The organism is Roseospira marina, assembly GCF_014197855.1.
GTDB lineage: Bacteria > Pseudomonadota > Alphaproteobacteria > Rhodospirillales > Rhodospirillaceae > Rhodospira > Rhodospira marina.
This window is the reverse complement of sequence record NZ_JACIGJ010000002.1, coordinates 171,443-402,128: the sequence shown is the minus strand read 5'-3', so window position 1 is coordinate 402,128 and position 230,686 is coordinate 171,443. Positions and strand designations below refer to the sequence as shown.

Here is a 230,686-nt window from a genome sequence, read left to right as displayed (position 1 = left end):
CCGCTGCGTGGCGGCCGCCAACACTCACCTATGAGTTTCAATCCACGCCCCCGCACGGGGGGCGACGATGATCTTGATCCCGTCCGGCTTGCCATTGGGCGTTTCAATCCACGCCCCCGCACGGGGGGCGACGGTCAGTGCCCGCCCCGCGAAATGGTCGCGCAAGCTCATGTTTCAATCCACGCCCCCGCACGGGGGGCGACAGGGGCGTCCTCTGGAATTGATGACACGACAAAAGTTTCAATCCACGCCCCCGCACGGGGGGCGACCGGCGACCTCGATGAGATCGCCCGAGTCCGCCCCGTTTCAATCCACGCCCCCGCACGGGGGGCGACCCCCATTCGCCGCCATTGCCCCGGCTGCACCCGTGTTTCAATCCACGCCCCCGCACGGGGGGCGACCGGGGCGTTGGCGGTAGTCCAGCAGTCCAGCGCCCCGTGTTTCAATCCACGCCCCCGCACGGGGGGCGACGTCAAACGACCCAGCCTGCTGTGCCTCAATTTCAGTTTCAATCCACGCCCCCGCACGGGGGGCGACACCGCTCAAGGTGGGCGTGATCGGCACGGCCTGGTTTCAATCCACGCCCCCGCACGGGGGGCGACCTCTGATTTTGTCCCCGCTGAAGTCCAAGGAAGCGTTTCAATCCACGCCCCCGCACGGGGGGCGACGATGTCGAGGCAGACCGGGCTGACGTGCGCCGGGTTTCAATCCACGCCCCCGCACGGGGGGCGACCGGCGGATTTCCAGGTCGGCGTGTTCGGACCCACGTTTCAATCCACGCCCCCGCACGGGGGGCGACTCCACCAGTGTAGTGTGCTGAACACGAACGGAAAACCGGGACGGTGGCGCGGACCTTGCCCCTCACAGCCCAGTTTGTGACCCGACGGTTGTCGGTGCAGCACGAATTCGCCATGTTTTCAGGGGTATAGGGCCGGTGCGAACCTGCCTGGGATTGCCGGGGTGCTCGCGGTTCGCGCCCCCTCTTTCCGGATGCCCCCCCCCACCGCTTCCCGTGCTGTCACACGATTAGTGGTCCGTTCAGATCCAGGGCGGGTTTGGCCCCCACGTGTTCGACCCTGCGCTGCCAATTGGCGCCCAGGTTGTAGTAACGCAGGCTGTCCTGGGCTGGGTCGATGACATCTTCCAGGCGCGCCTTCAAGGCGGTCCATTGCGCCGGTGTGACCTCGATTTCGAACACCGACAACTGCACGCGCTGGCCAAAGTCCTGGCAGGCGCGCGCCACATGGCGCAGCCTTTTCGCGCCGCCGGGCGACGAAACCGCGACGTCATACGTGACGAGAAGCATCATGACCGGGGGTCCTTTTTCGTCGGCTACTTCCACAGCCAGGGGGGATAGGCGTCCAGGTCGCCCCGCAGATGGCGCGCCAGCATCTGAGCCTGGAGAAAGGGCACCAGCCCAATTGGGGCGGACTCGCCGAGAAAGGGGTGGCGGCGGCTCTCGCGTTTGCGTTCCTGCCAAGCGGTCAGAACGGTCTTGCGGGCGTCGTCTGTGAGCAGAACGGCGCCGCCATCTAGGGCGCGGATATCGGAGCCCTGGATCTGCCGACGGTTGATCAGGGACAGAGCCAGACGGTCGGCGAGGATGGGCCGCAGTTCCTCCATCAGGTCGAGAGCGAGACTGGGACGGCCCGGGCGGTCACGGTGCAGAAACCCGACGGCCGGATCCAGACCGACACTTTCCAGCGCTGCGCGGCAGTCATGCACCAGTAGGGTATACAGAAACGACAGCAGAGCGTTGGTCGCATCCCGTGGCGGGCGTCGGCTGCGCCCGTGGAAGCGCAAGACAGGGTCCGTATCGGTCCGCAGGAGATGATCGAAGACAGCGAAATAGACCTGCCCGGCCTCACCCTCCAGGCCGCGCAAGGCGTCGATATCCTGATCCGGGCGGCGGAGGCGGCGCAGGATGTCCGCCAGTCGCTCCGTGGCCGGTCGCAGTGCGGATCCAGCTTCGGTGTCCGCGTCGGAGCCCGCTTCTGGGCGGTCGCGCAGAGTCCGCATTAGCACGGCGCGCTGGTTGGCGATCTTGCCCGCCACGATGGCCTGGACGATCCCCGTGCCAACGGCGGATTCACTGGCCTTGTATTGGGCCCGGCGCAGCAGAACGTTGCCGCTGACCGGGCCTTCGATCCGCGCCTGGAAGCGTCCCTGGCGGTTCAACAACACGATGGTGATGCCACCGCTGGCGCAGGCCTCAATCAACGGCGGAGATATCCAAACGCCGCCGAACACCACCAGACTGCCCAGCATGTGCATGGGAATGCGGCCTGGCAGGCTGTCTTCCCGTTCGATCAGGACCGTCTCGCCGTCCTTGCGTAGCCCGGTCCCCGGCGTGGTCACATAAAGGGTGTTGAGGAGCTGTTTCATGGCAGGTCGTCCTCGCTGTCTGCGTCATCGCCGGCCATCAGCCGCTCGACCCGACGAGTCCACCACCCGTGCGCCGACCGCCCCGCAAGGTCGGGGCGGCACGGCTCGTTGAGCGAACAGGCCCGGCAACGGCGGGAGTCTTCGGTGGGCGGGGGCAGCGTTGTCTCTGCCAGCAAGACCTTAACGCGCGTGACCGTATCCTCGGTCAGGGCCCGCAGATCGGTGTCGAAGGCGACCCCCTGTCGCCGCCGGGTTTCGCCATAGAACAGAGCGCCCTCGGAAACCGGGCGACCGGTCATCTCTTCCAGGCACAGAGCCTGGGCACACAGTTGCACGGCGTCGGCGCGGTGCGCTTTGGGGCGCCCGCGCTTGTATTCCACGGGATACGGTGTTTCGCCCTCTGGTCCCTGATGGAACTCCACCACATCGGCGATCCCGCTCAATCCTAGGTGAAGGCTATACACGGGCAGCGCGGTGACGACCCGGACACCACGGCGACGGTGCTGCTGGCGCTGATCCACGGTGTCGTGCAGCACCCGTCCCTCCGCTGTCAGGCGGTTTTCCTCCCACACGCGCTCCACATGGATCAGGGCGCACTGGCGCGCGCAATAGAGCATGTGCTGAAGGGCGGCGATGGGGACCGGGTCGGTCGTCATGATGGCCGCCGGGATCAGACCGGCCGTACCACCGTGATGCCGTCGGGCAGGCCGTCGGTGTTCACGGTGATGGTGTAATCGCCGAAGCCGCGCGCAGGCGTGGCGGCGTCGCCGCTGCGCCGGCAGGTGACACGGTCGAACAGGCTGTGGGCCTGGGCATTGCCCAAGGCACTGTCGTGGCGGAAGACGATCAGGCGTCGCGCTGTCATCTCGCCGCGGGCGGCTGACCGGTCGTGCTCGAACATCTGGCCCAGGGCCTGCCATAAGAACGTCAGATCTTCGTCGGAAAAGCCGGTTCGCTCGGCCAGTTTGGCGGAGACGAAGCCGTGCATGCGATAGAGGCCATAGGGTACGATATGCTTGCGGCCCATGGTCCGGTTGTCGGTGCGCTGATCCCCGCTGGTCTCGTCACTGCCTTCCTGACGCTCCTTCTTTTCCTTTTCGGTGGTGGCCGCCATGCGGGTGATGGTGATTTCCTGCGGAACGATGGGATCCATGGACTGGGCAAAGGTGAACTGGACCGGACCTCGCACCTGACCGCAGTTGATGCCCGTGCCCATGACGGCGCCGAATGTGCGGATATCGAAAAACTGCTGGCACATGAAGGCCTGAAGGGCGACCGCCTCGGTATCGTCCTTGGGATTTAGCTTCTTCTCGCTGGTCACTTTGGCGTCGCCGGCGCGCACCTCCGCATAAGCCTCGCGGTGGCGTTCGTTGAGGATGGAGCCGTCCTGAACGTAGATGCGAAAGCCGGGGTCGGTGCCTCGTGCCAGTTCCGTGAAGTTCCGCACCTTGCGCTTCAGGCAGACGTCGGAGACAAGGCCGTGCTGGGTTTCCTGGTCGATGCGCGGCAGGTTGCCGGCGTCCGGGTCGCCGTTCGGGTTGCCGTTGACGACATCGAAGAACAAAACAAAGTCGTGACGGTGGGCCAAAGCGGTCATGGGAGCGATCTCCGTGGGTTAGGCGTCGGTGGCGGCCGTGCGGGTGGTGGAGGCGTTTTCGCCCTCCGCCTCGGCTGATGAGGCTCCGTCGGCGTTTTTCCTGGGCCGGTAGCTCTGGTGGTAGTAGCCGAGCGCGAACAGCGCCTGCTGGGCCGGGGGCAGGGCGCGCGGGAACGGATCCGCGCCCGGGGCCATCCGTGCCATGACGGCGGCGATGTCGCGTTCCAGGGTGATGGCCAGTCCCGGCTTTTCCTTGCGCAGCTTGGCCAGATGGGGGGCCGAGCCCCGGTCGATGAGCGGGAAGACGCTTTGCGGCGTGCTGGAGGCGGCGCCGTAGAACTTGTCCTTCACCGTGGCCTTGACGCCCGGCAGGGCCGCGCGTTGCACGGATTCATACAGGGCGAACAGACGGCCGAGCAGATAGCCGGGGTCCGTGTTGTCGGGGTCCAGGGACACGGGCGGTTCCTCCGTGACGGGATGAGGGTCCAGGCGATGGGTGCGGGCGACGATGGCCTTGAGCAGTGCCACGCGTAGGTCATTGACGCGGCCGTCGCTGCGCAGCCTCATGAGTAGGGTGGAGAGCAAGGTTGCGGGATAGCGTTGCCCGGTGAGGATGGCGCGCGTCAGCTCCCCGGCCAGCTGCTTGGGGATGTTCTCGCGTTTGTGCTGGACGGCGGTTTCCAGCAGCAGCCGCCAGGGCGAGGGATGGGGATGCCGGGGCGGTGGCTCCAGGCGTAGGTCCCGGGTGTGGGCGCCGATGTGCCGGGCGAAGGCGCCGAAGGTGTTCTCCAGCCAGAAGCGAACCGACAGTCGGGCGGCGTTGGGCGATAGGCCGAGGATGTAGAAGCGGGCGGCATCGACGCGTGGGTCCACGTCGGCGAGGGGGCGCCCCTGGGCGATTCCCTCCAGGACCGTTCGCAAGCGCCCTTCCGCAATCTTGGTGTCCGCGTCCGGATCGGCGTCGCCGAACAGCACGGCCATGCAGTCCTCCGCCACCTGGGCTGTTTCTTCGGCGGCGTCCGGGTCGTCGTCCGAGGCCTCGGCCCAGAAGACCGTCGAGGCGTCGCCGATCTGTAGGCGGTTGCGGCTGTCCGTGGCCAGCAGGTGGTTCAGCGCCGTGGTGTAGGCGAACGCTGTCGCCACGCCCACCGGGGCGTTGGCGCCTTTCTTGTGGCCGTAGGATTCGAGGGCATCGAAGTTGAACGACACCAATGGGGCCCCCGAAGTCTGGGCTCCCCAGACGCCCTTGATGGGGGTGTGCAGACGGGTGAGCGATGTGTGCCGGCCGCTGACTAGGCACGCCCCGTTCAAAGCGTCGTCCGCGCCGTGTTCGGTCTCCCAAAGCGCTTGCGCCGCCGGGCGATCGTGCAGAAAACAACGATCGTCGTCGAAGCGGAACACCACATTGGCGTCGCGCATCTCTTCCGGGAACAGCGGCAGGCCGAATTGATCCGGTGTCCATTGATCGAGAAAGGCCCGCAATGCCCGCAGGCCAGGGTCGTCCGTGTCGGCAAGCAACGTTTGATGCCGCGTCTTGAACGCCTCGTGCTCACGCTGGGTGCGGGTGTCCTTGCCGGCGGTGATGCCGAGCACATAGGACGTCTTGTCCCACAAAGTGTTGGGCGCGATGCCCGAGGTGCGCGTTTCCGAGGTGGGCACGGCCAGCATTCGGGGGCGGGGTTTTTTCTTGGCCTCCCGAGTGTGCAGATCGAGAACTTCGCGCGCGCCGCCTGCGGTGTCGAGCACGATGCAAAAACCGATCTTTTCCAGGCTGTAGCCGAAGCGCGGCACGGTCTGTGTCTGCGCTAACCGCTCATACAGCTGGCCCAAGGCAAAGAGCATGGTCATCTGCGGATCTCCGGCGAGTCCGGTGCCGGGACCGTGACGATTCCGCTGTCCATGCGAGCGCGGAAGAACAAGGCGCCGCGGTCGTTGGCGTGATCGATGTCGTAGAGCATGTAGCCCAGGTCCCGGGTTTCCGGGATGGGGGGAGGAGGTGGTGCGTCGGGGTCCAGCACGTCGATGCGGGCGTCAAACTCTCGCGTCCCCAGGCAGGGCTGATGAAAGCACTGCCCTTTGCGGACGCGGCGGTTGAAGATGTCTAGGTGCTTGCCCGGTGTGTCGTCCGGCCCCGCCTTGGGGGTGAGAGTGAAAGCGGCCTCGACGACGTAATCCACATCCACGAGGACAGTGGCGGCCCGCTGCTGGCGGTCTTTCTCGATGGTCAGGCCCAGCTCGGCCAGGGACCCGGTCTTCATGGCCCGCCGTGCGGTCGTCACGGGGATTTTGCTGGCCACTTCGTTGCGGCGGATCGAAGTAAATCGGATCGGTTTCAGCACATGGATGCGGGACACATGCCAGCAGATGGCCGGTTTCCAGTGGACGGCTTCAAGGATTCCCCGAATCGCCGAGGGTGTCGGCACGTCGTAGGAAACCCTTTCGGCTTTGAGTTCCGGACGAGTCCAGCAAGCGAACGGTCCGGACACCCGCAGTTTGACTCCATAGCTCATGGACACACCTTTCCTGTTCGCCCGTCGCTGCTATGGCGGCGGTAAGCGACCTTACGACCCCGCCGCTCCGGCATGTGGCGGGGCAAGCAATATCCCGTAAAGATTTCAATCCGCAGCCACGGATCATGGCCGACACGAGCGCCCTCTCCGCTCAGGACTCACGGGAGGGGCGATTGCTTGCTCGTTAAGAGGGTTCTCGGCGAGTTAAACCTGTAAAAATGCTGTCACTCGGAGGTGTGACTGTCAAGCTGCACATTCCTTTAAGGTATCTTGAACTCACCATACGGACTCTGAGGGGCGCAGGTCGCCCGCCTCCTCCCAGATCAGGCCGGTTTCCGGCGTGTAGAGGGTCGGATCTTCCAGAACCGCGAACTGCTTGGCCGGGTCGCGGAAATTCACCTGTCCGGAGGCCATCAATCGGTCGCGATCCTTCGGAGGGATCTGAACCGTGAAACGCTGCAGGGCGCGGGCCAGTCCGCCGGTGTGGGTGGCGAAGGGCAGGGCGTCCAGGGCCATGCGGCAGCCGTTGTCATTCCGGGGAATGATCACCGGATCCAGCCCGTCGGCGATCAGGTGGAACGTCTCCCCGACGCTGCGGAACGCGAAATCCGTTCCCGTGCGGCCAGCGACGAATCGCTCCAGCACGCTGTCACGATCCAGGGCGTTTGCTCCTTTGCGCCAGTAGACCTCCTCGAAATAGGCTTTGATGGCGTCCAGCGTTGCCGGATCCGGGTGTTTGGCGAGCGCATGCCGTGTCGCTGCCGCGAAGTCTCGCACCGCGCGGGGGGCGGGCCAGTCCGGGGCTTCGAAGATCATCACCGGGCTGTCGCTGGCCGCCCGGCGACCTTCGCGGTTGCAGCGCCCGGCGGCTTGCAGGATGGAATCCAACCCGGCTTCGGCTCGGAAAACCACTGGAAAATCAACATCGACACCGGCTTCCACCAAGGATGTCGCGATGACCCGGCAGGGCGTTTCCACCGCCAACGTCTCTCGTACTCGGACCAGGATAGCTTGCCGGTCCGCCGCCACCTGACGAGTGCTGAGGTGAATCACACCGTCCAGCCCGGCGGCCTGAGCTGCCCGATAGAGCGCTAGGGCATGGGCGCGGCTGTTGACGATCACCAGCGCCTGTTGGTGCGCGCCGAGGGCCTCAATCAAGGCCGTGTCACTCATCAATCCCGCGTGACGGATGGTGGTGCGTGTCAGGGTTTTCTGAAGCTTCCCCGGGTCAGGCGCCAGTTCCCGTACGTTCTCCAGTCCTCCATCGAAGCGATCCGCTCCCAGGGCCGGTTGGGTGGCCGTGCATAGCACGATGGAGCAGCCGTGATTGCGCGCCAGTTCGTCCAGGGCCGCCACGCAGGGGCGCAGCACGGGCAGTGGCAGGGTTTGCGCCTCGTCCAATATAATGACGCTATGGGCGACGTTGTGCAGTTTGCGGCAGCGCGCCGGGCGATGGGAGAACAGGCTTTCGAAAAACTGGACCGTGGTGGTGACCACCAGTGGCGCGTCCCAGTCCTCCATGGCCAGCTTCAGCTTGTCGGCGCCGTCGCGCTCAGACAATTCGCCTCTATCCAGAGCGGTGTGATGCTCCAGCACCACACCGTCCCCCAAAATGTCCCGGAACACCTGGGCCGTCTGGTCGATGATCGAGGTGAAGGGAATGGCATATATGATCCGGTCCAGGCCGTGGGTCTTGGCGTGTTCCATGGCGAAGGCCAACGAGGTCAACGTCTTGCCGCCGCCCGTCGGAACGGTCAGCGAGAACACTCCAGGGGCCAGAGCGGCGCGCTCCCGCGCATGCTCCAGAACCCGGCGGCGCAGATGGTTGAGGGGTTTGTCTTCGGCCGTCGCTCGCAGGTGGTTCAGGTAGTCGGTCAAGCGGGGGGCCAGATCGGACGGCGTCTGATCCATGCCCCGGCTTATGGTCTCGCCGTTGGCGGTCGCGTAGAAGGCCTCGGTGTCGCGGTAATCGGCATCCACGAGACAGGAGAACAAGAACCGGGTCAGCATGGCGACCTGAAAGCCCAGGCGTTCCTTGTTCGGTTTGAAGGTGCTGCTGAACTTGGGATGTGGCACCGGTCCAATCTCTTGCAACCAAACTGGATCCGGCGCTGGAACGGCTTTCTTTAAACGCGCCTGAAGTGACCGGTCTTCAGCACCTTCCCGATCGGGGAGACCGCTGTGATGTCCGGCGATGACATAGGCCAGCATGTCGGCTGTTATCGGGTCGTAGGGACTCTTCGGGCGATGGGCCCATTGGGCCCCGGCGGTGGCGTGATCGACCGGCTCGGCACCGTCCAGGCGGGCTTGGAACTCAGCCGTGTATTTCCCGAGATCATGAAGGAGCCCGGCCAGACCCGAGGTGTTGCAAATATTGAGCTTTTTACCGCGCTCTTGCGCAAGCGACGAGACGGCTCTCAGATGATTGGATAATGGTTGCCAATATTTTTTGTCTTTTTTGTCCGACGAAGAGTGTGCATAATAGTGTTTCATGGGGACGACTTTTATGTTGCGCTGTTTGTTTCGAGTGCTTTGCTTAATAAGCGTTCATATTTGTCCGCGTCCTTCAGAAGAAGTAGCGCGCCGCGCACCAGTGCGCTTTTCCAGCAAGGCGTCGGAACTGGAACAGTGGCATGGTGTGCGCCAACGATGAAACACTTACCGCGCGCTTAATCAAAACCGAGGTGCCGTCGCGCAAAACGTAGTGGGGCAGGGTAGGATGTCGAGCATGGTTTTCGGTGCGTGCTTAACGCTTTACATCCGGCCCCTAACCCATTGACGCCCAGGCATGAATTTACGTCGATTCTACTGCTAAGCAACTGAAATCACAGGCAAAGAATCCGACTGAAAATCCCCGTGTCGGCAGTTCGAATCTGTCCCTGGGCACCATTTTTTGAAGCGTAACCTACTGAAATCGTTCGATTTCATCCGACCCAATCACGTCACAGAAACTAAGACAGATACACTCTGTGACGTGGTTGGGTCAGCCCCGAAGCCAAGATCGGGGAGAATGGCCGGCTAAACTCTCCTGCTCGGTTGTTCACGACTCACCAAAAGCCCTCATAAAGGCTCATCACGGCTCCGGCGATGATGATGCCAAGGGCGACTAGAGCGGATTGAGCGGCATATGAATCTGGGGATTCCCAGGACGGGGGTTCTGTGATTCAAGATGAGGGCTGGAGCAGGAGGCCAGTCTTCATGTCCAAGGCCCTCTCTGTTGATCTTCGCCGACGTGTTGTTGAAGCCGTAGAGGCGGGTGCATCACGCCGTGCGGCGGCCGAACGGTTTGGTGTCGGCGTGTCGTCGGCGATCCGCTGGGTTGCGCGAGCACGAACGCGCGGCGACCTTGAGCCGGACAAACGCGGTGGCAACGTCCGGTCCCATCGGATCGATGGGTATCGCGATCTCATCCTTGGCTGGATCGAGGCAGAACCCGACCTGACACTGGCGGAGGTGGCCGAGCGTCTCGAAGCCGAGACCGGCGGCTATCGCCCGTTGCAGAGCGTGGTGTGTCGGTTTTTCCAGCGCCACGGCGTGACGCGGAAAAAAAGATGGCGCACGCTGCCGAACAGGAGCGAGCCGACGTAGCCGCCGCCCGCCGGGCCTGGTTCGACGCCCAGCCGGACCTCGACCCCGAGCGTCTGGTGTTCATCGATGAGACGGGCACATCGACGAAGATGGCGCGGCTGTTCGGTCGGGCGCCGAGGGGCGAGCGCTGCCGCGCCCCTGTGCCGCATGGCCATTGGAATACGACGACGTTCGTGGGCGCGCTGCGGCTGTCGGGGATGACGGCCCCCATGACCCTCGGCGGCGCCATGACCGGGGCGGCGTTCCTGGCCTATGTGGAGCAGGTCCTGGTCCCCACGCTGAGCCCCGGCGACATCGTGGTGATGGACAATCTGCCGCCCCACAAACCGACCGCGATCCGACAGGCCATCGAGCGCGCCGGCGCCGAACTCCGGTTTCTGCCGGCCTACAGCCCTGACGTCAACCCGATCGAACTGGCGTTCTCGAAGATCAAGGCGTTCCTGAAAAGCGCCGCCGCCCGCACCGTCACCGACCTCTGGGACGCCATCCGCGACGCCCTTGATGCGGTCACCGTTCAAGACTGCCGCAGCTTCTTCGCCGCCACTGGCTATGAACCAGAATGATCGGAATCCGCTTGTCTTATGGTTTGGGGCGGCTCGATCGGCAAGATTGGGCCACTGGCCGGGGGGGGCACCCCCGGCCAGTGGCGGGGTCGGACCGTGAATTCGCTGGCGATTGCAGCGCCGCGTTAGAGTGAGGTCGCCCCGTCTTTTCCTTATGGCCTGAATGGATACCAGGGCCTCAAGGCCCGTATGACAAGCACAGGACCGGGAAAAGATGACTGACACTACCATCGGCGTGGACATCTCGAAAGGCACTCTCGATGCGCATCGCCTGCCGGATGGCGACCGCCATTGTGTTCCCAACAGTCCGGCGGGGCACCGCGCCCTGATCGCCTGGATCGGCCCGGAGGTGGCTCGGGTGGTGTTCGAACCGACCGGCCCGTATCACGCGGCGTTCGAGCGCGCCCTGGCCCGACGCGGTCTGCCCCTGGTGAAGGTCAACCCGCGCCAAGCCCGACGCTTTGCCGAAGCCACCGGCACACTGGCCAAGACCGACCCTCTCGACACGGCGCTGTTGGCCAGGATGGGAGCGTTGCTCACCCTGGAACCCAGGTCTCCGCAAACCGAGGGGATCGCCGACCTCAAACAGCTCCATATCGCCCGCGAGGCGCTGGTCAAGGATCGGACGGCAGCGAAAAACAGGGCCAAGAGCCTTCGCATCGCCTTGCTGAAACGCCAGAGCGCCGAACGCCTGAAGCACATCGAACGGCAACTCGCTGCGGTCGAGGCTGAGATCGAAAGCCGAATCCAAGCCGACGAAGACCTGGCCCGGCGCTTCGACATCCTGGTGAGCATTCCGGGGATCGCCCGCCTGATCGCCTTCGTCATGCTGATCGAGATGCCGGAACTCGGCACCATGGAAGCAGGACAAGCCGCCAGCCTCGCCGGCCTGGCCCCAGTCACCCGGCAATCCGGACGATGGACCGGCCGTGCCTTCAGTCGCGGCGGACGCGCCAACGTCCGCCGGGCCCTTTACATGCCCGCCCTCGTCGCGGTGCGCTTCAATCCCGACATGAAGGCCAAATACGACGCCCTCGTCCATGCCGGAAAACCCGCCAAGGTCGCCATCATGCGAAAGCTCGTCGGCCTCGCGAACGCCCTGCTCAAGGCAGGGCGTTCCTGGATGCCAAAAGCCGCTTGATCAACACGGATACTCTAGCCTGCGGTGAGTTGGCCTCACCGCAGGCTAGTATGCAGGCCGATATTAGACCTGGGTCGCGTGCCAGAACCGGATCCAAAAAACGGGCCCGGTTTGGCGAGCGTGGCTCTGGTTCTGATCTGGATTGAGCGCGAGATCCGCGATCTGCGCATCGTCCAATGACCATATTCCCGTGCTTACGGGTTCCAGGAATCAACGTCTTTCTCGGCTTCCTCGCGGGTCTTGCCGTATTTCTCCTGGAGCTTGCCGACCAGCTTGTCGCGATTGCCTTCGATCTGATCGAGTTCGTCGTCGGTCAGCTTGCCCCACTGGATCTTGGCGTCACCCTTGACCTGCTTCCAGCGGCCTTTGACTTCATCCCAGTTCATGATGGGTCTCCTTTCATGTCCGTTTCGATACCGATACACTAACGCATGGATCCTGCGCAGCGTTCCGTCGGGTCGCAGGCTGGATGTTTCGAAGACGGTGCGCGCCAGGGCCCTCAGCTGGCGCCATTGGTCTCACTGGAGCCCGGGTCCGAGGGCGCCTTCCGGCACCGTTCCGGCGCCTCAATGGAGGTGGCATTGGGGAACATATCGAGGAAGGGAATGCGCATGCCGTATCCGTTTACGATCACGGGTTCTTGCGGGCATTCGCGGGTCACTCGATTGGCGACGGATTGCAGGTTCGCGGAATCAAATTTGAAATAAGGCGGAAAGAAACCGGCGTCCTGGTTCTTGAAGATCAGCGTATCGGCTGTACCGGCGTAAACGGTGTCAATCCGATACTGGATCTCGCGCCCGTCTCCGGTTGTGCCGGTGATCTGGACTTCCCAGGAATCTGGACCCCACCGCATCCAGACGAGCGTCAGGCTGATCACCAGGATGACACCCAGCCCAGTCATTATTTTGTGTTTCGTTCTCATGGCAGCGTTTCCTTTTCTGGTTCTTGGGTCATCGGGCCCTGTGCCCAAACGGCTCAGCACGTATCCTGACGGATCGGGACCCATGCACCATGTGGCGTCTGCCCGATGTCGCGTCTAGGAACCGGCGCGGTCGCACCATTCGGCCGGACGGCCTCGGAGGCGCCTGCGGCCGGGACCAGCGTCGGACGGCCTATATGGGTCGGACGGCCTATATGGAAAGCGGTTTGGATACAAAGGACCCGCATCCCCAGATGGGGACGCGGGCGGGGTCATGTGGCGCAGGGGCACCCGGAGGCAACGGCCGAAGGACCGCCACGCCCCGGATCGACCCCGGTGCCGGTCTGGGTGAGTCTCGAAGATGCCTAGCGCTTGGATGCATCAAACACCTTCTGAACCGCGCCCCAGGCGGACTGCACGCCGGTATTCACCTTTTGGGTGGCGGCGTCGGCGCCATCCTGAAACTGGCGGGTCTTTTCGTCGTACTGCTCGCGCGCGTTCGTTTTGGTGGACCCGGTGGGCGTGTCGGTGGTCTGATCGTTCGCCATGGGAACCTCCTTGGCTTGCGGTCTGGCGGCCAGGACGGAACCGGTCGACCCTGGGTACATGGTCGGAATGCGCGGGCACCCATCTCTTGCGCCCGCGCCTGCAGGGGGCCGGTTCGTGGTCGGCGCGCCGTCTCGTAGGAAATGCGCGCGAGCCCGGAGCGTTCCCCACTGTTGCGATTATTTTTACGTTGAGGCTTTCCAAGCCTGCGGTGAGGCCCCCTTAATCGCTACCTCGGTTTATTCGCTAGAGGTGTTTTGGCAGGGGGCGCGGGAGGTTTCCGGCTGTCCCTGGCCTGACATGCAGGAGCGTTACGGAAAGGAGAACTCAGTCTTCCGGTTCCGCCGTTGGGCCGAGCGAGGGGTTTGGGGCGCCTGGAAACGCTGGCCGATCTCGGTCTGACCGACGACTGGCAGCACATGATCGACAGCACTATTGTCCGGGGGTGGCGCGCCCGACGACCAACCGATCACGCGGTGGCCGGGCGCGCCGGCTGCTCAGGGGGCGTCCTTGTTCGACCGCAGTGCCTGCGCGGCGAGTTCGTCCAGATCCTCCATGCTCATGGTCTCGTCGTAGATGCCGGCGCCGACGCGGACATCCGGCTGGAAGGAGACCTCGGTGCTGATGGTGTAGGAGATCTTGCGCGACGCCTTGGCCTCGCCTGGGCGCGGCCACCAGTATTCGACCCAGCCCCCCTCGGGCGCCTCGCCGGCCGCGCATAAATCCTGGAACAGCCGGTTGCCCTGTTCGTCCTCCATCTGGAGGATCGGGCGGCCGACCATGTCGGGGCGCAAGGGGTGGGCGATCATGCGGTCATCCAGGCAGCTGAACACAAAGACGTAGCTGTCCTTCCACACCCAGTCGGCGTTGTTGTTGAAGTCGGAAAACCCGGCCTGGCCCTTGTCGTGCAGAAAGCGGGCCGCTTCCTGCACCTTGGCGATGACCTCGTCCGCCGTGGCGGAGGCCCCCTCGGCGGCGGTCGCGGTCGTGGCGGCCGGGACGGCCAGCGCGAGCGCCGTGGCCGCGACCAGCCCCCTCAATGTGTTCGGCATGGTAATCGTCTCCCAGAGTTTCTTGGGGTTTCGCGTGGATGGCGCTCACTTGATCCACGCGCGGCCGGCGGGCAGCAGGTCGCGTCCATAGATCTCGTTGAGGATGATCCGGGCCATCATGTACCAGGCGGACGCCGCGCAGATCATCAGTTCGTACCCGGCGATCACCGTCAGCTCGGGAAAGCCGAAATGGGCCAAGTCGAGCAGGATGAACCCCAGAAGCAGCGTCGTGAAGGTGAAGGCCATCGCGCCATGAATGCGCAGGGCACCGATCCATAGGATCGCCGTGAACAGGGTCCAGGCCACCAAGAACCAGCCGACGTCCGTGGTGCTGGCCTGGAACACTTCGAAGTGGTTGCCCAGGAACACCATCCCCAGCGCGATCCAGAACGCGCCGAAGCCGCTGAACGCGCAGTAGCCGAAGTTGTTGCCGGTTTTCATTTCCTGCAGACCGGCGATCAGCTGGGCAAGCCCGCCGAAAATCAGCCCGAGCCACACCACGGGACCGACGCTGGGCATCCAGCCCACGTTATGGAACTGCAGGACCAGGGTGGTCAGTCCGAAGCCTCCCAGGCCGACCACCGCCGGGTTGCCGAGTTTCTCCTCAGCCATCGTGTTTGTTCTCCCTTGATTGCATCACGCGCCGTGGTCCGGAGGCCGTTGGCTCCCGTTGGCGCCGCGGCATCATGCCAGTTTTACGCTATGGGGGCTCGCCCATTTCGCAGCTGCGGCCAAGACATGCTCGGAAAAGAGAAAAGCGCAAAGGTGGGTGCCGGCTGCCTCGGGAGCGCCGACTCAGGGCCGGGCTGATTCGGGCAGGAGCGTCCCGGTTTTGCGCGGCGGCCCGTCTTGCCGATTGGCTGAGCCGAGCCGGTCTGTACGCGGCTCCATGTCTCAATCAGAAGACGAGATCGAAATGATGCCGCTCCAGGCAACGGAGATGGAAATCGCGTTTGTATTAAGGGTGCGCAAACAAAGTGGGCTAAATTCATTAAAGTTTGTTCAATAAATAAAACTTAAAGTTTATAAACCAATGGAAGTAATAAAATATGTTATTTTTAATGCTATCATGTTCAGATAATGAATTATTTACTTTTTCGAGTTTCAATTATCGCGAGGTTTTACAGGAGCTGCGTTTCGTCAAATTAAAGTCCTTTTTTAAGGAAAGGAGAGAGGGGGATCCGTACAGAAGCCAAGGGAGGTTGAAGTATGTCTGGAGTCTGGAACTATAATCCAAATAATATGGGAGTGTTTTCCCTCTATCTGAACGGCATCGCCATGTCGACGACGGACTGGACCACCACCGACGTCGTCATTGCCGTGGACGGAACGAACTGGCGCACCAGTGTCGCCATGGGCAGTCACCTTCTCGAATCCAGCACCGGCACGCCGGCCGATACAACCACGGATTACTTGTATATCGACGATACGAGCGCGACGACAGGGACGCTGAATTTAACGGGCGGCGATCTCAACGACACCGCGATTGCTACGGCGAACAACGACACCCTGAGCGGCGGAGCCGGCAACGATTATCTGTATGGCTACACAGGCGACGATTCCCTCGTCGGCGGCAGCGGGAACGACACTCTGTCCGGCGTCAACGGCAACGACACCCTGCAAGGCGACGCGGGCAACGATACCCTGACGGGCGGCAACGGCAACGATACCCTCGACGGCGGCGCCGATAACGACACCCTGGACGGCGGGAGCGGCAACGACACCCTGACCGGTGGCGACGGCACCGATACCCTCAGCGGCGGTGCCGAAAATGACACCCTAGACGGTGGCGCCAGCAATGACTCCCTGGACGGCGGCACCGGCGATGACTCCCTGACGGGCGGCTCCGGCAACGACACCCTCATCGGCGGCAGCGACAACGACAGCCTTGATGGCGGGACGGGCTATGACTCCCTGGACGGCGGCGGCGGCACCGACTCCCTGACGGGCGGAGACGGCAACGACGTTCTGACCGGCGGCGCCGGCAACGACACCCTGACCGGCGGAGACGGCAACGACACGGTCCGCGGGGCTCTCTCCGATTTTACGGGCGATACCATCACGGATTTTTCATTCGACGACACCCTGGTGGTGACCGGCGCCGATCTCTCGGGCCTGGCCGGAAAAACCGCAGGGGCCATCGACCTCAGCGGCTATGGCGGCAGTGGGACCCTGACGCTGACCGGGGTGACGGGCGCGTTCGCGGCGACGTACGGCGGTGGCAATACGACGATCACGCTGACGGCCAGCGTCCCGAGCGGCGGCAGCAGCGGCGGCTCCACCACGGAAACGACGACCGAGGATGGCGCGTCCGTGACCGTCACCACCACCCCTCAGGCCAACGGCACGGTGGTCACGCGGACCATCGCGCCCTTCAGCGGCTTTCAGCCGGGCGAGACGGATCAGGGTGACAATGCCCTGTCGGACCATAGGCTGGCGGGAACATCGAATGCGCCGGTTGTGTCCGCGCAGCTTCCGGTGGGTGTGGGCCTGACAAGTTCGGGTCTCGCGACCCCGCAGACCAGGGCGCTGGCGCTGACTGATCTGGTCGGGCGCATCGAGGCCGAGACCGACGCTGGGTCCGCGACCCAGGCCCACATGACAGGCGTAGGCCAAGCCTTCTTGAACACCCTGCCGCCAACCGCGAATCTGTACGTCACGACGATCACGCCGACCGTTTCCGGCGACACGGCGCCGGGCCAGCCGATCGTCATCACCGGGGGCGGGGCCTCCGTGGTGACGCAGGAGGCGCTGGTCATCGACGCGCGGTCCCTCCCGTCCGGCACGGTCCTTCAGCTTGAGGACGTGGCGTTCGCGGCCATCGTCGGCGACGTCACGGTCACGGGCGGGGCCGGCGACAACATGGTGGTTGGCGATGGCTCGGCGCAGGTCATTCGGTTGGGCGAGGGGGACGACATCCTGGATGGTGGCGCCGGCGACGATCAGGTGGGGTCCGAGGGCGGCGACGACATCCTGATCGGCGGCCTCGGCGATGATGTCATCACCGGCGGGACCGGCTCGGACACGGCGGCGTTCGCTGGGTCCTTTGCGGCGGCCACCATCACACGGGGCGAGACCATCACGGTAAGCGATACCGCCACGGAGGGCGGCGGGACCGATGTGATCGGGGACGACGTCGAACTGCTGGCGTTCACGGCGGACCAGGCGATGACGCTGGTGCGCACCGATGGTCATAGCCTCGTCGCGGGCGTCGGCTTCGACGCGGCATTCTACCTCGCGCAGAACACCGACGTTGCGGCGGCGGTCGAGGCGGGGGTGTTCGTCAGCGCGGCGGAGCACTTCGCGGCCGTCGGGCTGGCGGAGGGCAGGGCCGCCAACCCGGTGTTCAACGAGGCCTGGTACCAGGCGACCTATAGGGATGTCGCCGATGCCGTCGGGGCTGGGATCTTTGCCTCGGCCGCACAGCACTACGCGCTGTTCGGCGCGCAGGAAGGCCGGGATCCAGGGGCGTGGTTCGATGCCTCCGCGTACCGGGACGCCAACGCGGACGTCGCGGCGTCGGAGTTCTCGGCGCTGGAGCATTTCGTGCTGTATGGCGCGGCCGAGGGACGCGCCGGCGCCGTGCTTGACACTGCTCTTCTGGTAGCGTGACCCCTCGGGGGGCGCAACGCCCAGAGCAACCGGAGCTCAAGGCACGGCCCGTCACCTCGGCCGTGCCGGGCGCACCGCGCTCCACGTCAGCCACGTCTGATCCGCACACGCCTGTCTGGATCAGTCCGGTCCCCGCCGCGACACCGGGGTGGGGAACACATACCCCACGCCCCGCACCGACCGGACCGGCAGCTTGAAGGCCGAGACGGAGAACTTCCGCCGCAGCCGGGACACCAGGACGTCCAGGCTGCGGTCCTCGGGGCCGCTCTGGGGTTTGTGCAGCGCCTCGAACAGGCGATCGCGGGACACGGGTTGGCCCGGCGTCTCCGTCAGCCGCCACAGCACGCCGTATTCCGCGCCCGACAGGCGCACGGTCTCACCGTCCGGCGAGATCAGGGTCCAGGCCTCCGCGTCGAACAGCCAGGCCGCCTCCGCTTCTCCTTCCGCCGAGGTGGCCGGGTCCCGTCCGATCCGCCGCCACACGCTCAGCACGACGGCTTCCAGCTCGCGCATGTCGACGGGCTTGGTGAGGTAGCTGTCGGCGCCGCGGTCCAGGCCGTCGATCCGGTCGTCCAGGCCGCCGCGCGCGGTGACCATGATCACCCCGGCTCCGGTCTGGTCCCGCAGACGCTGGATCGCCTCCAGGCCGGTTTCCCCCGGCAGGCCGACGTCGAGCAAAAGGATATCCGGCCGGATCTCGGTCAGCGTGGCCGTCAAATCCTCGATCGACCCGGCCTCATGGACGGTCATGCCCCGCTTGCGCAGGTAGCGAGCCGTCGGCTCGCGGAAATCCGGCTCGTCGTCCACCAGGGCGATGCAGATCGAGGACACGCCGAGCCTCCGTTCACGCGCCAAGCAGGGGCAGGGTGACCCGAAACACGGTCCCGTCCGCCTGATCCAGGGTGACGCACCCATCGTGCCGGTCGATGATGCGCCGGACCAGATACAGCCCCAAACCCGCCCCCGGCTTATTCTGGGTGCGGGCCGCGCGATAGTACTTTTCGAACAGCCGGGGCACTTCGGCAGGATCGACGCCCGGGCCGTCGTCGCGCACGGCCACCTCGACGGCCGTCCCCACCCGGCGACAGGTTAGCGCGACACCGGCGCGCGTCCGCCCGTACTTGCAGGCGTTGTCCAGCAGGGCGGAAAAGGCGATCGGCAGCACGTAGGGATCGCCATCCACCCGGAGCGTCTCCGACGGCCGGTGGAGCGGCACGGCGTACTCCGACGCCAGATCCGACAGCAGCGCGCCCATATCCAACGCCTGCGAGCGCCGGTCTTCCGAGACGGTTTCCAGCCAATCCGAGGCCAAACAGCCCTCCACCAGGTTGCCCAGCCGCCGCGAAGCCCGGCGGATGCGCTCCACTTCCTCGGCGGACTCGGTGTCGTCCGTCGGCAGGTTGCAGGCGATGACGTCCGCCGACGCCGCCATGATGCCCAAGGGGGTGCGGAATTCGTGCGAGACCATGGCCAGGAAGTTGCGCTGGTTCTGCAGGGTCGCCTCCGCCGTGCGCCGGGCGCCGTCCAGATCGAGGATGCGGGCCTCCAACGCATCGCGGAGCCGTTCGGTGACCATGACCGTCAAGCCGGCCATGAGGCCGACACTGAAGAGGATCGACCACAGCAGAAGGGTGCTGAACGACAGCCCCACCTGCATCAGGTTGGTCTCCTCAAGCGGGGCAAGCCAATAGTGCGCCACGCGCAACATGTTGAGCACGCCGTGCACGACGAACAGCCCCGCGACGATCCGGCGCGCGGACAGGCGGGTGGGGGCGTCGCGGAAGAGGGTCCAGGCCGCGCAGAAGGCCAATGCCGCCATGCCGAGACCGATGGCGATGAACCGCAGGCCGAGGGTATCCGGCGCGGCATAGGTGACGGTGATGGGCAGGGTGGCGATGATCGTGATGGTCGCCAGACCGGGCCATCCGGCCGGTCGTCCTAGGAAGCGCCGGCTTCCGGACACCAGGAACGCGTGGCCGAGGAGAACCAGGACGTCGGCAATCGCGATGGACCAGAAAGGCGGCAGGACGTTCCGTCCAAAGATCAGCCCGATCCCGACGCCGAGGGCGACCATCCCGACGGTCCAGTCCGACGGGCCCGGCAGCCCCGGGTGCAGGCGCCGCAGCAGCGCGGGCACCAGGGACGACAGTGCGAGCACCATGCACAGCACCGCCGACAGGGTTCGGATGTCGAAGTCCAGACTCATCGAATCGCCGACCGCCACAAACAGGTCCAGGGAAGGCACGCCAAGGGAAGGCACGCCCACGGAAGACACGCCCACCGGCGGGGCGCGGGGAGGATCGCGCCCCCGCCCGAGTCATGGAAGGGCCGCCCCCTTTGATCGACGGGAGGCTGATCCGGGATCCGGTCGCGGACCACCGTCACCCGGGACTCAGATCGCGTCAGACGAACAAACCGTATAAGAGCGAGCATAGAAAATCACATATATTAGATAGATTCGCCTCAGAACAGATCCGTGTAAAGAAATGTTACAAAATTCCAGATGTAACTCAAGCCCTCAAATCCTAAGCTCCGTCTCCTGTCAAGTCCTGCCGATGTATCGCTTTTTATATACATGGACGGCGGAGTAGGACGCCGTAAGGCGAGTACACCGACCTGAGCGTCACGAAGCGCTGATCCCGCGTTGTCGCGGTGCGGCAACCCGTGGCCTCAGGGTCGAGGGGCTCGTCGCGCGTGCCGATCCATCGCGTCGTCTTCTGGCAGAACAGAACGTTGTGTTGAACGAAGGTGAGATATGGCTTGGACGGTTACTCCAACTTTTAACGTTGAGTCCCCTACGTGGACGCTGGCGAAAGCGGGAGAGGACGGATCGCTTCACATGTTCATGTCAGTGACCGAGGAGGATTACTTTGAGTTCGGAAAATATACCTCACAACTCTGGTCTTTGGTTCAGGACGATGACGGCAGATTCTCAACAAAGGCTTACTTCGATACGACAGACGCCGGTACTGATGCGGTATCGCTGAGCGCCGCAGACGTGAACGGGGACGGCTTCCTCGATGTTCTGGTGACCTATGGTTCCTATGATTCCCAAAATGCGATTTATTTTGGCACCGACGCCGAGGGTGGGCTCGACCAATCGCCCGCGTTCCTAAAGGACATGCCCGGCGCTCCTTCGTCGTTCTACGGCGGGCATGTCGTCTCCGCCGACCTGAACGGTGACGACGCGTTGGACGGGGTTTGGCTTTCCGATAAGGACGATGCCGTTTGGGTGGGTCTTGCCAACGGTTCCAAAGAGTTGACCTTCGTGGAGCCCGTGGCGTCGGGTGCGGACGTCTCGGGCAACAGCGGTCTCTCGGCAGCGGATCTCGACGGCGACGGCGACATCGACCTGATGATAAGCGCCGAAAGCGAGATCCATGTCATGCTCAATGACGGACACGGCACCCTCACACACCATCAGCCGGTCTTGTCAGGGGGACCGGCATCGTTCGAGGCCGTGGCGAGCGCGACCGGTGACTTTGACGGTGACGGCAAAACGGACATCGTCTTCATGGACAACGTCGCAACGACCGGCGGGGTCTGGGTGGGGTTGAGGACATCGTCGGAGGGCGACGCCCCCGCGTACCAAATGTATCACGTCTTCGATCCCGTGCCCTATGTGCGTGACGTTGCGACGGGGGACTACGACGGGGACGGCTTTGATGACCTCCTGATCAGTGCGAACAATGGGCTCTATCTAGGTCTGAACAACGGGAACGGAAACCTCTTTGATTTCAGTAAAATCACCGACGAGTCAACCACGAAGGCTGAGTTCGTCGACCTGAACCAAGACGGCCATTTGGACGTGCTTGCGTCCGCTTACGATGGCATGTCCCGTTATATCCAGACGCCGACCCTTACCTCGATCAAGCGATCCTCCAGCGACAATCCGACCTCTGGCCCGGTCGAGTACGTCGTCACCTTCGATGAGGACGTGACGGGTGTCAGCTCAGACGACTTCAGCCTCACCACCGTGGGAACCGGAACCGCAGCGGGCACCATCGGGTCCGTGCGCGAAGCCGATGCCGTTGACGATGGTCTGGATGACCAGTGGATCGTCACCGTCAACAACGTAACCGGCGCAGGCGACCTCCGCCTGGACTTGTCTCACACGGACGGGTCCATCAAGGACGCGCGGGGCGTGGAACTGGACGGGCCCGGCGACGACACGGCCGACGGGGACGAGACGTTCACGATCGTCAGCGCCGATGGGATCTTCAGCGACGGCGCCGGGTTCAACACGACCAACGGAACCGGGACGGTCGACGGCAAAACGGCCGACGCCGCACGCGACGACACCATCTTCGTTACCGACCACAGCCACATTGCCGGGTCCGTGATCGATGGTCTGGGCGGCACCAATACCCTTATCCTGTCCGGCACCACCGCCGCCGACCTGACCGGCGCGACAACCCTTCAGAACATTGATGCGCTGGAGGTGTCGGGAACCGGAACGTGGGCGCTCACCATGGACGCGGACCATGGCTGGGGCGATATCACCGCGATCACGGGCAATGGCACTACGACGCTGGTGCTGAACGACGTCCAGGACGTGGACATCTCCAGCCTGCCCACCCTGACCGGCGTGGCGGGGATCGAAACCACCTACGATGGGGACGCCACGATCACCATCGGCGCGACCACCTCGGCGACCACGTTTACCGCGGTCGCGGGACACACCAACACCCTGCAGACCACCGGCACCACGCTGGACGCGACGGGACTGACGCTCGCCAACCTGAGCCGGCTCAGCACCACCAACACCACCGGCACCGCGTTCACCGGGCGCGACGGCATCGGGGAGACGATCGTCGGGGGCGCTGGGAACGACACCCTCGACGGGGGGGATAACGACGGAGGCTACCAAAGCTTCCGCAGCGGACTCGGCGCCAGCGCCCAGACCTTCATCGGCGGGACCGGCGCCGATACGCTCACCGGCGGGGCCGGGAACGATGTCTTCGTCGACGTCTCCGGCGATACCATCACCGACTTCGGCGCCGACGACACCATTCGCCTCACGGGGATCACCGGCCTGGATGCCGCCGATCACCTGTCCTTCGAGACTGGGGTGTTGAAGGTCGACACCAACAAGAACGGCGATTTTGACGATGCGGCGGACGTGTCGGTGACCCTGACCGGGGTATCCGGCGGCACCTTCGCCGTGGCGGACGTCGATGGCCACAGCGAGATCACCTACACCGCACCGAACTCCTCGGGCGGGGGCGGGGGCGGCGGCGGCGGTGGCGAAGCCCCCAGCGAAAGCACGTCCACGGTGGACGGCGCGACGGTGACCAAGACCACCACCACCGTCAACGGCCGCACCCAGGAGGTGACCGAGATCGCGCCCACGGACGGAACGCGCGAGGACGATCCGACCTCCGACCACGACAGCCTCGCCGACATCCCGCTGGCCCAGGACGAGGGCGGCGACACCCCGGCGCTGATGGCCGGCCTGCCGATCGGAGTTGGGCTGCGATCCGAGGGACCGTCGGAGCGCCTGTCCACGCCGGACGCGCTGACGGACCTGATCGCGCGCATCGAGGACAGGACGCTCGACAACTCGGACCCGCAGCGGGAGATGTCGAACGTCGGCCGGGCGTTCCTTGATGGCCTGCCCGACGACAGCCAGCTCTTCGTCCGGACGATCACGCCCACGGCCTCCGAGGGCGACTGGACCGGCGCCCCCATCACCATCACCGGGGCGGACGACGGCGGGTCCGGCACCCAGCAGGAAGCGTTGGTCATCGACGTATCCGGCCTGCCGAGCGGGACGGTGCTACAGTTGGACAACGTGGACTTCGCCGCGATCATCGGCGAAGCGCGGGTCATCGGTGGCGCGGGCCGCAACGTGGTCACCGGCGACGACAGCGCCCAGATCATCGTGCTGGGCGCCGAAGACGACATTCTGTACGGCGGCGGCGGTGACGACGTGATCGGGTCGGAAGGCGGCAATGACCGCCTGTACGGCGACGCCGGCAACGACACGGTGTTCGGTGGCGAGGGCGACGACATCCTGAACGGGGGCGCCGGCGACGATGTGCTGCGCGGCGACGCGGGCCGCGACGTCGCGACCTTCTCGGTCTCCTATGCCGAGGCCACCATCGACGGCCGGCGCACCGGCGGTCATGTGGACGGCGACGGGCACGACACCCTGGAGAGCGGTGTCGAGATCCTGCTGTTCGGCGACGGACGGGTGACGCTGACCACCGACGATGGCTTCAGCCCGGACCCCGCGAGCCCGGCCGCGATCGATGAGGCCTGGTACCTGGAGATGAACACCGATGTGGCGGCCGCCGTCGCCAACGGTGTCTTCGCCTCCGGCGCCGCGCACTACGCCGCGTTCGGCTTCGCGGAAGGGCGGGATCCCAACGCCCTGTTCGACAGCGCCTATTACCTGCAGCAGAACCAGGACGTCGCGGCCGCCGTGGACACCGGCATCTTCGCCAGCGCCTACGATCACTTCCGCGCCTTCGGTGCGGACGAAGGCCGCGCGGCCTCGCGGTACTTCGATACCCGAGCCTACCTGGAGGAGAACGCCGACGTGGCCGAGGACGGTATGAACGCGCTCGACCACTTCCATTTCTATGGGCTGAACGAGGGGCGGACCGCCTTTGCGGTCGAGGACATCGCCTGACGTCCGGCGGACGCTCGCCGGACGCTCGCCGGACGCCACCACGCGGGGCCTTGGCTCGATCAGGCTGACGGACGACCAAGCGGCGATGAGTTTGACTCATCGCCGCCGTCGCGTTCGGTGCCGTGGGACGCCCGCGGTGGTCCTCGGCCCTGTCCAGGCGGTCCAGGACCGGTTGCAAGCCCCGGTGCATGCCGCCAAAAACCGCGCCAATGCGTGCCGGCCGGTCAGAGCGGGGGCGCGTGGGCGTGATGGGCTCCCCCCGGCAACAGACGGCGGAATTCGCGCCACGAATCGAGGTCGCACCCGCGCCGAACTGTGCGTGGCGCATCCGATCAAATGGGGTCTTGATGGTGCGTGACCGGAGCCTGATGTAGATCGCCATGGTCACACCCCACCGATCCGATATGGCCGCAACGACGGACGAGCGCCGATAGACACGGGCTGTTTTCGTTGGGGGGATCGGCTGGCCTGTCCTCAGGTCTCGTCGCTGCGGTGAAGCGTCCAACGCTTCGGGGCTTTTTCGGGAGTCGTGCTCCCGACGGCCCCAACGTTCCCGCAAAGTTCGTCCTCTGTTTCCAAGCGAGGCGCTTGCGCTTTTGCGTGGAAATCGTTAGATACCAGAACTCTTTAAGCCGATTCGGGGCGTAGCTCAGCCTGGTAGAGCGCTAGCTTTGGGAGCTAGAAGCCGGAGGTTCGAATCCTCTCGCCCCGACCATACTGTCCGTCGCGTGCCGGAACGGTGCACGACTCGCATTCCCCAGGGACTGACCGAGGCTTGCCATGACCAAGACCGTTCGCATTTTTCAGCCGGCCAAGTCAGCCATGCAGTCCGGACGCGGCAACTCTCGGCGTTGGGTTCTGGTGTTCGAACCCGACCGCGCCCAGCACAACGATGCGCTGATGGGCTGGGTCGGCGATGGCGACACGGTGAACCAGCTCCGCATGACCTTCCCGACCAAGGAGGAGGCGATCGCGCACGCCCGGCGCAATGGCTGGACGCCACGGGTGCAGTCGCCCGTGACCCGCACGCGCCGGCCCAAGAGCTACGCGGACAACTTCGCCTACAATAAGGTGTATTGACGCCCCGGGGGCGGCTAAGCGGGACGTAAGGCTAGCACGCCCGGCATGGGGCCCCAGGGGCTTGGTCCGGGTGTAGGTCTCTGCAGTGGACCGTTGGCGTGCCTAACGCGGGGACCGTGGGGCCGTCAGCGAGGGCGTATCCCATGGTGGCCCGCGCATGTCTAACGTATAACGCTGGGCGGCGCGCGATGCACGGTCAGCTCCAGTTCATGCGGCCGCCCATATATTTGATTTCCTTGTCCTTGCGGATTTTGATCTCCGGCGCCTTCTTTTTCATCGACGGGTCTTGGAGGCGCGTCATCATGACCCACTCATCCACGGGCATGTAGCGTGGCGCCAGGAATCGATAGGTTTCCCCCATCAGATCCTCGGTCGCTCGTCCCGGCTTCATCGTGTGGTCCTGCCACTTCGCCACCAGATCCTGCCACACGACCAGGCGGGTCCGCAGATCGTTGCGGTGTTTGCGCAGGTAGGCTTTGACGGTGTCCAGATTGCGCAGCGCCGCCATGATCTCGCCGGTCTGCGCATCCACGTTCTCGAACTTCTCGGCGAAGTCCGTGACCGCGAGGGACACCAAGCGAATCAGCGAGTTGGCCGTCTCAAGCTGGGAGTGCTCATCCCGGTAGAGGCTGCGGAGCACCTCGGTTTTGCGCTGCATGCGCTCAATCGCATGGAAGTCGTCGCGCAACGCCTCGATATACGCCAGTTCCTTCGACAGATCCTGGATCAGCTCTGTGACCGCTTCCTTATTCGGCAGCTTCAGGGCGCGCGCGGCTTCGGCGAACGCATCGTTGACCCGGCGGCGGAAGTTCGGATCGCCGGCCACCTGCAACAGTTCGTCGGGGTTGGAGATGACGTGCTCGTCCCCGGACAGCCAGCCCAGGAGCTGCATGGCCAGGCGGTGATAGGCGATCTGGCGATGCTTCTCCTTCGGCTCCCACGAGGCATCGCCGGTGGTCACCTCTTTCGGAATCGGGTCCCCGACCCGCAAGCCCTTGACGAACCTGAGGCCCTTCGACAGCAGGGCCAGCATGACACCGTCCGGGCTGGCCGGATCGATCTGGAATTCCCGTTGAATGCCGGACAGGGGCAGGCTCAACTCTTCGTCACCGAGGCGGACGAGGGCGAGGGGCACCTCGGTTCCGTGCTCCAGGCGAAAATAGAGTTCATCGACCTTGCGAAAGAAGACATGCTCCAACGCAACCTTATCGGGCATCGGGCCTTGCCCCGGCCCGCCGGTTCCAGTCTGATTCGCGATGTCGGTCGTCGGTGTCATAATATGGCGCAACTCGCGTGAACGATTCTCGCGCCATCATGCCACAGACAATTCGGGCCGCAACCGCATTCGGCGCCGGGCTGGCGGTTCTGACACCATGCCCGGCTTCGCGCGGCGGGGATTTACCCCGTGAAGGCCTGTAATCCCGTCTGCGCTCGCCCCAGAATCAACGCATGAATGTCGTGCGTGCCCTCATAGGTGTTCACGGTTTCCAGGTTCATGGCGTGCCGGATCACGTGGTACTCGTCCATGATGCCGTTGCCGCCGTGCATGTCGCGGGCAACCCGGGCGATATCGAGGGCTTTGCCGCAATTGTTCCGTTTCATGAGCGAAATCGCTTCCGGCGCGGCCCGTCCGTCATCGATGAGGCGCCCCAGTCGCAGAACGCCCTGCAACCCGAGGGTGATTTCGGTCTGCATGTCGGCCAGCTTTTTCTGAATCAACTGTGTGGCGGCGAGGGGCCGGCCGAACTGTTTGCGCTCCAGGGTATAGCCGCGGGCCGCGTGCCAGCAGAATTCGGCGGCGCCCAGGGTTCCCCATGCAATGCCATACCGCGCCTTGTTCAGGCATCCGAATGGGCCGCCGAGGCCGACAGCGCCGGGCAGCAGGTTCTCCTCTGGGACCTCGACCCCATCCAGCACGATCTCGCCGGTCACCGAGGCGCGGAGGGAGAATTTGCCCTCGATCTTCGGCGTCGAGAAGCCACGCATGCCCCGTTCCACCAGGAATCCCTTGATCCGGCCGTCATGCGCTTCGGACTTCGCCCAGACGACCGCCACATCGGCGATGGGGCTGTTGGTGATCCACATTTTGGCGCCGGTCAGGCGATAGCCGCCGTCGACGCGGACCGCCCGGGTGACCATGCCGCCGGGATCGGAACCATGGTCCGGCTCGGTCAGCCCGAAGCAGCCGACCAGTTCGCCCGTCGCCAGCCGGGGCAGCCACCGCATCTTCTGCTCGTGGGTCCCGTAGGCCTGGATGGGGTGCATCACCAACGAGGACTGCACGCTCATCGCCGAGCGATAGCCGCTGTCCACCCGCTCGATCTCGCGGGCGATCAGGCCGTAGGCGACGTGGTTGACTCCGGCTCCGCCGTAGGCCTCCGGGATCGTGGGCCCAAGCAGGCCGAGTTCACCCATCTCCGTCATGATCTCGCGGTCGAACCGCTCCTCGCGGTTGGCGGACAGCACGCGCGGCATCAAGCGGTCCTGGCAATAGGCGCGGGCGCTGTCGCGCACCATGCGTTCGTCTTCGCTCAACTGGTCGTCCAGGTCGAGGATGTCGTCCCAGTTCGAGAGGGGCTCATTCGACGGGCGGGCTGCGGCGGTCATGGGCGGCGGTCCTTCTCGGCAGAGAGGCAGACGACGGAGAGCGTGGCGGCAGGCGCCAGCAACCGACGCGCAGCATGCCCATCCGGACGCCATCGGTCCAGGCGGACCGTTTGATGGCATGGATTGACGTGGTCGATGGCCCGCACCACGTGGCAACGCAGATGTAACACGCGCGCGGCGCCACCGGACGGCATCGCGTCACAGGAGACGGAGGGAGTCCGATGAGCGGCGGAGATCTTGCACCGGAGGCCGAGACGGAGGCCGAGACGGGTGCCGATGCCGAGACGGTTACGAACGCCCTCGTCGCTGCCCTGGCGGGCGCGCGCGAACACACCGATCCGTTCCGCCACTGGCGAGTGACCGGCCTCTGGCCCGACGGCGTGGCCGACGCGCTGGAGACGCTGCCGTTCGCCGTGTCTCCCCTGACCTACCAACTGGGCCGCCGGGAGGAAAACAACGCGGCGCGGGCCTATTTCGACCCGGCACGCCAAGCTGACCACTCAGCATGCCGCGCGGTCGCCGAAAGCCTTCAGGACCGGCGCACCGCTGAGGCCATTGAACGCCTGTGCGGCGTGGACCTGTCGGGCAGCTTTTTGCGCATCGAATACGCGGTCGATAGGGATGGATTCTGGCTGGAGCCGCACACCGACATCGGCGTGAAGCGCTTCACCATGCTGGTGCCGATATCGACGGGGACGGACGCGGCCGACTGGGGTACGGATTTCTATGCGGATCCGGCCGGACCGCCGCTGCGCCAGCCCTTCGCGGCCAACACGGCCCTGATCTTTGTGCCTGGGTCCGACACATGGCACGGCTTTTCCCGACGCCCCATCGCGGGCGCCCGCCGGTCGCTGATCGTCAACTACGTCGGGCCGGAATGGCGTGCCCGCCATGAGTTGTGCTTTCCTGATCGCCCCGTATTTTGATCCCTGCTTTGCGTTAACGCGCAACACCAATGCAGCCGAAGGGGTCGGGGGACCTTTAATCCAGCGCACCGTAAAAATACTCTGCGATTTGCATGAACGTATGGTTGCCGGAATGTCTGGCGCGTCCCTCTGAGTCCGTCGTCTTTTATTATTGAATGGACCTTAGAACACATTGTTGCTGTCATGTTCTTAAGTGGAAATACGACCGCCCCGCCCGAGCGCCAGATCTTGAATTGTAGACAGAAACATTAATATCAACAAAAAGATTAAAAAACGCAGCCCACCAAGTGAATTAAGGCGTAATTTTGCGTCAATATAAGGCACAAATAGACTCGGTGTATGCGGTGATTCGTGCAATACTGTTGGATGCGGCGCGTTGTCGGCCGAGGTTTGTGCTGATAAGAGGTGGTAGATTCGATGTCTCTGAATAACATTAAAATTACGAAGAAGATATGGTTCCCGGTTGCATTGGCTTGGCTTGGTCTTGTTTTCGCCATTGCCTTCGCAGTGCAGTCGAATCACCAACACCTCATGGAAGAACGTACGCAGCAAGTTCGCAGCGTCGCGGAAACGGCGCTCTCCATCGTCGAAAACTACTATGAGCGTTCACAACAGGGCGAGCTCACAGAAGCGGAAGCCAAAACCGCAGCCTTGGACGCCGTTCGTAGTATCCGGTACCAAAACGGGGAAGAATACGTTTTCGTCTACGATTGGTCCGGCGTGTGCCTTGCCCTCGCCCCAAAACCGGAATGGGAGGGCAAAAACAAGCTCGATCTTACCGATTCGGACGGGAAGAGCCTCGTGGCGGAGGCTGCCGCCACGGCCCGTGCCGGAGGGGGCACGATGACCTATAGCTTCCCGCGTGCCGGATCCACAACGCCGGAAGAAAAAGTGTCCTGGACGGCGGGGTTCGCGCCTTGGCAATGGGCGATCGGCACGGGCGTCTACGTCAGCAGCGTTTCCGAGAAAGCGTTCGAAAATACCCTGCAGCTGGCCGGGATTGCGCTGGCGGCCCTGCTGGTGTCGGCGATCGCGGCCTATCTCGTCCTGCACGGCATCACCGCCCCGTTGAAGAACCTCACGTCCACGATGACGACGCTCGCAGGCGGCAACCTCGACATCCAGGTGCCGGATACCGGTCGCCGTGACGAGATCGGCGCCATGGCCGGCGCCGTCCAGGTCTTCAAGGAAAACGCCAGGGACATGGAGCGCCTGAGGGCCGAACAGGCGCAGGCGGAGCGCGAGGCCGAAGCCGAGCATCGCCGCCTGATGCTGAATGTGGCCGACGATTTCGAGGGCGCTGTCGGCGGTGTCGTCGCCACCGTATCCAGTGCGGCGACACAGTTGCAGGCCACCGCCGAGCGCATGGCCGCGATCGCCGATCGGACGGGCGCGCAGGCGGCCAGCGTCGCGGCGGCGGCGGAACAGGCCAGCGCGGGCATTCAGACCGTCAGTGCGGCGTCGGAGGAGCTGTCGAGCTCCATCCAGGAAATCAGTCGCCAAGCCACGCAAAGCAGTGCGATCGCGGCGGACGCCACGACGAAGGTCGACGAGGCCAACCGGCAGATCGATGGCCTCAGCACCTCGGCCAAGGAAATCGACGAAGTCGTCAAGCTCATCACCGATATCGCGGAGCAGACCAACTTGCTGGCGCTTAATGCGACCATCGAGGCCGCGCGCGCCGGCGACGCGGGCAAGGGCTTCGCCGTGGTCGCCAACGAGGTCAAGACCCTGGCGACCCAGACCGGCCGCGCCACCGATGACATCGCCGGCCGGATCCGTGGCGTCCAGAGTGAAACACAGAGCGCCGTGACCGCCGTGCAGGGCATCGGCGCGGTGGTGCGTCAGATCGCCGAGATCAGCCAGTCCATCGCCGCCGCCGTGGAGCAGCAGTCCGCCGCCACCCGCGAGATCGCCCACAACGTCGAGCAAACCGCCCACGCCGCCCAGGATGTGACGCAGACGATCCAGCGCGTCAGCGCCGGCGCCGAGGACGCCGGTCGGGCCTCCTCCGACGTCCAGGGCGCCGCCGGCGATCTGGCCGGCAACGCCGACACGCTGACCCAAGAGGTAAACCGCTTCCTGGCCCGTGTGCGCCAGGATTGAGGGCCCGAACCGAACGGCCCCCCACGACAGGGTTGACGGCCCCGGCTCCGGCCCGGGGCCTCTTGGCGTGACGCGGTAGTGGGATCGGCGGCGCCAGCCTCTTGGGTTCGCGCCCGATAGCCCCGACATGGGGCTGGCTCCCCTCGACGCCGGGACCGGGATCGGTCAGAATGGGCGTGTGGTGTTGGGGTGGTTCCAGGGCGTGTCCTTGGGTCTGTCTTGGGGACACCGATGACCAGGACTTCCAATAATCGTGGTGAGTGAATGGACTGGTCCCGCTTTGATCGCGAGCGGTTTCGCAAGATCATGGCTCTGGCCCTGCGTGCCGATGGCGCCGAGGCGCTGAGCGCGCTCGATCGCGCGCGTGCTCACCTGGAGGATGCCGGCGGCTCCATCGACGATGTTCTGGGCGGCAGCCTGACCGTCACCGTCAATCGCGCACCGGCGGCGCGCGACGGGGCGCCGCACGCCGATGTGCCGGCCCGGCGCACCCTCGGCACGGAGGCTGCGGAGGTGTCCGATCCGCTGCAGCATGCCCTGTACGCCAGCCGGATCGTCGCCCAGCTCCGCCATGAGAACCGTCGGCTCAACGATCTGCTCGATCAGGCGTCCCGCTATATTGCCGAGTTGGAGAGCGAGGTGACGCGCGCCCGGAGAAGCAACCATGGCGACGCAGGCTGACCCGGCGCCCGGCCCCGGGGGGGCGTCGGGGAGGGACCCATCGGCATCCGCCGGCATGCCGGTGGAGAGTCTCGCGGCGGCGCTGGATGGCATGCTGGAGACGGAGGAGGGGGCGGCGCGTCCCCTCGGGGACCCGCGCGAGCCCGATGTGATCCGCACCTGGGTTCATTTGACCGCCGCCGTGGCGGACGATGCTCTGGATACCGCGATTGAACAGGCGATCGCGGCGCTGGCGGTGGATCGGCCGGGGCGCGCGCGTCTTTCGGCGGCCGGGTTAATCGTGGGGCTGCCGGTGCAGGCCGCCCTGATCGGGGGGTATGTCCGCACCTTCCGGCGCATCAAGGCCATTGCGGCCGCTGGCGGCCTGGACGACGCGGCCATGATGGCGGAGACGCGGCGCGATCTGCGTGCGCTCAACCAACGCATGGCCGAGGCGCTTGGTGCGTTGCGCGATCAGCGCGCGGCGATGGGACGCATGAACCGTATCCTGGTCGATCGGGAGCGGCGGCAGGCGGGCATGAACGCGGACCTGGCCCGCGCCCGCGAGGATCTGGAAGCAGCGCGCGTGGTGCTGGCCAGGGTGGAAGCGGAACGCGACGAAGCCCGCCGCATCGCGGACGCGGCCCGGGCCGAGCGCGACACCCTGCGTGGCGACGTCAAGCGGGCCCGCGCCGGCGTGGAGGACCTGAAGGCCAAGTACCTGGAGAAGTTCGCGCTCTCCCTGCACGACCTGAATCAGGCGCGCGCCATGCTGTACAACGACCCGACCTCCACCTTGCCGGCCATGAAGGCCAGCGTGGCCCAGGGCTATTTCATGATCCTGGAGGACATGGGCGCCGGCGAGGTCGCTCGCAAGCTGATGGCCGGGATCGCCAAGGACGGGCTGTAATACCAGCCTGCGGTGAGGCCAACGCACCGCAGGCTGGTAAGGCCGACCGGCCCTCGCTCCAGCGGGGCGGGGCCCCTGCACGGGGCTGACACGCCGATCATCCTCTCTCCCCCTCAACGTAGACCGGCATAGAAAAAGGGCTCCGGACGGATGTCCGAAGCCCTGTCTTCGTGTGCCCCGCGCCACACTCCGGACGCGGGGCCGACCCGATGGCCGTTCCTATTCGCGGTTGCCGAGGAAGTACAGCAGGAACTGAAGCAGGTTGATGAAGTTGATGTACAACGACAGGGCGCCCCAGGTCGCGGACTTGGACATGGTCTCGCGGTCCATGGTCGCGCTGTACTCTTCCTTGATGCGCTGGGTGTCGTAGGCGGTGAGGCCTGCGAACACCAGCACGCCCGCGGCGCTGATGATGAACTGCAGCATGCTGCTGGCGATGAAGAGGTTCACGACGGCCGCGATCAGGATCCCGATAAGGCCCATGACCAGGAAGCTGGCCATACCCGACAGGTTGCGCTTGGTCGTGTAGCCATACAGGCTCAGCCCGGCGAAGGCAGCGGCGGTGATGAAGAACACCCGCACCACACTGGCGTCGGTGTAGATCTGCAGCAGCACCGACAGGCCGACGCCCTGGAGCGCCACGAACAGCCAGTACATGCTCTGAACCATGGCGGCGCTGGCCGAGCGCATCATGAACATGGCACCGAACAAGACAATCAGCGGTGACCACATCGCCAGGGTGCCCAGCAGGGTCAGGCCGACCATCTGGCCACCCTGGGTGACGTAGAACAGATCCCGGAACACGGGCACGACATCGATCATTACGGCCACGATGCCCGACAGCAGCAGGCCGGACGCCATCAGGTTGTAGACCCGAAGCATGTACGAGCGCAGACCGACGTCGATCTGCGCGGCTTCCGCCTGCCCGCGGGTCATAGTACGGCGGTCAACGTTGTATGCCATGGTTGCACCTCTGGTGGAGATGGAGGACGATTTCGGTACGAAATATGGATGAAACCGGGCGGAAATCAACGATAAGCGCCGAAGCGTTACGGCGATTTAATCTTTCGGACGTGGCGAGGACATCGCGCACTCCGTGTTCCGCGCTTGGTGCCATCGTTTCCGGTCCGGCGTGCCGTCAGCGCACCTCGGCGAACGCCCGCACCGGGAACGCGGCGGCGGCCCGGACCTTGAGCGGGATGGCGAAAAAGCGGAACGGGCGGTCCCCCAGGGCCTCCAGGCCGCGCAGGTTCTCGACGATGTGAATGCCGGAGTCCAGAAACCATGTGTGCGCCGGGCGTTCGAGGTCCGCGCTATCGTCGGCGTTGATGGTATCGACGCCGAACAGGCCGATGTCGGCGTCGCGCAAATGGGCCAGTCCGGCCCGGTCCACGATCGGATAGCGAAAATACGCGTCCGTGCCCCAGTGCCGGTCCCAGCCGAAGCGGATCAGCACGGCCTTGCCCCGCAGCGATTCCGCCGGCGGCAGCTCGGCGACGCCCAGCGGCCGCTCCGGCGTTGCCGCGCGCCCATCCACCACGACGCCGTCGAGGATCAGGGATGCCAGCGGCAGGTCCGCAATGTCCGCCCGCCCCGGGTAGCGGTGGCGGGGCGAGTCGAGATAGGTGCCGATCGAGGTCTGGAACTGCACCTCGGTGATCTCGAACGAGACCCCATCGGCGTAGTTCGGGGCTGACGCCTCATGGGTCAGGAACGGCTGGACCGAGGCCGTGAACGCGCGCGGCACGCCGTCCGGTCCCTTCATCCGGAACCCCGGCATGCCGTCCTCGAAGGTCTGGGTGAGATCGATAATGTCCGTCATGGCCGCGCCTTCCGAGTGGTCCGGTCAAAATGGATCGTCGGCCGCCGCCTCGATCCCTTCCATATCGTCATCCGAGAAGCCGAAGTGATGGCCGATCTCGTGGATCAGCACATGCCGGACGATATGCGTCAGGTCCTCGCCCGTCTCGCACCAATAGTCCAGGATCGGCGCCCGGTACAAAAAGACCCGATCCACATCGTCCGGGGCATCGTTGACACTTTTGAACGGCAGTGCAACGCCCTGATATAGGCCGAGAAGATCGTACGGGCTCTCCAGTTCCATCTCCACGCAGACATCCTCGTCCGGGAACTCTTCGATGCGGATCGCAAGCCCTTCGGTCATACGCCGCAGCGGGACCGGGATCGTTTCCAACGCACCCTGCGCCAAGGCGTCCAGGTCGGCCAGAGAGGGGGGCGTGGTGAAGCGGGCGGGCGTGGTCATGGCGCGTGTCGTCCGGCGGATCGGGCTGCGGGGGTTGATCTGGCCGGGCGTCCGGCCAATCTGCCGGGGGTGTAACACGAGGAGGCGCTTATGTCCGCACCGCTTACCGACCCCGCCCGCGCCGAGGCCCTGGCGACGCTGTCCGGCTGGACCGAGGTCGAAGGTCGCGACGCCATCACGAAGACTTTCACCTTCGGCGACTTCAGCGAGGCCTTCGGGTTCATGGCCCGGGTTGCCTTGGCCGCCGAAAAGGCCGATCACCATCCCGAATGGTTCAACGTGTTCAAGACGGTCGAGGTGACCCTGTCCACCCACGACGCCGGGGGCGTGACCGAGAAGGACATTGCACTGGCCCGCCATATGAACGCGCTCGCAGGCGTCTAGGCCGGGCGGCTTATGGGGCGTGCCGCCGTGAAAAGAGCGGCGGTACGCCGACCGTGCTCTTTCCGACTTGACGCGGGCCGCCGGCTTCGACAAGTTTGCCCGCCTTGAGCCCGCCGCCTCGTGTGGCGTGGACCGGTGGGGCGTAGCCAAGCGGTAAGGCATCGGGTTTTGGTCCCGTGATCCCAGGTTCGAATCCTGGCGCCCCAGCCATCCCTGATTTTTTTAATAAAATCAATATCTTATCCTTTGGGCGCTCTGACCGCCGATACACGTTGATGGTACACGGCGCCGGGTCACGGTGGGGCCGTGCGTGGGCTGCCCCGCCACCGTGTTCAAGACGGTTTCGGGCGCCACGCAGGCCGCCCATAAATGACTCTCACAGGCCCGCCTTCCTTCCCCGCTCCCAACAACCCCCCGCCAGGGAACCGCAGAAGGCCACTCACGAGTCTTCCTACGGGCTCCTGGGGCTGCGTTTGGCAGGCAAGACGCTGGCGCACGTGTCCAATCTGACACCGGGTCGAGGGACAGGACCAGATTTGCCGTCTGCGATGTCCACGCAAGGGGCCACGACAACGTCGGATCGGCGAAGGCGGCGGCCAGATGGGCTTCGGTCTTGTTGGCGGTCCAGGCGGCGATGCGTGTGAGGACTCCACCGTGATCCGCCAAACACAGATCGTTGATGGAGTGCCGCCACATCGCACCCAGCGCTGACGCATCCGTCGAACGCGGGCGTCGGCGTTCGACGGACCGATGCAACACGGGACCCCGAGTCCCTTACCCCAAAATTTTCTTCTTGAGCAGCTCGTTGACCATGCCGGGGTTGGCTTTGCCCTGGGTGGCTTTCATGACCTGGCCGGTGAACCAGCCGAGCAGCTTTTCCTTGCCGCCCTGAACCTCGGCAACCTTGTCCGGATTGGCGGCCATCACGGCGTCAATCGCGGCCTCAATGGCGCCGGTATCCTTCACCTGCTTCAGGCCGCGCTCTTCCACGATTGTATCCGGGGCCTCGCCGGTCTCGACCATGATTTCGTAGACGTCCTTGGCGATACGGCCGGAGATGGTGTCGTCCGCGATCAGGTCGATCAATTTGCCCAGGTTTTCGGCGGACACGGGGCTGTCTTCCACACCCACGCCCATCTTGTTCAGCGTGCCGAAGAGGGTGGAGATGACCCAGTTGGCGGCGGTCTTGCCGTCGCGACCCTTGGCGACGCGCTCGAAGAAATCGGCTTCGCGCCAATCCACCACCAGCACCGACGCATCGTAGGGCGTCAGCCCGAAATCGGCGATGAAGCGCGCCTTCTTGTCGTCCGGCAGCTCGGGCAGGGTGGCGCGGATGGCGTCGACGAAGGCGTCGTCGAACTCCAGCGGCAACAGGTCCGGGTCGGGGAAGTAGCGGTAGTCGTGCGCCTCTTCCTTGCTGCGCATGGAGCGCGTCTCGCCCTTGGCCGGGTCGAACAGGCGGGTCTCCTGCGAGACTTCGCCGCCGGACTCCCAGATCTCGATGTGGCGCTGGGCCTCGGTCTCGATCGCCTGCATCACGAATCGCACGGAGTTGACGTTCTTGACCTCGCAGCGGGTGCGCAGGCCGGTCTCGCCCACGGGGCGCACCGACACGTTCACGTCGGCGCGCATGGAGCCTTCCTCCATGTTGCCGTCGCAGGTGCCCAGGTAGCGCAGGATGGAGCGCAGCTTGCGCAGGTAGGCGCCGGCCTCTTCCGGGCTACGCATGTCGGGCTTGGAGACGATCTCCATCAGCGCCACGCCGGAGCGGTTTAGGTCGATGAACGACTTCGTCGGGTGCTGGTCGTGCAGCGACTTGCCGGCGTCCTGCTCCAGGTGCAGGCGCTCGATCCCGACGGAGCGGGAGGAGCCGTCCGGCATGTCGAGGATCAGCGTACCCTCGCCGACGACCGGCAATTCGTACTGGCTGATCTGGTAGCCCTGCGGCAGGTCGGCGTAGAAGTAGTTTTTGCGCGCGAACACGGAGCGGTTGTTGATCTGCGCGCGCAGGCCAAGGCCGGTCCGCACCGCCTGCTCGACACAGGCGCGGTTGATGACCGGCAGCATGCCGGGCATGGCGGCGTCGACCAGCGAGACCTGGCTGTTCGGCGCGGCGCCGAACGTGGTCGAGGCACCGGAGAACAGCTTGGCGTGGGAGATGACCTGACAGTGGACCTCCAGGCCGATCACGACCTCCCAGTCGCCGGTGTCGCCGGTCAGAAGGTAGGTGGGGGCGTCATCCATTGGGGCATCCATCGGTCTCAGCCCTCCAGCAGGCTCGGCGTGGCGGTAAAGGCCGCCGCTTTCTCCAGCGCGCGTCCGGCGCGCAGCACAGTCTCTTCGTCGAACGGGCGCCCGATCAGTTGCAGGCCCTGCGGCAGGCCCGCCTCGGTCAGCGCCACCGGCACGGACAGGCCGGGCAGGCCGGCCAGCGACGTCGGCACCGTGAACACATCGTTCAGATACATGGTCACCGGATCGCTCGGCGCGTCGTCCAGCGGGAAGGCGGCGGACGGCGTCGCCGGGGTCAGGATGACGTCCACGCCCTGGTCGAACGCGGCCTTGAAGTCGCGGGCGATCAGGCTGCGCACCTTCTGCGCCTTCAGGTAATACGCATCATAGTACCCGGCCGACAGGGCATAGGTGCCGATCAGGATGCGCCGCTTGACCTCGGCGCCGAAGCCCGCACCCCGGGTCTTCATGTACATGTCGTTCAGACCGTCGCCCTCGTCCAGGACGCGCAGGCCGTAGCGAACGCCGTCGTAGCGGGCGAGGTTCGAGGACGCCTCCGCCGGGGCGATAATATAATAGGTCGCCAGGGCGTACTTGGTGTGCGGCAGGCTGATGTCCACGGGCTCGGCGCCCGCGTCCTTCAGCATCTCCATGCCGCGCGTCCAGATGGCATCGATTTCGGGCGACAGGCCTTCCTCCGGCCGGTACTCCCGGGGGATGCCGACCTTGAGGCCCTTCACGCCCTGCTCCAGAGCGGCCGTGAAGTCCGGCACCGCGATGGGGGCGGAGGTGGAGTCTTTCGGGTCATGCCCCGCCATCGCGCCCAGCATGATGGCCACGTCCTCGACCGTGCGGGCCATCGGGCCGGCCTGATCGAGCGAGGAGGCGAACGCCACGATGCCCCAGCGCGAGCAGCGGCCGTAGGTCGGCTTCAGGCCGACGATGCCGCAGAAGCTGGCGGGCTGACGGATGGAGCCGCCGGTGTCCGTGCCGGTGGCGCCTAGGGCGATGCGGCCGGCAACAGCGGCCGCGGAGCCGCCGGAGGAGCCGCCGGGCACCAGCTTGCGCGTGGGCTCGTCGGTGCGGGTCCACGGGTTGACCACATCGCCGAAGGCGCTGGTCTGGTTGGTCGAGCCCATGGCGAACTCGTCGAGGTTCGCCTTGCCCAGCAGCACGGCGCCCGCGCTCCACAGGTTCGCGGAGACGGTGCTTTCATAGGGCGGCACGAAATTGCCCAGGATCTTCGAGCCGGCGGTGGTGCGCGTGCCGTCGGTGCAGAACAGGTCCTTCATCGCGATGGGGATGCCCTCCATCGCGCCGGCCTTGCCCTTGGCGATGCGGGCATCGCTGGCGGCGGCCATCTCCCGGGCCCGGTCGGGCGTCGGCAGCACATAGGCGTTGAGGTCCGCGCGGGCCTCCATCGCGGCGATGTGCGCGTCGGTCAGTTCGGCGGCGGTGAAGGTCTTCGCGTCCAGGCCCTTGCGGGCCTCGGCGATGGTCAGGTCGGTCAGCGTGATCATGATGGCCGCTCCTTATTCCACCACCTTGGGCACCAGATAAAAGCCGTCCTGGCTGTCTGGGGCGTTGGCCGTGACGCGCTCGGGATAGCCGCCGTCGGTCACGACGTCGTCGCGCCACGGCAGGGTCATGTCCGCCACGCTGGCCATGGGCTCCACGTCGGACGTGTCCACTTCGCCGAGTTGCTCGATCCAATTCAGGATGCCGGACAGTTCGCCGGCGAGCGGGTCGAGCTGGTCATCCGGCACGGCGACGCGTGCCAGGACGGCGATCTTGCGGACGGTTTCCTTGTCCAGGGACATGAAGTAGACAACTCCGGTTCGAGTCAGGAGATAGGGTGGCCCATGTTTACTCGGAGAGTTCCCGCGTTGGCAACCGGAGGCACGCACCGATCATGATCCTGCGCACGGCGGCGGAGATGGCGGCGGTCCTGCCGACCCCGGGGGCACTCTTCGGTCTCGATCTTGGCACCAAGACGATCGGTTTGGCGACGTCGGATCCGGGTCGGTGTCTGGCCTCGCCGGTGGAAACCCTGCGGCGTGCGAAGTTCAGCCAGGATGCGGCCCAGGTTATGGCGCGTATGGACGAAAGACAGATCCAGGGGTTGGTGCTGGGATGGCCGCTGGAAATGGATGGCAACGAAGGGAAGCGGTGCCAATCCACCATGAGCTTTGCACGAAACTTTTTGGAGATGCGCGCGGTTCCCATTCTGTTGTGGGACGAACGCTTGTCGACCAGTGCGGTCGAGCGCATGATGGTCCGCGAGTTCGACATGACACGGGACCGGCGGGCGGCGAAGGTCGATGCCGCGGCGGCGGCGTACATTCTGCAAGGGGCGTTGGACGCGCTGGGGCGCTGTCCGCGCCCCGACGTATGACCAGGGCGGCGGTCTAAGGGAGGAGAGGCCGCGCGACCGGGGGCGTGTTTTCCAGCCCTGAATCCGGCGCTGTGGCCAGCGGCCGGGTCCGATCGATGCGAGAGCGGTTGATCAAGCGAGGTTGACACTGATATAGTCAACCTTGGCTGACAGTTCCGAGGCAGTTCGATATGACTTCTGCTCCCACACCGCTTCAGCGGGCCGAGGGCCCGGGAGGCGGCGTTCCGGGCGCCAAGGCGCCCCATGCCGTTGTGATCGGGGCCGGGTTCGGTGGCCTCGCGGCGGCGATCCGACTCGGCGCGCGAGGGTTCCGTGTCACGGTTGTGGACCGCATGGATGCGCCCGGTGGGCGCGCCTACGTGTTCCGTCAGGACGGGTTCGTCTTCGATGCCGGTCCCACCATCGTCACCGCGCCGTTCCTGTTCGAGGAACTGTGGGAGATGTGCGGCAAGCGGCTCAGCGACGACGTGGAGCTGCGGTCCCTGTCCCCGTTTTACAAGATCCGCTTCCCCGACGGCGAATGGCTGACGTGCAGCGAGGACGCGGAGGCCATGAAGGCCCAGATCGCGCGTCTGTCGCCGGGGGACGTCAAGGGCTATGAGCGCTTCCTGAAAGAGAGCAAGGACATCTTCCACACCGGCTTCATGAAGCTGGGGCACGTGCCGTTCAACACGCTGTGGGACATGGCCAAGCTGCTGCCGAACCTGATCCGTCTGCGGGCGGATCGGTCGGTGCACGCGCACGTCTCGCGGCATTTCAAGGACGAGCGGCTGCGGATCGGCATGGGCTTTCACCCGCTGTTCCTGGGCGGCAATCCGCTGCGGGCGACGTCGATCTACAGCCTCGTGGCCTATCTGGAACGCGAATGGGGCGTCCATTTCGCCATGGGCGGTACCGGCCAACTCGCCAAGGGCATGGCCGGTCTGATCGAGGGGCAGGGCAACACCCTCCGCTATAAGGCGGAGGTGGAGCAGATCGTTGTGAAAGACGGCGCCGCCAAGGGCGTGCGGCTGGCCTCGGGGGAGACCATCGACGCCGATATCGTGGTGTCGAACGCCGACTCGGCCTGGACGTACAAAAAGCTGCTCCCGGCCGAGAGCCGGAAACGCTGGACCGACGCCAAGCTGGACAAGGCGCGCTACTCGATGAGCCTGTTCGTCTGGTACTTCGGGACCAACAAGCGCTACGAGGACGTGCCGCACCACACCATCCTGCTGGGACCGCGCTATCAGGGCCTGCTGACGGACATTTTCGATCGGCATCACCTGGCCGATGATTTCAGCATCTATCTGCACCGGCCCACGGCGACCGATCCGAGCATGGCGCCGGAGGGCTGCGATACCTTCTACGCACTGTCGCCGGTGCCGCATCTGGACAGCGGCGACGACTGGGACGTGATGGCCGAAGACTATCGTCGCAAGGTCGAGGCGTTCCTTGAAAAGACCGTACTGCCTGGGCTGGGGCAGTCGGTGGTGAGTTCGCGCATGGTGACGCCCATGCACTTCCGCCATCACCTCTTGTCGGTCAAGGGGGCAGCCTTCGGGCTGGAGCCGACGCTCTTCCAGAGCGCTTGGTTCCGACCGCACAACAAGAGCGAGGACGTGAAAGGGCTCTATCTCGTGGGCGCCGGGACTCATCCCGGGGCTGGTCTTCCCGGTGTGCTGTCCTCGGCCCGGGTCATGGATACGGTGGTACCCGATGCCGCAGCCCTGGTCTAAGACGCAGGAGATCGCGTCGCCCGACGACCGCGCCCAGTGCCGGGCCATGATCCGCACGGGGTCGCGCAGCTTTTATACGGCCTCTTTGCTGTTGCCGCAGGCCTACCGGGATCCGGCCTACGCGCTGTATGCGTTTTGCCGGTTTTCCGACGATGTGGTGGACGAATGCGAGAACGCGGCCGCGCCTGACGCCTGTATTGAAGCGGTCGCGCACCTGCGCTATCGGCTGGATCGGGTCTATGCCGGGCAGCCGATGAACAGCCCCGTGGACCGGTCCTTCCGGGATATGGTCGTGCAAACCGGGATGCCGCGCGAGCTGCCTGAGGCCCTGCTGGAGGGCTTCGAGTGGGACGCGGAGGCGCGGCGCTACGAGACCATCTCGGAGGTCCGCGCTTACAGCGCGCGGGTGGCCGCGGCCGTCGGCGCCATGATGACCGTGCTGATGGGGGTGCGTCATCCGCACGTCCTGGCGCGGGCCTGCGATCTCGGCGTGGCCATGCAGCTGTCCAACATCGCGCGCGATGTCGGCGAGGATGCGCGCAACGGCCGTCTTTATCTGCCGCGCCAGTGGATGGTCGACGCGGGACTTGATCCGGATGCGTGGTTGGCGAATCCCGTTTGGTCTCCGGCGCTGGCATCCGTCGTCGCGCGCCTGCTGGATGAAGCGCGCCGCCTGTACGACCGCGCGGCCGGCGGCATCGCGGGCCTTCCGCTCGGCTGCCGCGCCGCCATTCACGCCGCCCGGCTGATCTACGCCGGCATCGGGGACGAGGTGGCCAAGGCGAACTTCGACTCCGTGTCCCAGCGGGCCTATGTGCCGGGCAAGCGCAAGCTGGCGTTGCTTGGGCAGGCGACACGCGATGCGGTGCTCTATCGCCGGATTGATCCGGCCCCGGCGCTGCCGGAAACGCACTTCCTGGTCGAGGCCGCCGCCGTCGAACGCAACATCTGGGTCGACTCCCGCCGGCCGGTCGCTGTCGGCGCGGAGGCGGACGAAGCGGACGAACGCGGCTCGTTCGGCGGCCGCCTCGTCTGGGCCATGCAGCTCTGTTCCCAGCTTGAGGAACGCCGACGCGCCTGATCGAGCGCGCTGACGGCGAGCCCCCCACAAGACCGTTAACCCCCGTGCGTCCCACGAGCGCACGGGGGGTTTTTGTGTGTGTTGTGGGGGCCCCTGGGTGCCCCATCCGGTCGTGCGGTGCCGTCAGGTGGTGGTGCCGTCACGTGGTGATGAAGGCGCGCTCGGTTCCGTCGAGCACGAGGCAGGTGAGGCATCCGGTTGCGAAGGCCCCGGTGTCGATGCCGATGCGGTTCGCGCGCACCACCGGGTGCTCGGTCACGTGGTGGCCGTGCACGATCATGTGCGACAGCGGCTTGCGGTGGGACAGGAACGGCTCGCGGATGTACATCAGATCGGCCGGTTTCTGCTGGCTCATCGGCACGCCGGGCCGGACGCCCGCGTGCACGAACAGGTAATCGCCGCACTCTGTGTGCAGGGGCAGACTTCGCAGAAACGCGGCATGCCGGTCGGGCAGGGCTGCTCTCATGCCTGTCGCCATGTCTTCCAGGATGGCCTCGCTGGTGGCGCCGGGCACCGGCACGCCGTAGGCGCTCAGCGTCTGCCGGCCGCCGAACTCCAGCCACGCATGGGCCGCCACGGGATCGTTCATGAACGCAAGCATGACGTCCTCGTGATTGCCACGCAGGAACCGCGTCTCCACCCCCGGCACGGGGTCCCCACTGAGGGTTTCGAGCACCGCACGGCTGTCTTGCCCCCGGTCCACGTAGTCCCCCAGGTACACCACCAACGGCGTGCGATCGGCGTGCGCCGTGATGTCCTCGCGGATGCGTGCGTTCAGCCGGTCCAACAGGTCGGCCCGTCCATGAATGTCGCCGACGGCGTACACGCGCACGCCTTCGGCGGTCCGCGCGCCATCGCCCCCCATCCCCCCTGGCGTGGAGGCCCCCGGGGTTGAGGTGACGGCGCCGGTCAGGCGGCGGAACCAGTGCCCCACCGCCGTCATGATGCGGGCCGGGCGGTTAGCGTAGGCGTGTTTGTGCCATGTAGGCCCATGTCGTCTTGCCCTCCTTGTTGCTGAGGTAGTTCAGCAGGCTCAGCACGGGGCGCCGGTCGAACCGGGTGCCGACTTCCGACATAAGAATGTCGCCGGCCTCTTCAAAGGACTTGCCGTCCCGGAACGCGCGCGGGCTGATGAGGGCGACAAAGGTGTTGGCGACCGCGACCGCTTGGGCGGAGGCGAGAATATCCCCGCCCATCAAGCCCTGGGGGCGACCGGTGCCGTCCACGCGCTCGTTGATTTGGCGCAGGGTTTCCAGCACCGGGGCCTCGAACGCGATGTCCTTCAGCATGTCGGGGCCGCTGTCCATCGCGGTCCGGATGCGCTCGCGCTCCTCATCGGTCAGATCGCCCTGCTTGACCAGCAGGTCGCGTGGCACACGGATCTTTCCAATATTGACGAGGCGGGCGGCTTGATCGCTGGCTTCGATCTGGGCGTGGTCCAGCCCCATTTCTTCGGCGATGGTGCGGGCGACAGTGGCGACGTAGCGCGACTGGTGCGCCGAGTCCGGATCGCGCTCATCGACCAGCCCCACCAGCGTTTCGATGAGCTGAACGGTGTTCTGTTCCCGCCGGGTGCGTTCCTGAAACAGCTCGGACAGGTCGTCGATGGAGGTCAGCACGCCCCGCGTGCCGTCGTCGTCGAGCGTCAGGGGGCAATGGTAGGAGCGCCAGACGATATCCCGGTCGTCCTCGTCGCGGAACACGTTGGTCTCGGTGCGGACTTCGCCATCCTCCAGCACCTCGCGGTTGATCTCGGCGTAGACGTCGCCGATGTCGCGCCCCAGCATGGCGATGAGCGACCGGCCCTTCAGCTCCGCCTTGGGCACGCCCATGATCTCGGCCGCGCGTCGGTTGCCGAACGTCAGGACATTCTGCCCCGTGGCCACGAACAGCGGCGACGGCTGGCTGTCGGAGACGACGTCCAGAAAGGCCGAGAGGGCTTCGAACTTCTGCGATGAGGCCCTGAACCGCGCGGCGGCGTCGCTGGCGCGGACCGAGGTGCCGTAGCGCCAGACCGCGACCAGGGCTGCGCCCATCAGGGTTACCGTCAGGATCAGCACCACGACCAGCGTGGTGCGGCGGGCGTCGGCGGCGGCCAGGGCTTCGGCGCGGGCGATGCGGTGCACCAGCACCCAGTCGGTGCCGGATATGGGGCGGCTGACGGCGAAACTCTCGGTCGCGGCGTAGTCGCGCCCGACATGGAACCGGCCCGGATCCGCCAGGGCCTCCGCGTCGATCAGGTCCGCCGTGTTGATCGCCAGCGATTTTTCGAGCGGCCGGCTGCCGTCCAGCAGAGGCGTCAGGTATTCAATGGCATTGCCTCGGCGTCGGATCAGGTAGGTTTCGGCGGTGGTCGCCGTGGCCCCAGGTTGTTCCAGGGTGGCGAAGAAGGGCGCGCCGACGGGGCGCAGGCCGACCACGCGGGCCACCACGTCCGTCTGCGTTCCCGTGCCCTCCTGCGAGAACACCGGCACCGTGAAGCCGAGCCGGAGCAAGCCGTGGGGGCTGCGTTCCAGGTCGATCAGGCCGGCCTCGGTCGCCGGCAACGCGCCCAGCGCGGCCATGACCGACCCGCGCACCGGGGGCATGTCCGGCGTGGCCGCGATCAATGCGGTGCCGTCCGGCGAGACCAGGGCCAACCCCGCCTCCCCGGTGCGCCGCACGTTGGCTGGCAGCGCGGCGGCTCCCCCGTCGGTTGGGGCAAATCCGCTCCGCTCGGCGGTTGCCGTCAAAAGGGTGCGCAGGTAGGTTTCCTGCGCGAACACCTCGTCCGGCGTCTCCGCCGCCCCGTCGTTGAGCTGGATGACCGTGATATAGAGCTGGACCGACTGGTTCTCGGCCAGACCGCGCAGCACCGAATACTGCTGATCCAGCCAGGTCATGACCGCTTGCGTCCGGCTGTCCGCGACGACGTTGAGACGACTTTGCGCCATGTGGCGGTCGCGTTGCCGTTCGGATTGCGCGAACAGCAGCACAAGCGCAAGGCCGCCCGCCATGAGCACCATCAGGCCGGCCAAGGCGAGGCGAACCCGCAGCCGGACCGCCCGTTCATGTTTGGCCAGAGAAGACTCGGATGGCGAACCAGAGGCAGTCATGCGATGGGTCTCCCCCTGTGCGTTGGCCCCCGTTTCAATGTGGTCCCATCGTCCGGATCCAGGGCGCGGCGCGTGGTACCGTTCCGACCTGGCCACTCGTCAGGGGTCCATTCGCGTGTGGTTGAACGCGTTGCTCAGACGTACCATACCCAAGGAGCCCGATCCACGGTTCGATCCGTATGCCGTCCGCCGCTCCGTCGGGAGACATTAATGGGTTCCATGACTTTGGTCCGGTTCGTTCTTGTGTGTGCCGTGATGCTGGCGGTCGGTGCCGCCGGGAGTGTGCCTGCCCAGGCGGGGGGTGATCGTGTTTTCGGGCAGGACGGGCGCATGATGCGCAGTTTCCGGCCGATCCCGCAATGGCGGACCCTTATGCTGCGGTATCAGGAAGAGGAGCGGCGGAACGCCCGCTGCGCGGCCGCGGGCGGCGGATCGTGTCCCTACACGGAGTGGCAAGGGGTCATCGCGCGGTTGCGTGGCAAGGATCCCATGACCCAGCTTCGGGAAATCAACCGCTTTGCCAATCACTGGCAGTACATCACGGATCCCGTGAATTGGGGGCAGCCGGACTATTGGGCGACCCCAGGCGAGTTTTTCGCGAAAGCCGGCGACTGCGAGGATTATGCAATCGTCAAGTTTATGAGCCTGCGCGCGCTCGGGTTTGCCAACGCGGACCTAAAACTCGTCGCCGTTCAGGACTTGAACCTGCGTATCGGACATGCCGTCACGATTGTGTCGCTTGGCGGCCGGGACTACCTTCTGGACAACCAGATTACGCAGGTAATTGACAGCTCTTCTGTGCGTCATTACAAGCCCGTTTTCGCCGCCAACGAAGAGGTCTGGTGGCTTTACCGCTGAAGGATGTCGGCATGGCGGATCGCTCGCCCGCGGGAGGGGTTGACCGCGCGCTTGTGGCCGCGCTGGGCCTGATCGCCGTGATCTCTCCTCTGGTGGCGCTGTCGTGGCGGTTCTGGCTTGCCGAGATCCCGCTCACGCTGTTGCCGATCCTGGTGGCGCTGGCCGTGCTTCTGGCGGCCTGGCTGGCGGCGCTGCGGCATGGGTTCGCAGCGCTGTTGTTCCTGGCGTTCGGCGTCGTGGATCTGGGCGTGATGCTGGGGGCGGTGGGGCCGCCGACATTGTCCGCCGCGTCCGAGGTGCCGTGTGCCCGTCCGCTGCGCGTGGCGAGCCTGAACGTGCTGTTCTCAACCGGGAACTGGGCCTCGCAGGAGGCGTATCTCCGCAACGGTGGGTTCGATGTGGTCCTGTTGCAGGAGATTTTTGCCGACGGCTATTGGCTGGGACGGCTGCGGGCCCTGAGTGAGACCTATCCGTACTTGATGACGCATCGTGGCTCGGATTCGGCCATTCTCAGCACCCGGCCCTTGCGCGCGCTTCCACCGCGCCTGCAGAACGCCACGGCGTTGACCACGCCCATCCTTGGGAACGTTCCGGTCGCGGCGATGGTCGCTGTTGGCGACCGCGAGGTCCTGGTGGTCTCCGCCCACATGCCCAGCCCGAAAACACCGGACGCATATGCCGGCCGATCCCTGGCTCTGCACCATCTGGCGGCGCTGATCACGACGGCCGAGGGTCCGGCGATCGTTGCCGGTGATTTCAACGGTGTGGCATGGTCGCCCCGGATCGCGGCGTTTCGCGAGGCGGCCGGGCTATCCATGCTCGACTGGGGGCCGCTGCCCATTGCGACACGTCCGGCGTGGCTGCCGGTGCTGGGCGCGCAGATCGACTACGTCCTGCCGACGGCGAGCGATTTTACAGGGGTACAACGGGCCGGGCCGGACGTCGGCTCCGACCATAGGCCGTTGGAAGCCGATCTTTGCCCGCGTTTCTGACGGCGCCGGTCCCGCTACCGCACCAGACCGAGCGCCACCGCGCTGCCCACGCGCAGCCGGCAGAACGGTTCGACGAACACGAAATCCGACATCCACAGATCGCTGAACACATAGTTTCCGTCCAGCAGCGCTTCGATCGGCGGCGCCTCCCCGGCGTCCGTGTTGCCCTGGGCATCCTGATGGACCATGTCCATCATGAAGGGGCGCGGCCGGGCGGGATCGGCCTCGTCGGGAAACCGGGCCGTGCCGCAGACATGCACATAGGACCACTCCAGGCCGTAGTCCTGGAAGCGGAAGGAGAATGCCTCCACGTCCCGCAGACTGGACCAGTCGGGCTCCAGGCCGCGCACCTTGAAGCCCTGGCGCAGGGCGGCCCGCAGGCTGCGGCCGACGCCGACCGCGCGCGGGCGCTGGAGAATACGCAGAATGGATAGGGTGCGGTCGTCCGCCTGTCCCGTCTGCGGCAGGCCATTGCGCGCCTGAAAGGCCTGCAACGCGGCCTCGGTCTGGGCGCCCCGGTCGCCGTCCAGCCCGCCGTCGTAGTCGCCGGCCTCCCGGAGAAGGTACTGGACCGCCAGGGTCGTCATGTCGGCCCGGGCGTCGCCTACGAACCCGGCCCATAGTCCCCCGGCCCACAGTCCGACGCCAAGCAGGAGGGCCAGGACCACTCGTCGTGCCGCGCTGTGCATGAGTCGCCTCGTCCGCTCCCGGCCGGGTCCGCCGCTACCGGTGGACGATCTTGCCGGGGTTCATGATGTCGTCCGGGTCCAGCGCCTGTTTGACGGCGCGCATGATGGCGAGCCCCTCGGGACCATGCTCGGCCTCCAGGAAGGCCATCTTGCCGTAGCCGATACCGTGCTCGCCGGTGCAGGTGCCTTCCATCGAAAGGGCCCGTTCGACGATGCGGTCGTTGAGCGCGCGCGCCTCGGCGATCTCGTCCGCGTTGTCGGGATCGACCATGAACAGGACGTGGAAGTTGCCATCGCCGACATGGCCGACGATGGCCGTCAGCACCGAGGAGGCCGCGCAGTCGGCGGCCGTCGCCTCGACGCAGTCCGCGAGGCGTGAGATCGGCACGCACACGTCGGATGAGAACCCCTTGGATCCCGGCTTGAGGGCGAGGCTGGCGTAATAGGCATTGTGCCGCGCCTGCCAGAGGCGGTTCCGCTCCTCCAGCGTGTCGGCCCATGCGAATTCGTGGCCGCCGTTTTCGGCGGCGATGGCCTGCACCATCTCCACTTGCTCGCGGGCAAACGCCTCGGTGCCGTGGAACTCCAGGAACAGGGTCGGGGCGAGGGCGTAGTTCGTGCCCGAATAGGCGTTGACTGCCCGCATCTGGTTGGCGTCCAGGAACTCGATTCGGGCCATCGGCACGGCGCTCTGGATGGTCTGGATCACCGTATCCACCGCCGCCGTCAGGGTCGGGAACGGGCACACGGCCGACAGAATGCACTCCGGAATGCCGTGCAGGCGTAGAGTGACCTCGGTGATGACGCCCAGGGTGCCCTCGCTGCCCACGAACAGCCGGGTCAGGTCGTAGCCGGCCGCCGACTTGCGCGCCCGCCGGGCCGTGCGCACCACGCGGCCGTCCGCCGTGACGACCGTCAGGGCCAGCACCGCCTCGCGCATGGTGCCGTAGCGCACGGCGTTGGTGCCCGACGCCCGGGTGGCGGCCATGCCGCCGATCGATGCGTCGGCCCCGGGGTCGATGGGGAAGAACAGGCCGGTGTCGCGGAGGTATTCGTTGAGCTGCTTGCGGGTCACGCCGGCCTGGACGGTACAGTCCATGTCCTCCGGCCGCACCTCTACGATGGCGTTCATCCGCGAGAGGTCGATGCAGATGCCGCCACGTACGGCCGCGATGTGCCCCTCCAGCGAGGTCCCGGTGCCGAAGGGGATAATCGGCACCCGGTGCGCCGCGCACGTGCGGACGATGGCCGCGACCTCGTCCGTGCTGGTCGCGAAGGCCACGGCGTCCGGCGGCATGGGGTCGTGATAGCTCTCGTCGCGGCCATGCTGCTCGCGCACCGCCGCGCTGGTGCTCAAGCGGTCCCCCAGCCAGGGGCGCAGCGCCTCCAGGACGGCCTCCAGCGCGTCGGGAGAGGTCGGAACGGCGTGCGGCACTGCGGTCATGAGCGGCGAGTCCTGCGCTGTGTTTCGTGTGGGGCGGTTACCGCCCGTTGAGGGGATCTGAGCCCGCCGCGTCCCGGCGGCAAGAGGGGAGCGGGATCAGGCGTGCTCCGGTCGGCCCATGACCAGTGTGACCCACTCCTCGATCGGATAGCGGCGGATCAGCGCCAGCCCCTGCGTGCGGTAGGCGTTGGCGACCCGCGGTTCCTGGGCCCGCAGCAGGCCGGACAGGACGATGCGGCCCCCCGGCGCCAGAACCCGAGCCGCGTCCGGGGCCATGCGGGCCAGCGGGCGGGCCAGGATGTTGGCCAGGATCAGATCGTACGGGCCGCCGGCGTGCACGCGCCGGTCACGGTAGCCGTCGGAGCGCAGACAGCGCACAAAGCGCGACAGGCCGTTGATGCGCACATTTTCCCGCGCCACACGCACGGCCTCGGCGTCCAGATCCGCCGCCAGCACCGGGCGGCGCCACTGGGCGGCGGCGGCCAGGGCGAGCACGGCGGTGCCGCAGCCCATGTCCAGGATGCGTTCGGGCCGCCGGCTCCGGTCCTTCGCCAGGGTGTCGAGGGCCATCAGGCAGCCGTGGGTGGTCGGATGCTCGCCAGAGCCGAACGCGGTCGCCGCGTCCACGGTCAGGCAGTGGCGGCCGACCGGGGGCGGCTCCGTGACGTGCGAGCCGCGAATGTGGAAGCGCCCGATGTCGAGCGGCGGGAAGGTCAGCAGGTTCTCCGCCACCCAGTCGCGCGGTCCCAGCCGCTCCACCGACACCGACGGCTCGCCGATGCCGGCCGCGCGGGCCGCGAGGGCGATGGTCAAGGACAGGGCGTCCGCATCGGGGGCCGATTGGCTCAGACCTTCCAGGCGCCAGGACCCTTTCAGGGGGCCGACCTCCTCGATCTCGAAGCACATGAGCGCATCGCACGTGCTGTCCAAGCCAGCTTCGAACGTCGGTACGGCCGCCGCCGGCACCACCATCTCGATCCGCCATACATCCGCCAACGGGGTGTCTCCTGTCCTGATCCTGTCGTGTGGGGACCCGTCCTATACGATCCGCGCGCCGTGCGCGACGAGGATTCGCCGCGCCGGCCGGTCAGAACGAGCCGGTGATGTCGGGTCCCCCCGGCGGGCTCTGATCGGCCTCGTCGTCCTCGGCCGTCCGGCGGCGGTGCATCTCCAGCCCGATGTCGTCGAGCACGGCCTGTTCCTTGCGCGCCCGTTCCGCCGCCGCCTTGCGGTCCCGGGCCTCCTGGGCCAGTTCGTAGGTCTTGCGCTGCCGGAACAGATCGGCCAGCGCGTCGCGCACCTCCGTGATCTCGTCGCGCACCTCGGTCAGGGCGGCTGCGACCTGCTGCTTGCGGGTGCTGTGCGCCGACAGGAACGAGGCAAAGGTGAACGCCGCTTCGGGATGGTCGTCCGCGGTCTTCGATTCCCGCGCAAGCTGGGCGTCGAGGTCGCGGTCCCGGGCCATCAGTTCGTCCTCGCGCCGCTGAAGCGCGCCGATCTGACGGCGCAACTCGTCGATCTCCATCGTGGCAAGGCGGATGACCGCGTGCAGATCGCCCTTGGCCATGGCGGGTCCGTTACGACGTGCCGGGCGGGACGAGATGGTCCCGCGGATCGACCGGCCGTGTGCCCTGGCGGATCTCGAAGTGAATTTGCGGGCGATCCACGTTGCCGGTGCGGCCGGAGCGGGCAATGACCTGTCCGCGCTCAACGACCTGTCCGCGCCGGACGTCCAGGCGGGAGGCTTGTCCGTAGGCGGTGGTCCAGTTCTCGGCATGCCGAATCAGGATGAGGTTGCCGAAGCCCTGAAGCTCGTTGCCGGCGTACACCACCACGCCGTTGTCGGCGGCGCGGATCGGTGTGCCCTCGGGCACCGCGATGTTGAGGCCATCGTTATGTTGGCCGGTGTCGTTCGGTCCGAATTCCGTGATGACGGTGCCCTCGACCGGCCAGTGGAACAGCGAGCCGGCGCGGGGCGGCGGCGCGTTCCCCGGGACGGCATCGCGCGCAACGGCGGCGGACGGCATGGGGGGCGGCGGCGGCGGTTCGGCGGCCGGGGAGGCTGTGGGCGGCGGGGTCGGGGTTGGACTCGGCGCGGGTGTCGGTGACGCCGACCGACCCGGCGTCGGGTCCAGAAGCGGGACCGGGTCAGCGGGGACGGTCGTCGTCGGCGAGGCCGGCGCCGTGCTTTGAGGTGGCGGTGCGCCAAGCGGCGTTCGTGCGATCACCGTCGGGGCTGCGGCGGCTGGCGTCTCGGGGTGGTCCAGCGGGACCACCAGGGATTCGCCAACCCGGATCACATAGGGCGGCGCCAGTCCGTTGGCGTTGGCGATGGCCGACACCGGCGGGCCGTAGAGGCGCGACAGGGCGTACAGGGTTTCCCCGGGGGCGACCACGTGCACCCGCTGCGGCGGCAGGCTCAGAACCTGCCCAGGCTGCAGGATGAACGGCGGCGCCAGGTCGTTGGCGACGATGATGGCTCGGGTGGGAACCCCGAGGCGGCGGGAGATGGCGTAGACCGTGTCCCCCGGGACCACGGTGACCTGCCGGGCCTGGGTGGGATCGCCCTGGAAGCGCGTTGGCGCGCTGGCCGTGGGGTAGGGGGTGCCGTAGGGCGTGTCGCGCCAGCCCCGGGTACATCCGGACGTGGCAAGCCCCGCCGAAGCCAGGGCGGCGGCGGCAAGAACGACGGGCAGAAGACGGGGTGCGCGGGCCATGAGACGACTATACAGGCGACGCCCGGCCACAACCAGACCACCGTGGCGTTATACGGGCTTGCGGTCGCAGGGTCTAAAAGCTGGCGCCATTGGCGCCGCGTTCCGACTCGCCCAGCCCACCCAACAACGGTACGAACCGCACCGCCAGCAAACGCTCCGTGGCGAGACGGTGGCTCTTGCGGCGCACCCGCATGACCCACTGCTTGTTCTCGTCGCCGACGGGCAGCACCATCACCCCGCCGTCGTCGAGCTGGTCGGTCAGGCTTTCCGGAATCTGGCGCGCCGCCGCCGTGACCAGGATGCGGGTGAACGGCGCCTGGGCCGGCCACCCCTTCATGCCGTCGCCGTGGCGGGTCACGACGTTACTGAGGCCGATCTGGCGGAACCGCGCCTCCGCCCGGTCCAGCAGGGGCCGATGCCGCTCCACCGTGTACACCCGGCGGGCCACCCGCGACAGAATCGCGGCTTGATAGCCCGACCCGGTGCCGATCTCCAGCACCTTGTCGCGCAGGCCCAGCTCCAGGTACTGCGTCATCAGGCCGACCACGAGCGGCTGGCTGATGGTCTGCCCGCATTCGATCGGTAGCGCGCGGTTGTCGTAGGCGTGCTCCTGGAAAGGGTCGGAGACGAACACCTCGCGCGGCACGGTTTCCAGGGCGGACAGCACCCGGGTATCGGTGACCCCCGCCAGCCGCAGATCCATCAGCAACCGGATCTTGTGACTGTGTGGGGAGCCGTCGTCGTCGCCGGCACTCAAAAGGCGGTCTCCATCTCGGCCAGGGTGCCCTCGTCCGTTAGGTCGATGCACAGCGGCGTGACCGCGACATGGTTGGCGGCCACCGCGTGCAGGTCGGTGTCGGCGCCCTCCAGGTCTGTGATCTGCTCGACTCCGATCCAGACATAGGGGCGGCCGCGCGGGTCCACCCGCTCCACAAGGTTTTCGGAAAACCGGCTGGAGCCGACCCGCTTGCCCTGGCGCGCCACCCGCACGCCCTGGAGCTGCTCCGGGGCACAGTCCGGAAAATTGACGTTGATCAGCACGTTGCGGTTCCAGCGCACCGCGCAGGCGCGTCGGATGACGTCGGGCGCGATCGCCTCGGCCGTGTCCCAGGGGATGGCGTCGGGATCCGCGAACGGCAACGACAGGGCAAGGGACCGGATGCCCAAAAGCGTGCCCTCCATCGCCACGGCCACGGTGCCGGAGTAAGTGATGTCCTCCCCCATGTTGCCACCGCGATTGATGCCCGACAGGACGAGATCCGGCCGCCGGTCGCCCGTGAACAGCTTCACGCCCAGCAGCACGCAGTCCGTCGGCGTACCCCGGACCGCGACATGGCGCGGCCCCCGCTGATGATAGCGGATCGGGTCGTGCAGCGTCAGCGAATGGCCGGCGCCGCTCTGTTCGGTTTCCGGCGCTACCACCCAGACGTCGTCCGACAGGGTCCGTGCGATGCGCTCCAGCACCTTGATGCCTGGGGCGTCCAGGCCGTCGTCGTTGGAGACCAGAATGCGGGCGCGCGACAGATCGGGGAGCGGCTCAAACATCGGCACGCAGACGGTCAAGGCCGCCCATGTAGGGCCGCAGGGCTTCGGGCACGGTCACCGAGCCGTCTGCGTTCTGGTAGTTCTCCAGCACGGCGACCAGGGTGCGGCCGACGGCGAGGCCGGAGCCGTTCAGGGTGTGCACGGGCGCGGTTCCTTTAGCCTTGCCGCCGTCGGGTGGCACGGGCCGGAAGCGGGCGTCCATCCGGCGGGCCTGGAAGGCGCCGACGTTGGAGCACGACGAAATCTCGCGGTAGCGGCCCTGGGCCGGCAGCCAGACCTCGAGGTCGTGCGTGCGGTGGGAGGCGAATCCCAAGTCCCCCGTGCACAGGGCCACGGTGCGGAAGGGCAGGCCGAGGCGTTTCAGCACCGCCTCGGCGCAGGCGGTCTTGCGGTCCAACTCCTCGCGGGACCGGTCCGGGTGCACGATGCTGACCAGCTCCACCTTCTCGAACTGGTGCATGCGGATCATGCCGCGCGTGTCCTTGCCGGCCGAGCCGGCCTCGGAGCGGAAGCACTGCGTGAACGCGGTGAAGCGCAGGGGCAGGGCCGCCTCCTCCAGAATCTGCCCGCTCACCATGTTGGTCAGCGTCACCTCGGCGGTGGGGATCAGCCAGAAGCCGCCCTCCACCTTGAACAGGTCCTCGGCGAACTTGGGCAGTTGGGCGGTGCCGAACAGAGCCTCGTCGCGCACCAGGGCCGGCGTGTTGACCTCGCGGTAGCCATGCTCCGTGGTGTGCAGCTCCAGCATGAACTGCACCAGCGCGCGCTCCAGCCGGGCGATCTGGTCCTTCAGGATGACGAAGCGCGCGCCGGACAGGCGCCCGGCGGTCTCGAAATCCATGCCCAGCGGGGCGCCCAGATCGACGTGATCCTTGGGCTCGAAGTCGAAGGCGCGCGGCTCGCCCCAGCGTCGGATCTCGACGTTGTGATCCTCGTCCGGGCCGTCCGGCACGTCGGCGTCCGGTAGGTTGGGGATCGCCGCCAACCGGTCCTGAAGCTCCACATCGACAGCAGCGTTGTCGGCATCCAGCTCGGCGATGCGCGCCTTGATGGTGGCGACCTCCTCCATCTGGGCGGAGGCATCCCGGCCCTCGCGCTTGAGCTTGCCGATCGCCTTGGACGCCTCGTTGCGGCGGGACTGAAGGGCGTTCAGCTCGCTTTGCGACGCGCGGCGCCGCTCGTCCAGGGCCATCAGGAGCGGCGACACGGGCTCCAGCCCCCGGCGTGCCAGCCCCGCGTCGAAGGCCTCCGGGTTGTCGCGGATCCACTTGATGTCATGCATCGACCAATACCATCCGTTCGCTTGCTGTTCGGGTGCCCCCGGGGTGTGTGGGGGGCCGGTCCGGCGCGCCTTTAGCGGCCCGTGTTGAAGTCGGTGTCCGGGGGGCCGTCGTCCTCGTCCCCCTCATCGCCCTGGTCCGCCTCCGCCTCGGGGCCGGGGCCGCTCCGGGTGTCGGAGCGCGCCGGGGAGGCGGAGGTGGGAGCCGAGGCGGGGGCCGCCGATCCGGCCGCGCCCGTCGCTTCGGGGGCCGGGTTCCGGCGGGACGATCCACCGTCCGCTCCGCCTTTGGGACCACCCTTGGGACCCCCCGTGGGACCATCGTCGTCGGGGCCGTCATCGTCGTCGTCGAGGTCGTCGAGATCGTCGTCCTCACCATTGCGCTCGGCGCGGCGCTTTTCGACCAGACGGCAGGACCAGATCGACCCCTCGTACAGCAGAATGAGCGGCACCGCGAGCCCGACCTGACTGATGATGTCGGGTGGCGTGACCACGGCCGCCAGAACGAAGACGCCGACGATGGCGTACTTGCGGGCCGCCGACAGGGTCTTGGATGTCAGCATGCCCACCCGGGCCATCAGGGTCAGCGCCACCGGCATCTGGAAGCACAGGCCGAACGCCAGGATCAGCTTCATGACGAGGCCGAGGTATTCGCCAACCTTGGCCTCCAGTTCGATCGGCAGCACGGTCTCCGCGCCGGTGGTCTGGAACCCCAGCAGGAAGCGCCACGCCAGCGGCATGACCATGTAGTAGACGAGCGACGCCCCCATCAGGAACAGCACCGGAGAGGCGAGCAGGAACGGCAGCAGCGCCTTCTTCTCGTGCTTGTACAGACCCGGCGCGATGAACAGCCAGATCTGCGTCGCGATGATGGGGAAGGTGATGATGGCGGCGCCGAACGCCGCGACCTTCACGTAGGTGAAAAAGGCTTCCGTCAGCGCGGTGTAGATCATGCGCTGGCTGCCGCCGACCTCGTGCATGATGTCGGCGAGCGGTTGCACCAGGAAGTCGTAGATGTGCTGGGCGAGGCCGTAGCACGCGAAGAACGCGATCAGGAACGCCAGGACGGACCAGAGCAGGCGCGTGCGCAGCTCGGTCAGATGCTCCACCAGCGACATTTTGTTGTCGTCGGGGTCGTCGCTGTAGGTGGCCACCGGTCAGTCCTCGTCGGTCCGTGTTTTTGCGGTCGTTGTTTTTGGTGTCGTTTCTGGGCCGACCGTGGATCCGGCCTGGGCGGGGCTGGATGCTGGATCAGCCGCCGTCGCGGCCGGACCCGTGGGGTCGACGCCCTCGCCGTGGTCCAACGTCTCGCGCGCTGGCGTCGCGGTCCGACGACGGCCGCCGTCCCGGCCAATGTCGTTCAGCTCGCGCGTGACGGTGCCGTCCGGATCGACCATTTTGTTGATCGACTGGCCGATGTTGGTGCGCCGGGCCTTCTTGATGCCGTCGCGGACATCGTCCAGTTCCGCCTCGCGTATCACATCGTCGATATGGCCCTGGAATTCGCGCGCCAGCCCGCGCAAACGCCGCGTCCATTGTCCCATGGTGCGCAGCACCTTGGGGAGGTCCTTGGGGCCAATGACCACGAGAGCGATCACGGCAATGACCGCGAGTTCGGTCCAACCGAAATCAAGCATCGGAGAGCACGCCTAATTCATGGGAAGCGCACACGCACACTGGCGCACGCGCGACGAACCACGAGCGGAGCCGGGGGAGGGGCGTGTCCGGTTCCCGCAAGCCGGCCATCGCGTGGCCGGCGGCGCGGGTCCGGTTCTGCGGCCTAGCTGCGGACGGTCTCGTCGGTCTTTTTCTCGTTGGCGTTGCCGCCTTCGATCGTCTTGCCGGAAGTGGACTCGGTCTCGTCGTCGTCGTCCGCCATGCCCTTCTTGAACGCCTTGACGCCCTTCGCGACGTCGCCCATCAGGCGCGGAATTTTGCCCGCCCCGAACAGGAGCAGGACGACGACCAGAACGATGATCCAGTGCCAAATGCTAAAAGTACCCATCCGTCAACAACTCCTCGGGTGATCGAGCCCCGCGCGCCGGTGCCGGGGCCGCGCCCGGCCGGGGGGCGGCGCGCCGGTACCATGCACCAAGAGGCGCGCTCGGGAAAGTCCCGCGTGTCGCTACCCGTCAGGGCGGTACGACCCGACCCCGGATAAGGGCACGCGCGGTGAAGCGCGCCGGATGAACGGCAGCGGCCAGGGTCGGGGGCAGCGGTCCTGGCGTGCCGGTGATCTGTGCGGCGATCCCGTCTGCCATCATAGGCGCCAGCAGCAAGCCGTGCGACCCCAGGCCGCATAGCGTGTAGAGACCGGGCGGTCCGTCCGTGCCGGGTGGGTCCTGGACCCGCCGCCCGGGGCGCCGGCCGTGGCGCAGGGCCTCGCCATGCTGGCGTGCCAGGGTTTCGGCATCGAACAGGGGGCCGGCCAGGGGTAAATGGTCCGGGGTGGTGGCGCGCAGTCCGGCCAGCGCGCCTTCGGTTGGTTCCTCGGCGAGGGCGTCGGCCAGCGCCGGCCAGTCGGTCGCCAGGGTCGCGCGCAACCTCTCGTCGTCCTGCGGGCGCGGGGCGTAGGGATCGCCCGCGTCCGCGCGCCAGGGCACCTGCGTGGCGCCCAGGATACGTCGCCACCCGCCGGCGCCATCCGACACCGGTGGCGTGGCATAGATCGGCCCGGAGACCGCGACGCGGGGGGGCGCGTCGGGACCGGCCGCGCGCAGCAGGCTGATCTGGCCCCGGGTCGGGCGCAGCGGCAGGCGCGCGGCGGGCCACAGGCGGGCGGTATCGGTGGCGGCGGTGATCACAACCGCGTCGGCTTCCAGAATCGGGCGGCCGTCCGGGGCGCGCAGGATCCAATCGCTGCTGTCGCGCGGCTCCAGCCGGTCGACCACCGCCGTCCGCACGGGGGTGTCGGCCAGCAGCGCGGTCAGCACGGCCGTCGGCGCCAGACAGCCGCCCCGGGGGTGCCAAAGCGCCGATTCGGTGGGGGGCGCCACCCCACCCAGGCGGGTTGCGGCGTCCCGTGCGTCCAGGGCCTCCAGCCAGTCCGGCGGCCAGCCCATGCGGGCCACCACCGCCGCCCGCCAGGCGTCGTCGCGGCGCGCCCGGTCCACGGCCATCACACCCCGTGGGCCGCGCCAGGGGTCCTCGCCCTCCCGGGCCAGCCGGTCATACAGGGCGATGGCGGTAGGGGCCGCGACCGCGTGCAGATCGGCCACGGGGGAGGCCTCTTTCTCCAGGCGCGGCTCCAGCAGGCCAAGCAGACCGGCGGGCCGGCTGTCGCGCGGATGGCCGCGCGCGTCGACAACGGTCACCGGACCGGCGCCGCGCCGCCGCAAGGCCTCCGCCACCGCGCACCCGGCCAGCCCGGCCCCGATGATCGCCACGCGCGCGCCCACCGGGGCGGGGCTGGGAGGCGCGGCCCAGGGGACGGTGGGCGGCGGTGTCCCGGCCGGTCCCTGGAACGTCGCCCGCAGGCACTCCCGCTTGTCGGCGAAGCCGGGTGCGCGACGCACCGCGAATCCCGCCGCTTCCAGTCCGCGCCGGACCGAGCCGGCGGCGGTGTAGGTGGCGAGGCGGGCGCCGGGGCGGCTGAGCCGGGCGACCTCCGCGTACACCGCCGGGCTCCACAGATCCGGATTGCGCGCGGGCGCGAACCCGTCCAGCGCCCAGGCGTCCACGGGGCCAGTCAGGGCGGGCAGGGCTTCGTCCGCCCGGCCGAGGGCGAGAGTCAGCGTTACCCGGTGATCGAGCGCGCGGACATGCAGGCCGGGCTCCGGTGGTGGCCACGCGGCCAGCAGGGTCGCGGCGAGATCCGCCAGGTCCGGAAACCGGGCCAAGGCACGTGCGGCCTCGTCGGGGCGCAGCGGCCAGCCCTCCACCGAGACCCAGTGCGGGCGCGCGTCCGGCGGTGCGGTGCGGCGCCAGAGGTCCCAAGTGGCCAGGAGGTTCAGGCCGGTTCCGAACCCCGTCTCGGCGATCGTGAACGGCCCCGGCCGGTCCCAGACGGCGGGCGCGCCGATGCCGTCGAGCAGGACATGCCGGGCCTCGCCCAGGGCGTCGGCGGCGGACGCGAACCCGTCGTCGACATCCAGGCTGCGCGGTGTGCCGTCGGGGTCCCAGGCCAGACGGGGCCGGCCGATGGTCCAGGCGCGTGAGACGGCGGCCGTCATCGGCGGGTCCGGGTCCGCCTGCGGTGGCCGCTTTGGGGGCGGGGCGCGGGGTCCTCGGTGCGGGCGACGAATTCGGGCGGCTGTTTGCGGACCCAGGCCAGGAACCGGGCCATGGCGGGATCGGTGCGGAGGGCGTCGGGGGTGTTCATCGTGCGGGCGAGCGTGGCGGAGTCGAACCGGCGGTGGATCATGCGGTGACAGACGCGGTGCACGGGCGCGCTGTCGCGCCCGCCTCGCGACCGGGGGATCCAATGGTGCCACTCCACGCTCGGCCCGTCGACCATCGGTCGCCCGCACAGGGGGCAGGGGCCGAGCGCGCGGCCGGGTGGGGCTGTCACGCCGGCCCGTCCGCCGCGCTGGCATGCAGAGAGGGGAGCGTGCGGGCGGTCACGACACGGCCTCCCGCTCCGCCCCCTCCATCGCCTCGATGGCCGTGGACATGTCGGTCAGCAGGCGAATCACGTCATGGCTCGCGGTCTGTAGACAATCCATGGCTTCCAGCGCTCCGTCCCCGTCGCCGACGCTCGCCTTATGCACGGCCTCCTTGCCGCAGTTGTGAACCTGCCGATGCGGCGCTTCCAGGGCTGCGAAGGCGGGATGGGCCTTCAGGCGCGCGTCGGTGATTTGCGCGTACCACCGCCCCAGGCGACACGTCAGGTGGTCCGGCAGATCCCGTTCCGCCAACGGCACGCGACCCGTCACGGCGTCCAGGACCCGCTTCTTGAACATGATGTGGTCGTTCTTGGCGATCTCGACCAGCACGATCGGTCCGCCATGCCCTGCGAACGCGGCCACATGCGCGTTGAGCGCCGTGGTTGCCCGTTCCATGGCGATCAGGGCTTCCTTGACCTCGTCGCTGTTGCGCTGGGACAGCGATGCGATGGACGTGGTGCCCTCGGCGATTTCGTTGGTCGCCTTCGTCTGCTGGCCGAGAATGGAGGCGATATCGTGCATCCGGGTGGTGACGGTGCTGATGCTGCTGGCGATGGTCTGCAACTGGGTGCCCATGTCGGTGACGACGCCCCGGCCATCCTGGACGGCGGACGCGCCGTTTTCCATGGCGTGGATGATGGAGGCCATCTCGTCGCGAAGGGTGTCGATCCGCCCCCGGATATCCTCTGTCGCGCGCGCGGTCTGATTGGCGAGCGACTTGACCTGGTTGGCGACCACGGCAAAGCCCTTGCCGGCGTCGCCAGCGCGCGCGGCCTCGATGGTGGCGTTCAGCGCCAGCAGGTTGGTCTGGTCGGCGATCTCTTCGATCTGGCGGACGATGTCGCCGATTTGGGAGGACGCATCGGCCAGGATATCGACCCGCTGGCTGGCCGCGCTGACGGCGCTGTGAATGCCTTCCATGGTGTCGACGGCGCGGGTCGCGCCCGACACGCCATCACCGGCGGCGCCGCGCGCGCCTTCGGCCTCGCTGGCGGCGTTGTCGGACGATTCGGAGATCTCGCGGGTTGCGGCCACCATCTCCTCGACCGCCGAGGCCATGGCCTGGGACTGCTCGGTCGCCACGTCGACGTCGCGCATCATGTGGATCAGGGCCACAATCGCCTCGTTCGCTTCCACCGTCGCCGCGACGACGCCCCGCAGGACCTTCCGTGACTGACGCTCCAGGTCATCGCGCTGGGCGTTGACGCGCTCCAGATACGCCGCCTGCTCGTTTTCGGTTTCGTGCAGCTTCAGCGTCTGGGCCCGGAAGTCATGGAGGGCCTGGATCACGCGCGCGGTCTCGCCGTGGCCCCGGGCTTTCGGCAGGTCGACCGAGAAGTCCTTTTGTGCGAAGCGGCTCAGGGCGTCCGAGGCCAACCGCAGGGTTCCCCCGATCCCGCGCGCGATCACGAAGCCGGCCATCAGCGCCACGGCCAGGGTCACCAGCGAGGCGATCACGGCCCGCGCGCGGGCGTCCGCGATCTGGGCGAGGTAGGGGGACGAATCCAGCGCAATCACGGCCACCCCGATGGTCTTGCCCTCGTAGTCCGGGATCGGCGCGGCAATGACCGCCTCTTCGTGATCGGCGCCCTGCGCTTGATAGACCTGGATGCCATCCTGCAGGGCGGCGCGAAGCCGGCCTTCATCGGCGGGGGCTTCGGATGTGGCGGCAAAGGTGTCCCAGCGCCCGCCCGGTTTGCGCAGGTACAGGGCAACATCGACGCCATGGTCGCGCGCGAAGGTATCGAAAAACGCCGGGCCGAAGGACAGTCCGACCTCCACGGAGCCGACGGGTTGGCCGTTGTACTCGACCGGGGTCACGCCCCGCATGCCAAGCCCGGCGACGCCGAGTTCCAGGCCGTGAATCGGGGTTCGGTCGGTGTTGGCCTGAACCACGGTCCGCCGGAAGCTCGACAGGTCGTCGCCGAACGTTTCCGGTTTGTGGACGCGCAGGAACGAGGTCGCCGGGGGCCGATGGAACTGGAACTGCCGGACGCCGAAGGTGTCGCGAAGGTGGGCGAACGCCCCCTGGTACTGCGCCAGCAGGGCGTCGCGATCCCCCTCCGCCAGGGCGGCCTGGGTTGCTGGCGTTTGTGCCACGAGAGTGGCCAGGGCCAGGGCTTTCTCACCTTCGGCATTCAATTCCTGGCGCAGCGTATCCAGCAGCCCGTGAAGGTGGCGGTGTTGAGCTTCGGTCGTCAGGTCTTCCATGAACACTGTAAAGACCAGCGCTATCGCGACGGCTGAAACCAGAGAAAACGCGCCAAGGGCCACCATCAACCGCGCAACGATGCTCATCCGAAATCTCCCCCCCCTTCCCGTGGCGGCGTTTGCGATGCTGTCGCCACGATCCATCCCTGAGACAACGGTATTCGCGGAAGGATTGAACGACCAGACGGAAAACATGAATTTCCGTTATCAACGGGGGCGGTAGCGGCACGGCGGGAGACCCGGCGCGCTGCGTCTTCGTCGCAACGGCGGTCCTGCGGGCGCGGCGGGCGGCTATAGCGTTGAAAAAAGCAATTTTTCGATAGGGGCGGGCGGGTCGGGCCGACCGGAGTGCCGGCCGGCGTCAACGTGGATCGGCCGGTCCGTCGGGCGGCGGACCCTTTCGTCCGCCGACGACCAAAGAGCCCGATGTGGGCGGCGTTGGCGCCCTAACGTTGTGTCGGTCCGGACCGCATTGTCCCCCTCGGTCCGGGTGCGCTCCGCGTGTCGCCAAGACTCGGGCGACGGGCGCGGTGCCGTCAGGAAAAGGCGCGCCGCAACGTCTCGCGCGCGATCGTGATGCCGGCGTCGTCGATGCCGTGCTCCAGCCCGGGGCGGGCATGGGTGTCGACGGTCAGGCCAGCCTCGGCCAGGGCGCTTTGCGCGTGCGCCATGGCCGCGAACGGCACGACGGGGTCCTGCTTGCCGTGGATCAGCGTGATCGGCGGGCGGGCGGTGACCGCGCCCGGCAGGGCCGACGCGCCGGGCAGCGCGCCGGAGAAGCCGACGACCGCTGCCATGGGCGTGGCGCGGCGCAGGGCGACATGCAGGGCCATCATGGTGCCCTGGGAAAACCCGACCAGAGCCAGGGCGTCCGCACCAAGACCGTACTGCGCCAAGAGGGCGTCGAGGGTCGCGTTCAGGGCCGGGGCGACGCTGTCGGCGCCAGCCCCCATCATGTCGAGGGCCGGGACGAGATTGGCCGCGTCGCGCCGCCACATCTCGGGATCGTACTGGGTGAAGCTGAACCACTGCCGGCCGAAGGGCATGACCTCGCAGGCGTCGGGCGCATGCGGGGCGTGAAACACCGCGTCCGGCAGGTCGGCGGCCAGATGTGGCGCCAGGGCGATCAGGTCGTTTCCGTCGGCACCATAGCCGTGCAGCAGAACCACGAGCTGACGCGGCACGCCGCCCGAGGCGGGCCGGGCGGAGGGACCGTCAAGCGTGGGCGGCGGGGCGTCGGTCATGCGGCGGGCTCCTTCGTCGTCGGGCCGATCGCGCAGGGATCGCGGCCGGCCGGTGTCGTTACGCTGCGGTCAGTCTACAGACACGGGGGGATCCATATCCTCGTCCCAGTCGGCGGGGGGCGCGGGGTAGCGGGTCAGCATCGTCTCCAGCATCGCCACGTGCTCCGCTTCTTCCTCCGCGAATTCCAGGGCCAGTTCCCGGATGCGCGGATCGGTGTGCGTCAGGGCCAGCCCTTCATAGAACGCATGCCCGCGCTTCTCGCTGTCCAGCGCCATGACCAGGGCATGGTGCGGGGTCATCAGGTAATGGGTGGCATCCATGGCCGGCGTTTCCGGGGGTTCCCGGTCCGGCCACTTGTATTCCCAGGGCTTGAAGCGCGGCAATTCCTTGTTTTCGGCCAGCTTCTGGGCTTCGGCCAAATGCAGACGGGAGTAATGCGCCATCTTGCGAAACAGGTCTGTGACCTCGTGGTTCTGATGCACGTCCAGCGCATCGGCCATGTCGTCGAACCGGACGGCCGAATCCTCCTCCAGGGCGACGGCGTGGGCGATGAACTCTTCGAGGCTGTCCATAGGCGGGGGCACTCCTGCGGCGGCGCCCCCGGACAGGGGCGCCGGGTCGGATCAGATGGCGAACTGACGGCCGAGCGCCGAGATCGGCTCGCTGGCCGCCGTGGTGGGACGGAACGGCGCGGACGGGCTCTTTAGCAGGATGCCCGTGCTGAACCCGTCGTCGTCCAGCAGGCGCAGGAACGCAGCCTTCCGGTCCGTTTCCGGCTCGGTGAACTCGGCGTGGACGAGCGTGCGCCATTCCTTCTGTTCGGGGCGGTACGTGACACAGGGGCTGAGCACGTGGATGAACGAAAAGCCCGGATGTGCGATGGCGGCGCAGATCTGGCGGGTCATTTCCAGCGGATCCCCGGCGAACGCCCGCGCGATGAAGGTGGCGCCGGCCGACAGGGCCATTTCGAGTGGCCGGAACGGCGCCAGGCCCGGGCCCTCGGGCGTCAGCTTGGATCCGGTCCAGGTCGACTCCGTCGTCGGCGAGGCCTGTCCCTTGGTCATGCCGTACACGCTGTTGTCCATGACGATATAGGTCATGTCGACGTTGCGCCGACACGCGTGGACGAAATGATTGCCGCCGATGGAGAACCCGTCCCCATCGCCACCCGCGACCAGCACCGTCAGGTCCGGGCGGGCCAGCTTCAGGCCCGTGGCCACCGGCAGGGCGCGCCCGTGTACCGCGTGGAAGCCGTACAGGGTCGAGTACGCCGGCAGCCGGGACGAACAGCCGATGCCCGAGATCAGGGCGACGGTGTGCGGATCGAGGTCCAGTTCGGCGAGGGACCGGGTCACGCTGGCCAGAACCGAGTAATCCCCGCACCCCGGGCACCAGACCGGCTTCAGGTCCGACTTGTAGTCCTGGGGCTTCTTGACGACCGCATCCATGTCACGTTCCTTTCTGATCTTACCGGGCAAGAATACGGTTCAGGATCTCACCAGGACGCAGCCCCAGGGGGCCGGGTCGGTGCAGGGCCTCGACGCGGCCGGGCAGGTCCATGCGCGCCCGCAGGTGGCGCAGGAACTGACCTTCATGGTTCTGCTCGACGACCAGCACGCGGGACACGCCGGCCAGGGCATAGGACAGCTGATCCACCGGCAAAGGGTCGATGAGGCGCACGGCGATCAGGCGCACGGACACGCCCTGTTCACGGGCGCGGGCCATGGCCTCGCGCGCGACCTCGGCCGTTGAGCCCCAGGTGATGATGGCTACATCCGCGTCCCCGTCGCCGTCCACCAGCGCCCAGTGATCGCCGTAGTCGAACGACTCGATCTTGCGGCGCCGTTTCTCGAGCTGGTCGGTGTGGTGTGTGGTCTGGGTGGACGGGTGGCCGAACTCGTCGTGCTCCAGGCCATCGGCCGTGTAGGCGCCGCCTTCCGTGCCCGGCAGGGCCATCGGCGACACGCCGTCCGCGGTCAGAGCATAGCGCCGGTAGGGCACGGCCTCTGCGGCGTTCGTGGCCTCGGCGACCTTCCGGCGCCCGACGAAGGCCAACTCCGCCGGCTTGTCGATGATCGTGCGCGACTGGCCGAGCATCTGGTCCGACAGCACGATGACGCAGGTCTGCATCGCCTCGGCCAAGTGGACGCTCCACTGGGTCGTAAACAGGCAGTCGGCGATCGACAACGGGGCCGTCACGATATGGGGCGCGTCGCCGTGCAGGCCGTTGACCGCGATGTTGAGGTCGACCTGCTCGGACTTGGTCGGAATGCCGGTGGACGGGCCGCCGCGCTGGACGTCGACGACGACGACCGGGGTTTCCGAGGCCACGGCCAGGCCGAGGCTCTCCATCATCAGAGCCAGACCGGGCCCGGACGTCGCGGTGAGGGAAGGAACCCCGCCGAAACTGGAGCCGATGATCATATTGATCGAGGCCAATTCGTCCTCGCACTGGACCAGACTGCCGCCGACCTTGGGCAGGTTCGGCGCCAGCCACTCCAGAATGTCGGTGGCCGGCGTGATCGGATAGGCCGCGCAGAACCGCACACCGCCCTGGATGGCGCCCACGCCGGCGGCGTCGTTGCCCGTGATGGACCAGCGCTCCGTGGTGGGCGGCGTGGCCGCATGCAGCCGGGGCACATGCTCCAGGCCCTCGGCGGCGGCCGCGCCGGCGTCCAGGGCCGCCCGGCTGGCCTCCAGCGCGGCTTCCCCCTTGCCGTGAAGCTGGATCGCCAACCGTTCCATCAGGTACTCGTGATCCAGCCCGATCAGGGTCGCGACCAGACCCAGCGCCACCATGTTGACGCGGCCGCCCGGCACCTTCTTCGCCAGATCGAAGAACGGCACGGCCGCGACATGCGGCTGGCTGGTCAGCATGATGTCCGGCACCGGGCCGGCGTGGGGGTCGGCGACGATCAGGCCGCCGGGATTGATCGGCAGTTCGTCGCGGAACCGCTCAATATTGCCCCAGTCGAACGCGACCAGGATATCGTATCCGTCATCGGGGCTTTGAACCGAACGTGTCGCCAGCCGCAACAGCGCGGCAGACTCGCCCCCGCGAATCTGTGGGCCGAGGGTTCGACCCATGAGGCCGTGGTATCCCGCCTTGGCGGCAGCGTCCAACAGGATCTGGCCAGCCGTCATCACACCTGCACCGCCACTTCCCGTCAGTGCGATGGAGACCGAGGTGAGCGCCATTGGACTTGCTCCAGCATGTTTCCGTCGTCATGGGGCCGTGTATCGGGTCCGTATGGCACGCGCGCCAGAGAGTCGATGACAGACCAACATGAAAGCCTGCGGTATAGCCCCGTTTCGCGGCGGATATCAATGGACACGTCCGTGCCGTGTGGCCAGGACCGGCGGATTGGTACCCGCAATGGGGAGGATCGCCATGGGCATTGATCCGTGTCAATGCGGTCCGGGGCGTTTCCCGATAGCGGAACAGATCCGTTCACGCTCAGAACGGAACGTTGTGTCGTGTCGCCGGGGCCGTTGCACTGGCGGTACGATTTGACATAGCGTTGCGAGTAGCCGGCTGTCTTGTCGCCGGCTCCGCGAAAGGTCTCGGCGCCTTAGGCGCAGTGAGGCACACGAACACATAACCGGGACACGGAACACCATGGCGCTGAAGATTACCGACCAGTGCATCAACTGCGATGCCTGCCCCGCCGAATGCCCCAATGAAGCCATTGCGGCCGGCTCTATCATCTACGAAATCAATCATGAGCGGTGCACGGAGTGCGTCGGCCATTTCGACGAGCCCCAGTGCATGGCGGTCTGCCCGGTCGAATGCATCGTGAAGGACCCGGCGCACGCGGAAACCCCGGCGCAGCTTCAGGCGAAGTACGAGCGTCTCCAGGCGGCCTAAGGGCCGCCAGAACGCCGCGAGGCCGGAGCGGCGGCCGGACCGGGGGAAGGGCCCGGTCCGGCGCGGATCCGGCTTCGTCGCTGGGGGGGACATCGGCGGCCCGGTCCGCCGGCCGTTGCCTCGCTGACGGTCGGCGGGTATAGGGTGCTTCCATGACACCTTGGACCGCCGTTCCCCTTCCGCCGCCGCCACCACCCTTGGTCCTGGCCGCCTGCGCCAGCGACCCCGTCCGCACGCGCGGTCGTCTGGTGCCCGAAGCCGAGTCCGCGACCCGGACCGCATTCCAGCGCGACCGGGACCGCATTATTCACTGCGGCGCCTTCCGGCGGCTGCAATACAAGACCCAGGTGTTCGTCTACCACGAAGGCGAAAACTACCGCACCCGGCTGACCCACAGCTTGGAGGTGGCGCAGATCGCGCGCTCGATCGCCCGCGTGCTCGGATTGAACGAGGACTTGGCCGAGGCGTTGGCGCTCGCCCATGATCTGGGCCACACCTGCTTCGGCCATGCGGGGGAGATGGCGCTGAAGGCCTGTATGGCGCCCCACCGGGGGTTCGACCACAACGCCCAGAGCCTGCGCATCCTGACCAAGCTGGAGCACCGCTACGCCGCGTTCGACGGGCTCAACCTGACCTGGGAGAGCCTGGAAGGGCTGGTCAAGCACAATGGGCCGCTGACCGGACCGGGAAACACGGAGCCTCTGCCGCTGGCGATCCAGGAGTACGCCGGGACGCACGACCTGGAACTGAACACCTACGCCGGACCGGAAGCCCAGGTGGCGGCGCTGTCGGACGACATCGCGTACAACGCCCACGACATCGACGATGGCTTGCGGGCGGGTCTGTTCACCGAGGATGACCTGCGCGACGTCCCCCTGGCCGGACCGGTGTTCGCGGCGGTCGCGGCGAAGCATCCCGGCTTGGACCGCGGCCGGCTGATTCATGAGTCCGTGCGTCGGATCATCAACGCCATGGTCGCCGACCTGTGCGCCGAGGCGGCGCGCCGGTTCGAGGAGGACCGCCCGGGGTCGGTGGACGATGTGCGCGCCATGGGCCGGCCGCTGGTAGCGTTCTCCGACGCCATGCGCACCCACGATCAGGGGTTCAAGGCGTTCCTGTTTCCCAATATGTACCGGCATCATCGGGTCAACCGCATGACCAGCAAGGCGCGGCGGGTCGTCCGCGATCTGTTCGACCTTCTGCTGGCCGAACCGATCCTTCTGCCGAGCGGCTGGGCCGAGCGGGCGCGCGCCGCCGAGGACGACACCACAAAGCGTGCGCGCGTGGTGGCGGACTACATCGCCGGCATGACCGACCGCTTCGCGTTGGACGAACACGCCCGCCTCTTCGATCCGACCGTTAAGCCCTGAGCCGGATTGTCTGCCGCCTGCCTTCCTGGTCCCTCTCGTACGCCCGAACGGAATGATGAACCCATGAATATTTTCACCGCCTATAAGGATATCGTGCTGGCGCAGGTCGCCGCCCTGGTGGAAGAGGGCGTTCTGCCCGGGGCGCCGGATGTGTCCCGCGTGACGGTCGAGCCGCCGCGCGACCCCGCACACGGCGACATGGCGACCAACGCGGCGATGGTGCTGGCGAAGCCGGCGGGGTTGAAGCCGCGCGACCTTGCCGAGCGGCTGGCCGCGAAACTGGGCAAGGCGGCGGGCGTCGTCGAAGCGACGGTGGCCGGTCCCGGATTCATCAACCTGCGTCTGGCCCGCGCGATCTGGCTTGACTGTTTGCGCGACTGCCTGAGCGCCGGTCGGGCCTACGGCGACAGCCGGATGGGCGACCGCCGCCGGGTGAACGTGGAGTTCGTCTCGGCCAATCCGACCGGCCCGATGCACGTGGGCCACGCGCGCGGCGCCGTGGTCGGCGACGCCCTGGCCGCCCTGCTGGAAAAGGCCGGGTATCGGGTGACCCGGGAGTACTACATCAACGATGCCGGGTCTCAAGTGGATGCGCTGGCCCGGGCCGTGCACGCCCGCTACCGGCAGGCCCTTGGTCGCCTGTCCGACGAGGACATTGCCGGTATGCTGGCGCGCAAGGAGCTGGAGTACGGCGGGGACTACCTCGTGCCGGCCGGTCAGGCGCTGGCGGATCGCTTCGGGGACACCTACGCCGACGCGCCGGAGGCTGAGTGGCTGGCGCCGGTCCGGGATGCGGCCGTGGACATGATGCTCGACATGATTCGCGATGATCTTCAGGCGCTCGGGGTTGTGTTCGACGTGTTCAGCAGCGAGCGGGCGCTGGTCCAGGCCGGGCGGGTCGACTCGACGCTGGCTTGGCTGGACGAGCAGGGCCTGATCTACACCGGCGTGCTGGAGCCGCCCAAGGGCAAGGCGCCCGAGGACTGGGAGGCGCGCCCCCAGACGCTGTTCCGGGCGACTGATTTCGGCGACGACGTGGACCGCCCGGTGCGGAAGTCGGACGGCGCCTGGACCTACTTCGCCGGCGACATGGCATACCACCGCGACAAGGTGGAGCGCGGGTTCAACGACCTCATCAATGTGCTTGGCGCCGATCACGGCGGCTACGTCAAGCGCCTTCAGGCCGTGGTGAAGGCGGTGTCCGGCGGCCAGGCGACCCTCGACGTCAAGCTGTGCCAGCTCGTCAAGCTGCTCGATAACGGCGAGCCGGTGAAGATGTCCAAGCGCGCCGGAACCTTCGTGACCCTGCGGGATGTGGTGGACCGCGTCGGCAAGGACGTCGTGCGCTTCATCATGCTGACGCGCAAGAACGACGCCGCGCTCGACTTCGATTTCGCCAAGGTGACGGAGCAGAGCCGCGACAACCCGGTGTGGTACGTCCAGTACGCCCATGCCCGGGCCTGCTCCGTGTTGCGTCACGCCGGTGAGATGTTCCCCGGCCGGGACCTGAGCCCGGCCGCACTCGCGGGCGGTGCTCTGGAGCGCCTGGAGGCGCCGGAGGAACTGGAGGTGGTGCGCGTGCTGGCGAGCTGGCCGCGCCTGATCGAAAGCGCGGCGGAGGCCCACGAGCCGCACCGCGTGGCCTACTATCTCGCCGATGTGGCGGCGGCGTTCCACGGACTGTGGACCCGGGGCAAGGACGATACAGAGCTGCGATTCCTCGTTCCGGACGACGAACGGCTGTCCCTGGCCCGTCTGGCGCTTGTCCAGGGTGTGGCGACGGTGCTAGCCTCTGGGTTGCACGTCTTTGGCGTTCAGCCTGTTGAGGAACTACGCTGATGCCTGGAATCAAGAGGGCGCGCGGTGACGGACGAGAGGAACCGGTCGCCCTCGGGGACGAGATCTTTGGCATGATGGGATCCGAGGGCCGACGCGACCCGTTCGAGGAGCCGCCACCGTCGCGCGAGCCGGTGGACCGGGAGCCGGTCGACTTCGACTTTGATCTGGACGACGACGACCTGGTGGCGGAACCCCGCGCCCGGCAGCGCGACGGCCTGCCGTACGTCGGTCTGCTCGGCGGGCTGGCGGCGCTGGTGGTCGTCGCGGGCGGCCTGTGGTTGGTGTTCGCTCCGTCCAGCGACGACACGGTGACGATGCCCTCCGGAGGGTCGTCTGTTGCGGTTCTGGAGCCGATGCCGTCCGACGGCGCCGCTTCGGGGGCTGCGTCTGGGACGGCGGACGGACCGGAACTTCCGGTGGTCCGGGCGGAAGACTCGCCCTATCGCGAGGCGCCGGAGTCCCCGGGCGGCATGCAGGTCGAAAACAAGGATAAGCTGATCTACGGGCGGCTCGACGGCGAGGGTGAAGCGGGCGAGGGCGCCGGTGTGGAGGAACTGCTGCCGGCTCCGGCGCGTCCTCAGCCGCCGCCGCAGCCGGATCCGAAGCCCGAGCTGGCACCGCAGCGGTCCGAGGGCGCGCCGGATGCTGTGCCTGGGGCGCCGCCGATGCCGGGCGGTGCGGGGGACGTGGCGGAAGAAGCTCCCGGGGGGACGTCCGAGAATGGTGGCGTGCCCGCGCCCTTCTTGCCGGAGACACCGGAATCCGAAAGCGCAGAGCCGGAAGCTGCACCCGAACCCCCTCCGGCACCGGCGGCCCCCGCGGTGCCTTCGGTTACGGAGCGTCCGCCGGCGCCGCCACCGGCTCCGGCCGCGCCCGAACCCCAACCCGAACCGGAAAACGTGGCTGCGACGGCCCAGCAGGGGCCGCAGGTGCAGTTGGCCGCGTTCCGCGAACGATCCCTGGCCGAGCGGCAATGGGCGCAGCTCAAAGCTGCGCATCCGGACCTCCTGGGGTCGGTTCCGCACGTGATCGTGTTCGCGGATCTGGGGGATCGGGGGCAGTTTTATCGCCTGCGCGCGGGACCGCTTGGAAGCGCCGATGCGGCCCAGTCCCTGTGCCAGGCTCTCAAGTTGCGGGATGTGGAGTGCCTGATTGTCCGTGAGTGATGCGCCTCTGGCGGCCATCCTGGGCTGTGCCGGACTGCGTCCGACCCGGGAAGAATGTGCCCTGTTTGCGGATGTTCGTCCGCTTGGCTTTATCCTGTTCGGCCGAAACGTCGATTCGCCCTCCCAGGTCGCCGATCTGGTTGGAGAGTTGCGCGCGAGCGCCGGCCGCCCCGATGCCATGGTCCTGATCGATCAGGAAGGCGGGCGGGTCCGCCGCCTCGGCCCCCCGCATTGGCGGGCCGCGCCGCCCCAGGGCGTGTTCGGTGCCCTGTATGACCGCGACCCCGCGCTGGGCCGTGAGGCGGTGCGCCTGAACACGCGCCTGCTCGCACAGGATCTTCTTGCCCTGGGCATCGATGTGGACTGTCTGCCGCTGGCGGACGTACGCCACCCCGATGGGCACGACATCATCGGCGACCGATCCTATGGGTCCGCGCCGGAGGTCGTGGCCGATCTGGGGCGCGTGTGCGTCGACGCCCTGCTGGAAAGCGGGGTCCTGCCGGTGATCAAGCACCTGCCGGGCCACGGCCGGGCGCTGGCCGATTCGCACAAGCATCTGCCCGTCGTGCCGGCCAGCCGGGCGGACCTGGAAGCGGTCGATTTCTCGCCTTTCCGGGCCCTGAAGGACGTCGTGATGGGCATGACGGCGCATGTGGTCTACAGCGCCATTGACCCCGATCGCGCCGCGACGCTCTCGCCGATTGTGGTGAAGGAGATCATCCGGACCCATATTGGCTTCGATGGCTTGCTGGTGACCGATGACCTGTCGATGAAGGCCCTGAACGGCGACTTCACCGCCCGCGCGCGGCAGTCGCTGGAGGCGGGGTGTGACGTCGTGCTGCACTGCAACGGGGATTGGGACGAGATGCGGGCCGTCGTCGCCGGCTGTCGCCCGCTGGACGCGGCCGGTCTGGACCGCGTCGCCCGGGCGCGGGCCGTACAGCAAGGGCCCGCTCCGTTTGACGCGGCGGCGGCCGCCGCCCGTCTGGAGGACCTGCTCGCACCATGAGCCCCGAAATCATTGTTGCTGCGACTACCTGGATTCTGCCGGTTCTTCTCGCCATTACGCTGCACGAGGCCGCGCATGGCTGGGCCGCCTGGAAGCTGGGCGACGACACCGCCTACCGTTTGGGCCGGGTGTCGGCCAATCCGATCCGCCACGTCGATCCGATCGGAACCGTCGTGCTGCCGGGCATGCTGTTCCTCTCCGGGGCGCCGTTCCTGTTCGGCTGGGCCAAGCCGGTGCCCGTGAACTTCGGCCGGTTGCGCCAGCCGCGCCGGGGCATGGTTTTGGTTGCGGCGGCGGGCCCGGCCAGCAATCTGCTCATGGCCTTCGGGGCGGCGCTGCTGCTTCATCTGGTGCCGTACACGCCGGAGGTCATGGGCGAGTGGACGTGGCGCACGCTGAACAACATGATTCTGTTGAATGTGTTGCTTGCGGTCGTGAACATGATTCCATTGCCACCGCTCGACGGTGGGCGCGTCGCCGTTGGTATTCTGCCGCGCCCTCTGGCGTTGCCGCTGGCGCGTATGGAGCGGTTCGGATTTGTGATCCTGATCGGCGGCTTGCTGGTGCTGCCGTTCCTGCTGCGTGAGTTCGGAATCGGGTTCGACCCATTCCGGGCCGTGCTGCTGCCGGTGGTGGCCTGGGTCGATCAGTTGATCGCGACGATCGCGTTTCTGTAGAGCAGATTCCGAGCGATCGGAACCGGATTGCGACGACCATTTGCCCAAATATTAATACTATAGAGCGGTTTGCTTGATCCGGACGTCGTGTAACGCGCGCCAGGCGACGCCAGCACTCCCGCTCGGAACGACGCGGACCTGACTTCCACCGGCGAGGAGCGCGATGACCGGGCCGACCCCGCGACAGGACGCACCGCCCCCCGGGGATCCACCGCCGTTCGCCGACGATGGCGAGCGTGCTCCGTCGGTGCCCGACGCGCTGGTGGTGAACCTGGACGGCTTCGACGGCCCGCTGGATGTTCTGCTCGCCCTGGCGCGGGACCAGAAGGTCGATCTGGCGCGCCTGTCCATTCTGCATCTGGCCGAGCAATACTTGGCGTTCGTCCGCGCGGCGCGGGAGCGTCACCTGGACCTCGCGGCCGACTATCTGGTCATGGCCGCGTGGCTGGCGTTCCTGAAGTCGCGCTTGCTGCTGCCGGTGCCGCAGGCCGATGATGAACCCAGCGGCGCCGAAATGGCCGCCGCGCTGCACTTCCAGCTTCAGCGGCTGGAGGCGATGCGCACCGCCGGCCGCGCGCTCATGGAGCGGCCCCGCCTGGGGCGGGACACGCTGGTGCGGGGGGCGCCGGAGGCCGTGTCCGTCATTCACCACACGGTCTTTGATGTGACCTTGCACGACCTGCTGCGGGCCTATGCCGACCTGCACCGGCGGTCGCAAAACACGGCGCTGTCGGTGGAACCGTTCGACCTGTACTCGGTCGAGCAGGCGCTGGCCCGGCTGAACGGCCTATTGGGTACGACGGTGGAGTGGACCGCGCTGCTTCGGTTCCTGCCAAAGGATCTGGCGTCGGGCCTGGGGGATGGGCTGCTCCGCCGCTCCGCCATCGGTGCGACCTTTGTGGCCACGCTGGAATTGGCGCGGCAGGGCAAGGCGGAGGTGCGCCAGGACGGGGGGCCGTTCTCTCCCCTGTACGTGCGTCGCCGGGATCCGGAGGATGACGATGGCGGCGAATGACGAGACCGGCGGTGTGCTGGACGGAGCCGACGCGGCGCCGGTGGCGCCGGAGGTTGAGGCGTTTCAGGTCCGGCGCATGGCGGAAGCGATCCTGTTCGCGGCCGCCGAACCCCTCACCGAGAAGGCTCTGGCCGCGCGCCTGCCGGCCGGTACGGATGTGCGGGCGGTTCTGGCGGCGCTGGCCGCGCATTACGACGCGCGCGGTGTGCACCTCGTACGCCGAGGGGCGACCTGGGCGTTCCGCACCGCCCCGGATCTCGCCGAGATCCTGACGACGGAGGCGATCGAGCCGAAAAAGCTCTCCCGCGCGGCGGTCGAGACGCTGGCCATCGTGGCCTATCACCAGCCGGTGACACGGGCGGAGATTGAGGAAATTCGGGGCGTCGCGGTCTCCAAGGGCACCCTCGACGTGCTGCTGGAGGCGGGGTGGATTCGGCCCCGGGGCCGGCGGCAGACACCGGGGCGGCCGCTCACCTGGGGCACGGCCGACGCGTTTCTGGACCACTTCGGCCTGGAAAGTCTCAAGGACCTGCCGGGGATCGAGGAGATGCGCGCGGCCGGACTGTTGGACGCCCGGCCGGCCATTGCCGCCTATGGCGCGCGGGCGCGGGATGACGCTCCACTGCCGGACACGGATGCGGACGCGGACGGGGAGGGCGCTGTGCCCGAGCCGCTGGATCCGGACGACGGCGCCTGAACGACGGCCCTTAACCGCCGCCACCGTCACGCCGGCCCGTCAGGCCATTCGCAGCACCGCCTTGCCGGTCACGCGCCGGGCCACCAGGGCATCGATGGCGGAAACGACGTCCTCCAGCGCGAACTCCGCCGAGACACGGGGCCGCAGCATGCCGGTGTCGTGCCACGCCACCAGCGCGGCCATGCAGGCCCGCACCCGCTCCGGCGCGATGCGGAGGTAGGCGCCCCAATAGAACCCGATGACCGTCTGGTTCTTGACCAGAAGTCGATTCGCCGGGATTTGTGGAACCGTACCGCTGGCGAACCCGATGGCCAGCAGCCGCCCGTCCGGCGCGGTGCACCGCAGGGAGGCGTCGAAGACGGGGCCGCCGACCGGGTCGTAGACCACGTCGGCGCCGCGTCCGTCGGTGAGGGCCAGCACGCGCGCCCGGATGTCCTCGGTCCGGGCGTCGATGCCATGATCGGCGCCATGCTCCGCGGCCACCGCGAGCTTTTCAGGCCCGCTGGCCGTGGCGATCACGGTGGCGCCCCCGGCCTTGGCGCACTCCACGGCCGTAAGTCCGACACCCCCGGCAGCGCCATGGATCAGCACGACCTCGCCGGGCTGAAGACGGGCCCGGTCGAACAGGCCGAAGTGCGCGGTGCCGTAGGCGATGGGGAAGGCGGCGCCGACCGCCGGGCTCATGCCGTCGCCCAGCGGCCAGACCGAGGCCTCGGGGACCACGGCCTCCTCGGCGAAGGCGCCGTGGGCCGGCATGGCCATCACCCGGTCGCCGACCGCGACGGCGGTCACGCCGTCGGCGACCTCCGTCACCGTGCCGGCGAGTTCGAAGCCGGGCACGAAGGGCGGCGTGGGTTTTTCCTGATACTGACCGGCGGTGATGAGGCTGTCCGCGAAGTTCAGGCCGGCGTGGCTGACCCGGATTCGAACGCCGCCCGAGATCATCGGCGGTGGCGGGATGTCCTCGACGCGCAGATCTCGGTGGGACGTGTAGGCATGACAGACGGCGGCGCGCATGGGGGGGCTCCATCGGATCGGGGGTGGCGGATCGGGTCGGGTGAGCGGGCGGCCTTGATTGCCACGGCGGGATCGGCATGATGCCCGACTTTGCGACGCCACCAAACCGCAACGCGGTGGCACGACGATGTCGCACCGTGAGGTCGCACGAACATAGGGATACGGTCATGCGCGGGTACTTTGGCATCGGGGTCGACGGGGTGAGCAAGGCCTACAACGTGGGCAGTGTGTTCCGGTCCGCCCATGCGTTCGGGGCCGGCTTCGTGTTTACCGTCGCGGCGCAATACGAACGGCCGCGGGGGCATGCCACGGACACGTCGGACAGCGTGGGGCAGGTGCCGTTCTACACGTTTCCGAACGCGGCCTCGCTGGTCCTGCCGGAAGGCTGCAAGCTGGTCGGGATCGAGCTGTTCGAGGACTCCATCGAACTGCCGTCGTTCCAGCATCCGCTGCGCGCGGCCTATATTTTGGGGGCGGAGCGGTTCGGTCTGTCGCCCGAGGTGGCGGCGCGGTGCGATTATGTGGTCAAGATCCCAACGCGCTTTTCGCTCAATCTGGGGCTTGCGGGGGCACTGGTGATGTATGATCGCGTCATCAGCCGGGGCCGGTTTGCGCCCCGCCCGGTGGCGGAGGGCGGGCCGGCTGCGCCGCTGGCCGAGCATGTGCACGGCGGGCCGACGTTTCGGACCATGCAGGCGTACCGTGCGCCGGCCCCGGTGGCCGAACTGGCGGAAACCGAGCAATTGGACCGCGAGGGCCGGTCGCGACGTCCGAAGGCAGGGTAAGCGCACTCTGCCACGACTCTGCCACATCTTCACGCAAGGTATGGCGTCGAACGCGGTCCGCGACCGGCGGCCTCGGTGGTCGCCGTTCAAGGGTTGATCCCGGCGGTGCCACGGGGCACAGTCGGGGCGCGCGGGTCGAGGGTGCCAGATCAACGGCGGCATGCCGACGGGCGGGTTGCGACCCCGCGCCGGGGGCATCCGTAAGGCCACCTCCGGTCCACACGAATGTTTCCGTTTCCCCATTTGCGTCCGTCCCGGTGGCACCCGGAGCGGGCGGTTTTGGGGCCGTCCATCCAGGAGGATCGACAGCGATGAAGGTTTCCACGCGCGGTCTGCCCGCTCTCGCGCTGCTGGCGGGCGTCGCCCTGGCGATGTTGCATACCCCGGCCGTAGCGCAAGAGGTCAAGACGATCGGCAAGTTCCGGGACTGGACCGCCTATACCCATGACGAGGGCGGCAACACGGTGTGCTACGTCGCGACCCGTCCGGAAAAGGAAGAGGGCAACTACACGCGCCGGGATGAGGTCTTTGCGATCGTCAGTCATCGCCCGGCCGAGGGCGCGCGCAACGTGGTGAGCTTCATCGCCGGCTATCCGTACAAAGACGGCAGCGAAGTCAGCGTGAGCATCGACGGCCGTAACAGCTTCACGCTGTTCACGCACGGCGACGCCGCCTGGGCCTATGACGAGGACGACACCAAGCTGGTCACGGCGATGAAGGCCGGCGGCCGCATGGTGGTCAAGGGCACGTCGTCGCGTGGCACAGTGACCACGGACACCTATTCGCTTATGGGCTTCACCAACGCGCACGAGGCGATCTCGAACGCCTGCCCGTGAGCCTGAGACTCGCCGCTTTCCGCTTGAGCCCGGTCTTGGCCGTCCCGACGCGCGGCTTTGCGCGCGCCTGGACGTGGAACCGCGCGGTGATGTCGGACCGCGCCCGACCGCCCCTTGAGCCAGCTCTTTCAGCCCCTTGAGATCGCCAAACACCATGCCCTCGCAGACCACCGCCGCGCCTGATGGGTCGTTCGCTTCGCCGGTGGTCGTCGTGGGGGCTGGGATCGTTGGGGTGGCCAGCGCCTTGCACTTGTGTCGGTTGGGGTATCCGGTGGTGCTGGTCGATCGGGAAGGGCCGGCGGCCGGAGCCTCCTACGGCAACGGCGGCATCCTGGCGCGCTGCTCCATCCTGCCCGTCGCGACCCCCGGCCTGTGGCGTGACGCGCCGCGCATGCTTCTGTCGCGGGACGGGCCGCTGTTCCTGCGCTGGGCGGCGTTGCCGCGTCTGTTGCCTTGGCTGATCCGCTTTATGGCGACGGCGACCCCCGCCCGGTTGGACGCCGCGGTGCGTGCGTTGGCCCCGTTGCTGCTGGACAGCCTGGACCAGCACCAGGCGCTGGCCGAGGGAACCGACGCCGCTCCATTCATTCGCCCCACGGACTACGTCTTTCTCTATCGTGATCGTGCGGCGTATGAGCGCGATTGTCTGACGTGGACGCATCGGCACGCGGCGGGCCTCACGTGGCGGGAGTTGGAGGGCGAGGCCCTGCGGGCGCTGGAACCTGACCTGTCGCCCATGGCCCGGCGTTTCGGCGTGGCGATGCCGGACCACGCGGTCATCACCGATCCGGGCGCCTATGTGGAGGCTCTGGCGGAGGCCGTCGTGGCGGCCGGCGGGCGTTTCGAGCGGGCTATGGTGCGGGCGTTGGAGCCGGATGAAACCGGGGTGACGGTCCGGACGGAGGGAGCGGACCTGCGGGCCTCCCACGTGGTTTTGGCGACCGGGGCATGGTCGGATCGACTGGCGCGGCCGTTGGGGGCCACAGTCCGCCTGGCGGCTGAACGGGGCTATCACCTTGAACTGGCGGCCGCCGAGGGCGGACCGCGTCACCCGCTGATGGACGCGGCCCGCAAGATGGTGCTGGTGCCGATGGAGGGCCGACTGCGCGCCGCCGGTCTGGTCGAGTTCGCCGATCTGGAGGCCCCGGCCGCATCGGGGCCTACGACCGTGCTGAATCGCGGCGTGGCCGAACTGTTCCCGGGGCTGCGCCACCAGGGAACGTCCACTTGGATGGGGCCGCGCCCACCGCCCACGGACAGTGTCCCTGTGATCGGTGCCTTGCCCGGCGCGCGGCGGGTGATCGCCGCCTACGGCCACCAGCACATCGGGCTGACCGCCGGTGCGGCGACCGGTCGGCTGGTCGCGGACCTCGTGGCCGGGCGGCATCCCAACATCGATCTGTCGGCCTATCGGCCGGATCGGTAATCACATCATCCCAGTGTGACGGGTTGACGGCATGCGACCCATCCCGGCTTAATTTCGCGCGGACGGACGTCGCCGCCGTCCGCTGTCTTGCCGGGAGGAGCTGACGTTTTGGGGGGCTGTGATGTGTCGCGCCGCGATCCCAGCACGCCGGTGCGCCCTTGGGAGGCGCGACGTCGTGGCGCCCGGTGTAAGCCGCTTGGGCTTGCACGGGCCGTCGGCGTGCTGTTTGTCGGCGGAAGCCTGAGTGCTCCGACGGCGGTTTTGGCCGCTCCCGAAACCACCCCGGCCGTCCGGGCCGGCACCCGCGCTGCATTGGCCTGGGCCGTTCCCTACTTCCAGAACCAGCATGTGTGTTCTACGGCGCAGGTCACCGGTGTGGCGGCGCGGGCGTCGTCTCTTGTGGTTCGGTTGGATATCGATCCGCGTTGGGCCCGCGATCTGGCCGGCATGGCCGACGATTTGCGCGGCGCATGGTTCGCTTTGCACTGTCCTTTCGTGCGCGAACCGGTCTGGCGTCTCTTGCCGGAGGAGGGCGACATCGTTATCGAGACAGCGGCGGCCCCCCTCGGCTGGATGCAGTGGAGCTGCCGACACGCGGCGCCGGTCGACGCGGACGGGCGCCAAAGCGCTGGTGAAGGGCGATCGTTGACCCCGGTACGCTGAAACCAGAGCGGACGGTTCCGCTCGAAGTTAAGGCGAATCTATGAGAATATCCGAGTCGCCGAGTAGGCTAGTGGTCCGGTCCGGTGATACTCTGCGCTGGTCAGGTGAGTTTCTGGAACGGCCGTGTGTTCCGGGTTCAGGAGAGGGCATTCCGTCGTCCGGAATCACGCCATACCGTGTTGGTGTCCGGGGCATAGGTCCGTTGCCGGTTCCTCCGGCGACGGGCGGGATGGCCCCAGCGGAGATGAACTAAGATCCGAAAGATCGGACAACAATAAAGGACCACGCGATGTCGGCTGTCGATCTCAACGCCCTTCTGTCCAAGCTCCACCCGCAGGCGCGGCGCGCGCTGGAAGAGGCCGTTGCCATAGCGGTGTCGCGGTCTCACTTTAATGTTGAAATTGAGCATTGGCTGCAGCGCATGCTCGACGACGCCAACGGCGACGTCCAAACCATTTTGCGGCAGTTCGATGTGGACGTCGGGGCGGTCTCGACCGCGCTCAACCGGGTTGTGGATGGCCTGAAGACCGGCAATGCGCGGACCCCGGGCCTGTCCCCGCAGATTATCGAGGCGGCGCGGGAGGCGTGGAACATTGCCTCGCTGCGGTTCGGCGCGCCGCAGGTGCGCACCGGGCATGTGCTGCTCGCGGTGCTGGAGCGCGATACGCTCTCGGCGACGGTGCTCAATTCCGTGCCCCCGCTGAAGGGCGTATCCCTCGAGGCGCTGACGAACACGCTGCCCGAAGTGTGTGCCGGTTCGTCGGAGGATCAGCAGGGCTCGGCGGCCAACCTTGGCGGCGGCGTCGGCGGCGAGGGGGGCGGGTCGAGCGGTCCGGTGCCGAAAGGCGGCGCCCTGGATCAGTTCACCATTGATCTGACCCAGCGCGCGCGGGACGGTGCGATCGACCCCGTGCTGGGCCGGGATCAGGAAATTCGCCAGATCATCGATATCCTGACGCGCCGCCGGCAGAACAACCCGATCCTGACCGGTGAGGCGGGTGTGGGTAAGACGGCGGTCGTGGAGGGCTTCGCCCTGCGCGTGGCCGCCGGGGACGTACCGCCGTCGATCAAGCCCGTCGTCGTGCGCACTCTGGACCTGGGCCTGCTTCAGGCCGGGGCCGGTATGCGCGGGGAGTTCGAAAACCGTCTGAAGTCGGTGATCGAGGAGGTGCGGGCCTCCACGCAGCCGATCATCCTGTTCATCGACGAGGCCCATACGCTGATCGGCGCGGGTGGCTCGGCGGGGCAGGGCGACGCCGCCAACCTGCTGAAGCCGGCGCTGGCGCGCGGCGAACTGCGCACCATCGCGGCCACCACCTGGGCCGAGTACAAGAAGTACTTCGAGCGTGACGCGGCGTTGGCGCGGCGGTTCCAGGTCGTGAAGGTGGAGGAGCCGAACGAGGTCGTGGCCGTGCAGATGATGCGCGGGCTGGTCGACACCCTGGAGCAGCATCACGGTGTTCGCATCCTGGACGAGGCCGTGGTGGAGTCCGTCCGCCTGTCCCACCGTTACATCAGCGGGCGCCAGCTTCCCGACAAATCCGTCAGCCTGCTGGATACGGCCTGCGCGCGCGTGTCCCTGAGCCAGCACGCCACGCCGTCCCAGGTGGAGGACCTCCGCCGCCGGATCGAGAGCCTGGACACCGCGATTCGCATCGCGGAGCGGGAAGCGCAGGTGGAAAAGGCGCGCCAGGTCGACGCGGACGACATGCGCGCGACTCGCGATGCCTGCGCGGCCGATCTGGCCGCTTTGGACGCCCGGTGGCAGCAGGAACTCGACCTCGTTGGAGAGATCCGCGACCTGCGCGGCCGGCTGGAGGCCGCCCACGGAACCGACCGCGCCACGGCGGGATCCGGGTCGCCCCCGGAGGCTGAGGGAGCGGTTTTGCCCTCCGACGCACGGACGCCCGCCGCGCCGACGGAGGAGGATGTGGCCGGCCTGCGCAGCGAGATCGAGGAAAAAAGCGTCGCCCTGGCCGCTCTACAGGGCGAGGATCCGCTGCTTCAGGCCGTGGTGGACGGTCAGGCCGTCGCCGCCGTGGTCGGCGCCTGGACCGGGATACCGGTCGGGCGCATGGTCTCCAACGAAATCAACACCATCCTCAATCTCCAGACGGAGATGGGCAAGCGGATCCTCGGGCAGGACACGGCGCTGGAGGTGGTGTCCGAGGCGGTCATGTCGGGTCGGGCCCGCCTGTCCGACCCGCGCAAGCCGCTGGCGGTGTTCATGCTGGTCGGCACCAGCGGCGTCGGCAAGACCGAGACGGCGCTAACGCTCGCCGAGCTGCTGTATGGCGGCGAGCAGAACATGACCATCATCAACATGTCCGAGTTCAAGGAAGAGCATAAAGTCTCTCTGCTGATGGGCTCGCCGCCCGGGTATGTGGGATACGGCGAGGGTGGGGTCCTGACCGAAGCCGTGCGCCGCAAACCCTATTCGGTCGTGCTGCTCGACGAGATGGAAAAGGCGCATCCCGGCGTGCAGGACATCTTCTATCAGGTGTTCGACAAGGGCATGCTGAAGGACGGCGAAGGCCGCGACATTGATTTCAAGAACACCGTCATCATCATGACTTCCAATGCGGGGACCGACACCATCCACGCCTTGTGCGACGATCCAGAGACCATGCCGGACTCGGATGGACTGTACGATGCGCTGCGCCCGGAGTTGCTGAAGGTCTTCAAGCCCGCGTTCCTGGGCCGTGTGACGGTGGTTCCGTATTTCCCGCTGCCGACCGAGATCATCAAGGGTATCGTCCGGTTGCAGATCGGGCGGGTAAAGGATCGCGTGCGCGACGCCTACAAGGCGGAGTTGGATGTGGACGAGGCCGTCATCGATCTGATCGCGACCCGGGCTACCGAGGTCGAGTCCGGCGCCCGTGTCATCGACCGTATCCTGACGCGCAACGTTTTGCCTGATCTGGCCGCCCGCATCCTGACCCGGATGGCGAACGGCGAGCCCGTCACCCGGGCCAGTCTGCGGGCCGGAGAGGGCGACAGCATCCTGTGCGCGGTGGAGGCGTGACGCCGACCACCGCTCAGGACACGCCGCGAATCCCGAACGGGTACCGCCAGGGTCGGGCGGAACCCGGACGCGGCGGGCGTTCCTCCTTCGGGAAGAGATGTTAAAGAGAGGACGCGTACGCTAGCAACTCCAACTCGTCGAACTTATCAGGGAGCTGGGCCATGGCCATTTATGTGAAGTACGGCAATATCAAAGGCAACGCGACGCAGCAGGACCACAAGGACTGGCTGGATGTCGACAGCGTGCAGTGGGGCGTCGGACGTGCCATCAGCACGCCGACCGGCTCGTCCCAGAACCGCGAGGCGTCCGAGCCGCAGATCTCGGAAGTGACGGTGACCCAGACGATGGACGTCGGCTCCGTGTCGTTGTTCCAAGAAGCCTGCACCGGGCACGACGGCAAGGAGTGCCTGATCCATCTGGTGTCCACCGGCAAACCCGGCCGCACCTACGCCGAGTTCAAGCTCACCAACACGCTCGTCAGCGCGTACAGCATGTCGTCGGGCGGCGACCGCCCGGTGGAGTCGGTTTCGTTCAACTTCACCAAGATGGAATACAAGCACATTTCTTACGATGAAAAGGGCAAGGGGACCCCGGCGACCGCTTGGTACGATCTGGCGACCACGAAGGGCGGCTGATCCCGGTTCCCATCGGGTCCGGGGCGGCGTTGGCGGCGTGTCCGTCGGCGGCGTCGCTCCGCCCGGTTCGTTCGCCACTCCCATGAGTGCGCCACCCCATGGGGGGCTCGATGGGGGAAACGGCGTGATGGGGGAGACGGGACGCGCCGGTGACGATACAGAGGGCAGATCACAGAAGGCGGATCAAAAGGGGCGGATCCGGCTGCGGACGGGGCCATGAGGGGGGCGCATCCAGCGCGATGCGGGACCAGACCAGACCATGAGTGACGATTTTACCATTCAGGAAGGCGACCGTTACCTGCGACTTCGGACGCCGCTGGGCGAGGATGCCATGATCCTGACCCGGCTGGATGGCGAGGAAGCCGTCTCGGATCTGTTCAGCTTTCAGTTCGAAATGCTGTCGGCACACACCGAAATCGCCGCGAAGGATATCGTCGGCAAGCGCGTCACGGGCATCCTGCAGCGGCCCCGTTTGGAAACGCCGCGCTATTTTTCCGGTTTGGTCACCCGGTTCGGCGCCGGTCCCATGTTTTCCCGCACTTACCGCTACTACACCTGCGAGATCCGGCCCTGGCTCTGGTTTTTGACCCTGAGCAGCGACAGCCGTGTCTTTCAGGACAAGACGGCGATCGAGATCATTACATCGGTTTTCTCAGATCATGGGTTTGCGGATTTTGACTTCGGTGGTGTTAAGACGCAGCCGCCGGTGCGAAAATATTGTGTTCAGTACAGGGAGACGGACTACGATTTCGTGACCCGTTTGATGGCGGAAGAGGGGCTTTACTATTATTTTGAGCATGAAGAGCAAAAGAATACGATGCACATCGCCGACAGTACCGGCGGCTATGGGGAGACCTTCGACAACGCCGTTCCGTTCCGCGCCCAGAAAACGTTGGTGGATATCATCAGCCGCTGGGAACCCGTGCAAAGCTTCATCTCGGGTAAGTGGACGCAACGCGACTACGATTTTCAGAAACCCTCGACCGATCTGACAACGACCACCACGACCATCAAGACCGTTCCCGGCATGACCAACTGGGAGGTCTACGACTACCCCAGCCGGTACTACGACAAGGCGCGGGGAGACGACCTGACGCGCAAGCGGATGGAATTGTCGGAGCGCGATTTTTCTCTCGTCGAGGGCGACAGCTTCTGCCCTGGATTCTACGCGGGCGCGAAGTTCACCTTAAGCGAGCACGAGGTCCCGTCGGAACAGGGGGCCTATGCGCTGACGCGCGTCATCCACCGGGCGCGGGATTATACCCAAATCTCCGGCCAGGCCGATCCACCGGAATATGAAAACACGTTCCTGTGTATCCCGTCTGACGTTGTGTACCGGCCGGATCGGCCGACGCACAAGCCCGTCATCGCGGGGCCGCAAACAGCGGTGGTCGTCGGTCCCTCCGGTGAGGAGATTTACACGGATGAGTATGGCCGGGTGAAGATCCAATTCCATTGGGACCGCGAGGGAACGAAGAACGAGAAGAGTTCGTGCTGGGTCCGTGTGTCCCAACCCTGGGCTGGAAACCGCTGGGGCGGCATCTTCATTCCGCGTATCGGTATGGAAGTGATTGTCGACTTCTTCGAAGGCGACGCGGACCGACCCATCATCACGGGGTATGTGTACAACGCCGAGAATGCTGTGCCTTACAGCCTACCGGGCAACAAGACGCAAAGCGGTATCAAGACCCGCAGCTCGATGAATGGCGGGCCGGAGAATTACAACGAACTTCGCTTCGAAGACAAAAAAGGCGACGAGCAGGTCTATGTTCATGCCGAGAAGAACATGGACCGGGTGGTGGAAAACGACGACACCCTGAATGTCGGCAACGACCAGAGCCTTACCATTCACCGCAACCGGACCGAAACCGTCGAGACCGGCGATGAATATGTCGAGATCAGCCAGGGAGATCACCGGACCCATGTGAAGCTCGGCAAGTCTGAACACGAGGCGATGACGTCGATCGAACTTCGAGTGGGGCAGACGTACATTAAACTTGATCAGTCGAGCATCACCTTGAGTTCGATGCGCATTATGGTCGAGGGCACGGCGTCAGTCGATGTCACGGCGCCGATGACCACGGTCAATGGCGACGGCACGCTGACGTTGACCGGCGGTATTGTGATGATCAATTAGAGGGTTGCGCGGGACATCAGGGTCGCGAAACACGCTTTCGTCTTTTGATGGGGACGCAAATCGTCGTGGCGATCTGGTCCAGATCGCTTGGGATCGTTTCGAGAACCACGCGGGGGAAGCCATGTCGGTCGTGGAGACGGGTGACGGGGCCGTTGTTACCGGCCGATGGACAAAGGTCCGGGTCGAGCGGGTCGCCGATCTGGGGCTGCCATGGGATGGGGACCGTCCGAAGCTGCCGGAGGGTGTGTCTCCGGCGGAGGCGCCGCAGGCGGCGATCGAGCGGTTGGCCGGGGCGGATCGGTTCGCGGAGGCGGTCACGCTGCTGGCGTTCGCGCTGCCCAAGCGCGAGGCCGTATGGTGGGCCTGCCTGGCCTCGCGTTTCGATCTGGATGAGGAGACGCCGCCTGCCGTGCTTGCCTGCCTGGAGGCGGCGGAAGCGTGGGTCTATAAGCCAGTCGAGGAACGGCGCCAAGCCTGCTATCGTGCGGTGGATGCGACCCGGCCGCACAGTCCGGCGGCCTTGACCGCACTTGCGGCAGCCTGGAGTGGCGGCAGTCTTGTTCCGCCGGAGGCGGCGGATACGGTGCCCGCCGTTCCGCCCGAGGAAAGCCTGACCGCGCGCACGGTCGCGAACGCGATTGTCCTCGCTGCGGTCACGCGGGACCCGGCCGGCGCGCCGGACCGGTTTCGGCGTTTCCTCGCCCAGGGGCGCAATATCGCCGAGGGGGGAACCGGAGCGATGGAGGGCAGCGCACCCGGCGCTAAGCCGTGATGCCGTAGCCGTCTCCGATGTCCCCACGGAACGATGCACGGATGTGACGGAGCACGTATGGCCGCGACGCTGTCCCTTGTTCTTGTAACCGCACCGACCGGCGGGTCCCCGCGCGGCGATACGCGCGTGCTGGACACGGGCGCCCTGACCATCGGGCGCGGTCCCGACAACGACTGGATTCTGGCTGATCCGGAGCGTCACCTGTCCAAGCAGCATTGCGAGATCGCCTACACCGGCGATGCCTTCGTGGTGACCGATACCAGCACGAACGGGGTGTACATAAACGGCGCGGATCGTCCGGTGGGGCGTGGCGACACCATGGTGCTGCATCAGGGCGATGTGCTGCGCCTGGGCGACTACGAGCTGCGCGTGGCGATCGAAGACGATGTGGCCCGCGACGATGTCGTGGATTACCAGCGCAACGCGGCGCCGTGGCCGGAATTTGAAGACAAGACGTACTATGGCGCGGGCAGCCAGCCGGAGCCGTCGGGTCTGGATGACGATGCGGATGGCGGTCGCTGGGGCGGGGCTGGCGGCAGCGGCGCCGGCGCGCTGGGCGGCCTGTCCCCGTTCGACGACGACCTTTCAGATTGGAACAACGATCCGATCCGGCCGGCGGCGAAACCGCGTCCGCCCGCCACGCCGTCGGACCATATTCCGTCCGAGCGCGACAGTATGCCCATCCAGCGGGTGTCGCATCAGCGGCGGCCACAGACCCTGAGCGAAGACTGGGACGACGAACTGGAGGCGCTGCTCGGCGATGCGCCGTTGCAGGGTAACGGGGGCTCGGGCGGCCAAAGCGGGCGCGAGTCGCAGACCTCGGAGTCCGCGCCGCCGCCCACGCCACCCACACCGGTCGGCACGCCCGACGACCTGGATACGCTGTTGGGCGACGAGCCCTTGGACGCGGAGCTGCGGCGCTCGGCTCGGGAGCCCGGCCGGCGGACGCCCGAACCGGGGCCGGATACGAAGGACGATCCCTTCGGGGACGACGGCGAGGCGACGCCCGCCGGGCCGCCGCGGCGGGCGCAACGGGAGGCCCCGTCCGCCCCAACTCCAGCGCCGTCCCCCTCGTCCGCTCCCCCCTCGTCTGCGTCCGCGCCCCGATCGGGGAGAGCGAGTGCGGGGGATGCCGAGGCGCTGGTTGCGGCCTTCCTGCGCGGGGCTGGTCTGGCCGGTCGGCCGGGCGGGCAGGCGCCCGAAGTCCTGATGGAAACGGCGGGCGCCTTGCTGGCCGTCATGACCGATGGCGTGCGGGACCTGCTGGCGGCGCGCGCGACCTTGAAGAGCGAAATGCGGGCTGAACAGACGATGATCCGGGCGCGGGGAAACAACGCGCTCAAGTTTTCGGTCAGCGCGCAGGAGGCGCTGGAGCGTTTGCTATCACCGCCGGCCGGGGCGTACATGGATGGGCGCGCCGCCGCCGAGGAGGCGTTTCGCGACCTGCGCGGCCACGAGATCGCGACCATGGCGGGGTCGAGCGCCGCGATCCGCGCGGTCCTGTCGGCCTTTGATCCGGCGGCGCTGGAGGGCAAGCTGGAGGGCCGCTCCGGTATCGGCGGGCTTCTGTCGGGCGGTCGCCGGGCGCGGCTGTGGGAGCTGTACGAGGCTCACTATCGCGACCTCGCGGATGAAGCGGCCGAGGATTTCGACAGTCGGTTCAATCGCGAATTCCGGAAGGCCTATGAAAAGCTGGTCAAAGACCTGTAGCGCCCCGGAGCGTTTCGTGTAGAGTTTTGAGAGTGGCCCTGGCCGGTCCGTTCCCTTGGCTTGGAGATACGTCATGCTGTCCACCGCCCGCACGCGCCGTGCTGTGACGGTTGCTTTGGCCTCCGCACTCTTCACCGCGCTGTCGGCCTGCGCGTCGGCCCCGCCACCCCCGCCGCCGACGGAGGTGGTGCTGGCGATTTCGGCGGACGATACCATCAATCCCGACCCGACGGGTCGGCCGTCCCCAGCCCAGGTTCACATCTACTGGCTGCGGGGCGCGACGGACTTCGAGAGCGCGGATTTCTTCGACCTGACCGGCGATCCGTCGGCCACCCTCGGCGCGGAACTGGCGTCGCACGAGGTGATGACGGTGCGCCCCTCGAGTCAGCAGAGCCTGATGCGGCGTGTGGATCCCGGGGTGTCCCACGTCGGCATCGTCACCGCCTATCGGTCTCTTGACGGCGTAGTGTGGCGCGCGGTGACGGCCGTGCCCCCGAACGCCCGCTCCGGGGTCGGGGTCACTCTGGTGCAGGGGGGCGTGTCTCTTGGCGCGGCGGTGCCGACGGCGATGTCTGAACGACAGACGGCGCCGACCTCGGCCCTGGCGGCGCGTTAAGGCAAAACTTCAAGCGCGGCGGCAAGGGGATGTTCGTGGCGGCAGGGCGATGGATCGGGGGCGGGAATGGGATGGCGTAACAGGGTGGTCTGGTCCGAGGGTATGTTTCTCCGGGCCCAGCACTTCCAGCAGGCCGACCGGGCCCTCGAAAGCCTGATCCACGACCGCACCATGGACATGACGCCGCACCCCTGGGGGGTGACGGCGCTGTCCGTCGATGCCGAGCTTCTGGAAACCGGGCGCTTCGCGGTGACCGAATGCCGGGGCGTTCTGCCGGACGGCACACCGTTTTCCATTCCCGAGGAGACGGACGCCCCTCCACCGCTGGAGGTGACGGAGCGCGCGCGCGGCGCCGAAGTCTTCCTGACTCTGCCGTTGCGGCGGCCGGGCCTGTCGGAAGTCGCCATGGACAGCCGGGGCGAGGCCACGGCGCGCTATATGGCGGCGGATTACGAGGCGCTCGACACCATCGCCGGGTCCGATGTGACGGCCGACGTGCAGGTCGCGCGCCAGCGTCTGCGCTACCGCATCGAGGGCGAGGACCGCGCCGGCTATGCCTGCCTGGGGGTGGCTCGCATCGTCGAAGTGGACGCCAACGGCCGTGTGAAGCTTGACCCGGCCTACATTCCGCCCGCGCTGGTGTGCCGGGCCGCGCGGCCCCTGTTCGCCTTCCTGACCGAATTGCAGGGCCTGCTGCATCACCGGGGCGAGGCCCTGGCGGCGCGCTTGGGGCAGTCGGGCACTAAGGGCGTGGCGGAGATCGCCGATTTCCTGCTGTTGCAGGCCACGAACCGGTATGAGCCGGTGTTGGCGCATTGGGGAACCGGCGGCGATGTGCATCCCGAGCGGTTCTATGCCCTGTGCCTGGAAATGGCCGGGGAGCTGGCCACCTTTGCCGCCCAATCGCGGCGGCCGGCACGCTTCCCGCCCTACAAGCACGAGGATCTGGAGGGCTCGTTCGCGCCGGTGATCGCGGATTTGCGCCTGTCGCTCAGCGCGGTGCTGGAGCAGACCGCGATCCAGCTCGAACTGCGGGCGACCAAGTCGGGCGTCATGGTGTCGCCGATCAGCGATCGCAGCCTTCTCAATCAGGCGGTCTTTGTTCTGGCCGCGCGCGCCGACGTGTCGACCGAGGTGCTGCGGCGGCACTTCCCCCATCAGGTCAAGATCGGTCCGGTGGAGGATATCCGCCAGCTTGTGAACTCGGCGCTGCCTGGGGTGGACGCGCGGCCGTTGGCGGTGGCGCCCCGACAGATTCCGTATCACGCCGACTACGTCTATTTTGAACTCGACAAGAGCGGGGAGTTCTGGCGCCGTCTCGCCACGTCAGGCGGCATCGGGATTCATGTCGGTGGCGATTTCCCCGGCATCGACATGGAGTTGTGGGCGATCCGGCAATAAGGGCCGGTCCAGGCTCCGACCGGCGGGCGTGGGACGATCGAGCGAAAGGCTTTTGGGCCAAGGATTGGTGCGGCCGAGGTGGGGACCGGCCCGGCGGGCGAAGGGAAGGAACGGACAGCAATGGCCGACGACGACAACCTGGACCCGTTCAGCGAGCCGGGTGATATCGACCGCACCGTGATCCGTCCCACGCCGGGCCGTCGCGGGGGCGGGAACGGCGGTGCCGCGGGCAATCGGGGGCAGACGGTGCCGCCGGGCGGCCGCTCGTCGACACGACCGCCGCCGCAACGCGCCGCCTCTCCGTTCGACGATGAGGGCGCGGCCTATTCCACGACGCCGCCGCGGGATGAGCGTCCCACGCCGTCGCGCGGGCGGGGCATGCCTCGGGAGGAAAGGGAGGCGCGGCGTTCCTCTCAAGGGGGCGGCAACGGCGGGGGGGGCGGCGCCGATGCCCCGGTCGGTGACATCGCGGCCGCGCTGGCCGAACGGTCGAAGCACAACCCGATCGTGGCGGCGGCCGCGCCGCTGCTCAGCCTGATCGCGCGCCTTCGCCTGGGCGGGACGCACCGCGATCCCGAGGCCCTGCGCGACCGCGTCATGGACGAGTTCGAGGGCTTCAATCGGCGTCTGAAAAAAACCGACGTGCCGGAGGACCAGCACCGCACGGCCCATTACGTCCTGTCCGCCACCATGGACGACGTGGTCCTGAACACGCCGTGGGGCTCGGGCTCGATCTGGGCGCGCGAGGGCATGACCGTGAATTTTCACGGCGAAGCCTATGGTGGTAAACGGTTTTTCAACCTGCTCAAGCGCATGAGCGATAACCCCGGCCGGAATGGTCGGGTGCTGGAGTTGATCTACCTGTGCCTCTCGATCGGGTTCGAGGGCGAGATGCGCGTGCTGGACCGGGGGCGGAGCGAACATCGCCGCACCCGCGACGGCCTGTATCGGCTGCTCGCGGATATCCGCGGCGACCTGCCCGAGGATCTGTCGCCGCACTGGCGGGGGGTCGAGGCCGGGCACCGTCCGATTTCGGCGCTGCTGCCGGTGTGGGTGATCGCCAGCGCCACGGCCGCGCTTCTGGTGCTGCTGTACCTTGGCTTTGCGTGGTGGCTCAATGCGGACAGCGATGACCTGTACGCCGCCTACGCCGGCTTGCCGCCGCAAGGGGCCATCGTCATCGAGTACGAGGCGCCGCCGCCACCGCCCCCTCCGCCGCCGCCGGAGAACGTGGTGACGCAGGCCGAGCGCGTGACCGGCTTCCTGCAGCCCGAAATCGACGAGGGGTTGGTGTCCGTGCTGGAGGGGCCCCAGTCGATCACGGTCCGCTTGCGGGCGGCCGGCATGTTCGAGTCCGGCTCCGACACCGTCAGCGACCGCTTTACCGAGGTCATTCGGCGGGTCGGGCTGGCGTTGAACGACGAACCGGGCACCGTGGTGATCGAGGGTCACACGGACTCCATCCCCATCCGGACCGTCCGCTTCCCGTCCAACTTCGACCTGTCTCTGGGGCGTGCCAAGGCCGTGCAGGCCAAGATCGCGCCGTACCTGGACGATCCGTCCCGCCTGACGGTCGAAGGCAAGGCCGCAACCGAACCCATCGCGGACAACGGCACGGCGGATGGGCGCGAGGCCAACCGGCGCACCGACATCATTCTCGTCAAGCAGGGTCAATGATGACCCCTGTCAGGCAGGGTCTTTGACCTTGGGCGCCGCGCCCCAGACACCGCCCCCCTTGGACCAGGTGCGCTTTTGGGCGACCCCCCTTCAGAACGGACGCTGACCGTGAGCAAGATCGTCTCCATCCTCAAGAGCGGCTGGTTCATTGGACTGATCGGGACCCTGTTCCTGATCCTGCTGGTGTGGTTCCTCGGGCCGCTGATCGGGTTCGGCGACAGCCGCCCGCTGGAGGGTATCGCGGCCCGCCTGCTGGTCGCCCTGGTGTTTCTCGTTATCTGGGCCGGCTTCGTGGTGTGGGGCCTGCTCCGTCGCCGCAAGCGTCAGACCGAACTGGTCGATGGCGTGACCCGCAACGCGGCGGCCGGCGGCGCCGCCGGCCCCGAGGTGGAGGCCCTGCGCAAGGGGCTGGAGCGTGCACTCGGTGAGTTGCAGCGCATGCGGCGCAAGGATGGCAAGAGCGGCCGCCAGTACCTGTACGAACTGCCCTGGTACATGATCATCGGGCCGCCGGGCAGCGGCAAGACGACGGCGCTGCTGAACTCCGGCCTCGGCTTCCCGCTGGGCAACGATCCGCAGCAGGCCAAGGTGTCCGGGGCGGGCGGCACGCGCAATTGCGACTGGTGGTTTACGGACGAGGCGGTCCTGCTCGACACCGCCGGGCGCTACACGACCCAGGACTCCGACGCCACCATGGACGCGGCGGCGTGGGAGGGCTTCCTCGATATCCTGCGCAAGGCGCGGCCGCGTCAGCCGGTTAACGGCCTGATCGTGGCCATCAGCATTTCCGACATCATGACGGCGTCGGAGCCGGAGCGCCGCGCCCATGCGCTGGCCATCCGCAAGCGCATCGCGGAGCTGTATGACCGGCTCGGCCTGCGGCCGCCGGTCTATGTGATGCTGACAAAGGCCGATCTCGTCGCCGGCTTCATGGAGTTCTTCGGCGACATGCGCCGGGACGATAGGGCGCAGGTCTGGGGCATGACCTACCCGTTCCTCGACCTGAAGAAGGGCGACGATACCGACCCGCTGGATCTGTTCCCGGAGGAGTTCGACCTGCTGCTGGAGCGGCTGGAGCAGGGCCGGCTCGACCGCCTGCACCAGGAGGACGATTTCGCCCGCGCCGGCCTCATCACCGGCTTTCCGCTTCAGGTCGCGGCGCTGCGCGATCCGGTCATGCAGGTGCTGGAGGAGGCGTTCCGCGCTGGGCGCTATGAGGAGCCGATCCTGCTGCGCGGCGTCTACTTCACCAGCGGCACGCAGGAAGGCACGCCGATCGACCGCGTCATGGCGGGGCTGGCGGGCCGGTTCGGAGTGCCGCCGGCGCGCTTCGGGGCCTATCGGGGCCAGGGGCGCAGTTTCTTCCTGACGCGGCTGCTGCGGGAGGTGCTGTTCAAGGAAGCGGGCATGGTGGGCCGCAACCGGGCCGTCGAGCGCCGGCAACGGCTGGTTCGGGGCGGGGCCATCGCCCTGGCGTCGGTCCTGCTGCTCACCGGGATCGGTCTGTGGACCTGGAGCACGTTGGTCAATCGCGACCTGATCGCCCGCACCGAGGCAGGTATCGCGACCTACCGAACCCAGGTGGCGGACATCGTGCCGGGCGACGGCGAGACCGTTCTGGTGGATTCGGCCGACGTGCGGCCTGTGCTGCCCCCGCTGGCGACGCTGCGCGACCTACCGCTCGGGTATGCGGAGCGGGATGCGCCGACGCCGACCGGGGCCGGGTTCGGGCTGTACCAGGGCGACAAGCTGGGCCAGCAGGCGCAATCCGCCTACACCGAGGCGCTGAACGGTCTGCTTCTGCCACGCCTGACCTTTCGTTTGCGGGAGTCGTTGACCGAGACCCGGGAGACCGAACGCCTTTATGGCCTGCTCAAGCTGTACCTGATGGTCGGGGGACAGGGGCCCGTCAGCGCGACGCCGTTGCGCAATTGGGTGGATTTCGATCTCGGTGAACGCTATCCCGGGCCGCGGAACGAACCTCTGCGCCAGGAGGTCGCCGCGCATGTGGTGGCGCTGACTGATGGGGTTTTGCGCACCATGCCGATCGACGGCCCGCTTGTGGAGCGCGTGCGGGATATCCTGAGGCAGCAGCCCCTGGCGGAGCGGGCCTATGCGCTGATCAAGAACAGCCAAGCGGCCAAGGCACTGCCGAAATGGCGGGTGATCGACGCCGCTGGTCCGGCGGCCCGCCGCGTGTTCGTGCGGCGCTCTGGCGCGGACCTCGACGATGGTGTCGACGGCTTCTACACCTACACCGGCTTCCATGAGGTGTTCCTGCCGTCGCTGGTGCAGGTGGCCCAGCGGGTGGCGTCCGAAAGCTGGGTGCTGGGGGAGAGCGCCACGCTTGACGATGCGCAGATCCGGCTGCTGGAGCGGGATCTGGCGGCGCTCTACATGGACGACTATGTCGCGCAGTGGGATGGCCTGCTGGCGGACGTGGAGTTGCGGCCCTTCGACACCGCCAACGACGCCACCGACGTCTTGGCCCTGCTGTCTGGGGCCAACTCGCCGCTGCGGAACGTCCTGAACGAGGTGGCCCAGCAAACCCGTCTGGCGCGGCCGGAGGAGGACGGCGGCATCGGCGCCGCGATCGCCGGGCTGGGATCCGGCGGCGACGTCGGCGCCCGGGCGGAGGCGGTCGAGGGCGCCGCCAGCGAGGCCCGCAACGTCGGGCAGACGCTCGGGCTCGGCACGGGCGGAATATCGGTGGTCGAGCGGCTCGCGGGCATTTTCTCGGATTCAAGCTTCGTGGGCGGCAGCGGCAGCCGCCGTTCCAGCGGTGGCGCGGCCAGCGAGCGGGCCTTGCCCGGCCAGTACGTCAACGATCGCTTCCAGCAGCTTCACGCCTATGTTCTGGCCCAGGACGGCAGCACGCCGCCGCTGGAGGACCTGATCCGCCAGCTTGGGCAGGCCTACAACGAACTCCGCCGCGTGGCCGACAGCGGCGGCGGTCTGTCGGCTGTCATCGGCGGCGGGGGCGGGGGCGGCAGCGTGGACGCGGTCCGGCGGCTGGGCACTCAAGCGACGCAGGTGCCCGCGCCGCTCAGCGGCTGGCTGGAGCACATCGCGAGCGGCGGGCAGTCCATCGCGGTCAGCAGCACCCAGCAGGGCCTGGAAACGGTCTGGTCCGCCGACGTCTTGCCGCTCTGTCGGCAGGCGCTGAACAACCGCTATCCGTTCGCTTCGGGCAGCGGCAGCGACGTCGCCATGGCCGATTTCGTGCGGTTGTTCGCGCCCAACGGACTGATCGACTCCTTCTTCCGGCAGAATCTCATGCCCTATGTCGACATGGGGCGCCGGCCCTGGACGAGCCGCCGCCACAACGGGATCGACTTGGGGCTGTCGCGCGCGACGCTGGCGCAGTTCGAACGGGCGGCCGTCATCCGGGACGCCTTCTTCCCGACCGGGGGCAGCCAGCTCAATGTGCCGTTCGAGGTGACGCCCGTTTCCCTGGACGCCGACGCCAACAGCGTGGTGATGGAAATCGACGGCCAGCAGGTGAGCTATGCGCATGGGCCGGTCCTGCCGGCGCGGCTGTCGTGGCCCGGACCCGGAACGCAGACACGGGTGTCGTTCCAGAGCACCGGGCCGGGTCTGCCGTCGATCTCCGGCTTTTCCGGACCCTGGGCGTTCTTCCGGCTGCTGGACCAGGGCCGACGCCTGGACGGCGGCACCGGCGACCGCTTCCGGATCCAGTTCAGCACCGGGGGCCTGTCCGCGATCTTCGAAATCCGCGCGGGCAGTGTCACGAACCCGTTCAACCTGCGGGAGCTGAAGGCGTTCCGCTGCCCCGGAAACCTCTGAATGGCGGGCCTCGGGTTTTACGGCAAGCTTCCGGCGCATGGCGACTTCGTGCGCCGGGGGCTCGACCACACGGTCACTGAGCCGTGGGACGCGTGGTTGGGGCGCCTGATGACGGCTGTGCGCGACGACCTGGGTGAGGACGAGTGGCTGGAGCTGTATCTGACCGGTCCCATCTGGCGCTTCGCGTTTGGGGCTGGGGTGGCCGGACAGCCACAGACCGGTGTGATGGTGCCCAGCGTGGACCGGGTCGGGCGCTATTTTCCCCTGGTGCTGAGTGCCCCCCTCGATGGTCCGGCCTCGTTGCCGGCCGCCATGCGGGACGGACGCCCCCTCCTGGATGCGATGGAGGATCTCGCGCTTGCGGTCTTGGAGGACGGCGAGCCGATGGACGCCGACCACCTTGAGGCGGAACTGAACGCCTTGGAGTGGGTCTGGCCCGCGCCGCCGGACCGGCCCCCGCTGGGCCTTGGGCAACCCGGGATCTGGCTGCCGTTGGGCGGCGAGACGGCGGCCGAGGGGACGGCGGCGGTCTCCTGGCTGCTGGACGGTCCCAAGGACCTCGGCCTGGATGGCGAGGCCGGCCTGTGGTGGACGGACGGCTCCGAGCGGGTCGCGCCGGGCCTTGTGCGGGTCACCGGTTGGCCGCGCCCCTCCGCGGCCGTGGCTTTTTTCGACGGCGCCTGGAACGATCGCGGCTGGACGGCCTGACGGCGCTTCGGACGTCCAGCCGACGCGGGCCGGCGCACCCGGCGTGCAAGCACACAACGCGACCACACAACACGAGGGGCATGGGCTATGGCTTTGGGCCACGACGGCTACGTCAATGATCTCCCGTACACGTCTAACGCCTTCGTCGGGTTGTCCCCGGTGAACCTGCGCCTGCCGGCCTTGGTGGCGGGCGTAGATGTGGCCCCCTTCGAACGTGGGGGCGTGATGTGGGAGCTGGGGTGCGGATATGGCAACGGCCTGATTTCGGCCGCCGCCGCCTATCCAGAGTGCCAGTTCGTCGGTGTCGACTTCAACCCGGCGCATATCGCCGGTGGGCGGCGGCGGATCGCCACCCTCGGGTTGACCAATATCGAGCTGCTGGAGGCGGATTTCGCCGAGCTGGCGGCGCGGCCGGGGTCTCTGCCGCCGTGCGATCTGGCCGTGATCCACGGCGTGTACAGTTGGGTCGGCGCGCCGGTGCGCGCGGCGTTGCAGGATCTGCTGCGCCAGGGCGTGCGGTCCGGTGGACTGGTCTTCCTCAGCTACAACGTGCTGCCCGGCTCCCAGGACATGGCGGTCTTTCAGCGCGCTCTGCTCGAGGCCTCCCGCCTGTCCGTGGGGCGGAGCGATGTGCGTCTTGAGGCGGCCAAGGACCGCATCAAGGCCTTGCGGGCGGCCGGTGCCGGGCAATTGGTCCGCGATGGGCTGATGAAGGAACTGTTCGAGAAGATCGAGTCGGCGCCGACAGCCTATCTGGTGCACGAATACATGAACGAGTCCTGGGACGCGCTGTACCACAGCCAGGTTGCGGCCGACATGGCGGCGGCGCGCCTGGACTACGCTGGCAGCGCCGTGCCGCACGAGAATTTTCCGAACGCGATGCTGACGCCGGCCCAGCTGGAGGCCCTGGAGGATATTGCCCTTCCGGCGGTGCGCGAGACCCTGCGTGACATGTTCCTGCAACGAATTCTGCGGCGGGACCTGTACATGCGCGGCCTGACACGCATGAGTGGCGCGGGCCGGGAGGAGGTCTTGCGGGATCAGCTGTTCTGCGCAGCCTCGCGCCAGGACGGCAATCCGGTGACCCTGAACTGGCCGGCGGGCGAGGTGGAGGTGCCGGCCCCCTACTTGCAGGCCGGACAGGTCCTGTGGCGGGACGGCCCGACCTCTCTGCGGGCGCTTCTGGACGGTCCGCTGGCGGGGTCGGGGAGTTCAGCGGCCGAAGCGGTAGCGATCCTAGTGTCGAGCGGTCTGGCCTGGCCCTGCTTGCCGCCGCCCTCATCCGAGGTGAGCGCCGTGGTGCAGCGCGCGGTCTTCGATCTGGCGGAGCGCGCGTGCCGGCTGGGGCTGGGGGAGAGCGGGGCGGTGCCCGCGCCGCGCGTCGGCTCCGAACTGCCGGTCGGTGGCTTGGAAGCCCGCGTTCTTGATGGGTTGTGGCAGGGCGTGCCCAACGATACGCCGGCCCTCGTGGAGCATGTTTGGGCGCCCTTCGAGGCGGCCGGGGAATGGCTCGTCCACAAGGGCGAACGGATCGAGGATGGGGCACAGTGCCGCGCGGTGCTTACCGAAATGCTCGATCGCCTGCGGCCGGAGCGGATTCCGCTGTGGCGGGGCCTCGGCATGCTGCCGCCCGAGGGAACCGTCCCCGCGGGCAGCGGGGGAACGCCCAGGCCCTGAGGCGTGTCGCCTGGCGGCATCGGGATCGCACACGCGGATCGGCGCGTGTCGCGCTTTTTCACGGACGATTCTTGATTCTACCTGTGTGCGGGAGCACGTATACTCGGGCGATTGGCCATCGACTGTCCGGGGCGGGCCGATTGGGGGGCGCTGCGACGACCGGGAGGATCTCGTTCTCCCGCATCAGAACGCATGGGTTGTGCGCTCGGCCTCCAGAAAAGAAGAAAACATGCGTTTCGTTCAGCTTCACAATGAATCCTTGCCGCACAAGTCCAAAAGTGCAGCAAGTATTCGGTCTGGAACGCGAATTTACCGATCTATAAATTTTATCGTTTTTTATGCTGACGTAACGGTGCTCGTCGTGTTTGGCGTGTTATCGTGTTGGCTGTACGGGCTTTTCGATGATTTTCTGGAACGGTACCTGGAGGCCATTTTTTTTGTAAGCGTATTTTTTTCGACGTTTTCTTTCTCCAGCAAACTGTATGATTGGCGTTTCTTCCGCATGAATGCAGCGAAGATGGCGCCCGCGTTTCGGGCCGCCGTCTTTGCCTTCGGCGCGGCCCTGCTGGTGGCGTTCGCGTTCAAGACTTCGGCGGACTACAGCCGGATCTGGGGGGCCGCTTGGTTTACGAGCTTTCTGGCCTATGTCCTGATAAGCCGGGCTTTTCTGATGGTGTTCTTCGCCCAAGCCGAGAAGCGGGGCTACGCCCTGCGCCGCGCGGTGATCGTGGGCGCGGGTGAAAACGGCCTGGGTGTTCTGGAGCACCTTCGGAGCTTTGGTGCTCAAGGTGTCCATATAATTGGATTCTTGGATGATCGCGCGGACCGCATTCCGGCCGTGGTCGGGGGACTTCCCGTGCTGGGCGGCTCGGCGATGGCGGAAACCCTCGTGCGCGATCAGACCATTGATCTCGTGATCTTGGCCTTGCCGTGGAGCGCGTATACCCGGGTGTCGGAATTGGTGGATAAGCTGGCCGTGTGGCCAACGGACATCTACATGGCGCCCGATATGCTGGGCCTGCGGTTTTCGGACCGCCCCCTCTATCGGCTCGGTGGTATGCATGTCCTGAGCCTGAAGGACCGTCCGATCAGCGATTGGAACGCGGTGGTCAAGCGGATCGAGGATCTCGCGATCGCCATTCCCTCCCTGATCGTTCTGGGGCCGCTGCTGGCCCTGATTGCCCTTGCGATCAAAATGGAGTCCCCGGGGCCGGCCCTGTTCGTGCAAAACCGCTACGGCTTCAGCGGCAACCTCATCCGCGTCTACAAGTTCCGGTCGATGCGGCACGACACGGCGGATGCGGCCGGGGAGCAGTTGACTGAGCGTGGTGATCCCCGGGTGACCCGCGTGGGTGCGTTCATTCGCAGAACGAGCCTGGATGAACTGCCCCAGCTTTTGAATGTCCTTGAGGGGACGATGTCGGTCGTAGGACCGCGCCCGCACGCGGTCAAGGCCAAGGCGGGCGGACGCCTTTACGAGGACGTCGTGGCGGCCTATGCCAGCCGGCATCGGGTTCGGCCTGGGATTACCGGGTGGGCGCAATGCAACGGTTGGCGCGGTAGCACGGACACGGAGGACCAGATCGTCGGGCGCGTCGAGTACGACCTGTATTACGTCGAGAACTGGAGCCTGTTTCTTGATTTGGTCATTATTATTCGCACGCTGGTACAAGTTCTGCGCGGGGATGGCAATGCGTACTGATGGGTGGGAGCGATCATGAGGGGGGCGCGTACACGTGTTCTGGTGACTGGCGGCGCCGGCTTCCTGGGCTCGCATTTGTGCGAACGTCTGCTGGCGCGAGGATACAGTGTCCTGTGCGTGGACAATTTCTTCACCGGGTCGAAAGACAATATTGCGCACATGCTGGCCGACCCGCAGTTCGAGGTCATGCGCCACGACATCACGTTCCCCCTCTATGTCGAGGTGGACCAAATCTACAATCTCGCCTGTCCGGCCTCGCCCGTGCACTATCAGCATGATCCGGTGCAGACGACCAAAACCAGTGTCATCGGCGCCATCAACATGCTGGGGCTGGCCAAGCGCGTCAAAGGGCGCATCCTCCAGGCGTCGACCAGCGAGGTCTACGGCGACCCGCAGGTCACGCCGCAGCCGGAGGACTACGTGGGCGCGGTCAATGTGCTGGGACCGCGCGCTTGCTACGACGAGGGCAAACGCTGCGCCGAAACCCTGTTCTTCAACTACCATCGGCAGAACGGGGTCTCCATCAAGGTCGCGCGCATTTTCAACACCTATGGGCCGCGCATGCATCCGAACGACGGCCGAGTGGTCTCGAACTTCATCAATCAGGCTCTGCGGGGGGAGCCGATCACCATCTTTGGCGACGGCCGGCAGACGCGGTCCTTCTGCTATGTCGATGATCTGATCGATGGCCTGATGCGTTTGATGGACAGCGATGCGTCTGTGATCGGACCCCTCAACATCGGCAATCCGGAGGAGGTGACCATCCGGGCGCTCGCTGAAACCGTCGTGGCGATGACCGGGTCGCGGTCGGACCTGGTGTTCCAGCCCGCCTTGGAGGACGACCCGATGCAACGGTGTCCGGATATCCGCCAGGTCCGCGCGGCGCTCGACTGGGAGCCCACCGTGCCTCTGCGCGAGGGGCTGGCGCGCACCATCGCCTATTTTTCCGGGGATGCCTGACGGTATGCGTGGGTTCGGCGCCATGACCGGAACACAGGACCGGAACAGAGGTGGGCCCGTATGACCGATGTTCTGGTGGCGTCGCAATACTACTGGCCGGAAGTGGCGGGCAGCGCGCCGCCCGTGCAGCAGATGGCCGAGGGGCTTGCCGCGGATCCGGCGATCGGATCCGTGACGGTGCTGTGCGCCCGGCCGTTCTATCCCTACCGCGAGGTGTTCGACGGCTATAGGGACGGTGAACGAGACCGGGAGACCCAGGACGGCGTGTCCATCGTGCGTCTGCCGATGACGCCTCCGCAGGGGGCCGGGGTGCGCGCCCGGCTGGGGCCGGACCTCGCGTTCGCGTGGCGTTTGTGGCGGGCGCTGCGCCGTCGCCGGGACGCGCCGGTGGTGATCGCGGTGTGCCCGTCCATCCTGACGGTGCTTGCGGTGGTCGCCGCCATGCCGCGCCGGACCCGCCGCATCGCGGTGGTGCACGACATCCAGTCGGGCTTGGCCGCGTCCCTGAAGCTGGCGTCCCTGGGGCTGGTGCTGCGGGTGCTGCGCGCCACCGAGCGGTATGTGCTCTCGCGGATGGACGAGATCGTCACGCTGTCCCCGGCCATGACCGACTCGCTGCGGGCGCTGGGGGTTCTGACGCCGATCCGGATCGTCCCGCCGACCATCGACGACGAGGCCGTGCGGCCGTTGCCGGAACGGGACGGCCCGATCACACTGCTGTACAGCGGAAACCTTGGGCGCAAACAGGGACTGGAGCAGCTTCTGGACATGGCCGAGGCCCTGCGCGACCGGGGCACGCCCGTCCGCCTCGTCATCCGGGGCGAAGGCAACAGCCGGGCGGCGCTGGAGAATGAGGCGACGGCGCGGGGCCTCGACGCGGTCGTACGGTTCGAACCGTTCACGCCCACCGATCAGCTCCGCGACGGTCTGGCGGACGGCCATATTCATCTGGTGCCGCAGGATCCGGCCGGCGCGGCGTTCGCGGTGCCGAGCAAGATTTACGCGATCATGGCGGCCGGGCGCCCGTGCGTCTGTACCGCGGTGCCTGGATCGCCCCTGGATGCGATCCGCGCGGAGTCGCAGGCGTTTGTCATCTGCCCGCCGCGCGACCCCAAGGGGTTGGCCGATGCTGTCCAAGCGCTGATCAACGCGCCCGAGGAGCGGGCCCGTCTGGGGCGGAACGGCCGCGCCTATGTGGAGGCGACGGCCGGGCGTAGCGCCTGCCGCGCGGCCTACCGGGCGTTGGTTCTGGGCGCGGCGGACGCCCCACCGCAACCGGCGCCGCGTCCGGCCGGGACGCGCGTCCCCGACACCGAGGAAGGGCGTACGATATGACCGATCCCTACAGCCTTGCGGGCAAGCGCGTGTGGGTGGCCGGGTCTCGGGGCATGGTCGGCGGCGCCCTGGTGCGGCGGCTGGAGCGCGAACCCTGCACGCTGATCCGGGACGGCCGCGATCGCGTGGACCTGACCCGTCAGGCGGACGTCGAAGCCTTCGTGGCGGCGGAAAAGCCGGATGCTGTGTTCGTGGCGGCGGCGAAGGTGGGCGGCATTCACGCCAACAGCCACTACCCGGCCGATTTTCTCTACGACAACCTGATGATCGAGGCGAACATCCTCCACACCTGCGCGCGGGTGGGGGTGGAAAAGCTGCTGTTCCTCGGCTCGTCATGCATCTATCCGCGCGAGGCGCCGCAGCCGATCCGGGAAGACGCGCTGCTGACCGGCCCGCTGGAGCCGACGAACGAATGGTACGCGATCGCCAAGATCGCCGGCATCAAGCTCTGTCAGGCCTACCGGGCGCAGCATGGGTGTGCCTTCATCTCGGCGATGCCGACCAATCTGTACGGCCCCGGCGACAACTTCCATCCCGAGAACAGCCACGTGCCGGCCGCTCTGCTGCGGCGGATTCACGAGGCGAAAATGTCCGGTGCGCCCGAGGTCGTGGTCTGGGGCACCGGAACGCCACGCCGCGAGTTTTTGCATGTCGACGATCTTGCGGATGCCTGCGTGTTTCTCATGCGGCACTATGCGGGAGCCGACCCGATCAACGTGGGCACCGGGGAGGACCTGTCGATTTCCGCGTTCGCGGAGACGATCCGGGACACGGTCGGCTACACCGGGGCGCTGACCTACGACACCCGCCGGCCGGATGGCACGCCGCGCAAGGTGATGGACGTGTCGCGGTTGACCGATCTGGGCTGGACGGCGCGGACGTCCCTGCGCGAGGGGCTGGCCGGGTATTACGCATGGTTCCTGGAGCATATCGACCGCGTGACCGCATGACGGCGTCAGGGCCGGACGGTCGAACAGGGGAGGGGACCCGACGTGACGCAGAAAACGGCCCTGATCACCGGGGTGACCGGGCAGGATGGCGCCTATCTGGCCGAACTGTTGCTCGGCAAGGGGTACGCGGTGCATGGCGTCAAACGCCGGTCGTCGTCGTTCAACACCGAGCGGGTCGATCACCTGTACCAGGACCCGCACGAGACGCATGTTCGCTTTCGCCTGCACTATGGCGATTTGACCGACGCCACCAACCTGATCCGTTTGGTGCAGGAGGTCCAGCCGGACGAAATCTATAACCTCGCGGCGCAGAGCCATGTCCAAGTGAGCTTCGAGACGCCGGAGTACACCGCCAACAGCGATGCGCTGGGCACCCTGCGGCTGCTGGAGGCGATTCGTATCCTCGGCCTCGACACCAAGACCCGATTCTATCAGGCCTCCACGTCGGAGCTGTACGGCAAGGCCCAGGAGACGCCGCAGCGGGAGACGACCCCTTTTTATCCGCGCTCGCCCTATGCCGCCGCGAAGCTGTACGCCTACTGGATCACGGTGAACTACCGCGAGGCCTATGGCCTGCATGCCTCCAACGGCATCCTGTTCAATCACGAAAGCCCGATCCGGGGCGAAACCTTCGTGACCCGCAAGATCACGCGGGCGGTGGCGGCGATGTCCTTGGGCCTTCAGGATCGGCTGTTTCTGGGGAACCTGGACGCCCGCCGCGACTGGGGCCACGCTCGCGATTACGTCGAGGGCATGTGGCGTATCGTCCAACAGGACACGCCCGAGGACTATGTCCTGGCGACCGGCGAGACCCATTCGGTGCGGGAGTTCGTGGAGCGCGCGTTCGCGGAGATTGATCGCACGATCACATGGTCGGGCACGGGCGTGGACGAGATCGGTCGTTGCGCGCGCACCGGCGAGACGCTGGTGTGCATCGATCCACGCTACTTCCGGCCGACCGAGGTGGATCTGCTGCTCGGCGACCCGAGCAAGGCACGCGAGCGCCTAGGCTGGACCCACACGACGGGGTTCGCGGACCTCGTCGGCGAGATGGTGCGCAGTGATCTCGCGGTGCTGGCACGCGAACGGGACCGGCGGGATCGCAACGGGTAGCCCGCCCCGTGTTTAGGGCCGGAGCGCCGTCGTCGTCCCCGCGGCCTCGTCCGGTTCGTCTTCTCGCCAGGGCAGGCAGAGCAGCCACATCAGGAATGGAAAGACGTTCAGGTTTACGGCCCGGGCATTGAAAAGAAAGACGAACAGACAGGCCACGAGCATCACGAAGGAAATGGATCCGCGCCGCAGTGTTCGGATCAGGCCCTGCGCCAGGACTACGAAAAATCCCACACCGACCAAGCCATATTCCGCCAGGAGCGCCAGATAGCCGTTGTGCACCTGGGTTCCGGTTGCGGTGGTCCCGCTGCGGTCCATGCCTTCGCCCATCAACGGGCTCTCCTGGAAGGACTCCAGCGCCACAGACCACGTTTCCGTTCGTCCGGCGAACCCAGTGTTCAGGCCCCGATAGGGATTGTCCAGCAACAGGATCCGGTCGCTGACCCAGTCGGCGGCGCTGACGGGCGTGCGGGGATTGACCAGAATCACGGTGAGCCCAATTACCGCGACGACCAGCAGCCCGAAGCCTACGACCCGACCCTGAACGTGCCACGATTTGCCCCGCACGAGATACAGGGCTTCGGTTCCGGCATAGACCAGGACCGCACCCCCGAAGGCCGCGCGCGACTGCAACAGGGTCAGCAGGACCAGGATGACGGCGCCGACCCCGAGGCGGAGCAACCGGGAGGGGGCGAACGCCACCGTGATGATGCAGCCGAAAAGGACCTCGCCGCCGAGGTTGGGGTGGAGGCCGAAAAACAGGTGCCGTCCGAACATGATGCTCGGGTTGAGCACGAAGTGGGCGGCCGTTGCCGCGACGATCAGGAGCGATACCGGCACCGTCGAGAGGGCGAAGGCCCGGAACCCATAGCCGCGTGCGCGATCCAGCAGGGCTATTAACGTGATGATGACCGTGCCCTTCAGAACAAGGTCGATATCGAAGGTGTCCCGCTCGAAGGCGTCCGCAAGCACGGTGTAGATCAGCGAGATGACCAGCTCCGCGACGAGAACGATGGCGGGCCACGACGGGGGCCAACCGTCCCGCCGGTTCAGGACGCTGGCGAAGATCAAGAGCCCGACGGCGGCGATCTGCGAGGCGCGCAGGAGGGGAAAGTTGCCCCAGCTTACCGCGAAGATCAGGTGCGGCAGCATGAACGCCATGAAGGCCAGCATCATGCTGATCGGCAGGCCGGGCGGTCGCCACAACCCTACGGATCCGTACACATCACGCACGCTTGGCTCACCCTGCTTCCGTTGGTGCCCGAACGCCGTCCCGGAGACCCTCGCGCGCGGTTTCACCACGCAGCCGGGGCGGACTCCGGACCGGTTCGGGCACCACGATACCCTCGTTCAGGCCGGTGCGCATCCTCGCTCGGTCCCCGCGCCGGGAATGGCGCGGGGTCGTGAGGGGCGGGGAGATGCAGGGAAGAGAGAACGGTCGGGCCTATTCGCCGCAGTACGGCAGAGTCTCGTCCGGCGTGGCGTCCGGGTAGAACGTCACGATGGCATTGGCGCGCATGACCAGCACCGCCTCATAGGCGTTCCCGTCGTCCAGCACCCGGTGCCGGCAGGCGCTGGCCTCGACGCCCATGGTCCCGCGCGCTTCGCGGTAGGCCTTGGTGACCTCGAACAGCATATCGGACGCGGTCAGGCCCTTGGCGTACCCGTTGATGCACTTGATGCCCGTGCTGCCATCCGGCGCGAGGAACTGGACGCCCGACGTGTAGATCGGCGGTGCGGTCTCGACGATGGAGCAGCCCCCCTCCAGGCGCCCGGCCCAGCCATTCAACTGCGCCTGGGCATACCGGCCCATGTAGTGCATGCCGCCGAGCACCCAGCGATCGTCGTCCTTGATCTCCGGCTCGCCGCAGAAGATGTGGCGAAAGCCGTTCTCAGCGAACCACGCGGTAACCAGGGTATCCTCGTCAGCGCCAAGCTGGGCCAGGAGTCCGCTGCGCAGGGACGGCCTCTCCTCCAGGAACTCGGAGAACGTATAGGCCGGCACGTCGTCGCCCCAGCCGCCGCACAGCTTCAGCACCGCCTGATCCACTTGGCCGAGCTGGGGAGGGGGCGGAGTCGGGTCATCCGGACCGTCGTCCACCCGGTCGAAAAACCAGGGGAAGGCGCGCGAGGACCGGGATAGGAGGGTCGCCTCGTCGACGGGCGCCAGAGGGTCGATGGTCCCCGCGTCCGGCAGGGGATCCGCCGGGGCCGTCGGAGCCGGGGCGTCGACGGATGCGTCCGCCGTGTCCATCGGCGCTGGCAGCGGCGAGGCGACGATGGCACCGCCGCCTTCTGTCTCCGGCGTCGTGGCGGCGTCGCTCTGGTAGACGGTCAGCCGGCCGCATTCCCGGGCCACCCAGCGTTCCTGGGGATTGGCGCCCGGCACGCGCAGGCGCACCCACGGGCCGTCCGGCCGGTTCAGTTCGAACGCGCCGTAAACGGTGCCTGGTGCGAGGATGACAGCGCCTGGATTGGAGCCGGCGTTAAAGCTGTGATAGGCGGGGCACTCGGCGCGCGCGGTGAAGGTGCCCTCGATGACCACAGAGGCCCGGGCCGGCGACGACAGCGGCGCGGCGAGGCCGGCGGCCAGGGCGAGTGCGGGAACGGCACGGGTCCAGGGCGACATGAGGCAGTCTCCTTTCGACGACAGGCGGACACGGGGGCGGTCGGACACAGGACGAGCGCGGGCGCACGTGGGTGGCGCCGCGCTGCGCATCCCAGCATACCGCGAACCGTGGCCGGATTGCGGCGGGCGTGCGGTGTGCGGCCGACCGCCCTGCCATTCGGTCAGCGCGACCGGTTCACCAGATACTCGGAGAGGTGGGTCTCGATTTGGGTGGTGATGTTCGCGTCGAAATCAGTGATCAGGCGCTCGACCAGCCCAAACCAGATGCTGTCCCGCTCGTTGATCGTCGCGCTTTCGGACACGGTCTGGCTGCGCCAGACCTTGGCGGTGGCCGCCGCCAGGGCGATTCCCGTCATCGTATCGACGATCTCCACCGTGCCTTCAAGCTGGGCGTGATAGCTCTCCGCCTGTTCGCTGCGGAACAGGCCGCTCAGCCCGCGCTCCACGGCGAGCTCCTTTTCCACCACGCTGGCGTCGTGGACGGTGAAGCGCACGACGACGTCGCCCTCGCCGTTGGCCTGCAAGCGGTCCTCGGCCCATTGCCCGGCGGCGCGGTCCGGTGCCAGGGGCATTTCGTGTTCGATGTTGGGCGGCCGGTTGGGGCGGCTGTATTCGGAGCGCACGTCCACCCGCTGTGCCCGGAACAGGAACGGCGGCAGGTGGGCGAACCCCAGAGTCGGGAAACGCGGCTGACGCGGCGGATCCGTGCAGGCGGCAACGCCCGCCACGAGCGCAAGGGCAAGCCCACCCCGAAGGACCCGCCGTCGCGGAACGGCGGACGGAATCGGGGCATTGGGATCGGACGGGGTGCTGTTCTGTTCGCGCTGCGCTCGCATCACTGGTTCGCCCATCGGGGTGTCAGGCCGAGTCTGAGCCGTTCGGGGAGGCCCCATCGCTGGCCAGGGCGTCAAGGTCCGTGTCAGTAAAGGTATAGTGTGCGGTGCAGAATTGGCAAGTCGCCGTCACGACTCCATCCTCCTGCTTCATGGCCTCCAACTCGCTGCGCTGGAATCGGCTCAGGGCTGCTTCTACCTTTTCGCGCGAGCATCGGCACCCGAACCGCAACGAGCGGGTTTCGCCGGGGACCAGGGCTTCGGCATGGAACAGTCGGTGTACGATCCGGTCCGGCGTCAGCGCGGGATCCAGCAGTTCGTCCGCGCCCAGGGTCCGCAGCAGCACACCGGCGGTCTCCCAAGCGTCGTTCGCCGCGGCATCGTTGCGGCCCCCGGCCTCCGGCGGCATCCGCTGGATCAGCAGGCAGCCGCCCGACCAGCCCGTTCCCTCTGGCGCGGCCGGATCACGGCGCACAGCGGTCACGACCACGGTGCTGAGCTGCTCGGACTGCAGAAAGTAGTGCTCGACCGATTGGGCCAAGGAGGTGCCGACCAGTTCCGTGATGCCCTGGTAGCGGTCGGTGCGGGGCCCCTGGTCGACGGTGAAGGCGACGTGACCTCGGCCCAGAAGCCGGAACACGTCGGGCGGAGTCGGTTCGTCCGGATCGGCGGTGTCCATGGCCGCGAGCGTGGCATCCAGCCGCTCCGGGTCCAGCCGGGCGACGGCCCGGATGTCGCCGGTGCTGGTGACATCGGCCATCAGGGTCGAAATCGGCCCGTCGGTGCTGGTTTGGAGGGTGAACACCCCCTCGTACTTCAGCCCGCCCGCGAGGGCCGCGGCCAGCACGGCGGTTTCGGCCAGCAGCGTCTGCACCGCGGGCGGATCGGCGTGTCGACCCAGGATATCGTCCAGCGTGCTGCCCAGCCGGATGAGACGGCCGCGCACCAGGCCGTGTGCGAGATGGAAACCATACAGGGTATCGTCCCAGGGGGTCGGTCCGCCGTCGTTCACACCGTGCTCCCGAAGGGTTCAGGGGTTGAGGATCGCCCGAGGACGCCGGAGCGTCCGGTCACGGGCGGAAGGTACCACCGCGTCCGGTCACGGGCGGGGCGCCGTGGCTGCACTGCGGCCGGATCCAGGGCCTTCCGTGAACGAAAGGCCGGGCCTAGCCCAGGAGGCTCCAGGCCAGGACGCCCTTCTGCGCGTGCAGCCGGTTTTCCGCCTCGTCCCAGACCACCGAATGCGGGCCGTCGATCACGCCGTCAGTCACCTCCTCGCCCCGGTGGGCGGGCAGGCAGTGCATGAACACCGCGTCGGGCTTGGCGTGGGCCATGAGGCTTTCGTTGACCTGATAGGGGCGCAGCAGATTGTGCCGGTTCGTGGCGTCCTGGTCGCCCATGGAAACCCACGTGTCCGTGACCACGCAATCCGCGCCCGTGACCAGGGCTTCCGGGTCCGAGCCCTCAACGATGCGGGCGCCGTTGGCCTGGGCCCACTCGACCGCGCCCCGATCGGCGCGCAACCCGTCCGGCGAGGCGATCCGCATCTCGAAGCCGAAGTGAGCCGCCGCCTTGATCCAGGAGTTGGCGACGTTGTTGCCGTCGCCGCTCCATGTCACGACTCGTCCGGAGAGGTCGGTGCCCTTGTGCTCCCGCAGGGTCATCAGGTCCGCCATGACCTGACAGGGATGCGCGGCGTCGGTCAGGCCGTTGATGACCGGGATCGTGGCGTAGTGCGCCATCTCGGCCAGCTTCTCCGGCGCATTGGTGCGGATCATGATGGCGTCGACGTAGCGCGACAGCACGCGCGCGGTGTCGGCGATGGTCTCGCCCCGGCCGAGTTGGCTCTTGTCGCCCTCCAGCACGATGACGTCGCCGCCGAGCTGGCGCATGGCGACCTCGAACGACACGCGGGTGCGGGTTGAGTTCTTTTCGAAGATCAGCACCAGCGTCTTGCCGGCGAGCGGCTTGTCTAACCCGAGCGCGACGGCGGCGGTTCCGCGTTTGAGGGCGTGGCCACGCTCCAGGATGCCGAGCAGGGTGTCGGTGTCGATCTGGTCTAAGTCCAGAAAATGCCGGGGGGTTCCCGCTGCCTTCGGCATGCCGGAGGCGGGCTTGACGCTCTGCTTGTTCATTCTACTTCGCCAGGGTTGCGCAGGCGGCCCGCAGGCTTTCGATCGCGAGATCCGCCTCGGCGGTGTCGATGATCAGCGGCGGCAGCAGGCGCGCCACGTTGTCGGACGCCGGTACCAGCAACAGACCCTGGTCGCGGCAGGCGGTGATGACGTCGCCATTGGGGACCGTGCACACAAGGCCCCGCATCAGGCCGATCCCGCGCGTTTCGGTGAGAACCTTGGGATAGTCGGCCACGACGCGGGTCAGGGCATCGCCCAGATAAGCACCCACGCGGGCGACCCGGTCGAGGAACCCGGGGGCCAGCACTTCGTCGAGGACCGCCTGGGCCACGGCCATGGCGAGCGGGTTGCCGCCGAACGTCGTACCATGGGCCCCAGCGGTGAAGGCGCGGGCACACCGCTCCGTCGCCAGCACCGCGCCGACCGGGAAGCCGCCGCCCAGGCCCTTCGCGGCGGTCAGGATGTCGGGCGACACGCCGGCGTGTTCGTAGGCGAACAGGGTGCCGGTGCGGCCAATGCCGGTCTGCACCTCGTCCAGGATCAGCAGCAGACCGTACTCGTCGCACATCTCGCGCAGGGCGCGCAGATATCCGACTGGGGCCGGGCGGATGCCGCCTTCCCCCTGCACCGGCTCGACCAGTACGGCGCAGGTGCGCTCTCCGACAGCCTGCCGGGCTTCGTTCATGTTGCCGAAGGCGACCCGGTCGAAGGCGTCCATGGGCGTGCCATAGCCTTCCATGTGCTTCGGATTGCCGCCGGCCGCGATGGAGGCGAACGACCGGCCGTGGAAGGCGCCACCGGCGACCACGAAGCGGTCGCGCTCGGGAGCGCCCGCGTCATGGAACACCTTGCGTGCCATCTTCATGGCGGCCTCGTTGGCCTCCAGCCCCGTGGAGCAGAAGTAGACGGAGTCCGCGAAGGTGTTCGCGACAAGCGTCGCCGCAACCTGCTCCTGGCCCGGCACGCGGTACAGGTTGGACGTATGCCAGACCTTGGCCGCCTGCTCGCGCAGAACCTCGACCAGTCGGGGGTGGGCATGGCCCAGCGCGTTGACCGCGATGCCCGCGCCGAAGTCCAGATAACGTCGCCCGTCCGTGGCGGTCAGCCACGCGCCCTCCCCGTGCTCGAAAGCGACATCGACACGCGCGTAGTTCTGCATGAGGGCCGGCATGGTCATCTGGGCCTGTCCAGACTGGACGGACCCAACCGAAAGGGCAGGGCCCGAAAATTAACGGGCCGCGCGCTTGGTGGCGCACGGCCCAGGAAAGCGAGGATTTTGCCCCGGGCGCCCGGCCCTTGTCAACGCGAACGCGCATGACGGTTTCGGGACGCGCCGAGCGGCGTGCACGCGGCGGGGCTCAGCCCGGAACGCGGAGAATCACATTGCGGTGGTGGGGGCGGAACCGGTTCATGTAGGTGGGCAACACAGCCTCGGCGGCCGTCGGCTCGATGCCGAGCGCCTCGAACCCCGGCAGCGTGCCGGAGACGATGTTGTCCGTCTCCAGCAACTTGACCTGATCGGGGGTGATCAGGGGCTTGGGCATGACCTGGAGCACCGAGGCCTGAACCCGCGCGACCCAGAACGGCACCGGCACCACATGAGTGCTGCGTTCCGTCTGTTCCACCACAAGTTCCATGATCTCGCGCATGGTGTAGGCGCGCGGCCCGCCCAGCTCGAAGGTCTGACCCTGGAAGGCCGGGGTCTGCAGGCAGGTCATGGCGGCGTCGGCGACATCGCCGACGTAGACGGGCTGGAAGCGCGGCCCGCCCGAGCCGCCCAGGTCGATGGCGCGACGGCCCTGTTCGTCGCGTACCAGTCGGAAGCCGTCCTTCACGTAGTAGGGCAGGACGGGCAGCAGGCGGCTCATGCCGCCGAACAGGTTGAAGAAATCGTCATGGGGGCCGAATACGACGGAGGGCCGGAGGATGGACGCCGCTGGCATGTGCCGGCGCACGGCGGCCTCGCCCTCGGCCTTGGTTCGGGCGTACTTGGCGGCGGCGTTGGTGTCCGCGCCGATGGCGGATATCTGCACCATGTGCGCAACCCCGGCGGCGGCCGACAGGCGGGCGATCCGCTCGGCGGCATCGACGTGCAGCGCCTGGAAGGTCCGCCGGCCCTTTTCGTACAGAATGCCGATCAGGTTGACGACGCCGTCGGCGCCGTCGACCACCCGCGCCACGGCGGCCTCGTCCATGACGTTGACCTTCATGGGCGCGATCTGCCCCAGGTCGCCCAGCGGCTTCAGAAACTCCGCGCCGATGGGGTCACGGACCGCCACCCGCACGCGCACGCCCTGGCTGGCCAGTCGCTGCACGATCTGGCGCCCGATGAAGCCGCTGCCGCCGAACACCGTTACCCGTCGAAGTGCCATGCCCGTTTCCCCTGTCGTGCCTGTCCGTGTGCTGCGGCCGGCGTGATGCCGGCGTGCGTTTCAACGTCGCGCTCCCTGGCGCCCGTATACCTGTTGTGCCCCCGGGGCGCGCCCTGGCACGGTAGCGGGCTCGGGCCTGGATCGACACCGCGCCCCGCACCGAACGGAGCCCCCGCGTCCATCATGACCTCGCGTTCCCCCGCCACGTCTTCTTCATTCCCGCCCTCATCCGGGCCGGATCCCGAAGCCGCCAAGGTCGGCATCCTGGACCAGGCCCAGGCGCTGGGCCTGGATGCGGCGGCCGTCACGCGGGCCGTCCTGCCCGAGGCGATCCGACGCGATCTGGACCTGTACCTCGACCAGGGCCGCCACGGCACCATGGCCTGGATGGCCGAGACCCGGGAGCGGCGGCGCGATCCGACCGTGCTGTGGCCCGAGGCCGTCTCTATAGTGACCCTCGGGCTGAACTACGGTCCAGGACGAACGGATCCCCTTTCGATGCTCGCGCATCCCGACCGCGGCGCTGTCAGTGTGTACGCGCGCAACCGGGACTACCATGACGTGCTCAAATCCCGCGCCAAGGCTTTGGCACGATGGATTCATGCGACCTTCGACGCCGACGTCAAGGTCTTCGTCGATACGGCGCCGGTGATGGAAAAGCCGCTGGCCGGGCGGTCGGGCCTGGGGTGGACCGGCAAACACACCAACCTCGTCTCCCGCCACTTCGGATCCTGGCTGTTCCTGGCGGAGGTCTTCACGACTCTGCCGCTGCCGCCAGACGACCCGCACGACGGTCTGTGCGGGTCTTGTCACCGCTGCCTGGACGCCTGCCCGACCGGGGCCATCCGCGCCGACGATCCCTATCGCATCGACGCCCGGCTGTGCGTCAGCTACCTGACGATCGAGCACAAGGGGCCGATCCCCCGGTCCTTGCGGCCGCAACTGGGCAATCGTATCTATGGCTGCGACGACTGTTTGGCCGTCTGCCCGTGGAACCGCTTCGCGACGCGGACGCCCCACGACGGCCTGATGGCCCGGGCGGAACTGATGGCGCCGCGTCTGGCGGATCTGGCGAGGCTGGACGACGCGACGTTTCGGACGGTCTTTTCCGGGTCCCCGGTCAAACGCATCGGTCGGGATCGCCTCGTGCGCAACGTGCTGATCGCGTTGGGCAACAGCGGGCGGGCGGATCTTCTGCCGGTCGCGGCGGCGCGCCTGGACGATCCGGCGCCGCTGGTGCGCGGGGCCGCCGTGTGGGCCGTGCGGCGGCTGGCGCCGGATACGGCGACCGAGGCGGCCGTCTTTGAGGGACGGCGCGCGACGGAATCGGACGCGACCGTGCAGGCTGAGTACGACGGCCCACCCTGACGGGCCATCCCGGTGCCTCGCGACTGTGGCGGCGGCCGGGGATATGGCCTACGCTCCGCCGCTTGCCTCGGGGTCCGGACTCGCGGACGAGAGAACGGACAGGCGAAGGCGCCAGGAAGGTCGAGTACGGTGACCAAATCGAACGAAGAACTGCGGGTGAGCGAAGAGTTGCGGGCCGAGGTCGCGAACTTGCGCGCCCGTCTGAAAACCCGGGACATGGAACTGGCCTCGTTCCGGGATCAGCGATATGCGCTGGAGACGGCGCTTGAGGACCTTGCCACCCACCAGGAGGAACTGCGCGCCCAGAACGAGGAACTGCGCGCGGCCCGCCAGTTCAACGAGGCGCTGGTGTCCCGGTATGCGTCGCTGTTCGACGGCGCGCCCGTGGGCTATTGCATCATCTCCGACCGGCGCGCGATCATCAGCGCCAACCGCCGCGCGGCGGAGATGTTCGAGGCCGCCGTCTCGGACGTCGAACACAAGCCGATCCACCTGTTCATCCATCCCGACTCGCATGCGATCCTGTCGCGGCACCTCGACAAGGTGCTGGCGGGACAGGCGGCGACGGACGAAATCCGGGTCATGGGCCGGGACGGCCGGGAGTTGGACTGTCTGGTGCAGAGCCAGCCCAACACCGACCGCGACAGCGACGAGGCCCTGACGCCGGGTGAACTGTCGGGCCTCGTGCGGTCCTGCCTCACCACCTTCAACGACATTTCGCAGCGCAAGCAGGCCGAGCGCGGGCTGTCCGACAGCGAACTGAAGTTCCGGAACATCTTCACGCTGGCGCCGTTCGGCATGATGACGTTGTCCCAGGACGGCCGCCTGATGGAAACGAACGAGGCGGCCCGTCGCATGCTGGGCCTGTCGGCGCTGGAACTGCGCGGCATGACCTACACCGACCTGCTCGCGCCGGACACGACCCCGACCGAGGCGCACCGGCTGGCGGACGGTCAGCCCCGCCCCGGCTGGGTCGATGTGTTCGAGCGCGAATTGCGCGGGCGCGGCGACCGGCGGCTGATGACCCGCGTCACCTTTTCCATCATGCCCTCGAACGACGGCCAGGGCGTGCAGGGACTGGTTATCATCGAGGACATGACGGAGCGTCGCGAGTTGGAAACCCGCTTCCAGCACGCCGCCAAGCTCACCTTGCTCGGCGAAATGTCCGCCAGTCTGGCGCACGAAATCAGCCAGCCGCTCAACATCATCCGGCTGAAGGCCGAAGGCGCGCTGGAGCGCCTGAAGCGGCAGGGCTTCGACGCCGCGCGGGCGAAGGCCGGCTTCGCCGCGATCGATGAGCAGGTGGTGCGCCTGTTCGAGGTGATCTCGTACATGCAGGGGCTGAGCCGGCGGGACACCGGCACGGTCCAGCCGTTCAGTGTCTCGCGCGCCATCCAGGCGGCGCGGACCTTGGTCGACAAGCAGTTCCGCGACGACAACATCCGTCTTGAGGTGGACGACCAACTCGGCTCCATCGAGGCGCTGGGCCGTCAGCACCAACTTGAGCAGGTGCTCGTCAACATTCTGCGCAACGCCCGCGACGCCCTGCTGTCGTCGGAAGGGCGTCGGATTCTGGCTGGCGAGACCCCGCGCGTGAAGGTCTCGGCCACACCGACCGAGGACGGTGATCGGCTCGCCATCGTGCTGACCAACAACGGCCCGCGCGTGTCCGACGATGTGCGCCAGAAGATGTTCGACCCGTTCTTCACCACCAAGTCCGGCGATCAGGGCACGGGTCTGGGGCTGTCGATCAGCCTGGCCTTCATCAACGAGATGGGCGGCACGCTGAGCGCGGAAAACACGGAGGAGGGGCTGGCCTTCCACCTGTTGCTGCCCCGGGTGCGGCAGGCCCGCCGTCCGGTTCCGGACGAGCCGTCGGGGGACTCCCCGACGGGGGAACCCGAAGCCCCGGATGTGGTGATGCCGGACGACGGCGATGGCGGCCGTCCGCATGTGCTGGTGGTCGACGACGAGGAGGAAGCGGCGCGGGAGATCGCGGGTTATCTCGATGCCATCGGGTACCGGGTGACGGTGGCGCTCAACGGCCAGCAGGCGCTGGAGATTCATGTGACCGATCCGGCGCGGGCGGTCATCACGGACTTGCGCATGCCGGAACGGGACGGGCATTGGCTGATTGATCGCTTGCGCGCCGGGGGGCGGCCGGTCTTCATCGTCATCATTACCGGGCAGGCCGCGCGCTCCACGAAGGAACTGGACCGCCTGCGTCAGAGGGCCGACGCGCTGTTGCGCAAGCCGGCATCGCTGCGCGACATTGTACGACACCTGCGCGCGGGGATTCCGGCGCGCGGCGAGTCACCGTAACCGTCGATGCGCCTGAACTCTTTGATTCAGAGCCGATTCACGTGATCGATTCGAAACACAAGGTGATTCAAATCGATCACGATCGCCTCTAGGGGTGCGGGCCGCGACGGGCGCCGGTGCGACGCTCCCCATAGCCGCAATCGCACTTCTCCGAGCCCTTGATGAGCCGCGCGGACCATTGCACGGCCCGACTTCCAGCCTTGTCGGCGCGTTCCCAGCCGAATTCGGCGCCGCAGCGCTGGCACACCGTGTTGGGCGGGCGCTGCGGCTCCGCGTCTCCAGCGGCGACGGCCGGGCGCGCGGCGCGCGAGCGCAGGCCGGCGCGCTTGGGCGGCGGGATCAGGACACCCTTCTCGGGCGGGGGGGAAGCCACGGGACATCTCCGCGTTGAGAGATCAAGTCAAGGCCGGCGCAACCGCGCCGGCGCCGCGAAGCGGCGGAGGCCATGGATCGGACGAGGAACCGTATGAGTCCGATCCATGGCCGATCATCATAACCTGAATCTAGCGCGCGTCCCCGCCGCCGCACAACAGCGGGCGGATCCGGCGCATTGCAGCCTCGGTGGTGGCCGCGTCGTGCACCATCGCCAGCCGCAGATAGGGTGCCCCGGGATTAACGCCGTGGGCATCCGCGCGTCCGAAGTAGGCGCCGGGCACGACCTTCACTCCGGCCTCCGCCCACAGGCGTTTTGCCAACGGCTCCGCCGCCTCCGTGCCGACCTCCAGCCACAGGAAGAACCCGGCCTCCGGCCAGGCGAACCCCGGATGGTCACCCAGATACTGCTCCGCGATTGCGAAGTTGCGGCGGTAGTAGGCGCGGTTGGCCGCCACATGGTCGTCGTCGGCCCACAGGCGCGCGGCGGCGGCCTGGGAGGGCAGGGGGATGAACACCGCGCCGTAATCGCGCAGCTTCAGGAACGGCTTCAGGATGCGGGGATCCCCGGCGCAGAACCCGGCGCGCAGGCCCGCGAGGCTGGAGCGCTTCGACAGCGAATGGAACACCACAACGTTGTCCAGCGTGCCGTCGAGCGCCAGCGCCGCCTGAAGCGCGGTGGGTGGCGGGGCGCCGTAGTACAGCTCGGCGTAGCACTCATCGACGACCAGACAGAAATCGTGCGTTCGGGCCAGCGTCACCGCACGTTTCAGGTAGTCCACATCGGCCACGGAGCCCGCCGGGTTGGACGGGGAGCACAGGTAGAACAGCGACGTCCGTGCCCACAGCTCCGGATCCACGGCGTCCAGATCGGGCAGATATCCGGTCTCCCGCGTCGTGGGCAGGAACACCGGCTCGGCGCCGGCCGTCAGGGCCGCCCCGGCATAGGTGTGGTAGAACGGGTTCGGGATCAGAACGGCGGGCGGCCGGTTGGTGCCCTCCGCCCGGCGGGGGGTGACGACCTCCGGCAGCAGGTACAGCCCCTCGCGCGTGCCGGCCAGCGGCGCGATGGATTCTCCGGGGCGGATCACGCCGGCCGGCAGCCCGAACCGCCGTTCCAGCCAGCCGATCATCGCGGCATTGAGCGCGTCCGTGCCGCGCGGATTGACGTACTTGCCCCACAGGTGCGCGTTCTCGGCCAGGGTCTCCGCCACCCAGGCCGGATAGGCGTTCTGCGGCTCCCCCACGGACATCAGCAGCGGCGGCGGATCGGCGGGTGGAGTCACGTCGGCGATGAGCGCGTTCATGCGGGTGAACGGGCTGTCCGGCAGGGCATCGAGGGCAGGGTTGAGCATGATGGCGGGCCAATGGGGACGGGAGGGATGCGTGGGCGCCCACTCTCCCCCAAGCCGGGCTACATGTCCACGGTCAGGGTCGCGCCCTGGGCTACGGCGAGGCGCACAGCGACGTCCGCCACCGCCAGATCCTGAAGTCCGACGCCGGTGCCGTCGAACAGCGTGATCTCGTCGATGTCTGTGCGCCCCGGGTGCGCGCCGGTGATCACCCGCCCGAGCGGCGTGATGGCCTCCGCCGCTAGCAGACCGGCGGCAAAGGCGTGCTGACACTCGCCCAGCACGGTGGCCTGGGCGACCTCGTCGGTGAACACGGTCGCGGCGGCGACCAGGGCGGGGTCGACCTCCTGCTTGCCGATCGTGTCCGTGCCCATGCAGGCGATGTGCGTTCCCGGCTTGACTTGGTGCTTCATCAGCAGGGGCTCGAAGCACGAGGTGATGGTGAGGATCACATCCGCCTCGGCCCCCAGCATATCGCGGTCCACCGCCTCGAACGGCAGGCCGATGTCTTCGGCGGCCTTGGCCGGTGTGGACAGAAGGTCGGGGTCGATGTTCCAGCACAGCACCTTCTCGAACCGGCGTTGCGCGGCGGCAGCCTTGAGCTGAAAGCCGGACTGATGCCCCGCGCCGATCAGCCCCAGAACGCGGGCATCGGGCCGTGCCAGATGCCGGATCGAGACCGCGCTGGCGGCGGCCGTGCGCACGGCGGTCAGGTGGTTGCCGCCGACCAGGGCGTAGGGGCGGCCGGTGTCGGGATCGAACAGGACGTTTGTGGACTGGTGGTTGGTCAGGCCCCGGTCGGCGTTGCCCGGCCAGTAGCCGCCGGACTTCAGTCCAAGCACCTTGCCGGCGCGGTCGAAACCGGACTTGAAGCCATAGACCGCGTCGGCGTGGCCCAGGGTTTCCCGCACCACGGGGAAATTGCGGGCCTCCTCCCGCGCCATGGCGGCGAACACCGTTTCGATGGCCTCGGTCGCGGCCTCCTGCGAGACAAGATCGCGGGCCAGGGATTCGGGAACGATGTACATGGCGGCGGGTCCTGACACGGGGGAGGGAACAGGGCGGGGTGCGCCGCGCTGTATGCGGGCCGGGGGCACCCCTGATCCGGGCGAGGGGCGGGCGATTAAAGTGCCAGGCCCCGTGCCGTGACGGGCCACACCGCCTCCACCCGGCCGCCGCGCACGGCGACGTACCAGTCGTAGACGTTGCAGGTGGGATCGCAGTGCCCGGGAATCAGCTTCAGCTTCTCGTTGAGCGCCAGCACACCCTTCGGATCGGCGATCACACCATGTTCGTCGGAGCACTTGATGTACTCGACGTCGTCGCGGCCGAAGATCACCGGCAGGCCGCTGTCCACGCTTTGCGCCTTCAGGCCGGCGTCGCAGATGGCCTTGTCCGCCTTTGCGTGCGACATGATGGACGTCAGGATGAATAGGCTGTTCTCGAACTCCGAGATCACCTGTCCAGACGGGTCGAGCACGCGCTGGTAATCGGCGTCCATGAAGACGTAGGAGCCGCACTGAAGCTCGTTATACAGGCCGGACGCGCCCTCGAAGTAGTAGGTGCCCGTGCCGGCGCCGCCGACGATCGCGCAGTCCAGCCCCTCGGCCTTCAACTGGTCCACGGTGTCCTGGACCATGGCGATGGCGGCCTCGATCTGGGCCTTGCGCTCCGCAAAGTCATGCACGTGCTGGGCGGCGCCCTGGTAGGCCTGAAGGCCAGCGAAGGTCAGCCCTGGGGCCGCGTCGATCTGCTTCGCCAGCGCGACCACGGGGGCTCCGGGGCCGACGCCGCAGCGACCGGCGCCCACGTCCACCTCCACAAGGCATTCCAGCGTCACACCGTGTCGCGTGGCGGCGGCGGACAGGTCGTCGATGTTGCCGGCGTCGTCCACGCAGCACAGCACGCGGGCCTTCTTGGCCATGGCGGCCATGCGGTCGATCTTCTTCGGGTCGACCACCTGGTTGGACACCAGAACGTCGGTGACGCCGCCGTCCACGAGCGCCTCGGCCTCGGCCACCTTCTGGCAGCACACGCCGCAGGCGCCGCCCTGTGCGATCTGATAGAGGGCGATGTCGGCGGACTTGTGGGTCTTGGCGTGGGCGCGCAGCCGCAACCCCTTGGATTCAATGAACTCCTTCATCGTCTTCACGTTCTTCTCGAACGCATCCAGATCGACGATGAGGGCCGGGGTGCCGATCTCGTCGATCGACATGCCGACGGCGGCGGGGACGGTCAGGCCGACGACCGGCGCGGTGGAGCGGGTGATGGCGTTCATGGCGGGTCTCCGTGTGAAGCGGTCTCAGGCGGACGTCCAGGGCAGCCGGTCCAGATCGACGTTGCCGCCGGTGATCAGGACGCCCACGCGCTGGCCGGCGAACAGGTCGTGGTTCTTCAGCACCGCCGCCAGCGGCACGGCGGAGGAGGGCTCCATGACGATCTTCATGCGCTTCCAGATCAGCATCATAGCGGCGACGATCTCCTCCTCGCTGACGAGCAGGATGTCGGCGACGTGGCGGGAGACGAAGTGCCACGTCAGCTCTTTCATGGAGACCTTCAGGCCGTCCGCGATGGTCTGGGGCGCGTCGTCGGTGATGATGTGCCCGGCCTTCAGCGACCGGTGGGCGTCGTCGGCGTTCGCCGGCTCGGCGGCGTAGATGCGCGTGGTCGGCGACAGGGTGGACAGCGTCAGGCAGGAGCCCGAGACGAGCCCGCCGCCGCCGATGGGCGCGATCACGGCGTCGAGGGGGCCGGCGTCCTCGAACAGTTCCTTGGCGCAGGTGGCCTGTCCGGCGATCACCCGCGCATCGTTGAACGGGTGGACGAAATCCGCGCCGGAGCGGGCCACGACCTCGGCGAACACGGCCTCCCGCGACGAGGTGGAGGGCTCGCACTCGATGACCGTGGCGCCGTAGCCCCGCACCGCGTCCTTCTTGGCTTGCGGCGAGGTGCGGGGCATGACGACCTCGCACGGGATGCCGCGCCGCCCGGCGGCGTAGGCGAGTGCCGTGCCGTGGTTGCCCGACGAATGGGTGGCGACGCCCTTGGCGGCGGTCGCGTCGTCGAGGCTGAACACGGCGTTGGTGGCGCCGCGTGCCTTGAAGGCACCCCCCTTTTGGAAGTTTTCGCACTTGAACAGCAGTTCGGCGCCGCTCATCCGGTCCAGCGTGGCGCAGGTCAGGATGGGGGTGCGGTGAATGTACGGCTGGATGCGCGCGTGCGCGGCCAGGACGTCATCGTAGGTCGGGGGAACCTGCGGATCGCTCATATGCATGGGAGTGGCCTTTGTGGGACGGCTTTGGGATTTGGGACACTGGGCGGGTGCGCGACTGGTCAGGCCGCAGCCGCCGCCGGGACGGCGTGCGCAGCAGTTTCGCGATAATACGCCTGCGCGGCCGCGACGCCGGAGCCGAGAGTGATCGGATAGCCCAGATCCACCATCGCCATTTCGGCGGTGGCAAGGCCGGACAGCGCCATCACGTCCGTCATCTGCCCCAGGTGGCCGATGCGGAATACGGTCCCGGCGACGTCGCCCAGGCCGATGCCGAAAGGGACGCCATAGCGGGTGTACGCATGCGCAACCAGCGCACCGGCGTCGTATCCGTCCGGCACCAGAATGGCCGTGACGGTGTCGGAGTACAGCGCCGGGCGTCGGGCGCACAGCGACAGCCCCCAGGCGGCGACGGCGCGGCGCACGCCCTCCGCGATGCGGTGATGGCGGGCGTGGACCGCCTCGCGTCCTTCCTCCGCCAGCATCGCCAGCGACTCCCGCAGGCCGCACAACAGCGGTACGGACGGCGTGTAGGGGAAGCTGCCGGCGGCGTTGGCGGCCATCATGTCCCGCATGTCGAAAAAGGCGCGCGGGCAGGTGGCCGTCTCCATGGCGGCGCGGGCCTTGGGGCTGACCCCGACGATGGCGAGCCCGGCCGGCAGCATGAATCCCTTCTGGGAGCCGGCGACGGCCAGATCCACGCCCCACTCGTCCATGCGGAAGTCGAGGGACCCGATGGAACTGACCCCGTCCACGCACAGCAGGGCCGGGTGGTCGGCGACGGTCAGGGCCTGCCGGACGGCCGCGATGTCGCTGCGCACGCCGGTGGCGGTTTCGTTGTGGGTCGCCAGCACGGCCTTGATGCGGTGGTCCGTATCGGCGGCCAGCGCCTTGGCGAACGCCTCGACGGGCACCCCTTCGCCCCACGGTGCTTCGAACACGCGCATGTCCAGGCCGTGACGCCGGCACAGGTCGATCCAGCGTTGGGAGAACATGCCATGACGCGCGGCCAGAACCGTGTCGCCCGGTGACAGGGTGTTGGTGATGGCGGCTTCCCAGCCGCCTGTGCCTGTGGCCGGGAACAGCACGACCTGACCCGCTGAGGTGCCGAAGACGGGTTTCAGGTTTTCGAACACCGGCCGGATCAGATCGACGAAGTCCGGCGCGCGATGATCCCGCGATGCGACGTCCATGGCGCGCCGCAGCCGCTCCGGGATGTTGGTGGGCCCCGGAATGAAGATGGGGTTGGGGTTCGACATCGGACGCCTCCTCGCGGCACGCCCCGTGTTTGGTCCGGGGCCGTTTCGTATGCCCGGACTATCGGCGCCGTGACCCATTCGCGCTACGGCCGTTTCCATATCATGGAACCGGTTTTCAGAAGTGTGCATCGCGAGAGGTCGCGTGTGTGCGTTGAACCCTTTGACGGTTCACGCAAATTCGAGGCCCGCGGCGCGGTTCCACAATGCGAAAGCCGCGTTCACGGCTCGGTGTCAGGCCGACGGCGGGGGCTCATCGGGCGGATCATCCGTCCGATCCGGGCCGTCCAGGCGATGCGCGTCCAGGTCGCGCTCCGCTTTCGACCGGGTGGTGGAGTCCCGCTCCCGCTCACCCTTGGTGCGGCCGTGGCGCGCGCGGTTGTCGGCGGCGGTTTGGGCCTTGTCGGCGCGGCCGCGCTGCTTGCGGGCCTGACGAAGGTTGATGATTTCGGCCATGGCGGGTGCCTCATGTGACATCGGGGGCGAAATCGTGGGCGAATGCCGTCCCAAAGCATGCCGTAACAGGGCGCGCCCCGGCAACGCGCCTTGATCCGGCCATCGATTCCCAGCACTCTGCCGGCCACGATGCGCGCACCTGCGGGTGTGCGGCCCTCCCGCAGCGAAGGACTCGCCGATGTCCACCGTCACCGACCTTCCGACCGCCGAGATCCAGGCCCTGTTGCCGTTGGCGACCCGTCTGGCAGATGCCGCGCGGGAGGCGACGATGGCGCATTTCCGCTCCCCGGCCCTCGCTGTCGAGACCAAGGGCGACCTATCGCCCGTGACCGTGGCCGACCGCGCGTCGGAGGCGGCGATGCGCGCCCTGTTGGCGGAGCATTGCCCGGATCACGGCATCCTGGGCGAGGAGGAGGGCGCCAGTGGGCTGGATCGGGATTTCGTGTGGGTGCTGGACCCGATCGACGGCACGCGCTCGTATGTGACGGGAAGCCCGCTGTGGGGCACGCTGATCGCGCTGAGCTGGCGTGGTCGCCCGGTTCTGGGCGTGCTGGATACCCCGGCAGCCGGCGAACGCTGGATCGGCTGCGTCGGCCAGCCCACGACCCGCAACGGAACGCCCTGTCGGACCCGCGATCCCGGCGATCTGAGCCGCGCGCTGCTCTACACCTCGACACCCGACCTGTTCACCGATGTGGACCGTCCCGGGTTCGAGGCGCTGTCGGCACGGGTGGCGGACCGGCGGTTCTGCGCCGACTGCTTCGCGTATGGGATGGTCGCGTCCGGTTGGGTGGATATCGCGCTCGACCCCGGCATGAAGCCTTACGACTACATGGCGCTGGTGCCGGTGATCGAGGGTGCGGGCGGTGTCGTCACGGATAGCACCGGCGCGCCGGCCAGCCTGACCTGCAACGGCTGGATCGTGTCCGCCGGTACGCCGGCGATCCACGCGGCGGCGCTCGAGGCTCTCGCCGGAGGCTAGCGCCCCGGGTCGACCGTCCCATATCCCGATATCCGGGCTTCGCCGCTCTCCCGTCTCCTCACCGTGTACCCAGGACCGCGCCCATGCCTGAACAGCTCCACCGCGACGTGCTTCGTAGCGACGACTCGTACGGCCTCCTGCCGGAGTTCGTCTCGCTGATGCACGATGCGCTGGAGAGCGAGAACGACGCACAGGTGCTGGAGCTGGTCGAGCCGCTCCACTACGCCGATGTCGCCGACCTGATCGAGAACCTGGACCGGGACGATCGCGCCCGCTTCGTGCGGGCCATCAAGAGCGTCTTCAACGCCGAGGTGCTGCCCGAACTGGACGACGCGGTCCGTGAGGAGGTGATCGAGGAGCTCGGCTTCGAGGACTTCGCCGCCTGTCTGCGCGAGGTGGAATCGGACGACGCGGTCTATCTGGTCGGTCAGATCGAGGATGACGACGAGCGGGCGGCCGTGCTCGCGAAGCTGCCCGCCGAATTGCGTTCGGTCATCGAGCAGGCTTTGGCCCTGCCCGAGTACAGCGCCGGCCGTCTAATGCAGCGTGAATTGGTGGCCGTGCCCAGCTATTGGACCGTGGGCGAGACCATCGACTATCTGCGCTCCGGCGCGCGCCTGCCCGACGAGTTCTACCAGATCTTCATCGTCGATCCGCGCCATCGGCCGGTGGGCAGTGTGCGCCTGTCGGCCCTGCTGCGGTCGCGGCGGCCGGTGCGCCTGAGCCAGATCATGGAATCGAAGGCGTTCGAGATTCCGGTGACCATGGACCAGGAAGAGGTCGCGTTTCTGTTCCGCCAACAGGACCTGTTGTCTGCGCCGGTGGTGGACGCTTCGGGCCGGCTGGTGGGCCGGATCACGGTGGACGACGTGGTCGACGTCATCGACGAGGAAGCGGAAGACGACATGTTCCGCCTCGCCGGTCTGTCGGAGCGGGACCTGTTCTCCGCCGTGGTGGACACCGTCAAGTCGCGCTCCACCTGGCTGATTCTGAACCTTGGAACCGCCGTTCTCGCGTCGCTGGTGATCGGTCTGTTCGAATCAACGCTTCAGGCCGTGGTGGCGCTGGCGGTGCTGATGCCGATCGTGGCGTCCATGGGCGGCAACGCCGGGACGCAGACCCTGACCATTGCGGTGCGGGCGCTCGCGACCAAGGAACTGACAGCCGCCAACGCCATGCGCATCGTCGGCAAGGAAACGGTGGTCGGCCTCATCAATGGGGTTGTCTTCGCGCTGCTGACCGGCGCGGTGAGCTATTTGTGGTTCGGGGACATGGCGATCGGCTTGGTCATCGGCGCCGCCATGATCATCAACATGCTGGCGGCGGCGCTGGCGGGCATCGCGATTCCGCTCGCCCTGGAGCGGCTGAAGGTCGACCCCGCCGTGTCGTCGGGCGTGTTTCTGACCACGGTGACCGATGTGGTCGGGTTCTTCGCCTTTCTGGGGCTGGCGGCCGCGTTCATCCTGTAGGCTGCGCCCCTTTGCCGGGCGCGGAGTCTCTACCGGCCGGCCATGTACTTCAGAATATGGGAGTCCAGCAGGTCGGAGTTGGCGACGATCTGCTCCAGATCGTCGGCGCTCTTGACCGAGCCGCGCTGCTTCAGGCCGACCAGATCGAGCATCAGCAGCCGCATGGCCCGACCACCCTCGTCGCTGCCCAGGATCGTTTCGAAGAACTTCCGGCCGTAGCCCTTCTTGCCCCATAGCCCTTCAAGGATGAAGAACGCCTCGGCGATGTTGGGCAACAGGGGGCCGGGGACCTTGGCCTGGTCTGTGGGCGCGAGCAGGAACAGGCCGATCACCGACGCTTCGGTCAGGTAGCTCATGTAGCGCTGGCAGAACAGAGCCATCAGTTCGACGCGCTTGCCGCGCCGGCCGGGGTCCATGTCGCGCAGCTCCCGCGTGGCATGGCCGTAGACCCGCAGGAGGCTCGGTGACGCCGCCATCAGGGCGTCGAACTCCGGGCCGAGGTGGCCGCGCAGCACGCGGATGTCTGTGGTGTGGGCCGGGACCTTCAGCGGCGGAATGTCCTTGGCTTCCCGGTCCGCGTTGATGGCCTCCGTGACGTCATGGACATCCCAGCTCCCTATGGCCCGCACCGCCTCCGGCGTCTGAAGCCGCAGCAGCGCCTTGCCGAGGTCCTGGACCTGCTCGGGTACGGTCAGGCTTTCGGCAAGGGCGACGAGGTACTCGCTGCCGGCCTGCGTCATGAGGCGCGGGAACTCGGCGTCGAGGGTTTCGCGCAACGCCTTCAGCACGCGCGGCTGGATGGCCATGATGGCATCGAGCACCGCGTCCTCGGTGCTGAACAGTGCCTTGCGGGCGTCGCCGTGGAAGCCGCGCACGATCTCGTTGATGACGGCGGGCCGCAGGGTTCCAATCCGGCGCAGGCGCGGCAACAGTGCGATGTCGGTTACGGCATCCGCGACGCGGTCGTAGACGTCCGGCACCCGGCGCAGGATGAGCCGTGCCGCCCGGTCCAGGAAGTATCGACGGACATGCTCAACGGAATAGCCGCAGGCCGGCACGACGGCCTTGCCTCGGCTGGGCGGGATCAGCTTGCCGTTGGCGGACCGCAGGGCGATGGCGCCTGCGTGCCAGGCCTCGTCAAACACCAGCAGGCCGCGCTCAATGGCCCGATGGTCGTTCACCGCCTGCTCGAACGGGACGCCGTCCAGCCGCAGCTTGACCGACGTGCCGTCGTCCGCGGGCTGACCCCGTGTCTCGCGCTCGACGCGGCACAGGGTGGGGTAAAGGGTCTGTACGATGCGCACCATACGAGCGTCCCGGGCACGGTCGCTCCGTGAGTCCCAGGTCCGGGCCAGGCCTCGAAGGAACGAAGGCATGGATCCAACCCAGGCCGCGTCTCCATCTGCCCGTTCGATCGTAATCCGGTCCGCGCGCTGGCCCATTCGTCCCACCCAAAACGGGCCCCCTCATCGCTGGGGTGCCAAGGCCCCACTCTATCGCCGGGCCTGCATCGCAACAACCGAAACAGCACAGTCGGATAGGCCTCCGGTGGTAGGCGGCCAGCCGCAGGATGGTCTGAACTGGGGAGTTGATGTCCCCCAGGGAGTAATATACGGTACCGCATGGAAACCAGGGGTGTGACCCGACCCGGGATTGCAACGCTCCACAAAACGAACGCCCGGAGTCGAGCCATCACGCTCGAACGCCCGGCTGGGGAGGCGCCGCCGTGATCACCTTTCCCACCCTGAACTTCGATCTCGGTGAGACGGCCGAGATGATCCGCGACACGGTTGCTGCGTTCGCCGCCGACGAGATTGCGCCCCGCGCCGCGGCGATCGACCAGGACAACCAGTTTCCGCATGATCTGTGGCGCAAGTTCGGGGACCTGGGCCTGCTGGGCATCACGGTGAGCGAGGCGGACGGTGGGGCCGGGCTCGGCTATCTGGAACATATGGTCGCGGTTGAGGCGATCAGCCGCGCCTCGGCCTCGGTCGGCTTGTCCTACGGCGCCCATTCGAACCTGTGTGTGAACCAGATCCGGCGCAACGCCACGCCGGAGCAGAAGGCGCGCTATCTGCCAAAGCTGCTCTCGGGCGAGCATGTCGGCGCCCTGGCGATGAGCGAGCCGGGGGCCGGCTCCGACGTCGTGGGCATGCGGACGCGGGCGGTGAAGACGGGCGACCGCTACATCCTCAACGGCTCCAAGATGTGGATTACCAACGGGCCGGATGCGGACACGCTGGTGGTCTACGCCAAGACCACGCCCGAGGCTGGCCCGAAAGGCATCACCGCGTTTCTGATCGAAAAGGGATTCAAGGGCTTCACGACCGCCCAGAAGCTCGACAAGCTGGGCATGCGCGGGTCCAACACCTGCGAACTCGTGTTCCAGGACTGCGAGGTGCCCGAGGAGAACGTGCTGGGCGAGGTCGACCGTGGCGTGCGGGTGCTGATGAGCGGCCTGGACTACGAACGTGCCGTGCTGGCCGCCGGACCGCTGGGGATCATGGACGCCTGCATGGATGTCGTGCTTCCCTATGTGCACGAGCGCAAGCAGTTCGGTCAGCCGATCGGGGAATTCCAGCTCATGCAGGGCAAGCTCGCGGACATGTACTCCACCTGGAACGCCTGCAAGGCCTATGTCTACACGGTGGGCAAGGCCTGCGACCGGGGCGAGACGACCCGCAAGGACGCGGCCGGGGCTATCCTCTACGCCGCCGAAAAGGCCACCTGGATGGCGCTGGAGGCGATCCAGTGCCTGGGCGGCAACGGTTACATCAACGAGTATCCGACCGGCCGCCTGCTGCGCGACGCCAAGCTGTACGAGATCGGCGCGGGGACCAGCGAGATCCGCCGTATGCTGATCGGCCGTGAACTGTTCGCCGAAACTGCGTGAGCCCCATGATCCAGGTCTGTTCCGACTCCTCTGCCGTCCTGAATGCCGCCGCCCTGGCCGACCATGTCGCGGCCCAGGGCGCCCGCCTGCTGTTCGCCATCCGCATCGGCGAGGCGGTCGAGGGCACCGTCGCCGCGCCCAATGTTCCCGCGGCGCCCGGGGTGCGCTTCATCCATGTGCGGCCCGCCGAATGGTACCTGACGCTCGCTGAGCGGCCGGATACTCTGGATGGGCCGGGGGACGGCCCAGGCGAGGGGGGCGACGCGGACGTGTGGGGCTGGGATCTGCGCAAGGTGCTGCGGTTGCTGTTGCGCTCCAACCCGATGGTGTGGACGTGGTTGTCCAGCCCGCATGTCCTGGCCGATCCGGCGGGGGTGGGCGACGCGCTTCGCCGGCTGGCGCAGGAGGGCTATTCCCGCCGCGCGCTGGGGCATGCGTTGTGGGGCGAGGCGCGCAAGGCGCTGACGGCGTTCCTGGATCGGGGCGAGGCCATGACGGCGACCAAGTCGCTGAAGGCGGCCCGCGCGCTGCTGGCCTTGCGCTGGCTGGAGGCGGGCGGCGACCTGCCGCCGCTGCCGCTCGATGCGCTGATGGACCAGGAGAGCCTGCCCCCGGCGGTGCGGGCAGAGATCGAGGCGATCCGGACCACGGGCATCGAGACCCATCCCGCGCTCTATCACTGGATCAATGCGGAGTTGGATACGGCGGCCGAGCGCTGCGGTGCGCTGCCCGAGGGCAGCCCCGATCCGGCGGCGGCGGACGCCCTGTACCGCACGCTCCTGCTGCCGGACATAGCGTTAACAGGGGCCGGAGACCCGAGGCCATGACGGTCGGTCCGCACCGGGATCCCGTCGTCATCGTGGGGGCCGTGCGCACGCCCTTGGGCGGGTTTCAGGGCGAACTGGCCATCGTGACCGTGCCGGCCCTTGGCGCGCATGCCATCGGGGCCGCGCTGGACCGGGCTGGCGTGCCGGCCGATGCGGTGGACGGCGTCCTCATGGGCTGCGTGTTGAACGCGGGTCTGGGGCAGGCGCCGGCTCGTCAGGCGGCGCACGCGGCCGGGCTGCCGTGGTCCGTGGGCTGCACCACCATCAGCAAGGTGTGCGGCTCCGCCATGCGGGCGGCCATGCTCGGCCACGACGAGATCATCGCCGGATCCGCCGATGTGATCGTGGCGGGCGGCATGGAGAGCATGAGCAACGCGCCCTACCTGCTCGACAAAGCGCGCGGCGGCTATCGCCTCGGCCACGGGCAGGTGCGCGATCACATGTTCCTGGACGGGCTGGAGGACGCTTACGACCCCGGGCGCCTGATGGGGACCTTCGCCGAGGACTGCGCGGACCAGTACGGCTTCTCGCGCGCGGATCAGGACGCCTTTGCCATCGGCTCGCTGGAGCGGGCGCAGACGGCGACGGCCGACGGCGTGTTCGCGGCCGAAATCGCGCCGCTGACCGTGTCGTCCGGCAAGGCCGGGACCACCACGGTCTACACCGACCAGACGCCACGCCTCGCCCGGCCGGAGAAGATCCCCACGCTGAAGCCGGCCTTCCGCGCCGACGGCACCGTGACGGCGGCCAACAGCTCCAGCATCTCCGACGGCGCGGCGGCGCTGGTGCTGACGCGCGCGTCGGTGGCCGAGGCTCAGGGCTGGACGCCGCTGGCCCGCATTGTGGGCCACGCCACGCACGCTCGGGAGCCGCACTGGTTCACCACCGCGCCCATCGGCGCGGTTGAGACCCTGTTGGCCCGCGTCGGCTGGTCCGTCAGCGACGTGGATCTGTGGGAGGTGAACGAGGCCTTCGCGGTCGTCGCCATGGCGGCCCAGCGGGATCTCGGCATTCCTTACGATCGTCTGAACGTGCACGGCGGCGCCTGTGCGCTCGGGCATCCCATCGGGGCGTCGGGCGCGCGCATCATCGTCACTCTGTTGAATGCGCTGCGGGTGCACGGCCAGCGGCGCGGCGTCGCCACCCTGTGCATCGGCGGCGGCGAGGCCACGGCCCTCGCGGTCGAAATGATGGCCTGAGGGGGGCTGAGCCGCGCGCTGCCAAAAGCGCCTACACTCACGCTTGGAGGGAGACCACACCATGCCCACGGTTCTCATCACCGGTGCCAGCCGAGGAATTGGGCTTGAATTCGTGCGCCAGTACCGGGCCGACGGCTGGGACGTCATCGCGACCTGCCGCACGCCCGAGAACGCGCCGGAGCTTCAGGCGACCGGCGCGGAAGTGCACGGCCTGGACGTGACCGACGAGGCGGCGCTGGCCGGCATGGGGCGCACGCTGGCGGGCCGGACCATCGATGTGCTGATCAACAACGCCGGCATCTATCCCCTCAAGGGGCCGCAGGGTGCGTTCGGCGCCATTCCGGTTGAGCCGTGGATGGAGGCGCTGCGCACCAACATCATCGCGCCGTGGAAGGTCGCCGAGACCTTCATCGGCAACCTGGAGCGGGCGGATCGGCCGGTGCTGGCGACGGTCTCGTCGAAGATGGGCAGCATCGCGGAGGCCTCGTCGCCCGGCTCCGTGGTCTACCGCACGTCCAAGACCGGCGTGAACATGGTGGTCAAGGGCCTGTCCATCGAACTGGCGTCGCGCGGCGTGATCTGTTTGGCGCTGCATCCGGGCTGGGTGCGCACCGACATGGGCGGGCCGAACGGCCTGATCGACGCGACCGAGAGCGTGACCGGTCTGCGTGCCGTGATCGCCGGAGCCTCCACGGCGGACAGCGGGACGTTCCGGGGTTACGACGGCGCCACGATCCCGTGGTGAGGCGGCCGCAACGGAAGAGGTGAGAGGGAAGGGAGCGTTCACTATGCCGGAACCCATTGATTTCTATTTCGATTTTTCGTCGCCGTATTCCTACGTGGCGGCGAACCTCATCGACGCCCTGGCCGATCGCCACATTCGCTCGGTGACGTGGCGGCCGATCCTGCTGGGACCGGTGTTTGAGGTGTCCGGCAACCGGCCGCTGAACGCGCAGCCGATGAAGGGGGATTACATGCGCCACGACGTGCCCCGGCTGTGCCGCCGGCACGGCATTCCCTTCGCGTGGCCGGAGCCCTTTCCCATCGCCACGGTGGCCGCCGCGAGGGCGGTCTACGCGCTGTGGGACCAGGACGCGGAGCAGGCGATCCGGTTCGCCAAGGCGGTGTTCCGGGCCTACTTCGCGAACGGCCGCAACATCGGCGAGACCGATGGTGTCCTGGCCGTGGCGGCGGACGAAGGGATCGACGCGGCGGCGCTCGGTCAGGCGATCCAGGATCCCGCGATCAAAGCCCGCACCAAGGCGGCCGTCGATCATGCCATCAAGCTGAAGGTGTGCGGCGCGCCCTTCTTCCTGGTCGACGAGGAACCGTTCTGGGGTGTCGACCGCTTGCCCCTGATGGATGAATGGATGGCCCGGGGCGGCTGGTAAAGCCCGCGCGTCGGTCGCCCGTCCCGTGTCCTTCTGCCACCGCGCCCCGGAACTCTGCCCATGACCGTCCTGAAAAGCGCCCTCAACACCCGCTCGGCGGAGTTCCGGGCCAACGCCGACCACATGCGTGCCCAGGTCGAGGACCTGCGGGCGCAGGTGGCGGGGATCAAGCAGGGCGGCGGGGAGCGGGCGCGCGCCAAGCACCTGGAGCGTGGCAAGTTGCTGCCACGCGATCGCGTCCGCGCGCTGCTGGACGTGGGCTCGCCATTTCTTGAGTTCTCCCAGTTCGCGGCCTGGAAGGTCTACGACGACGCCGTGCCGGCGGCCGGGGTCATCACCGGCATCGGCCAGATCGAGGGCGTCGAGTGCGTCGTGGTCGCCAACGACGCCACGGTGAAGGGCGGCACGTACTACCCGCTCACGGTCAAAAAGCACCTGCGCGCGCAGGAGATCGCGCGCGAGAACCGGCTACCCTGCGTCTATCTGGTGGATTCCGGCGGGGCGTTCCTGCCGCGTCAGGACGGCGTGTTCCCCGACAAGGAACATTTCGGCCGCATCTTCTTCAATCAGGCCCAGATGTCGGCGGCGGGGATCCCCCAGATCGCCGTGGTGATGGGCAGTTGCACGGCCGGCGGCGCCTATGTGCCGGCCATGTGCGACGAAAGCATCATCGTGCGCAACCAGGGCACCATCTTCCTCGGGGGCCCGCCGCTGGTGAAGGCCGCGACGGGGGAGGTCGTGACGGCGGAGGATCTGGGCGGGGCCGACGTGCATTGCCGCATCTCGGGTGTCACCGATCACTACGCCCAGGACGACGCCCACGCGCTGCATCTGGCGCGCCGCGTGGTCGCCAACCTGAACCGGGTCAAGCGCGTCGGCCTGGACGTGCGGGCGCCGGAAGCGCCGCTGTACGATCCGGCGGAGCTGTACGGCGTGATCCCGAAGGACACCCGCACCCCCTACGACGTGCGGGAGGTCATCGCCCGGCTGGTGGACGGCTCCCGGTTCGACGAGTTCAAGGCGCTGTATGGGCAGACCCTGGTGACGGGTTTTGCCCGCATCATGGGCTATCCGGTGGGCATCGTCGCCAACAACGGTATCCTGTTCTCGGAAAGCGCCCTGAAGGGCGCCCATTTCGTGGAGCTGTGCAATCAACGCGGCATCCCCTTGGTGTTCCTGCAGAACATCACCGGCTTCATGGTGGGCCGGAAGTACGAAAGCGGTGGCATCGCCCGCGATGGCGCCAAGATGGTGGCGGCGGTGTCCTGCGCCGCCGTGCCCAAGTTCACCGTCATCATCGGCGGCAGCTTCGGCGCCGGGAACTACGGAATGTGTGGCCGGGCGTATGGGCCGCGGCTGATGTGGATGTGGCCGAACGGGCGCATTTCCGTCATGGGTGGGGAGCAGGCGGCGGCGGTGCTGGCTCAGGTGCGCCGCGACGGGCTGGAGGCGCGCGGGGAGGACTGGACGCCCGAGGCGGAGGAGGCCTTCAAGGCGCCGATCCGCGACCAGTACGAAACCCAAGGGCATCCGTACTACGCCTCCGCCCGGCTGTGGGACGACGGCATTATCGACCCGGCGGAAACCCGCATGACGCTGGCGTTGGGGATTTCCGCGTCGCTCAACGCGCCGATCGACGAAACACGCTACGGCGTGTTCCGGATGTGAGGACGAGACTTTAGCCCGCTGGTTGGGAACTCCCTTGGCAGGATTGAGAGTGCGATGACCGATAGTCAGGACGCCCTGCGCCTGGAGCGTGACGACCGCGGCGTGGCCACCGTGACCCTGACCCGCCCGGCGCGTCACAACGCCTTTGATGATGCCCTGATCGCGCGCCTGACGGAGGCATTCGTGACCGTGGGCGCCGACCCGGACGTGCGGGTGGTCGTGCTGGCGGCGGAGGGGCCGAGCTTCTCCTCCGGGGCCGACCTGAGCTGGATGAAGCGCATGGCCGGCTACTCCGCGGCCGAGAACCAGGCGGACGCGCTGGCCCTGGCCACCCTGCTGGAGACCATCGACCGGTGCCCGAAGCCGGTGGTGGCCCTGGTGCAGGGCGCGGCCTACGGCGGCGGTGTCGGGCTGGTCGCGGCGTGCGACATCGCCATCGCGACGGCGGGGGCGACCTTCGCCCTGTCGGAGGTCAAGCTGGGCATCATTCCGGCCGCCATCAGCCCCTACGTGCTGAACGCCATCGGCCCGCGCGCGGCCCGCCGCTACATGCTGACGGGCGAGCGCTTCGACGCCGAGGAAGCGCACCGCATTGGTCTGCTCCACGATGTGGTCGGGTCCGAGGAACTGATCGGCGCGGGCGAACTCATGATCCGCGCGCTGATGCAGGGCGGCCCGGCGGCGCAAACGGCGGTGAAGGACCTGCTGCGCGCGGTCGCGGATCAGCCGCCCGACACGGTGATGGAGGAGACGGCGGGGCGCATCGCCGCCATCCGGGTCTCACCCGAGGGGCAGGAGGGGCTTGGCGCGTTTCTGGACAAGCGAACGCCGTCCTGGATCAAGGAGTAAGCCGGCGATGTTCAGCAAGATCCTCATCGCCAACCGGGGGGAGATCGCGGTGCGCGTGGCCCGCACCTGCCGGCGGCTCGGCATCGCCACGGTCGCGGTCTACTCCGACGCGGACGCCGAGGCGATGCACGTCGATCTGTGCGACGAGGCGTGGCGGCTGGGGCCGCCGCCCGTTGGCGAGTCCTATCTGCGGGGTGAGGCGATCCTAGAGGCCGCGCGCCGCACCGGGGCGGAGGCGATCCATCCCGGCTATGGCTTCCTGTCCGAGAACGCCGCCTTCGCCCGGGCCTGCGCGGCGGCCGGCGTGGTGTTCATCGGTCCCACGCCGGAGGCCATCGACGCCATGGGGTCCAAGTCGGAGTCCAAGCGGTTGATGGAGCAGGCCGGGGTGCCGCTGGTCCCGGGCTATCACGGCACCGACCAGTCCCTTGACGCCTTGCGCGCGGCGGCCGACGGGATCGGCTATCCGGTGCTGGTGAAGGCCTCGGCCGGTGGCGGCGGCAAGGGGATGCGGGTGGTCCGTGACCCGGCGGCGCTGTCGGACGCGGTCGAGGGCGCCCGGCGTGAGGCCGCCAACGCATTCGGCGACGACCGGCTGCTGATCGAAAAATACCTGGACGCGCCGCGTCACGTCGAGATCCAGGTCTTCGGCGACACCCAGGGAAACGTCGTGCATCTGTTCGAGCGCGATTGCTCCATCCAACGTCGGCATCAGAAGGTGCTGGAGGAAGCCCCGGCCCCCGACCTGCCCGCCGACATCCGCGCCGCGATGGGTGCGGCCGGCGTCGCGGCGGCGCGGGCCATCGGCTATGTGGGGGCCGGCACGGTCGAGTTCCTGGTGCAGGACGGGCGGTTCTTTTTCATCGAGATGAACACCCGCCTTCAGGTCGAACACCCGGTGACGGAGATGATCACCGGCCAGGATCTGGTGGAATGGCAGCTTCGGGTGGCGTCCGGCGCGCCGCTGCCGTGCGCGCAGACGGATCTGGCGGTCACCGGGCACGCCATCGAGGCCCGGGTGTACGCTGAGGATCCGGCCAACGATTTCCTGCCCTCTATCGGCCATCTGCACCACCTGCGCACCCCGCCCGAGGGGCCGCATGTGCGCGTCGATACCGGGGTCCGGCAAGGCGACCGGGTGTCGATGCACTACGATCCGATGATTGCGAAGCTCGTGGTCTGGGACGTGGACCGGCCGGCGGCCCTGCGCCGGTTGCGGACGGCGCTGGCCGCCTATCAGGTGGTGGGGGTGGCGACCAACCTTGCCTTCCTGGGTGGGGTCGCGGCGCACCCCGCGTTTGCCGCCGGGGCCGTCGGCACGGGTTTCATTGACGATCACACTGCCGACCTGTTCCCAGAGGCGGAATCCGCCGACGATACCGTGTTGGCGCTGGCCGCGCTGGATGCCCTTCTGCACCGCCAGGAACAGGCGGCCGCTGCCGCCGCGCGTTCCGGCGATCCGTTCTCGCCCTGGCACGGAACGGACGGGTGGCGCCTGAACGACGACAACTACCAGCGCATGGCGTTTCTGGAGGGCGAGGCGGCCCGTCCGGTGACCGTGCATTACCGATCGGACGGCTATCGGCTCGATCTGCCCGGTGGGTCCGTGATGGCGCGGGGCGAGATCGCCGCGGACGGCGATCTGGTGTGCGACATCGACGGCTTTCGGCGCCGGGTGACGGTGGTCCGCAGCGGGCTCGACCGGGTGATCCTGGACCGGGGTCGCCAGCATCGTCTAACCCTGGACGACCCGGCCGCGCGGGCGGCGGAGCGCGAGACCGGCGGGACCGGGTTGGCGGCGCCCATGCCGGGCAAAATTTTGAGGGTGCTGGTTCAGGTCGGCGACGTGGTCGACACGGGAACGCCTTTGATGGTCTTGGAAGCCATGAAGATGGAGCATACCATAAGGGCTCACGCGCGCGGGACGATCGCGGCGGTGCATTATGATGTCGGCGATCCGGTCGAGGATGGCGCCGCGCTTCTGGCCTTCGAACCCGGAGACCCGTAACACCATGACCGACACCAGTCCCGTCCCCACCGATATTTTGTGCAGCTATGCCCTCTGCATGCGGCAGGTGCAGACCTTTACGCGCCGCATTGTGTATGTGGTGGGGTGTGTCGATGACACGATTGAGGATGTGAGCGACTTCGATGTCGTGCTGGACTCCCTGTTGGGGGCGGCGCCCCTGGCCGGCGGGGGCCGTGGTCTGAGCGATTGGCTGGCGGTGTCGGACCGGCAGGCGCTGAGCGACCTGCGCCGTGTTCGCGAGCGTCTCGTCCAGGACTTCTTTGTGCGTCATCCCATGGCCGATGCTAGTTTTAGGGCGGACCCCGAGGCCTTGGACCGGGCGCGCAGCAGCTTGGACTCGTTTGGTGACACGCTGCGTCGCGTCGATGCGCTGGTGACGCGGCTGGAACAGGAGGTTCCGGGCCCCGCGTAGCGGTGCGCGCCCCAAAATACCCCCCGGATGTGTCGCCCTCGGAAGGAGGACCGTCGATGATCCCCGCGCGGGTCAAGCTGGTGGAGGTCGGGCCGCGCGACGGTCTTCAGAATGAACCCGGGGCCATCCCGACGGCGACCAAGGTGGCGCTGATTGAGGCGCTCGGGACAGCCGGCCTGCGCGTGATCGAGGCTGGGAGCTTCGTCTCGCCGAAATGGGTGCCACAGATGGCCGACACGGCGGCGGTGCTGGCCGCTCTCACACCTCGTCCGGGCGTGTCCTATCCCGTTCTCGTGCCCAACCGGACCGGCCTCGACGCGGCGCTGGCGGCGACGGGCGTGGAGGAGATCGCCGTGTTCGGTGCGGCGTCGGAGAGCTTTTCCCGCCGCAACACGAATTGCTCGATCGACGAGGGCTTGGGGCGCTTCGCCGACGTGGTGGCGCGGGCGCGCGACCATGGCCTGCGCGTGCGCGGGTATGTCTCCTGCGTGCTGGGTTGCCCGTACGAGGGCGCCATCGCGCCAGCCGCAGTAGCCCGTGTGGCGGGCGCCTTGTTCGACATGGGCTGCTATGAGGTGTCCCTGGGCGACACCATCGGCACCGGCACGCCTGCGGCGGCGCAAGCCATGGTCGATGTCGTGGCGGAACGGGTGCCGCGCGACCGGTTGGCGGCGCATTTCCACGACACCTATGGTCAGGCGCTGGCGAACATCCTCGCGGTGATGGACCGCGGCATTGCGGTGGTCGATGCTTCGGTGGCGGGGCTCGGTGGGTGTCCCTACGCCAAGGGGGCAAGCGGCAACGTCGCGACCGAGGATGTTCTGTACATGCTCGACGGCATGGGCATCGAGACCGGCGTGGACATGGCCGCTCTCCTCCGCGCTGGCACGGACGTCTGCCGGGCTTTGGGGCGAGAGCCGGCCTCGAAAGCAGCGCGCGCCCTGGCTGCGGCGGCCACCTGATATCGACCTAGCCGATTTTCTCCCCCGCGGCCCACCCTATGCAGAAGGCTGAGAGGCCGCGGGCCAGCGTCTATCCCATGCGTCTACGGTGACCCTGGCACGTGGCCCATGCTAGGCTTTTGTGACGATTGATGGTGTGTCGCCCAGGGAGGGGGGCGCTGCCAGCGCAGGCACGGGAACCGGTCGATGGCGCGGAACAGCGGAAATCCCAGCGCGGAGGGCCCGACGCAGGGGCCGATACAGGGCCCGGGCGCGGCGGCGGAGAGCACACCGCCGACCGAGGGCGGCCTCCCGGCTGGCGTCGACCGGAGCGCGGTCGAAAAAGCCGAGGCCTTGATCGCGAGCCTCCACGATGACTATGTGACCTGGGCGCGCGAGGACGTTGCCGCGCTTGGTTTGGCGGTCCGGCGCCTGGAAGCCGACCCGCCGAATCCGGCGGTCGCGAAAGCCGACGTCTTCCGCATCGCACACGACCTGAAAGGGCAGGGCGGCAGCTTTGGGTACGACCTGATCACGCAGGTGGGCAACGCCCTGTGCCGGTTTCTGGAAGCGATCGGGGACCCACCGACGCCGGCGCAGCTTGCGGTCATCCGGTTGCATGTCGAAGCCATACAGACGGTCCTGGACCGCCAGATGCAGGGCGACGGCGGGGCCGCTGGCGCCGACATGGTTGACGGTCTGAATCGGGAAATCGCGACGGTGTTGGAGTGACCGGTGATTGATCGTTTTGCCGACTCGGCGGTCGACGAAGCCTCTTGGACGGAGGGCGCGCGCCCTGTTGTATCGGCTTCGCGGGGGACCCATATCCAAGCGGATGGCGGGTTTCGCGACTTGCTGCAACGCGCACAGCGATGGGTCTTTATCGCCTCCGTTGCGGCACCGTAGACTGAATGGGTCGCGGACCCACGGCTGGCCTCGTTGCCCCGATCCATCTGGATCTGGCCCTCTGGGCCCGGTCCCGTGGGGGCGTTTGGAGCAAAACGGGCCGGCCGGCACCGCGACCGGATACGAGCGAAGGACTTCAGGAGCAGATAGAGCCGATGACTGTTCCCATGCGCGGTTCGGACAGTGACGACGGGAAGACCGGAGGCGGCCCAAATACCGGGGTCGTCATCAAGACACGGCCGAAGACCAAGAAACCGGCCATGTACAAGGTCTTGCTGTTGAACGACGACTACACTCCGATGGAGTTCGTGGTCATGGTCCTGGAACGCTTCTTTGGAAAAACCAACGAGGAAGCGACGCGGATCATGCTGCACGTCCATCAGAGGGGCGTCGGGATCTGCGGTGTCTATACCTACGAGGTGGCCGAAACCAAGGTGACCCAGGTCATGGATCTGGCGCGCCGGAATCAGCACCCGTTGCAGTGCACCCTGGAGAAGGAATAGCGGCCCATGCTCTCCCGCAATCTTGAAATGAGCCTTCACCGGGCGCTGGCCTTGGCAGCCGAGCGCAACCACGAATATGCAACCCTTGAACACCTCCTTCTTTCGCTGGTTGACGATCAGGACGCCCTGGCCGTGCTGAAGGCCTGCTCCGTCGACACGGAGAAGTTGCGGGAGCAGCTCTCGGCGTTTGTGGACGGCGAGTTGAATGGTCTTGTGGTCGATCGGCTCGACGGGGATCCGAAACCAACGGCAGGCTTCCAGCGCGTCGTGCAGCGGGCCGCCATTCATGTGCAGAGTTCCGGTCGCGAACAGGTGACAGGCGCCAACATTTTGGTCGCCATTTTCGCGGAACGCGAATCGCACGCCGTGTATTTCCTCCAGATGCAGGACATGACGCGCCTGGACGCCGTCAATTACATCTCGCACGGCATCGCCAAGTCCACGGATAAGGGCGAAGCGCGGGCACCCCAGGGCACAGCCGAGGGAACGCGGGAGGAAGAAGTGGTGAAGAAGGGTCAGGAGGCGCTCGACACCTACTGCGTGAACCTCAACCGCAAGGCGGCGGATGGACGGATTGATCCGCTCATCGGGCGCGACCTCGAGGTCGAACGCACCATTCAGATCCTGTGCCGCCGCACCAAGAACAACCCGCTGCTGGTCGGCGACCCGGGCGTGGGCAAGACCGCTATCGCCGAAGGGCTTGCCAAGCGCATCATTGAGGACCGGGTCCCGATGGTGCTGCGCGAAGCCACGATCTTCGCCCTCGATATGGGCGCGCTGCTGGCCGGCACCCGCTACCGCGGGGATTTCGAGGAGCGGCTGAAGGCCGTCATCAAGGAGATGGAGGCCTTTGACGGCGCCATCCTCTTTATTGACGAGATCCACACGGTGATCGGCGCCGGTGCGACGTCCGGCGGCTCCATGGATGCGTCGAACCTGCTGAAGCCGGCGCTGGCGGCGGGATCGCTGCGGTGCATCGGGTCGACGACGTACAAGGAGTTCCGCAATCACTTCGAAAAGGACCGGGCGCTGGTGCGCCGGTTCCAGAAGATCGACGTCAACGAGCCGAGCGTCGACGATACCATCAAGATCGTGACCGGCCTCAAGCCGTACTACGAGGATCACCACCACGTGAAGTACACCAACGAGGCGGTGCGCGCGGCGGTGACTCTGTCGTCGAAGTACATCAACGACCGCAAGCTGCCGGACAAGGCCATCGACGTCATCGACGAGGTGGGCGCGGCCCGCATGCTGGTGCCGGAGAGCAAGCGGCGTAAGACGGTGACCGTCAAGGACATCGAAGACATCATCGCCAAGATCGCACGCATCCCGCCCAAGACGGTGTCGCGTGACGATCAGACCGCGCTCGCCAACCTGGAGCGTGACCTGAGGACGATGGTGTTCGGTCAGGATGGCGCTATCGACGCCCTATCCAGCGCCATCAAGCTGGCGCGCGCCGGCCTGCGAGAGCCGGAGAAGCCGATCGGCTGCTACCTGTTCTCCGGTCCGACCGGTGTCGGCAAGACCGAGGTCGCGCGCCAGCTCTCGATCACGCTGGGGGTGGAACTCGTCCGCTTCGACATGAGCGAGTACATGGAGCGGCATTCCGTCTCGCGCCTGATCGGTGCGCCGCCGGGGTATGTCGGGTTCGATCAGGGCGGGCTTCTGACCGATGCTGTCGATCAGCATCCTTACTCGGTGCTGCTGCTCGACGAGATCGAAAAGGCCCATCCGGATCTGTTCAACATCCTTTTGCAGGTCATGGACCATGGCAAGCTGACGGACCACTCGGGCAAGACGGTTGATTTCCGCAACACGATCCTCATTATGACCACCAACGCGGGCGCTCAGCAGCTCGTGAAGGCGGCGATCGGGTTCAATCGCGAGGACCGGTCGGGCGAGGACAAGGAAGAGATCGAGCGGATGTTCTCGCCGGAGTTCCGCAACCGGCTCGACGCGGTCATTCCGTTCGCCAGCCTGTCCGGGGACGTCGTCGGCAAGGTGGTCGACAAGTTCATCATGCAGCTGGAGGCGCAGCTCGCCGACCGCGACGTAGTGGTGGAGCTGTCCGACGAGGCGCGCAAGTGGCTGGCCAAGAAGGGGTATGACAAGCTGATGGGCGCGCGTCCGCTGGGCCGCATCATCCAGGAGAGCATCAAGAAGCCGCTGGCCGAGGAACTGCTGTTCGGGCGTCTGACAAAGGGCGGTCTGGTGCGCGTGAACATCGAGGACAACAAGCCGGTGTTTGACATCGACTCAGAACGCGGCGGCCGGAAGGGCGGATCGTCTGGGTCGTCGGACGGCGGCGGCGGCACGGGCAGCGACTCCGGCAAGACGCCAGAGCTGGTGCGCTAGGCGAACGAAGCCGGGTTTCCGTAAGGGCGGTCAGGGTATAAAACCATGACCGCCCTACGTCTGGCCGAAACTCGACATACGATTTGTTGCGTCAAGGCTATCGATTCAGTCTACCGATGATGCGTCCAATATGCGCGCGGGGCTGAGCCGGATACGCTGCGTAAGGCGGTGGAACGCTCCCGCCCTCCGTCGTATCATTCCTTCTTTAGGTGGTGTGCCCGAGGCAATGTCGATGCTCGGGATGCCCGAGTGACATCTGGATGTGATTATTTTTTAGTCACTCTGCGGTCAGTGATTGATTTCAAGGCAGTGACGCGCGATAATGCTGCATCGCAATACATGCTGCCCCAACTCAAGCCTACGTGGTACCGCCCATGGTCGTGCCCACAGCCGCTGCCGTATCGTCGTCTTCGACCGCCACCCATGCCCAGCCCATCCGGATGGAAGCCGAGGGACCGGGAGGGGGCGCCCGTTCTCTTCTAACGCTTTACGAGATTAGCAAGATCCTATCGGGGGCTCTCAATCTCGAGGCAACCCTGCACGATGTCTTGAACGTGCTGGGGGCCTACCTCGACATGCGCCGGGGAACGATTGCCCTGGCGTCGGCGGAGTCGTCCGACCTGTCTCTCGTCGCCAGCATCGGCCTGTCGCTGGAACGGGCCCGAGAAGGACGGGGCGCCTATCCGCTCGACGTTGCCACGCGGGTCCACCGCACGGGCATGCGTGTCCTGGTCGGGAACATGTGGGAGGACTCGCGTTTCACGGCCTATCTGGAACACGGTGGCGTGCTGGAAAGCGACAAGGTGGCGTTCGTGTGCGTGCCGATCCGCGCTGGTGAGTCGGCGCTCGGGACCCTCTCGGTGGAGCGCTGGCGCGACGGGCCCCTGGATACCACGCTCGACGATGATCTTCGGTTCCTGACCATGGTGGCCAACCTCGTTGGCCAGACGGTGCGTCTGCACCGGCTGGTGGCGGCGGATCGGCGCACCCTGCTGGCCGATGCGGCGCGGCTGGAGAAGCGTGCGCGGGCGGAACGCGCCGGACGCAGCCAGCAGGAGCGCGGTCCCCGCTTCGGCGAGATCGTCGGCCGGGGACCGGCCATGGTGGCCGTGCTCGACAAGGTGCGGCAGGTGGCGCGAACCCGGGCGCCTGTGATGCTCCGGGGTGAGAGCGGCACCGGCAAGGAGATGATTGCGCGCGCCCTGCACAAGGTCAGCCCGCGCGCGGACAAGGCGTTCGTTGGCGTCAATTGCGCCGCGCTGCCCGATACCCTGCTGGAATCGGAACTGTTCGGCCACGACAAGGGGGCGTTCACCGGCGCCAGCGGCGAACGGAAAGGCCGGTTCGAGGCCGCGGACGGCGGGACTCTGTTTCTGGACGAGATCGGGGAGATCTCCCCGACCTTCCAGGCGAAGCTGCTGCGGGTGCTGCAGGAGGGGCAGTTTGAGCGCCTTGGCTCGTCCAAGACCCGCAGTGTCGATGTGCGCATCATCGCCGCGACCAACCGCAACCTGGAAGAAGCGGTCTCGCGCGGTGAATTCCGCGCCGACCTGTACTACCGCATTAACGTGGTCACGCTGGTGCTGCCGCCCCTGCGCGAGCGGCCCGAGGACATCGAACCCCTGGCGCGGCATTTCCTGGAGCGGTTCAACGAGGAAAATGGCGATAGCCTCGGCTTTTCGGACGACGCGATCGCGCTGTTGAGCGCCTGTGCCTTCCCGGGGAACGTGCGGGAGCTGGAGAACTGCGTGACCCGCGTCGCCACGATGGTGCGGGGCGAGGTGATCAGCGCCCAGGACTTCTCGTGTCGGGAAGTCGGGTGTCTGTCGGCCACGCTGGGGCGCGAAATCGACGGGCCGACACAGGCCATCGGGGGACTTGGAGCCCCGACCGGCGTGTCGAACTGCGGGTCCTGTGCCTCCGGAGGGGGGCGGCCGATGCCGCTGTCCGACGACGTGATGATGGGCGCGGGCCGGTCGCCGAACGGAGCCGGCGCGCCGTTGGGCACGCCACCCGCGACGCCGCCTCCGATGGCTCCCCCGGCGACCCCGTCGGCGTCGCCCGCGTCGGATGATGCCGCCGCGGGCGGTGTGGGCGCGATGGACGCCCGGCATGGCGACGGTGGCGGGGTGTCCGGTCGCCTGCCGGAGCGTGACCGTCTGGTCGCCGCGATGGAAAAGTCCGGCTGGGTGCAGGCGAAGGCTGCCCGGCTTTTGGGGCTGACCCCGCGTCAGGTCGGCTATGCTCTCCGGCGCCACGATATTCCGATCAAGCGGCTCTGACGGCGCGTCATCCGCATTCGTCCCACCCACAATCACCCCCCAAATCCCGCCATACCCCCGCCCGGCTTCGGCTCGGCGGGGGCGCCTTTAACACGACCGACCCTTGCGCGGGATGCGCACCTCGCCCCCGGTTGTGTTTGCTATGGTCTTAAGTACGACGGTGGGCAGAGGGATGCGGTCCAGCCCGCTGGGTGTCGATCATAAAGAGCCAACAATGACCATCCTGTTTGCAAGCGCTGTGGATCGCGCCGATGACTATCGGCAGGCTATGGCTGCACGGTTGCCCGATCTTGGGTTTCGCATCCATCCCGACGTCGGCCCCGCCGACGCGATCCAGTACGCGCTCGTCTGGTCGCCCCCGCCGGGACTGCTGGCGTCGCTGCCGAACCTCCGGGCGGTGTTCAATCTGGGGGCGGGGGTCGATGCCATTCTGGCGGCCCGTGATGCCGTGCCGGCCAGTGTGCCGGTGGTGCGACTGGCCGATGCGGGCATGGCGCCGCAAATGGTGGAGTGGGTCCTGCACGGGGTGCTGCATTTTCAGCGCCGCTTCGATGACTATGCGCGCGAGCAGGCGGCCGGCCGTTGGACCCGCTTGCCGGTGAGACCAGCGCCCCGGACCACGGTCGGCCTGATGGGCCTGGGCGTCCTGGGCGGCGCGGTGGCACGTGTCCTGGTGTCCCTGGGCTACGCGGTGCGCGGCTGGAGCCGGCGCCCCAAGACCGTGCCGGGCGTCGAGACCTTCCACGGCACCGACGGTCTCGCGCCGTTCCTGGCGGAGACCGAAATCCTGGTCTGCCTGGTGCCGCTGACCGACGAGACGCGGGGTCTTCTCAATGCGGAGACGCTCCGGCGCCTGCCGGCCGGTGCGGCCGTCATCAACGCCGCCCGCGGCGCGCACATTGTGGACGCCGACCTTCTGGCCCTGCTGGACGCGGGGCATCTGCGCGGGGCGCAACTGGACGTGTTCGAACCGGAGCCGTTGCCGAACGACCATCCCTTCTGGAGGCATCCCCGGGTTCGCCTGACCCCGCATATCGCGGCCGTGACCAAGGTGGAGCCCACCTGCGATCAGATTGCCGACACCATCCGTCGACTGGAGCGGGGCGAGCCCCTCGCTCACCAGGTTGACCGCCATGCGGGGTACTGACGCCGCCATGCACTCGGGCACGCAGCGAAGGCTTCTCGACGGCCCTTTCTATTTCATGCGCCACGGCGAAAGTACGACCAACGCGGACTCGCTTGTCGCCGGGCTGCTTGATGCGCACCTGACTGAGACCGGGCACCACCAAGCGGCCATCGCCGCCGAGGCGTTCCATGGTATCGATCTGGCGGGCGTCGTGGTCACCGGTCTGTACCGGACCCATCAGACCGCCATGCCGATCCTGCGTCAAAAGGGTCTGGCGCCATTTGTAGAGCCGGGCCTGAACGAGCGCGATTGGGGGGCGCTGGAGGGGCGGTCCCTGTCGGAGCGGCCCAGCACGTTCTATGACCCGCCGGGCGGGGAAACCTGGGAGGACTTCACGGATCGCATCTGGCGAACGGCCCAGAATCTTGTGGTACCGGTCCCGACCCTCGTGGTCGCGCATTCCGGAACCTTCCGGGCGCTGCTGTGCGGCATGGGCTTCGGCAAGGTCCGGCCGCCGGTCCACAACGCCATGCCGGTGCGGTTCGAGCCGCTGGATCCGCCGCCGTCGGATGGCGGGCCGGCTTGGACGGTGCTCCACATGGACGGCAGCCCGGTCCCGATCAAGCCGCCGAAAGAGTAACGGCGGCAACCGTCCCGACCGGGACCGCGGCTCATCCCGTCACTTCTGCCCCCCGTCAGTCGTCCCCCGTCAGCCCTGCCACGTGCGTGGTGGGCCCACATCCACATGCACGAACCCGGAGCTTGGGTAGGCGCCAACGCCGCCGCGTCCCATGGCGACGGCGACACGGTGAAGGTCGTCCAGGCTGCGGCCGGGCAGGGCGATGTCGGCGGCCATGCCGCGCGTGTGGTAGCTCTGCTGGGCGACGGAATGATCCTGGGCGCGCATGCGGCTGTTGGTCTTCGGTGCCCGATACCCCGAGATGAGACGCAGGGGCGCGCTCGCGCCCAGGGTTCGGCTCAGGTCGCTCAGCAGGTCGAGCAGGCCGGGGTCGATGGTGGCCACCGCGCCGGACCGGCGGTCGCGCATCAGGTGGTTGATGGCCGCCAGGGCATCCGGGATGTAGCGCCCGTGTTCCATGTAGGTTACGTGCAGGTGCTCACCGGTGTTGATGTTGTCGAGGGCCAGCGCGCGAAGACGGGGGCTGTTTCCCGTGGCGGGCTGCGGCGCCGTGGCCCGCGCCGGACCGGTGGCGCCTTGGGGGCCGGCCTGTGACGCGAGGCGTGGCGGCTGTTCCGGTTTGCGGCCCAGCCGGAAGAGCCGGGGCACGGTCGGCTTTGCGTCGGGAAGCGGGGGAGCGGCGGCGTGGGCGCCGGGGATCAGTGCGGTGGCCCCAAAAGCGCCGCCTCCGATCAGGCAGGCGCGGCGGCTGACGGTAACATCGGACGGATCACGGGCGCTCACGGGTAGACCTCAGCACTATTGACGGGGCGGCTTGGGTTCGGGGTGCCATTTTGCGATGTCCCCATGCGGTTTTCTCCCGAGAGGGCAAGCTATCGTCTATGTCTTTCGGTATAGAACAATGTGCGTGGCCGGGATCGTGTCGCGCGGCTGGTCGTCGGTCAAGCAGAAACATGCGCCGACAAGAAAAGGGGCGCCTTTTCGGCACGTCAATAAGTGTTGAGGGGGATAGCGGGAGCACATTGTCCAGGATAGGACTGCGTCATGGTGCGGTGTAGTTCGCCCTTGAGCGATCCTTGCCGCCAGGATGCTGGTTCGTGGTCGCCGCGCGGTCTCTATAACCAATGGCTATCGTCGTTGGCCTGGGGCGGCGGTCGGAAGGGGTCTCCGGCACTGGATTCGAATCGGTCGATTGGCGTCTGCGAGGGTTCCGATTCGGCGCCGTGGTTCATTATGGACGTTTTGTGACACGAAATCGCGCAAAGGTGTGTGGTGCTGCGGCAACGGGTCGGGCGAAGCGGATAGACTCTATGCGCGTGTTTTTCGCCTATATGCGCGAAGAAGGCGTTGGACTCTGAGGCAGCCGGATCGCGGAACATATTTTCATAAAATCCTTTTTCCGGTCTGAGCATCGCCGGGGCCGAAATCATACCGGTTTCGATCTGCTTTGTGTTGCAGTGCAGCAAGGGCTTGCGGAACGGCGGTCGCGCCGGTACCACGAAATCGTTCGTTCCACGTTTATGCCTTAGTTCTGTGATGCTCATGCCGCGCGTCCGACGCTGTGCATGAGGTGGGCATACCGTTCCAGAAGGACCGTGTCGCAGGCCAGAAGGCCTGTTTTGCAAGGCGGCCGGGAATGAACCCGAAGCAGATGGACCAAGGCGGCCCCGAGGCCGACCCAGGTTTGCGGCGGTTTACGCAGGGTGGTCGAAGAAGCCGCCCAAGTGAGGAGTGACGTCACACAACGCCAAAGCGCGCGCATCGCGGCACGCGCTTACAGGACAGGTGTTTTCTGTTCGGCGAGACGGGGGCGAGGGGCCCCAGGCATATCGGATCGGGACCGCCGCAGGATTCCGACCCGTGTGTCCCAAGAGAGAGAGCGCGAGGTTCTACGTTGACGCCCAAAGTCGTCCGATCCGTTGTTCGCCTGCTGCCGCGCGTGGTCGCCGGGCTGTGCCTGATCGCCACCGTGGCCGGATGGCCGAGCATGCCGGTCCAGGCGATGGCCCCTGGCGCCAGCCTGCCGCCGGATATCCGCATCGACTGGACCAACATGGTCGTCTCGCGCGATGAACTGGTCTGTCTCGCCCTCAACGACTACTGGGAAGCGCGGGGCGAGGATACCCGCGGGCGCGTCGCGGTCGCCCAGGTGGTCCTGAACCGGACCCGGGATCCCCGCTTCCCCAACAGCATCTGCGACGTCGTGACGGAAAACCGCTCCAGCAGCCCGCGCCTGTGCCAGTTCTCGTGGTACTGCGACGGTCGCCCGGACACGCCCGCCGACCCCGCCGCCTGGCGGGCCTCCGTCCTGCTCGCCAAGTCGCTGTTGATGCGCAACAACGCCATCAGCGATCTGACCGGCGGCGCCCTGTGGTACCACAATCGCGCCGTGGACCCGGGGTGGAGCGGCCGGCTGGAGTTTGCGACGCGCGTCGGGGATCACTATTTTTACCGCGAGGCCGGGCCGCGCGTGCAGCAGGCAGGGACGCCGCCGATGACGTTTGCGGACTGGACCGATGAGCAGGCGCGAACTAAGACCGGAGAGGACAGCGATCAGCTGGCGCGCTCCAACGACCGTTAGCCCGATATCCCGTCCGGATGTCGGGCGGGTCCATTCAGCGGGGTGAGCCGGCAGGGCTCGCCCCGCTTTTGTTTGGCCGGCGCGGTCTCGACGGAACCACACGCATTCACTCAGGAGACAGGATATCTCATGGCGTATCGCAACGACGGCTATCGCGTGGCGGTCATCGGAGCCAGCGGCAATGTGGGACGGGAAATGCTCGCCATTCTGGCCGAGCGCGGATTTCCGGCCAAGGAGGTCATCGCCCTGGCGTCCTCGCGCTCGGCCGGGCAGGAGGTCTCGTACGGCGAGGATCAGGTGCTGAAGATCCAGAACCTGGAGACCTTCGACTTCACCGGGGTCGATATCGCGCTGTCCTCGCCCGGCGCCAAGGTGTCGGCGGAACATTCCCCGCGCGCCGCGAAGGCGGGCTGCGTGGTGATCGACAACACGTCCCAGTTCCGCATGGATCCCGACGTGCCGCTGGTGGTGCCGGAGGTGAACCCGGAGGCCATCGCCGGGTTCCGCAAAAAGGGCATCATCGCCAACCCGAACTGCTCCACCATCCAGATGGTGGTGGCTCTGAAGCCGTTGCATGAGGCGTTCGGCATCCAGCGCGTGGTCGTCTCGACCTATCAGTCGACGTCGGGCAGCGGCAAGGCCGGGATGGACGAACTGTTCAATCAGACGCGCGGCATTTTCATGAACCAGCCCTGGCGCGATCACCAGGAAAAGTTTACCAAGCAGATTGCGTTCAACGCCATTCCGCACATCGACGTCTTCATGGACGACGGTGCGACGAAGGAGGAATGGAAGATGAACGTGGAAACGCGCAAGATTCTGGATCCGAAGATCAAGGTCCACGCCAATTGCGCCCGGGTTCCGGTGTTCATCGGCCATGCCGAATACGTCAACATTGAAACCGACAAGCCGATCGACGCCGAGGCGGCCCGCGCCGTCCTGCGCAAGGCCAAGGGCGTGACCGTTGTGGATATGCGGGAAGACGAGGGCTACGTCAGTCCGGCCGAATGCGCCGGCGAGGATCCCGTCTACGTCTCGCGCATTCGGGACGACGCGACCACCGAGAACGGCCTGTCGTTCTGGTGCGTGGCCGATAACCTGCGCAAGGGTGCGGCGCTGAACACCGTTCAGATTGCCGAGGTCCTGTGCCGCGACTACCTGGACGCCTGATGGGGGGCGCGGATCGACGCCTCATGGCGCGGTCCTGGCGCCTCACCTGGACTCTGGGGCGCTCCGCGCGTTAAAAGCGCGGACGCGCGCCGGGGCTTTTCCCGCACGGTGAACGGAACCTGATAGGCCATGCAGACCACCAAACAGATCCGCCAGACCTTCATCGAGTTCTTCAAGCGTGAGGGCCACGAGCACGTTGCCTCCAGCCCGCTGGTCCCGCTGAACGACCCGACGTTGATGTTCACCAATGCGGGGATGGTCCAGTTCAAGAACGTGTTCACGGGCAACGAGACGCGCCCATACAACCGGGCTGTGACCTCGCAGAAATGCGTCCGTGCCGGTGGAAAGCACAACGATCTGGACAATGTGGGGCACACGGCGCGCCACCACACCTTCTTTGAAATGCTGGGGAATTTCTCCTTCGGCGACTATTTCAAGGAAGATGCCATCGATTTTGCCTGGCGGCTGGTGACCAAGGAATACGGCCTGCCGGCCGAACGGCTGCTGGTGACCGTTCACACCAGCGACGAGGAGGCCGCCGGCCTGTGGCGGAAGGTGGCGGGCGTGCCGGACGATCGCATCATCCGGATCCCGACGTCGGACAATTTCTGGTCCATGGGCGAGACCGGCCCGTGCGGCCCGTGTTCTGAAATCTTCTTCGACCACGGTGATCATATCCCCGGCGGCCCGCCCGGCAGCCCGGAGGAAGACGGCGACCGCTTCATCGAGATCTGGAACCTCGTGTTCATGCAGTTCGAGCAGATCACGAAGGACCAGCGCGTCGATTTGCCCCGGCCCTCCATCGACACCGGGATGGGCCTGGAACGCATCGCCGCCGTGCTTCAGGGCAAGCACGACAACTACGATATCGACCTGATGCGCAATCTGATTGAGGCCGTCGCGGCCGTTTGCGGCACCGATCCCGATGGCCCACATCAGGTCAGCCACCGCGTCATTGCGGACCATCTTCGCGCCTGCGGCTTCCTGATTGCGGACGGCGTGCTGCCGTCGAAAGAGGGACGCGGCTACGTGCTGCGGCGGATCATGCGCCGCGCAATGCGTCACGCGCACATGATGGGCGTCACCGATCCCATCATGTACAAGCTGGTGCCGGCGCTGGTGAAGGAGATGGGCCAGCCGTTCACGGAACTGGAACGCGCCCAGGCCCTCATCACCGAGACCCTGAAGCTGGAGGAAAGCCGCTTCCGCCAGATGCTGGAGCGGGGCTTGCGCCTGCTGTCGGACGAGACCGCGCGCCTGCCCGAAGGCGGGATCCTGGCGGGCGACGTGGCGTTCAAGCTCTACGACACCTACGGCTTTCCGCTTGATCTGACCCAGGACGCGCTACGCGGCCAGGGCATGACCGTGGATGAGGCCGGGTTCAACGCCGCCATGGAGCGCCAGCGCGCCGAGGCGCGTGTGGCCTGGTCCGGCTCCGGCGACGCGGCGATTGAAAAGGTCTGGTTCGAGTTGCGGGACCGTCTGGGCGGCACCGACTTCCTCGGCTACGCGACCGAAAGCGCGGAAGGCCAGATCACCGCCATTGTGGTGGACGGCAGCCCGGTCGAGGCCGCGACACCTGGGACCGAAGTTGCGGTGATCGCCAACCAGTCGCCGTTCTACGGCGAATCGGGCGGCCAGATGGGCGACACGGGCACGATTACGGTGGCCGGGAAGGGTCGCGTGCGGGTGCGCGAGACTCACAAGAAGCTGGGCGATCTGACCGTGCATCGCGGCACGGTCGAAGACGGCCCCATCAGCGTTGGGGATGAGGCCCGGTTTGACGTGGAGGGCTCGCGCCGCTCGGCCCTGCGCGCGCACCATTCAGCGACCCACCTGTTGCACGAGGCCCTGCGCCGCGTGCTGGGCGAGCATGTCACGCAGAAGGGCTCGCTGGTCGCGCCCGACCGGTTGCGCTTCGACATCAGCCATCCCAAGCCGTTGACGGCCGAGGAGGTGGCCCGCGTCGAGGCCATCGTGAACGGCCAGATCCGCGCCAACGAGGCGGTGACCACGCGCCTGATGGACCCAGAAGCCGCCATTGAGGCCGGCGCCATGGCGCTGTTCGGCGAGAAGTACGGCGACGAGGTGCGGGTGGTCTCCATGGGGGCTCTGGAGAGTGGCAGCGGCCGCCCGGTGTTCTCCGTGGAACTGTGCGGCGGCACCCACGTCGGACGTACCGGCGATATCGGGCTGCTCAAGATTATCGGAGAAAGCGCCGTGTCCGCGGGCATTCGGCGCATCGAGGCCGTCGTGGGCGATGCCGCCCTGGCGTGGCTGAACGAGCGCGACAGTCTCCTGACCCAGACGGCGGAGGCCCTGCGCACCGCCCCGGTCGACGTGCCGGGACGGGTGGGGGCGCTGCTGGAGGATCGCAAGCGGCTTGAAAAAGAGCTGGCGGACGTCCGCAAGAAGCTGGCCCTTGGCAGCGGGGGCGCGGGCGGCGCCGGGGCCGCGCCGGGCCACGAAACCGTGGCCGGAGTCACCTTCGCGGGGCGTCTGTTGCAGGACGTGCCGCCGAAGGACCTGAAGGGCATGGCCGACGAGATCAAGACTCAGATCGGCTCGGGCGTCGTGGCCCTCATCAATACCAGCGAAGGCAAGGTCTCCCTGGTGGTTGGCGTGACCGATGACCTGAAGGGCGCGCATGATGCGGTCGCGCTGGTGCGCGCCGGGTCGGCAGCCGTGGGTGGCAAGGGCGGCGGCGGTCGTCCCGACATGGCCCAGGCCGGCGGACCGGATGCCGACAAGGCGGCCGAGGCGCTCGAGGCCATCAAGGGCGCCCTGGCGGCGGCTGGGTGACGCGGGGCCAATCGCCAGGGGACGCACCCGCATAGAGGGTAAGTTTGCCTCTCGGGCGATGACTTTGTGCGCGGTCCTTGACGGGTCGCGCGAATTGGCCTTTAAACCTTGATGAGGGTTGAATGCTCCGACGGCTTGGGTTCGGATTGCCTGTGTGTGGCCATCGCTCTCATACTTCCTTCGGAAGGGCTCGGCCCGCTGGTCCAGTGATGCGCTCGGCAAACGAAGGTTCGTCATGAAATCATGCCTGATCGTGGACGATTCGAAGGTCATCCGGATGGTGGCCAAGAAGATCCTTCAGGAACTGAACTTTGAGACCGAAGAGGCCGAGGACGGGCAGGGCGCGCTTGACCTTTGCCGAGACCGGCTTCCGACGGCCGTGCTGCTCGACTGGAACATGCCCGTCATGAGCGGGATCGAATTCCTCCGTGAGTTGCGGGCCCTCCCGGGCGGCGATGCGCCCGTGGTCGTGTTCTGCACCACCGAGAACGATATCGAGCATATCCAGGAGGCGATCGAGGCCGGCGCGAACGAGTACATCATGAAGCCGTTCGACAGCGAGATTCTCCAAGCGAAGTTCTCCCAGGTGGGCCTGATCGACGACTAGCGGAACGCCCTTCGCGCGCAAAGCGGCGCGGCACCGGGGGGGCCGGGGGGGCGGTTTTGCGAAAAAGGGGCTAAGGATTGCGGAAATCCGACGCGCGCACGCATTTTGTGTGTTCGCGATCGACAGGGCGAAGGATCCGGTTTTGGTGGCATCGACGTTCGGTAGAACTTCGCGAGGGCCGGGTGAGTTCGGCGGGGATCCGCTGCGCGTGATGATCGTCGATGACTCTGCCGTGGTGCGGGGGCTGGAGGCGCGCATGTTGGCCGACGATCCCGATATGACCGTGGTGGCGTCCGTTGGAAACGGGCAGCAGGCGATTCAGGCGCTGGACCGGTATGATGTCGAGGTCGTCGTCTTGGACATCGAAATGCCGGTCATGGACGGCCTGTCGGCGTTACCCAAGCTGCTGGCGCGCGATCCTCGCCTTAAGATCATTATGGCGTCGACGCTGACCCTGCGAAACGCGGAGATCAGTCTGCAGGCGCTTGAGGCCGGGGCCGCCGATTATGTGCCGAAGCCGGCGGCGTCGCGGGAGATCACCGGCGAGAGCGATTTCAAACGGGACCTCCTGTCCAAGGTACGCGCCCTGGGCGCCGCCCGGCGGCGTGAAAGTCGGGGCCGGAGTGGTGCGCCGGCCGCTCCCGCGCCGCGCCCGCGGCCGCGTGAGGTCGCGCCCCGCATGGGACATGCGCCCGCTGCGGCGGCTCAGGCGGCGGCGACCGCTCTGCGCCCGGCCCCGTCCATCGTGCTGCGCCGGCCGCCCCGGGTGCAGGAGGCGGTCGATGTGATCGCCATCGGCAGCTCGACGGGCGGACCGCAGGCGCTGTTTACCGTTCTGGGCGGGATGAAGACCCAGGGGATACGTCAGCCGATCCTGGTGACCCAGCACATGCCGGCCACGTTTACGACCATCCTGGCCGGGCACATTGCGCGGGCCTCGGGCCTGGACGCACGGGAGGCCAAGGACGGCGAACCGGTCGAGGGCGGCCGGGTCTATGTGGCGCCCGGCGATTATCATATGATCGTCGACACCCGCGGTGCGCAGCGCATCGTTCGTCTGACGCAGGACAAGCCCGAGAATTTCTGTCGCCCAGCCGTGGATCCGATGTTCCGCAGCGTCGCGCGCGTGTATGGCCGTCGGGTGCTGGGCGTGGTACTGACTGGAATGGGGTCGGACGGAACGAAGGGCGGCGCCATGATCGTCGAGGCTGGCGGGACCATCGTTGCCCAAGATGAGGCCTCCAGCGTGGTCTGGGGCATGCCCGGCGCCATAGCGCAGGCGGGACTGTGTACCGCGGTTCTGCCCGTGACGGAGATTGGTCCGTATATCTCAAAAATCGCAAGCAAGCGCTGATGTCATGAAACCGGACGACTTCGACTACGTATCCAGGCTCCTGAAGGAGCGGTCCGGGTTGGTCCTGACCCGGGACAAGGCGTACCTGCTGGAAAGCCGGTTGATGCCGCTTGCCCGCAAACGCGGGTTAAAGGGGCTGGATGACCTGCTGGCCTTGGTGCGCAAGCGCGATGCCGCCGTCGAAAAACTGGTGGTCGAGGCGATGACCACCAATGAGTCGTTTTTCTTTCGCGACAATAAACCGTTCGATCAGTTCCGCAGCATCGTGCTGCCGAACCTGCTGAAGGCGCGGGCGTCGCGGAAATCCTTCCGGATCTGGTCGGCGGCCTGTTCCTCGGGGCAGGAGCCGTATTCCCTGGCGATGATCCTCAAGGAGGAAGGGGCGAAGCTGGCCGGCTGGCGGATTGAGATCGTCGGAACGGACCTGTCGAGCGAGATTCTCCAGAAGGCGCGGAACGGGGCGTACAGCCAGTTCGAGGTCCAGCGCGGCATGCCGATGGCTCTGCTGGTCAAATACTTCAAGAAAAAAGAAGAAAACTGGGTTATTGATCCGTCTATTGCTTCTATGGTGACCTTCAAGGAATGGAATCTCCTTGGTGATCTCCGCGCTCTCGGTCAATTCGACGTGGTGTTCTGTCGGAACGTGTTGATCTATTTCGATCAGCCGACGAAAAGCAAGGTGTTGCACAGCATTTCCCAAGTCATGGCGGACGACGCCGTGCTGTACCTGGGCGGCGCCGAAACCGTTCTCGGCATTTCGGATCACTTCAAGCCCGTTCCCGGGCAGCGCGGCATCTACGCCGCGACCAAGGGGACCGGTCCGTCGCTTGGCGCACCGACGACCTGACCGGTTGCGATCGTCTGGCCGAATGCGTCGGGATGCATCGTCAGAGTGGAAGCGTCAGGCGGACGCGAAGGCCGCCGTATGGACTGTCGAGCAGGGCGATCTCTCCCCCCATTCCACGCGCAAGGTCGCGTGCGATGGTCAGCCCCAGCCCAATGCCGCCCGTCTTCTGGTTGCGGGATTGCTCCAGCCGCTGAAACGCCTTGAACATCGTTTCGCGCTGATCCGGCGGAATGCCCGGACCATCATCGTCCACCAGAACCTCGGCATGCTCCCGCTGGGCCACGGCGGACACCATCACGCGCGTGCCGTGCCGCACGGCGTTGCCGATCAGGTTGCCGACGCAGCGTTCGAACGCTTGCGGCTTCAGGGGAAGGGTCAGGGGACGCGGAATGGTCAGGTCTATGCGTGCGCCGGCCCGCCGGTGGCGCGCGACGACGGCCTGTAGCAGCGCGTTCAGGTCGGTGGTACGGGCGACCTCGGTACCGGTGCCGCGCGCGAAGTCGAGATAGGCCTCGATCATGCGTTCCATCTCGGCGATGTCGGCGCGCAGTGCCTCGACCCCCTCCGTACCTTCCAGCAGGGCGAGTTGCAGCTTCATGCGCGTCAGCGGCGTGCGCAGGTCGTGGGATACGCCGGCCAGCATGCCGGTGCGCTGGTCGATCTGGCGGCGGATGCGGTCCCGCATGGCGATGAAGGCGCGCGCGGCCTGCCGGACCTCGGTTGCGCCGGCGACCTTGAGGTTCGGTGCCTCCCGTCCCTTGCCGAATGCGTCGGCCGCCCGGGCCAGGCGCAGCATGGGCCGAACTTGGTTGCGCATGAAAATCGCCGCGACCCCGAACAGCACCATGGACGAACTCGCCATCCAGAACACGAACAGGAAGATCGATTCCGTGAACAGCCGCTCCTTGGACAGGGTGACCGACAACAGGCCTTCGGCCATGCTCAAATGCACAGTGAGATTGCCTTCGCCCGGGTGCGGGTCGATGACGAAGGGGTAGGGGATGTAGTCGCCCAGACGGTGGGCCAGGGCCCGTTCGATGGGGTCGCTGTTCTGCGGTGGGATCTCGGGCAGGCGGCCGCCCGGGGTCAGCGTGAACACCAGACCTTGCGAAATGCGGGCGAGACTGAACGCCCACTCCTGCATGTCCTCGCCCGGGTAGGTGTGGATCAATCGGGCGATGAACCCGATCTCAGAGGCCACGGCTGTGTTCAGGCGGCGCGAGACGATGTCCCAGTGTCGGTCGAAGAAGACGTAGGCCGTGATGATCTGCAACAGCAGCATCGGAATGACGATGATGAGCAGGGACCGCGCCATCAGGTCGCGCGGTGCGAGGCGCTTGAGCACACGGAACGGGCGGATACGAATCATGGGGGCGGGACGGTCTCCCTAGAGCAAATCCCGAGCGATCTGGAACCGATCGCGCCGACGATTTGCTTAAATAACAATATGCTAGAGCATTTTTCGTGATCCGGATGTCGCGCAAAAAGCTCTAGTCTGGACGCAGCAGGTAGCCGCGTCCGCGTACGGTCTGAAGGTAGCGAGGCACGCGCGGGTCCGGCTCCAGTTTGCGGCGCAGGCGGGTCACCTGCACATCGATGCCGCGGGGGTTGGCGGCTGTGCCGGTCTGCTCGGCCAGATCATCCCGGGCGATGACCTCGCCGGCCTGCCGCGCCAGGACCATCAGCAACTGTGTCTCCGTCGTGGTCAGCCGCACAGGCTCGCCGTCGCGGCTCAGGGCTTCGCGCCGCAGGTCCAACGCCAGCGCACCGAACCGAAGGACGGGGGGCGCGGCGGGCGGCTCCTCCGGCTCGGGACCGAGCGTGGTCCGGTCGGCGACGCGCCGCAGAATGCCATTAATCCGCAGCAGCAGTTCGCGCGGTTCGAACGGCTTTCCGAGGTAGTCATCCGCGCCAGCCTCAAGGCCGCGGATCCGCGCCTCCGGATCGCCCATCGCGGTGAGCATCAGAATGGGCACGGTGCTGGTTTCGCGCAGCGCCCGGGTCAGCGAAACCCCGTCCTCGCCGGGCATCATGACGTCCACAACCAGCAGATCGAAGGTGACGGCGGACAGGTGTGCCCGCGCCTCCTCTGCGCCGCCGGCCGCCGTCACCACGAAGCCGTTGTCGCTGAGGTAGCGCGTCAGCAGCGCGCGCAGGCGCTCGTCGTCATCCACGACCAGAACGTGCGGCGTATCGGCGATCGACAGGGGATCGCCCGCCTCGTCGTGTCCGGCGGCCGTGGTCATGTCTCGCGTCCGCGATCGAATCGGCTCCGGTCCGGCGGCTCCATGATGCCCAACAACACGGCGCGGAAGCCTGCCACGGCGTCGGCGCCGGCTTCGCGGTAGGCCCGCGCGATCCGTTGACGCTGGGCCTCGGTCAGGTCGCGTTCGATGGCTACCCCTTTGTCCGTCAGGCGCAACAGCCGTTGGCGCCGGTCCTCGGTACCCTGTTGCTGCACGATGTAGCCGTCGCGCACAAGCTGGCTGAGCACGCGCGACAGGCTTTGCTTGGTGATCTTCAGGATCAAGAGCAGGTCGCTGACCGAGATCATCGGATGGCGGCCCACGAAATAGATCACGCGGTGATGGGCGCGCCCGAAGCCTTGGTGCGCGAGCATGGCGTCCGCCTCCGAGGTGAAGTCACGGTAGGCGAAGAACAGCAACTCAATGGCCTGACGCAATTCCTCCTCCCGCAGGAAGAGCGGATTGGCGCCAGTTTTCTTGTCGGTCATGCGTGGCGAATCCCGGTCGGAGCGCGGTCATGCGGTCGGCGTGTGGCTGGCATGCTATCCCAAAATACGTCAGCTTTGTTGACATATTGCCTTAAGGATGTTACGCCATCAGAGTCATTCGAGGACATATTCCATCTCCAGGAGGCGAAAAACCATGGCAAACATTCCCTTCGATGATCGCGACGGCCAAATCTGGTTCAACGGCGAGATGATCGAGTGGCGCAAGGCCAAGGTACACGTGCTGACCCACGGTCTGCACTACGCCTCCTCGGTGTTTGAAGGTGAGCGGGTCTACAATGGCACGGTCTTCAAGCTTACCGAACATACCGAGCGGTTGCACGAGTCCGCACGCCAGATGGGGTTTGAGATCCCCTATTCCGTTGAGGAAATCAATGCCGCCCATGATGTGGTCCTGAAAGCCAATGGGATCGCCGACGGTTACGTCCGGCCGCTCGCCTGGCGCGGGTCGGAGATGATGGGGGTTTCGGCCCAGCACAACCGCATCAACCTCGCCATCGCGGCGTGGGAGTGGCCGTCGTACTTCTCGCCCGAGGCTCGTATGGCCGGCATCAAGCTGATGATCGCCCCGTGGCGCCGCCCGGACCCGCAGTGCGCGCCGGTGCATGCCAAGGCGGCTGGCCTGTACATGATCTGCACCCTGTCCAAGCATGAGGCAGAACGCCAGGGCTATCATGATGCGCTGATGCTGGATTGGCGCGGGCAGGTCGCGGAGGCGACCGGGGCGAACGTCTTCTTCGTCATGCCGGACGGGGCGATTCATACGCCGATTCCGGATTGCTTCCTCAATGGCATCACCCGTCAGACGGTGATCGGGCTCGCGCGGGACGCCGGCTATGAGGTGGTGGAGCGAGCCATCATGCCCGAGGACATCGCGCAGGCCCGTGAGGTGTTCCTGACCGGCACGGCCGCCGAGATCACGCCGGTCGGCCAGATCGCGGACGCACACTTTACGCCCGGTGATGTGACGCGGACGCTGATCGACGCCTACGACGATCTTGTTGGACGCGGCCACAAGCTGACGGCGGCGGCGTCGGTGTCGGCGGCGTAACACGGGCTTCGGCCGACCCATCGGTGGCGGGACGCGCCGCGCGTGGAGTGGTACACTCGGTCGCATCGTCAAATGCGCGCGAGCCGCCCCGTCATGTCTCCCGATTCCCCGTCTGCCGAGCCCGTCTCCCGAGAACTTACGTCGCCGGTCCCCGAGGGCTTCCGTTGTCCCGGCGAGTTTGAAGGGCACGTGCGCTGCTGGATGTGCTGGCCGGCCAAGCCCGACCTGTGGGGGGCGCATCTGGACGCGGCCCGTGACGCCTATGCGGCGGTGGCGCGGGCTATCCGGGGCTTCGAGCCCGTGACGATGGTCGCCCGACCGGAGGACGTGGCCGATGCCGCCGCCCGGTGCGGGGGCGATATCGACATCTGGGCCTATCCGATCACGGACTCGTGGGCGCGTGATTCCGGTCCGACCTTTGTCGTCGATGACGAGGGCACCAGCCTCGCCGTGGACTGGATCTTCGACGGTTGGGGCGGCAAGGCGGGGGATGTTTCCGCAGACGATGCGCTGGCCGGAGCGATCGCCGCGCGGGTGGGGGCGACGGCCGTGCGCGCGCCCCTGGTGATGGAGGGCGGGGCGCTGTGTTCGGATGGCGAGGGCACGCTGCTCGTCACCGAACAGTGCCTCCTGAGTCCCAACCGGAATCCGCATTTGGATCGGGCCTCGATTGAACGCCATCTCCAGGCGTTGCTGCGGGTCGAGACGGTGCTGTGGCTGCCTTATGGGCTGGCTGAGGATACCGACACCGACGGCCATGTGGACAACGTGGCCTGTTTCGTCCGGCCGGGCGTGGTGATGGCGGTGGAGCCGCCGCACGACTGCGACCATCCGGACCACGCGCGCCTGTCGGCGAACATGGCCGCGCTCATGGCGCAGACCGACGCGCTGGGCCGACAGATCGAAGTTCTGTCGGTGCCCTACGTCCCCGCCACGGTGGGACCCGACGGCCGGCCGCTCTCGCGCTCCTACGTCAATTTTTACATTGCCGACGGTGGCATCGTCATGCCCGGTTTCGGTCTGGAGACGGACCGTGTCGCGCGCGATGCCGTGCGCGAGGCGTTCCCGTACCACGACGTCGTGATGCTGCCCGAAGGGGCCGTCATCGCGCGCGGTGGCGGCAACATTCATTGCATCACGCTGCAGCAGCCGCAGCCGAAACCCGTGCCCGGCTGCGGCGGAGGGTGACCGTCGATCGGCCGCCGTCGATCGGACGGAGCCCGGGAGATCACGGCGCACACGGAGGATCGCCCCCATGCCTTCCACGTCTGCCATGTTTGTTGGATTGTGCCGCCCGGTCGTGGCCGGGGCTCTGCTGTTCGTGGTGGGGTGCGCGACCCAGAGCCCCACACTCTATCAGGCGGCGGGCGAGGACGGCGAGGGCGGCTACACCGGGCAGGAGATCGAGCCCGACCGTGTGCGCGTGACATTCTCCGGGAACGCCAGCACGCCCCGCGAGGCCGTCGAAACGGCGCTGCTGTACCGGGCCGCCGAGGTGACGGTGCATCGCGGGTTCGACCATTTCGTGGTCGCCGAACACGATACGGAGCGGTTCACGCGATACGGCTACGCGGCGCCCCGGTCGTCGATCCACATGGGGTTTGGGTCGGGGTTCGGATGTTGCCGACACTCGGGGTCGTACGTCGGGTATGGCTACGGCTTTCTTCCCTGGGACCCCTTTTGGGACGATCCGTACTATGGTGCGCCGGTGGCTCGTGGTCAGCGCTACACCGCGACGGCGATGATCGTGATGCGACCGGGGCCGGCCCCGGAGGGGGCGGCCGACGCCTATGATGCGCGGGTTGTGATGGACACCTTGGGGCCGCGCATCCGGCGTCCTGCGGAGCCGGCCGAACCTGCGCCGTCCGATACGGAGGACGATGGGCCCGGTGAGGGCATCCGGCCGGAATAGGGCCCCGGCCGCGATCTCTCCGTTTAGGGGCGGCCCGCTCCCCAGGGACCCTTCGGATCGTCCCAGGGGCCACGGCGGCGTGGCGCGGCGTGCTCGCCCACGCGGGGCACGACCGAGATGCGGCGCACGGTTCGGCGCCGGCTGAAGAGCGGAACCTCCTTCCGCTTCATCAGGGGTGTCAGGATCAGGCCGACCACGAACCCGCCGACATGCGCCCACCACGCCACGCCGGACTCCGCGCCGGTGGGGTCGCTCAAGAGACTGAGGGCCTGGAGGCCGAACCACAGCCCCAGCACGAAGATCGCCGGCACCCAGAAGACGAACACGAACCCGAACCAGACGAACACGCGCGCCCAGGGGAACAGGATCAGGTAGGCCCCGAGCACGCCCGAAATCGCCCCACTGGCGCCGACCATGGGGGCGATGCTGTCGGCATCCTGGAGAACATGAAGCGCCGTCGCGGCGAACCCCGCGATCAGATAGAACGCGAGGAAGCGCAGGGATCCCATGGCGTCCTCGACGTTATTGCCGAAGATCCACAGGTACAGCATGTTGCCCCCCAGGTGGAGCAGGTCACCGTGCAGGAACATCGCCGTCAGCGGTGTGACGTACGCGGGCACCAGGGCGAGCGCCGGGGGCAGCGTCTCCTGCCCAGTCAGCACCACGGGGATGGCGCCGAGGGCGATGATCAGCATTTGCGACTGTCGGGGGTCGAGCGTCAGTTGGTACAGGGACGCCAGGACGCATACGGCGATCAGCCCCCATGTGACATAGGGCGTGCGGCTGGTCGGGTTGTCGTCGCGCAAGGGAAGCATGGCGTGGCCCGTCGTCTGGCGTGAAAGGATGTTTGGCGTGCTCACCTAGAGCCTTTTGCGTGATATCTGGATCACGCAAAAGGCTCTATTGTATTGATAGTTAAGCAAATCGTCGTCGCGATCTGGTCCAGATCGCTCGGGATTTGCTCTAGGGTGCCGTGTGCGCACAAAAAACGGGGCGATCCGGCTCAACCGGACCGCCCCGGGGATCAGCAGGGCTTCAGTATGAAAGCGGAACGCGCCCGGGTCCAGGGTCGGGGAGGCCGTAACCTCCCCAAGCCCCGAACCCGAGCGCGTTGTTCCCCCGTCGGCCGATCAGGCGTCCGGCGATCAGGCGGCCTTGGCGGTCGCCGAGTCCTCGGTCGTATCACCGGCCAAACCACCGGCAGCCGCGACGGCCTTGTTCATCCACTCCATCACCTTGGCGGTGTCCTTGGATTCCCCTTCCTCGATCCGCGCCATCAGCAGGCACGTGCGGACGCACGGCGTACCGGCCGTAAGCGGCTCGAGCTGGGCGCGGGCCTGCCCCCACAGCTTGGCGTCGATCGAGGCTTCGGCGGCGGCGAGGCGGCTTTCCGGGTGCTCCGGATTGAAGCCGGCCAGCGTTTGCATCCGGTTCGCCACGATCATGGGCTCGCCCTTGCCGGCCATGTCCCGCCACGTGCGGGCCAGCAGCGGATCGGGGCTGCGGCGCCAGATCTCCTCGACCAGGTTGGCGGCCTTGCGGTCTTTGCTTTCCGCCATCAGCATGCGGGCCAGCATGTCGGCGGCCTTGGCGTTGTCGGGCGTCAGGTCCAGCGCCTTGCGGCACAGGGCCTGCGCTTCCGAGCGCTTGCCGGCCGCCTTCGCCGTGGCGGCCTGCTGCAGGAACGCCTCGGCGCGCGCCTCGCGGGCTTCCGTCGCGTCGATGGCGCCGGCGCGCTCCAGGATCTGGAGCGGCTGTTCCACGCCCTCCGGATGGTAGGTGCGGCGGGCAAGATCCAGCGCCGGGCCAGCGGCCCACACCGGGTTGTCGGCCTTGAACAGGGCGCGCTCGGTCCACTCCTTGATCTCGGCGTCGTCGCCGCTGGCGACGGCCAGATCGACCAGACCGCGCAAGGCGCCGATCTCGGTCTTCGGATTGCCGAGCAACGTCGTGTACAGCTCGCGGGCCGCCGGGATGTTGCCGGCCATGGCAAAGCCGTCGGCTTCCATCAGGGACCCCGGGCAGGTCGCGCGGTCGCGGAACGCGGCGCGGGCGCGGGCGGCCTCGACCTGACCCTCGGCACCGTTGCCGGCGCGCAGGGCGGCATAGGCCTCGCCCATGGCGACGGTGGCCCGCTCCAGGTTGCCGCGCGTTTTGACGCCACGCAGGCCGAGCATGCCGGCGATCACGCGCGCCAGACGCAGCGCGAGCAGGAACAGGACGAACAGGCACACCAACGCGACCAGACCCACGGCCATGTTGGTTTCGATCTGCCAGCCCAGCCAGTCGACGCTGAGGGCGCCGAGGTTGGCGGACAGCCAGAGGCCCCCCGACACCAGGAGGACGCCCAAGAGGATGAGGATAAGTATTTGGAACATCGGGTTACTCCGTCGTCGGGCCCCCGCCAATCCGCGCCAGAGCGGCAGCGTTCAGCGAGGCGAGGGCAGCATCTACCGACGCACGCGCTTTGGCGTCGGCCATCCAATCAGCGACCACCTTGGCGGCGTCGCCCTCGAGATTAGAGAGGGCTTCGACTGCCCCGGTCACGTCGTCCTCAGCCAGCAGAACCTCGGCGGAGGACAGGGCGGAAAGGCCGCCGCCCGCGACAACTTCGTCCTTGCGGCGCACCGTCACCGAGTCCATCAGCGACGACACCGTATCCGTCCACCATCCGTCGCCTTCGGGCACGATGGTCCGGCGAGCCGCAAGGTCAACAATATCGTCAAAGGCCCGGCGCAGTTCCGGGATCGTAGGGACGCCTGTCTCGGCGTGCGCGCTTAGGGTGTCCATATCCGACGCCACGGATTCACCCGGTCCGACGGCCGTGACCGCCGCGAGTGCCTCGTCATAGGGCTCGCCGGCGTTGATGCGTTCGCGCAACAGGCCGACCGACAGCAGAAGCCCAACGGCCCGGGCCTGTCCATTGTCCTGGGCGTCAAGGAGCGGAGCGATATCCTGCTCAAGGGTGTCGAGACGGTCGGTCAGGGACGCCAGATCGTTCTGTAGCGCGGCCGCGTCCGCCGCCAGCGAATCCAGGCGTTCCGACGACATGCCGGTGACTGCGGCGGTGGCTTCGTTCCCGCCCGTGCCGGTCGCCGCCTGTTGGGTGAGACGGTCTTCCAGGGCCGTCAGTCGGTCCCGCAGCGCATTGACGGCGGCCGGATCCACGCCCGGGGCACCCGATCCGGACTCGGCGGCCTGACGCGCCTGCTCGGCGGTGTCGATGGCCGTGGCGACGGAGCCGCGGAGGGTCTCCAGCGCCTGAGACAGGGCGTCCACCTGGCTCTGCAAGTCGGTCACGGCCGTGGAGTCGGCCGACGCCGGCAGCTCGGGCAGCAGCGCTTGCAGCGGCGCTGGGACCGAGTCACGCCACCAGGGCATGGTGCCGAAGCCGATGGCCACCAGAACGATGAGAATCACAAGCCAGCGCACGACCGACCGCATTGTGTGATGATCGGCCTGTTCCTGGGCACTCGCCACCAGGGTATCGGGTTTTACGCTCTCTCCGTTTCCTGCGGACCCGGCATACACCCCGTCGCCGTCGTCGAGGCCCTTGTCATCAACGTGGGGATCGTCGTCCGCCGGGGGCGTCTCGGCGGGCGTCGCGTCGGCCGGGGTGTCTTCCGCCGTGACCTGCCCCGTCTGGGCATCGTCGCCCGTCGTGCTGTGGGCGCCTTCGGTTTCGCGGCTCTCCTCCGCGGCCGAGTCCGAACCTTCGGTCTTTGGCGCACCCGTCGTCGGGCCGTCCGTCTCGGGCGTGAGTGTCTCGGGCGTGTCCGGGGCGGAGGAGTCCACGGGCCGGTCCGGTCCGGAGTCCGGGATCGGCGTGCCCTTTTGGGCGTTTTCGGGCTGTTTCAGGGCGGCCTCCTTCAAATCAGCTTTGAAGACGTCCAGCAGGGCATCCTGCGTGGGCTGGTCGGCCACACGAACGCGACCCGACAGTATTGGGGCCAGTTCGCGGGCCACGGCAGGCGACAGGGCGTAGGCGGTGAGGGACGTCATGGCCCCGACCAGATCGGCCTTGCGCACGTGTTCCACAAAGGTACGCGCGGTGCGCGGGGAAAAGAAGAACGCGGCATCGATCGCACCGGCCCGCAGGCTTGCCTGGGTCTCGCGCGACAGGGCGGCGGTCGGGCGGGCGTCATACAGGCGCGCGATGCGCACCTGGAAGCCTTCAGCGGTGAGTGCCCCGGCCAGATCACCGGCCTGCACCGACCCGGCGGCATGAACCAGCGGTCCGTCGGTCGGCGTCAGGCGCTGGCGGACGAGCGCAGCCAGGGTGTTGACGTCGCCCCCGGCGCTTTCGACTCGCGCGAACCCCAACGACTGGGCGGCCCGTGCCGTCTGCTCGCCCACCGCAAACACGGGGATGTCCCGTTCCTCGATGGCGGAGGCCAGGGCCCGAGCGCCATTGGCGCTGGTCATCAGCAGGGCTTGCACGTCCCGCAGGTCGATGTTGGGGCCCGCAACGGGGACAATGACCAGCAAGGGTTCGGCGACGACGTCCACACCCAGCGCCCGCAGGGGAGCCGCGATGCGTTCCGCGTCGTCACGGGGGCGGCTGACCAAGGCGCGCATCGTGGCTCGTGCTCTCCCTCGGGCGATCAAAAACGTCGGATCCTGAAACCATCAAACCCTGCCGGTCCCGCGTCCGGCCGGCAGGGCATTCGAAGGGTAGTATAAAGGAGGTGTGTAGCGGGGCCTACAGGCCGCCGCCGTGCACCACCTCGCCCCGGTAGGCCGGCAAGGCATCTCCGGCCCGCTCGACCAACTCGGCCGCCGCGTCGGCGCCCATGGCTTCGGCCGCCGCCCTATCGGCAACCGGGCCGCTCCGCTCCGTGTCCAGCGGGTTGCGGCCATCGGGGCGGACGATCAGGCCACGCAGCCGCATCATGCCCGGCGCGGTCCACTCCGCCAGACCCGCGATCGGGGTGCGGCAGGATCCGTCGAGTCCCGCCAGGAAGGCGCGTTCGGCCGCAACGCGCAGGTGCGAGTCCCGGCAATCCAGCGCCTCGATCCAGGCACGCGCGCGGTCGTCGTCGGCGCGGCACGTGATGCCGACGGCGCCCTGCGCGACGGCCGGCAGCATTTCGTCGGGGGCCATGGGCTGAGTCGCAACCTCGCTCATGCCCATGCGGTTCAGGCCGGCCATGGCCAGCATGGTGGCGTCCGCGACGCCTTCGTTCAGCTTGCGCAGGCGGGTCTGGAGGTTGCCCCGAAAGTTGATGACCTTAAGGTGCGGATAGCGGCCCAGAATTTGGGATGCCCGACGCAGCGAGGCCGAGCCGATGACGGCGCCCTCAGGCAGCTCCGCGAAGCTCTTGTATTTGACCGAGATGAACGCATCCCGCACATCCTCGCGCGGCATGATGCAGGGCAGCACGAGGCCGTCCTCCAGCACCGTCGGGACGTCTTTCATGCTGTGCACCGCGATGTCGATGGCGCCGCTGGTCTGGGCGTCGTCGATCTCTCGTGTGAACAGGCCCTTGCCGCCGATTTCCGACAGCGGGCGGTCCTGCACGGAGTCGCCGGTGGTCTTGATGATTTCAATGCTCATCGCGCCGTCCACCGCCAATTCGGGGTGGGCGGCGGCCAGGGCATCGCGGGCCGCGTGGGCTTGGGCCAGCGCGAGCGGGCTGCCGCGCGTGCCGATCTTGAGAAGTGGTGTCGTGCTCATGGGCTGGCGTTGTAAGGGGTGATCTTCGTCGTGAAAAGCCTTATTTCTGGCGCCCATGATCGTTCTAGGCCTTGAGACCAGTTGCGACGAAACCGCTGCCGCCGTAGTAGATTGCGACCGCCGCGTTCTCGCGCAAAAATTGCTTTCGCAGTATGACGAGCACCGTCCCTACGGGGGTGTGGTGCCGGAAATTGCGGCGCGAGCCCACCTTGACCACCTCGACGGACTCGTCGCGGAGGCCTTACGTGTGGCCGGAGTCCGTCTGACGGACCTTGATGCCGTGGCGGCGACCGGGGGGCCTGGCCTTATCGGCGGCGTTATCGTCGGCGTGATGACGGCGAAGGCGCTTGCACTCGCGTCCGGCCGTCCGTTCGTCGCGGTCAATCATCTGGAGGCGCACGCCCTGACCGCGCGCCTGACCGACGCCGTGTCGTTTCCGTACCTGCTGCTGCTGGTGTCCGGCGGGCACTGCCAGTTCCTGGAGGTGCGCGGGGTCGGCGCCTATCGGCGCCTCGGCACCACGATCGACGATGCGGCCGGGGAATGCTTCGACAAGACGGCGAAGATGATGGGACTCGGCCATCCCGGGGGGCCCGCCCTGGAACGCGCGGCGGCCGAGGGGGATCCCGACCGGTTCGCGCTGCCGCGCCCCATGCGGGGGCGGCCGGGGTGCGACGTGTCGTTCTCCGGGCTGAAGACGGCGACGCGGCAGGTTCTGGACACGCTGCCGCCGGGCCCCCTGTCGGCGCGGGATCTCGCCGACCTTGCGGCCGGAGTCCAGGGTGCGGTGGCGGATGTGCTGGAGGAACGGACCGGGCGGGCCATGACCCGAATGGACCAGGATGGCACGGCAGGGTCCGCGCCGACTCTGGTGGTGGCGGGTGGAGTCGCGGCCAACCAGACGCTGCGGGCGCGGCTGAACGCGCTGTGCGCGGTGCGCGGTTGGGCGTTCGTCGCGCCACCGCTGGGACTGTGCACCGACAACGCCGCCATGGTGGCCTGGGCCGGGTTGGAGCGCCTGCGCCTCGGTCTGACCGATCCGCTCGACTTCCGACCCCGCCCGCGCTGGCCCCTGGACCCGGATGCGCCGAAGCGGACCGGGGCCGGCGTGAAGGCCTGAGGTCTCCTTAATAGTCCAGGTAGATTTCGGTGCGGCGGTTGCCGGCCTCGCCGGTCGGCATGATCTCCAGATAGACCGGCTGGCTGTCGGAGGCTGCGCCGACATACAGGAATCGCCCGGGAACACCGGCCCCGATCAAGGCTTCCGCCACGCTGTTCGCGCGCGCCAAGGAGACGTTGAAGTTCGCCAGTTTGTGCTGGGCGATGCTGGTGGCGCCGGTTCGGCTGGAGGCATGGCCGATCACCCGCAGGAGGCCGCCATATTGGCGCTGCAGGGCGGCGACCTGCCCGAGGACCTGCCGGTCCGCGTTGGACAGGCGGGAGGAGCCGTCGGCGAAATAGATCACGGCGACGCGCTGGGACCGGGCGCCCGCCATCGGCCCATAGGTGCTGAGCGACTGGGTGCCGGGCGTCACGGATGCCGCCACGGGGTAGGGACCGGGCGATGACACGGTGCCGCCGGGCCCCGTCGTCGTCACGCCGCGCGAATCCACGACAATCGGGCCCCCGGTGCCGTAGGGCGAGGGGACCGCAGGCGGCGGGAGTTCGCGCGGTCCGGCTGATCCGGGCGGGGTCTCCGGCGGGAGTAAAGCCTGTGCCGGGGCGCGCGGGGCGCTGGCGAGCGGGTCGCGTCCCGCGCCGGGCGGCGGCGGCAGGGTGCTGCGGTCCACACCGCTCTCGGCCGGCGCGGCCGCCTCTGCCGGAGCGGGGGAGGGCGCGGGTGCGGGGGCCTCGGGCGGCTGTTCCCCAGCGTCCATGCGCTGGGCCAGGGAGGTCTCGGCGGGGGCCTCGGCCGGCGGGCTGAATTCGGGCGGGCGAACCTCGCTGGAGCGCTGGCGGGTGCCGCCTTCGTTGCTGTAGCGAGTTTCGCGGCGGTCGGCGCGCAGGCCCTCGGCGACCTCTTCGCGTTCCCGCGCGGAGGACACCGGTGGCGGCTGGCTCGGGCTTTCGGAAATATCCGGATAGGCTCCGGCGGCTTCCGGCGGTGGGTCGCCCGCGCAACCCGCGAGCGCGCCCGCCAGCGACAGCGCCGCCAGCAGGGCAACCCCGGGCGAGGTCAGCCGGCTGTCGGACGTCGAGGGGATCGGTCTGGCCCGGGTCCGGTCCAGCAGGCTGTGGCACCGCCGTGTCGTCACGCCCATCCACTCCTTGTTCGGTCGCGGCTGCGCCGCCGAGTTGCATCGCGGCTGCGCCGCTGGGTTCTGTCGCGCCACCGCCGCGGAGGCGCGGCCGGGTGTGCCCGGTCCTTCAATCAAAATGAAAGCCCGAACCGGGCGAACGGTCCGGGCCTTTCGCTCATAAAGACCATGTCGGCCCTAGTGTGCTCCCATCGCGCCACTACAACCGGTTGCCGACGGGCGCCGCATTCCCCATTATCGAAGAAACCATAACGGCTCGTGGCTTGGCCCTTGGCCGGCACGGGATCATCCCTCAGAATGCGCGTCAAGACCCAACGGCCCTCTCGGGGAAAACCGGGCATAAGCGCCCACGGATGATAGAGGAAGGGACGATGGCCGATCAACAGGGCAGCAAAGCCAGCGAGATTCCAAAACATCCAGACCCGCAGGCGTTTGCACGGGACATGGCGGAGATCAGTGAGCACGCGCAAAAGCTGTTCAGTGATTTCCTCAGCCGGCAGGCATCCGGCCAGGGGGCGGTGCCGTTCGGCGATCCGCTGAACGTGAGCGAAGCGTTTCTCGACATGACCGCCAAGATGATGTCCAACCCCGCCAAGGTCATGGAGGCGCAGTTCAACCTGTGGCAGGAGTACATGGCGCTGTGGCAGAATGCGGCTCAGCGTTGGCTCGGCCAGGACACGGAACCGCTGGTCCAGCCGGACAAGCACGACATGCGCTTCCGCGACGAGATGTGGCAGCAGAATGAGGTCTATGATTTCATCAAGCAGTCGTATCTGCTGACCTCGCGGTGGATGCTGGGGCTGGTGCACGACGTGGAGGGCGACGACAGTCCTATGGGGCGCAAGGCGGACTTCTACATCCGCCAGTTCGTGGACGCGATGGCACCGACCAACTTCGTCATGACCAACCCGCAGGTTCTGCGCACGGCGATCGAAAGCAACGGCGAGAGCCTGCTGCACGGCCTGGAGAACATGCTTGCCGATCTGGAGCGCGGCAAGGGTCAGCTCCGCATCACCATGACGGATGAGGACGCCTTCAAGGTCGGCGAGAACATCGTGACGACCCCTGGGAAAGTGATTCATCAGAACCGGCTGATGCAGCTTATCCAGTACAGCCCATCCACGGAAAGCGTCTACAAACGGCCTCTGCTGATTATTCCGCCGTGGATCAACAAGTTCTATATCCTCGATCTACGCGAGAAGAACTCGTTCGTGCGCTGGGCGGTGGCCCAAGGGCATACCGTCTTCATGATCTCCTGGATCAATCCGGACGAGAGCTACCGTGACACGCAGTTCGACGACTACCTGAACCAGGGCCCGATTGAGGCGCTCAGCGTCATCGAGAAGGCGACCGGGGAGACGTCGGTCAACGCCATCGGCTACTGCCTCGGCGGGACGCTGCTGGGCATGACTCTAGCGTGGTTGCAGGCCAAGGGGCAGGCGGACCGGATCGCCTCGGCCACACACTTCACCACTATGCTGGACTTCTCCGAGCCGGGCGAGCTGGGGGTGTTCATCGACCCGACTGCGTTGGATCACCTGGAAGAGGAGATGTTTGAGCGCGGCTATCTGGACGGTGCCGAGATGGCGACCACGTTCAATATGCTGCGGTCCAACGACCTGATCTGGTCGTTCGTCGTGAACAACTACCTGATGGGCAAGGAGCCGTTCCCGTTCGACCTGCTGTACTGGAACTCCGACAGCACGCGGATGCCGGCGGCCATGCACAGCTTCTATCTGCGCAAATGCTACCTGGAGAACGCGCTGCGGGAACCGGGCGCGGTGGTCCTGGACGGCGTGCCGCTGGACCTGACCAAGATCAAGACGCCGGCGTATTTCTTGTCCTCGCGGGAGGATCATATCGCGCCGTGGGTCTCGACGTTTCGGGGCTCGCATCTGTACGGCGGGCCGGTGCGGTTCGTGCTGGCGGCCTCCGGGCACATCGCCGGGGTCATCAACCCGCCGGCCGCCAACAAATATTGCCATTGGATCGGAACCAGCCGCTCCAAGAATCCGGAAACCTGGCTGGCCGCCGCCAAGGAGGTTCCGGGGTCCTGGTGGCCCGACTGGGCGAAGTGGATCGACAAGCATGGTGACGGCCAGGTGCCGGCACGCGAACCCGGGAGCGGGGGCCTCAAACCCATTGAGGACGCCCCCGGCCAGTATGTGAAAATCCGTGCGGTGTAATCGCGGGAGCCGCGCGGTGGCGCTCGCGGTGGCGGGTGCCCTGCTGGGTGTTGGTGTTGCGCCGACGGCCGGCGCGCAGGACGCGGCGGCGATCGCCGATCTGGACCCGGCCGAACTGATGGCGCGCTATCAGGCGGAGTGCGCGGGCGGCGCCGCACCCGTCGTGCCGGAGGCTGGCGCCGCGCGGGCGCGGGTCCAGGGGCAGCGGTGTGACGCGCTGGCACGTGCGATCCAGACGCTCAGCCTCGACGACCGGCGCGCCGGCAGCGCGGATCTGGCCCGGCCGGACTTCTATACTCCGGGCGCGCGCTGACCCCTTTCTCTTCTCTGTCCGGCCTACGGAGGATCGGTATGGCCATGGCCCGGATTGGCCCCAAGAACAACGGCCCTCACGGTGGCTCCATTTCCCTGACGACGGAAACCGACGGCGCGGCGATGCCTGTGCTTGCGGATTCGCACGATGTCCGCGTGGACCTGAACGAGCGGTGTTTTCTGTTCCCGACCGGTAAGGGCGTGCTGCATCTCGTGCTGTCGGCGCGAGCCGAACCGCCGACCCTGGAGATGCGGGCGGTGTTTGGGTTCAACCAGACACGGGCCGATGGCACGGTGGACCGGTTCACGCTGGTCGAGGCTCACACGCTGGCCCGTGCCATGATCGAGGGCGTCTATCAGGCCCGCACCCAGACGGTGTTCCTGGAGGGCCGCCGGGTGGCGCTGGTGTGCCACACCAACGGCTTCGTCATGGTCGGTCCCGACGAGTGCTACGAGCTGTTCCTGTCGGGGCAGACGCTGATCACGGTGGCCCAGGGCATCCTGCGGGCTGTCGACAAGGTCGCCCGGACCGAAGCGCACTGACGCGACGCGCCGACACGGGGCCCCTATTCGGGGCGCTCGCCCGGCTTCGGTGTCAGGCCATAGGGTTCGACCAGCCGCCACGCATGCGCCGGGATCATGTGCTTCATCCGCTTCGGGGCCTCGCGCCGCAGGTGGATGACGCTTTCAGCGGCCTTCATTTCCAGCCGGGCGCGGGCGATTTCCACGCCGCGCGGTCCGACCTTCGGCATCAGCCAGCCCATCAAGGGGCGCAGCCAGTTCGGCATGCCCCGCACCGGCATGCCACCGGCGGCTTTCTCGGTGTTGGTGATGAAGCCCTGGACGGAGCTGGCGCGCTTGCCGGCGGTGGTCACGGGGCGGGTGCGCACTTCATCGCCTAGCAGCCCCAGGATCTCCTCCCCGCGCTCATTGCGCACCAGAAGCCACTGCTCGCCGCGTCCGGCCAGATATCCCACGGTGATGTCGGCCAGCACGTTGGTGTAGTCGGCGCAGCTTCGGCAGGTGAGGGGGAAGAAGTCGCGGGGCAGCTTCGAAATCGGCAATTTCAGGAACGGAATCAGCCGCACCTTGCCGTCGGTGAATCGCAGTTCGACGCGGTAGTCGGCCCGGAACTCCAGATAGGTCACGTCCGCCGGCCGGTCGGTCAGCAGGCCGAGGAAGGTGTGGAAGTTCTCCGTCGTCGTGTTGTCGGAACAGGGCGTGCCGATGACATACAGCCGCTCCAGGCCGAGCGCCGACTCCAGCTTGCGCAGCGCATGCACCTGACACGGGATGCCGATCACCGCGAGTCGACGGTAGCCCCGGGCCACGGCCGGTTCGAGCAACGCCAACAGCGGGGCATAGCCCATGCGCATGCCCCGGCAGTCCGCCATTGCCGCCGGGTCGGTCACCAGCACCGGGCGCGGCCGCCAGCGGTCGTTCGGGTCGGCCGTCATGGTCAGGACAGCATCGACCGCGCCGGTTTCCAGCAGGCGTTGGCCGAGGCGGGTGGTGATGCCGGTCCACTGCGCGCCGGGGCGCGGTGTTTTGAGGGCGGCCTGCACCATGCGGCGGTAGGGGCCGAAGAACAGCTCCTCCTCCCGCTCGGGATCGCGCGGCCGGCCCTGAACGCGGGTTTCCATCGCCGGGTAGTCGGGCCGGATGAACTGGCAAGCCGTTCCGCACCGGCGCGGGTCCGCCATCCGCGACACGCCGCAATCGGTGCACAGCACGCGGGGTTCCGGCTCGGCCAGCCGTGCCGTCCAGAGGGGACCGGAGTCGTCGGGTGCGGGACGTGTGGCGTCGGGGGCGGGGGTCGGAATGCTGTCCATGATAGCCCGGGTCCGTCTCTGGCAAGGGTCGACAGGAACAATTGCGGGCGCCATTGTGCGCGATCCGTGCGGTGGAAGGAAACGACGGTGTTGGGGCCATTGGAACTCTTCACTTCACCGGACGTGCGTGGTAGGGTCCGCGCACTCTTGTGGATGTGCCTGCACATCGCGCGGGATGGCGTGCATCCCGGGTCAAGCGCCTGACCGGCTGTCCAGCTCCACCTTCGGGAAACGGTGGCGCGGACAGGGTGGGCGACGTTTCCGTTTCGGTCCCGTAAAAGGACCTTTGTGGGCGCGGTGACCCCTCGTGGTGCGCGCGACTCTGTCGAGTATGCCCGTTTTGTTTTGGCCCGTGCTTCGTACGGACGTCTTGCCGGCCGGCGCCGGCACCGATCACTAAAGGAGAAGACCCCTGGTTCAGGTTCTTGTGCGCGACAACAATGTCGATCAGGCTCTCAAGGCGCTGAAAAAGAAGATGCAGCGCGAGGGTGTTTTCCGGGAGATGAAGCTGCGTCGCAACTTCGAGAAGCCCTCGGAGCGCAAGGCGCGCGAGAAGGCCGAGGCTGTGCGCCGCGCCCGTAAGCTGGAGCGCAAGCGTCTGGAGCGCGAGGGCTTCTAGAGCCCTTCGGCGCCGCTGGCCGAGTCTCTGGGGCGTAGACGGTTCGTCCGACTCTTCGCCCCGGGCCGGCCCGCTCGACCGACCACGAAGCACGATGCCACCCGCCCTGGCCGACCATCACAGTGATGGGGCCGGACCGGGTGGTTTTGTGCGTTGTGGGCAGGTGTGCGCGAGTCCTGGCGTGTCTTGGCGCGCCCAGAACCAGCGGCCCCAAAAGCGCTGACAAAAAAGCGGCGATGAGTCGCGCCCATCGCCGCTTGCCGTAGCTGTTGTCCATGAGGGGCCGGCTGATCTCCAAAAAGGAACGAAGACCGACCCCGGTGCGGCTCTACCCGATCCGGGTCAGGGCCTCTTTCAGCCTCTCGCGAGTCGCTTCCAGATCGGCCAGCCGCTCGCGGTTCTCGGCCACGACCTCGGCTGGCGCCTTGGCGAGAAAGCCTTCGTTCGCCAGCTTCTTGGACAGCTTGGCGATTTCGCCGTCCTGCTTTGCCACGTCCCGGGCCAGCCGCTTGCGCTCCGCGTCCAGGTCGATGACGTCGGCCAGCGGCAGGATCACCGTCGCCTCCTCGACCACGATCTGCGCCGAGCCACTGGCCGGTGCGGAGTCGACATGGTCAATCGCGTCCACGCGCGCCAGCGTGCCCACCAGCGCCCGGTGCGTGTCCAGCCGCGCCCGCGTGGTGGCATTGGCGTCCTTTACCTGAAGGGCCAGCCGGGCTGCCGGCGGCACGTTCATCTCGGCCCGCACCGAGCGGATGGCGGTGATGAGGCCCACCAGCCAATCCATTTCCGCTTCGGCGTCTGGGGCCGACACATCGGGCATGTCCGGCCAGCGCGCGGCCATCAGGTGACCCTCGCGGGTGTCTGTCAACGCGCCCCACAGCTCTTCGGTCACGAACGGCATGATGGGGTGGAGTGTGACTAGGATCCGGTCGAGCACCCAGGCGGCGGTGGCGCGGGTTTCGGCGGCGGCGGCTTCGTCGGTGCCGTTGAACACCGGCTTGGCGAACTCCAGGAACCAGTCGCAGAAGGTGTTCCAGGTGAACTGATAGGCGACTTGAGCGGCCTCGTTGAAGCGGTAGGCCTCGATCGCCGCGCCGACCTTGGCGGCGGTGTCGGCCACGCGGGCGACGATCCAGCGGTTCAGGGTGCTGCCCACGGCTGCCGGATCGAACCCGGTCGGCACCGCGCAGCCGTTCAGCTCGCAGAATCGGGCGGCGTTCCAAAGCTTGGTCGCGAAGTTGCGATAGCCCTGGACACGGCTCTCGCTCATCTTGATGTCGCGGCCCTGGGCGGCCATGGCCGTCAGGGTGAAGCGCAGCGCGTCGGTGCCGTATTTTTCGATCAGGTCCAGCGGGTCGATGACGTTGCCCTTGGACTTCGACATCTTCTGGCCCTTCTCATCGCGGACCAGGGCGTGGATGTAGACGTCACGGAAGGGCACGTCGCCCATGAAGTGGTGGCCCATCATCATCATGCGGGCGACCCAGAAGAAGATGATGTCGAAGCCCGTGACCAGCACGTCGCCGGGGTAGTAGCGCGCCAGCTCCGGCGTTTCGTCGGGCCAGCCGAGGGTCGAGAACGGCCACAGCGCCGACGAGAACCAGGTGTCCAGAACGTCGGTGTCGCGGCTCAGCTCGACGGCCTTGCCGTAGTGCGCCGTGGCGGCGGCCTGGGCTTGTTCCTCGCTTTCCTCGACGAAGATGGTGCCGTCCGGGCCGTACCACGCCGGGATGCGGTGGCCCCACCAGATCTGGCGGCTGACGCACCACGGCTGGATGTTGCGCATCCACTCAAAGAACGTGTTGGACCAGTGCGCGGGGACGAAGCGGGTGCGGCCGTCCTCGACGGCCTTGATAGGCTCCTTGGCCAGCTCGGCGGCGTCGACGAACCACTGATCGGTCAGCCAGGGCTCGATGACCACGCCGGAGCGGTCGCCGTAGGGCACCGTCATCGGGTTCGGCTCGATCTTTTCCAGCAGGCCGAGGGTCTCCATGCGTTCGACGATGCGCGTACGGGCCTCGAAGCGGTCCATGCCCTGGAACTCGGCGGGCGCGTTCTCGTTCAGGCGGGCGTCGCGGTCGAGGACGTTGATCATCTCCAATCCGCAGCGACGGCCGACCTCGAAGTCGTTGAAGTCGTGCGCGGGCGTGATCTTCACCGCGCCGGAGCCCTTCTCCGGATCGGCGTAGTCGTCGGCCACGACCGGAATCGGCCGGTCGACGATGGGCAGGACCACGGTTTTGCCGACCAGATCGGTGTAGCGCTCATCCTCGGGATGAACGGCCACGCCGGTGTCGCCCAGCATGGTTTCCGGGCGGGTGGTGCCGACGACGACGAAGCGGTCGGGCTCCCCCTGCACCGGGTACTTGAAGTACCACATGTGGCCGTCGGCCGGGCGCTGCTCGACCTCCAGGTCCGAAATCGCGGTGTGCAGCTTGGGGTCCCAGTTGACCAGCCGCTTGTCGCGGTACATCAGGCCCTGCTTGTGCAGCGTCACGAACACCTTGGTGACGGCGCGGGACAGGCCCTCGTCCATGGTGAAGCGCTCGCGCGGCCAATCGGGCGAGGCGCCCAGGCGCCGGAGCTGCTTCTGGATGGTGCCACCGGATTGGGCCTTCCACTCCCAGACCTTGTCCACGAAGGCGTCGCGGCCGAAATCGTGGCGCGTTTTTCCCTCGGCGGCCAGATTGCGCTCGACGACCATCTGCGTGGCGATGCCCGCGTGGTCGGAGCCCGGCTGCCACAGGGTATCGCGGCCGGTCATGCGGAAGTACCGGATCAGCACGTCCTGAAGGGTGAAGGTTAGCGCGTGGCCCATGTGCAGGCTGCCCGTCACGTTGGGCGGCGGCATCATGATGGTGTACGGGGCGGCGCTGGACTCCGGGGCGCATCCGAACACGCCGGAGTCCTCCCACACCCGGTAGAGCCGTTGCTCAACGGTTTGGGGATCGTACGTCTTGTCCAGCATGGCCGAACCGCTTTCCTTCTTTGATGTCACCACGAAAAACGCCGCAGAGAGACGCGGCGCGCACCGGACGGCTGGTCCTGGGCGGAAACGAAAACCGGCCGGGCGTGGGCCCGGCCGGGGAAGAGGCGGGGCACAAAAGCCCGCGTGTTCTAACGGTTCCGGGCCGACTTGGCCAGTCGTTGGATCTCCCGCTCTACCAGCCGTTCGGTCATCTCGGGCAGGTTCTCATCCAGCCATTGCTTGACCAGCTCCCGGACAATCTGACGGACCAACCCCTCCAGGGTGATGGCTCCGTTCCCGATGGGAATGTCGCGGCCCTGCAAGGAGTCCGTGAGGGTCGACAGGTACTGCGACGAGACCGCCGCGACCGAGGCTTCCACCAAGGGCGTGTCGTCGAACTCTTCCTCAACACGCGGCGCGAGCGCCATCGAGGGGGCTGGCGGCGGCTCGGGAGCCGGGGGCTCCCACACCGGTTCCGGCTCCGGCTCGTCGACCATGTCGTCGGTCAATTCAAGGACATCATCCTCCACCTCGGGGTCCGGCTCCGGTTCTGGCGGGGGCGGAGGAGGGGGAGGTGGTGGTGGTGGTGGCGGCGGGGGAGGTGCCGCCTTCGGCGGGGCCGGCTCGGCCTTGGGCGGCGCAGGCGGAGGGTCCGGGCGCGGTTCCGGTTTCGGCGCCGGCTCCGGAGCCGCGTCCTCTTCCTCATCCTCGGACAGGATCTTTCGGATGGAGGCGAGAATATCCTCCATCGACGGTTCCTGTTGGGCGTCCTTATCGCTCATGGCCCATTCCGTTCCTTGCGGCGGCCCGCAGCCCCCAGGATGTCACACTTTCGCAACCGTGGTCCACCGGTCCGGGGTTGCGTCGTCGCACTCAATCTTCGGTCCCCAGCGCCGCGTCGGCATCGGCGGCATCGGTGCCCCCGAACCACTGGTCACGAACGTTTTCATAATTCTCGATCGGGTCGTACAGCGACACCGGCAGATTGAGGTCCGCCGCGGTCATACCGCCGACGCTGGCCAGAAGATTGAAGCCGGCCACCAGTTCGTCGCGCTGCGCTCGGACCAGATTGACCCGGGCGTTCAGCAGTTCCTGCTCCGCGTCCAGCACATCCAGCACGGTGCGCGCGCCCACCTGGGCTTCCCGCCGCACGCCTTCCAGTGCGATTTCGGCGGCATCAATCTGATCCTCGAGGGATTCGATGCTCGCGGTCGTCGCGGTCATCTGTTCCCACGCCTGCTGGGTCCGTTCCCGTACGTCCGTGCGGGCATCGTCCAGTTGCAGGCGGGCCTGACCCGCGGAATGCTTGGCCTGTCTTAGCTGGGCGTAGACGCCCCCGCCCTGGTAGATCGGAACGGTCACGTTGATCGACGCAGCCAGGGTCTCCTGTTCGGAGTTCTCGATGTTGCCCTGATCCCAACCGTACAGATACGTCCCTTGCAGGCTCACCTCCGGCAGGAGCAGACCACGCTGATTGCGAATCTCATCCTGGGCGGCCTTCCAGGAATACTCGGCCGCGATGACATTCGGGTTGGAGACCAGGGCGCGCTCGATGGCGTTGTCGAGGGTGACCGGCAGATTCGGCACCACCGGCGGGGGATCCAGCTCGCCCGGCATCACACCCGTGACCCGCAGGAAATTGGCCCGTGAGATCTCCAGCGAGGCCATGGCGTCGGCGGTGTCGGCATGGGCGCCGGACAAGCGTGCTTCTGCCTGCGCCACGTCCGTGCGGGTGATTTCCCCGACGCGGAACCGGTCCTGCGTCGCCTCGAGCTGTCGCCCGAGGACATCTTCGTTGTTGCGGTTCAGGTCGACCACCGCGTGGTCGCGCACCACGTTCAGATAGGCAACGGCGGTGTCCAGAAGCACCTGCTGCTCGACCGAGGTCAGGTTAGCGCGCTCCGCCAGAACATTGTTCTCGGCCTGATCGACCTGGGCAAAGGTGCGGAAGCCCGAAAAAATCGGCTGCGTCACGCTGAGCGTCACCGAGGACGGGTTGGTGTTCGTCGTGTCGAACCGGCTCGTGCCCAGGTCGCGCGTGGTCTGTTGCCACCCGGTTTCGCCGCTGACCTGGACGGAAGGGCGCCAGCCGGACTTGGCCAAAGGCACCCCCTGATCCACGGCCCGCAATTGAGCGCGACGAGCCTGAAGCGAGGGGTTGTTGAGATAGGCGGAAGCCAGGGCCTCCTCCAGGGACTGGGCCCGGGCATCCGTCCAGGATGCGAAACAAACCACAGAGGCGACGGCCGCAGCCGAAGCCAGAAGACTGAGACGTTTCATACCGGGTGCAGCGCTCCTGAAAGAACTGGGGCCGAGCGGGTGGCGCTCACGCCACGTACCGCCCATGCTCGTCGCGGGGTGTCGTCCTTCGGCGGCGCGATCGGTCACGTCATCGGGGGCGAAGTCCAACCGAGCCCGACGGCGACACGAGACCGCAAGCCGACTCCGGTTCACGATTCCCGCTGATTTGGGACCCGACAGTAGCGGCCCGACTATCCCGCCGCAATCCGCACGTCACATCGGGCCGATCCCTCGGCGCAGCCGTGGCCAGCGTGCCACGCAAAGCCATAGAGCCGACAGGGCCATTTTCGTCGCGAAACCGCAGGCTAGGACAGCGATTCGTAACCAAAACGACACGTTGTAGGAGAATGCTAACACGAAGTGTGAAAGGGGAAAATACCCTAGCGCATGCAGGAGGCTCCGCGGTGCGGTGTGTCCGTTCGACCGCAGGTCCGGGGCGGGCCGCACCCGCGTGTATGTGCGTCTCGTCCCACCCCCTTTTAAAGGGCAAGGCCCAAGGGAAAATCTCGCGCCTCCCGCAAACGGGCACCGCCTGGCGTTGCCCGCGGACGATAAAAAAAAGCCTGCCTTCAGTGCGTTAGAAAACGAACTGGGGCTCCTGGATGAAACCGGGCAGGGCCGGGGTCGCCGCGTCGAAGAGGATCCGCTGCCCGAAGGCGTTCCCATGCCGTTCGATCACGGTCAGCTTGCTGCTCCAGCCGCCATCCCCGAGCACGGCGACCAGGCGCCCGCCGTCCGCGAGCTGTGCCCGCAGCGCTTCTGGAACGCTGGGCACGGCCCCATTCAGCATGATGACGTCGTAAGGCGCCTGCTGCGGGTACCCTTCGATCAGGGGGCCGCCAACGACGACTGCGTTGTCGAGGCTGAGGTCCGTCAAGGTTCGCGAGGCGCGAATTACCAAGTCCTGGTCGGACTCCAGCGCGACAACGGTGCTCGCGATGTGGGCCAGCACGGCCGACGAGTACCCGGTGGCGCAGCCAACATCGAGCACGATGTCCGTGGATTGGACCGCCGCCGCCTGGATCAGGCGCGCCACAACGAGCGGCTCCATCAGGTATCGGTCGTCGTCGAGCGCGATGTCCTCGTCGACATACGCAATGCCGCGCAGGGCCTTCGGGACGAACAGCTCGCGCGGAACGCGCTCCAGGGCGGTCAGCACCGCGGGATCGGTGACCCGGTTCGCGCGGATCTGATTCTCGACCATGTTGAAGCGGGCTTTTTCGAAGTCCATCGGAGCCTCTCGCCAATCAGCCATGCTCCGAGCTTATAGCGGGCCCCTGATGGCGAGACAATCCCGACGACGGAGTCCGGACCACCTTAGGGAGAGGAATTTCAGGGGGAGAGCCGCCTTCGTGGCGCGCGAACGCGGTCCATGGTCCGGTCACGAGGTCGCAAAAAGAAGTTGCACAAAAGAGTGTGACGGACGCTTGACCGGCCTGCGGTGTGTGGCTATAAAGCCGGCCTTCCGACGACGCGGCCCGCTTCGCAAGGTCGTGTCGGACCCTCGGGGCCGGGTGGCAGAGTGGTCATGCAGGGGACTGCAAATCCCCGTACGTCGGTTCGATTCCGGCCCCGGCCTCCACGCACGGCGCGTCAGTGACCGTGCGACGTACGATGGTTGATCCGGCGTAGCTCAACGGTAGAGCATGCGGCTGTTAACCGCAGGGTTGTAGGTTCGAATCCTACCGCCGGAGCCATCCAGACGGGCCCTACCGAAATACGGTGGCCCGCCTTGACGGGTTCGTCCCGTGTCCTCTTCCTCCCGATCCTACTCCGTGCCGCGACACAGGCCGGTCTGAGACAAGGGCCGTGACCCTGGCCGTGTCTGGGCGACCGTCCGGTCGGATTCGGAGGTCTTTTTCCCAGCCGAAGACGAAAAGCGAAGAAGGCGGAAAACGAACAGGCGAGTCGGTCCATCGCCCGTCCGTCTGAAGGGGAGCGCGCCATCGCGACGCGTGTCTTTCCGTATCCGTCGCGTGGCGGTATCCTGCCCCCCGTCGGTCAGGGAGAACGCCGTGATGTCCAGTGCACGCGCCGATGGTGAGTCGTTCGCTGCGCCCGCACGGGCATCGCGCGAACCGAAAGCCGAGCCCCACACCACGACGGCGGACCGGGATGTCGATGTCCTCACGCCTCTCGACGGACTTCCAGACCACGCGCTCTCCCTACTCAACGATCTGGGCGAGGCCGTTATCGTGCATGATCGCGAGGGGCAGGTCCGCGCCGTTACCGACGCTGCGTGCCACAGCCTTGGGTACACTCGCGACGAGTTAATGTGCTGTTCGCTGGTGGAGATTGAGGTAACGCGGACGGCCGCCCCGGTGGCGGAAGCGTGCGACCAGATGCGGCGAACCGGTGCAACCCAACACTATACCGGTATCCATCGGCACAAGGACGGGTCTTTGCGGACGGTGGAGATTCGCGCCCGCGTCCTCAACCGAACGGAAGGTGATCTGTTTTTGACCGTGGCGCGGGACGTGAGCGCCCCTCCGCTGGCGGACTCGGATCCGCGGGAGAACGAGGCGCATCTGCGTTCGCTGATCGAGCGCAGTCCCTTTGGCATTGCGGTGACGCGGATGCGGGGTGAGGCGGTTATGGTGAACCGGCGCCTGGCGGAGCTGCTGGGGCGCGCACCCGATGACCTTCAAGGCTTGAACATCCACGATCTGTATGTCGATCCGGCGGATCGTGAGCGCCTGCTGGAGATCTTCGCGCTCCGTAATCGTGTGCAGGACCATGAGGTTCGCTTGTGGGCGCGGGATCCGGACACTGGCGATCGACGGCCGATGTGGTTCCAGATCGCGTGGCAGCCGACGCGCTTCGAGGGCCAGGACGCCATCGTCAGTTGGTACCAGAACGTCGATCATCGGTATCGTGCGGACGAGGCGATGCGCGGCCTGCACGATGAGCTTCAGTACCGCATTGAGGAACGCACCCGCGAACTGGGGGTCGAGATCACCGAGCGAAAGTACGCCGAGGAGGCGTTGAAGGAGGCGAACGACTTTCTGGAACAGAAGGTCGCCGAGCGCACCCTGTACCTTCAGCGTGAGATCGAACAGCGTCAGCGCGCGGAGAAGGAGCGCGAAAAGACGGAAATGGAGCTTCTCGATATCATCGAGACCGCGCCCATCGCCGTCGGCATCGCGGACCAGGGCGGCCGTTTCCTGTTCTGGAACCCGCTGTTTTTCAAGCTGGGGCGCCAGTTCTCGGAGCCAAGCGGCAAGATCAGTTTCGGCCTCAACTTCACCACCCCGGACCTAATGACCGCGCTTCAGGGGCGTGTCATGGCGGGGGAGCGGGTGGAGCACGAAGACGTCAGCCTGCGCACGGGCGATGACGAACTACGCTGGGTGCTTGTGTCCGTGCGACGCCTGACCTTCGAGGGGCAGGCGGCGTTTCTGACCTGGGTCTTTGACATCACCGACATGAAGGAGCAGGCCGAGGCCCTGGAAGATGCCCGGCAGGCGGCCGAAGACAGCGCGCGCGCCAAATCGGCGTTCCTGGCCACCATGAGCCACGAGATCCGCACCCCCATGAACGGGGTCATCACCATGGCGGAGATGCTCGGCCAGTCGCGGCTGGATCGGGACCAGCGGCACATGCTGGGCGTGGTGATCGAGTCCGCGGGCGCGTTGCTGTCGATCATCGACGAGATCCTGGACTTTTCGAAGATCGAAGCGGGGCGGGTGACCCTGGAGTCGGCCAGCCTGTCCCTTGGCCAACTGGTCGAGCGGGTCGCCGATCTGCTGGCGCCCCGCGCCGAGCAGAAAGGGCTGGATCTGCTGTGTTGGAGCGATCCGGATCTGCCGGATCACGTGGCCGGTGATCTGAACCGCCTACGTCAGATCCTGGTCAATCTGGCCGGTAACGCCATCAAGTTCACCGAGCGCGGGCATGTCGTCGTCTCCGTCAGCCCGGCGCAGGCCGCCGACGCCGAGCGGCTCGGCCAGTCAGAAACCGGCTGGGTGCGGTTCGCGGTCACCGACACCGGAATCGGCCTGACGGAAGAGCAGATCGCGCACCTGTTTCAGCCCTTCACCCAGGCCGACAGTTCAACCCAGCGGCGGTTTGGGGGCACCGGCCTCGGCTTGTCCATCAGCCGGACTCTCGTGACTCTGATGGGCGGCCGTATTGGCGTGGACAGCGCGGCGGGAGAGGGGGCGCAGTTCTGGTTCGAGGTTCCGTTGCGCGGGATGCCTGAACGGCGGGACCGGGAGCCCTCTGATATCCTGGGCGCGCGCGTCCTGGTGATCAGCGATGCGGAATCCTCGCGTGCGCGTCTGGAGGCGGTGTTGTCGTGGGGCGGCGCGGAGCCGGTTCTGGCCGGCGATCTCGACGCGGCCAAGGGGGCGCTGATGCACGCGCTCGTCGAGGCTCGGCCGTTCGACGCGGTGATCCTTGATCGCCGGGTCAACAAGGGACCCGGGTCCCGGTATGTCGATGATGTCCTGAGGTTGGGTGGGTCGCCATCGCCTCCGGTCCTGGTCGTGGTGGCGCGCGGCAGTCAGGCCACCAGCCTCGTGGCGGAACGCGATGGTGTGGCCGGGGTGATCGGATGGCCCCTGCATCGGCTTGAGGTGGCCTTTACCCTGTCGATCGCCCTGGGGCGTACGCCGCCCGATGCCGTATGCCCCTGGCGGCGGCGCCAGTCCGATCGACCGGTTGGCGGGGGTGTCGGCCACTATACCCCCCCTCCCCGCGACGTGGCGGAGACGGCCGGCTGCCTGATTCTGGTCGCGGAGGACAACGCGACCAATCAGACGGTGATCCGCATGCTGATGGCGCGTTTGGGCCTGGTGGCGGATGTGGCGGCGGATGGGCGGGAGGCGCTCTCTCTGTTCGAGACCCGACGCTACGGCCTCGTCGTGACCGATTGCCACATGCCGGACATGGACGGCTATGAACTGACGGAGCGAATACGGGCACAGGAGGCGGGGGGCACCGATGCGGCGCACACGCCCATCGTGGCGTTGACGGCGGACGCCATCGCCGGCACCGCGAAGTACTGCCTGGATCGCGGCATGGATGACTACCTGACCAAGCCGGTCGCGGTGGCCGATCTTGAGGCCGTGGTGGTCCGCTGGCTGCCCCGCGCCCTGGAGCTGCGCCGGCCTCGTCCCACCGGACCGGCGCCCCTAGGGGGCGACAATCAGGTCGATTGGACCCGGCCCGACGGGACCCTGGGTGACGGGGCCATGTGGGACAGAAGGGACGGGGGCCCGCGCGTTGGGGCCGTGTTCGAGGACCCGAGCGACTCCGAGCCGTCTGATGACTCCATGCCGTCCGAGCCCGTTTCGGCCGAGAACCGGGCGTTCGAGGTCCCGGGGGCGGACCAACCGGTCTTGGATACGACCTACCTACGTGACCTCGTCGGCGGTGACGAGGCGACGCTCAAGACGCTGCTGCTGGAGTTCCTCACCTCAACGGAGGCGGATGTGGCGGAGGCTGTCGCGGCCTTCGCTGACGGCCGCCTGGATGCCGCGCGCAAGGCGGCGCATACCGTGTCCGGCGCGGCGCGCTCGGCCGGAGCCCTGCGGCTTGGTGCGATGTGCCGGGCCATCGATACGGCCTTGCTGGAGGGCGATACGGAAACACCCCGTGCCATCGTGCCAGGTCTTCCGTCGGCGTTCGACGAGGCCGCGGCGGCCATTCAGGCGCTGTAAGCGGCAGCGTTCGGGCGCACGGCGACCCGCCACGCCTAACGACCCGTCACGCCTAACGACATGGCTGGGTCAGGAGACGGGCTGGTCGTCCTCGACCCGACCGCCGGTCAGGATGACGGTGACGACCATCATCAGCGCGGTCAGGGCCAGCACCAGATAGATCACCCACCACTGCTGGAAAATGAAGATCGCCAGATAGCTGAGGAGCCCGGCTAGGGCGACGGCCATGATGAGGATCAGCTTGACGGTGACCATGGGGCTGCCTCTCCGGAATCGGGCGCGGGGGCGGTTCCGTTCGGATCCGGACTCCACGAACGGCCCATCGGTTCGGTTCCATGGGCACGACCGGGATCCAAGACCCGTAATCCGCCCGCATTCGCCGACCGATCGGCGAGGTGCGCGTTGGACGTATTCCGGATACCGGATCTGCGCGGATCTGTCCACCGCCGCCTCGGCGGGGCCGGCCTCGGTCGGGTCGCATCCGGGGCGTTTTCGGGAGGGACCGGCGGTATGCTATCGAGGGTTTGCGCGCGAACCGGACTCGGCGCATATGTCTGCAGTCGACCGGTGCTCACGCGAGGCCTTTGCGACGCCAGGCGGATCCCGCGCGTACGGTCGCGCCGGACGGGATAAGGAGAGGGATCATGACGGCCCAGGACTGCGCGCGGTGTGGCCGCGTGCCCGCCGCACCGACGGGGCAGGGGCGACTGTTCCTGTGGCCGCCGCTTGGGCACACCGCAGGCAAGCTGCGGCGGGCGCTGGCCGCGTCGCCGGCCCTCCGCCCGCCGGAGATGGTGGATGGCGCGCTGGTCATCCCGGTGGGAGACCGGGACCATTTGGCGCTGGCCCGTGTTCTGGAGGACGCGCTTACCCGGGCGGAATGCCAGGACACCCGGGCCCTGTTCCTGGCCGATGGCGAGCGCCCCGACCGGCGGCACCTGGGCGAGGTCGGGGCCCTGGAAACCTATGTGGCCCGCACGCGGGGGCACTGGCTGCTGGAGGTGATGGCGGCGGAACGGGTCACGATGCTGTTCCAGCCCATTTTTCACGTCGCGGAGCCGACGCGGGTCTTTGCCCATGAATGCCTGTTGCGCGGAGTGGATTCCGATGGCGGCTTGATCCCCCCCAAAGACATGTTCGACTTCGCGAGCCGGGCCGACCTGACCTTTCCCCTGGACCGGCTGGCCCGTATCGCGGCGGTGAAGACGGCGGCCGCCCGCCAGGTGCCGGGGCACATCTTCATCAATTTCACGCCCTCCGCGATTTACGACCCGGACTACTGCCTGCGCACGACCTTGGACGCCGTGGAGCAGACCGGCCTGGATCGGGGCCGGGTGGTGTTCGAGGTGATCGAGACGGACCGGATCGGTGATCCGGAGCATCTGGCCGGTGTCCTGCGCTACTACCGCGATGCGGGGTTCAAGGTGGCGTTGGACGATCTGGGCGGCGGGTATGGCAGCCTTGGCCTGCTGCCGAGCCTGCGACCGGATTTCGTCAAGCTCGACCGGGCGATCGTGGATGGCGTGCATGCCCACCCCGTGAAAGGGGTCGTGGTGCAGCGGCTGGTCGAGATGGCGCATGATCTGGACATCCAGGTCGTGGCGGAAGGCGTCGAGCAGGCGGAGGACCTCACGTGGCTCCAGGCCTGTGGCGCCGATTTCGTCCAAGGCTTTTTGTTGGCGGCCCCCGCGCCCGAACCCATCCGGCCCGGTGCCTGACAGCGATTCCGGTTTCTAGACGGAGAGGAACTGCTCCCATGTCCGATCTGACCCTGGTCCTCGGCAACAAAGCCTATTCGTCCTGGTCGCTGCGGCCCTGGCTGGCGCTGCGGGTGGCCGGCATTCCGTTCCATGAAGAGGTCATCGCCCTCGATCAGCCGGACACGCGGGAGCGCATCCTGCGTCATTCGCCGGCCGGGCGGGTGCCGGTGCTGCACGACGGCGCCGTGACCCTGTGGGAGTCGCTGGCGATCCTGGAGTACATCGCGGAGCGCCATCCGGAGGCGGGGCTGTGGCCGGACAGCCAGGCGTCGCGGGCCTTCGCCCGCGCGGTGACCAGTGAAATGCATGCCGGCTTCGCGCCCCTGCGCGCGGCGTTGCCCATGAACCTGCGGGAGGGCCGTCCAGGCCTCGCCCTGACGGCCGAGGTTCAGCGCGACGTGGATCGGGTGTGTGCGCTGTGGCGGGATTGCCGCTCGCACCATCGGGCGGGCGGGCCGTTCCTGTTCGGGCGGTTCACGAACGCCGATGCCATGTTCGCCCCTGTGGCGACGCGGTTCCGGACCTACGGCGTGCCGCTGGACGATCTGTGCGGGGCGTACGTGCAGGCCCTCTACGATCTCCCCGCCCTGCAGCAGTGGATAGCCGAGGCCCAGGCGGAGCCCTGGGTGATCGAGGCCGTGAGCGAGATCGGGAAACCCTGACAGGCGGCGGGGAGAAGCCCGGGAAAGTCCCTTCGGCGTGCGGCATTGATCCGGCCCGGGCGATGCGGCATGGTCCGCGGCACGTTGTTCTCCCCGCTGGCCGGACACTCATGACTCACGATTCCCCGCGCGCACCTGCCAAGCCCCTTCCCAAGGCTCCCGAGCTTCCCGACGATCTGCCGATCCCACAGCCGCCGCCCGGTGCGACCAAACGCGCCCGGGCGCTGATGATCCAGGGTACCAGCTCGGATGTGGGCAAGAGCCTGCTGGTCGCCGGCCTGTGCCGGGCCTACCAGCGGCGCGGTCTGGCCGTGCGGCCGTTCAAGGCCCAGAACATGAGCAACAACGCGGCGGTCGCGGTCGACAGCGACGCGCCGCCCAATCCGGACGGCACCTATCCGCACGGCGAGATCGGGCGCGCTCAGGCGCTGCAGGCGCGGGCCTGCCGTATGCCGCCGTCCATCGACATGAACCCCGTTCTGCTGAAGCCGCAAACCGAGATCGGGGCGCAGGTGGTGCTGCGCGGCCGGGTGCTCGGCAACTGCCCGGCGCGCGTCTATCACAAGATGCGCCACGCCCTGATGCCCTCCGTGCTGGGCAGCCTGGAGCGGTTGCGCGCCGACGCCGACCTCGTGATCGTCGAGGGGGCCGGGTCCGGCGCCGAGGTCTACCTGCGGGATTCCGACATCACCAACATGCGGCTGGCGGAGAAGGCGGACCTGCCGGTGGTGTTCCTGTCCGACATCGACCGGGGGGGCACCATGGGGGCGCTGGTCGGCTCGCACGCCCTGTTGCGGCCGGAGGACAACGCCCGCGTCAAAGGCTATCTCATCAACAAGTTCCGGGGTGACTTCACCATCTTCGAACCGGCCTGCGAGACCATCACGGCCCACACCGGCTGGCCGTTCCTGGGAGTGGTGCGCTGGTTCGAGGGCGGGGCCCGGCTGCCGGCCGAGGATTCGCTGGCGCTGGAACGCCCCGCCGAACCGGGCGCGGGCAACCTGCGCATCGCCGTGCCGCGCCTGTCGCGCATCGCCAATTTCGACGACATCGATCCGCTGGCGGCTGAGCCGGGCGTGTCGGTCTCCTGGGTGCAGCCGGGCTCCCCGATTCCCAAGGACACCGACGTCGTCATCCTGCCGGGGTCCAAGGCCACCCGCTCCGACCTGGATGTGATGCGCCGCGAGGGCTGGGACGTCGATATCCTGGCCCATGTGCGCCAGGGCGGTCAGGTGGTGGGGCTGTGCGCCGGCTACCAGATGCTCGGCCGCGTGGTCCGGGACCCGCAGGGGATCGAGGGACCGCCCGGGGAGACCCCGGGGCTTGGGTTGCTCGATATCGAAACCGAGATCGGCGGCGACAAGCGGCTGATCGATCTTGCCCTGAACGACGCGAACAGCGGGTGCCCGATCACCGGCTACGAAATGCACATGGGCCGCACCACCGGCGCCGGGCTGGAGCGGCCGTGGCTGCGCCTGTCGGACACGCCCGGCGGCCCGGTCCGCGAGGAGGGGGCCGTCTCCGCCGATGGGTGTGTCATGGGGGCCTACATCCACGGCCTATTCGGCGGCGATGCCTTCCGCGCGCACTGGATCGCCCGGATGGGCGGCGAGGCCGCGCGCCTGAATTACGAGGGACGGGTCGAGCAGACGCTGGATGAGCTGGCCGCCCACCTCGAAAGCCACCTGGACCTCGACGCGCTGCTCGCGCTGGCGACCTGACTCCAGGGTCAGTCGTTCCCCCAGTGCCGGGCCAGCGTGGTGCGGGCGGTGCGGATCGCCTCGGCCAACTCCTGCCGGTCGTCGCGGTTCTTGACCTCCCGCCGGGCGTCGTCCGCGATCAGCCGCAGGTGCCGCTGCAACAGCGGTGCGTGGCGGGCCCGGCAGACCCGGGCCATCCGGTTGATCGCCTCGACTAGCCTTAGGGTCACCAGCATGTTGCCAGCGGAGGCCCGGCGCAGCGGATGCAGCGCGGCGCCCAGGATGTCCTTCATGCTGATGACGTCGAGCCAGACGCGCGCTGTCTCGTCCGAATCGCGCATCAGGGAGGACGGCGCCCCCCGTTGGAGCAGGCGCGCGAGGGAGGCCGAGGTGTGGTCGATGGCACTGATGGCGGTGTAGGCGTCGTTGATGCCGGGGGACAGGGCGCGCAGGGCGATCTCAATGTTCAAGTGCACGGTGAAGCGGATGTCGCCGGAGGGCGACCGGGCGTCATGCAGTACAACGGCTTCGCGGATGGTCGCATCGGCGTCGTCGAAGGCGGCGCCGTAGACGCGCGCCAGGGGTTCGCCCTCGATGACGAACCGCCCCGGGCACGCGATGACCTCGATGAAGCCCTCGTGGCGGGTGGCGAGGTCGAGCAGCCGTTCACCGTTGACCGCGATCACGTACCCGGACTGTGCGGACAGCACCGGACGGCCGTCCCCGGAGGGCTTGGTATCCTGCTCTTCCGGATCGGCGCGCGGTTCGGCCGCCAGCAGGCTGTCGATCGCCGCACGCAGGGATCGCTGGGTGCGGCCGATTTCATTGTCGACCATCACCCGCCGCGCCACGTCGTTGACGAAGTAGAGGACGGCGAAAAAGCTGACCGCCGCCAGAACGATGGCCAGGGCGACCGTCAGGCGCGGAACCTCGTCCTGGCCGACGATGTACAGGACGAACAGGCTGTACAGAAACGTGGCCCCCAGCAGGCCGAGCGTGACCTGATTCGACCGGTTATCCGCGAAGGTCTCCAGCAGTCGTGGCGCGATGTTCCCCGCCGCCAGGGTGAACACCACCAGGGTGATGGAGTAGACGAGGCTGATGACGGTCATCATCGCGCCGGCGATGGTGGCCAGCACCGTGCGCGCGCCCTCGGCCTGGATGCGCATGAAATCGAGGGCCTGGAAGATGTCCGCCGTCGGCGCCAGCCGGTCGAGCCAGACGCCGCCCAGGGCGAGCAGAACGCCTCCGAACGCCAGCAGTCCCGGAAGGACCAGGAAGCCGCGAAACAGCCGGCGCAGGGAATAGAGGAGCGAGGACTTCAGGAGGCGGACGGCCATTCCGACGGGGCCCTTCAAGCCGATATACACGCGCACATAGGTCTGGATGGGCGCCGACAGCGGCCAGTGTAGGGCCGGAACATTGGGCGGAACAGCCTTAAACCGACACGCGCGTCAAACCGACACGCGCGTCGCGTGGGCGCTGGCCCCGGTGGGGGCCATGGGGCCCGGTTACAGAATCTCGAGAACGGCCTCTGGCGGCCGCCCCAGCCGGGCCCGTCCGTTCGCCACCACGATCGGCCGTTCGATGACGATCGGGTGGGCGATCATGCCGGCGATCAGGGCCTCATCATTCAGGTCTGGATCGGCCAGTCCGGCCTCCCGAGCCTCTTTCTTGCGCATCAGGTCGCGCGGCGCCATCTTCAGCAGCTGCAACAGGCGTCGCACCGTATCGGCGTCCGGCGGCGCGTCCAGGTACGGAACAACTTCGGGTTCAATGCCCCGATCCCGCAAGAGCGACAGGGTTGCGCGGGACTTGCTGCATCGGGGATTGTGATACATCACGACGGTCATTCATTCCCTCCCGCTTCGGCCGTGCCCACAGTCCCGAGGGGACACGGACCCAATTACCTTCAGTTCACATACGCGGAGATGCGCACCGTGACAACGCCTGCCCCCCGTCGCCGAATCTCTACGGGACGTCTGGTCGCGCTGTTGGGTCTCCTTTGTCTGCTCGCGGGGTTGAGCGGCGTGTTTGGGGGCATGGCCCACGCCCAGTCGCGGGCGTTGTCGCCGGAAGCCCAGCAGGCGCTGGAAACGATGATCGAGTCCCGGACGGAGGCCGCTGCGCGGGCCGCCGAATCCGGGACCACCGAGACGGCCGCGCCGGGAGATTCGGCTGTTGGGGCGTCGGAGGCCTCCGGCGCCAGCGGATCCGAAGCCGAGAGGGCCGCCGGCAGTCCTGCGGACGGGGCCGCTGCCGCGCCGGCCCCGACCACGGCGGCGCCGCCCTCCGCCTCGGTGCCGGACAACGTGGCTGGCCTGCTGGCCGCCCTGCGCAATCCCGAGACTCGGGCGGCCCTGGTCGACCTGTTGCGGGCGACCGAGCCGGGGGTGGCCTCACCCTCGGGCAGCCAAGGCGAGGGCGCATCCGCGTCGTCCGGGTCTCCGCCCGCGTCTTCATCCGGGTCCGCCTCCAGCTCCTCGGCGGGGCTTTCGGGCCTTGCCGCGGCGGCCGTTGGCAGCGCCACCCCGGAGGCCCCGGCCGGAGCCGGGGAATCGGCGCCGGCCTCGGGCGCCACGGACTCGTCCGGCGATGGCGGAGAGGGCGAGTCCGTCCTGCCCATTCCGGCCCCTGATATCACGGCGCTGACCAACCTGTTCCACGATCTGTACGAGGATGTGGTCTGGACCAGCGGAATCACGACCCAGGTTCCGGAGATCTGGAACTGGATCCGGCTGCAATTCGACGACACGCAGCGGGACGTCTGGCTGCATCTAAGTTGGCAAATCGCTCTGGTGGTCCTGGCGGGTGTAGTGACCGCCGTTCTGATCCGGTTCATGCTGATCGGCGCCATTCGACGCCTGCAAGAAAAGGCGGCCGAGACATCCGGGACGCGCCGGTTGATCCTTTTGGTCACCCGGTTGGTGTTGTCGCTGCTGCCGATCGGCGTGTTCGCGGTCACGGCCCAGGCCACCATGCCGGTGATCGATGCGACCTGGCGGACGGAACTGGTGGCCGCTGTCGTGGTGACGACCATGGTGATCCTGCGCGCCGTCGATCTGGTGCTGGGCGCCCTGCTGTCTCCGGGGGACGCTTCGCTCCGCCTGATGCCGGCGTCGGACGAGACGGCCACCATCCTGACGCGGGGCCTGCGCCGGATCGGCATGGCTCTCGTGCTCGGGTATCTGCTGGTGGAGGTGTCGCGGCTGCTCGGCATGCCGCACGGCGGCCGGATGCTTCTGGTGCATCTGGCCGGGTTGGTGGTCCTTGTGTTGAGCATCCGGACGCTGATCGCTCTGCGGGCCATCGTTAAGGCGCACATCCGCCGCATCAATGTGCGCGGGGGCGCGTCCTCGGCCTGGATCGGTGGGCTGCTGCGCGGGTTGGCTGACATTTGGCACATCCTGGCCACGGCGTATGCCATCGGCATTTTCTTCGCGTGGGTGGTCGATACCGAGCGTTGGTTCGCCTTGGCCGGCTTGGCCACGCTGAAGACCGTCGTGGTGTTCTTCCTCGGGCTGGTCGTGTTCGGCTGGGTGCAGAAGGTGCGCGACGCCAGCATGATGCGGCTGCACGGTGCGGGGCGGTTGGATCGGGGCGCCCGGGAGCGCGGCCGGCGTTATATCGGCCTGACGACCTCTGCGGTGCGGGTTCTGGTCGGGCTGATCGCCCTGGCCTTGATTCTCGACGCCTGGCATCTGGGTGCCCTGTCCTGGCTGCTGGACGGCGGCGGCAAGCGTTTCGTCACCATGGCGTTGAATCTGGCGCTCGTCCTAGCGGTGGCGGTGGCCCTGTGGGAGGGCGTCAATCACATGATCCTGCGCTACCTGTCCTCGACGGATGCGCAAGGCAAGCTGGTCGAGCGCGGTCAGCGGGAGCGCACGCTGCTGCCCCTGTTGCGCAACGTGCTGACGGTGTTCCTGGTGGTGGTGGCGTCGCTGATCGTGCTGTCGGAGATCGGGGTGGACATTGCACCCCTTCTGGCCGGTGCCGGTGTGATCGGTCTGGCCATCGGCTTCGGGTCGCAGAAGCTGGTTCAGGACGTCATCAGCGGCGTGTTCAACCTGCTGGAGGATACCATCGGCGTGGGGGACGTGGTGCAGGTCGGCAGTCATGCCGGGGTCGTCGAAGCCATGTCCATCCGCTCCATCCGTCTGCGCGATCTGTCCGGCAATCTGCACACCATTCCGTTCAGCGGTGTGGATACGGTCACGAACATGACCAAGGACTTCTCGTACTATCTGTTGGAGGTGGGAATCGCGTATCGGGAGAACACCGATTACGTGACCTCGATTCTGCACGAGATCGGTGCCGAGCTGCAGGCGGATGACGAATACGGCCCCAGTATTCTTGAGCCGCTGGAGGTGCTGGGCGTTGACGGGTTCAAGGATTCGGCCGTCATCATCAAGGCGCGTATCATGACCAAGCCGATCATGCAGTGGTGGGTCGGCCGCGAGTTCAACCGACGTATGAAGCACCGCTTCGACGCGCTGGGCATCGAGATCCCGTTCCCGCACACGACGCTGTACTTCGGCGTCGACAAGGAGGGCAACGCGCCACCAGCCCATCTGCATGTCGATCGTCTGGCCGCGATGGGACGCCACGCGACGGGGTCGGGCGGCCACCCGGTCGAGTCCGATCCGACCGTCGAGCCACCGCCGACGCCAAAGCCGGTGCACCTGCCGGACCCGGACGGCGACGGCCCCGGCGAGGGCCGGTAGGGGGCAATAGGGGGATCCGCCTCGCGCGCCGCCCACCCGTAGGGGGCACGCGCGAGGCACAAACCCGCTCCGTCGTCAGGCGCTCGTTCGATTCAGGCGCCAGACCGACAGGTTCAGGAAGCTCGCCACGGTGACCCACACCAGATACGGCATCAACAGAAGGCCGGCCCAGTAGTTGATCGGGAAGAACAGGACGGCCGTGGCCAGAACGGCGATCCACAGGGACACCACGACCAGATAGGCCAACCCCATGCGGCGCATGCCGAAGAACACCGGCGACCACAGGGCATTGAGCCCGAGCTGAACGGCGTAGACGACCAGCGGCACCGTCCCCTCGCCGGGCTGCGCGAAGCTCCACACCAGGAAGGCGGAGGCCGACATCAGCGCGTACAGGATCGCCCAGGCCAGAGGGAACAGCCAGTTCGGCGGTGTCCACCATGGCTTGCGCAAGGCGGCGTACCAATCGTCCGGGCGGTAGGCAGCGGCGGTCATCGCGGTGGCGAAGCTGGCCGACAGGATGACGGCGAGGGCAATCACGGAGGCAGAGTCCACGGCAACGGCTCCTTTTCGGCGGGAACGAACGGGTCCGTCTTACACCCACAGGACCGTCACCGCGACCCCTGCGCGTGGAGCCCCGTATCCGACTGTTGCACTGCACGCCTCTTGCCCCTCGGGGAAGACCCCAGTATTACTACGGCGCCCGTATCCGTCCGGGGGCGGTATGTTTCGTGTCGCACCGGACCGGCCGTCCTGCGCGCAAGGTGTATCATGTCCCAGTCCGTTCGAACGTTCTCCCCAGGCCTGTTGCTGGGCCTTCTGATCCGACCGATTCCGCTGTCTGCGCTGCGTGTCGTGGCCCGTCCCGTCATGGACGGGCTGATCGCGGACCTGGGACCGCGCCTCGGCGACCGGCTGTCGGGTCTCCAGGGGCGTCTCGCTATCGTGCCGACCGGGCATCCGGTGGCGGTCGTGCTCGATATCGACGATGGCGCGCTGGAACTGGACCTGATCGAGGCCGACACCCGTGAGGCCATGGGCGCGGTCGCCGCCGTGCGCGCGCCGTTGGAAACGCTGACGGCCATGCTTGACACCGAGGGCATGGACGGCGACGCCTCGTTCTTCGCCCGCGCGCTGACCATCGAGGGCGACACCAGTTTGGTCATGGCGCTGCGCTATGCGCTGGAAGACGCCGGCGCCGGGATCGACGATATCACCAACGCCATGCCCTGGCCGTTCGGCGCCGCGTTGCCGCACGCCATGCGGTTTGGTCAGCGCGTTCATGCGGCGGCCAGCCGCGATCTGGCGACCATCCAGGACGCCATTCTCGCGCCGGTCCGCACCGAGGTCGCCCGCCAGGACGCCCGCATGTCCCGCATGGAAAGTCAGATGCAGCGGACCCAGCGCCGCCGCGCCGCCAGTTAGCTCGAGTCGGAAAGGTCCCGCCATGAATGCCGTGCCCATGGAACTGGTCTGCCCCGCCGGTACGCCGGCCGCCCTTGATGCCGCCATCGAGGCCGGCGCCGATGCCGTGTACTTCGGGTTTCGGGACCGGACCAACGCGCGCAACTTCCCGGGCCTGAACTTCTCGCCGAAGGAATTGGCCGAGGGGATCGAGACCTGCAACGCGCGCGGCGCGCGCCCTATGATCGCCATCAACACGTACCCCGACGCCTCGGACGACTCGCTGTGGCGCCGCAACGTGGATATCTGCGCCGAGGCCGGCGCGGGCGCCGTGATCCTGTGCGACATGGGCCTGGCCGGCTATGCCACGAAGCGGCACCCGGATCTGCGGCTGCATCTGTCGGTGCAGGCCTCCGCGTCGAACGCGCCGTCGGTGCAATTCTACCGCGACGCCTTCAACATCCGCCGCGTCGTGCTGCCGCGCGTCATGACGGTGGAGCAGATCGCTGCGCTGACCGCTGCCGTGCCGGATGTCGAGACCGAGGTGTTCGTGTTCGGCGGCCTCTGCGTGATGGCGGAGGGCCGGTGCTCCATGTCCGGCTACGCCACCGGCATTTCGCCGAACAAGGACGGCGCGTGCTCCCCGGCCAGCCATGTGCGCTATGAGGAGCAGGGGGAGATCATGACCTCCCGGCTCGGCAACTTTACCCTGAACCGCTTCGGGGCGGGCGAGGCCGCGGGCTATCCCACGCCGTGCAAGGGCCGCTACCGCGTGCAGGGTCGCGAGATGCACCTGTTTGAGGACCCGTGCAGCCTGGACGCGACGTCGCTGCTGCCGGACTTCGCGCGGGCCGGTGTGACGGCGCTCAAGGTCGAGGGCCGTCAGCGTGGCAAGGCCTATGTGGCGCAGGTGGTCAAGAGTCTGAAGGCCGCCATCGCCGGCCAGACCGCGACCGACCCGACCGCCACCCGCCGCTTCATGGAGGCCGGGGGGGCGACCACCGGCGTCTACTCGGGCGCCTGGCACTAAGCCGGGGCGTTCTTCAACCGGCTTCGGACGCCACGTCCGAATGGGGGCGTCGGTTCCCCATTCTCTTTTTGACCCCGCGCCATCGGACACGTTGTGATGACCCAGCTTTCCGCCCGCCTCGCCCTTGGTCCGCTGCTGTACCATTGGTCCGCCGACCGCCGCCGCGCGCTGTATCAGGCGGTCGCTGCGGACGGCCCGTATGACACGGTGGTTCTGGGCGAGACCGTCTGCGCCAAGCGGGAAACCCCGCCGGTGATGGAGGCGATGGCGGAGGCCGAGGTGGCATTGAAGGCCGCCGGGCGCGCCGTGATCCGGCCGACGATCGGGCTCGCTGTCGCCGAGGAGGAGGTCACCGCGCTGGAGACCGTCGCCCGCACCGCCAACGCCGGCGCGCTGGTGGAGGCCAACGACGTCGGCGCGCTGGCGCTGCTGTCCGGACAGCCGCACCAAATCGGGCCGATGGTCAACGTCTACAACGAGGGCACCTTGACCGCCCTGGCGGAGCGCGGCGCGACCTGTGTGACCCTGCCTTGGGAACTGCCCATGGACAACGTGGTGGCCCTGGCGGGCACCGCGAAGCGTCTGGGCATCGACTGCGGTGTGACGGTGTTCGGCCGCGCTCCGCTGGCGATCTCGGCGCGCTGCTACCACGCCCGCGCCAACGGTCTGCACAAGGCCACCTGTCGCCTGATCTGCGAGCAGGATCCGGAGGGCCTGGAGGTCGAGACCCTGGACGGCGATCCGTTCATGGTCGTGAATGGCCTTCAGACGCAGGCGTTTGCGGTAACCCTGATCGTGCGCGAGATCCCCAAGTTGATCGAGGCCGGGGTCACGGTGCTGCGCGTTTCGCCGCTTGATATGGACATGGTGGCGGTCGGCAACGCCTATGCCGATCTTCTGGCGGGGCGCGCCAGCGTGGAGGAGGCGGAGGATCGCCTGCTCGATCTGCTGGAGGATCACGAGGTGGCCAACGGCTTCCTGCACAACGCCCCCGGCGCTGATTGGGTCGCGGCGGAGTAACCGTCCCTCATCGATTGGGCTGCCGGCTTTGCTGCGGTCCGTCTTACGCGCCACGCATGGGTGCTGCACCCCTGACGGCCCGCCGGGTTCTCCCCGCGCGGGCCGTTGTCGTGTGCGCCGGCCCTTCCGTGCACATTCGGATGGGCATGAGACCCAGCCCATCTCATTTTCTCATGTCACTCTGCCTTTTCTTGCGTTGCCGACGGCCGTGGTCATGGCGCCAATGGTCCCGGATCGTGTCGCATAGAGGTAGGGTATTCCATGAGAACGAGGGATCGGTCGGCGTCCTCGCAGAGCATCGCCGTGCTGTGGGTGTTGGTCGCGACGGCGATCTTCACGGTGATTTATGCCTCTGGAAAACTGATGGGTGGCGCCATTCCGGCGCTGCAAATGCTGTTCTTCCGGTATGTGAGCGGCTTCGTGCTGGTAACGGTGGTGGCCGTGCTGTCCGGCCGGTCGGGTGTGACGCGCACCCGCCGGCCCTTGGCGCACCTGACCCGGGCGTGCTGCGGCGCGTTCGGCGGCGCCGCGACCATCCAGGCGGCCACGCTGATGCCGGTCGCCAACGCCAGCGCCCTTGGTCTTCTGACGGGGGTTCTGACCATCCTTTTGGGAATCGCGGTGTTGAAGGAAGTGGTGTCGCCGGGGCTGTGGGGTGCCACGCTGGTTTCCCTGGCAGGGGCGCTGCTGGTGGTGCTCAGCCAAGGCGGGCTCGCGCTGGATGGAGCCTATCTGTGGGGCGCTGGGTTCGCGTTGATCGGGGCGGTTCTGATCGCGCTGGAGACGATTCTCATCAGCACGCTCTCACGGTCGGATCGGGCGCTGACGGTTCTGCTCTATGTGAATGGGTTCGGGGTTCTGCTCATGGCCGGCCCGGCCCTGGTGCTGTGGCAGCCGCCAACCCTGGGGCAAATTGCGGTCATGGTGGCGCTAGGGCCGCTGGCGATCACGGCGCAGTACTGCAATATTCGCGGCTTCCGCATGGCGCCGGCCTCGGTGCTGGGGCCCGTCGATTACACATGGTTGGTGTTCGCCGCGGGTCTCGGTGCCGTTGTGTTCGGCGAAATTCCCGCGCCTCTGGCGTTGGTGGGGTTCGTCCTGATCGTCGGTGGAGGCGTTGCCCTGACGCGGGTGCGCGCGGTTCAGCCGGCGGACTCCGGTGTGGTCTATGCGGGGGCGACCAGGGTGTCGAGCCAGGCCACAAACCGGCGCGGCCCGAGCCGCTCCGCACCCGACCCGCATTCGATCACGTAGTAGCCCATCGTGGCGGCCGGCCCAATCTGCGTCAGGTGGCCGGCGGCGCACTCCGGCGCGGCGAAATCCAGATCCGCCAGGACGACGCCCAGTCCGGCCCGACCGGCCTGCAAGGCGGCCTCGTCGGTATCCAGGATCAAGCCGTGCGAGAGGTCGGGGGCGGCGATGCCCGTACGCGCGCTCCAGACCGTCCAATCCCAGGCGTTGCGCGAGGCAATGATGGGCCGCAGAGTCCGAAGCGGCTGGCCGCGCGAGATGAGCCCGGGGGCGGCAAGCGGGCCGCTTCGGTCCATGCGCAGCACGTGCGCGTCGGCGTCGGGCGTATCGCCGCGCTGAAAGCGGAGGCGGACGTCGGCGACCTCGCCGGAGACGTCGTCATCGTGCGGAACCGAGGCGATTTTCAGCCGCGCGTGGGGGTGGGCGCTTTGGAACGCCGGCAGGCGCGGCATCAACCAGCGCATGGCCAGGGTGACGCTCGCGGCGACGTCGATATCCCACGGATCCCGGGTGAGGCGGCCGGCCGCGCGTTCAAGTCCGTCCAGGGCCTCCGTGGCCGCCGGAAGCAGGCTCGCGCCCGCCGCCGTCAGCCGCACCCCACCTGTGACGCGGTCGAACAGACGCTGCCCAAGCCAGCGTTCCAGAATGCCGATCTGGCGTGAGACGGCCCCCTGAGAGACTCCGAGGTCTCGCGCCGCCGCCGTGAAGCCCCCCAGACGTCCGGCGGCTTCGAACGCGCGCACGGCGTTGAGCGGGGGGAGGCGGCGGGTGGCGTGTGGGGCGGTCATCGGGGGGCGACTCCGGGGATGGCGCGGCAGGGGCGCCCGTGTGTTCGCCTCTCCGATACGCCAGCCGGATCGGCGCGGCAAATGTCATCTGGTGCCGGCCGGTTCGGGGCTGTTAGGGTGCGGCATGATTGACGTTCTGAGCCCGCAACCCGCCCTGTCCCTCACGCTCGACGAGGCGCAACGCCGTCCCATTCCCCCGGGCCGCTTGCGCGAAGTCGTCACCGATATGGAATGCCGGACGGCGCCGACCGATCCGCCGCCGCCGTTGCCCGTGGGGGTGCGGTTGGTTCGCCACGCCGGGGACCTGACCTGGGATGTCTTCGGCCCGATCTTCCACGCCGTGGGCGCGCCCTGGATGTGGCGCGACCGCCTGCACCGCACGCCGGAGGCCGAGGCCGCCCACCTGGCGGATCCGGGCGTCGTGATTCACCTCCTGGCGCGTGTCACGGACGGGGCGATCCTCGGGTTCTGCGAGATGGATTGCCGCGACCCGGCGGCGGGCTTCAAGGTGCTTTATTTCGGTCTGATGCCGGACGTCATCGGCGGTGGTCTGGGGCGCGCGCTGTTCGCCCATGCGCTGGCCGATGCCTGGACACAGAGGCCGTCGCGCATTGCCCTGGATACCTGCACTCACGACAGCCCCCGGGCCGTCGGCTTCTATGAGAAATTCGGATTCCAGGTCGTCGGGTCGCCCCGGGTCACGGAGTTCGACGACCCGCGCCGGACCGGGCTGTTGCCGCCCTCGGCCGGGGCGGACATTCCGTGGGCGCCGCTGACCGAGCGTCCGCCCGCCCTGCGGACGAACGCTGAGACTCCCGCCCCAGAGACTTCCGCTGCCGAGACCTCCGCCCCCTGACGGGCGGGCCATCAAGAGAGAGGAGCTGCGCCATGGTGGCGCCTGTGCCGCATGAGGGCGCTCGCGTTCTGGTCAGCGCCTGCCTGCTGGGCGAGCCCGTGCGCTACGACGGCCGGGGCGCGGCGCTGGCCGACACCTGTCTGGAGCGGTGGCGGGCGGAGGGCCGCGTGGTGGCGCTGTGTCCCGAAACCGCCGGCGGGCTGCCGACTCCGCGCGCTCCGGCGGAGATCGAACCGGGCGGGGACGGCGCCGCCGTTCTGGACGGCACTGCGCGGGTCATGGATGTCACAGGCGCGGATGTGACGACGGCTTACGTAGAGGGGGCGCAGCGCGCGCTGGCCCTGGCGCAAACCCACACATGCCGGTACGCGCTGCTGATGGATCGCAGCCCGTCGTGCGGGTCAACGGTCCTGTACAGCGGCCACCACGACGGGCGTCGCCGGGCGGGCGAGGGCGTGGTCGCGGCCTTGTTGCGGCGTCGCGGTATTCGCGTGTTTGCGCCCGATCAGATCGCGGATCTGGATATGTGCTTGCGGGCCGACTGACCCGCCGCACCCTGTCTCGCCTAGGCCTGCCGTGCGTCCTGAACGCCCTTGCGAATCGCCCGGGTGCGGGTGAACAGGTCGAACAGCACGTCCCCCTCGCCGCGCCGGATGGCCCGCTGCAACGCCGTCAGATCCTCGGTGAATCGTTGCAGGCAGTCCAGCACGGCCTCGCGGTTGTTCAGGAACACGTCGCGCCACATGGTCGGGTCGCTGCCGGCGATGCGGGTGAAGTCCCGGAAACCGGAGGCCGAGTACTTGATGACCTCGTGCCGCAGGTGATCCTCCAGATCGGTCGCGGTGCCGACGATGGTGTAGGCGATCAGGTGCGGCAGGTGCGACGTAATGGCCAACACCCGGTCGTGATGGTCGGGTTCCAGCCGTTCCACCGTCATGCCGCAGGCGCGCCAGAGGTCGGCGACCGTGCGGGTGGCGGTGTCGTCGGTTCCGGGCAGCGGCGTCAGGATGCACCAGCGTCCGGGAAACAAGGCGGCGAACCCCGAATCCGGGCCTGATTTCTCGGTGCCGGCCAGAGGGTGGCCGGGCACGAAATGCACGCCTTCCGGCAGGTGCGGCGTGACCGCCTCGATCACCGCCTGTTTGACGGACCCGACGTCCGTCAGGATCGCGCCCGGTTTCAACGCGGGCGCGATGGTGGCGGCGACGCTGCCGTAGGCGCCGATCGGCACGCAGAGCATGACGAGATCGGCACCGGCCGCAGCCTCCGCCGGATCGGTGGTGGCTTCGTCGACGATGCCCAGGGCCTTGGCGCGGGCCGCGTGCTCCGGATTGGCGTCGGAGCAGACGATGGAGCGCGCCAAGCCTTCCGCGCGCACGGCGCGGGCCAGGGAGGATCCGATCAGGCCGATGCCGATGATCGCCATCCGGTCAAAAACGGGCGCGGTCATGCGGTAATGAACTCCGTCAGGGCATCGACGCACGCCTGCATTTCGTCGCCGGTTCCGATGGTGATGCGCAGGCTGTTCGGCAGGCCATAGCCTGCCATGCCACGAACGATGATGCCCTTGGCGCGCAGGGCTGCGTCGGCGTCTGCGGCGGTGCGGCCCGGTTCGGTGGGGAATGTGACCAGCACGAAGTTGCCCACGCTGTCGGTCAGATCGTAGCCGAGCGCGCGCAGCCGTTCGGTGGTCCAGGCCAGCCAATAGTCATTGTGCTGGCGGGCAAGGTCCTGGAACGCGATGTCTCCCATCGACGCCGCGCCCGCGGCCAGGGCCGTCAGCGACACGTTGAAGGGGCTGCGCAGCCGGTTCAGGATGTCGACCACATGCGCGGGGGCATAGGCCCAGCCCAGGCGCGCGCCGCCCATGCCGTGGATCTTGGAGAACGTGCGCAGCATCACCGTGTTCGGGTGGCTGTCCACCAGCGCGACGCCGGGCTCATAGTCGTTCTTGTCGACGTATTCCGCATAGGCGGCGTCCAGCACCAGAAGAACGTCCTCGCGCAGGCCCTCGCGCAGACGACGCACCTCGCTAATCGTAAGATAGGTGCCGGTCGGGTTGTTCGGGTTGGCCAGGAACAGGATCCGGGTGTTGTCCGTCACATGCGCCAGCAGGGCGTCCACATCGGCGATCAGGCCGTTTTCCGGCGCGGCCACCGGGGTGGCGCCGACACCCTGGGCATAGATGCGATACATGAGGAAGGCGTGCTCCGGGAACAGCACCTCGTCGCCGGGACCGGCGTAGGCCCGCACCAGCAGGGAAATCAGCTCGTCGGAGCCCGCCCCGCACACCAGGCGGTCGGCGTCCAGACCGTATCGCTTTGCGATGGCGGCCCGCAGCGCGACGGCGCCGCCGTCCGGGTAGCGGAACAGCTCGCCGGTGGCCTGCCGCACGGCCGCGATGGCCTTCGGGCTGGTGCCCAGCGCGCCTTCGTTGGAGGACAGCTTGATGACCGTGGCATGGCCCTCGATCGCGGACTCACCGGCCACATAGGGCTTCAGGTTCAGGATGCCGGGGCGAACGGGGGGCTGTTTCATGACACGGTTCCGCGATCAGATAGGAAGGGACAGGGCATTGCGCCCCGGGAAAAGGGGTGACGCCGGCGGTCTTTCAGGAGTGCCCTGGGGCGTCATTCCAGGGCGTCGGCCGGCAGGGGGGTGGCATAGGCGCCCAAAAGCAGGGCGTTGCGAATGCCGCCGCCGTCGCTGGCCCCACGCAGGGCCAACAGGCGCGTGTCGTCGGGTTGGACGAAGCCACGCACTTCGATCACATGAATCCGGGCGTCGTCGGCCGTGGGGCGGGCATCCCACACGGCGCGCGGCGGCAGGCCGGCTGTGGTTAGAACATCGGTAAAGGCCGAGCGGCTGATGTCCGGGCCGGTCTCCACGGCCAGCACGGAATGGTCGTCCTCGGTCTGTTCCGGCGTCATGCAGGCGATGGCCAGTGCCTCGATACCCATCGGGCCGGGCCCCGTCAGCGGCAGGCGCGCCACGATGTGGGGTGCGTCGGGGGCGTTGGACAGGATCAGCGGCCACCAGGGCGCTTCGTCCTCCCAGCGCGGCAGGGGCAGAATGCCGACCGTCGCATTGCCCGAGGTGACCTCGCGCACGACCTGGCTTGGCGATTGATGCGAGCTGGTTGGCGTGTAAGCGCCGTATTGATTGCGCGCGACCTCAAGGTAGCCGGCGCCGCGCTCCGGCATCCAGACGGCGATGGAAAACGGCCCCTGCACGCCGACGAGACCCGACAGCAGCTCGCGCCATATGCGGACCAGATTGCGCTTTGGCATGCTGCCTTTCCACCGGCCCACGAGCCGCCGCAGAATCATGGCCTCGCGCCCTGGGCGCAGGATCGGCCCGCCCTGTTTGGCGGCCGCGATCCGGTCCACCACGGCGCATCGCTGCATAAGAAGGTCAAGCATCTGGTCATCCAGCGCGTCGATTTCGTCGCGCAGACTGTCGAGCGAGGCGGGGGGGCGGCTCATCTAAGCGGATTCCGTTCCAACATCATGGAGGGCACAGATGTACGCCGCGAAGCCCTGGAAATCAAAGAAAACGTTGACACTCGACGGTGCCGCGCCTAGGTGTTCGGCGGCCAGCACGGAGCGGCGGGAGCACCCGTGCCCCGTTGCGCCTGTTCGCCCCCGGGCCCCGTGAGACGCCGTTGGACGCACCGCAGAACACCACCCTCCGGGTTGGCGAGGACAGGCCGATCCGACTGGACAGCGGACTCGACCTTGGTCCCGTGACGGTTGCGTACCAGACGGTCGGTCGCTTGAACGCCGACCGCTCCAACGCCATCCTGATCTGCCATGCGCTCACCGGCGACCACTACGTCGCCGGCATAAACCCCGTGACCGGCAAGCCGGGCTGGTGGGATGCCCTGGTCGGCCCCGGCCGCGTCCTCGACACGAACCGATTTTTCGTGGTGTGCGCCAACGTTCTGGGCGGCTGTCTGGGAACGACCGGCCCGCGCGACATCAACCCGGCGACCGGCAAGCCCTGGGGCCTGCATTTCCCCGTCATCACCATCGGTGACATGGTGACGGTGCAGGCGCGGCTGCTGGACGCGCTGGGCATTGAGCAGGTGTTTTGCGTCATCGGTGGCTCGATGGGCGGCATGCAGGTGCTGGAGTGGGCGGCGTCGTATCCCGAGCGCGTGTTCACGGCGGTGCCGATCGCCGCCTCGTACCGGCATTCCGCGCAGAACATTGCCTTTCACGAGGTGGGACGGCAGGCCATCATGGCCGATCCGGACTGGCGCGGTGGCGACTACCACGAGCACGGCGTGATCCCGCAGCGCGGCCTGGCGGTGGCGCGCATGACGGCGCATATCACCTACCTGTCGGAGACCGCGTTGCACCGGAAGTTCGGCCGGCGCCTCCAGGACCGGGAGGCGGTGACCTACGGCTTCGACGCCGATTTTCAGGTGGAAAGCTACCTGCGACACCAGGGGTCGACCTTCGTTGATCGGTTCGACGCCAATTCGTATCTCTACATCACGCGGGCCATGGACTACTTCGATCTGGCGACGGAGTACGGCGGCACACTGGCGAATGCGTTCCGCGCCACGCCCACACGTTTCTGCATCATCAGCTTTTCCAGCGACTGGTTGTTCCCGACGGTGGAAAGCCGGGCCATCGTGCACGCCCTGAACAGCGTCGCCGCGAACGTCAGCTTCGTCGAGGTAGAGAGCGACAAGGGGCACGACGCCTTCCTGCTCGACGAGCCGGAGTTTCATGAAACCCTGCGTGGGTTCCTTGACGGCGCGGCCCGTCATCGCGGCTTGCCGCCCACGGCGGAGGGGGCCCGATGATCGTCCCACCGGCAGGGGCGGGCGCGCGGGTGGGGGAACCCGTGTCCACCGGCAACGGCGATCTGCGGTTCGACTTGCGGATCATCGCCGACATGGTACGTCCCGGCGCCCGGCTGCTGGATGTGGGCTGCGGCGACGGCGCCCTGTTGCAGCACCTGGCCCAGACCAAGGCGGTCGACGGGCGCGGGATCGAACTGTCCATGGCGGGCGTGCGCGCGGCGGTGCGGCGTGGGGTGTCGGTGATCCAGGGTAACGCCGACACGGATCTGGCGGACTACCCGGCGGGTGCCTTCGACTACGCCATCCTGAGCCAGACGCTGCAGGCCATGCAGCAGCCGCGCACGGTGCTGGAGCAGCTTCTGCGCGTTGCCGATCACGCCATCGTGTCGTTTCCCAACTTCGGGTATTGGAAGGCGCGGTGGCATCTCGTGACCCGGGGGCGCATGCCGGTCACGGCGGGCCTGCCAGAGGAGTGGTGGGCCACGCCCAACATTCATTTCTGTACCATCAAGGACTTTGTGGTGCTGGCCCGGCACATGGACATCCGGATTGAACACGGGGTGGCTTTGAACGAGGACGGCAGTGTTCACCGCCTGTCGGCCACGGGGCCCTGGGCGAATCTTCTCAGCGCGCAGGCCGTGTTCCTGTTGACCCGGGTCGCGCCTCCGGGAGCGGTTGGCGCATGACCCGGCGCACCTGGGCCTGGTTGGCGCTGATCGCGCTGGCGGTGGTGGTGGGAACCGCCACCCTGGCGGCGTGGCGGACCGGCGTGTTGAGCAGCGATCACCTGCTGATGCCCGCACCGGACACCGTGCGCATCGCGCTGCCCGAACGGGGCGGGCGCCTGACGCTGGCGTTTCCCGACCAGGGCTGGGCGGCGCCGTATCGGGTGCGCCATGTCTCGGTCGAGCATGCGGGCCAGTGGATCATCGACACGGACCTGTTTCCGGCGCCGTTGGACCGGCGCTTCGGCATGGTGCTGTACTGGATCCCGGCGCAGGGCCGTGTCGGCCCCTATCTGCGCTTGGCCGATCCGGCCGGGGACATCCTGCTCGACCTGCGCGGATTTTCGGCGTGGCGGATCGCGTCGCTGGGCCTTCAGCCTTGGCTGGTGGCGCCCTCGGGCACGGCGGCGGCCGGACGTGTGCTGAGTCCGGATCAGGATGTGCTGATCACCGCCGGGCGTCCGGTTCCTCCGCTGGTGGCGGAGACGCCGGGCGAGCGGATCGGGCGCGTCATCGAGACCGACGACGGGATCGTGTATCAGCCGTTCGATCCGGAGCCAGAGCCGCGCTGAGCCGGGGCGCCTTCGGCGACGGCGCTCGCGCGCTCCGCCGGGCGGACGCCGACCAGCGCGGCCGCCAGGGCGGTCACTCCGGCTGCGCCGAGCACGGGGACCAGCGCCCCCGACCACGCACCGGATGCGGCGGTGACGGCCGCGGCCACAAGCGGCGGCCCCATGAACTGGCCGAGGTTCGACCCTTGCATGAGCATGCCGTTGGAGGCGGCCATATGGCCGGGTGAGGCGGCCAGGGTGGGCGCGGTTGCGAACAGGGCCGCCGGAATCGTGCCGCCCGCCAGCGAAAAGACGAGCACAAGTGCGAACCGGACCACGTCCGGCAGGACGTCCGTGAACAAACCGACCGCGCACAGGGCCATGATGGCGGCCACCAACGGCCCGATGCCGGCAATGGTCCAGCCCCGATGCAGCATGTGCCCGCCGAGGTAGTTACCCGGCACGTTGGCCGCCACAACCAGGGCCGTCAGCAGGGCCGCCGTCGTCGCGCTCACGCCCATGGCGGCGGGCAGGAAGCTCGGCAGCCAGACCATGACCGCGATCCACTGAAACGCATAGCCGCCGAACACGACGCCTAACAGCAGCAGTTTGCGGCGTCCCAGGGTCTCGCCCAGGACCCGCCAGCGTGATCCGGCGGGCGGACCGTGGGCGGTGTGCAGGTCGCGGGTGGCATAGCCGACCGCCATGGCGCCGAGCAGGGCCAGGACCGCGATGGCCAGCCAAAGGCCGCGCCACCCCAGGAACGCAAGGGCGAAGGGCGCGCTCATCATCGCCAACGCCATGCCCGCCGGCATGAACATGCTCCACAAGGCGAGAGCGCGGGCGCGGTCGTCGTGCGCGGCGGCCGCCAGCACCAGGGGCGGGCTGGCCACCGACACGGCCATGAACCCCAATCCCTCCAGGACGCGGCTGACGAGCAGCACCGCGAAGCCGCCGCCGGCGGCGCCCAACACGCCGCCCCCGGTCAGCGACAGCAGCCCAAGCAGCACCAGCCGGCGCCGCCCCATGTGATCCGCCACCACGCCCGTCAGCAGCCCGAGCGACATGCCCAGCACATTGAAGGTCGACACAACGAAACCGGCGTCGACCATCCCGAGCCCGAGGTCCACCCGGATCAGGGGCAGGGCGGGGGGAACCTTGCCGGCGTGCAGCGCGGCGATCATGCCCCCCAGGAGCACGGTCAGCACGACCGCCCAGCGGGTACGGGCGGTCGGGGCGGAAGAGGCGACGGACAAGGGATAGGAACTCCGGATGGTGGCGGTGGGATGCCCCCGCCTCAACCCGTGCGCCGGTCGAGACAGCGGCCGGACAGGCCGTCGAACACGCCTATGACGGCATAGCTCAGGATGGTGGTTCCGACCAGCCCTGTTCCCCAGATGACCCCGATCCGCCGTCCGTCGATCGGGCCGCCCGCATCCATAAAGCCAGACAGCGTGACATAGACCATCAGGGTCAGCGCGCCGCGCTTCAGGAGAGGTCGGAGGTTGAGCGCGGGGCTGCTGCGCCGCCGCTCCGGGGCGATTGGCATGAGCGGGGGGCTCCCTGGTTCGGGTGCGTATGTCTAGCGTCCTGGCGCATACGCATACCAAGGGAGTTAAATGTTCTTATCGAATATAAAGAGCGAAAGCTCCTGGGCGGCCGGATAGGGGGCGCGGCACGTGCGGTCCTGGCCGGCTCCCCTGCGGGCGTTCGCCTCAGTCCGTGCGGACGTAGATGATATCCTCCGGCAGGGTGTAGCTCCACGGCAGGCCGCTGTTGCGCCAGCCGGAGACATCGCGGACGCCTTTCGATGGGCCATCCGGCCGTTTGCCGCCCTCGAAGCCGTCGACCATGGTGTAGGTTCGCGTCCAGCCCCGGTCGTAAAGAAGATCCGCCGCCGGGGCGCTGCGCGTGCTGCCGGAGCGGCACATGAAGATCAGGCGCGTGCGCTGGGGATCGGCGCCCAACTCGCGCAGCCGGGCCTCCACCTCGTCGGCGAAGCGGGCATTCTTGACCATGTGCCAGCCTCCCTTCGCGGTGTTCAGCCGGGTCGGGTCGGCCAGCATATAGGGCACATGGATGTCTGTTTCGTCGGCGAACCCGGTGAACATGACCTCCACCGGATCGCGGGTGTCGATCAGCAGGGTGTCGGGGTGCGCCTGGATGACATCCCAAGCCTCCAGCGCGGTCACGTACAAGCCGGATTTGACCTGAGCGGAGGCTTTGGTGGGCGTATCCGCCGCGTGGGCGGGCGGCACGCCGACGACCAGACCGAGGGGCAGGGCGATCACGGCGGTGAGGACAAGCGTTTTGAGGGCGACGTGTGTTGTCCAGGGTAAAGCCATGCGGTCCGTCTCCTTGATGTCAGGGGGCCGGGTGGGGGCTCACGTCTTGTGAAGGTGCCGGGTTCGGTCCTCGCCGCAGGCCGCGAAGGCGGACACCCGGTCATGGCACGACTCCGCGTGGAGACGCTGAAACACCGTCTGCACGTCGGCCGGCGCGGTATCCGCCATCAGCCGGGTGTAAAGGGCCGCGCCGGTCTCCTCCACCGTGCGCGCGGCGCGGCAGGCGGCCGTGAAATCCGCAGGTTTTTCGACCCGACCGCGCCAACGGTTGGGTGGGGGATCGAGTTCATGCCGCTCGAACAGCGTCAGAAGCGCGTCGGCGTGCCGACGCTCGGCCTCCACGATTTCCACGAAGGGCGGAATAGGCCCGAAGGCGGCGATGGCCGCCTGATAGGTGGCTTCGGCGTGGTGTTCATGATCCAGCGCCTGTTCAAGCGCCGCGCGCAGCGACTCCGGCATGACCGACCCTTCGACGATGGGCGAAGACTCAAGTTTTCGCCGAGCCGGTCCGTGTTGTAATTGTCGAAACGCAAAGCCGACCGTGAAGGGTACAACGCGGCTAGGTCGTCCCGGGATCGTTTTGTGTCGCGCGGGAGCAGGCGGCGCACAGGCCGCGCACTTCAATGCTGCTTGTGTGCAGACCGAACCCCTGGTTCCGCGCCAGCCGCTCGATCTGTCCGCCGATCACCGGGTCGGTCAGTTCGCGAGTGGCGGAACAGTGGTCGCAGATCACGAACACGGCGGGGCCGGGCGGCGCGCCGTCCTCTGCCGGATCATGGACATGACGGCACGCCACGAACGCGTTCAAGCATTCCAGCCGATGCACCAGGCCCTTGTCCTGAAGCGCGCTCAGGGCGCGATAGATCTGCGCCGGCGCCTTCAGGCCGTCGTCGCGCAACCGGTCCAGCACGGCATAGGCGCCGAGAGGGGTCGCGGCGGCCTCCAGCGTGGCCAGCACGAGCGCCTGATTGCGGGTGAGCGCGGGCTCGGGTCGGTCGGGGAGATGGGGGGCGGCGTCGCGTGTCATGGTGGCGTCTCCGAGCGTGCGGGGCGGCGGACACGGCCCGGAATCAGCGACAGCAGGAACAGCGCGAACGCCGCCAGCACGATGGACGGCCCCGAGGGTGTGTCCCAGGCCAGCGAGCCCGACAGCCCGAGAGCGACCGCCCCCGCACCCAGGCCGGATGCCATCAGGGCCATGGCTTCCGGTCCCGAGGCCAGCCGACGCGCCGTGGCCGCCGGGATGATGAGCAATGCCGTAATCAGCAGGATACCGACGATCTTCATCGCGATGGCGATCACAACGGCCATCAGCAGCATGAAGGCGATGCGGGCGCGCTCGGGGTTCAGGCCCTCGGCCTGCGCCAGTTCGTCGCTGACGGTGGAGGCCAGCAGCGACCGCCAGAGCCACGCCAGCACCCCCAGGACCAGGGCGCCACCGCCATAGAGAACGCCGATATCCCGCACCGAAACGGCCAGGATATCCCCGAACAGGAGCCCCATGAGATCCACACGCAGCCAACTCATGGCCGTGATCGCGACCAGACCCAGGGCCAGCGCCGCATGCGCCAGAATGCCCATCAAGGTATCCGACGATAGAACGCCCGACCGCTGCAAGACCAGCAGCGCCACGGACACTGTGGCGGCGACGGCGAACACGCCCAGCATCGGGTTGATGTCCACCGCGAAGGCCAGCGCCACGCCCAGCAGGGCGGAATGCGCCATGGTGGCGCCGAAGTAGGCCATGCGCCGCCAGACCACCAGACACCCCAGCGGGCCGGTGGTCACGGCCAGGCCGATGCCGGCCACCAGGGCACGGGTAAAGAAATCATCCAGCATGGCGCGCCTCCGCCGGACGGTTCGTCGGTGCCTGGGATCCGGGGGCGGCCTCGTCGGGCTCAGCCTGATGGTCGTGTCCCGCATGGCCGCATGGGGCTGTGCCGTCTTCGTGGTGGCGGTACACCGCCAGCATGTCGGCGCCGGTGCGGCCGAACAGACGTTGATACGCCGGGTTGGAGATCACCGCCTGCGGCGTACCCCGGCAGGACACCCGCCCGTTCAGGCAAATGACCGTATCCGTGGCGGCCATGACCACGTGCAGATCGTGCGAGATCATCAGGATGCCGCAGCCCGTGCGCTCCCGAATCTGGGAAATCAGGCTGTACAGGGCGGCCTCGCCCTGTACGTCCACACCTTGCACAGGCTCGTCCAGGACGAGCAGATCCGGATCCCGCAGCATGGCCCGCGCCAGAAGGGCGCGCTGGAACTCCCCGCCGGACAGCCCGTGCACCTGGGCATTGGCGAGGTGCGGAATCCCCACGGCCTCCAGCGCCGCGTGCACGGCGGCCCGGGGCTGCCGGTGCGTCAGGGTCAGCAGCCGCGCCACGGTCAGGGGCAGGGTCCGGTCCATGGCGAGCTTTTGCGGGACATAGCCGATGCGGAGCCCGGGCGTGCGCCACACTGACCCCGCGTCGGCCTTCATCAGGCCGATGACGGCCTTGGCGGTCGTGCTCTTGCCGGACCCGTTCGGTCCAATGAGGGTGACGATCTCCCCGCGTCGGACGCAAAGGTCGATGCCCTGAACAAGCCAGCGTCCGTTGCGGGCGATTCCCAGATCCCGTGCCGAGGCCAGAACGGCACCGGTTGCCGCTCCGTCACCGGGGGGTGTTTCTCGCATCATTGCTATCCCAAGCCTTCAGAAGGTGCGCCGTTCGCCCGGCCCCCATGATCGTGCCGCTCCGGATCTAAGCCATCCATATCGGCGGCGCCAGCGGGCTTGCGAAAGCGCAATGTTATAATATAACGTTCGGCGCCTGTTTTGGAAGGCGAGAGCTAGAGAAGGAGACGAGCCCATGTTCCGAACACGGACTTCGGCCACCGGTCGGCGGTGGATGACACTGGGAAGCGCCATGGCGGGCGTGGTGATGGCGGTCGGCGGCCCGGTTGTGGCCTGTGCCGCCGAAGCCCCGAACGTCGTGGCCAGCATCCGCCCGATCCATTCGCTGGTCGCGGCGGTGATGGAGGGCGTTGGTGCCCCACGTCTGCTGGTTCAGGGGGGAGGGTCCCCGCATACCTATTCGCTGCGGCCGTCCGATGCCGGCGCCTTGCAGGATGCGGATCTCGTGGTGTGGGTCGGGCCGGGGCTGGAGGCGTTTCTTGCGGATCCCCTGAACGCCCTGGCGTCTGACGCTCGTATTCTGACGCTTGCGGACGTGGATGGGCTGACCCGCCTGCCGGTGCGCGAGGGGGGCGCGTTCGAGCCGCATGTGCATGACCACGGCGAGCATGGGCATGACCACGACGAGCATGCGCATGACCACGACGAGCATGCGCATGACGACGAGCATGAGCATGAGCACGACGAGGCGCACGAGCATGCGCACGACGACGAGCATGACCACGCCCACGACGACGAGCACGACCACGTGGACCACGACGAGCACGATCACGCGGACCACGACGAGCACGACCACGCGGACCACGCGGACCACGACGAGCACGACCACGCGGACCACGACGGGCATGACCATGAGCATGAGCACGTCGACATGCACATCTGGCTCGATCCCGGCAACGCGGAGACCATGGTGGCCGCGATCGCCGAGACCCTGGCGGACCTCGATCCGGCGCACGCCGCCCAGTACCTCGCCAACGCCCAGACCACGATTCAGGACCTGGACGGCCTGGCGGCGGATCTGCGCGCCAGCCTGGCGCCCGTGCAGGATACGCCCTTCATCGTGTTTCACGATGCCTACCACTACTTCGAACACCGCTTCGGGGTGGAGGCCGTGGGCTCCATCACGGTGACGCCCGGTCTGTCTCCGGGGGCGGCTCGGGTGCAGGCCATGCAGGAGAAAGTGCGCGAGTCGGGTGCCGTTTGCGTGTTTCGGGAACCGCAGTTCGAGCCTCGATTGGTCGGTGTCGTGACGGAGGGGACGGCGGTGCATACCGGAACGCTGGATCCCATCGGTGCCGATTTGGCGCCGGGGCCGGATCTGTACCCGACCTTGATCCGCAATCTGGGGGCGGCGATCGCCGACTGCCTGTCTCGGACGGAGTGACCTTGCCCAGACCCGGCCCAGAAGGATGAGCCGGCGCGCTTGCAACCCTACCGTTTGGTGGGGTTGCAGGCGTCGGAAAATCTCGTCATGGTATACGATTGGAGCGGCCTTGGTGAATGCTCGGTGAATGGATGCCGCTTCCTGTCGGTTCGGAGGCGTTCATGTCCGCCGCATATCTCTCCCTGTACCAGTCCGGGGAGTTGGCGCGTCGTGCCGAAGCGGCCGTGAGCCGCTTGGCGGCGTGTGACCTGTGTCCGCATATCTGCCGGGTCGACCGGCATGCTGGGTCGGCTGGCGACATTGCCGCCGGGGCCGTGTGCCGAACCGGGCGCCAGGCTCGCGTGGCCTCCGTCGGGCCGGGCTTCCAAGAGGAGCCCGCCATTGTCGGCACGCGGGGGTCGGGCGATATTCTGTTCGCCTGGTGCAACATGCGCTGCGCGTACTGCGAAAACGCCGACGTCAGCATGCAGGGCGCCGGTGAGGCGATGGACGCACAGGCTCTGGCGGAGGCCATGCTGTCCCTGCAGGCCCAGGGTTGCCACAACATCAATCTTGTCGGGCCCTCCCATGTGGTGCCGCAGATCCTGGAGGCTCTCGTGATCGCAACCGGGCGTGGCCTGACCCTGCCGCTGGTGTTCAACAGCGGGGGCTATGATCGGGCGGAGACGGTGGGGTTGCTCGACGGGGTCGTGGACATCTACACGCCGGACATCAAGTACGGCGACGATATGGCCGCGCGCCGGTATTCCAAGGTGCGGGATTACGTGGCGGTCAACCGCGAGGCCTTGGCGGAGATGGTGCGCCAGGTGGGGCCGTTACGGTGCGGCGCGGACGGGCTGGCGTATCGCGGTGTTCTGATCCGTCACCTGCTCCTGCCGCGGGACATCGGCAATGTGACGCGGGCCCTGGATGCGGTGCGCGATCTGGCGGGCGCCGGGATGACCGTTAGCCTGCTCGACACCTACCACCCCGCCCATCAGGCCGACCGGATGCCCGACCTGCGGGAGCCCGTGCCGCCCGAACTGGCGGGAACGGCCCGTGCCTACGCCGAGCGGCTGGGGCTCGTCCCGCTGGCCTGATCGGTCGGGCGGCGCGCAGGTGCCTCACCGCGTCGAGTTGTACATCTGGTCAGGCAGCCACAGCACGATGTCCTCGAACCAGAACACCAGGGCAATGGCGATGATCTGAAGGATCACGAACGGCACCACGCCTTTGTAGATGTGGCCGATGGTGATGCCGGGGGGCGCCACGCCCTTAAGGTAGAACAGCGAAAAACCGACCGGCGGCGTCAGGAAGCTGGTTTGCAGGGTCGTGGCGAACAGCACCGTGAACCAGATCAGGTCAAAGCCCAGATCCTTCACGACCGGCGCCACCAGCGGCAGGATGATGAGGCTGATCTCCAGCCAGTCCAGGAAAAAGCCGGCGATGAAGGCGATGAACAGGATGATGAGCACCACCACCCAGGGCTCGACATCCAGGCCGGTCAGCAGCCCGCCGATGAACTCGTCCCCGCCCAGCGAGCGCATGACCAGGGCGAAGGCGGTCGCGCCCAGGAAAATCCCGAAGATGAAGCTGGTGGTCAGCATGGTCTCGCGGCACACCCGGCGCAGCACTTCGAGGGTCAGCCGGCGGTTGGCCGCCGCCAACACGGTCGCGCCCAGCGCGCCGATGCCCGAGGCCTCCGTCGGTGTGGCAATGCCGGCGAAGATGGAGCCCAGCACCGCCAGGATCAGCAGCAGCGGCGGGACGATCGACCAGACCACACCCAACACATTGCGCCAGCCCACATGACCGGCTTTTTCCGGGGCCGGCGCGATGTCGGGGCGGATCAGGGCCGCGATGATGACGTAGCCGACATAGAGCGCGCCCAGGATCAGCCCCGGAAACACGGCCCCCATGAACAGGTCGCCGACCGGCAGCGACAACTGGTCCGCCATGATGACCAGCATGATCGAGGGCGGGATCAGAATGCCCAGCGTGCCCGAGGACGCCACAACGCCCGTGGCAAGGCTCTTGTTGTAGCGGGCGTCCATCATCGGCGGCAGCGCGAGCATGGCCAGGAGCACGACCGAGGCGCCGACGATGCCGGTGGAGGCCGCCAGCAGCACGCCGATCAGGATCACCGTCAGCGCGAGGCCACCCCTCAGGGCGCCGAACAGCTTGGTGAAGTTCGCCATCAGGCGGTCCGCAACGCCGGAGCGGTCCAGCATCAGGCCCATGAAGACGAACATCGGCAAGGCGACCAGAACCCAGTTCTGCATCTGGGCCCATATTCGGTCGACGATGATGCCGAAATCGTTCCAGTCGTCGAGGAAATAGGTGTCGACGTTGAACCCGTTCAGAAGGATCAGGCTGAGGACCATAAAGACGAACGACACCCCGCCCAGCACCCACGCCAGCGGGAAGCCGGTGAAGATCAGCCCCATGAAGCTGATCAGCAGGATGACGACCAGGATTTCATATTCAAACACGGTGGGTCTCCCGTGGATCGTCCGGCCGTGCGGATCGGGGCCGCGGCGCGTGCCTGGCGCGGTCTGAGACCACGGGGCGGACGTTGGTCGTTCTGTTCGGAGCGCCGGCGCCGCAGACTGGCGACGCATGCGATGCGGCGGCCGTCACCAGGGCCGCGGTCACCAAGAGCGGCGGTTACCAGAGTGGCCGGGGCCGGTGGAACAGCAGGGCCGTACAGCGCAACAGCCGCGAGACGCCCGCCAGGAAGATCAGGCCAAACCCCCAGACGATGAAGGACTTGAGGATCCATGTGTGCGGCAGGCCGCCGGGCGACGACGAGGCTTCGTTCAAGGTGAAGGACGTCCGCACGTACGGCACGGCTTCAACCAGAATGGCCCCCGAGAAGGGGAGCAGCAGGAACACGGTGCCAAACAGCTCGACCCATGCCCGGGTGCGCCGGCTCCACCGTTCCGCCAGAGCGTCCACCCGGACGTGTCGGTCCCAGGTGATGGCGTAGCTCAGGCCGACGATGAACCCGATGGCGTAGAAGTAGAGTTGAAGCTCTTCCAGCCAGACGGTGGCCCGGCCGAACGCATACCGCACAGTGACGTTCGTGATGATGACGACGATCAGGAGGGCCCAGATCCACGACGCGGCATTGCCGACCCTCATGATGACGTGGTCGATGGCGTTCGACGGGCGCGTGCGCGGTAGCATGCGGTGCTCGGCCGGCAGGCCGTCTGCGTCGCGGCCGTCGTCGCCGTAGGGGGACTCGGGGGGGGCGGACTCGGAGTGGGCGGGCGTGGTCTCGCTCATGGTCTCGGTCCTGGTCTTGTTAGGGGGGAGGGGCGATCCTCGGCAACACTGACGCGGACCGTGCCGGGCCGGCGGCGGGTTCCATGACGCGCCGATCCGCGCCGATCCGCCCCGATCCGTGGCGGTATCGGGCGGGCGGAGCGGCGGCCCCGCACACCGGCCGTCGCTCCGCGCGCTCCCAGGGGAAGGGTCCGCGCCCCGGCGCGCCTGCACATTCCGCGCGACCTGGACGTGATCGCGACGTTAATGTGCTATGGACTCAGTAGGTTAGAGCCTTTCTGGCATCCGGCAGGTCCCCGACATGCTCTAGTCACCCTGGGCGTCGGACATCCAACCGGGCTGCACGTAGCCCTTTTCGGCCCACTGCCGGTTTTCGTCCTGGAACGCCGTCATGGCGCCCCAAACCCGGGCGAAGTCCGCGTCTTTTTCCGAGTATTCGGCCATGACCTCATCCGTCTTTTCCTTCAACTCGCGCAGGATCTCGTCCGGAAGCGTAATCGCCTCGACGCCCAACTCGTCCGTAAACTTATTGAGGACAGCGCCTTGCAGGCCTTCGGCCCGGGCCATGGACTTGGCGACACCGGCCGTGCAGGCGGTGCGCAGGATCCCTTGCTGGGTCTCATCAAGGGCATTCCACTTGTCGAGGTTGACGTAGAGGTACTGGCTCGTGGACTGCTGATGCCAGCCGGGCAGGTGGTAGTACTTCACCACCTTGTAGAAACCGAGTTGCTCATCCACGGTGGGCATGGAGAACTCGGTGGCGTCGATCACGCCCTTTTCCAGGGCCTCGAACAGCTCGGCGGCGGGAAGAACCGTGACTTCGGCCCCCATCTTTTGCAGCACCTGACCACCCATGCCGGCGAACCGGATGCGCAAGCCATTCACCTGATCCAGGTTTTCCAGCGGGAAGGCGAACCAACCGGCGGCTTCCGCGCTGACCACGCCGCAGAAGATCGGCATGATGTTATGCGGCGCGTAGATCTCCTCCATCATCTCTTGGCCGCCCTTTTCCAGCATGAAGGCGGACATCTGCCAGGGAGTCAGGCCGAAGGGCTGGCCGCCGAACAGGGGCGAGACCGGCAGCTTGCCGAACTCGTAGCCGGCCCACACATAGCCGGAGTCGATCTTGCCCTGGGAGACGGCATCGAACACCTCGGTGCCTTTTACCAGCTTGCCGGGCTCGAACACCTGCAGGGTCATGGTCCCGCCGGACATGGTGTGGATCTGCTCGGCCACCCATGGCGCGGTGTCGGCCAGCGCCTTCAGGGTCGATGGAAAGCTCATGGCCATCTGCCAGCGCACGCGGTCAGCGGCGTCGGCGGCATTTGAAAGGGTGGTGGTCGCCAGCGCGGCGACGACGGCGGCGGTTCCGCCGAAACGGGTAACGGTCTTCATGGCGCTCATGACCCAGTGTCCTCCCTGTGCGGTCGTCCGCATGGGCTGCGGTGCGACCTCGTGTCGATCGTGATCGGCGACGGTGCTGGTCCCGCCGCCCGGGTTCGTCCCGGTTCGATGGCGTGACCAGTCATGCGTTTGGAGCATAGGGGGTCTTCGCAAACCACGAAACCCCTCATTCCGTCTGTACATCGACCGCGGCGTGTGCCGCGTGTCGTCGCGGGGCGGACTGCGGCCCACAAAAAAAGGCCCGGCCAGGGTTTCCCGGCCGGGCCTTGCGTGGTCGCGATGGACGTTCGGACAGGGGTCAGTCCACCCAGGCAATACGGAGGTTGTTGGTCGTGCCCGGGCGGCCGAAGGGCACACCCGCGATGATGACCAGCCGCTGTCCGGATTCGGCGAGGCCGCTGGTGGCGGCGTAGCGCACCGCCTTGTCGACCATGTCCGAGAAGCTGCGCAGTTCCTCGGTCACCACGGCCTTGATGCCCCAGACCAGCGCCGTTCGCCGGGCTACCTCCGGCCGGGGCGTTACACAGAGAATGGGCACACTCGGCCGTTCCCGGGCGGCCCGCAGCGCGGTCGAACCGGAGGTCGTGAAGCTGACGATCAATGCGGCGGACAGCGTTCGCGCCACCTGCCGGGCGGCCGCGCAAATCGCATCGGCGGCGCTGTTCTCCGGGTCATGGCGTCCGGCGTCGATGATGTCGCGATAGTTCTCGTCCGCCTCCACCTGCCGGATGATGCGGTTCATGATGTCCACGGCGGCGACGGGGTATTCGCCCACCGACGTTTCGGCGGACAGCATGACCGCGTCCGCGGCGTCATAGATCGCTGTGGCGACGTCGGAGGCTTCCGCCCGCGTGGGCGTGGGCGCGTGGATCATGCTCTCCAGCATCTGGGTGGCGACGACCACCGGCTTTCCGGCGGATCGGCAGGCGCGGATGATGCGCTTCTGCACGGTGGGCACGCGCTCCGGCGGGATTTCCACGCCGAGATCGCCACGCGCCACCATCACCGCATCCGACAGCTCAATGATCTCATCCAGGCTGTCCAGCGCGCTCGGCTTTTCCAGCTTGGAGATGACGCCCGCGCGTCCCGCCACCAGCTTGCGGATTTCGGCCACGTCCTCCGGCCGCTGCACGAAGGACAGCGCGACCCAGTCCACGCCCAGGTGCAGGGCGAAATCCAGATCGCGGCGGTCCTTCGGCGTCAGCGCGGAGATCGGCAGCACGGCCTTGGGTACGTTCAGGCCCTTGTTGTCGGAGATTGTGCCGCCGGTCACGACGCGCGTCACCGCGCTGCCGTCACCGACGCTCTCGACACGCAGGCGCAGCTTGCCGTCGTCGAGCAGCAGGTCGGTGCCGGCCTCGATGGCGGAAAAAATCTCGGGATGCGGCAGATTCACCCGGTTCGAATCGCCCAGCTCCGGCGACAGATCCAGATGGAACGTCTGGCCCGTCATCAGGCGGGTGCTGCCGCCGACGAACTGGCCCAGGCGCAGCTTTGGCCCTTGCAGGTCCGCCAGCACCGCGATGGGGCGCTGAATGGTTCGCTCCACGCGGCGCACGGTGTCGAAATTGCGCTCATGGTCGGCGTGCGTGCCATGGCTGAAGTTCAGGCGGAACACGCTGGCCCCCGCCTTGACCATGGCTTCCATGGTGCCCTCGTTGGCGGATGCCGGTCCGAGGGTGGCGACGATCTTTGCGCAGCGGGTCTGCTGGGTCATGGCGCGCGGTCTCCGTGGATCGGGCCGGATGGGGCGGTTTTGGTACGCCTCGTTCTGCCGTTGTGTGTTGGGGGGTGCCGCGAGGGCCGGCCGCATTGGTGTGCGGCGGCGTACCCATCGCGCTCCTTGTATCACGCCCCCGGTGCGAAAAAGGGGCCGTCACACAAGGATCTTGGTCAGAGCACGGTGGGGCCGTTCGCGGACGCGGGCGGCCCCGGCGAAGGGGGAGCGGACAGGCCCGACTGGCGCGCGCTGGCGCGGCGGGCGATCACGATCCCCGATAGGATGACGATCGCGCCGAGGCCCTGCAAGGGCGTCAAGGGCTCCGACAGCACCAACCAGCCGAGAAAAGCAGCTACGGCTGGCTGAAGAAGAAGGCTAACGCTTCCGAATGCGGGTGGAAGGTGTGCGAGGGCAAAGGCGATCGCGCCCTGACCGCCCGAATGGGAGAACCAGGCAAGGCCCAGAAGCAGCGCCAGGGCATACAGAGTCGGAATGGCGAGCCCCTCGCCCATAAGCAGACTAAGAAGCAGGAGAACCCACGCGGTGTGCAGGGTGCTCCAGGCCATCACCACGGCCGTGGGGAAGCGTGTGCGGCTCCACCCGATGCCAAGAATGTAGGCGCCGTAGAACACGGCCGTCGCCACGCCCAGGCCGTCCCCGAAAACCTGGTTGGGCGCGCCCACGGTCAAGGAGTCCGCGACCAGCAGTCCAACGCCCGCGATGCCGGTCACGAGTCCGACAACGAACAGTCCCGACGGCCGCTGCCCGAACAGCGCCCAGGCGCCGAAGGTCACGAACACCGGGGCCAGATTCGCCAGCACGGTGGAGTTGGCGACACTGGTGTATTGCAAGGCCCAGTGCCAGCACGCGAGGTCACCCGAAAACGCGAGGCCCGGCGCGGCGAGCATCAGGTGATCGCGCCATGTGGTCGGGCGCGCCTTTCGGTGGCCGGCGGGGGCGCGGCGGGTGGTCATCAGCGCCGCCGCCATCAGGATCGGCACGGCGAGCGCGGAGCGGTAGAACGCCGTTGCGGTCGGCTCCAACGGGGACAGCTTGGCGAACACCGGCGAAAAACCGATCAGGACGGCGCCGAGCAGCAGGAGGGGCAGGGCACGACGGGCCGGGCCGTCCTCGGTCAGCTGGGCGAGGTCGGACTCGGATGACGAAGCGGTATCGGAAGCGGACGGTGTGATCATAAGGGCGGATGTCCTGGACGTCGGAACGGGCAACAGCTTAAGCCGGTTCGACGGTGGGCGACCAGACTGCGACCGGGAGTCATTCCACATCGTGGCGGCCGTTGGAAGGGCCATCGCGCTCGGATTCATTACGAAACTCAGTCGCGTGGTGGCGCTGGGGGTGGGGTGCGCACCCAATGGATCCGGGGCTGTGGGGCGTCGGCGGGCCAATCCGAGTGCAGGCGGGGTGTGCGCTCCAACAGCGTGTTCCGGTCTTCCCGCGCCATGGCCAGCGGGTCCTGGCCGGGCGGAACGGGCACCCACAGTTTGAACTGAGGGTCGTTGCCGCCAGACCAGTCGATCTCCTCAAAGAAGTCGAACACGTACGCCTGACCGCAGTCCCGACAGGTCAGCAGATAGCGCCAGGCGTGGCTGTCCTCGAACAGCGTCGCCGTGCGCTCGAAATGGTCGGCGAGCCGCGCGCGGGCAATGGTCGCGGCGTCGCGCCATAGGGCGCAGCATTCGACGGTGGGCATGGGGTTAGTAGGGCTCCGTACGATAGGGGGCGGTGGTGGTCAGGCTCCGCCGCTGGCGGCCTTCGTCCGCGTCGTGGGCCGCGCGACGGTGGGGTCCTCGGGCCAGGGATGCTTGGGGTAGCGGCCCCGCATGTCCTTGCGTACGTCGGCCCAGGCGCCGCGCCAGAACCCGGGCAGGTCGCGGGTGATCTGCACCGGTCGGCGCGCCGGCGACAACAGGCGCAGGACCACCGGCACGCGCCCCCCGGCGAGCGTGGGGTGGGTATCGAGGCCGAACAGCTCCTGCACGCGCACGGCCAGCGCCGGCCCCTCCGGGTCGTCGTAGTCCAGCGCCAGCCGGGATCCGGTGGGCACGACCAGATGGGACGGCGCGCGGGCATCCAGCTCACGCGCCTTGTCCCAGGGCAGGGATGTGGACAGCGCCGCCATCAGGTCGACCCGGTCCAGGTGTGCGCGCCGGGTCATGCCGGCGACGAACGGCGCCAGCCAATCCTCCAGCGTCGCCAGCAGGGCGTCGTCCGACAGGTCCGGCCACCCGGCGTCCGGGCCGTCGGTATGGTGCAGGAAGCGTACGCGCGTGCGCCAACGCCGTAGGGTCGGCGTCCAGGGCAGCACCTCAAGGCCCAGGTCGCGGACGCCCTCCAGCAAGGCCGCGGTGACGGCGGCCGTGTCGGGGGCGGGCAACGGGGCCTCCGTCAACACCAGGGCGCCCAGCGTGGTTCGCCGCCGGGCCCGCACGGCCTGCTCCCGGCGCGACCATGCGATGGCGTCTTCGGTCGCAATCGGCCGGATCTCTCCGGATCGAACCGCCGAGTCCGCCAGCGGTGCGGCCAGGCGCACCCGGCCCTCCGCGCCCGGCCGGTCGGCGATATCGGCGACCGCGAGCCAGTCCACGCCGGCCAAGGGATCGGCCTCGTCCACCGTCACCCCACGCCCACCGGACAGGCGGAACCGGCCCGGGGCGCCACCCGTGCGGCGTTGTCCGATCCGGTCGGGATAGGCGAGGGCGAGCAGGGCCCCGGCGTCGGTCTCCGTCGATCCGGCTGTCGCATCCACGCGCGCCAGACGTCGGATCTGGCGGGCGCCCTCCCGCACGCGCTGAAGCGCGCCGGGGTGGGCCTGGTCCTTCGGTGCGCGGCCCTGGATGACGTCCAGCCGAGGACGGAGGTCGGCCTCGCGTGCCCCCGGGGCGCTGACCAGCAGATCCCGCTCCGACAGCAGCGCGGCGATGTCGGCGGCCAGTCCGCCGAGCCCGCGCTCGCGGCCCACGATCACCATGTGGGCGAGGCGGGGGTGCAGGGGTAGCCGGGCCAGCGCGCGGCCGTGTGTCGTGATCCGTCCGGCGTCGTCGAGGGCGGCCAACCCCCGCAGAAGCTCGCAGGCCGCCGCCCACGGGCCGGCCGGCGGCGGGTCCAGCCAGCGCAGCGCGGCCGGATCGGTCACGCCCCAGGCGGCAAGCTCCAGAACCAGCAGCGCCAGATCGGCCTCGGCAATTTCGGGCGGCGTGAAGGGCCGTAAGGCGCCATGGGCGGCTTTCGGCCACAGCCGGTGGCAGACGCCCGGGCCGAGGCGCCCGGCGCGGCCGGCGCGCTGGTCGGCGGAGGCCTGGGAGATTCGCGCCGTTTCCAGCCGGGTCAGGCCGCTGCCCGGGTCGAACCGAGGCACGCGGGCAAGACCGCTGTCGATCACGGCGCGCACCCCCTCGATCGTCAGGCTGGTCTCCGCGATGTTGGTGGCGAGCACGATCTTGCGCCGCCCCTCCGGCGCGGGCCGCAACGCGGCGTCCTGGCGCGCGGCGGGCAAGGCGCCATACAGCGGCAACACGTCCACGCCGTCGGGCAGTCCGCTCAGCCGGGACGCCACGGCGCCGATCTCTCTCTCGCCGGGCAGGAACACCAGGATGTCGCCGGGATCGTCCGCCAGAACGGCCCGCGCCCGCGCCGTCACGGCCTCCACCACGCCGTCACGGGTGTCCGGCGGCGCGGGATGATGATGGATCGCGACGGGATACTGCCGCCCCGCGCTTTCGATCACCGGGGCGTCCACCGGGGCGTCCACCGGGGCGTCCCCTGGGGCGTCCAATGGGGCGTCGCCCATCAGGCGGGCGACCGGCGCGCCGTCCAGCGTTGCGGACATGACCAGCAGGCGCAGGTCCGGGCGCAGCGCGCCCTGGCTGTCCAGGCACAGGGCGAGGCCTAAATCCCCCTGCAACGACCGCTCATGGAATTCGTCCAGGATGACGCCACCGACGCCCTCCAGCCCCGGGTCGTCCTGAAGGCGGCGGGTCAGAATGCCCTCGGTCACCACCTCGATCCGGGTGCGCGGCCCGACCGCGCTGTCGAGGCGCACGCGGTAGCCGACCGTCTCCCCCACCGTTTCGCCCAGGGACGCGGCCATGAAGCGCGCCGCCGCCCGCGCGGCCATGCGGCGCGGCTCCAGCACGACAAGGCGGTGGTCCGGCGCCAGCCAGGGCGCGTCGAGCAGGGCCAGCGGAACACGGGTGGTCTTGCCCGCGCCCGGGGGGGCCAAAAGGACTGCGTTGGGGCCAGTCGCCAGCGCCGCCGTCAGAGCGGGCAGGGCATCGTCCACGGGCAAGGGGCGAGCGGTCACGGCGGGCATGGCCGGGTCATTGGTCCTTCAGCGTGCGCGGCCGCCACTGGTGGACGCTGACGGGCCGGCCCGACTGCGATCGCATGACGCGGGGGCGCAGCACCTGCTCGATATGCGGCGCGCCCTGGCTGGTCAGGGCGCCGATGCCTTGTTCCGGTCGCTCGGCCCGGCCATAGAACGCGACCAGGGCGGCAACCTCGATCACCGTCCGGGGCGCCTGGGCATAGGCGTCGGCGTAGGGTGCATGCCGCTTCAGGGCCTTGGTCAGATGATCGGTCGAATGGGCGCCGAACCGTCGCCAGATCGAGTCCAGGAGCTGTTTGCCCCGGTCCGGGATGGGCTGCAGGTCGATGCGGGGCCGGCTGTAGGCGAAGGCCCGGAACAGCGTCGGCTCCAGCGGGCCGTCCGGATCCGCGACGAAGGTGGCCGGCATCAGGCTATGCCCGGCGTTGGCGACGGCATAGTACGCCTGCGCCAGATAGAGCAGCCGGTGCAGTTTGCGCGGATTGAGGTATTCGTTGTCGTCCAAGGCCCGGTCGAGCAGCCAGAAGGCGGCGTCGAACGCGGAATCGGTCAGCGGCGGATGGCCCATGGGCGGCGGCTCCTTAACACCGGTCCATGGTAGCGCAGCCGGGCCGGGCGATGCCATGCCCGTCGGGCTCGGTTACACTGCACCCGATCCGTATTGTCGAGGGAGCCTGTATGACCACCGCACCGGACCCCGTTTCAGACCCGTCGGAGCCGTCGGAACCCTCTCCCCGCCCGCGCCACCGGCGGCCGCCGCTTTGGCGCATGGTGGCGCGCGACGTTCTGGTCGTGCCCGTGCTGCTGATGGCTTTGGGGGCGGCGTTCTGGACCCAGCGCGTGCCGGTGGTCGATGGGATCGCGCGGCTGGCGTTGGACCGTGCCGGGCTCGGGCCGGTGGCCCTGACCGTGCAGACCGTTGAGACGGACGGCCTCGTGATCACGGACGTCGCGCTGGCCGACGGCCGGTTCCAGGCGCGCCGGTTGTTTGTGGTGCCCTCTCTGCTGGGAGTGGAGCGCATCGAGGCTGAGGGTGTGGCGGTGCGGGCCCCCTGGGATCCCGAAACGGGCCTGGACGCCGGACCGCTGACCCCCTGGCTGTCAGGTGGAGAGGGCGACGGCGATTCCGGGGCGGGCGGTGCGGTGGCGCTGCCGATCCGGACTCTCGAGGTTAGGGATGCGCGTCTGTCGCTTGAGGTGCCCGAGGGGACGGTCCGGGCCGAAACGGACGCCACCCTGACGCTATGGGCCGGGCTGGCGGGAGCACTGACCAACGTCGTGTTCGAGGGAACAGACGTCGGCGGCCTGATGCCGGGAACGGCCACAATCCCTTCGGTGCGGATCATAAGTCCGCGCCTGAGCGTGGACGATGGGGTTCTATCGGGGCCGCTCACACTGACGGGCGAAGCCAAAGACGTTGCGGTGCCTGACGCGCGTCTGTCGGGCGCTACGGTGGCGGCGTCCGGGCGGCTCCGGGCCAGCCCCGACCGGATCGACGTGGCGTTGGACACGGGCGAGGTGATCCTGACCGAGCCGGCTTTCGGGTCCGTGTGGAACGGCGGATCGGCTCTCACGCTCGTGCTGGCCGAGGACGCGGACCAGACCGTGGCTGTTGATCTGGCCGGCCCCGGAACGCCCCGGGCGGATCTGGATGTCACCCTGGCGCCGTTTTCGGTCTCGGGCACGGTCGAGGCCGACCTGGACCGCGTGCACCTTGCCGGGCCGGTGCCGTGGAGCAACGAGGCGCCGTTGACGCTGGTCGCGGCGGCCTCGCGTGTCCAAAGCGGGGCGGCGGTTGCCCGAGATGCGACCGTGGATGCGACCCTGCGTCCGGAGGGGCCGACCGCGACACTGGCCTTTCAGGTGCCACACCTTCCCGGTGAAGCCGGCACCGACAGCATCGCCGGCCATCCGCTGCGCCCCCTGCGCGTTCAGGGGCAGCTTGCACCCGATCCGGAACAGCCGGGCCGCCTGCGGGTCACGGCCGACTTGGGGGCGCCGCTGCGCGATCATCTGGTCACCCTGCGTGGTTGGGCGACGGCGGATGCCCGCAACGCGCACCTGTCGGTCCGGGGTGCGCCGCTGACTCTCGGCGATGGGGGGGTGCAGCCCTGGCAGTTGCACGCGGCCCTGGCGGACCTGTCGGCCTCGGCGGGGACCGTCGCGATTGAGGGCACCGTGGACCGTACCGACGGGGGCGCACTGCGGCCGGACCTGTCGTTCGGACTGGCCGACGTGGATGCCGCCTACGGCACCACGGCGCTGCGACGCCTGAACGGGGTGGCGCGGCTGACCGGCCTCAGTCCGCTCCGGAGTCCCAGCCAGGAACTGGTGGCCGCCGGGTTGGAGATGGGGCTGCCCTTCACCGATGTCGTGATCCGCTACCGTCTGGATGGCGCCGGGGCCTTCGTCGTGGAAGAGGCCAGCATGGCCCTGGCCGGCGGTACCATCGTGACCGACGGGGCGCGCGTGCCGCTTGCGGGGTTCGACCGCGTGCCGTTGACGTTGACGGTTCAGGGCCTGGACCTTGGACAGCTCGCCGCCATGACTCCGATCGACGATCTGACCGTGTCGGGGCGGGTGGACGGCACCGTGCCGATGGTGATTACGCCGGGCGCCGTGCGGATCGATGCCGGTCGGTTGGCCGCAACCGGACCGGGTGTGGTGCAGTATCGGGGGGGGGCGCTGCCGGGCGGCGCCGAGGCCGGCACAGGTGTGGACCTAGCCCGCCGCGCCCTGGAGGACTTCCGTTATACGGCGTTGTCCATGGATGTCGCGGGCAGCACGGCCGACACCATGGCGCTGACCCTGAGTCTTGACGGCGCCAATGCGGCAGTCCTCGATGGCTATCCGTTCCAATTGAACTTGAACCTGGAAGGCCCGCTCACACGGCTGATTGGAGAAAGCTTGCAAGGTTATACGATCCCGAGAAGAATAGTGGACAGGTTGAAGGCCCTGGGGCTTCGTTAACGTGTCTGGCGCGGTAATATCGGGTGTCGGGGCAGATTCTGACCTTTCAAAGGCAGGTGGTTGTGCGTGGGATGGCGCCCCCCTACATGCAGCGCCTAGATGATTCTAGAACAAACAGTCCAGAATGGCGGGTGGCGGCGCGCCCGGCGCCGAGGCCTAGGACCGAACGTCGACAGGATAGGGGTATCCCGCATGTCATACCTGTCCACGGCTGACGGGGACCAAGCCCAGAAGGGGGGCTCGCATTGGCTCAAGGACGAGTTGTACGCCCTTGTGCGCGACGAGCCGGGTATTTTCGAGTTTCTCCAGAACGGATCGCTGGACGGGATCTGGTATTGGGACATGGTCGGCATGACCGAGGAGTGGCTGAGCCCGCGCTTCAAAGAGCTGTTCGGCTACGCGGATCATGAGATGGAGAACACCCCGGCGTGGTGGCAGGCCAATATCCATCCGGACGACTTGGCGCATGTGCTCGACAACCTGGAAAAGCACAAGGCCGATCCGAATCATCCCTATGATCAGATCGTGCGGTACCGCCATCGTGATGGGCATACCATTTGGGTCCGCTGCCGCGGCCTCGTGATCCGGAACGCGCGCGGGGAACCCGTTCGGATGATTGGGGCGCACACGGATGTGACCGCGCTCAAGCGGGCGGAGGAGGAACTCGCCCGCCAAACCCGCGAACTCGGCTGCCAGATCAACGACCTGCGCGACAAGGAACAGAGGTTGGAAGCGCAGGCTGAGGAACTCGTGACGCTGGCGGAAACCGTTGAGGATGCCCGCGCCCACCTGGAAGAACTCAACGCCCAAAAAGACAAGTTTTTTTCGATCGTCGCGCATGATCTGAAAAGCCCCTTCAATCCACTGTTGGGGTTCTCGGAGCTTTTGGCGACGCAGGGGGGCACTCTGCCCCCGGAGAAGGTCCAGGAGTACGGCGCCCTTCTGCATCGCGCCGCGACGGAGGCCTTCAAGCTGCTGGAGGACCTGCTCGACTGGTCGCGAATCCAACTCGATCGCGTCGTGTTCGATCCCGGGGCCGTGGACCTGGTCGAGTTGGTGCAGACCAATCTGTCGCGGTACCAACTGGCGGCGCAGGCGAAAGGCGTAAGCTTCCGCACGGAGGGCATGGCGCCCCTGCACGCCTATGCGGATCCGCGGATGCTGGACACCGTGGTGCGGAACGTCATCAGCAACGCCATCAAATTCACCCGTCCGGGCGATACCATCGCGTTGTCGAGTGCGGTCGGCGACGAGGAACGGACCGTGGTGCTGCGCATCCGGGACAGCGGGGTGGGCATTCCCGCCGATCGCCTTCCCGGGCTGTTTGCGCTCGGCGGTCGGCCCTCGTCGCGGGGCACCTCAGGCGAGAGCGGCACCGGCATGGGGCTTGTCATCTGCAAGGAACTGATGGATCGTCAAGGCGGATCCATCGCCGTGGAGAGTGTCGAAGGCGAGGGCTCGACCGTCATTCTCCGGCTTGTCGCTGCGTAAAAGCGCCGCCCCCCGGCCCCAATCCCGCCCCCGCGGGGCGGCGCTATCCGGCGCCTTCCCCGAAGCTTTCCACGAGACTGCCGACGACCAGATACCAGCCGTCCACCAGCACGAAAAACACCAGCTTGAACGGCAAGGACAGCATCATCGGCGGCAGCATCATCATGCCCATCGACATGAGAACCGAGGCAATCACCATGTCGATGATGACGAACGGCACATAGATCAGGAATCCGATTTCAAACGCCCGCCGCAGCTCGCTGATGACGAACGCGGGCACGATCACCGCCAGCGACGCGGTTTCCGCCGAGGTCTCCGGCGGGGCGTCGGACAGGTTCAGCATCAACTCCAGGTCCTTGCCGCGGGTATGGCGCAGCATGAAGTCGCGGAACGGCGCGGATGCCCGGTCGAAGGCCTCAATCTCGTCGATCTGCTCGTTCACCAGGGGAGCGATGCCCTCGTCCCAGGCCTGATTGAACGTCGGCGCCATGATGAACACCGTCATGAACATCGCCAGCCCGATCAGCACCATGGTTGGCGGAGTCGTCTGAGTGCCCATGGCGTGCCGGAGGATCGATAGGACAACCACGATCCGCGTGAAGGATGTGGTCATCAGCAGGATCCCGGGCGCCACCGACAGCACCGTGATGAGCCCGACAAGCTGAACCACGCGGCCGGTAATCGTGCCGTCGCCGTTGCCCAGATCGATGTTGAGCTGCTGGGCGAATCCGGGATGCGGGATCAACGCCACGATCAGGGCCATCAGGACGGCGGCGAGAGCCCCGAAAACCCAACCCGGGCGGTTGGTCATTGCACGGTGCGTGGTCATGGGCGGCCCCCGGACACCCGGTCCAGCAGGCTCCGGAACGCGGGTCCTGTGGGCGCGGCAGAGGGGGGCGGGCTATCCGGTATGGGAGGAGGGGCGGCGGGGACCGCAAGGCCCGAGGCGACAACGAGGTCGTGCGTTCCGCCAATCAACAACAGGTGCTCCGTATCGTCGCAGCGGACCAGCATCAGGCGTCGCCGCGCGTCCACCATGGTCGCCTCGACGACGCGCAGCCGCCGCGTCGAACCGCGCCCGGTCCGCAGGCCGGGACCCGTGGGGCCGAACCGTCGCAATCCCGCCGCGACGATGAAAATCATCCCGAGGACCAGGATCAGGGAGAGCGCAAAGCGGGTGTAACTGTCCATGTCCATTGTGTGCCGATCCCGTGGCCCTGAAACTTCCGAACACGGCGCTGTGTCTTGCGGTTGCTAACACCGAAGGGCCTAAATTACACTTAACGACCAGCGGGCCCGCGCGTTTGCGTGGGGGGTATCGCACCCACCTGGTTGGTTTGCGCTGTGGGCGTTGGGCCAGCCGTTGGGTCCAGGGGACAATCGTCGGGGCCGGTCTGGGAGTGTAAACGAACGACGCATATGTGATCGCATGGTGTTGGTTATGGCGGCAGGCCGTGCCAAGGCGCGGCCACGGTTTGATCGGCGCCAACACGACGAGAGCGATCACGTGGGTTTTGACATCTAAAGGGAATGATGATGGCTTCGGAACAGGCCGATTCGACTTTGGTTCCTGCGACGGGAACCAACGACGCGGGTTCGGGCGCGATGGGCGGTATGGTTCATTGTACGACCTGTGGACAGAAAATGGCGGGAACGGCACCCGCGTGCCCGAAGTGCGGGGCGCCGAACACGGGCGCTGCTGCAAGGACCTCGGAAAAGACGATGGTGGCGGCCGCGCTGCTGTGCTTTTTCTTCGGCTCGTTCGGCTTTCACCGATTCTACGTGGGTAAGATCGGAACCGGCATCCTGATGCTTGTGACCCTCGGGGCTCTGGGGATCTGGACGCTGATCGACCTGATCATGATCATCGTCGGGTCGTTCAAGGATCGCGACGGCCTTCCGCTGAAGCGGTGAGGGCGAGCCCCCGAACGTGACGGCGCTTTCCGGGACGTGTGAGACCGGCCGACGCATGAACGGCGTTCAGGCGTTGCCCGGCCGGTGTGATCGCACCCGGGCTGCAAAGCGGCCGCGGCCATAGAACGGAGGAAACCGTTCTATGGCCGATCGCGTTCTTTGGTGGACCACCATGAGCGGAGAGCATGGACATGACATCGTGGCAACCACCCGCCGCTGACGCGCCGGCGTCCGGCCCGACTCCCGACCCTGGCGCCGCGTTCGCGTTCTGCGCCGGGTGCGGACAGCGCATCGCCTTCACAGCGCCGCGCTGTCCGCGCTGCGGTCTGGCTCGCGCTGGAGTGGGATCCGACGAGGAAGTGGCGAGCCCCAAGAGCTATGGCGTGGCCGTCGCCCTCTGCGGCGTCTTCGGCGTTTTGGGTGTTCATCATTTTTACATCGGGAATCACTTGCACGGCTTTTTGGATGTTTTATTGGTCGTGGTGTTCTGTGTGCTGTTGGCCTTCAATAGCCCATTCGCTCTGTTCGTTTTGCTCATCGACGTCATTCACACGACCTACGTGTTTTTCGTGCTCATCGTTGGGAAGCAGCGGGACGGGCAGGGCCGTCTGATCCGGACGCCGACCCAGACGTGACCCGGACCCAGACCTGACCCAACACGACGGACCGCGCAGAGCCGCGGATCGGCGCCCACATGCGCGACGGGGCGGGACGAGGCCCCGTCGCGGCCTAAACCTTGGCGCGGTACGCCTTCAACTCCTGGAGTTCCAGAACCTCCAACGCGCGCTCGTGGGTGGCCTCCAGCACGACCGGGGGCGCCATCCCGACCTCGAACGCTTCCAGCCAGCGTGTGGCGCACACGCACCAGCGATCGCCTTGTTGCAGGCCGGGAAATCCGGCGTCGGGGCGCGGGGCCACCAGGTCGTTTCCCGCCCGCCGGCTGAACTCCAGGAACTCCAGGGTCATGACGGCGCACACGGTGTGCGATCCGACGTCGTCCGCGCTGGTGTTGCAGCATCCGTCGCGAAAGAAACCGGTCAGGGGGCGTAGGGAGCAAGGCTCCAGACGGGTACCGAGCACATTTCGCGGTGCGGTTTTCTTATGTGGCATCGGATCGGACCTCCCGTTTCAGTGCCAGGCTTACGCGCCGAGGCGGTGCCCGGATCGTTCTGGCGCGGACGCCGTCCTTCGCGGCTCAGCGTGGAGCGGCATCCGCCGACGCGTCCAGCAGCGAGGTTTCCGTCTTCAGCTCCCGCAGAACAAAGCTGGAGCGGGAATGGCGGATGCCCGGAATCTTGTACAGCGTGTCGCGCAGAAACGTCTCGTAGTGGCGTGTGCCGGCCACCGCCACCCGAATCAGATAGTCGTAGTCGCCGGTGACGAGAAACGCCTCCATCACCTCAGGGATGCCGGCGAGCACTTCACCAAAGCGTGCGAGTGTATCCTCGTTGTGGCTTTCGAGGGTCACGTTGATGATGACGGTTTCGGGAAAGCCGAGGGCGTCCCGGTTCAGGCGGGCGCCGTATCCGCGAATGAACCCGCGGGTTTCCAGGGCGCGGACACGTTTCCAGCAGGGGCTGGGCGACAGGCCCACGCGGGCTGCGAGATCGGCGTTGCTGATGCGGCCGTCCGTGAACAGCGTGCGCAGGATACGTCGGTCGATGGCGTCGAGGGGCGGACGGGCGGGGGGCGGACGGGCCGGCGAGTCCGGTACGGGGTCACGGGTGGTCATCAGCATCACCTCCGACAGAAGGATATGCTTGGAACTCCCGCCTGTCGCGTCTTGAATTTCTTGGGGCCGGACATAATGGGAAAACTTTGGCAGCTCATTTTGCCCGTCCGGGGATAGAGTCCGATTCTGGCTCACCCGCTGTTTTGGATGCGACCCATGTTTGATTCCGCCGCCGTCCTGGACCGCCCCTCGGCCCTGCCCGACGATGCTCCCCACCATGCCGCCGCGCCGCATCCCGG

At 67.5% G+C, this 230,686-nt stretch carries 198 protein-coding genes, 4 tRNA genes and 1 CRISPR repeat array (2 of these 203 cut by a window edge); of the genes, 102 read left to right on the top strand and 100 right to left on the bottom strand.

Going from position 1 to position 230,686, the window contains the following annotated elements; translation table 11 throughout:
- A CRISPR array of direct repeats spans positions 1-799; the repeat unit is 32 nt; unit sequence GTTTCAATCCACGCCCCCGCACGGGGGGCGAC; it reaches 32 nt to the left of the window's first position.
- A 219-nt stretch (positions 800-1,018) separates the two neighbouring features.
- The 7 genes from cas2 to cas3 all read right to left on the bottom strand — a co-directional run bounded on the left by cas2 (position 1,019) and on the right by cas3 (position 8,985).
- A complete protein-coding gene (cas2, locus tag GGD82_RS04300; protein WP_170284132.1) occupies positions 1,019-1,309 on the bottom strand; it encodes a CRISPR-associated endonuclease Cas2 in 291 nt (96 codons plus the stop codon).
- 23 nt (positions 1,310-1,332) lie between these two features.
- A complete protein-coding gene (gene cas1c, locus GGD82_RS04295; protein WP_150060855.1) occupies positions 1,333-2,385 on the bottom strand; it encodes a type I-C CRISPR-associated endonuclease Cas1c in 1,053 nt (350 codons plus the stop codon).
- Positions 2,382-3,041 (bottom strand): CRISPR-associated protein Cas4, encoded by a 660-nt coding sequence (gene cas4, locus GGD82_RS04290; RefSeq protein WP_211364685.1) that lies wholly within the window; start codon positions 3,039-3,041, stop codon positions 2,382-2,384. The genes cas1c and cas4 overlap by 4 nt, the downstream gene beginning before the upstream one ends.
- 14 nt (positions 3,042-3,055) lie before the next feature.
- A complete protein-coding gene (gene cas7c, locus GGD82_RS04285; RefSeq protein ID WP_150060856.1) occupies positions 3,056-3,982 on the bottom strand; it encodes a type I-C CRISPR-associated protein Cas7/Csd2 in 927 nt (308 codons plus the stop codon).
- 18 nt (positions 3,983-4,000) lie between these two features.
- Positions 4,001-5,830, bottom strand: coding sequence for a type I-C CRISPR-associated protein Cas8c/Csd1 (gene cas8c / locus GGD82_RS04280; RefSeq protein WP_150060857.1), 1,830 nt, complete (start codon positions 5,828-5,830; stop codon positions 4,001-4,003).
- Positions 5,827-6,492 (bottom strand): type I-C CRISPR-associated protein Cas5c, encoded by a 666-nt coding sequence (gene cas5c / locus GGD82_RS04275; RefSeq protein ID WP_150060858.1) that lies wholly within the window; start codon positions 6,490-6,492, stop codon positions 5,827-5,829. The genes cas8c and cas5c overlap by 4 nt, the downstream gene beginning before the upstream one ends.
- A gap of 276 nt (positions 6,493-6,768) precedes the next feature.
- A complete protein-coding gene (cas3, locus tag GGD82_RS04270) occupies positions 6,769-8,985 on the bottom strand; it encodes a CRISPR-associated helicase Cas3' (protein WP_150060859.1) in 2,217 nt (738 codons plus the stop codon).
- 705 nt (positions 8,986-9,690) lie between these two features.
- Between cas3 and GGD82_RS04265 the strand changes: the two genes are divergently transcribed.
- Together GGD82_RS04265 and GGD82_RS04260 are read left to right on the top strand one after the other, a co-directional pair.
- A protein-coding gene (locus GGD82_RS04265) for an IS630 family transposase (protein WP_246163688.1) occupies positions 9,691-10,643 on the top strand; the annotation gives its coding sequence in 2 pieces (ribosomal slippage) (positions 9,691-10,033 and positions 10,033-10,643; 954 coding nt in all).
- Positions 10,644-10,857: 214 nt separating this feature from the next.
- Complete coding sequence (locus tag GGD82_RS04260) at positions 10,858-11,784, top strand: IS110 family transposase (protein ID WP_150060860.1); 927 nt, start codon at positions 10,858-10,860, stop codon at positions 11,782-11,784.
- A gap of 194 nt (positions 11,785-11,978) precedes the next feature.
- Here GGD82_RS04260 and GGD82_RS04255 read toward each other — a convergent pair whose 3' ends face one another.
- The 5 genes from GGD82_RS04255 to GGD82_RS04235 all read right to left on the bottom strand — a co-directional run bounded on the left by GGD82_RS04255 (position 11,979) and on the right by GGD82_RS04235 (position 14,913).
- Positions 11,979-12,170 carry a CsbD family protein gene (locus GGD82_RS04255; protein ID WP_150060861.1) on the bottom strand — a complete coding sequence of 64 codons (192 nt, stop codon included), beginning with the start codon at positions 12,168-12,170 and terminating at the stop codon, positions 11,979-11,981.
- Between the two features lie 113 nt (positions 12,171-12,283).
- Positions 12,284-12,706 (bottom strand): DUF1523 family protein, encoded by a 423-nt coding sequence (locus tag GGD82_RS04250; protein WP_150060862.1) that lies wholly within the window; start codon positions 12,704-12,706, stop codon positions 12,284-12,286.
- Positions 12,707-13,068: 362 nt separating this feature from the next.
- Entirely contained in the window at positions 13,069-13,251 is a 183-nt protein-coding gene (locus GGD82_RS04245) for a hypothetical protein (RefSeq protein WP_150060863.1), read from the bottom strand.
- A 495-nt stretch (positions 13,252-13,746) separates the two neighbouring features.
- A complete protein-coding gene (locus GGD82_RS04240) occupies positions 13,747-14,301 on the bottom strand; it encodes a cache domain-containing protein (RefSeq protein WP_150060864.1) in 555 nt (184 codons plus the stop codon).
- 45 nt (positions 14,302-14,346) lie between these two features.
- Positions 14,347-14,913: an acetate uptake transporter gene (locus GGD82_RS04235; RefSeq protein ID WP_150060865.1), complete on the bottom strand. Its 567-nt coding sequence runs from the start codon at positions 14,911-14,913 to the stop codon at positions 14,347-14,349.
- A 630-nt stretch (positions 14,914-15,543) separates the two neighbouring features.
- Here GGD82_RS04235 and GGD82_RS04230 point away from each other — a divergent pair.
- On the top strand, positions 15,544-17,913 hold the full coding sequence (locus tag GGD82_RS04230; protein ID WP_221240713.1) for a calcium-binding protein: 2,370 nt from the start codon (positions 15,544-15,546) through the stop codon (positions 17,911-17,913).
- Positions 17,914-18,033: 120 nt separating this feature from the next.
- On the opposite strand, the gene GGD82_RS04225 is transcribed toward GGD82_RS04230, so the two are convergent.
- Together GGD82_RS04225 and GGD82_RS21355 are read right to left on the bottom strand one after the other, a co-directional pair.
- Positions 18,034-18,744: a response regulator transcription factor gene (locus GGD82_RS04225; RefSeq protein ID WP_170284133.1), complete on the bottom strand. Its 711-nt coding sequence runs from the start codon at positions 18,742-18,744 to the stop codon at positions 18,034-18,036.
- Between the two features lie 13 nt (positions 18,745-18,757).
- Entirely contained in the window at positions 18,758-20,179 is a 1,422-nt protein-coding gene (locus tag GGD82_RS21355; RefSeq protein WP_150060868.1) for a sensor histidine kinase, read from the bottom strand.
- 573 nt (positions 20,180-20,752) lie between these two features.
- Here GGD82_RS21355 and GGD82_RS04215 point away from each other — a divergent pair.
- The 3 genes from GGD82_RS04215 to GGD82_RS04205 all read left to right on the top strand — a co-directional run bounded on the left by GGD82_RS04215 (position 20,753) and on the right by GGD82_RS04205 (position 25,630).
- The gene (locus GGD82_RS04215) at positions 20,753-24,550 is read left to right on the top strand and encodes an FG-GAP-like repeat-containing protein (protein ID WP_170284135.1); all 3,798 of its coding nucleotides are present in this window, start codon (positions 20,753-20,755) and stop codon (positions 24,548-24,550) included.
- 638 nt (positions 24,551-25,188) lie between these two features.
- Positions 25,189-25,265, top strand: a tRNA-Pro gene (locus GGD82_RS04210).
- Between the two features lie 65 nt (positions 25,266-25,330).
- Positions 25,331-25,630, top strand: coding sequence for an ETC complex I subunit (locus tag GGD82_RS04205; RefSeq protein WP_150060870.1), 300 nt, complete (start codon positions 25,331-25,333; stop codon positions 25,628-25,630).
- Positions 25,631-25,826: 196 nt separating this feature from the next.
- Here GGD82_RS04205 and GGD82_RS04200 read toward each other — a convergent pair whose 3' ends face one another.
- Positions 25,827-26,846 (bottom strand): hypothetical protein, encoded by a 1,020-nt coding sequence (locus tag GGD82_RS04200; protein WP_150060871.1) that lies wholly within the window; start codon positions 26,844-26,846, stop codon positions 25,827-25,829.
- Positions 26,847-27,028: 182 nt separating this feature from the next.
- Positions 27,029-28,237, bottom strand: a complete 1,209-nt coding sequence (locus tag GGD82_RS04195) for an acyl-CoA dehydrogenase (protein WP_150060872.1) — start codon at positions 28,235-28,237, stop codon at positions 27,029-27,031.
- 221 nt (positions 28,238-28,458) lie between these two features.
- Between GGD82_RS04195 and GGD82_RS04190 the strand changes: the two genes are divergently transcribed.
- The 4 genes from GGD82_RS04190 to GGD82_RS04175 all read left to right on the top strand — a co-directional run bounded on the left by GGD82_RS04190 (position 28,459) and on the right by GGD82_RS04175 (position 32,839).
- Entirely contained in the window at positions 28,459-29,163 is a 705-nt protein-coding gene (locus GGD82_RS04190) for a 2OG-Fe(II) oxygenase (RefSeq protein ID WP_246163689.1), read from the top strand.
- 417 nt (positions 29,164-29,580) lie between these two features.
- On the top strand, positions 29,581-31,269 hold the full coding sequence (locus GGD82_RS04185; protein WP_150060873.1) for a methyl-accepting chemotaxis protein: 1,689 nt from the start codon (positions 29,581-29,583) through the stop codon (positions 31,267-31,269).
- 264 nt (positions 31,270-31,533) lie between these two features.
- The gene (locus GGD82_RS04180) at positions 31,534-31,950 is read left to right on the top strand and encodes a hypothetical protein (RefSeq protein ID WP_150060874.1); all 417 of its coding nucleotides are present in this window, start codon (positions 31,534-31,536) and stop codon (positions 31,948-31,950) included.
- Entirely contained in the window at positions 31,934-32,839 is a 906-nt protein-coding gene (locus GGD82_RS04175) for a hypothetical protein (RefSeq protein WP_184013227.1), read from the top strand. The genes GGD82_RS04180 and GGD82_RS04175 overlap by 17 nt, the downstream gene beginning before the upstream one ends.
- A 219-nt stretch (positions 32,840-33,058) precedes the next feature.
- On the opposite strand, the gene GGD82_RS04170 is transcribed toward GGD82_RS04175, so the two are convergent.
- From GGD82_RS04170 to GGD82_RS04160, 3 genes are all read right to left on the bottom strand, one after another.
- On the bottom strand, positions 33,059-33,802 hold the full coding sequence (locus GGD82_RS04170; protein ID WP_150060876.1) for a Bax inhibitor-1/YccA family protein: 744 nt from the start codon (positions 33,800-33,802) through the stop codon (positions 33,059-33,061).
- A 175-nt stretch (positions 33,803-33,977) separates the two neighbouring features.
- Positions 33,978-34,661, bottom strand: coding sequence for a cyclase family protein (locus GGD82_RS04165; RefSeq protein ID WP_150060877.1), 684 nt, complete (start codon positions 34,659-34,661; stop codon positions 33,978-33,980).
- Positions 34,662-34,685: 24 nt separating this feature from the next.
- Positions 34,686-35,102 (bottom strand): metallopeptidase family protein, encoded by a 417-nt coding sequence (locus tag GGD82_RS04160; RefSeq protein ID WP_150060878.1) that lies wholly within the window; start codon positions 35,100-35,102, stop codon positions 34,686-34,688.
- A 90-nt stretch (positions 35,103-35,192) separates the two neighbouring features.
- Here GGD82_RS04160 and GGD82_RS04155 point away from each other — a divergent pair, with 90 nt between their 5' ends.
- Positions 35,193-35,486, top strand: coding sequence for a 4a-hydroxytetrahydrobiopterin dehydratase (locus tag GGD82_RS04155; RefSeq protein WP_150060879.1), 294 nt, complete (start codon positions 35,193-35,195; stop codon positions 35,484-35,486).
- Positions 35,487-35,622: 136 nt separating this feature from the next.
- Positions 35,623-35,696, top strand: a tRNA-Gln gene (locus tag GGD82_RS04150).
- A gap of 564 nt (positions 35,697-36,260) precedes the next feature.
- Here the strand turns inward: GGD82_RS04150 and gatB are convergent.
- The 3 genes from gatB to gatC are packed head-to-tail and all read right to left on the bottom strand — an operon-like array spanning position 36,261 to position 39,538.
- Positions 36,261-37,730 (bottom strand): Asp-tRNA(Asn)/Glu-tRNA(Gln) amidotransferase subunit GatB, encoded by a 1,470-nt coding sequence (gene gatB / locus GGD82_RS04145; RefSeq protein ID WP_150060880.1) that lies wholly within the window; start codon positions 37,728-37,730, stop codon positions 36,261-36,263.
- A gap of 17 nt (positions 37,731-37,747) precedes the next feature.
- The gene (gene gatA, locus GGD82_RS04140) at positions 37,748-39,238 is read right to left on the bottom strand and encodes an Asp-tRNA(Asn)/Glu-tRNA(Gln) amidotransferase subunit GatA (protein WP_150060881.1); all 1,491 of its coding nucleotides are present in this window, start codon (positions 39,236-39,238) and stop codon (positions 37,748-37,750) included.
- Positions 39,239-39,250: 12 nt separating this feature from the next.
- A complete protein-coding gene (gene gatC / locus GGD82_RS04135; protein WP_150060882.1) occupies positions 39,251-39,538 on the bottom strand; it encodes an Asp-tRNA(Asn)/Glu-tRNA(Gln) amidotransferase subunit GatC in 288 nt (95 codons plus the stop codon).
- A gap of 92 nt (positions 39,539-39,630) precedes the next feature.
- On the opposite strand from gatC, the gene ruvX reads away from it, so the two are divergent.
- From ruvX to GGD82_RS04120, 3 genes are all read left to right on the top strand, one after another.
- Complete coding sequence (gene ruvX, locus GGD82_RS04130) at positions 39,631-40,113, top strand: Holliday junction resolvase RuvX (protein WP_150060883.1); 483 nt, start codon at positions 39,631-39,633, stop codon at positions 40,111-40,113.
- 170 nt (positions 40,114-40,283) lie between these two features.
- On the top strand, positions 40,284-41,831 hold the full coding sequence (locus GGD82_RS04125; protein ID WP_150060884.1) for a phytoene desaturase: 1,548 nt from the start codon (positions 40,284-40,286) through the stop codon (positions 41,829-41,831).
- A complete protein-coding gene (locus tag GGD82_RS04120) occupies positions 41,812-42,912 on the top strand; it encodes a phytoene/squalene synthase family protein (RefSeq protein WP_150060885.1) in 1,101 nt (366 codons plus the stop codon). Before GGD82_RS04125 ends, GGD82_RS04120 begins: the two co-directional genes overlap by 20 nt.
- A 139-nt stretch (positions 42,913-43,051) precedes the next feature.
- Here the strand turns inward: GGD82_RS04120 and GGD82_RS04115 are convergent, their stop codons facing one another.
- Entirely contained in the window at positions 43,052-43,855 is an 804-nt protein-coding gene (locus tag GGD82_RS04115; protein WP_150060886.1) for a metallophosphoesterase family protein, read from the bottom strand.
- A gap of 16 nt (positions 43,856-43,871) precedes the next feature.
- Positions 43,872-46,007: an HD-GYP domain-containing protein gene (locus tag GGD82_RS04110; RefSeq protein WP_150060887.1), complete on the bottom strand. Its 2,136-nt coding sequence runs from the start codon at positions 46,005-46,007 to the stop codon at positions 43,872-43,874.
- 210 nt (positions 46,008-46,217) lie between these two features.
- Between GGD82_RS04110 and GGD82_RS04105 the strand changes: the two genes are divergently transcribed.
- Entirely contained in the window at positions 46,218-46,865 is a 648-nt protein-coding gene (locus GGD82_RS04105) for a transglutaminase-like cysteine peptidase (protein ID WP_184123286.1), read from the top strand.
- Positions 46,866-46,876: 11 nt separating this feature from the next.
- Entirely contained in the window at positions 46,877-47,857 is a 981-nt protein-coding gene (locus GGD82_RS04100) for an endonuclease/exonuclease/phosphatase family protein (RefSeq protein ID WP_150060889.1), read from the top strand.
- Between the two features lie 14 nt (positions 47,858-47,871).
- Here the strand turns inward: GGD82_RS04100 and GGD82_RS04095 are convergent, their stop codons facing one another.
- The 18 genes from GGD82_RS04095 to GGD82_RS04010 form a co-directional block, all read right to left on the bottom strand.
- Positions 47,872-48,546 (bottom strand): peptidoglycan-binding domain-containing protein, encoded by a 675-nt coding sequence (locus GGD82_RS04095; protein WP_150060890.1) that lies wholly within the window; start codon positions 48,544-48,546, stop codon positions 47,872-47,874.
- A 34-nt stretch (positions 48,547-48,580) separates the two neighbouring features.
- Positions 48,581-49,990 (bottom strand): FAD-binding oxidoreductase, encoded by a 1,410-nt coding sequence (locus GGD82_RS04090; RefSeq protein WP_150060891.1) that lies wholly within the window; start codon positions 49,988-49,990, stop codon positions 48,581-48,583.
- A 96-nt stretch (positions 49,991-50,086) separates the two neighbouring features.
- A complete protein-coding gene (locus GGD82_RS04085) occupies positions 50,087-50,986 on the bottom strand; it encodes a 50S ribosomal protein L11 methyltransferase (RefSeq protein WP_246163690.1) in 900 nt (299 codons plus the stop codon).
- Between the two features lie 91 nt (positions 50,987-51,077).
- Entirely contained in the window at positions 51,078-51,557 is a 480-nt protein-coding gene (locus GGD82_RS04080; RefSeq protein ID WP_150060892.1) for a flagellar export protein FliJ, read from the bottom strand.
- Positions 51,558-51,567: 10 nt separating this feature from the next.
- Positions 51,568-52,707 (bottom strand): LysM peptidoglycan-binding domain-containing M23 family metallopeptidase, encoded by a 1,140-nt coding sequence (locus GGD82_RS04075; protein ID WP_150060893.1) that lies wholly within the window; start codon positions 52,705-52,707, stop codon positions 51,568-51,570.
- 73 nt (positions 52,708-52,780) lie between these two features.
- The gene (locus tag GGD82_RS04070) at positions 52,781-53,464 is read right to left on the bottom strand and encodes a protein-L-isoaspartate(D-aspartate) O-methyltransferase (RefSeq protein ID WP_260178234.1); all 684 of its coding nucleotides are present in this window, start codon (positions 53,462-53,464) and stop codon (positions 52,781-52,783) included.
- Positions 53,461-54,252: a 5'/3'-nucleotidase SurE gene (surE, locus tag GGD82_RS04065; protein ID WP_150060894.1), complete on the bottom strand. Its 792-nt coding sequence runs from the start codon at positions 54,250-54,252 to the stop codon at positions 53,461-53,463. The genes GGD82_RS04070 and surE overlap by 4 nt, the downstream gene beginning before the upstream one ends.
- On the bottom strand, positions 54,245-55,534 hold the full coding sequence (serS, locus tag GGD82_RS04060) for a serine--tRNA ligase (protein ID WP_150060895.1): 1,290 nt from the start codon (positions 55,532-55,534) through the stop codon (positions 54,245-54,247). Before serS ends, surE begins: the two co-directional genes overlap by 8 nt.
- A 71-nt stretch (positions 55,535-55,605) precedes the next feature.
- Positions 55,606-56,685, bottom strand: coding sequence for a twin-arginine translocase subunit TatC (gene tatC / locus GGD82_RS04055; RefSeq protein ID WP_311731925.1), 1,080 nt, complete (start codon positions 56,683-56,685; stop codon positions 55,606-55,608).
- A gap of 3 nt (positions 56,686-56,688) precedes the next feature.
- On the bottom strand, positions 56,689-57,168 hold the full coding sequence (gene tatB, locus GGD82_RS04050; protein ID WP_150060896.1) for a Sec-independent protein translocase protein TatB: 480 nt from the start codon (positions 57,166-57,168) through the stop codon (positions 56,689-56,691).
- A gap of 143 nt (positions 57,169-57,311) precedes the next feature.
- Positions 57,312-57,536 (bottom strand): twin-arginine translocase TatA/TatE family subunit, encoded by a 225-nt coding sequence (locus GGD82_RS04045; protein ID WP_150060897.1) that lies wholly within the window; start codon positions 57,534-57,536, stop codon positions 57,312-57,314.
- 127 nt (positions 57,537-57,663) lie between these two features.
- A complete protein-coding gene (mnmC1, locus tag GGD82_RS04040; protein WP_150060898.1) occupies positions 57,664-59,703 on the bottom strand; it encodes an FAD-dependent 5-carboxymethylaminomethyl-2-thiouridine(34) oxidoreductase MnmC1 in 2,040 nt (679 codons plus the stop codon).
- The gene (locus GGD82_RS04035) at positions 59,700-60,041 is read right to left on the bottom strand and encodes an HNH endonuclease signature motif containing protein (protein ID WP_150060899.1); all 342 of its coding nucleotides are present in this window, start codon (positions 60,039-60,041) and stop codon (positions 59,700-59,702) included. The genes mnmC1 and GGD82_RS04035 overlap by 4 nt, the downstream gene beginning before the upstream one ends.
- A gap of 49 nt (positions 60,042-60,090) precedes the next feature.
- On the bottom strand, positions 60,091-62,433 hold the full coding sequence (locus tag GGD82_RS04030; protein WP_170284137.1) for a methyl-accepting chemotaxis protein: 2,343 nt from the start codon (positions 62,431-62,433) through the stop codon (positions 60,091-60,093).
- 449 nt (positions 62,434-62,882) lie between these two features.
- Positions 62,883-63,590 carry an alpha/beta hydrolase gene (locus GGD82_RS04025; protein ID WP_150060901.1) on the bottom strand — a complete coding sequence of 236 codons (708 nt, stop codon included), beginning with the start codon at positions 63,588-63,590 and terminating at the stop codon, positions 62,883-62,885.
- A 69-nt stretch (positions 63,591-63,659) separates the two neighbouring features.
- Positions 63,660-64,163, bottom strand: a complete 504-nt coding sequence (locus GGD82_RS04020; RefSeq protein WP_150060902.1) for a ferritin-like domain-containing protein — start codon at positions 64,161-64,163, stop codon at positions 63,660-63,662.
- 51 nt (positions 64,164-64,214) lie between these two features.
- Positions 64,215-65,039, bottom strand: a complete 825-nt coding sequence (locus GGD82_RS04015) for a 2-oxoacid:ferredoxin oxidoreductase subunit beta (RefSeq protein ID WP_150060903.1) — start codon at positions 65,037-65,039, stop codon at positions 64,215-64,217.
- Between the two features lie 19 nt (positions 65,040-65,058).
- Positions 65,059-66,789 carry a 2-oxoacid:acceptor oxidoreductase subunit alpha gene (locus tag GGD82_RS04010; protein ID WP_150060904.1) on the bottom strand — a complete coding sequence of 577 codons (1,731 nt, stop codon included), beginning with the start codon at positions 66,787-66,789 and terminating at the stop codon, positions 65,059-65,061.
- Between the two features lie 421 nt (positions 66,790-67,210).
- Here GGD82_RS04010 and GGD82_RS04005 point away from each other — a divergent pair, with 421 nt between their 5' ends.
- From GGD82_RS04005 to scpB, 8 genes are all read left to right on the top strand, one after another.
- Entirely contained in the window at positions 67,211-67,459 is a 249-nt protein-coding gene (locus GGD82_RS04005; protein ID WP_150060905.1) for a YfhL family 4Fe-4S dicluster ferredoxin, read from the top strand.
- 152 nt (positions 67,460-67,611) lie between these two features.
- Positions 67,612-68,829 carry a deoxyguanosinetriphosphate triphosphohydrolase gene (locus tag GGD82_RS04000; RefSeq protein ID WP_150060906.1) on the top strand — a complete coding sequence of 406 codons (1,218 nt, stop codon included), beginning with the start codon at positions 67,612-67,614 and terminating at the stop codon, positions 68,827-68,829.
- Positions 68,830-68,892: 63 nt separating this feature from the next.
- Complete coding sequence (gene argS / locus GGD82_RS03995; protein WP_150060907.1) at positions 68,893-70,668, top strand: arginine--tRNA ligase; 1,776 nt, start codon at positions 68,893-68,895, stop codon at positions 70,666-70,668.
- Between the two features lie 71 nt (positions 70,669-70,739).
- A complete protein-coding gene (locus GGD82_RS21350; RefSeq protein WP_221240712.1) occupies positions 70,740-71,834 on the top strand; it encodes an SPOR domain-containing protein in 1,095 nt (364 codons plus the stop codon).
- On the top strand, positions 71,827-72,843 hold the full coding sequence (nagZ, locus tag GGD82_RS03985; protein WP_246163692.1) for a beta-N-acetylhexosaminidase: 1,017 nt from the start codon (positions 71,827-71,829) through the stop codon (positions 72,841-72,843). The genes GGD82_RS21350 and nagZ overlap by 8 nt, the downstream gene beginning before the upstream one ends.
- Positions 72,840-73,520 (top strand): site-2 protease family protein, encoded by a 681-nt coding sequence (locus tag GGD82_RS03980; RefSeq protein ID WP_150060910.1) that lies wholly within the window; start codon positions 72,840-72,842, stop codon positions 73,518-73,520. The genes nagZ and GGD82_RS03980 overlap by 4 nt, the downstream gene beginning before the upstream one ends.
- A 163-nt stretch (positions 73,521-73,683) precedes the next feature.
- Positions 73,684-74,535, top strand: coding sequence for a segregation and condensation protein A (locus GGD82_RS03975; protein ID WP_150060911.1), 852 nt, complete (start codon positions 73,684-73,686; stop codon positions 74,533-74,535).
- Between the two features lie 76 nt (positions 74,536-74,611).
- Positions 74,612-75,232, top strand: a complete 621-nt coding sequence (gene scpB / locus GGD82_RS03970; RefSeq protein WP_246163715.1) for an SMC-Scp complex subunit ScpB — start codon at positions 74,612-74,614, stop codon at positions 75,230-75,232.
- Between the two features lie 39 nt (positions 75,233-75,271).
- Here scpB and GGD82_RS03965 read toward each other — a convergent pair whose 3' ends face one another.
- Entirely contained in the window at positions 75,272-76,249 is a 978-nt protein-coding gene (locus GGD82_RS03965; protein WP_150060913.1) for an NADPH:quinone oxidoreductase family protein, read from the bottom strand.
- Positions 76,250-76,416: 167 nt separating this feature from the next.
- Here GGD82_RS03965 and GGD82_RS03960 point away from each other — a divergent pair, with 167 nt between their 5' ends.
- From GGD82_RS03960 to gmd, 20 genes are all read left to right on the top strand, one after another.
- A complete protein-coding gene (locus GGD82_RS03960; RefSeq protein ID WP_150060914.1) occupies positions 76,417-77,034 on the top strand; it encodes an RNA methyltransferase in 618 nt (205 codons plus the stop codon).
- A 311-nt stretch (positions 77,035-77,345) separates the two neighbouring features.
- Complete coding sequence (locus GGD82_RS03955) at positions 77,346-77,870, top strand: invasion associated locus B family protein (protein ID WP_150060915.1); 525 nt, start codon at positions 77,346-77,348, stop codon at positions 77,868-77,870.
- A 154-nt stretch (positions 77,871-78,024) separates the two neighbouring features.
- Positions 78,025-79,296: an NAD(P)/FAD-dependent oxidoreductase gene (locus tag GGD82_RS03950; protein ID WP_150060916.1), complete on the top strand. Its 1,272-nt coding sequence runs from the start codon at positions 78,025-78,027 to the stop codon at positions 79,294-79,296.
- Positions 79,297-79,557: 261 nt separating this feature from the next.
- Positions 79,558-79,959, top strand: coding sequence for a hypothetical protein (locus GGD82_RS03945; RefSeq protein WP_221240711.1), 402 nt, complete (start codon positions 79,558-79,560; stop codon positions 79,957-79,959).
- Between the two features lie 289 nt (positions 79,960-80,248).
- Positions 80,249-82,984, top strand: a complete 2,736-nt coding sequence (gene tssH, locus GGD82_RS03940; RefSeq protein ID WP_150060918.1) for a type VI secretion system ATPase TssH — start codon at positions 80,249-80,251, stop codon at positions 82,982-82,984.
- Between the two features lie 161 nt (positions 82,985-83,145).
- Positions 83,146-83,619, top strand: coding sequence for an Hcp family type VI secretion system effector (locus GGD82_RS03935; protein WP_150060919.1), 474 nt, complete (start codon positions 83,146-83,148; stop codon positions 83,617-83,619).
- A 259-nt stretch (positions 83,620-83,878) separates the two neighbouring features.
- Positions 83,879-85,756: a type VI secretion system Vgr family protein gene (locus GGD82_RS03930; RefSeq protein WP_150060920.1), complete on the top strand. Its 1,878-nt coding sequence runs from the start codon at positions 83,879-83,881 to the stop codon at positions 85,754-85,756.
- A 121-nt stretch (positions 85,757-85,877) separates the two neighbouring features.
- Positions 85,878-86,528 (top strand): DUF6931 family protein, encoded by a 651-nt coding sequence (locus tag GGD82_RS03925; RefSeq protein WP_150060921.1) that lies wholly within the window; start codon positions 85,878-85,880, stop codon positions 86,526-86,528.
- A 57-nt stretch (positions 86,529-86,585) separates the two neighbouring features.
- Positions 86,586-88,238 carry a type VI secretion system-associated FHA domain protein TagH gene (tagH, locus tag GGD82_RS03920; protein WP_170284138.1) on the top strand — a complete coding sequence of 551 codons (1,653 nt, stop codon included), beginning with the start codon at positions 86,586-86,588 and terminating at the stop codon, positions 88,236-88,238.
- 73 nt (positions 88,239-88,311) lie between these two features.
- Positions 88,312-88,854: a type VI secretion system lipoprotein TssJ gene (gene tssJ, locus GGD82_RS03915; RefSeq protein ID WP_150060923.1), complete on the top strand. Its 543-nt coding sequence runs from the start codon at positions 88,312-88,314 to the stop codon at positions 88,852-88,854.
- Positions 88,855-88,920: 66 nt separating this feature from the next.
- On the top strand, positions 88,921-90,255 hold the full coding sequence (gene tssK, locus GGD82_RS03910; RefSeq protein ID WP_150060924.1) for a type VI secretion system baseplate subunit TssK: 1,335 nt from the start codon (positions 88,921-88,923) through the stop codon (positions 90,253-90,255).
- A gap of 120 nt (positions 90,256-90,375) precedes the next feature.
- Positions 90,376-91,932, top strand: a complete 1,557-nt coding sequence (gene icmH, locus GGD82_RS03905) for a type IVB secretion system protein IcmH/DotU (RefSeq protein WP_150060925.1) — start codon at positions 90,376-90,378, stop codon at positions 91,930-91,932.
- Positions 91,933-92,040: 108 nt separating this feature from the next.
- The gene (gene tssM, locus GGD82_RS03900; RefSeq protein ID WP_150060926.1) at positions 92,041-95,739 is read left to right on the top strand and encodes a type VI secretion system membrane subunit TssM; all 3,699 of its coding nucleotides are present in this window, start codon (positions 92,041-92,043) and stop codon (positions 95,737-95,739) included.
- Positions 95,740-96,447, top strand: a complete 708-nt coding sequence (gene tagF / locus GGD82_RS03895; RefSeq protein WP_150060927.1) for a type VI secretion system-associated protein TagF — start codon at positions 95,740-95,742, stop codon at positions 96,445-96,447.
- Between the two features lie 87 nt (positions 96,448-96,534).
- On the top strand, positions 96,535-98,124 hold the full coding sequence (locus tag GGD82_RS03890; protein WP_150060928.1) for a methyltransferase regulatory domain-containing protein: 1,590 nt from the start codon (positions 96,535-96,537) through the stop codon (positions 98,122-98,124).
- A 229-nt stretch (positions 98,125-98,353) separates the two neighbouring features.
- Positions 98,354-99,826, top strand: a complete 1,473-nt coding sequence (locus GGD82_RS03885; protein ID WP_170284139.1) for an undecaprenyl-phosphate glucose phosphotransferase — start codon at positions 98,354-98,356, stop codon at positions 99,824-99,826.
- Between the two features lie 15 nt (positions 99,827-99,841).
- A complete protein-coding gene (locus GGD82_RS03880) occupies positions 99,842-100,786 on the top strand; it encodes a UDP-glucuronic acid decarboxylase family protein (protein WP_150060930.1) in 945 nt (314 codons plus the stop codon).
- 60 nt (positions 100,787-100,846) lie between these two features.
- A complete protein-coding gene (locus GGD82_RS03875) occupies positions 100,847-102,121 on the top strand; it encodes a glycosyltransferase family 4 protein (protein ID WP_150060931.1) in 1,275 nt (424 codons plus the stop codon).
- The gene (gene fcl, locus GGD82_RS03870) at positions 102,118-103,071 is read left to right on the top strand and encodes a GDP-L-fucose synthase (RefSeq protein ID WP_150060932.1); all 954 of its coding nucleotides are present in this window, start codon (positions 102,118-102,120) and stop codon (positions 103,069-103,071) included. The genes GGD82_RS03875 and fcl overlap by 4 nt, the downstream gene beginning before the upstream one ends.
- Before the next feature lie 42 nt (positions 103,072-103,113).
- Positions 103,114-104,184 carry a GDP-mannose 4,6-dehydratase gene (gene gmd, locus GGD82_RS03865; protein WP_150060933.1) on the top strand — a complete coding sequence of 357 codons (1,071 nt, stop codon included), beginning with the start codon at positions 103,114-103,116 and terminating at the stop codon, positions 104,182-104,184.
- 12 nt (positions 104,185-104,196) lie between these two features.
- Here the strand turns inward: gmd and GGD82_RS21345 are convergent, their stop codons facing one another.
- The 7 genes from GGD82_RS21345 to GGD82_RS03830 form a co-directional block, all read right to left on the bottom strand.
- Complete coding sequence (locus GGD82_RS21345; protein ID WP_150060934.1) at positions 104,197-105,414, bottom strand: O-antigen ligase family protein; 1,218 nt, start codon at positions 105,412-105,414, stop codon at positions 104,197-104,199.
- A 211-nt stretch (positions 105,415-105,625) separates the two neighbouring features.
- Positions 105,626-106,810, bottom strand: coding sequence for an EndoU domain-containing protein (locus tag GGD82_RS03855; protein WP_170284140.1), 1,185 nt, complete (start codon positions 106,808-106,810; stop codon positions 105,626-105,628).
- A gap of 161 nt (positions 106,811-106,971) precedes the next feature.
- Positions 106,972-107,646, bottom strand: coding sequence for a hypothetical protein (locus GGD82_RS03850; protein WP_246163694.1), 675 nt, complete (start codon positions 107,644-107,646; stop codon positions 106,972-106,974).
- Between the two features lie 22 nt (positions 107,647-107,668).
- Positions 107,669-108,655 carry an Hsp33 family molecular chaperone HslO gene (gene hslO, locus GGD82_RS03845; protein WP_150060936.1) on the bottom strand — a complete coding sequence of 329 codons (987 nt, stop codon included), beginning with the start codon at positions 108,653-108,655 and terminating at the stop codon, positions 107,669-107,671.
- Positions 108,656-108,809: 154 nt separating this feature from the next.
- Positions 108,810-109,778, bottom strand: coding sequence for an ornithine carbamoyltransferase (gene argF / locus GGD82_RS03840; RefSeq protein ID WP_246163695.1), 969 nt, complete (start codon positions 109,776-109,778; stop codon positions 108,810-108,812).
- Position 109,779: 1 nt separating this feature from the next.
- Positions 109,780-110,955: an aspartate aminotransferase family protein gene (locus GGD82_RS03835; RefSeq protein ID WP_150060937.1), complete on the bottom strand. Its 1,176-nt coding sequence runs from the start codon at positions 110,953-110,955 to the stop codon at positions 109,780-109,782.
- Between the two features lie 181 nt (positions 110,956-111,136).
- The gene (locus tag GGD82_RS03830) at positions 111,137-112,150 is read right to left on the bottom strand and encodes a complex I NDUFA9 subunit family protein (RefSeq protein ID WP_150060938.1); all 1,014 of its coding nucleotides are present in this window, start codon (positions 112,148-112,150) and stop codon (positions 111,137-111,139) included.
- Positions 112,151-112,333: 183 nt separating this feature from the next.
- Here GGD82_RS03830 and queG point away from each other — a divergent pair, with 183 nt between their 5' ends.
- Complete coding sequence (gene queG / locus GGD82_RS03825) at positions 112,334-113,518, top strand: tRNA epoxyqueuosine(34) reductase QueG (RefSeq protein WP_150060939.1); 1,185 nt, start codon at positions 112,334-112,336, stop codon at positions 113,516-113,518.
- Between the two features lie 129 nt (positions 113,519-113,647).
- A complete protein-coding gene (locus tag GGD82_RS03820) occupies positions 113,648-115,840 on the top strand; it encodes a PAS domain S-box protein (protein ID WP_150060940.1) in 2,193 nt (730 codons plus the stop codon).
- 88 nt (positions 115,841-115,928) lie between these two features.
- On the opposite strand, the gene GGD82_RS03815 is transcribed toward GGD82_RS03820, so the two are convergent.
- The 7 genes from GGD82_RS03815 to GGD82_RS03785 all read right to left on the bottom strand — a co-directional run bounded on the left by GGD82_RS03815 (position 115,929) and on the right by GGD82_RS03785 (position 122,547).
- Positions 115,929-116,213, bottom strand: coding sequence for a hypothetical protein (locus GGD82_RS03815; RefSeq protein WP_150060941.1), 285 nt, complete (start codon positions 116,211-116,213; stop codon positions 115,929-115,931).
- 130 nt (positions 116,214-116,343) lie between these two features.
- Positions 116,344-117,567, bottom strand: a complete 1,224-nt coding sequence (locus tag GGD82_RS03810; protein WP_150060942.1) for an aminotransferase class I/II-fold pyridoxal phosphate-dependent enzyme — start codon at positions 117,565-117,567, stop codon at positions 116,344-116,346.
- A gap of 59 nt (positions 117,568-117,626) precedes the next feature.
- Positions 117,627-118,592 (bottom strand): iminosuccinate reductase BhcD, encoded by a 966-nt coding sequence (gene bhcD / locus GGD82_RS03805; protein ID WP_150060943.1) that lies wholly within the window; start codon positions 118,590-118,592, stop codon positions 117,627-117,629.
- 95 nt (positions 118,593-118,687) lie between these two features.
- Positions 118,688-119,842: a DSD1 family PLP-dependent enzyme gene (locus GGD82_RS03800; RefSeq protein WP_150060944.1), complete on the bottom strand. Its 1,155-nt coding sequence runs from the start codon at positions 119,840-119,842 to the stop codon at positions 118,688-118,690.
- A gap of 24 nt (positions 119,843-119,866) precedes the next feature.
- Entirely contained in the window at positions 119,867-120,838 is a 972-nt protein-coding gene (gene bhcB / locus GGD82_RS03795; protein WP_211364686.1) for a beta-hydroxyaspartate dehydratase BhcB, read from the bottom strand.
- Between the two features lie 59 nt (positions 120,839-120,897).
- A complete protein-coding gene (gene bhcA, locus GGD82_RS03790; protein WP_150060945.1) occupies positions 120,898-122,094 on the bottom strand; it encodes an L-aspartate--glyoxylate aminotransferase BhcA in 1,197 nt (398 codons plus the stop codon).
- Between the two features lie 231 nt (positions 122,095-122,325).
- Positions 122,326-122,547: a DUF4169 family protein gene (locus GGD82_RS03785; protein ID WP_150060946.1), complete on the bottom strand. Its 222-nt coding sequence runs from the start codon at positions 122,545-122,547 to the stop codon at positions 122,326-122,328.
- Positions 122,548-122,725: 178 nt separating this feature from the next.
- Between GGD82_RS03785 and hisN the strand changes: the two genes are divergently transcribed.
- Both hisN and mgtE read left to right on the top strand, forming a co-directional pair.
- Positions 122,726-123,529, top strand: a complete 804-nt coding sequence (gene hisN, locus GGD82_RS03780) for a histidinol-phosphatase (protein ID WP_150060947.1) — start codon at positions 122,726-122,728, stop codon at positions 123,527-123,529.
- Between the two features lie 83 nt (positions 123,530-123,612).
- Positions 123,613-124,998 carry a magnesium transporter gene (gene mgtE / locus GGD82_RS03775; protein ID WP_150060948.1) on the top strand — a complete coding sequence of 462 codons (1,386 nt, stop codon included), beginning with the start codon at positions 123,613-123,615 and terminating at the stop codon, positions 124,996-124,998.
- A 29-nt stretch (positions 124,999-125,027) separates the two neighbouring features.
- Here mgtE and GGD82_RS03770 read toward each other — a convergent pair whose 3' ends face one another.
- On the bottom strand, positions 125,028-126,305 hold the full coding sequence (locus tag GGD82_RS03770) for a hypothetical protein (RefSeq protein ID WP_150060949.1): 1,278 nt from the start codon (positions 126,303-126,305) through the stop codon (positions 125,028-125,030).
- A 467-nt stretch (positions 126,306-126,772) separates the two neighbouring features.
- On the opposite strand from GGD82_RS03770, the gene GGD82_RS03765 reads away from it, so the two are divergent.
- The 16 genes from GGD82_RS03765 to GGD82_RS03690 all read left to right on the top strand — a co-directional run bounded on the left by GGD82_RS03765 (position 126,773) and on the right by GGD82_RS03690 (position 145,019).
- Complete coding sequence (locus GGD82_RS03765) at positions 126,773-127,891, top strand: isovaleryl-CoA dehydrogenase (RefSeq protein ID WP_150061166.1); 1,119 nt, start codon at positions 126,773-126,775, stop codon at positions 127,889-127,891.
- Positions 127,892-127,896: 5 nt separating this feature from the next.
- Positions 127,897-128,718 carry a DNA polymerase beta superfamily protein gene (locus GGD82_RS03760; protein ID WP_184013226.1) on the top strand — a complete coding sequence of 274 codons (822 nt, stop codon included), beginning with the start codon at positions 127,897-127,899 and terminating at the stop codon, positions 128,716-128,718.
- Positions 128,715-129,917: an acetyl-CoA C-acyltransferase gene (locus GGD82_RS03755; protein WP_150060951.1), complete on the top strand. Its 1,203-nt coding sequence runs from the start codon at positions 128,715-128,717 to the stop codon at positions 129,915-129,917. The genes GGD82_RS03760 and GGD82_RS03755 overlap by 4 nt, the downstream gene beginning before the upstream one ends.
- Positions 129,918-129,978: 61 nt before the next feature.
- Entirely contained in the window at positions 129,979-130,662 is a 684-nt protein-coding gene (locus GGD82_RS03750) for an SDR family oxidoreductase (protein ID WP_150060952.1), read from the top strand.
- 43 nt (positions 130,663-130,705) lie between these two features.
- On the top strand, positions 130,706-131,308 hold the full coding sequence (locus tag GGD82_RS03745; RefSeq protein ID WP_150060953.1) for a 2-hydroxychromene-2-carboxylate isomerase: 603 nt from the start codon (positions 130,706-130,708) through the stop codon (positions 131,306-131,308).
- Between the two features lie 60 nt (positions 131,309-131,368).
- Positions 131,369-132,976, top strand: a complete 1,608-nt coding sequence (locus GGD82_RS03740) for a carboxyl transferase domain-containing protein (protein WP_150060954.1) — start codon at positions 131,369-131,371, stop codon at positions 132,974-132,976.
- A gap of 54 nt (positions 132,977-133,030) precedes the next feature.
- Positions 133,031-133,825 carry an enoyl-CoA hydratase/isomerase family protein gene (locus tag GGD82_RS03735; RefSeq protein WP_150060955.1) on the top strand — a complete coding sequence of 265 codons (795 nt, stop codon included), beginning with the start codon at positions 133,031-133,033 and terminating at the stop codon, positions 133,823-133,825.
- Between the two features lie 7 nt (positions 133,826-133,832).
- Entirely contained in the window at positions 133,833-135,833 is a 2,001-nt protein-coding gene (locus GGD82_RS03730) for an acetyl/propionyl/methylcrotonyl-CoA carboxylase subunit alpha (protein ID WP_150060956.1), read from the top strand.
- A gap of 4 nt (positions 135,834-135,837) precedes the next feature.
- Positions 135,838-136,266: a hypothetical protein gene (locus GGD82_RS03725; protein ID WP_150060957.1), complete on the top strand. Its 429-nt coding sequence runs from the start codon at positions 135,838-135,840 to the stop codon at positions 136,264-136,266.
- Positions 136,267-136,322: 56 nt separating this feature from the next.
- Positions 136,323-137,228: a hydroxymethylglutaryl-CoA lyase gene (locus GGD82_RS03720; protein ID WP_150060958.1), complete on the top strand. Its 906-nt coding sequence runs from the start codon at positions 136,323-136,325 to the stop codon at positions 137,226-137,228.
- Between the two features lie 186 nt (positions 137,229-137,414).
- On the top strand, positions 137,415-137,939 hold the full coding sequence (locus GGD82_RS03715; RefSeq protein WP_150060959.1) for an Hpt domain-containing protein: 525 nt from the start codon (positions 137,415-137,417) through the stop codon (positions 137,937-137,939).
- A 329-nt stretch (positions 137,940-138,268) separates the two neighbouring features.
- Complete coding sequence (clpS, locus tag GGD82_RS03710) at positions 138,269-138,616, top strand: ATP-dependent Clp protease adapter ClpS (protein ID WP_150060960.1); 348 nt, start codon at positions 138,269-138,271, stop codon at positions 138,614-138,616.
- Positions 138,617-138,622: 6 nt separating this feature from the next.
- Positions 138,623-140,971: an ATP-dependent Clp protease ATP-binding subunit ClpA gene (clpA, locus tag GGD82_RS03705; protein ID WP_150060961.1), complete on the top strand. Its 2,349-nt coding sequence runs from the start codon at positions 138,623-138,625 to the stop codon at positions 140,969-140,971.
- A 374-nt stretch (positions 140,972-141,345) separates the two neighbouring features.
- On the top strand, positions 141,346-143,253 hold the full coding sequence (gene nifA / locus GGD82_RS03700; protein ID WP_246163696.1) for a nif-specific transcriptional activator NifA: 1,908 nt from the start codon (positions 141,346-141,348) through the stop codon (positions 143,251-143,253).
- Positions 143,254-143,467: 214 nt separating this feature from the next.
- Entirely contained in the window at positions 143,468-144,400 is a 933-nt protein-coding gene (locus tag GGD82_RS03695; protein ID WP_150060962.1) for a 2-hydroxyacid dehydrogenase, read from the top strand.
- Positions 144,387-145,019 (top strand): histidine phosphatase family protein, encoded by a 633-nt coding sequence (locus GGD82_RS03690; RefSeq protein WP_150060963.1) that lies wholly within the window; start codon positions 144,387-144,389, stop codon positions 145,017-145,019. Before GGD82_RS03695 ends, GGD82_RS03690 begins: the two co-directional genes overlap by 14 nt.
- A gap of 69 nt (positions 145,020-145,088) precedes the next feature.
- Here the strand turns inward: GGD82_RS03690 and GGD82_RS03685 are convergent, their stop codons facing one another.
- Positions 145,089-145,802 (bottom strand): YcbK family protein, encoded by a 714-nt coding sequence (locus GGD82_RS03685; protein ID WP_150060964.1) that lies wholly within the window; start codon positions 145,800-145,802, stop codon positions 145,089-145,091.
- Positions 145,803-146,134: 332 nt separating this feature from the next.
- Positions 146,135-146,563, bottom strand: a complete 429-nt coding sequence (locus tag GGD82_RS03680; protein WP_150060965.1) for a hypothetical protein — start codon at positions 146,561-146,563, stop codon at positions 146,135-146,137.
- A gap of 350 nt (positions 146,564-146,913) precedes the next feature.
- On the opposite strand from GGD82_RS03680, the gene GGD82_RS03675 reads away from it, so the two are divergent.
- From GGD82_RS03675 to GGD82_RS03650, 6 genes are all read left to right on the top strand, one after another.
- Positions 146,914-147,600, top strand: coding sequence for a cell wall hydrolase (locus GGD82_RS03675; protein ID WP_246163697.1), 687 nt, complete (start codon positions 146,914-146,916; stop codon positions 147,598-147,600).
- 129 nt (positions 147,601-147,729) lie between these two features.
- Positions 147,730-148,770, top strand: a complete 1,041-nt coding sequence (locus tag GGD82_RS03670) for an aspartate-semialdehyde dehydrogenase (protein ID WP_150060966.1) — start codon at positions 147,730-147,732, stop codon at positions 148,768-148,770.
- Positions 148,771-148,899: 129 nt separating this feature from the next.
- Entirely contained in the window at positions 148,900-151,572 is a 2,673-nt protein-coding gene (alaS, locus tag GGD82_RS03665) for an alanine--tRNA ligase (RefSeq protein ID WP_150060967.1), read from the top strand.
- A gap of 235 nt (positions 151,573-151,807) precedes the next feature.
- Positions 151,808-152,179: a response regulator gene (locus GGD82_RS03660; protein WP_150060968.1), complete on the top strand. Its 372-nt coding sequence runs from the start codon at positions 151,808-151,810 to the stop codon at positions 152,177-152,179.
- Positions 152,180-152,390: 211 nt separating this feature from the next.
- Positions 152,391-153,533 (top strand): protein-glutamate methylesterase/protein-glutamine glutaminase, encoded by a 1,143-nt coding sequence (locus GGD82_RS03655; protein WP_150061169.1) that lies wholly within the window; start codon positions 152,391-152,393, stop codon positions 153,531-153,533.
- Positions 153,534-153,537: 4 nt separating this feature from the next.
- Positions 153,538-154,380, top strand: a complete 843-nt coding sequence (locus tag GGD82_RS03650) for a CheR family methyltransferase (RefSeq protein ID WP_150060969.1) — start codon at positions 153,538-153,540, stop codon at positions 154,378-154,380.
- Between the two features lie 40 nt (positions 154,381-154,420).
- Here the strand turns inward: GGD82_RS03650 and GGD82_RS03645 are convergent, their stop codons facing one another.
- From GGD82_RS03645 to GGD82_RS03635, 3 genes are all read right to left on the bottom strand, one after another.
- Positions 154,421-155,749 carry an ATP-binding protein gene (locus GGD82_RS03645; RefSeq protein WP_150060970.1) on the bottom strand — a complete coding sequence of 443 codons (1,329 nt, stop codon included), beginning with the start codon at positions 155,747-155,749 and terminating at the stop codon, positions 154,421-154,423.
- Positions 155,750-155,870: 121 nt separating this feature from the next.
- Positions 155,871-156,626 carry a response regulator gene (locus GGD82_RS03640; RefSeq protein ID WP_150060971.1) on the bottom strand — a complete coding sequence of 252 codons (756 nt, stop codon included), beginning with the start codon at positions 156,624-156,626 and terminating at the stop codon, positions 155,871-155,873.
- A complete protein-coding gene (locus GGD82_RS03635; protein ID WP_150060972.1) occupies positions 156,623-157,114 on the bottom strand; it encodes a MarR family winged helix-turn-helix transcriptional regulator in 492 nt (163 codons plus the stop codon). The genes GGD82_RS03640 and GGD82_RS03635 overlap by 4 nt, the downstream gene beginning before the upstream one ends.
- A gap of 154 nt (positions 157,115-157,268) precedes the next feature.
- Between GGD82_RS03635 and GGD82_RS03630 the strand changes: the two genes are divergently transcribed.
- The 3 genes from GGD82_RS03630 (at position 157,269) to GGD82_RS03620 (ending at position 160,095) form a co-directional block, all read left to right on the top strand.
- On the top strand, positions 157,269-158,183 hold the full coding sequence (locus GGD82_RS03630) for a branched-chain amino acid aminotransferase (protein WP_150060973.1): 915 nt from the start codon (positions 157,269-157,271) through the stop codon (positions 158,181-158,183).
- A 93-nt stretch (positions 158,184-158,276) separates the two neighbouring features.
- Positions 158,277-159,371, top strand: a complete 1,095-nt coding sequence (locus GGD82_RS03625) for an agmatine deiminase family protein (RefSeq protein ID WP_150060974.1) — start codon at positions 158,277-158,279, stop codon at positions 159,369-159,371.
- 67 nt (positions 159,372-159,438) lie between these two features.
- Positions 159,439-160,095, top strand: a complete 657-nt coding sequence (locus tag GGD82_RS03620) for a CC0125/CC1285 family lipoprotein (RefSeq protein WP_150060975.1) — start codon at positions 159,439-159,441, stop codon at positions 160,093-160,095.
- Between the two features lie 23 nt (positions 160,096-160,118).
- On the opposite strand, the gene GGD82_RS03615 is transcribed toward GGD82_RS03620, so the two are convergent.
- The 4 genes from GGD82_RS03615 to hemC form a co-directional block, all read right to left on the bottom strand.
- Positions 160,119-160,910: a rhomboid family intramembrane serine protease gene (locus tag GGD82_RS03615; protein WP_150060976.1), complete on the bottom strand. Its 792-nt coding sequence runs from the start codon at positions 160,908-160,910 to the stop codon at positions 160,119-160,121.
- Positions 160,911-161,240: 330 nt separating this feature from the next.
- Entirely contained in the window at positions 161,241-162,473 is a 1,233-nt protein-coding gene (locus tag GGD82_RS03610; RefSeq protein WP_150060977.1) for a heme biosynthesis HemY N-terminal domain-containing protein, read from the bottom strand.
- A 4-nt stretch (positions 162,474-162,477) separates the two neighbouring features.
- Positions 162,478-164,673 carry a uroporphyrinogen-III synthase gene (locus GGD82_RS03605; protein WP_150060978.1) on the bottom strand — a complete coding sequence of 732 codons (2,196 nt, stop codon included), beginning with the start codon at positions 164,671-164,673 and terminating at the stop codon, positions 162,478-162,480.
- 124 nt (positions 164,674-164,797) lie between these two features.
- Complete coding sequence (gene hemC, locus GGD82_RS03600) at positions 164,798-165,772, bottom strand: hydroxymethylbilane synthase (protein ID WP_150060979.1); 975 nt, start codon at positions 165,770-165,772, stop codon at positions 164,798-164,800.
- Positions 165,773-165,827: 55 nt separating this feature from the next.
- Between hemC and tsaD the strand changes: the two genes are divergently transcribed.
- Entirely contained in the window at positions 165,828-166,892 is a 1,065-nt protein-coding gene (gene tsaD, locus GGD82_RS03595) for a tRNA (adenosine(37)-N6)-threonylcarbamoyltransferase complex transferase subunit TsaD (protein ID WP_150060980.1), read from the top strand.
- Between the two features lie 7 nt (positions 166,893-166,899).
- On the opposite strand, the gene GGD82_RS21340 is transcribed toward tsaD, so the two are convergent.
- A complete protein-coding gene (locus tag GGD82_RS21340; protein WP_170284141.1) occupies positions 166,900-168,027 on the bottom strand; it encodes an OmpA family protein in 1,128 nt (375 codons plus the stop codon).
- Between the two features lie 374 nt (positions 168,028-168,401).
- Between GGD82_RS21340 and phaC the strand changes: the two genes are divergently transcribed.
- Genes phaC through GGD82_RS03575 form a run of 3 tightly spaced genes read left to right on the top strand, consistent with a single transcriptional unit; the run spans position 168,402 to position 171,071 of the window.
- On the top strand, positions 168,402-170,216 hold the full coding sequence (gene phaC / locus GGD82_RS03585; protein ID WP_150060982.1) for a class I poly(R)-hydroxyalkanoic acid synthase: 1,815 nt from the start codon (positions 168,402-168,404) through the stop codon (positions 170,214-170,216).
- Between the two features lie 16 nt (positions 170,217-170,232).
- Complete coding sequence (locus GGD82_RS03580; RefSeq protein WP_150060983.1) at positions 170,233-170,529, top strand: hypothetical protein; 297 nt, start codon at positions 170,233-170,235, stop codon at positions 170,527-170,529.
- A 44-nt stretch (positions 170,530-170,573) separates the two neighbouring features.
- The gene (locus tag GGD82_RS03575) at positions 170,574-171,071 is read left to right on the top strand and encodes a hypothetical protein (protein WP_150060984.1); all 498 of its coding nucleotides are present in this window, start codon (positions 170,574-170,576) and stop codon (positions 171,069-171,071) included.
- A 23-nt stretch (positions 171,072-171,094) separates the two neighbouring features.
- On the opposite strand, the gene GGD82_RS03570 is transcribed toward GGD82_RS03575, so the two are convergent.
- Positions 171,095-172,360 carry a Coenzyme F420 hydrogenase/dehydrogenase, beta subunit C-terminal domain gene (locus tag GGD82_RS03570; RefSeq protein ID WP_150060985.1) on the bottom strand — a complete coding sequence of 422 codons (1,266 nt, stop codon included), beginning with the start codon at positions 172,358-172,360 and terminating at the stop codon, positions 171,095-171,097.
- Positions 172,361-172,772: 412 nt separating this feature from the next.
- Here GGD82_RS03570 and rpsU point away from each other — a divergent pair, with 412 nt between their 5' ends.
- A complete protein-coding gene (gene rpsU / locus GGD82_RS03565) occupies positions 172,773-172,979 on the top strand; it encodes a 30S ribosomal protein S21 (protein WP_092782067.1) in 207 nt (68 codons plus the stop codon).
- A gap of 328 nt (positions 172,980-173,307) precedes the next feature.
- Here rpsU and GGD82_RS03560 read toward each other — a convergent pair whose 3' ends face one another.
- The 4 genes from GGD82_RS03560 to GGD82_RS03545 form a co-directional block, all read right to left on the bottom strand.
- Complete coding sequence (locus tag GGD82_RS03560; protein WP_150060986.1) at positions 173,308-175,950, bottom strand: valine--tRNA ligase; 2,643 nt, start codon at positions 175,948-175,950, stop codon at positions 173,308-173,310.
- 149 nt (positions 175,951-176,099) lie between these two features.
- Positions 176,100-176,732, bottom strand: a complete 633-nt coding sequence (locus GGD82_RS03555; protein WP_184013225.1) for a DUF2497 domain-containing protein — start codon at positions 176,730-176,732, stop codon at positions 176,100-176,102.
- A 91-nt stretch (positions 176,733-176,823) separates the two neighbouring features.
- Complete coding sequence (locus GGD82_RS03550) at positions 176,824-178,230, bottom strand: TolC family outer membrane protein (protein ID WP_150060987.1); 1,407 nt, start codon at positions 178,228-178,230, stop codon at positions 176,824-176,826.
- Positions 178,231-178,828: 598 nt separating this feature from the next.
- Positions 178,829-179,506 carry a protein-L-isoaspartate O-methyltransferase family protein gene (locus GGD82_RS03545; RefSeq protein ID WP_246163700.1) on the bottom strand — a complete coding sequence of 226 codons (678 nt, stop codon included), beginning with the start codon at positions 179,504-179,506 and terminating at the stop codon, positions 178,829-178,831.
- A gap of 253 nt (positions 179,507-179,759) precedes the next feature.
- Between GGD82_RS03545 and GGD82_RS03540 the strand changes: the two genes are divergently transcribed.
- From GGD82_RS03540 to GGD82_RS03530, 3 genes are all read left to right on the top strand, one after another.
- Positions 179,760-179,833: transfer RNA gene (locus GGD82_RS03540), tRNA-Cys, on the top strand.
- 40 nt (positions 179,834-179,873) lie between these two features.
- Positions 179,874-179,948: transfer RNA gene (locus GGD82_RS03535), tRNA-Asn, on the top strand.
- 321 nt (positions 179,949-180,269) lie between these two features.
- Complete coding sequence (locus GGD82_RS03530; protein ID WP_150060988.1) at positions 180,270-183,914, top strand: hybrid sensor histidine kinase/response regulator; 3,645 nt, start codon at positions 180,270-180,272, stop codon at positions 183,912-183,914.
- Between the two features lie 69 nt (positions 183,915-183,983).
- Here the strand turns inward: GGD82_RS03530 and GGD82_RS03525 are convergent, their stop codons facing one another.
- Positions 183,984-184,169, bottom strand: a complete 186-nt coding sequence (locus GGD82_RS03525) for a hypothetical protein (protein WP_150060989.1) — start codon at positions 184,167-184,169, stop codon at positions 183,984-183,986.
- A 389-nt stretch (positions 184,170-184,558) separates the two neighbouring features.
- On the opposite strand from GGD82_RS03525, the gene GGD82_RS03520 reads away from it, so the two are divergent.
- The 3 genes from GGD82_RS03520 to GGD82_RS03510 all read left to right on the top strand — a co-directional run bounded on the left by GGD82_RS03520 (position 184,559) and on the right by GGD82_RS03510 (position 188,057).
- The gene (locus tag GGD82_RS03520; RefSeq protein ID WP_150060990.1) at positions 184,559-185,632 is read left to right on the top strand and encodes an EAL domain-containing protein; all 1,074 of its coding nucleotides are present in this window, start codon (positions 184,559-184,561) and stop codon (positions 185,630-185,632) included.
- Positions 185,633-185,670: 38 nt separating this feature from the next.
- Entirely contained in the window at positions 185,671-186,336 is a 666-nt protein-coding gene (locus GGD82_RS03515) for a glutathione S-transferase family protein (RefSeq protein WP_150060991.1), read from the top strand.
- A gap of 110 nt (positions 186,337-186,446) precedes the next feature.
- Positions 186,447-188,057, top strand: a complete 1,611-nt coding sequence (locus GGD82_RS03510) for a cobyric acid synthase (protein ID WP_150060992.1) — start codon at positions 186,447-186,449, stop codon at positions 188,055-188,057.
- 8 nt (positions 188,058-188,065) lie between these two features.
- On the opposite strand, the gene GGD82_RS03505 is transcribed toward GGD82_RS03510, so the two are convergent.
- Both GGD82_RS03505 and arsC read right to left on the bottom strand, forming a co-directional pair.
- Positions 188,066-189,376 carry a DUF2254 domain-containing protein gene (locus tag GGD82_RS03505; RefSeq protein WP_150060993.1) on the bottom strand — a complete coding sequence of 437 codons (1,311 nt, stop codon included), beginning with the start codon at positions 189,374-189,376 and terminating at the stop codon, positions 188,066-188,068.
- A gap of 171 nt (positions 189,377-189,547) precedes the next feature.
- Positions 189,548-189,889, bottom strand: coding sequence for an arsenate reductase (glutaredoxin) (gene arsC / locus GGD82_RS03500; protein ID WP_150060994.1), 342 nt, complete (start codon positions 189,887-189,889; stop codon positions 189,548-189,550).
- A gap of 87 nt (positions 189,890-189,976) precedes the next feature.
- Between arsC and GGD82_RS21335 the strand changes: the two genes are divergently transcribed.
- On the top strand, positions 189,977-192,760 hold the full coding sequence (locus GGD82_RS21335; protein WP_184013224.1) for a mechanosensitive ion channel domain-containing protein: 2,784 nt from the start codon (positions 189,977-189,979) through the stop codon (positions 192,758-192,760).
- A 75-nt stretch (positions 192,761-192,835) separates the two neighbouring features.
- On the opposite strand, the gene GGD82_RS03490 is transcribed toward GGD82_RS21335, so the two are convergent.
- Positions 192,836-193,312 (bottom strand): TspO/MBR family protein, encoded by a 477-nt coding sequence (locus GGD82_RS03490; RefSeq protein WP_246163701.1) that lies wholly within the window; start codon positions 193,310-193,312, stop codon positions 192,836-192,838.
- Between the two features lie 216 nt (positions 193,313-193,528).
- On the opposite strand from GGD82_RS03490, the gene GGD82_RS03485 reads away from it, so the two are divergent.
- From GGD82_RS03485 to GGD82_RS03470, 4 genes are all read left to right on the top strand, one after another.
- The gene (locus GGD82_RS03485; protein ID WP_150060996.1) at positions 193,529-194,182 is read left to right on the top strand and encodes an SCP2 sterol-binding domain-containing protein; all 654 of its coding nucleotides are present in this window, start codon (positions 193,529-193,531) and stop codon (positions 194,180-194,182) included.
- A gap of 22 nt (positions 194,183-194,204) precedes the next feature.
- Positions 194,205-195,191, top strand: coding sequence for a ubiquinone anaerobic biosynthesis protein UbiU (gene ubiU, locus GGD82_RS03480; RefSeq protein ID WP_246163702.1), 987 nt, complete (start codon positions 194,205-194,207; stop codon positions 195,189-195,191).
- A gap of 96 nt (positions 195,192-195,287) precedes the next feature.
- Positions 195,288-196,211 carry a ubiquinone anaerobic biosynthesis protein UbiV gene (gene ubiV / locus GGD82_RS03475; RefSeq protein ID WP_150060997.1) on the top strand — a complete coding sequence of 308 codons (924 nt, stop codon included), beginning with the start codon at positions 195,288-195,290 and terminating at the stop codon, positions 196,209-196,211.
- A 261-nt stretch (positions 196,212-196,472) separates the two neighbouring features.
- The gene (locus GGD82_RS03470; protein WP_150060998.1) at positions 196,473-197,465 is read left to right on the top strand and encodes a DMT family transporter; all 993 of its coding nucleotides are present in this window, start codon (positions 196,473-196,475) and stop codon (positions 197,463-197,465) included.
- Here the strand turns inward: GGD82_RS03470 and GGD82_RS03465 are convergent.
- Positions 197,378-198,250, bottom strand: a complete 873-nt coding sequence (locus GGD82_RS03465) for a LysR family transcriptional regulator (protein WP_150060999.1) — start codon at positions 198,248-198,250, stop codon at positions 197,378-197,380. The two genes, GGD82_RS03470 and GGD82_RS03465, sit on opposite strands and share 88 nt — an antisense overlap.
- A gap of 124 nt (positions 198,251-198,374) precedes the next feature.
- Here GGD82_RS03465 and GGD82_RS03460 point away from each other — a divergent pair, with 124 nt between their 5' ends.
- Both GGD82_RS03460 and GGD82_RS03455 read left to right on the top strand, forming a co-directional pair.
- On the top strand, positions 198,375-199,106 hold the full coding sequence (locus GGD82_RS03460; RefSeq protein WP_150061000.1) for a GNAT family N-acetyltransferase: 732 nt from the start codon (positions 198,375-198,377) through the stop codon (positions 199,104-199,106).
- A gap of 32 nt (positions 199,107-199,138) precedes the next feature.
- On the top strand, positions 199,139-199,651 hold the full coding sequence (locus GGD82_RS03455; protein WP_150061001.1) for a 2-thiouracil desulfurase family protein: 513 nt from the start codon (positions 199,139-199,141) through the stop codon (positions 199,649-199,651).
- Positions 199,652-199,671: 20 nt separating this feature from the next.
- Here GGD82_RS03455 and GGD82_RS03450 read toward each other — a convergent pair whose 3' ends face one another.
- From GGD82_RS03450 to GGD82_RS03440, 3 genes are all read right to left on the bottom strand, one after another.
- A complete protein-coding gene (locus GGD82_RS03450; RefSeq protein ID WP_150061002.1) occupies positions 199,672-200,556 on the bottom strand; it encodes a prephenate/arogenate dehydrogenase family protein in 885 nt (294 codons plus the stop codon).
- Positions 200,553-201,644 (bottom strand): histidinol-phosphate transaminase, encoded by a 1,092-nt coding sequence (hisC, locus tag GGD82_RS03445; RefSeq protein WP_150061003.1) that lies wholly within the window; start codon positions 201,642-201,644, stop codon positions 200,553-200,555. The genes GGD82_RS03450 and hisC overlap by 4 nt, the downstream gene beginning before the upstream one ends.
- A 92-nt stretch (positions 201,645-201,736) precedes the next feature.
- Entirely contained in the window at positions 201,737-202,591 is an 855-nt protein-coding gene (locus tag GGD82_RS03440; RefSeq protein WP_150061004.1) for a chorismate mutase, read from the bottom strand.
- A 179-nt stretch (positions 202,592-202,770) separates the two neighbouring features.
- On the opposite strand from GGD82_RS03440, the gene metX reads away from it, so the two are divergent.
- Genes metX through GGD82_RS03425 form a run of 3 tightly spaced genes read left to right on the top strand, consistent with a single transcriptional unit; the run spans position 202,771 to position 205,219 of the window.
- Positions 202,771-203,922, top strand: a complete 1,152-nt coding sequence (gene metX, locus GGD82_RS03435; RefSeq protein ID WP_150061005.1) for a homoserine O-acetyltransferase MetX — start codon at positions 202,771-202,773, stop codon at positions 203,920-203,922.
- On the top strand, positions 203,919-204,608 hold the full coding sequence (gene metW / locus GGD82_RS03430) for a methionine biosynthesis protein MetW (RefSeq protein WP_150061006.1): 690 nt from the start codon (positions 203,919-203,921) through the stop codon (positions 204,606-204,608). The genes metX and metW overlap by 4 nt, the downstream gene beginning before the upstream one ends.
- Complete coding sequence (locus GGD82_RS03425; protein WP_150061007.1) at positions 204,605-205,219, top strand: hypothetical protein; 615 nt, start codon at positions 204,605-204,607, stop codon at positions 205,217-205,219. The genes metW and GGD82_RS03425 overlap by 4 nt, the downstream gene beginning before the upstream one ends.
- On the opposite strand, the gene GGD82_RS03420 is transcribed toward GGD82_RS03425, so the two are convergent.
- The 7 genes from GGD82_RS03420 to GGD82_RS03390 all read right to left on the bottom strand — a co-directional run bounded on the left by GGD82_RS03420 (position 205,186) and on the right by GGD82_RS03390 (position 210,220).
- Positions 205,186-206,454, bottom strand: a complete 1,269-nt coding sequence (locus GGD82_RS03420; protein ID WP_150061008.1) for an MFS transporter — start codon at positions 206,452-206,454, stop codon at positions 205,186-205,188. The two genes, GGD82_RS03425 and GGD82_RS03420, sit on opposite strands and share 34 nt — an antisense overlap.
- A 41-nt stretch (positions 206,455-206,495) precedes the next feature.
- Positions 206,496-206,747: a DUF5368 family protein gene (locus GGD82_RS03415; protein ID WP_150061009.1), complete on the bottom strand. Its 252-nt coding sequence runs from the start codon at positions 206,745-206,747 to the stop codon at positions 206,496-206,498.
- Between the two features lie 166 nt (positions 206,748-206,913).
- Positions 206,914-207,543 carry a rhodanese-like domain-containing protein gene (locus tag GGD82_RS03410; RefSeq protein WP_150061010.1) on the bottom strand — a complete coding sequence of 210 codons (630 nt, stop codon included), beginning with the start codon at positions 207,541-207,543 and terminating at the stop codon, positions 206,914-206,916.
- A 39-nt stretch (positions 207,544-207,582) separates the two neighbouring features.
- Positions 207,583-208,002: a ferritin-like domain-containing protein gene (locus tag GGD82_RS03405; RefSeq protein WP_150061011.1), complete on the bottom strand. Its 420-nt coding sequence runs from the start codon at positions 208,000-208,002 to the stop codon at positions 207,583-207,585.
- A 100-nt stretch (positions 208,003-208,102) separates the two neighbouring features.
- The gene (locus GGD82_RS21330) at positions 208,103-208,570 is read right to left on the bottom strand and encodes a Fur family transcriptional regulator (RefSeq protein ID WP_150061012.1); all 468 of its coding nucleotides are present in this window, start codon (positions 208,568-208,570) and stop codon (positions 208,103-208,105) included.
- Positions 208,567-209,382, bottom strand: coding sequence for a metal ABC transporter permease (locus tag GGD82_RS03395; protein ID WP_150061013.1), 816 nt, complete (start codon positions 209,380-209,382; stop codon positions 208,567-208,569). The genes GGD82_RS21330 and GGD82_RS03395 overlap by 4 nt, the downstream gene beginning before the upstream one ends.
- Entirely contained in the window at positions 209,372-210,220 is an 849-nt protein-coding gene (locus GGD82_RS03390) for an ATP-binding cassette domain-containing protein (protein ID WP_150061174.1), read from the bottom strand. Before GGD82_RS03390 ends, GGD82_RS03395 begins: the two co-directional genes overlap by 11 nt.
- Positions 210,221-210,434: 214 nt before the next feature.
- On the opposite strand from GGD82_RS03390, the gene GGD82_RS03385 reads away from it, so the two are divergent.
- Positions 210,435-211,604, top strand: a complete 1,170-nt coding sequence (locus GGD82_RS03385) for a zinc ABC transporter substrate-binding protein (RefSeq protein ID WP_150061014.1) — start codon at positions 210,435-210,437, stop codon at positions 211,602-211,604.
- A gap of 161 nt (positions 211,605-211,765) precedes the next feature.
- Positions 211,766-212,683, top strand: coding sequence for a radical SAM protein (locus tag GGD82_RS03380; RefSeq protein WP_150061015.1), 918 nt, complete (start codon positions 211,766-211,768; stop codon positions 212,681-212,683).
- A 24-nt stretch (positions 212,684-212,707) separates the two neighbouring features.
- Here GGD82_RS03380 and GGD82_RS03375 read toward each other — a convergent pair whose 3' ends face one another.
- From GGD82_RS03375 to GGD82_RS03340, 8 genes are all read right to left on the bottom strand, one after another.
- Positions 212,708-214,075: a TRAP transporter large permease gene (locus tag GGD82_RS03375; protein WP_150061016.1), complete on the bottom strand. Its 1,368-nt coding sequence runs from the start codon at positions 214,073-214,075 to the stop codon at positions 212,708-212,710.
- A gap of 175 nt (positions 214,076-214,250) precedes the next feature.
- Positions 214,251-214,871, bottom strand: a complete 621-nt coding sequence (locus GGD82_RS03370) for a TRAP transporter small permease subunit (RefSeq protein ID WP_150061017.1) — start codon at positions 214,869-214,871, stop codon at positions 214,251-214,253.
- A 306-nt stretch (positions 214,872-215,177) separates the two neighbouring features.
- Complete coding sequence (locus GGD82_RS03365) at positions 215,178-216,275, bottom strand: TRAP transporter substrate-binding protein (RefSeq protein ID WP_246163703.1); 1,098 nt, start codon at positions 216,273-216,275, stop codon at positions 215,178-215,180.
- 298 nt (positions 216,276-216,573) lie between these two features.
- A complete protein-coding gene (gene pyk, locus GGD82_RS03360) occupies positions 216,574-217,992 on the bottom strand; it encodes a pyruvate kinase (RefSeq protein WP_150061018.1) in 1,419 nt (472 codons plus the stop codon).
- A 176-nt stretch (positions 217,993-218,168) separates the two neighbouring features.
- Positions 218,169-219,191, bottom strand: a complete 1,023-nt coding sequence (locus GGD82_RS03355; protein WP_150061019.1) for a DMT family transporter — start codon at positions 219,189-219,191, stop codon at positions 218,169-218,171.
- A 137-nt stretch (positions 219,192-219,328) separates the two neighbouring features.
- The gene (locus GGD82_RS03350; protein ID WP_150061020.1) at positions 219,329-219,706 is read right to left on the bottom strand and encodes a hypothetical protein; all 378 of its coding nucleotides are present in this window, start codon (positions 219,704-219,706) and stop codon (positions 219,329-219,331) included.
- A gap of 39 nt (positions 219,707-219,745) precedes the next feature.
- The gene (gene hrpB / locus GGD82_RS03345) at positions 219,746-222,325 is read right to left on the bottom strand and encodes an ATP-dependent helicase HrpB (protein WP_150061021.1); all 2,580 of its coding nucleotides are present in this window, start codon (positions 222,323-222,325) and stop codon (positions 219,746-219,748) included.
- Between the two features lie 7 nt (positions 222,326-222,332).
- Positions 222,333-222,908: a Panacea domain-containing protein gene (locus tag GGD82_RS03340; protein ID WP_150061022.1), complete on the bottom strand. Its 576-nt coding sequence runs from the start codon at positions 222,906-222,908 to the stop codon at positions 222,333-222,335.
- Between the two features lie 110 nt (positions 222,909-223,018).
- Here GGD82_RS03340 and GGD82_RS03335 point away from each other — a divergent pair, with 110 nt between their 5' ends.
- Positions 223,019-225,310 (top strand): intermembrane phospholipid transport protein YdbH family protein, encoded by a 2,292-nt coding sequence (locus tag GGD82_RS03335; protein ID WP_150061023.1) that lies wholly within the window; start codon positions 223,019-223,021, stop codon positions 225,308-225,310.
- Positions 225,311-225,502: 192 nt separating this feature from the next.
- Positions 225,503-226,801 (top strand): PAS domain-containing sensor histidine kinase, encoded by a 1,299-nt coding sequence (locus GGD82_RS03330; protein WP_170284143.1) that lies wholly within the window; start codon positions 225,503-225,505, stop codon positions 226,799-226,801.
- 43 nt (positions 226,802-226,844) lie between these two features.
- Here the strand turns inward: GGD82_RS03330 and fliP are convergent, their stop codons facing one another.
- Both fliP and GGD82_RS03320 read right to left on the bottom strand, forming a co-directional pair.
- On the bottom strand, positions 226,845-227,630 hold the full coding sequence (fliP, locus tag GGD82_RS03325; RefSeq protein WP_246163704.1) for a flagellar type III secretion system pore protein FliP: 786 nt from the start codon (positions 227,628-227,630) through the stop codon (positions 226,845-226,847).
- On the bottom strand, positions 227,627-227,998 hold the full coding sequence (locus tag GGD82_RS03320; RefSeq protein ID WP_150061025.1) for a FliO/MopB family protein: 372 nt from the start codon (positions 227,996-227,998) through the stop codon (positions 227,627-227,629). Before GGD82_RS03320 ends, fliP begins: the two co-directional genes overlap by 4 nt.
- Before the next feature lie 525 nt (positions 227,999-228,523).
- Between GGD82_RS03320 and GGD82_RS20965 the strand changes: the two genes are divergently transcribed.
- Positions 228,524-228,715, top strand: coding sequence for a TM2 domain-containing protein (locus GGD82_RS20965; protein ID WP_246163705.1), 192 nt, complete (start codon positions 228,524-228,526; stop codon positions 228,713-228,715).
- A gap of 383 nt (positions 228,716-229,098) precedes the next feature.
- Positions 229,099-229,350 carry a hypothetical protein gene (locus GGD82_RS21535; protein WP_170284144.1) on the top strand — a complete coding sequence of 84 codons (252 nt, stop codon included), beginning with the start codon at positions 229,099-229,101 and terminating at the stop codon, positions 229,348-229,350.
- Positions 229,351-229,444: 94 nt separating this feature from the next.
- Here GGD82_RS21535 and GGD82_RS03305 read toward each other — a convergent pair whose 3' ends face one another.
- Positions 229,445-229,825, bottom strand: a complete 381-nt coding sequence (locus tag GGD82_RS03305) for a DUF2237 family protein (RefSeq protein WP_150061028.1) — start codon at positions 229,823-229,825, stop codon at positions 229,445-229,447.
- A gap of 85 nt (positions 229,826-229,910) precedes the next feature.
- Positions 229,911-230,447, bottom strand: a complete 537-nt coding sequence (locus GGD82_RS03300) for an Lrp/AsnC family transcriptional regulator (protein WP_150061029.1) — start codon at positions 230,445-230,447, stop codon at positions 229,911-229,913.
- Positions 230,448-230,603: 156 nt separating this feature from the next.
- Between GGD82_RS03300 and GGD82_RS03295 the strand changes: the two genes are divergently transcribed.
- A protein-coding gene (locus tag GGD82_RS03295) for a hypothetical protein (RefSeq protein ID WP_150061030.1) crosses the window boundary here: on the top strand, positions 230,604-230,686 show its start. Its footprint extends 241 nt past the window's final position; the window shows 83 of its 324 coding nt (coding positions 1-83); its start codon is at positions 230,604-230,606; its stop codon lies beyond the right edge, outside the window.

Bases quoted from the DNA above. Each gene is read 5' to 3' on its own strand.
- cas2 (WP_170284132.1), bottom strand. From the start codon at position 1,309: ATGATGCTTCTCGTCACGTATGACGTCGCGGTTTCGTCGCCCGGCGGC.
- cas1c (WP_150060855.1), bottom strand. From the start codon at position 2,385: ATGAAACAGCTCCTCAACACCCTTTATGTGACCACGCCGGGGACCGGG.
- cas4 (WP_211364685.1), bottom strand. From the start codon at position 3,041: ATGACGACCGACCCGGTCCCCATCGCCGCCCTTCAGCACATGCTCTAT.
- cas7c (WP_150060856.1), bottom strand. From the start codon at position 3,982: ATGACCGCTTTGGCCCACCGTCACGACTTTGTTTTGTTCTTCGATGTC.
- cas8c (WP_150060857.1), bottom strand. From the start codon at position 5,830: ATGACCATGCTCTTTGCCTTGGGCCAGCTGTATGAGCGGTTAGCGCAG.
- cas5c (WP_150060858.1), bottom strand. From the start codon at position 6,492: ATGAGCTATGGAGTCAAACTGCGGGTGTCCGGACCGTTCGCTTGCTGG.
- cas3 (WP_150060859.1), bottom strand. From the start codon at position 8,985: ATGAAACACTATTATGCACACTCTTCGTCGGACAAAAAAGACAAAAAA.
- GGD82_RS04260 (WP_150060860.1), top strand. From the start codon at position 10,858: ATGACTGACACTACCATCGGCGTGGACATCTCGAAAGGCACTCTCGAT.
- GGD82_RS04255 (WP_150060861.1), bottom strand. From the start codon at position 12,170: ATGAACTGGGATGAAGTCAAAGGCCGCTGGAAGCAGGTCAAGGGTGAC.
- GGD82_RS04250 (WP_150060862.1), bottom strand. From the start codon at position 12,706: ATGAGAACGAAACACAAAATAATGACTGGGCTGGGTGTCATCCTGGTG.
- GGD82_RS04245 (WP_150060863.1), bottom strand. From the start codon at position 13,251: ATGGCGAACGATCAGACCACCGACACGCCCACCGGGTCCACCAAAACG.
- GGD82_RS04240 (WP_150060864.1), bottom strand. From the start codon at position 14,301: ATGCCGAACACATTGAGGGGGCTGGTCGCGGCCACGGCGCTCGCGCTG.
- GGD82_RS04235 (WP_150060865.1), bottom strand. From the start codon at position 14,913: ATGGCTGAGGAGAAACTCGGCAACCCGGCGGTGGTCGGCCTGGGAGGC.
- GGD82_RS04230 (WP_221240713.1), top strand. From the start codon at position 15,544: ATGGGAGTGTTTTCCCTCTATCTGAACGGCATCGCCATGTCGACGACG.
- GGD82_RS04215 (WP_170284135.1), top strand. From the start codon at position 20,753: ATGTTCATGTCAGTGACCGAGGAGGATTACTTTGAGTTCGGAAAATAT.
- GGD82_RS04205 (WP_150060870.1), top strand. From the start codon at position 25,331: ATGACCAAGACCGTTCGCATTTTTCAGCCGGCCAAGTCAGCCATGCAG.
- GGD82_RS04200 (WP_150060871.1), bottom strand. From the start codon at position 26,846: ATGCCCGATAAGGTTGCGTTGGAGCATGTCTTCTTTCGCAAGGTCGAT.
- GGD82_RS04195 (WP_150060872.1), bottom strand. From the start codon at position 28,237: ATGACCGCCGCAGCCCGCCCGTCGAATGAGCCCCTCTCGAACTGGGAC.
- GGD82_RS04190 (WP_246163689.1), top strand. From the start codon at position 28,459: ATGAGCGGCGGAGATCTTGCACCGGAGGCCGAGACGGAGGCCGAGACG.
- GGD82_RS04185 (WP_150060873.1), top strand. From the start codon at position 29,581: ATGTCTCTGAATAACATTAAAATTACGAAGAAGATATGGTTCCCGGTT.
- GGD82_RS04180 (WP_150060874.1), top strand. From the start codon at position 31,534: ATGGACTGGTCCCGCTTTGATCGCGAGCGGTTTCGCAAGATCATGGCT.
- GGD82_RS04175 (WP_184013227.1), top strand. From the start codon at position 31,934: ATGGCGACGCAGGCTGACCCGGCGCCCGGCCCCGGGGGGGCGTCGGGG.
- GGD82_RS04170 (WP_150060876.1), bottom strand. From the start codon at position 33,802: ATGGCATACAACGTTGACCGCCGTACTATGACCCGCGGGCAGGCGGAA.
- GGD82_RS04165 (WP_150060877.1), bottom strand. From the start codon at position 34,661: ATGACGGACATTATCGATCTCACCCAGACCTTCGAGGACGGCATGCCG.
- GGD82_RS04160 (WP_150060878.1), bottom strand. From the start codon at position 35,102: ATGACCACGCCCGCCCGCTTCACCACGCCCCCCTCTCTGGCCGACCTG.
- GGD82_RS04155 (WP_150060879.1), top strand. From the start codon at position 35,193: ATGTCCGCACCGCTTACCGACCCCGCCCGCGCCGAGGCCCTGGCGACG.
- gatB (WP_150060880.1), bottom strand. From the start codon at position 37,730: ATGGATGACGCCCCCACCTACCTTCTGACCGGCGACACCGGCGACTGG.
- gatA (WP_150060881.1), bottom strand. From the start codon at position 39,238: ATGATCACGCTGACCGACCTGACCATCGCCGAGGCCCGCAAGGGCCTG.
- gatC (WP_150060882.1), bottom strand. From the start codon at position 39,538: ATGTCCCTGGACAAGGAAACCGTCCGCAAGATCGCCGTCCTGGCACGC.
- ruvX (WP_150060883.1), top strand. From the start codon at position 39,631: ATGATCCTGCGCACGGCGGCGGAGATGGCGGCGGTCCTGCCGACCCCG.
- GGD82_RS04125 (WP_150060884.1), top strand. From the start codon at position 40,284: ATGACTTCTGCTCCCACACCGCTTCAGCGGGCCGAGGGCCCGGGAGGC.
- GGD82_RS04120 (WP_150060885.1), top strand. From the start codon at position 41,812: ATGCCGCAGCCCTGGTCTAAGACGCAGGAGATCGCGTCGCCCGACGAC.
- GGD82_RS04115 (WP_150060886.1), bottom strand. From the start codon at position 43,855: ATGACGGCGGTGGGGCACTGGTTCCGCCGCCTGACCGGCGCCGTCACC.
- GGD82_RS04110 (WP_150060887.1), bottom strand. From the start codon at position 46,007: ATGACTGCCTCTGGTTCGCCATCCGAGTCTTCTCTGGCCAAACATGAA.
- GGD82_RS04105 (WP_184123286.1), top strand. From the start codon at position 46,218: ATGGGTTCCATGACTTTGGTCCGGTTCGTTCTTGTGTGTGCCGTGATG.
- GGD82_RS04100 (WP_150060889.1), top strand. From the start codon at position 46,877: ATGGCGGATCGCTCGCCCGCGGGAGGGGTTGACCGCGCGCTTGTGGCC.
- GGD82_RS04095 (WP_150060890.1), bottom strand. From the start codon at position 48,546: ATGCACAGCGCGGCACGACGAGTGGTCCTGGCCCTCCTGCTTGGCGTC.
- GGD82_RS04090 (WP_150060891.1), bottom strand. From the start codon at position 49,990: ATGACCGCAGTGCCGCACGCCGTTCCGACCTCTCCCGACGCGCTGGAG.
- GGD82_RS04080 (WP_150060892.1), bottom strand. From the start codon at position 51,557: ATGGCCAAGGGCGATCTGCACGCGGTCATCCGCCTTGCCACGATGGAG.
- GGD82_RS04075 (WP_150060893.1), bottom strand. From the start codon at position 52,707: ATGGCCCGCGCACCCCGTCTTCTGCCCGTCGTTCTTGCCGCCGCCGCC.
- surE (WP_150060894.1), bottom strand. From the start codon at position 54,252: ATGTTTGAGCCGCTCCCCGATCTGTCGCGCGCCCGCATTCTGGTCTCC.
- serS (WP_150060895.1), bottom strand. From the start codon at position 55,534: ATGCATGACATCAAGTGGATCCGCGACAACCCGGAGGCCTTCGACGCG.
- tatB (WP_150060896.1), bottom strand. From the start codon at position 57,168: ATGCTTGATTTCGGTTGGACCGAACTCGCGGTCATTGCCGTGATCGCT.
- GGD82_RS04045 (WP_150060897.1), bottom strand. From the start codon at position 57,536: ATGGGTACTTTTAGCATTTGGCACTGGATCATCGTTCTGGTCGTCGTC.
- mnmC1 (WP_150060898.1), bottom strand. From the start codon at position 59,703: ATGACGGCCGCCGTCTCACGCGCCTGGACCATCGGCCGGCCCCGTCTG.
- GGD82_RS04030 (WP_170284137.1), bottom strand. From the start codon at position 62,433: ATGAGCATCGTTGCGCGGTTGATGGTGGCCCTTGGCGCGTTTTCTCTG.
- GGD82_RS04025 (WP_150060901.1), bottom strand. From the start codon at position 63,590: ATGACCGACGCCCCGCCGCCCACGCTTGACGGTCCCTCCGCCCGGCCC.
- GGD82_RS04020 (WP_150060902.1), bottom strand. From the start codon at position 64,163: ATGGACAGCCTCGAAGAGTTCATCGCCCACGCCGTCGCCCTGGAGGAG.
- GGD82_RS04015 (WP_150060903.1), bottom strand. From the start codon at position 65,039: ATGGATGCGGTCGTCAAGAAGCCCCAGGACTACAAGTCGGACCTGAAG.
- GGD82_RS04010 (WP_150060904.1), bottom strand. From the start codon at position 66,789: ATGGCGCTCACCTCGGTCTCCATCGCACTGACGGGAAGTGGCGGTGCA.
- GGD82_RS04005 (WP_150060905.1), top strand. From the start codon at position 67,211: ATGGCGCTGAAGATTACCGACCAGTGCATCAACTGCGATGCCTGCCCC.
- GGD82_RS04000 (WP_150060906.1), top strand. From the start codon at position 67,612: ATGACACCTTGGACCGCCGTTCCCCTTCCGCCGCCGCCACCACCCTTG.
- argS (WP_150060907.1), top strand. From the start codon at position 68,893: ATGAATATTTTCACCGCCTATAAGGATATCGTGCTGGCGCAGGTCGCC.
- GGD82_RS21350 (WP_221240712.1), top strand. From the start codon at position 70,740: ATGATGGGATCCGAGGGCCGACGCGACCCGTTCGAGGAGCCGCCACCG.
- GGD82_RS03980 (WP_150060910.1), top strand. From the start codon at position 72,840: ATGAGCCCCGAAATCATTGTTGCTGCGACTACCTGGATTCTGCCGGTT.
- GGD82_RS03975 (WP_150060911.1), top strand. From the start codon at position 73,684: ATGACCGGGCCGACCCCGCGACAGGACGCACCGCCCCCCGGGGATCCA.
- scpB (WP_246163715.1), top strand. From the start codon at position 74,612: ATGGCGGAAGCGATCCTGTTCGCGGCCGCCGAACCCCTCACCGAGAAG.
- GGD82_RS03965 (WP_150060913.1), bottom strand. From the start codon at position 76,249: ATGCGCGCCGCCGTCTGTCATGCCTACACGTCCCACCGAGATCTGCGC.
- GGD82_RS03960 (WP_150060914.1), top strand. From the start codon at position 76,417: ATGCGCGGGTACTTTGGCATCGGGGTCGACGGGGTGAGCAAGGCCTAC.
- GGD82_RS03955 (WP_150060915.1), top strand. From the start codon at position 77,346: ATGAAGGTTTCCACGCGCGGTCTGCCCGCTCTCGCGCTGCTGGCGGGC.
- GGD82_RS03950 (WP_150060916.1), top strand. From the start codon at position 78,025: ATGCCCTCGCAGACCACCGCCGCGCCTGATGGGTCGTTCGCTTCGCCG.
- tssH (WP_150060918.1), top strand. From the start codon at position 80,249: ATGTCGGCTGTCGATCTCAACGCCCTTCTGTCCAAGCTCCACCCGCAG.
- GGD82_RS03935 (WP_150060919.1), top strand. From the start codon at position 83,146: ATGGCCATTTATGTGAAGTACGGCAATATCAAAGGCAACGCGACGCAG.
- GGD82_RS03930 (WP_150060920.1), top strand. From the start codon at position 83,879: ATGAGTGACGATTTTACCATTCAGGAAGGCGACCGTTACCTGCGACTT.
- GGD82_RS03925 (WP_150060921.1), top strand. From the start codon at position 85,878: ATGTCGGTCGTGGAGACGGGTGACGGGGCCGTTGTTACCGGCCGATGG.
- tagH (WP_170284138.1), top strand. From the start codon at position 86,586: ATGGCCGCGACGCTGTCCCTTGTTCTTGTAACCGCACCGACCGGCGGG.
- tssJ (WP_150060923.1), top strand. From the start codon at position 88,312: ATGCTGTCCACCGCCCGCACGCGCCGTGCTGTGACGGTTGCTTTGGCC.
- tssK (WP_150060924.1), top strand. From the start codon at position 88,921: ATGGGATGGCGTAACAGGGTGGTCTGGTCCGAGGGTATGTTTCTCCGG.
- icmH (WP_150060925.1), top strand. From the start codon at position 90,376: ATGGCCGACGACGACAACCTGGACCCGTTCAGCGAGCCGGGTGATATC.
- tagF (WP_150060927.1), top strand. From the start codon at position 95,740: ATGGCGGGCCTCGGGTTTTACGGCAAGCTTCCGGCGCATGGCGACTTC.
- GGD82_RS03890 (WP_150060928.1), top strand. From the start codon at position 96,535: ATGGCTTTGGGCCACGACGGCTACGTCAATGATCTCCCGTACACGTCT.
- GGD82_RS03885 (WP_170284139.1), top strand. From the start codon at position 98,354: ATGCGTTTCGTTCAGCTTCACAATGAATCCTTGCCGCACAAGTCCAAA.
- GGD82_RS03880 (WP_150060930.1), top strand. From the start codon at position 99,842: ATGAGGGGGGCGCGTACACGTGTTCTGGTGACTGGCGGCGCCGGCTTC.
- GGD82_RS03875 (WP_150060931.1), top strand. From the start codon at position 100,847: ATGACCGATGTTCTGGTGGCGTCGCAATACTACTGGCCGGAAGTGGCG.
- fcl (WP_150060932.1), top strand. From the start codon at position 102,118: ATGACCGATCCCTACAGCCTTGCGGGCAAGCGCGTGTGGGTGGCCGGG.
- GGD82_RS03855 (WP_170284140.1), bottom strand. From the start codon at position 106,810: ATGTCGCCCTGGACCCGTGCCGTTCCCGCACTCGCCCTGGCCGCCGGC.
- GGD82_RS03850 (WP_246163694.1), bottom strand. From the start codon at position 107,646: ATGCGAGCGCAGCGCGAACAGAACAGCACCCCGTCCGATCCCAATGCC.
- argF (WP_246163695.1), bottom strand. From the start codon at position 109,778: ATGAACAAGCAGAGCGTCAAGCCCGCCTCCGGCATGCCGAAGGCAGCG.
- GGD82_RS03835 (WP_150060937.1), bottom strand. From the start codon at position 110,955: ATGACCATGCCGGCCCTCATGCAGAACTACGCGCGTGTCGATGTCGCT.
- GGD82_RS03830 (WP_150060938.1), bottom strand. From the start codon at position 112,150: ATGGCACTTCGACGGGTAACGGTGTTCGGCGGCAGCGGCTTCATCGGG.
- queG (WP_150060939.1), top strand. From the start codon at position 112,334: ATGACCTCGCGTTCCCCCGCCACGTCTTCTTCATTCCCGCCCTCATCC.
- GGD82_RS03810 (WP_150060942.1), bottom strand. From the start codon at position 117,567: ATGCTCAACCCTGCCCTCGATGCCCTGCCGGACAGCCCGTTCACCCGC.
- bhcD (WP_150060943.1), bottom strand. From the start codon at position 118,592: ATGTACATCGTTCCCGAATCCCTGGCCCGCGATCTTGTCTCGCAGGAG.
- GGD82_RS03800 (WP_150060944.1), bottom strand. From the start codon at position 119,842: ATGAACGCCATCACCCGCTCCACCGCGCCGGTCGTCGGCCTGACCGTC.
- bhcB (WP_211364686.1), bottom strand. From the start codon at position 120,838: ATGCATATGAGCGATCCGCAGGTTCCCCCGACCTACGATGACGTCCTG.
- bhcA (WP_150060945.1), bottom strand. From the start codon at position 122,094: ATGTCGAACCCCAACCCCATCTTCATTCCGGGGCCCACCAACATCCCG.
- GGD82_RS03785 (WP_150060946.1), bottom strand. From the start codon at position 122,547: ATGGCCGAAATCATCAACCTTCGTCAGGCCCGCAAGCAGCGCGGCCGC.
- hisN (WP_150060947.1), top strand. From the start codon at position 122,726: ATGTCCACCGTCACCGACCTTCCGACCGCCGAGATCCAGGCCCTGTTG.
- mgtE (WP_150060948.1), top strand. From the start codon at position 123,613: ATGCCTGAACAGCTCCACCGCGACGTGCTTCGTAGCGACGACTCGTAC.
- GGD82_RS03770 (WP_150060949.1), bottom strand. From the start codon at position 126,305: ATGGTGCGCATCGTACAGACCCTTTACCCCACCCTGTGCCGCGTCGAG.
- GGD82_RS03765 (WP_150061166.1), top strand. From the start codon at position 126,773: ATGATCCGCGACACGGTTGCTGCGTTCGCCGCCGACGAGATTGCGCCC.
- GGD82_RS03760 (WP_184013226.1), top strand. From the start codon at position 127,897: ATGATCCAGGTCTGTTCCGACTCCTCTGCCGTCCTGAATGCCGCCGCC.
- GGD82_RS03755 (WP_150060951.1), top strand. From the start codon at position 128,715: ATGACGGTCGGTCCGCACCGGGATCCCGTCGTCATCGTGGGGGCCGTG.
- GGD82_RS03750 (WP_150060952.1), top strand. From the start codon at position 129,979: ATGCCCACGGTTCTCATCACCGGTGCCAGCCGAGGAATTGGGCTTGAA.
- GGD82_RS03745 (WP_150060953.1), top strand. From the start codon at position 130,706: ATGCCGGAACCCATTGATTTCTATTTCGATTTTTCGTCGCCGTATTCC.
- GGD82_RS03740 (WP_150060954.1), top strand. From the start codon at position 131,369: ATGACCGTCCTGAAAAGCGCCCTCAACACCCGCTCGGCGGAGTTCCGG.
- GGD82_RS03735 (WP_150060955.1), top strand. From the start codon at position 133,031: ATGACCGATAGTCAGGACGCCCTGCGCCTGGAGCGTGACGACCGCGGC.
- GGD82_RS03730 (WP_150060956.1), top strand. From the start codon at position 133,833: ATGTTCAGCAAGATCCTCATCGCCAACCGGGGGGAGATCGCGGTGCGC.
- GGD82_RS03725 (WP_150060957.1), top strand. From the start codon at position 135,838: ATGACCGACACCAGTCCCGTCCCCACCGATATTTTGTGCAGCTATGCC.
- GGD82_RS03720 (WP_150060958.1), top strand. From the start codon at position 136,323: ATGATCCCCGCGCGGGTCAAGCTGGTGGAGGTCGGGCCGCGCGACGGT.
- GGD82_RS03715 (WP_150060959.1), top strand. From the start codon at position 137,415: ATGGCGCGGAACAGCGGAAATCCCAGCGCGGAGGGCCCGACGCAGGGG.
- clpS (WP_150060960.1), top strand. From the start codon at position 138,269: ATGACTGTTCCCATGCGCGGTTCGGACAGTGACGACGGGAAGACCGGA.
- clpA (WP_150060961.1), top strand. From the start codon at position 138,623: ATGCTCTCCCGCAATCTTGAAATGAGCCTTCACCGGGCGCTGGCCTTG.
- nifA (WP_246163696.1), top strand. From the start codon at position 141,346: ATGGTCGTGCCCACAGCCGCTGCCGTATCGTCGTCTTCGACCGCCACC.
- GGD82_RS03695 (WP_150060962.1), top strand. From the start codon at position 143,468: ATGACCATCCTGTTTGCAAGCGCTGTGGATCGCGCCGATGACTATCGG.
- GGD82_RS03690 (WP_150060963.1), top strand. From the start codon at position 144,387: ATGCGGGGTACTGACGCCGCCATGCACTCGGGCACGCAGCGAAGGCTT.
- GGD82_RS03680 (WP_150060965.1), bottom strand. From the start codon at position 146,563: ATGAGCATCACAGAACTAAGGCATAAACGTGGAACGAACGATTTCGTG.
- GGD82_RS03670 (WP_150060966.1), top strand. From the start codon at position 147,730: ATGGCGTATCGCAACGACGGCTATCGCGTGGCGGTCATCGGAGCCAGC.
- alaS (WP_150060967.1), top strand. From the start codon at position 148,900: ATGCAGACCACCAAACAGATCCGCCAGACCTTCATCGAGTTCTTCAAG.
- GGD82_RS03660 (WP_150060968.1), top strand. From the start codon at position 151,808: ATGAAATCATGCCTGATCGTGGACGATTCGAAGGTCATCCGGATGGTG.
- GGD82_RS03655 (WP_150061169.1), top strand. From the start codon at position 152,391: ATGATCGTCGATGACTCTGCCGTGGTGCGGGGGCTGGAGGCGCGCATG.
- GGD82_RS03650 (WP_150060969.1), top strand. From the start codon at position 153,538: ATGAAACCGGACGACTTCGACTACGTATCCAGGCTCCTGAAGGAGCGG.
- GGD82_RS03645 (WP_150060970.1), bottom strand. From the start codon at position 155,749: ATGATTCGTATCCGCCCGTTCCGTGTGCTCAAGCGCCTCGCACCGCGC.
- GGD82_RS03640 (WP_150060971.1), bottom strand. From the start codon at position 156,626: ATGACCACGGCCGCCGGACACGACGAGGCGGGCGATCCCCTGTCGATC.
- GGD82_RS03635 (WP_150060972.1), bottom strand. From the start codon at position 157,114: ATGACCGACAAGAAAACTGGCGCCAATCCGCTCTTCCTGCGGGAGGAG.
- GGD82_RS03630 (WP_150060973.1), top strand. From the start codon at position 157,269: ATGGCAAACATTCCCTTCGATGATCGCGACGGCCAAATCTGGTTCAAC.
- GGD82_RS03625 (WP_150060974.1), top strand. From the start codon at position 158,277: ATGTCTCCCGATTCCCCGTCTGCCGAGCCCGTCTCCCGAGAACTTACG.
- GGD82_RS03620 (WP_150060975.1), top strand. From the start codon at position 159,439: ATGCCTTCCACGTCTGCCATGTTTGTTGGATTGTGCCGCCCGGTCGTG.
- GGD82_RS03615 (WP_150060976.1), bottom strand. From the start codon at position 160,910: ATGCTTCCCTTGCGCGACGACAACCCGACCAGCCGCACGCCCTATGTC.
- GGD82_RS03610 (WP_150060977.1), bottom strand. From the start codon at position 162,473: ATGTTCCAAATACTTATCCTCATCCTCTTGGGCGTCCTCCTGGTGTCG.
- GGD82_RS03605 (WP_150060978.1), bottom strand. From the start codon at position 164,673: ATGCGCGCCTTGGTCAGCCGCCCCCGTGACGACGCGGAACGCATCGCG.
- hemC (WP_150060979.1), bottom strand. From the start codon at position 165,772: ATGAGCACGACACCACTTCTCAAGATCGGCACGCGCGGCAGCCCGCTC.
- tsaD (WP_150060980.1), top strand. From the start codon at position 165,828: ATGATCGTTCTAGGCCTTGAGACCAGTTGCGACGAAACCGCTGCCGCC.
- phaC (WP_150060982.1), top strand. From the start codon at position 168,402: ATGGCCGATCAACAGGGCAGCAAAGCCAGCGAGATTCCAAAACATCCA.
- GGD82_RS03575 (WP_150060984.1), top strand. From the start codon at position 170,574: ATGGCCCGGATTGGCCCCAAGAACAACGGCCCTCACGGTGGCTCCATT.
- GGD82_RS03570 (WP_150060985.1), bottom strand. From the start codon at position 172,360: ATGGACAGCATTCCGACCCCCGCCCCCGACGCCACACGTCCCGCACCC.
- GGD82_RS03560 (WP_150060986.1), bottom strand. From the start codon at position 175,950: ATGCTGGACAAGACGTACGATCCCCAAACCGTTGAGCAACGGCTCTAC.
- GGD82_RS03555 (WP_184013225.1), bottom strand. From the start codon at position 176,732: ATGAGCGATAAGGACGCCCAACAGGAACCGTCGATGGAGGATATTCTC.
- GGD82_RS03550 (WP_150060987.1), bottom strand. From the start codon at position 178,230: ATGAAACGTCTCAGTCTTCTGGCTTCGGCTGCGGCCGTCGCCTCTGTG.
- GGD82_RS03545 (WP_246163700.1), bottom strand. From the start codon at position 179,506: ATGGCTGATTGGCGAGAGGCTCCGATGGACTTCGAAAAAGCCCGCTTC.
- GGD82_RS03530 (WP_150060988.1), top strand. From the start codon at position 180,270: ATGTCCAGTGCACGCGCCGATGGTGAGTCGTTCGCTGCGCCCGCACGG.
- GGD82_RS03525 (WP_150060989.1), bottom strand. From the start codon at position 184,169: ATGGTCACCGTCAAGCTGATCCTCATCATGGCCGTCGCCCTAGCCGGG.
- GGD82_RS03520 (WP_150060990.1), top strand. From the start codon at position 184,559: ATGACGGCCCAGGACTGCGCGCGGTGTGGCCGCGTGCCCGCCGCACCG.
- GGD82_RS03515 (WP_150060991.1), top strand. From the start codon at position 185,671: ATGTCCGATCTGACCCTGGTCCTCGGCAACAAAGCCTATTCGTCCTGG.
- GGD82_RS03510 (WP_150060992.1), top strand. From the start codon at position 186,447: ATGACTCACGATTCCCCGCGCGCACCTGCCAAGCCCCTTCCCAAGGCT.
- GGD82_RS03505 (WP_150060993.1), bottom strand. From the start codon at position 189,376: ATGGCCGTCCGCCTCCTGAAGTCCTCGCTCCTCTATTCCCTGCGCCGG.
- arsC (WP_150060994.1), bottom strand. From the start codon at position 189,889: ATGACCGTCGTGATGTATCACAATCCCCGATGCAGCAAGTCCCGCGCA.
- GGD82_RS03485 (WP_150060996.1), top strand. From the start codon at position 193,529: ATGTCCCAGTCCGTTCGAACGTTCTCCCCAGGCCTGTTGCTGGGCCTT.
- ubiU (WP_246163702.1), top strand. From the start codon at position 194,205: ATGAATGCCGTGCCCATGGAACTGGTCTGCCCCGCCGGTACGCCGGCC.
- ubiV (WP_150060997.1), top strand. From the start codon at position 195,288: ATGACCCAGCTTTCCGCCCGCCTCGCCCTTGGTCCGCTGCTGTACCAT.
- GGD82_RS03470 (WP_150060998.1), top strand. From the start codon at position 196,473: ATGAGAACGAGGGATCGGTCGGCGTCCTCGCAGAGCATCGCCGTGCTG.
- GGD82_RS03465 (WP_150060999.1), bottom strand. From the start codon at position 198,250: ATGACCGCCCCACACGCCACCCGCCGCCTCCCCCCGCTCAACGCCGTG.
- GGD82_RS03460 (WP_150061000.1), top strand. From the start codon at position 198,375: ATGATTGACGTTCTGAGCCCGCAACCCGCCCTGTCCCTCACGCTCGAC.
- GGD82_RS03455 (WP_150061001.1), top strand. From the start codon at position 199,139: ATGGTGGCGCCTGTGCCGCATGAGGGCGCTCGCGTTCTGGTCAGCGCC.
- GGD82_RS03450 (WP_150061002.1), bottom strand. From the start codon at position 200,556: ATGACCGCGCCCGTTTTTGACCGGATGGCGATCATCGGCATCGGCCTG.
- hisC (WP_150061003.1), bottom strand. From the start codon at position 201,644: ATGAAACAGCCCCCCGTTCGCCCCGGCATCCTGAACCTGAAGCCCTAT.
- GGD82_RS03440 (WP_150061004.1), bottom strand. From the start codon at position 202,591: ATGAGCCGCCCCCCCGCCTCGCTCGACAGTCTGCGCGACGAAATCGAC.
- metW (WP_150061006.1), top strand. From the start codon at position 203,919: ATGATCGTCCCACCGGCAGGGGCGGGCGCGCGGGTGGGGGAACCCGTG.
- GGD82_RS03425 (WP_150061007.1), top strand. From the start codon at position 204,605: ATGACCCGGCGCACCTGGGCCTGGTTGGCGCTGATCGCGCTGGCGGTG.
- GGD82_RS03415 (WP_150061009.1), bottom strand. From the start codon at position 206,747: ATGCCAATCGCCCCGGAGCGGCGGCGCAGCAGCCCCGCGCTCAACCTC.
- GGD82_RS03410 (WP_150061010.1), bottom strand. From the start codon at position 207,543: ATGGCTTTACCCTGGACAACACACGTCGCCCTCAAAACGCTTGTCCTC.
- GGD82_RS03405 (WP_150061011.1), bottom strand. From the start codon at position 208,002: ATGCCGGAGTCGCTGCGCGCGGCGCTTGAACAGGCGCTGGATCATGAA.
- GGD82_RS21330 (WP_150061012.1), bottom strand. From the start codon at position 208,570: ATGACACGCGACGCCGCCCCCCATCTCCCCGACCGACCCGAGCCCGCG.
- GGD82_RS03395 (WP_150061013.1), bottom strand. From the start codon at position 209,382: ATGCTGGATGATTTCTTTACCCGTGCCCTGGTGGCCGGCATCGGCCTG.
- GGD82_RS03390 (WP_150061174.1), bottom strand. From the start codon at position 210,220: ATGCGAGAAACACCCCCCGGTGACGGAGCGGCAACCGGTGCCGTTCTG.
- GGD82_RS03385 (WP_150061014.1), top strand. From the start codon at position 210,435: ATGACACTGGGAAGCGCCATGGCGGGCGTGGTGATGGCGGTCGGCGGC.
- GGD82_RS03380 (WP_150061015.1), top strand. From the start codon at position 211,766: ATGTCCGCCGCATATCTCTCCCTGTACCAGTCCGGGGAGTTGGCGCGT.
- GGD82_RS03370 (WP_150061017.1), bottom strand. From the start codon at position 214,871: ATGAGCGAGACCACGCCCGCCCACTCCGAGTCCGCCCCCCCCGAGTCC.
- GGD82_RS03365 (WP_246163703.1), bottom strand. From the start codon at position 216,275: ATGAGCGCCATGAAGACCGTTACCCGTTTCGGCGGAACCGCCGCCGTC.
- pyk (WP_150061018.1), bottom strand. From the start codon at position 217,992: ATGACCCAGCAGACCCGCTGCGCAAAGATCGTCGCCACCCTCGGACCG.
- GGD82_RS03355 (WP_150061019.1), bottom strand. From the start codon at position 219,191: ATGATCACACCGTCCGCTTCCGATACCGCTTCGTCATCCGAGTCCGAC.
- GGD82_RS03350 (WP_150061020.1), bottom strand. From the start codon at position 219,706: ATGCCCACCGTCGAATGCTGCGCCCTATGGCGCGACGCCGCGACCATT.
- hrpB (WP_150061021.1), bottom strand. From the start codon at position 222,325: ATGCCCGCCGTGACCGCTCGCCCCTTGCCCGTGGACGATGCCCTGCCC.
- GGD82_RS03340 (WP_150061022.1), bottom strand. From the start codon at position 222,908: ATGGGCCATCCGCCGCTGACCGATTCCGCGTTCGACGCCGCCTTCTGG.
- GGD82_RS03335 (WP_150061023.1), top strand. From the start codon at position 223,019: ATGACCACCGCACCGGACCCCGTTTCAGACCCGTCGGAGCCGTCGGAA.
- GGD82_RS03330 (WP_170284143.1), top strand. From the start codon at position 225,503: ATGTCATACCTGTCCACGGCTGACGGGGACCAAGCCCAGAAGGGGGGC.
- fliP (WP_246163704.1), bottom strand. From the start codon at position 227,630: ATGACCACGCACCGTGCAATGACCAACCGCCCGGGTTGGGTTTTCGGG.
- GGD82_RS03320 (WP_150061025.1), bottom strand. From the start codon at position 227,998: ATGGACATGGACAGTTACACCCGCTTTGCGCTCTCCCTGATCCTGGTC.
- GGD82_RS20965 (WP_246163705.1), top strand. From the start codon at position 228,524: ATGGTGGCGGCCGCGCTGCTGTGCTTTTTCTTCGGCTCGTTCGGCTTT.
- GGD82_RS03305 (WP_150061028.1), bottom strand. From the start codon at position 229,825: ATGCCACATAAGAAAACCGCACCGCGAAATGTGCTCGGTACCCGTCTG.
- GGD82_RS03300 (WP_150061029.1), bottom strand. From the start codon at position 230,447: ATGACCACCCGTGACCCCGTACCGGACTCGCCGGCCCGTCCGCCCCCC.